Origin of the sequence: Flavobacterium sp. UBA4197, from assembly GCF_002379575.1 — a bacterium.
Classification (GTDB): Bacteria; Bacteroidota; Bacteroidia; order Flavobacteriales; family Flavobacteriaceae; genus Flavobacterium; species Flavobacterium inviolabile.
Window position 1 is genome coordinate 253,183 of sequence record NZ_DFUB01000015.1, and the last position, 170,803, is coordinate 423,985.

At 40.3% G+C, this 170,803-nt stretch carries 171 protein-coding genes (1 of these 171 cut by a window edge); 89 read left to right on the forward strand and 82 right to left on the reverse strand.

What is annotated here, in order from left to right; genetic code table 11:
• Both B3394_RS08615 and B3394_RS08620 read right to left on the reverse strand, forming a co-directional pair.
• A protein-coding gene (locus B3394_RS08615; protein ID WP_286915228.1) for a cytochrome-c peroxidase crosses the window boundary here: on the reverse strand, positions 1 to 117 show its start. Its footprint begins 1,668 nt before the window's first position; 117 of the gene's 1,785 nt are visible here — the first part of the coding sequence; it begins with the start codon at positions 115 to 117; its stop codon lies off the left edge, out of view.
• Positions 118 to 190: 73 nt separating this feature from the next.
• Complete coding sequence (locus B3394_RS08620) at positions 191 to 1,645, reverse strand: alkaline phosphatase PhoX (protein ID WP_273243730.1); 1,455 nt, start codon at positions 1,643 to 1,645, stop codon at positions 191 to 193.
• A gap of 228 nt (positions 1,646 to 1,873) precedes the next feature.
• On the opposite strand from B3394_RS08620, the gene B3394_RS08625 reads away from it, so the two are divergent.
• The 5 genes from B3394_RS08625 to B3394_RS08645 all read left to right on the forward strand — a co-directional run bounded on the left by B3394_RS08625 (position 1,874) and on the right by B3394_RS08645 (position 5,781).
• Positions 1,874 to 2,821, forward strand: a complete 948-nt coding sequence (locus B3394_RS08625; protein WP_273243728.1) for a helix-turn-helix transcriptional regulator — start codon at positions 1,874 to 1,876, stop codon at positions 2,819 to 2,821.
• 80 nt (positions 2,822 to 2,901) lie between these two features.
• Positions 2,902 to 3,399, forward strand: coding sequence for a DinB family protein (locus B3394_RS08630; RefSeq protein ID WP_286915230.1), 498 nt, complete (start codon positions 2,902 to 2,904; stop codon positions 3,397 to 3,399).
• Positions 3,400 to 3,617: 218 nt separating this feature from the next.
• Positions 3,618 to 4,862, forward strand: coding sequence for an ornithine--oxo-acid transaminase (gene rocD / locus B3394_RS08635; protein WP_177735675.1), 1,245 nt, complete (start codon positions 3,618 to 3,620; stop codon positions 4,860 to 4,862).
• A 189-nt stretch (positions 4,863 to 5,051) separates the two neighbouring features.
• A complete protein-coding gene (locus B3394_RS08640) occupies positions 5,052 to 5,234 on the forward strand; it encodes a hypothetical protein (protein ID WP_177735673.1) in 183 nt (60 codons plus the stop codon).
• On the forward strand, positions 5,227 to 5,781 hold the full coding sequence (locus B3394_RS08645; RefSeq protein ID WP_286915239.1) for a Smr/MutS family protein: 555 nt from the start codon (positions 5,227 to 5,229) through the stop codon (positions 5,779 to 5,781). Before B3394_RS08640 ends, B3394_RS08645 begins: the two co-directional genes overlap by 8 nt.
• Before the next feature lie 60 nt (positions 5,782 to 5,841).
• On the opposite strand, the gene B3394_RS08650 is transcribed toward B3394_RS08645, so the two are convergent.
• Positions 5,842 to 6,801 (reverse strand): hypothetical protein, encoded by a 960-nt coding sequence (locus B3394_RS08650; RefSeq protein WP_273243721.1) that lies wholly within the window; start codon positions 6,799 to 6,801, stop codon positions 5,842 to 5,844.
• A gap of 123 nt (positions 6,802 to 6,924) precedes the next feature.
• Between B3394_RS08650 and B3394_RS08655 the strand changes: the two genes are divergently transcribed.
• From B3394_RS08655 to B3394_RS08670, 4 genes are all read left to right on the forward strand, one after another.
• Positions 6,925 to 8,685, forward strand: coding sequence for an MFS transporter (locus B3394_RS08655; protein ID WP_273243720.1), 1,761 nt, complete (start codon positions 6,925 to 6,927; stop codon positions 8,683 to 8,685).
• A 75-nt stretch (positions 8,686 to 8,760) separates the two neighbouring features.
• Positions 8,761 to 9,663, forward strand: a complete 903-nt coding sequence (locus B3394_RS08660; RefSeq protein ID WP_286915242.1) for an EamA family transporter — start codon at positions 8,761 to 8,763, stop codon at positions 9,661 to 9,663.
• A 2-nt stretch (positions 9,664 to 9,665) separates the two neighbouring features.
• Positions 9,666 to 10,790, forward strand: a complete 1,125-nt coding sequence (locus B3394_RS08665; RefSeq protein WP_286915249.1) for a cysteine desulfurase family protein — start codon at positions 9,666 to 9,668, stop codon at positions 10,788 to 10,790.
• Between the two features lie 78 nt (positions 10,791 to 10,868).
• The gene (locus B3394_RS08670) at positions 10,869 to 11,510 is read left to right on the forward strand and encodes a porin family protein (protein WP_286915258.1); all 642 of its coding nucleotides are present in this window, start codon (positions 10,869 to 10,871) and stop codon (positions 11,508 to 11,510) included.
• A 53-nt stretch (positions 11,511 to 11,563) separates the two neighbouring features.
• Here the strand turns inward: B3394_RS08670 and B3394_RS08675 are convergent, their stop codons facing one another.
• The 3 genes from B3394_RS08675 to B3394_RS08685 all read right to left on the reverse strand — a co-directional run bounded on the left by B3394_RS08675 (position 11,564) and on the right by B3394_RS08685 (position 13,369).
• Complete coding sequence (locus tag B3394_RS08675) at positions 11,564 to 12,013, reverse strand: GNAT family N-acetyltransferase (RefSeq protein WP_273243713.1); 450 nt, start codon at positions 12,011 to 12,013, stop codon at positions 11,564 to 11,566.
• A gap of 19 nt (positions 12,014 to 12,032) precedes the next feature.
• Complete coding sequence (locus B3394_RS08680) at positions 12,033 to 12,701, reverse strand: ABC transporter ATP-binding protein (RefSeq protein ID WP_177735657.1); 669 nt, start codon at positions 12,699 to 12,701, stop codon at positions 12,033 to 12,035.
• 374 nt (positions 12,702 to 13,075) lie between these two features.
• Positions 13,076 to 13,369: a DUF3861 domain-containing protein gene (locus tag B3394_RS08685; protein WP_286915274.1), complete on the reverse strand. Its 294-nt coding sequence runs from the start codon at positions 13,367 to 13,369 to the stop codon at positions 13,076 to 13,078.
• Between the two features lie 88 nt (positions 13,370 to 13,457).
• Here B3394_RS08685 and nadC point away from each other — a divergent pair, with 88 nt between their 5' ends.
• The 4 genes from nadC to priA all read left to right on the forward strand — a co-directional run bounded on the left by nadC (position 13,458) and on the right by priA (position 18,283).
• The gene (gene nadC, locus B3394_RS08690; RefSeq protein WP_273243707.1) at positions 13,458 to 14,315 is read left to right on the forward strand and encodes a carboxylating nicotinate-nucleotide diphosphorylase; all 858 of its coding nucleotides are present in this window, start codon (positions 13,458 to 13,460) and stop codon (positions 14,313 to 14,315) included.
• A gap of 50 nt (positions 14,316 to 14,365) precedes the next feature.
• Positions 14,366 to 15,289 (forward strand): YihY/virulence factor BrkB family protein, encoded by a 924-nt coding sequence (locus B3394_RS08695; RefSeq protein ID WP_177735651.1) that lies wholly within the window; start codon positions 14,366 to 14,368, stop codon positions 15,287 to 15,289.
• Between the two features lie 22 nt (positions 15,290 to 15,311).
• Positions 15,312 to 15,743, forward strand: a complete 432-nt coding sequence (locus B3394_RS08700; RefSeq protein ID WP_177735649.1) for a DUF2147 domain-containing protein — start codon at positions 15,312 to 15,314, stop codon at positions 15,741 to 15,743.
• A gap of 89 nt (positions 15,744 to 15,832) precedes the next feature.
• Entirely contained in the window at positions 15,833 to 18,283 is a 2,451-nt protein-coding gene (gene priA, locus B3394_RS08705; RefSeq protein ID WP_286915275.1) for a replication restart helicase PriA, read from the forward strand.
• Here priA and B3394_RS08710 read toward each other — a convergent pair.
• Positions 18,280 to 18,975 carry a LytR/AlgR family response regulator transcription factor gene (locus B3394_RS08710; protein ID WP_177735645.1) on the reverse strand — a complete coding sequence of 232 codons (696 nt, stop codon included), beginning with the start codon at positions 18,973 to 18,975 and terminating at the stop codon, positions 18,280 to 18,282. The genes priA and B3394_RS08710 overlap by 4 nt on opposite strands.
• 176 nt (positions 18,976 to 19,151) lie before the next feature.
• On the opposite strand from B3394_RS08710, the gene rpsF reads away from it, so the two are divergent.
• From rpsF to B3394_RS08740, 6 genes are all read left to right on the forward strand, one after another.
• On the forward strand, positions 19,152 to 19,493 hold the full coding sequence (rpsF, locus tag B3394_RS08715) for a 30S ribosomal protein S6 (protein WP_177735642.1): 342 nt from the start codon (positions 19,152 to 19,154) through the stop codon (positions 19,491 to 19,493).
• Positions 19,494 to 19,497: 4 nt separating this feature from the next.
• Complete coding sequence (gene rpsR / locus B3394_RS08720; RefSeq protein ID WP_035132889.1) at positions 19,498 to 19,794, forward strand: 30S ribosomal protein S18; 297 nt, start codon at positions 19,498 to 19,500, stop codon at positions 19,792 to 19,794.
• Between the two features lie 15 nt (positions 19,795 to 19,809).
• Positions 19,810 to 20,253, forward strand: coding sequence for a 50S ribosomal protein L9 (gene rplI / locus B3394_RS08725; RefSeq protein WP_177735640.1), 444 nt, complete (start codon positions 19,810 to 19,812; stop codon positions 20,251 to 20,253).
• 114 nt (positions 20,254 to 20,367) lie between these two features.
• A complete protein-coding gene (locus tag B3394_RS08730) occupies positions 20,368 to 20,841 on the forward strand; it encodes a DUF6495 family protein (RefSeq protein WP_177735638.1) in 474 nt (157 codons plus the stop codon).
• An 83-nt stretch (positions 20,842 to 20,924) separates the two neighbouring features.
• Positions 20,925 to 22,925, forward strand: coding sequence for an NAD-dependent DNA ligase LigA (gene ligA, locus B3394_RS08735; protein WP_286915277.1), 2,001 nt, complete (start codon positions 20,925 to 20,927; stop codon positions 22,923 to 22,925).
• Positions 22,926 to 23,149: 224 nt separating this feature from the next.
• Positions 23,150 to 23,785, forward strand: a complete 636-nt coding sequence (locus B3394_RS08740) for a lysoplasmalogenase family protein (protein ID WP_177735635.1) — start codon at positions 23,150 to 23,152, stop codon at positions 23,783 to 23,785.
• Here B3394_RS08740 and B3394_RS08745 read toward each other — a convergent pair.
• Together B3394_RS08745 and B3394_RS08750 are read right to left on the reverse strand one after the other, a co-directional pair.
• On the reverse strand, positions 23,775 to 24,692 hold the full coding sequence (locus B3394_RS08745; RefSeq protein WP_177735633.1) for a metallophosphoesterase: 918 nt from the start codon (positions 24,690 to 24,692) through the stop codon (positions 23,775 to 23,777). The two genes, B3394_RS08740 and B3394_RS08745, sit on opposite strands and share 11 nt — an antisense overlap.
• A gap of 12 nt (positions 24,693 to 24,704) precedes the next feature.
• Positions 24,705 to 25,487, reverse strand: coding sequence for a 5'-nucleotidase C-terminal domain-containing protein (locus tag B3394_RS08750; RefSeq protein WP_286915282.1), 783 nt, complete (start codon positions 25,485 to 25,487; stop codon positions 24,705 to 24,707).
• Positions 25,488 to 25,535: 48 nt separating this feature from the next.
• Between B3394_RS08750 and B3394_RS08755 the strand changes: the two genes are divergently transcribed.
• The 14 genes from B3394_RS08755 to B3394_RS08820 all read left to right on the forward strand — a co-directional run bounded on the left by B3394_RS08755 (position 25,536) and on the right by B3394_RS08820 (position 38,040).
• Complete coding sequence (locus B3394_RS08755; protein WP_177735629.1) at positions 25,536 to 26,054, forward strand: DUF6913 domain-containing protein; 519 nt, start codon at positions 25,536 to 25,538, stop codon at positions 26,052 to 26,054.
• An 11-nt stretch (positions 26,055 to 26,065) separates the two neighbouring features.
• Positions 26,066 to 26,947, forward strand: coding sequence for a 4-hydroxy-tetrahydrodipicolinate synthase (gene dapA, locus B3394_RS08760; protein WP_177735627.1), 882 nt, complete (start codon positions 26,066 to 26,068; stop codon positions 26,945 to 26,947).
• A gap of 24 nt (positions 26,948 to 26,971) precedes the next feature.
• The gene (locus tag B3394_RS08765; protein ID WP_177735625.1) at positions 26,972 to 27,484 is read left to right on the forward strand and encodes a ferritin; all 513 of its coding nucleotides are present in this window, start codon (positions 26,972 to 26,974) and stop codon (positions 27,482 to 27,484) included.
• Positions 27,485 to 27,650: 166 nt separating this feature from the next.
• A complete protein-coding gene (locus B3394_RS08770; protein WP_286915294.1) occupies positions 27,651 to 28,460 on the forward strand; it encodes an outer membrane protein assembly factor BamD in 810 nt (269 codons plus the stop codon).
• Between the two features lie 7 nt (positions 28,461 to 28,467).
• Positions 28,468 to 28,785 carry a DNA-directed RNA polymerase subunit omega gene (locus tag B3394_RS08775; protein WP_177735621.1) on the forward strand — a complete coding sequence of 106 codons (318 nt, stop codon included), beginning with the start codon at positions 28,468 to 28,470 and terminating at the stop codon, positions 28,783 to 28,785.
• A gap of 8 nt (positions 28,786 to 28,793) precedes the next feature.
• A complete protein-coding gene (coaBC, locus tag B3394_RS08780; RefSeq protein WP_273243689.1) occupies positions 28,794 to 30,005 on the forward strand; it encodes a bifunctional phosphopantothenoylcysteine decarboxylase/phosphopantothenate--cysteine ligase CoaBC in 1,212 nt (403 codons plus the stop codon).
• The gene (locus B3394_RS08785; protein ID WP_177735617.1) at positions 29,998 to 30,885 is read left to right on the forward strand and encodes a DUF4835 family protein; all 888 of its coding nucleotides are present in this window, start codon (positions 29,998 to 30,000) and stop codon (positions 30,883 to 30,885) included. The genes coaBC and B3394_RS08785 overlap by 8 nt, the downstream gene beginning before the upstream one ends.
• 31 nt (positions 30,886 to 30,916) lie before the next feature.
• On the forward strand, positions 30,917 to 32,572 hold the full coding sequence (gene recN, locus B3394_RS08790) for a DNA repair protein RecN (protein ID WP_286915295.1): 1,656 nt from the start codon (positions 30,917 to 30,919) through the stop codon (positions 32,570 to 32,572).
• Between the two features lie 11 nt (positions 32,573 to 32,583).
• The gene (locus B3394_RS08795; protein WP_286915296.1) at positions 32,584 to 33,108 is read left to right on the forward strand and encodes a tetratricopeptide repeat protein; all 525 of its coding nucleotides are present in this window, start codon (positions 32,584 to 32,586) and stop codon (positions 33,106 to 33,108) included.
• Between the two features lie 10 nt (positions 33,109 to 33,118).
• Positions 33,119 to 33,946 (forward strand): enoyl-ACP reductase FabI, encoded by an 828-nt coding sequence (locus tag B3394_RS08800; RefSeq protein ID WP_177735610.1) that lies wholly within the window; start codon positions 33,119 to 33,121, stop codon positions 33,944 to 33,946.
• A gap of 131 nt (positions 33,947 to 34,077) precedes the next feature.
• Positions 34,078 to 35,076: a glycosyltransferase gene (locus B3394_RS08805; RefSeq protein WP_177735608.1), complete on the forward strand. Its 999-nt coding sequence runs from the start codon at positions 34,078 to 34,080 to the stop codon at positions 35,074 to 35,076.
• 3 nt (positions 35,077 to 35,079) lie between these two features.
• Entirely contained in the window at positions 35,080 to 35,664 is a 585-nt protein-coding gene (gene coaE, locus B3394_RS08810; RefSeq protein WP_286915299.1) for a dephospho-CoA kinase, read from the forward strand.
• Between the two features lie 71 nt (positions 35,665 to 35,735).
• On the forward strand, positions 35,736 to 37,319 hold the full coding sequence (locus tag B3394_RS08815; protein ID WP_177735604.1) for a sensor histidine kinase: 1,584 nt from the start codon (positions 35,736 to 35,738) through the stop codon (positions 37,317 to 37,319).
• A gap of 4 nt (positions 37,320 to 37,323) precedes the next feature.
• Positions 37,324 to 38,040 (forward strand): response regulator transcription factor, encoded by a 717-nt coding sequence (locus tag B3394_RS08820; RefSeq protein WP_177735602.1) that lies wholly within the window; start codon positions 37,324 to 37,326, stop codon positions 38,038 to 38,040.
• A 53-nt stretch (positions 38,041 to 38,093) separates the two neighbouring features.
• On the opposite strand, the gene B3394_RS08825 is transcribed toward B3394_RS08820, so the two are convergent.
• From B3394_RS08825 to B3394_RS08865, 9 genes are all read right to left on the reverse strand, one after another.
• Complete coding sequence (locus tag B3394_RS08825) at positions 38,094 to 38,840, reverse strand: acyl-[acyl-carrier-protein] thioesterase (RefSeq protein ID WP_286915306.1); 747 nt, start codon at positions 38,838 to 38,840, stop codon at positions 38,094 to 38,096.
• A gap of 2 nt (positions 38,841 to 38,842) precedes the next feature.
• On the reverse strand, positions 38,843 to 39,772 hold the full coding sequence (gene miaA / locus B3394_RS08830; RefSeq protein ID WP_286915310.1) for a tRNA (adenosine(37)-N6)-dimethylallyltransferase MiaA: 930 nt from the start codon (positions 39,770 to 39,772) through the stop codon (positions 38,843 to 38,845).
• Positions 39,765 to 40,604 carry an ion transporter gene (locus B3394_RS08835; protein WP_286915312.1) on the reverse strand — a complete coding sequence of 280 codons (840 nt, stop codon included), beginning with the start codon at positions 40,602 to 40,604 and terminating at the stop codon, positions 39,765 to 39,767. The genes miaA and B3394_RS08835 overlap by 8 nt, the downstream gene beginning before the upstream one ends.
• A 13-nt stretch (positions 40,605 to 40,617) precedes the next feature.
• Positions 40,618 to 41,979: an exonuclease domain-containing protein gene (locus tag B3394_RS08840; protein WP_286915314.1), complete on the reverse strand. Its 1,362-nt coding sequence runs from the start codon at positions 41,977 to 41,979 to the stop codon at positions 40,618 to 40,620.
• A 29-nt stretch (positions 41,980 to 42,008) separates the two neighbouring features.
• Positions 42,009 to 42,668, reverse strand: coding sequence for a YggS family pyridoxal phosphate-dependent enzyme (locus tag B3394_RS08845; RefSeq protein ID WP_286915320.1), 660 nt, complete (start codon positions 42,666 to 42,668; stop codon positions 42,009 to 42,011).
• A 31-nt stretch (positions 42,669 to 42,699) separates the two neighbouring features.
• A complete protein-coding gene (locus B3394_RS08850) occupies positions 42,700 to 43,920 on the reverse strand; it encodes a DUF1015 domain-containing protein (RefSeq protein ID WP_273243672.1) in 1,221 nt (406 codons plus the stop codon).
• Positions 43,921 to 43,991: 71 nt separating this feature from the next.
• Positions 43,992 to 44,879 (reverse strand): 3-hydroxyacyl-CoA dehydrogenase family protein, encoded by an 888-nt coding sequence (locus B3394_RS08855; RefSeq protein WP_273243670.1) that lies wholly within the window; start codon positions 44,877 to 44,879, stop codon positions 43,992 to 43,994.
• 1 nt (position 44,880) lies between these two features.
• Complete coding sequence (locus B3394_RS08860; RefSeq protein ID WP_177735586.1) at positions 44,881 to 45,393, reverse strand: mechanosensitive ion channel family protein; 513 nt, start codon at positions 45,391 to 45,393, stop codon at positions 44,881 to 44,883.
• Between the two features lie 11 nt (positions 45,394 to 45,404).
• Positions 45,405 to 46,370 carry a Gfo/Idh/MocA family protein gene (locus tag B3394_RS08865; RefSeq protein ID WP_286915325.1) on the reverse strand — a complete coding sequence of 322 codons (966 nt, stop codon included), beginning with the start codon at positions 46,368 to 46,370 and terminating at the stop codon, positions 45,405 to 45,407.
• Between the two features lie 168 nt (positions 46,371 to 46,538).
• Between B3394_RS08865 and B3394_RS08870 the strand changes: the two genes are divergently transcribed.
• On the forward strand, positions 46,539 to 47,180 hold the full coding sequence (locus B3394_RS08870; RefSeq protein WP_177735582.1) for a protein-L-isoaspartate(D-aspartate) O-methyltransferase: 642 nt from the start codon (positions 46,539 to 46,541) through the stop codon (positions 47,178 to 47,180).
• 35 nt (positions 47,181 to 47,215) lie between these two features.
• Here B3394_RS08870 and B3394_RS08875 read toward each other — a convergent pair whose 3' ends face one another.
• Both B3394_RS08875 and smpB read right to left on the reverse strand, forming a co-directional pair.
• On the reverse strand, positions 47,216 to 48,268 hold the full coding sequence (locus B3394_RS08875; RefSeq protein WP_286915337.1) for a Fic family protein: 1,053 nt from the start codon (positions 48,266 to 48,268) through the stop codon (positions 47,216 to 47,218).
• Between the two features lie 67 nt (positions 48,269 to 48,335).
• On the reverse strand, positions 48,336 to 48,788 hold the full coding sequence (gene smpB, locus B3394_RS08880; RefSeq protein ID WP_177735578.1) for an SsrA-binding protein SmpB: 453 nt from the start codon (positions 48,786 to 48,788) through the stop codon (positions 48,336 to 48,338).
• Between the two features lie 150 nt (positions 48,789 to 48,938).
• On the opposite strand from smpB, the gene B3394_RS08885 reads away from it, so the two are divergent.
• Complete coding sequence (locus tag B3394_RS08885; protein WP_273243663.1) at positions 48,939 to 49,628, forward strand: OmpW/AlkL family protein; 690 nt, start codon at positions 48,939 to 48,941, stop codon at positions 49,626 to 49,628.
• Positions 49,629 to 49,692: 64 nt separating this feature from the next.
• On the opposite strand, the gene B3394_RS08890 is transcribed toward B3394_RS08885, so the two are convergent.
• Complete coding sequence (locus B3394_RS08890; protein WP_286915339.1) at positions 49,693 to 50,175, reverse strand: phosphoglycerate mutase family protein; 483 nt, start codon at positions 50,173 to 50,175, stop codon at positions 49,693 to 49,695.
• Positions 50,176 to 50,354: 179 nt separating this feature from the next.
• Here B3394_RS08890 and B3394_RS08895 point away from each other — a divergent pair, with 179 nt between their 5' ends.
• On the forward strand, positions 50,355 to 51,875 hold the full coding sequence (locus B3394_RS08895; protein WP_177735572.1) for a S8 family peptidase: 1,521 nt from the start codon (positions 50,355 to 50,357) through the stop codon (positions 51,873 to 51,875).
• A gap of 54 nt (positions 51,876 to 51,929) precedes the next feature.
• Here the strand turns inward: B3394_RS08895 and B3394_RS08900 are convergent, their stop codons facing one another.
• The 14 genes from B3394_RS08900 to B3394_RS08965 form a co-directional block, all read right to left on the reverse strand.
• Positions 51,930 to 52,481 (reverse strand): GNAT family N-acetyltransferase, encoded by a 552-nt coding sequence (locus tag B3394_RS08900; protein ID WP_177735570.1) that lies wholly within the window; start codon positions 52,479 to 52,481, stop codon positions 51,930 to 51,932.
• Positions 52,482 to 52,542: 61 nt separating this feature from the next.
• Positions 52,543 to 54,867: a T9SS type B sorting domain-containing protein gene (locus tag B3394_RS08905; RefSeq protein ID WP_286915343.1), complete on the reverse strand. Its 2,325-nt coding sequence runs from the start codon at positions 54,865 to 54,867 to the stop codon at positions 52,543 to 52,545.
• A gap of 16 nt (positions 54,868 to 54,883) precedes the next feature.
• Positions 54,884 to 55,723, reverse strand: a complete 840-nt coding sequence (locus B3394_RS08910) for an ABC transporter permease (RefSeq protein ID WP_177735566.1) — start codon at positions 55,721 to 55,723, stop codon at positions 54,884 to 54,886.
• A gap of 23 nt (positions 55,724 to 55,746) precedes the next feature.
• A complete protein-coding gene (locus B3394_RS08915) occupies positions 55,747 to 56,643 on the reverse strand; it encodes an ABC transporter ATP-binding protein (protein WP_286915349.1) in 897 nt (298 codons plus the stop codon).
• Positions 56,644 to 56,714: 71 nt separating this feature from the next.
• Entirely contained in the window at positions 56,715 to 58,571 is a 1,857-nt protein-coding gene (locus tag B3394_RS08920; protein WP_177735562.1) for a hypothetical protein, read from the reverse strand.
• A 108-nt stretch (positions 58,572 to 58,679) separates the two neighbouring features.
• Entirely contained in the window at positions 58,680 to 59,738 is a 1,059-nt protein-coding gene (locus B3394_RS08925) for a nucleoid-associated protein (protein ID WP_177735560.1), read from the reverse strand.
• A gap of 214 nt (positions 59,739 to 59,952) precedes the next feature.
• Positions 59,953 to 60,498 carry an IS1096 element passenger TnpR family protein gene (locus B3394_RS08930; protein ID WP_177735558.1) on the reverse strand — a complete coding sequence of 182 codons (546 nt, stop codon included), beginning with the start codon at positions 60,496 to 60,498 and terminating at the stop codon, positions 59,953 to 59,955.
• A gap of 153 nt (positions 60,499 to 60,651) precedes the next feature.
• Positions 60,652 to 61,881, reverse strand: coding sequence for a T9SS type A sorting domain-containing protein (locus tag B3394_RS08935; protein WP_286915362.1), 1,230 nt, complete (start codon positions 61,879 to 61,881; stop codon positions 60,652 to 60,654).
• Positions 61,882 to 61,957: 76 nt separating this feature from the next.
• Positions 61,958 to 62,347: a VOC family protein gene (locus tag B3394_RS08940; RefSeq protein ID WP_286915364.1), complete on the reverse strand. Its 390-nt coding sequence runs from the start codon at positions 62,345 to 62,347 to the stop codon at positions 61,958 to 61,960.
• A gap of 52 nt (positions 62,348 to 62,399) precedes the next feature.
• Positions 62,400 to 62,711, reverse strand: a complete 312-nt coding sequence (locus B3394_RS08945; protein WP_177735552.1) for a hypothetical protein — start codon at positions 62,709 to 62,711, stop codon at positions 62,400 to 62,402.
• A 317-nt stretch (positions 62,712 to 63,028) separates the two neighbouring features.
• Positions 63,029 to 63,628, reverse strand: a complete 600-nt coding sequence (locus B3394_RS08950; RefSeq protein WP_286915369.1) for an HPP family protein — start codon at positions 63,626 to 63,628, stop codon at positions 63,029 to 63,031.
• A 1-nt stretch (position 63,629) separates the two neighbouring features.
• On the reverse strand, positions 63,630 to 64,892 hold the full coding sequence (locus B3394_RS08955; protein ID WP_317168397.1) for a chloride channel protein: 1,263 nt from the start codon (positions 64,890 to 64,892) through the stop codon (positions 63,630 to 63,632).
• A gap of 87 nt (positions 64,893 to 64,979) precedes the next feature.
• On the reverse strand, positions 64,980 to 65,351 hold the full coding sequence (locus B3394_RS08960; protein WP_286915373.1) for a VOC family protein: 372 nt from the start codon (positions 65,349 to 65,351) through the stop codon (positions 64,980 to 64,982).
• A gap of 17 nt (positions 65,352 to 65,368) precedes the next feature.
• Positions 65,369 to 65,713, reverse strand: coding sequence for an MmcQ/YjbR family DNA-binding protein (locus B3394_RS08965; RefSeq protein WP_177735543.1), 345 nt, complete (start codon positions 65,711 to 65,713; stop codon positions 65,369 to 65,371).
• Positions 65,714 to 65,878: 165 nt separating this feature from the next.
• Here B3394_RS08965 and B3394_RS08970 point away from each other — a divergent pair, with 165 nt between their 5' ends.
• The 7 genes from B3394_RS08970 (at position 65,879) to B3394_RS09000 (ending at position 72,067) form a co-directional block, all read left to right on the forward strand.
• A complete protein-coding gene (locus B3394_RS08970; protein WP_286915379.1) occupies positions 65,879 to 68,029 on the forward strand; it encodes a TonB-dependent receptor in 2,151 nt (716 codons plus the stop codon).
• 135 nt (positions 68,030 to 68,164) lie between these two features.
• On the forward strand, positions 68,165 to 68,794 hold the full coding sequence (locus tag B3394_RS08975; protein WP_286915382.1) for a hypothetical protein: 630 nt from the start codon (positions 68,165 to 68,167) through the stop codon (positions 68,792 to 68,794).
• A 1-nt stretch (position 68,795) separates the two neighbouring features.
• Positions 68,796 to 69,242, forward strand: a complete 447-nt coding sequence (locus tag B3394_RS08980) for a GNAT family N-acetyltransferase (protein ID WP_286915384.1) — start codon at positions 68,796 to 68,798, stop codon at positions 69,240 to 69,242.
• A 3-nt stretch (positions 69,243 to 69,245) separates the two neighbouring features.
• Positions 69,246 to 70,586: a 2TM domain-containing protein gene (locus B3394_RS08985; protein ID WP_286915386.1), complete on the forward strand. Its 1,341-nt coding sequence runs from the start codon at positions 69,246 to 69,248 to the stop codon at positions 70,584 to 70,586.
• A 27-nt stretch (positions 70,587 to 70,613) separates the two neighbouring features.
• Positions 70,614 to 70,919 (forward strand): 2TM domain-containing protein, encoded by a 306-nt coding sequence (locus B3394_RS08990; protein WP_273243634.1) that lies wholly within the window; start codon positions 70,614 to 70,616, stop codon positions 70,917 to 70,919.
• A 12-nt stretch (positions 70,920 to 70,931) separates the two neighbouring features.
• Positions 70,932 to 71,267 (forward strand): 2TM domain-containing protein, encoded by a 336-nt coding sequence (locus B3394_RS08995; protein WP_177735531.1) that lies wholly within the window; start codon positions 70,932 to 70,934, stop codon positions 71,265 to 71,267.
• A gap of 44 nt (positions 71,268 to 71,311) precedes the next feature.
• A complete protein-coding gene (locus B3394_RS09000; RefSeq protein ID WP_177735529.1) occupies positions 71,312 to 72,067 on the forward strand; it encodes a LytR/AlgR family response regulator transcription factor in 756 nt (251 codons plus the stop codon).
• Between the two features lie 2 nt (positions 72,068 to 72,069).
• Here B3394_RS09000 and B3394_RS09005 read toward each other — a convergent pair whose 3' ends face one another.
• The 3 genes from B3394_RS09005 to B3394_RS09015 all read right to left on the reverse strand — a co-directional run bounded on the left by B3394_RS09005 (position 72,070) and on the right by B3394_RS09015 (position 75,202).
• Positions 72,070 to 73,089, reverse strand: coding sequence for a COX15/CtaA family protein (locus tag B3394_RS09005; protein WP_286915392.1), 1,020 nt, complete (start codon positions 73,087 to 73,089; stop codon positions 72,070 to 72,072).
• Between the two features lie 81 nt (positions 73,090 to 73,170).
• A complete protein-coding gene (locus B3394_RS09010) occupies positions 73,171 to 74,604 on the reverse strand; it encodes a CCA tRNA nucleotidyltransferase (protein ID WP_177735525.1) in 1,434 nt (477 codons plus the stop codon).
• Positions 74,605 to 74,641: 37 nt separating this feature from the next.
• Complete coding sequence (locus B3394_RS09015; protein ID WP_177736438.1) at positions 74,642 to 75,202, reverse strand: L-threonylcarbamoyladenylate synthase; 561 nt, start codon at positions 75,200 to 75,202, stop codon at positions 74,642 to 74,644.
• 586 nt (positions 75,203 to 75,788) lie between these two features.
• Here B3394_RS09015 and pseB point away from each other — a divergent pair.
• The 7 genes from pseB to B3394_RS09050 are packed head-to-tail and all read left to right on the forward strand — an operon-like array spanning position 75,789 to position 84,933.
• Entirely contained in the window at positions 75,789 to 76,799 is a 1,011-nt protein-coding gene (gene pseB, locus B3394_RS09020) for a UDP-N-acetylglucosamine 4,6-dehydratase (inverting) (RefSeq protein WP_177735523.1), read from the forward strand.
• Between the two features lie 2 nt (positions 76,800 to 76,801).
• A complete protein-coding gene (gene pseC / locus B3394_RS09025; RefSeq protein ID WP_286915399.1) occupies positions 76,802 to 77,992 on the forward strand; it encodes a UDP-4-amino-4,6-dideoxy-N-acetyl-beta-L-altrosamine transaminase in 1,191 nt (396 codons plus the stop codon).
• Between the two features lie 2 nt (positions 77,993 to 77,994).
• Entirely contained in the window at positions 77,995 to 78,843 is an 849-nt protein-coding gene (locus B3394_RS09030; RefSeq protein WP_286915405.1) for an aldo/keto reductase, read from the forward strand.
• A complete protein-coding gene (locus B3394_RS09035) occupies positions 78,840 to 80,930 on the forward strand; it encodes a glutamate-1-semialdehyde 2,1-aminomutase (RefSeq protein WP_286915407.1) in 2,091 nt (696 codons plus the stop codon). Before B3394_RS09030 ends, B3394_RS09035 begins: the two co-directional genes overlap by 4 nt.
• Before the next feature lie 2 nt (positions 80,931 to 80,932).
• Complete coding sequence (pseG, locus tag B3394_RS09040; protein ID WP_273243621.1) at positions 80,933 to 82,366, forward strand: UDP-2,4-diacetamido-2,4,6-trideoxy-beta-L-altropyranose hydrolase; 1,434 nt, start codon at positions 80,933 to 80,935, stop codon at positions 82,364 to 82,366.
• Between the two features lie 2 nt (positions 82,367 to 82,368).
• Positions 82,369 to 83,427 (forward strand): pseudaminic acid synthase, encoded by a 1,059-nt coding sequence (gene pseI / locus B3394_RS09045; RefSeq protein WP_177735505.1) that lies wholly within the window; start codon positions 82,369 to 82,371, stop codon positions 83,425 to 83,427.
• A gap of 24 nt (positions 83,428 to 83,451) precedes the next feature.
• Complete coding sequence (locus B3394_RS09050; RefSeq protein WP_286915410.1) at positions 83,452 to 84,933, forward strand: hypothetical protein; 1,482 nt, start codon at positions 83,452 to 83,454, stop codon at positions 84,931 to 84,933.
• A gap of 3 nt (positions 84,934 to 84,936) precedes the next feature.
• Here the strand turns inward: B3394_RS09050 and B3394_RS09055 are convergent, their stop codons facing one another.
• The 7 genes from B3394_RS09055 to B3394_RS09090 all read right to left on the reverse strand — a co-directional run bounded on the left by B3394_RS09055 (position 84,937) and on the right by B3394_RS09090 (position 92,678).
• A complete protein-coding gene (locus tag B3394_RS09055; RefSeq protein WP_273243617.1) occupies positions 84,937 to 85,947 on the reverse strand; it encodes a glycosyltransferase family 2 protein in 1,011 nt (336 codons plus the stop codon).
• Positions 85,948 to 85,978: 31 nt separating this feature from the next.
• Positions 85,979 to 87,166, reverse strand: a complete 1,188-nt coding sequence (locus tag B3394_RS09060; protein WP_286915412.1) for a glycosyltransferase family 4 protein — start codon at positions 87,164 to 87,166, stop codon at positions 85,979 to 85,981.
• Between the two features lie 9 nt (positions 87,167 to 87,175).
• The gene (locus B3394_RS09065; protein WP_286915414.1) at positions 87,176 to 88,168 is read right to left on the reverse strand and encodes a hypothetical protein; all 993 of its coding nucleotides are present in this window, start codon (positions 88,166 to 88,168) and stop codon (positions 87,176 to 87,178) included.
• 62 nt (positions 88,169 to 88,230) lie between these two features.
• Positions 88,231 to 89,004, reverse strand: a complete 774-nt coding sequence (locus B3394_RS09070; RefSeq protein WP_286915421.1) for a glycosyltransferase family 2 protein — start codon at positions 89,002 to 89,004, stop codon at positions 88,231 to 88,233.
• A gap of 11 nt (positions 89,005 to 89,015) precedes the next feature.
• Positions 89,016 to 89,903, reverse strand: a complete 888-nt coding sequence (locus B3394_RS09075; protein ID WP_286915424.1) for a glycosyltransferase family 2 protein — start codon at positions 89,901 to 89,903, stop codon at positions 89,016 to 89,018.
• Positions 89,904 to 89,962: 59 nt separating this feature from the next.
• On the reverse strand, positions 89,963 to 91,858 hold the full coding sequence (locus B3394_RS18120; RefSeq protein ID WP_349677595.1) for a glycosyltransferase: 1,896 nt from the start codon (positions 91,856 to 91,858) through the stop codon (positions 89,963 to 89,965).
• A 4-nt stretch (positions 91,859 to 91,862) separates the two neighbouring features.
• On the reverse strand, positions 91,863 to 92,678 hold the full coding sequence (locus tag B3394_RS09090) for a 2,3,4,5-tetrahydropyridine-2,6-dicarboxylate N-succinyltransferase (protein WP_286915425.1): 816 nt from the start codon (positions 92,676 to 92,678) through the stop codon (positions 91,863 to 91,865).
• A 131-nt stretch (positions 92,679 to 92,809) separates the two neighbouring features.
• Between B3394_RS09090 and B3394_RS09095 the strand changes: the two genes are divergently transcribed.
• The 3 genes from B3394_RS09095 (at position 92,810) to guaB (ending at position 96,490) form a co-directional block, all read left to right on the forward strand.
• Positions 92,810 to 93,829: a quinone-dependent dihydroorotate dehydrogenase gene (locus tag B3394_RS09095; protein ID WP_286915426.1), complete on the forward strand. Its 1,020-nt coding sequence runs from the start codon at positions 92,810 to 92,812 to the stop codon at positions 93,827 to 93,829.
• Positions 93,830 to 94,031: 202 nt separating this feature from the next.
• On the forward strand, positions 94,032 to 94,895 hold the full coding sequence (locus tag B3394_RS09100; RefSeq protein ID WP_177735486.1) for a hydroxymethylglutaryl-CoA lyase: 864 nt from the start codon (positions 94,032 to 94,034) through the stop codon (positions 94,893 to 94,895).
• A 122-nt stretch (positions 94,896 to 95,017) separates the two neighbouring features.
• A complete protein-coding gene (guaB, locus tag B3394_RS09105; RefSeq protein ID WP_177735484.1) occupies positions 95,018 to 96,490 on the forward strand; it encodes an IMP dehydrogenase in 1,473 nt (490 codons plus the stop codon).
• Between the two features lie 58 nt (positions 96,491 to 96,548).
• Here the strand turns inward: guaB and B3394_RS09110 are convergent, their stop codons facing one another.
• The 5 genes from B3394_RS09110 to B3394_RS09130 form a co-directional block, all read right to left on the reverse strand.
• Positions 96,549 to 98,789 carry a cation:proton antiporter gene (locus tag B3394_RS09110; protein WP_273243604.1) on the reverse strand — a complete coding sequence of 747 codons (2,241 nt, stop codon included), beginning with the start codon at positions 98,787 to 98,789 and terminating at the stop codon, positions 96,549 to 96,551.
• Positions 98,790 to 98,979: 190 nt separating this feature from the next.
• Positions 98,980 to 100,323, reverse strand: a complete 1,344-nt coding sequence (gene purB, locus B3394_RS09115) for an adenylosuccinate lyase (protein ID WP_177735480.1) — start codon at positions 100,321 to 100,323, stop codon at positions 98,980 to 98,982.
• Between the two features lie 67 nt (positions 100,324 to 100,390).
• Complete coding sequence (locus tag B3394_RS09120; protein WP_177735478.1) at positions 100,391 to 101,092, reverse strand: SIR2 family NAD-dependent protein deacylase; 702 nt, start codon at positions 101,090 to 101,092, stop codon at positions 100,391 to 100,393.
• Positions 101,093 to 101,881, reverse strand: coding sequence for an anti-sigma factor (locus B3394_RS09125; protein WP_286915432.1), 789 nt, complete (start codon positions 101,879 to 101,881; stop codon positions 101,093 to 101,095).
• Positions 101,881 to 102,411: an RNA polymerase sigma factor gene (locus B3394_RS09130; RefSeq protein WP_273243600.1), complete on the reverse strand. Its 531-nt coding sequence runs from the start codon at positions 102,409 to 102,411 to the stop codon at positions 101,881 to 101,883. Before B3394_RS09130 ends, B3394_RS09125 begins: the two co-directional genes overlap by 1 nt.
• Before the next feature lie 59 nt (positions 102,412 to 102,470).
• Here B3394_RS09130 and B3394_RS09135 point away from each other — a divergent pair, with 59 nt between their 5' ends.
• On the forward strand, positions 102,471 to 103,139 hold the full coding sequence (locus tag B3394_RS09135) for a TrmH family RNA methyltransferase (protein ID WP_286915436.1): 669 nt from the start codon (positions 102,471 to 102,473) through the stop codon (positions 103,137 to 103,139).
• A 30-nt stretch (positions 103,140 to 103,169) separates the two neighbouring features.
• Here B3394_RS09135 and B3394_RS09140 read toward each other — a convergent pair whose 3' ends face one another.
• The 5 genes from B3394_RS09140 to B3394_RS09160 form a co-directional block, all read right to left on the reverse strand.
• A complete protein-coding gene (locus B3394_RS09140) occupies positions 103,170 to 104,039 on the reverse strand; it encodes a YARHG domain-containing protein (protein WP_286915442.1) in 870 nt (289 codons plus the stop codon).
• Positions 104,036 to 104,683 carry a DUF2306 domain-containing protein gene (locus B3394_RS09145; protein ID WP_246297006.1) on the reverse strand — a complete coding sequence of 216 codons (648 nt, stop codon included), beginning with the start codon at positions 104,681 to 104,683 and terminating at the stop codon, positions 104,036 to 104,038. The genes B3394_RS09140 and B3394_RS09145 overlap by 4 nt, the downstream gene beginning before the upstream one ends.
• A gap of 18 nt (positions 104,684 to 104,701) precedes the next feature.
• On the reverse strand, positions 104,702 to 105,463 hold the full coding sequence (locus tag B3394_RS09150) for a carboxypeptidase-like regulatory domain-containing protein (protein ID WP_177735466.1): 762 nt from the start codon (positions 105,461 to 105,463) through the stop codon (positions 104,702 to 104,704).
• 78 nt (positions 105,464 to 105,541) lie between these two features.
• Positions 105,542 to 107,419: a DEAD/DEAH box helicase gene (locus B3394_RS09155; RefSeq protein ID WP_273243593.1), complete on the reverse strand. Its 1,878-nt coding sequence runs from the start codon at positions 107,417 to 107,419 to the stop codon at positions 105,542 to 105,544.
• A 278-nt stretch (positions 107,420 to 107,697) separates the two neighbouring features.
• Entirely contained in the window at positions 107,698 to 108,270 is a 573-nt protein-coding gene (locus B3394_RS09160; RefSeq protein ID WP_286915444.1) for a non-canonical purine NTP diphosphatase, read from the reverse strand.
• A gap of 183 nt (positions 108,271 to 108,453) precedes the next feature.
• On the opposite strand from B3394_RS09160, the gene B3394_RS09165 reads away from it, so the two are divergent.
• The 8 genes from B3394_RS09165 to B3394_RS09200 all read left to right on the forward strand — a co-directional run bounded on the left by B3394_RS09165 (position 108,454) and on the right by B3394_RS09200 (position 113,585).
• Positions 108,454 to 109,311: a bifunctional helix-turn-helix domain-containing protein/methylated-DNA--[protein]-cysteine S-methyltransferase gene (locus tag B3394_RS09165; RefSeq protein ID WP_286915446.1), complete on the forward strand. Its 858-nt coding sequence runs from the start codon at positions 108,454 to 108,456 to the stop codon at positions 109,309 to 109,311.
• On the forward strand, positions 109,311 to 110,024 hold the full coding sequence (locus tag B3394_RS09170) for a 2OG-Fe(II) oxygenase (RefSeq protein ID WP_177735458.1): 714 nt from the start codon (positions 109,311 to 109,313) through the stop codon (positions 110,022 to 110,024). Before B3394_RS09165 ends, B3394_RS09170 begins: the two co-directional genes overlap by 1 nt.
• A gap of 7 nt (positions 110,025 to 110,031) precedes the next feature.
• Positions 110,032 to 110,280 carry an Ada metal-binding domain-containing protein gene (locus B3394_RS09175; protein WP_177735456.1) on the forward strand — a complete coding sequence of 83 codons (249 nt, stop codon included), beginning with the start codon at positions 110,032 to 110,034 and terminating at the stop codon, positions 110,278 to 110,280.
• On the forward strand, positions 110,280 to 110,888 hold the full coding sequence (locus tag B3394_RS09180; protein WP_286915452.1) for an alpha-ketoglutarate-dependent dioxygenase AlkB family protein: 609 nt from the start codon (positions 110,280 to 110,282) through the stop codon (positions 110,886 to 110,888). Before B3394_RS09175 ends, B3394_RS09180 begins: the two co-directional genes overlap by 1 nt.
• A gap of 214 nt (positions 110,889 to 111,102) precedes the next feature.
• Positions 111,103 to 111,525, forward strand: coding sequence for a hypothetical protein (locus B3394_RS09185; RefSeq protein WP_177735452.1), 423 nt, complete (start codon positions 111,103 to 111,105; stop codon positions 111,523 to 111,525).
• 2 nt (positions 111,526 to 111,527) lie between these two features.
• Entirely contained in the window at positions 111,528 to 112,175 is a 648-nt protein-coding gene (locus B3394_RS09190; protein ID WP_177735450.1) for a hypothetical protein, read from the forward strand.
• Positions 112,148 to 112,936 (forward strand): sensor histidine kinase, encoded by a 789-nt coding sequence (locus B3394_RS09195; RefSeq protein WP_177735448.1) that lies wholly within the window; start codon positions 112,148 to 112,150, stop codon positions 112,934 to 112,936. Before B3394_RS09190 ends, B3394_RS09195 begins: the two co-directional genes overlap by 28 nt.
• Before the next feature lie 13 nt (positions 112,937 to 112,949).
• Positions 112,950 to 113,585 (forward strand): response regulator, encoded by a 636-nt coding sequence (locus B3394_RS09200; RefSeq protein WP_177735446.1) that lies wholly within the window; start codon positions 112,950 to 112,952, stop codon positions 113,583 to 113,585.
• Between the two features lie 53 nt (positions 113,586 to 113,638).
• Here the strand turns inward: B3394_RS09200 and B3394_RS09205 are convergent, their stop codons facing one another.
• The 16 genes from B3394_RS09205 to B3394_RS09275 form a co-directional block, all read right to left on the reverse strand.
• Positions 113,639 to 114,463 carry an N-acetylmuramidase family protein gene (locus B3394_RS09205; protein ID WP_273243583.1) on the reverse strand — a complete coding sequence of 275 codons (825 nt, stop codon included), beginning with the start codon at positions 114,461 to 114,463 and terminating at the stop codon, positions 113,639 to 113,641.
• A gap of 39 nt (positions 114,464 to 114,502) precedes the next feature.
• Positions 114,503 to 116,674, reverse strand: a complete 2,172-nt coding sequence (locus B3394_RS09210) for a hypothetical protein (protein WP_286915456.1) — start codon at positions 116,672 to 116,674, stop codon at positions 114,503 to 114,505.
• A gap of 85 nt (positions 116,675 to 116,759) precedes the next feature.
• Positions 116,760 to 118,781, reverse strand: coding sequence for a hypothetical protein (locus B3394_RS09215; protein ID WP_286915458.1), 2,022 nt, complete (start codon positions 118,779 to 118,781; stop codon positions 116,760 to 116,762).
• Positions 118,782 to 118,861: 80 nt separating this feature from the next.
• The gene (locus B3394_RS09220; RefSeq protein WP_177735438.1) at positions 118,862 to 119,080 is read right to left on the reverse strand and encodes a hypothetical protein; all 219 of its coding nucleotides are present in this window, start codon (positions 119,078 to 119,080) and stop codon (positions 118,862 to 118,864) included.
• Between the two features lie 396 nt (positions 119,081 to 119,476).
• Positions 119,477 to 121,204 carry a HAMP domain-containing sensor histidine kinase gene (locus tag B3394_RS09225; RefSeq protein WP_286915467.1) on the reverse strand — a complete coding sequence of 576 codons (1,728 nt, stop codon included), beginning with the start codon at positions 121,202 to 121,204 and terminating at the stop codon, positions 119,477 to 119,479.
• 50 nt (positions 121,205 to 121,254) lie between these two features.
• Positions 121,255 to 122,382, reverse strand: coding sequence for a sensor protein KdpD (locus B3394_RS09230; protein ID WP_177735434.1), 1,128 nt, complete (start codon positions 122,380 to 122,382; stop codon positions 121,255 to 121,257).
• Between the two features lie 20 nt (positions 122,383 to 122,402).
• Positions 122,403 to 123,494: a porin gene (locus B3394_RS09235; RefSeq protein ID WP_273243573.1), complete on the reverse strand. Its 1,092-nt coding sequence runs from the start codon at positions 123,492 to 123,494 to the stop codon at positions 122,403 to 122,405.
• Position 123,495: 1 nt separating this feature from the next.
• Entirely contained in the window at positions 123,496 to 124,056 is a 561-nt protein-coding gene (locus B3394_RS09240) for a K(+)-transporting ATPase subunit C (RefSeq protein ID WP_177735430.1), read from the reverse strand.
• A 71-nt stretch (positions 124,057 to 124,127) separates the two neighbouring features.
• The gene (gene kdpB, locus B3394_RS09245) at positions 124,128 to 126,173 is read right to left on the reverse strand and encodes a potassium-transporting ATPase subunit KdpB (protein ID WP_273243570.1); all 2,046 of its coding nucleotides are present in this window, start codon (positions 126,171 to 126,173) and stop codon (positions 124,128 to 124,130) included.
• A gap of 40 nt (positions 126,174 to 126,213) precedes the next feature.
• Complete coding sequence (gene kdpA / locus B3394_RS09250; RefSeq protein ID WP_286915469.1) at positions 126,214 to 127,902, reverse strand: potassium-transporting ATPase subunit KdpA; 1,689 nt, start codon at positions 127,900 to 127,902, stop codon at positions 126,214 to 126,216.
• 79 nt (positions 127,903 to 127,981) lie between these two features.
• The gene (locus B3394_RS18160; RefSeq protein ID WP_414654265.1) at positions 127,982 to 128,095 is read right to left on the reverse strand and encodes a potassium-transporting ATPase subunit F; all 114 of its coding nucleotides are present in this window, start codon (positions 128,093 to 128,095) and stop codon (positions 127,982 to 127,984) included.
• 48 nt (positions 128,096 to 128,143) lie between these two features.
• A complete protein-coding gene (locus B3394_RS09255) occupies positions 128,144 to 128,425 on the reverse strand; it encodes a DUF7674 family protein (RefSeq protein ID WP_286915471.1) in 282 nt (93 codons plus the stop codon).
• Between the two features lie 173 nt (positions 128,426 to 128,598).
• Complete coding sequence (locus B3394_RS09260) at positions 128,599 to 129,951, reverse strand: sigma-54-dependent transcriptional regulator (RefSeq protein WP_286915472.1); 1,353 nt, start codon at positions 129,949 to 129,951, stop codon at positions 128,599 to 128,601.
• 153 nt (positions 129,952 to 130,104) lie between these two features.
• Positions 130,105 to 131,520: an alkaline phosphatase gene (locus B3394_RS09265; protein ID WP_286915477.1), complete on the reverse strand. Its 1,416-nt coding sequence runs from the start codon at positions 131,518 to 131,520 to the stop codon at positions 130,105 to 130,107.
• Between the two features lie 123 nt (positions 131,521 to 131,643).
• Positions 131,644 to 132,855: a diaminopimelate decarboxylase gene (gene lysA / locus B3394_RS09270; RefSeq protein WP_177735418.1), complete on the reverse strand. Its 1,212-nt coding sequence runs from the start codon at positions 132,853 to 132,855 to the stop codon at positions 131,644 to 131,646.
• Between the two features lie 286 nt (positions 132,856 to 133,141).
• Positions 133,142 to 134,167, reverse strand: coding sequence for a threonine aldolase family protein (locus tag B3394_RS09275; protein WP_286915487.1), 1,026 nt, complete (start codon positions 134,165 to 134,167; stop codon positions 133,142 to 133,144).
• 49 nt (positions 134,168 to 134,216) lie between these two features.
• On the opposite strand from B3394_RS09275, the gene prfB reads away from it, so the two are divergent.
• Positions 134,217 to 135,315 (forward strand): peptide chain release factor 2 gene (gene prfB, locus B3394_RS09280; protein WP_286915490.1). Its coding sequence is split into 2 segments (ribosomal slippage): positions 134,217 to 134,279 and positions 134,281 to 135,315, totalling 1,098 coding nucleotides; the frame shifts between segments, so codons are not numbered across the junction.
• A 39-nt stretch (positions 135,316 to 135,354) separates the two neighbouring features.
• On the opposite strand, the gene B3394_RS09285 is transcribed toward prfB, so the two are convergent.
• The gene (locus tag B3394_RS09285) at positions 135,355 to 136,425 is read right to left on the reverse strand and encodes an endonuclease (protein ID WP_286915498.1); all 1,071 of its coding nucleotides are present in this window, start codon (positions 136,423 to 136,425) and stop codon (positions 135,355 to 135,357) included.
• Positions 136,426 to 136,685: 260 nt separating this feature from the next.
• On the opposite strand from B3394_RS09285, the gene B3394_RS09290 reads away from it, so the two are divergent.
• From B3394_RS09290 to B3394_RS09305, 4 genes are all read left to right on the forward strand, one after another.
• Positions 136,686 to 137,180, forward strand: a complete 495-nt coding sequence (locus tag B3394_RS09290) for a hypothetical protein (protein ID WP_286915532.1) — start codon at positions 136,686 to 136,688, stop codon at positions 137,178 to 137,180.
• A gap of 4 nt (positions 137,181 to 137,184) precedes the next feature.
• Positions 137,185 to 138,972 (forward strand): tetratricopeptide repeat-containing sensor histidine kinase, encoded by a 1,788-nt coding sequence (locus tag B3394_RS09295; protein ID WP_286915534.1) that lies wholly within the window; start codon positions 137,185 to 137,187, stop codon positions 138,970 to 138,972.
• A 1-nt stretch (position 138,973) separates the two neighbouring features.
• A complete protein-coding gene (locus tag B3394_RS09300; protein WP_286915539.1) occupies positions 138,974 to 139,585 on the forward strand; it encodes a response regulator transcription factor in 612 nt (203 codons plus the stop codon).
• Positions 139,586 to 139,769: 184 nt separating this feature from the next.
• The gene (locus B3394_RS09305; RefSeq protein WP_177735404.1) at positions 139,770 to 140,009 is read left to right on the forward strand and encodes a hypothetical protein; all 240 of its coding nucleotides are present in this window, start codon (positions 139,770 to 139,772) and stop codon (positions 140,007 to 140,009) included.
• A gap of 101 nt (positions 140,010 to 140,110) precedes the next feature.
• Here the strand turns inward: B3394_RS09305 and B3394_RS09310 are convergent, their stop codons facing one another.
• The gene (locus tag B3394_RS09310; RefSeq protein ID WP_286915543.1) at positions 140,111 to 140,992 is read right to left on the reverse strand and encodes a T9SS type A sorting domain-containing protein; all 882 of its coding nucleotides are present in this window, start codon (positions 140,990 to 140,992) and stop codon (positions 140,111 to 140,113) included.
• A 163-nt stretch (positions 140,993 to 141,155) separates the two neighbouring features.
• Complete coding sequence (locus tag B3394_RS09315) at positions 141,156 to 142,862, reverse strand: tetratricopeptide repeat protein (RefSeq protein ID WP_286916131.1); 1,707 nt, start codon at positions 142,860 to 142,862, stop codon at positions 141,156 to 141,158.
• Between the two features lie 130 nt (positions 142,863 to 142,992).
• On the opposite strand from B3394_RS09315, the gene B3394_RS09320 reads away from it, so the two are divergent.
• Positions 142,993 to 143,514, forward strand: coding sequence for a hypothetical protein (locus tag B3394_RS09320; RefSeq protein ID WP_177735400.1), 522 nt, complete (start codon positions 142,993 to 142,995; stop codon positions 143,512 to 143,514).
• 65 nt (positions 143,515 to 143,579) lie between these two features.
• Here the strand turns inward: B3394_RS09320 and B3394_RS09325 are convergent, their stop codons facing one another.
• Positions 143,580 to 144,128: an inclusion body family protein gene (locus B3394_RS09325; RefSeq protein ID WP_273243549.1), complete on the reverse strand. Its 549-nt coding sequence runs from the start codon at positions 144,126 to 144,128 to the stop codon at positions 143,580 to 143,582.
• Positions 144,129 to 144,449: 321 nt separating this feature from the next.
• Between B3394_RS09325 and B3394_RS09330 the strand changes: the two genes are divergently transcribed.
• The 15 genes from B3394_RS09330 (at position 144,450) to B3394_RS09400 (ending at position 159,167) form a co-directional block, all read left to right on the forward strand.
• Positions 144,450 to 146,639, forward strand: a complete 2,190-nt coding sequence (locus tag B3394_RS09330; RefSeq protein WP_177735398.1) for a glutamine synthetase III — start codon at positions 144,450 to 144,452, stop codon at positions 146,637 to 146,639.
• Between the two features lie 306 nt (positions 146,640 to 146,945).
• Positions 146,946 to 147,764 carry a hypothetical protein gene (locus tag B3394_RS09335; protein ID WP_177735397.1) on the forward strand — a complete coding sequence of 273 codons (819 nt, stop codon included), beginning with the start codon at positions 146,946 to 146,948 and terminating at the stop codon, positions 147,762 to 147,764.
• Between the two features lie 64 nt (positions 147,765 to 147,828).
• Positions 147,829 to 148,317, forward strand: coding sequence for a hypothetical protein (locus B3394_RS09340; RefSeq protein ID WP_286915547.1), 489 nt, complete (start codon positions 147,829 to 147,831; stop codon positions 148,315 to 148,317).
• Positions 148,318 to 148,321: 4 nt separating this feature from the next.
• Entirely contained in the window at positions 148,322 to 149,044 is a 723-nt protein-coding gene (locus B3394_RS09345; RefSeq protein ID WP_286915632.1) for a CsgE family curli-type amyloid fiber assembly protein, read from the forward strand.
• 17 nt (positions 149,045 to 149,061) lie between these two features.
• Entirely contained in the window at positions 149,062 to 149,514 is a 453-nt protein-coding gene (locus tag B3394_RS09350) for a curli production assembly/transport component CsgF (protein ID WP_273243544.1), read from the forward strand.
• Position 149,515: 1 nt separating this feature from the next.
• Complete coding sequence (locus B3394_RS09355; protein ID WP_177735389.1) at positions 149,516 to 150,952, forward strand: CsgG/HfaB family protein; 1,437 nt, start codon at positions 149,516 to 149,518, stop codon at positions 150,950 to 150,952.
• A gap of 11 nt (positions 150,953 to 150,963) precedes the next feature.
• Positions 150,964 to 152,451 (forward strand): carboxypeptidase regulatory-like domain-containing protein, encoded by a 1,488-nt coding sequence (locus B3394_RS09360; RefSeq protein WP_286915651.1) that lies wholly within the window; start codon positions 150,964 to 150,966, stop codon positions 152,449 to 152,451.
• A 148-nt stretch (positions 152,452 to 152,599) separates the two neighbouring features.
• Positions 152,600 to 153,427, forward strand: coding sequence for an OmpA family protein (locus B3394_RS09365; RefSeq protein WP_177735384.1), 828 nt, complete (start codon positions 152,600 to 152,602; stop codon positions 153,425 to 153,427).
• An 86-nt stretch (positions 153,428 to 153,513) separates the two neighbouring features.
• Positions 153,514 to 154,692 carry an AIR synthase related protein gene (locus B3394_RS09370; protein ID WP_177735382.1) on the forward strand — a complete coding sequence of 393 codons (1,179 nt, stop codon included), beginning with the start codon at positions 153,514 to 153,516 and terminating at the stop codon, positions 154,690 to 154,692.
• Positions 154,693 to 154,814: 122 nt separating this feature from the next.
• Positions 154,815 to 155,255, forward strand: coding sequence for a hypothetical protein (locus tag B3394_RS09375; protein WP_286915652.1), 441 nt, complete (start codon positions 154,815 to 154,817; stop codon positions 155,253 to 155,255).
• 54 nt (positions 155,256 to 155,309) lie between these two features.
• Complete coding sequence (locus B3394_RS09380; RefSeq protein WP_177735379.1) at positions 155,310 to 155,873, forward strand: Crp/Fnr family transcriptional regulator; 564 nt, start codon at positions 155,310 to 155,312, stop codon at positions 155,871 to 155,873.
• A 69-nt stretch (positions 155,874 to 155,942) separates the two neighbouring features.
• Positions 155,943 to 156,269: a DMT family transporter gene (locus B3394_RS09385; RefSeq protein WP_177735377.1), complete on the forward strand. Its 327-nt coding sequence runs from the start codon at positions 155,943 to 155,945 to the stop codon at positions 156,267 to 156,269.
• A gap of 106 nt (positions 156,270 to 156,375) precedes the next feature.
• Complete coding sequence (locus B3394_RS09390) at positions 156,376 to 157,119, forward strand: class I SAM-dependent methyltransferase (RefSeq protein WP_286915653.1); 744 nt, start codon at positions 156,376 to 156,378, stop codon at positions 157,117 to 157,119.
• Positions 157,120 to 157,129: 10 nt separating this feature from the next.
• A complete protein-coding gene (ruvX, locus tag B3394_RS09395) occupies positions 157,130 to 157,546 on the forward strand; it encodes a Holliday junction resolvase RuvX (protein ID WP_177735373.1) in 417 nt (138 codons plus the stop codon).
• 106 nt (positions 157,547 to 157,652) lie between these two features.
• A complete protein-coding gene (locus tag B3394_RS09400) occupies positions 157,653 to 159,167 on the forward strand; it encodes a malate:quinone oxidoreductase (protein ID WP_286915654.1) in 1,515 nt (504 codons plus the stop codon).
• 49 nt (positions 159,168 to 159,216) lie between these two features.
• On the opposite strand, the gene B3394_RS09405 is transcribed toward B3394_RS09400, so the two are convergent.
• The gene (locus B3394_RS09405) at positions 159,217 to 161,436 is read right to left on the reverse strand and encodes an FUSC family membrane protein (RefSeq protein ID WP_177735369.1); all 2,220 of its coding nucleotides are present in this window, start codon (positions 161,434 to 161,436) and stop codon (positions 159,217 to 159,219) included.
• Positions 161,437 to 161,636: 200 nt separating this feature from the next.
• Between B3394_RS09405 and def the strand changes: the two genes are divergently transcribed.
• The 5 genes from def (at position 161,637) to B3394_RS09430 (ending at position 165,036) form a co-directional block, all read left to right on the forward strand.
• Complete coding sequence (gene def, locus B3394_RS09410) at positions 161,637 to 162,224, forward strand: peptide deformylase (RefSeq protein WP_177735367.1); 588 nt, start codon at positions 161,637 to 161,639, stop codon at positions 162,222 to 162,224.
• A gap of 60 nt (positions 162,225 to 162,284) precedes the next feature.
• Positions 162,285 to 162,719 carry a DUF5606 domain-containing protein gene (locus B3394_RS09415; protein WP_286915658.1) on the forward strand — a complete coding sequence of 145 codons (435 nt, stop codon included), beginning with the start codon at positions 162,285 to 162,287 and terminating at the stop codon, positions 162,717 to 162,719.
• 73 nt (positions 162,720 to 162,792) lie between these two features.
• Entirely contained in the window at positions 162,793 to 163,566 is a 774-nt protein-coding gene (gene mazG, locus B3394_RS09420; RefSeq protein WP_177735363.1) for a nucleoside triphosphate pyrophosphohydrolase, read from the forward strand.
• A 1-nt stretch (position 163,567) separates the two neighbouring features.
• Positions 163,568 to 163,885 carry an antibiotic biosynthesis monooxygenase family protein gene (locus tag B3394_RS09425; RefSeq protein ID WP_273243493.1) on the forward strand — a complete coding sequence of 106 codons (318 nt, stop codon included), beginning with the start codon at positions 163,568 to 163,570 and terminating at the stop codon, positions 163,883 to 163,885.
• Between the two features lie 14 nt (positions 163,886 to 163,899).
• Positions 163,900 to 165,036 (forward strand): hypothetical protein, encoded by a 1,137-nt coding sequence (locus tag B3394_RS09430; protein WP_273243495.1) that lies wholly within the window; start codon positions 163,900 to 163,902, stop codon positions 165,034 to 165,036.
• Between the two features lie 77 nt (positions 165,037 to 165,113).
• On the opposite strand, the gene fabF is transcribed toward B3394_RS09430, so the two are convergent.
• The 5 genes from fabF to B3394_RS09455 all read right to left on the reverse strand — a co-directional run bounded on the left by fabF (position 165,114) and on the right by B3394_RS09455 (position 169,310).
• Positions 165,114 to 166,352, reverse strand: coding sequence for a beta-ketoacyl-ACP synthase II (gene fabF / locus B3394_RS09435; RefSeq protein WP_177735358.1), 1,239 nt, complete (start codon positions 166,350 to 166,352; stop codon positions 165,114 to 165,116).
• A 50-nt stretch (positions 166,353 to 166,402) separates the two neighbouring features.
• Positions 166,403 to 166,948, reverse strand: a complete 546-nt coding sequence (locus B3394_RS09440; protein ID WP_286915883.1) for a TetR/AcrR family transcriptional regulator — start codon at positions 166,946 to 166,948, stop codon at positions 166,403 to 166,405.
• 102 nt (positions 166,949 to 167,050) lie between these two features.
• Positions 167,051 to 167,485 (reverse strand): PaaI family thioesterase, encoded by a 435-nt coding sequence (locus B3394_RS09445; protein ID WP_286915913.1) that lies wholly within the window; start codon positions 167,483 to 167,485, stop codon positions 167,051 to 167,053.
• Positions 167,482 to 168,681: an acetyl-CoA C-acyltransferase gene (locus B3394_RS09450; RefSeq protein WP_286915933.1), complete on the reverse strand. Its 1,200-nt coding sequence runs from the start codon at positions 168,679 to 168,681 to the stop codon at positions 167,482 to 167,484. The genes B3394_RS09445 and B3394_RS09450 overlap by 4 nt, the downstream gene beginning before the upstream one ends.
• Before the next feature lie 44 nt (positions 168,682 to 168,725).
• Positions 168,726 to 169,310, reverse strand: a complete 585-nt coding sequence (locus B3394_RS09455; protein ID WP_177735352.1) for a TetR/AcrR family transcriptional regulator — start codon at positions 169,308 to 169,310, stop codon at positions 168,726 to 168,728.
• Between the two features lie 126 nt (positions 169,311 to 169,436).
• On the opposite strand from B3394_RS09455, the gene B3394_RS09460 reads away from it, so the two are divergent.
• On the forward strand, positions 169,437 to 170,039 hold the full coding sequence (locus B3394_RS09460; protein WP_286915964.1) for a DapH/DapD/GlmU-related protein: 603 nt from the start codon (positions 169,437 to 169,439) through the stop codon (positions 170,037 to 170,039).
• A 34-nt stretch (positions 170,040 to 170,073) separates the two neighbouring features.
• Here B3394_RS09460 and B3394_RS09465 read toward each other — a convergent pair whose 3' ends face one another.
• Positions 170,074 to 170,724: a DUF6705 family protein gene (locus tag B3394_RS09465; protein ID WP_286915986.1), complete on the reverse strand. Its 651-nt coding sequence runs from the start codon at positions 170,722 to 170,724 to the stop codon at positions 170,074 to 170,076.
• Positions 170,725 to 170,803: the final 79 nt, after the last annotated feature.

Consider the following 170,803-nt stretch of genomic DNA (forward strand, 5'->3'; position numbering starts at 1 on the left):
ATACTGTGTTTTTAAAAAATGCTGCGTTTTTTCGGTGGCAGTGAGCGGTTTCGGCGTCGAATTGTTGCAGGCGGTAAAAAGGAAGAGCAGGTTAATAAGAATAAGCAAATTTCTCATAATGGTATAATTGAAATTAGGAATGCAAAACGGGTCTGCATTCCTAATGTTTTTTATATAAAAATTGTAGTGATTATCTTGGTAGGCCTTTAATTAAGATTACCTGACTGCCCTGATTTTCATTCGGACGAACCGTTCCGCCGTCTACACCTTTAAAAGCATCTTTTTTCCAGCTGTGTGTCTGGATGCTTAGCATAAAAGTGTCCGGAATCCCGATAACATCGGAAACATCAACTAAAGCACCGTATTCCCACGAACCCAAAGCCGAGCTGGCACTAAGGTATTTGTTCGTCGGGTCGTTGCGTTTGTGATCCAGTTCGAATACTTCTTTTAACTCACCGGTAGCAATGTTGTACTGATAAATGTAGGCATCGTGGGTCTCATCGCCATAACCGTTTGAATCCTCCTGTAGGTACACAAAGTTTTTAGTAACGCAGATGTTATCCACATTCTGGAATTTTTTGGCTTTTCCCTGTCTGTTGTCACCGTCTAAAACCAAAGTCAGCTGACCTGCTAACGGGTTGTTCTGGTCTAAAACCAATTTGTAAACACGACCGTATTTGGATCTTGAATAATCGGCATTTGCACCGGAATTATCCTGTCCGGTAACGTTGAAATATACTTCACGCTCTTTTCCGGCTTCTTTTCTGTAATCAATATCTTCCACACGTCCGAAAGGAATGGCTTTCAGTGTTTGGGAAAGGATGTTGTTCTGGTCGCCGGTATTTGTTTTGGCATTCGGAACTTCAACAAACTGTACGGCATAAGAGTTGCCTTCGGTCATGTTTCTTTCCACCATATTCTCATCCGTTCTTTTCATAACATATACTTTTCCGTTGTTTAGATCTCCGGTAGTACTTTTATACATCACAAACTGACCGCCGTAAGTTCCGGAATCGTCATCCCCGATTAAAATAACGGTTTGCCCGGAATAGGCAGTTTTAGGTAACGGAACGGCATTTTCGGAACTCCATCTTCCCAAAGCAGCTAAAGGTCTTGGTGTGCTGTTGTTTGCCTTTGTGTCAAAAGGAGTGATCCCGATGATTTGCGATTCGGCACCGCTTTCTCCGGCTGTTAAGAATAAAGGTCCGAATCCGTGGATTTCAGGAGTTGCCAGTGAAGCAGAACACAATCTGTTTCCGGCACCGTTGGAATTCAAGACATACTCTCCGGCTACCGGTTTGAAATGATTGTCGAACGTGATTTTGGAAACGGCAAAGTTATCTTCGTTGTTTACCAGGAATGTAAAGGTACCGTCGCTGTTTTTAAATAAACCGGAACCGTCTGCAGAACCTCCGAAAACATAACCGGGAGTGTTGATAAACGTATCTTCGCTTGAAAAAAGAGCAAATGTCTGTAAGGAAGGGAAGCCCGGCATGTTTTTAATAAGCGCCGGAGTAATGGAATAATTCTTTAACTCAATAGGGGAAGTGTTGCTGCCCGTATCGTTTGTTGTTTCATCGTCTGAGTTGCACGACAGCATGGCTGTAAGCACGGCAAGGCTCAGGATACTTTTGTTAATTTTCATGTGTTTTTGTTTTTGTGTTAGACCCGGCAAACTTAAACATGCTGTGTTAGCATAAATACATCGAAATATTCTCAAAATGTTACTATTGCTTTTTATGAAGTAAATTTTTGTTAATAAATTGTGAAAGGAGTGTTAGCGGTGGTGCAGGAGGAACCTGCCGGATGATTCTTAAAATAAAAATTTGCTGTCGGCTTTCTTTGTTTTATTTTTGACAACTAAAGTGTTGTTATGAACCGTTTTGACCGTATTACCGCGATTTTAATCCAGCTGCAATCCAGGAAAGTTGTAAAGGCTCAGGATCTTGCCGATAGATTTGATATTAGCTTAAGAACGGTGTACAGGGATATCCGGACACTGGAAGAAGCCGGAGTACCGTTATATGGGGAAGCCGGTGTGGGCTATTCCATTGTGGACGGTTACCGCTTGCCTCCGGTCATGTTCACGCAGGAGGAAGCAATGGCTTTTATAACGGCAGAGAAACTAATGGAAAAACTTTCCGATTCGGCAGTTCAGAACAATTTTCAGTCGGCGATGTATAAAATCAAATCCGTTTTAAGAGGAAGTGAAAAGGAACTGGTTGAAGGTTTGGAGCGTCACATTCATGTCCGGGAAAAGAAAAAGAATAATACGGCACCCGGCAACAGCCTGGATGTGCTGCTGAAAGCCATATCGGAAAAGCGGATTGTAAAAATGACGTACCGGGCTTTCGGAAACGAAGAAAATACGGAAAGGCTGATGGAACCCATCGGGATTTATTATGAAAATGAATACTGGTATACGGTGGGATATTGCCATTACCGGAATGCTTACCGCCATTTCAGAGCCGACAGAATGGTGGATATTTTCCTGACAGAAGAAATATTCCGTATGGAACACGCTTCGCTTCAAAAATACCAGGAACAGAAAAAACAGGATCTCAACTTCAGAAGGGAACGGGTAATTATAAAAGTCGATAAAAACATTGCCATGTACCTGCAGGAACGAAAACACTATTACGGTTTTGTCAGTGAGGTTATAAAAGGAAATGAAATAGAGATGACTTTTTTAACCGATTCGCTGTATGAAGGCTTTGCCCGCTGGTATATTATGTTTGCCGATTATGCCGAAATCATGGAACCGGCATCGCTGAATGAACGGATTATAGAGCTTGCCGAAAAAATTCTTCAAAAAAAATAATTTCTTAAAAATCTACTGACACACTGTTGTCACAACACGGTTGTTCCTTTGTATTGTTAAACAATAAAAGCAAAACAATCATGAAACTAATCACGTTATTACAAGACGAAATGGCGCAGGAAGCGGCAACAACCAGAAAAATGTTATCCTGTGTGCCAACAGAAAAACTGGACTGGCAGCCACATCCGAAAAGTATGAAAATGAAAGTACTGGCTGCCCATATAGCCGAACTTCCGGCATGGGTAAACATGGTGCTGAACACCAACGAACTTGATTTTGCGAACAATCCGTATGAATCCCAGGATGTTAAAAATACGGAAGAGCTACTGGCGTTTTTTGAAAAATCCTTGAAAGAAGGAGAGCAGTCGCTGGTGGCAACAGATGAAGAAGAATTCTGGGAAGAATGGACCCTGCGAAACGGCGATCAGATTTACAGTACTTCTTCCAAATATGAAGTAATCCGGATGAGCTACAGCCAGATTGTACACCATCGTGCCCAGTTGGGAGTTTATCTTCGCCTGCTGAATATTCCTATTCCGGGAAGTTACGGACCAAGTGCCGATGAGGTGATGATGTAAACGGACAGCATTTCTATGATATTTCAAACGCCGTTTTAGCAATCGTTTATTTGTTATAAAAAACACAAATAAACGATTGAATTGTTATAATTACACATTAAAGATTCTGTTTTGTGTTACTTTTTTAAAATAGAATTAGTAAATTGCACAACTCTATAGGATGATTTCTCTCCTGAAAAAGAAGGAATGTAAGATATAGCAAACAAACTAAATTGAAAATGTCAGTTATAGAAAAAATGAGTTCAGCCGAAGCGATTGCTTTGGAAGATAAACACGGAGCGCACAACTACCACCCGCTTCCGGTAGTGTTAAACAGAGGAGAAGGTGTTTTTGTGTGGGATGTTGAAGGTAAAAAATATTACGATTTTTTATCGGCATATTCTGCGGTTAATCAGGGACACTGCCATCCTAAAATTATCAGTGCCATGACAGAGCAGGCGCAAACGCTGGCGTTAACGTCAAGAGCATTTTATAATGATAAATTAGGTGCTTACGAGAAATTTGTAACCGGTTATTTCGGTTTCGACAAAGTGCTTCCTATGAATACCGGGGCTGAAGCTGTGGAAACGGCTTTGAAGCTAACGAGAAAATGGGCTTATGAGAAAAAAGGAATCGCCGAAAATGAAGCGCAGATAATTGTTTGCGAGAACAATTTTCACGGAAGAACCACTACGATTATCTCTTTTTCGAATGATGAAAACGCCAGAAAGAATTTCGGGCCGTATACGGAAGGATTTATTAAAATTGCTTACGATGACATCACTGCGCTGGAAAACGCTTTAAAATCGACTAAAAACGTTGCTGGCTTCCTTGTAGAACCTATTCAGGGGGAAGCAGGAGTATATGTACCGTCCGAAGGTTACCTTGCAAAAGCAAAAGCATTGTGTGAAGCGCATAATGTATTGTTTATTGCCGATGAGGTTCAGACCGGAATTGCCCGTACAGGTAAACTGCTGGCTGTTGAACATGAAAATGTAAAACCGGATGTGCTGATTTTAGGAAAAGCCCTTTCCGGAGGTGCCTATCCGGTATCGGCAGTATTGGCAAATGATGCGATCATGAATGTGATCAAACCGGGACAACACGGATCTACTTTTGGTGGAAACCCGATTGCAGCCGCTGTTGCTATTGCCGCTTTAACGGTAGTGGAAGAAGAACAGCTTGCCGAAAATGCAGCGGTACTTGGAGACCTGTTCCGCGCTAAAATGAATGACTATATTGCTACAAGCAGCATCTGTACTTTGGTAAGAGGAAAAGGGCTATTGAACGCTATTGTAATTAACGATACGGAAGAAAGTGATACCGCCTGGAACATCTGTTTGGCATTACGCGATAATGGATTATTGGCTAAGCCAACGCATGGAAATATCATTCGCTTTGCACCGCCTTTGGTCATGAATGAAGAGCAGCTGCTGGACTGTGTCCGAATCATTACAGACACTTTAAAACAGTTTGAAAAATAATATAAAGGTCCGCTTAGCGGACCTTTTTTTATGGCTGTATCGGAAATATGAAATAGAATGTTGTTTGTATTGTTTTGAAAAGAATAGGAAGGTGTCGCTGTTTGAAAAATGACTGCCGGAAGATATTCGGTCGAAAAGAGATGCGGTGTTTGTAAAGTTTCCTATTTTTGAAAAAGTAAACTAATAGCGATGAAAACAATTTTTATAATAGTAATGTTTGGAATGGGAGGCTGGGGACTGTACGAACAAACGCAGCCACATCCCAATGTCTGGATTCAGGTTATAGCCGTGGTTATTTTCTTTTACGGGATGATGCGGCTGATGGCTAAAGTGCCAAGTGAAAATCAGGAAAGAGAAGAAGAGGATGTTTAACATAGGAGACCAGGTTGCCGTGCTCGACGACAACATAAACGGAGTAGTTGTAGGATTCCAAAAAGAGCAGATTATAGTGGAAACTACCGACGGATTCACGATGACATATTTTGTCAATGAATTGGTTAAAATAAATAATTCCAGTAAATTAGATGTGTTTAATTCAGGTCAGACTTTAGATGCCGTTTTGAAGGAGAAAGAGCTGCCTAAAAAGCGTTCTTTTGTTAAGGAAAAGCGTTCTAAGAAGGATGATTTTGTACTGGAAATCGATTTGCATATCGAAAAACTGGTGCCGTCTAAAAGAGGAATGTCGAACTATGATATTCTGACATTACAGACGGAAACGGCAAAAAGACAAATTGAATTTGCGATGCGAAACAGGATACCGCGGATCGTTTTTATTCATGGTGTGGGCGAAGGAATCCTGAAAGCAGAACTGGATTTTCTTTTGGGACGATACGACAATATCGTGTTTCAGGATGCCGATTATCAGAAGTACGGATTAGGCGCAACGGAAGTTTATTTCAAGCAAAACGCAAACCGCTAAGCAATAAAAAAGCCCAAACATCATGTTTGGGCTTTTTAGTATAATTAGAATACTTTTGTCTTAGTTTGTCCTGTAGTCACCAAAGGTATATTCCGGATGCAGGAACGACTGACTTCCTTTTTTGTATCGGATATTGGTGAATTTGATATTGTGTTTGTAACCGATTATTGTCGTGTTGTCCACTCCAAAAATAGCAGTGGTCACTATGGTAACGGTACCTTCATTAGCGATCCATTCTTCACTCAGCACGATAGGAGTTGCCGGAGTACCGGAGCAGATTAAATCGGTAGTATAATCGGCAGCAGCACCTCCTGTATAAAGTCGGTATATTGCCCTGTTGGTTCCGTCTAAAGTAATGGTTTGTGTTCCTGCTTCACTCGGATAGGAAGCTGCCGGTAAATCCAATAATAAGGCCTGGTTGCTGCTTTGCAGGAAGATCTTATTATCCGTACAGTTCTTGATGGTCGGATCGGTGAAAGAGAACGAAAGCGTATTGGTGGTCGGGGTATAGGTGCCGAAAAGATATTCCTGGAAAGAGATCGTGGAAGCTCCGTTTGAAAACTGTACGTTCTTGAATTTTATCTGGTGGTTATAGCTAACGCTTGTTGCCAATGATGACGCATTTACATTCGGAAGCATGGTTGTTACAATCTCGATTGTACCGCCGGGAAGCACCCGGTATTCTTCCGCTACTACCGGACTTACCGGAGGAATGGTCGAACAAACCGCTGCAGAAGTAACATCGTCACTGTAGGAACGGTATATGATTTCCGATCCGGTTGTGGTAATGGTTATCGGGGTGCCGGCCACAGTTTCCTGGTTCTTGAAATTAGAAGCCGCCACATTGATCAGCATTAGCTGGTTTTTGTTGGTCCTGGTAAGAATGGTCTGGGTGTCCGTACTGTTGCTGCATTTCTGGATGCTGCTGCTACCAAAATCAAAAGTTTCAACAACGATATCGCCATCGTCACATCCGTTCAATAAAAACAGGCATACAAATGCTCCAAATATTTTTTTCATTTTATCATAGAATTTGTAACAAAAGTAACTTTTTTTACATTTACTACTAAGCGGATTGAATCAAATTCAACTTAATTGTTATATTTGAAATCCTAATAACTAACCAACCAAGTTCCTGTATATATGGAAGTATCACCAACTAAGACCAATTATCCGGCTCTTTATACCCTTATTACGGTATTTTTTTTCTGGGGTTTTATAGCGGCTGGAAACAGCATTTTTATTCCCTTTTGTAAAAATTATTTTTCATTAGATCAGTTCCAATCCCAGCTAATTGATTTTGCATTTTATACGGCGTATTACCTGGGCGCTTTGCTCTTATTTATTTTTGGTGCTTCAAAAGGAAAGGATATCGTTGGGAACTGGGGTTATAAAAAGAGTATTGTCTACGGATTATTGTTCTCTGCTTTGGGAGCGGGAGCCATGATAATAGCGGTACAGTGTAATGTCTATCTGGGAATGCTGGTGGGCTTGTTTATCGTTGCGCTGGGCTTTTCATTGCAGCAAACGGCAGCCAACCCTTTTGCCATTTCACTGGGCAACCCGAAAACAGGGGCAAGCAGGGTGAACCTGGGCGGAGGAATTAATTCCTTTGGAACAACTATCGGTCCCATAGTGGTAGGATTGGCCTTATTTGGCACTACAGCGTCAATTACAGACGATCAGATCAAACATCTGGAACTGGACAAGGTAATCGTGCTTTACATCTGTGTAGGGCTTTTATTTTTAGCGGCTGCGGCATTGTTCTATTTTTCCAAAAAGGTTCCGGCCGGTATATCTGACGAACCGATGGAAAAAGCCAACAAAGCGATCCGTACACTGGTTGTCATGACGGTACTTCTGGCGGTGATGTTTATCCCGGTTTTCAATAGCTACAAAAGTGATGATGCTTTGAAAATTGAATCGTTGGAAAAAGAAATTAAAAACGTAAAATCAAATATTTCGATTGATGACAATGCTGCTCTGGCAGAAAGTGTTATTAAAAACATAGAAACGGAAGCCCATGAATTAAAATCGGCTTTGGAGAAAACCAGAATGTACTGGCTTTCCGGAGCACTGGTTGTGATTGTAGGCGGATTGCTGCTGGCCAAAAGAAATGCCAAAAAAAGTAGTGAAGGCTGGGGTGCCATGCAGTATCCGCAGCTGGTTTTAGGAATGCTGGCCATCTTTACCTATGTGGGTGTCGAAGTGGCTATCGGGAGTAACCTGGGAGAATTGTTAAAACTGCCGGAATTCGGGAAGCACCAGTCTTCCGAAATTGCCCCTTATATTTCCATGTATTGGGGTAGCCTGATGATTGGTCGCTGGGCAGGCGCCATCAGCGTTTTTAACCTGAGTAAAAATAAAAAGAATCTGGCGCTCATTGTTGTGCCGTTGCTTGCATTTTCCATTATTATCGGCGTGAATACGCTGGCAGAAAAAGATATGTCGCCGTTGTATTATTATGTGGTTTGCGTATTCGTACAGATTGCCGCTTTCTTTTTGAGTAAAGACAAACCGGCAAGAACCTTAATGATTTTCGGCTGTATCGGATTAGTAGCGATGCTAACCGGATTGCTTACGGAAGGTACGATCGCCATTTATGCTTTCCTGGCAGGAGGATTGGCCTGCAGTATCATGTGGCCGGCCATTTTCAGCCTTTCCATTATGGGATTAGGGAAATATACCGCACAGGGTTCAGCCTTTTTAATCATGATGATTTTAGGAGGCGGGATCATTCCGCCGATCCAGGGAAAACTGGCCGATATTATCGGGATTCACAATTCCTATATTATCCCGGTAATCTGCTTTGCCTACCTGACATTCTTCGCCATCATTGTAAAATCCATTTTGGCGAAACAAAAGATCGACGTGGATTCCATAGAAATTGAAGGTGCCCATTAATAAAGATTAAGAAAAAGATAAAATAAAATTCGGAGCAGGGGAAATTAGTACCTTTGCTCCGAATTTTATTTTCTGATGAAAACAACAAAATACTACCTGGCTGCTTTTGTAGCCTTTTTGATCTGGGGATTCTTCAGTTTAGGATTAAAACCCATTCATCATTACCCGTCGCTTGATATATTATTTTACCGTGTTTTCCTCGGAGTAATTTTAATGACGGTCGTTAATGTGGTGTTTCGCGGTAATGTTGTAAAGCAGAATTGGTCGGACTTTAAAAATATGCTGCCCAACCACAAGCGGCAGATATTGTTTCTGACGTTCGGCGGATCGATATTGCTAATGGCTAACTGGTTCTTTTTTATTTTTGTGATGAACCACGTTAGTGTAAAGGCGGCCTCGTTTGCCTATATGGTATGCCCGATCCTAACCACCGTTTTTGCCTATTTTATACTGAAAGAAAAGTTGAGTAAGTGGCAGTGGACGGCGGTAGGAATCAGTGTTTTCAGCTGTGTGTTGTTGTCCTATAATCATTTTATGGATATCTTTTTCAGCCTGATCGTGGCGGCTACTTATGCCCTGTATCTGGTGAGCCAGCGAAAAAACAGCGAAATAGACAAATTTCTGTTGCTGAACATTCAGCTGCTGGTAGCGGGAAGTATCATGCTGCCGTTTTACCCGAAATACAGCGGCGCACTGCCAACGGAAGGCTTGTTTTACATTTGCCTGCTCATTATCGTAGTGCTGTTTACCATTATACCATTGTTCTTAAATTTGTATGCGCTCAAAGGAGTAAGTTCCGCAACGGTAGGAATCATGATCTATATCAACCCGATCATCAATTTCCTGCTCGCGATTTTCTATTTTAAAGAACAGGTGAGTCTTTTACAGCTGACCGCCTATTTCTTAATTTTGGTTTCCATCGTGGTTTTTAATGAAAAACTGCTTTTTAAGCGCAATAAAAAACATTTAGAGATTTAGTTATGAAAAAAGTTTATCTGGATAATGCAGCTACTACGGCGGTCAGACCGGAAGTGGTTCAGGAAATGATAAAAGTTTTAGCGGAAGATTACGGGAATCCGTCCTCGACACATAGTTTTGGACGTAGTGCCAAAGTATTGCTGGAAACAGCCCGGAAGTCCATTGCAAAACAGCTAAATGCCAATGCGCAGGAAATTATTTTTACGTCCTGCGGAACGGAAGCCGATAACTGGATTATCCGCTCGGCAGTAAGGGATTTGGGAGTAACACGGATTATCACCTCTAAAATAGAACACCATGCAGTTTTGTATGCCGTGGCAGCTGTTCAAAAAGAATATGCTGTTGCGGTGGATTATGTCAGTATTTTGCCGAATGGTGAGATCGATTATACCCATCTGAGCGATTTACTCGCGCAGGATAAAAAAACGCTGGTTAGCCTGATGCATGTAAATAACGAAATAGGAACGGTACTTGACCTGGAGCGGACAGGACGCATCTGCAAACAATACGGAGCCTATTTTCATTCCGATACCGTACAGTCGGTAGGAAAAACAGCGTTCGATCTGCAAACGCTGCCGGTTGATTTTATTGTTGGCAGCGCTCATAAATTCCACGGACCAAAAGGAGCCGGTTTTGCTTTTATCCGGAAAAATACCGGGATTCAGCCTTTGTTTTTTGGCGGGGAACAGGAAAAAGGACTGCGTGCCGGAACGGAAGCTGTTCATCAGATTGCCGGAATGGCAAAAGCCCTGGAACTTTCGTATGCAAACCTTGAAGCAGAACAACAGCATATCACTGATTTGAAAAACTATCTGATAGCGGCGTTAAAGGAAGCCTTTCCGGAAACCGGAATAAACGGAAGCGAAAAAGGATTTTATAATATTGTGAATGTGCTGCTGCCGTTTTCGGACGATAAAACAGCGATGATACTGTTTAATCTCGATATGAAAGGAATTGCTGTTTCCAGAGGAAGTGCATGCCAATCCGGAAGTATCAAGCCTTCCCATGTACTGGCAGAGATTCTTTCTGATGAAGCCATTAAAAAACCGAGCCTTCGCATTTCCTTAGGTCATGACAATACTAAAGAAGATATCGACCTGTTTGTGGAAGCCTTAAAAGCTGTCTGATTTTTGTAATACTATTTTGTGAATTTTTTGCAAAGTATGCTTTAAATAGTATTTTTGCCGAAATTTTGAAAAAATAAAATGAAAAAAGTATTATTTGCAGCAATTGCTGTTTTTGGTCTTGTTTTTAATGCAGGCGCTCAGAGCAAAGGAGATGTTGAATTTGGCGCAAATATCGGCGCGAATTATGCCTATATCGGAGGGAAAGACGGTACTTCGGATGCCCGTTTTAACTGGAATGCCGGTATAGCTGCAGATTACTACTTTTCGGATAGATGGAGTGTTAAAGCCAAATTGATCTATGACAGAAAAGGATGGAATGACGGTTATCTGCTGTTTGGGAATGATGCCTTCGATCCGGTTCATGCAACGGTAATATACAATACCCACTTTAATCTGGACTATTTGACCATTCCGGTAACGGCAAACTGGCATTTTGGAAAGAAGAGAAACTGGTATCTGCATTTTGGACCTTATGTTGGTTTTTTAGTTAACGCAAAAGACACAAGGTTTAAAAACGATGTAAAAGATTTCTTTAAAACAACCGACTTTGGTGCGAATCTCGGTATAGGGGTTAAGATCCCGGTTACCGATAAGCTGAAAATATTTGTTGAATATGATGAGCAGGCCGGTTTGACTGAAATCTATAAAACGAATAAATTCTCTAAAGTAACGAACTCAAGAGGAGCGCTGAATGTGGGTATAAACGTGATTTTAAAATAATAACGACCAACATAATAAAGAAGGCAGTATTGAAAAATACTGCCTTCTTGTTTTTAGGATTCCCGGAAAATATCCGGACGGTGAATCTCCATCCATTTTTCCGGGCTGGCTATAGGTTGCCAACCGAATTTTTTATACAATTCATGAGCATCGGAAGTGAGTAATATCCAACGGCGCAGGCCGGTTAATTCCGGATGGGACATGATGGTTTCCATCAGCCATTTGGAAAGCCCTTGTCCGCGATAGTCTTCCAGTACAAAAACATCGCCCAGATAGGCCATAGTTGAAAAATCGGAAACCACTTTGGCATAACCGATTTGTTTGTCTTTATAATAAATGCCGAAACATAAAGCATTGGCAATGGATTTCCGGATGCGTTCTTTGGGAATGTTTTTACTCCAGTAGGATTGGTTGGCTAAATAATCATGAATAACCTCCAGATCAAGTTTTGATTTGTCGGTTGAAATCGTGAAGTCGCCTTTGGTTGTTGTGATAATGTTCATAGAAAAAGTATTGTTCAGTTCAGAGCATGTTGCGGTTTAAATAGCCCATGGCAACAAGCTGTTGTTTGTCCTGTATAAGATAGGTTTGCCGGTCTTTTAACAGGTATAGTTTTGTAGCAATTTTTAAAAGACTTTCATAATGATGGTCGGTAATGATGATGCCTTTCTCTTTTGATTCTGTAATAATCAGGTTGTTGATGTCTTCAATCAGCATCGGGGATATGCTGGAATAAGGTTCGTCCAGCAAAACAAATTTCGCCTTGCTGAATAAAACCAGCCGTACGTCAAGATAGCGCAATTCTCCTGCCGAAAGTTCCCGGATCTGCTGGTTTTTAATCGCGTTAATCAGCGAATCGTCATAGAAATCTTTTTGTTTTTCAGCGGGAACAAACAGGCGTATCGCTTTGGCTACGCTGAAATAATTGGGAATAAAATGGTTTTGCGGTAAAAAAGCAACGAGGTCGTTTTCTTTATAGGGCTCGTTATAAACCTGGTTGTTAATCCGGATAAACTTATTTTCGGCTTCCAGAGTGCCGAAAAGAATTTGCAATAAAGTGGATTTGCCCGTGCCGTTTCTGCCGAGAATACCAATGATGTCGTTTGTTTCACATTTCAGGTAAATGTCCGAAAGAATAGGTTTGTCATCATAGGATTTTATAATACTATCTGCTTCAAGGCAATATTTCATAGCTCAGTATTTTAAAAATTAGGCAGACAAACAGGTTGGTGATAAAGCAAAAGAGAAAAAGACTGTTCCGGCTGATATGGGTATTGTAATAAAAAAAGTAATCGTTTTTGCGGTAATACTCCTTAAAGATAAAGGCAGCCAGCAGTCCGAAGGTACAAAAGGACACAAAGAAAGTCCCTAAGCTATTGAATATCCATATCAGCGAAATAAAGAGATTAATAGCCAGTGTACTTTTGTAAAATTCAAAGTAGAGCCTTAAATTTTTGCTGTGCCACATAAGTCTGAAATATGAACCGGTTACTCCTATAAAGTTAGGCAATTCTTTGCATAATTTTAGCGGCGGTGACAGATTTTTACCATTAAAATTTAAAAAATCAGGAAGCTTTTAGTTTTTTCATAAAAGCAGCAATAGCAGGACTTAACTCTTCAAATAGAGGCTGTTTGCGATTGCGGAGCATTACTTCGGTAAACAACTTTAAACCCAGTGCAAATTCTGCGGTGTCGCCCGGGTTTTCAAAAAGGGCTTTTTCGGTCAGTATTTCAACGATGCTGAAAATATCATCGTGATTGTGAAAGGTAAATTCAAGTGGCTCTTTTTCCGGATTTTCTCCTTTTATATCAGAAAGATACTCCAGTTTTAAGCGATAGGTATTGGTTTTCTTTTCCATTTGAGTCAGCGTTAATAAAGGCTTAAAGTACTTATAAATTTTCAAATCTTCAAATGAATCCTTATTTTAGCATCTCAATAGTAGACACATGATTTCAGAAGCACAATTTCAGCACGAATTAGATTTAATAATTGCCAATGCCATCCGTGAAGACGTTGGTGACGGCGATCACAGTTCTTTAGCCTGTATTCCGGCAACGGCACAAGGTAAAGCAAAACTGCTGGTAAAGGACGAAGGGATTCTGGCAGGAGTGGCATTTGCCCAAATGGTATTTCAGTATGTTGATCCCGGACTTCAGGTGGACGTTTTTATAAAAGACGGAACACCGGTAAAATATGGCGATGTCGCTTTTCACGTTTCCGGAAGTTCGCAATCGATCTTAAAAGCCGAAAGACTGGTGTTGAATGCCATGCAGCGTATGAGTGCCATAGCGACCAAAACAAAAGTATTTGTGGATTTGCTGGAAGGAACCAATACTAAAATACTGGACACCCGGAAAACAACACCCGGAATCAGGGCTATTGAAAAATGGGCGGTAAAAATTGCCGGAGGCGAAAACCATCGCTTTGCCTTGTATGATATGATCATGCTAAAAGATAATCACAATGATTTTGCCGGAGGGATAACAAAAGCCATCGAAAAAACAAATGCCTATTTAAAAGAGAAAAATCTGGATCTTAAAATTATAGTAGAAGCCAGAAACCTGGATGAAGTTCAGGAAATTTTGCAGAATGAAGGAGTTTACCGGATACTGCTGGATAATTTTAATTATGACGATACCCGGAAAGCGGTTGAAATGATAGGAGGGAAATGCCTTACGGAATCATCAGGCGGTATCAATGAAGAAACGGTGCGCCGTTATGCCGAGTGCGGTGTTAATTATGTTTCTTCCGGCGCCCTGACCCATTCAATTTACAATCTTGATTTGAGTCTTAAAGCGATTTAATTTGTATATTTCATCCAAATAATCCACAAACCTAATCCCAATTAACAAAGGTGTCAAAAGAAATCGAAGATCAGATTGAAAAAATACCGGTACTGAACAAGCTTATGGCTTTTATTAAAACAATAAAAGTTCCGGGACTTGGAGGTTTGTCTTTATACGATTTGCTGGAATTGTATGGAATCGGTATTGCAAAAGGTGCTTTTTCCTATAGAGCCGGGGCGATTGCTTTTAGCTTCTTTATGGCACTGTTTCCTTTTGCACTGTTTATATTAAACCTGATTCCGTATATCCCGCTGGAAGGTTTTCAGGAAGATTTTCTAAAGTTTGTGTCCGATAGCGTTCCGCCCAATACCTATGGTGCGATAGAAGCTATTTTGAAGGATATTATGAATAACAGTTACAAGAGCTTGCTTTCGTCGGGTTTCTTTTTGTCGATATTTTTAATGTCGAACGGATTAAATGCGGTTTTGGGCGGCTTTGAATCGTCTTACCATATTACAATTACTAGAGGATATTTCAGGCAGTATGCGGTAGCAATAGGCTTGTCTATTATTTTCTCCATGCTGCTGCTAATCACGGTATCGGCGATAGTGGTTTCGGAAGTAATTATCCAGAAACTGTCCAACCGGTTGCTGCTGGACGATGTGTTTTTTATACAGCTGGCCCGGTATGCTTTTATCCTGATCATGCTTTTTGTTTCGGCTTCCTTTCTTTTTAAATTCGGAACAAGGGAGACCAAACAGATCCCTTTTTTTAATGCAGGAGCTATCTTTACAACCGTTTTAGTGATTATCTCTTCCTATGTGTTTGGTATTTATGTAGTTCGGTTTGCCCGTTATAATGAGTTGTACGGATCAATTGGTACACTTCTTGTATTGATGTTCTATATATGGATTAACTGTATGATTTTATTATTAGGATTCGAATTAAACGCAACTATTAATAAATTAAAAAGAAAAAATTTATATATTTAACAAAACGTAAAAACAGCAAATTATGAGAAAACAATTTTTGACGGTATTGTTTGTGGCATTTTTGGGTCTTTTTTCAGCACAGGCGCAAAGTGTGGTAGGAAAATGGAAAACGGTTGATGATGAAACCGGAGAAGCGAAATCAATTGTGGAAATCACCGAATCCGGAGGAAAGATTTATGGTAAAGTAGTGGAGATTTTAAATCCGGCTAAAAAGAATGCCAAATGTAAAGATTGTTCCGGTGAAGATAAAGACAAACCAATTTTAGGACTGACAATCATAAAAGGACTTAAAAAATCCGGTAACGAATATACAGACGGTAAGATCCTGGATCCTAACAAAGGGAAGCTGTACAAATGTACTGTCAAACTGGACGGGAGCGATAAGCTGGATGTGAGAGGATATGTTGGAATATCATTAATAGGCAGAACACAAACCTGGTCAAGAGTTAAATAAAATATACCTGTACTATAAGGTGAAAAACACTTCTTTCGGGAGTGTTTTTTTTATGTATAGCCATTATCTTTGTATATCAAAATTATCCCATGTTGCATTTCGTAGAAGTCGTTTTACCATTAGCCTTAAACAAAACATTTACCTATTTGGTTTCTGAAGCAGAATTTCAGTATATCAAAAAGGGCATGCGTGTGGCGGTACCTTTTGGAAAAAACAAAGTGTACACGGCTTTAGTGATCGACTTGCATCAAAATGAGCCGTTGCTGTACAAGGCAAAAGAAATTCACCAGATTCTGGATGAAGCACCGCTGGTAAACGAAAAGCAGATTGAACATTGGATGTGGGTTGCGTCCTATTATATGTGTGCCATCGGCGATGTTTTTAAAATGGCACTGCCTTCCGGATTTTTGCTGGAAAGCGAAACGATCATTTCTTCCAAAACAGATTTGGCTGTTGATGAAAAAGAACTGGACGATGAAGAATTTCTGATTTACCAGGCATTACAGCAGCAATCGTCTTTAAAAGTTGAAGATATCGTTGCAATCCTGGGAAAGAAAAATGTCTTTCCGGTACTGAACAGGATGCTGACGAAAAACGTTTTGATCTTACAGGAGGAAGTAACCGAAAAATACAAACCGAAATTAACCCGTTATATCCGTCTGCATTCCGAATTTTTGCAGCAGGAACAACTTGCAGAACTATTGGAGCTGTTGTCCAGAGCACCTAAACAACGGGAATTGGTGTTGCAGTATTTTCAGTTGCAGGTCACGGATAAAAAACCGATATCGGTCAAAAAACTGACAGAAGCGGCAGGAAGTACGGCAACAGTCGTAAAATCACTCGTTGATAAAAATATTTTTGAAGAATATTACCTGTCGGAAGACCGGGTGCATTTTGAAAAATCGGAAAATGCCGGTTTTGAACTGAGCCTTCCGCAGCAAAATGCTTTGGATGCCATTCAGGAAAGTTTTCAGCAAAATGCGGTTACCTTGCTGCATGGTGTTACCGCTTCGGGAAAAACAGAAGTTTATATAAAACTGATCGAAGCTTACCTGCATCAGGAAAAACAGGTGTTGTACCTGCTTCCGGAAATTGCCCTGACGGTTCAGTTGGTCAGCCGGCTTACGGCTTACTTTGGAAATCAGGTTGCGGTTTACCATTCCAAATATACCAATAACGAACGCATCGAGGTGTGGCAGCAGGTGCTGCAGGGTTCCGAAAAAGCAAAAATTGTCATCGGGGCACGATCGGCTTTGTTTCTGCCGTTTTCAAACCTGGGGCTTATTGTTATTGACGAAGAACACGAACAAACATATAAGCAATTCGATCCGGCACCGCGATACCATGCGAGGGATGCGGCAATTGTGCTGGCTTCTGCTCACGGGGCAAAAGTGCTTCTGGGTTCGGCAACGCCAAGTCTTGAAACCTATAATAATGTACAATCCAATAAATACGGTTTGGTCAATCTTACCGAGCGCTATGGAAAAGTCTTTTTGCCGGAAATTTATTTAGTCGACATCAAAGACAAATACAAGCGGAAAAGAATGAAAGGGCATTTTAGCGATACGCTCATTGAAGCAATGGCAGAAGTGCTGGCGTTAGGCGAGCAGGTTATTCTGTTCCAGAACAGGCGCGGCTATTCTCCTTTTGTGGAATGTCTTACCTGCGGACACGTGCCGCAATGTCCGAGTTGCGATGTGAGTCTTACTTATTATAAGTATAAAAACCAGCTGCGGTGTCATTATTGTGGATACACCATTGCGAATCCAACCCATTGCCATGCCTGCCAGTCGGTCGATCTGTCGACCAAAGGTTTCGGAACCGAGCAGATAGAAATGGAGTTGAAAGAACTTTTTCCGGATAAAACCATCGGCAGAATGGATCAGGATACCACACGCGGAAAATTCGGATATGAAAAAATCATCGATGCTTTTAAGGAAAGGGAAACCGATATTCTGGTGGGAACACAAATGCTGGCAAAAGGACTGCATTTTGATAATGTAACGCTGGTGGGTATTATGAATGCAGACAATATGCTCAACCAGCCTGATTTCCGGTCACACGAAAGAGCTTTCCAGATGATGACGCAGGTTGCCGGCAGGGCGGGTAGGAGTGAAAAAAAAGGAAAGGTGATGATCCAGACCTATAATCCCTACCATAATATTATACGGCAGGTTACCGAACACGATTATAACAGCATGTATAAAGAGCAGATCTATGAAAGGCATAACTTTAAATACCCGCCTTTTTACAGACTGATAAAGCTTACTTTAAAACACCGGGATTATGACCGGCTTAAAGAAGGTTCGATGTGGATGTATAACGTACTGACCCAATCACTGCAAATTCCGATACTGGGTCCTGAAGAACCGGCTATCAGCAGAATCCGGAATGAATATATCCGTACCATACTGATCAAGATTCCTCAGAAGAACCATTTGGGAAACACAAAAAAAACTATCCAAAAAATATTGAATAGTTTTGAAGCGGTTGCCCAGTACCGGGCGATAAAAGTTACGGTTAATGTCGATAATTACTAAGTATTTTCGATCGCTTTAACCAGGTCTTCTTTTTTGTTTCGGCTTAACGGGATCTTGTTTGTGCCAATCTCGGCAAACTTACTGTTGAATTTGTCAATCTTGTCAATGTTTACAATAAACGATTTGTGAACCCGGATGAATTTATCTTTCGGCAGTTCTTTTTCAAAGGCTTTCATTGTGGACAGGACAAGGTGATTGTCTTCATCGGTGATCACTTTAACATAATCGCCGTAAGCTTCAATCCATTTGATTCTGGAGATGTAGATTTTTAATTTTTTGAGATTACTTTTAATAAAGATGTAAGGACTTTCTTCCTCCGAGTTTTCTTTTCCGAGCAATACAAAGTTCATCGCCTTTTTGACAGCAACATTAAATCGTTCTCTGGTAATGGGTTTGTGTAAATAGTCGGTAGCAGCATAATCAAAAGCTTTGACCGCATATTCCGTTTTGGAGGTAATAAAAATCACCTGCGGTTTTGCTTTTAAACCATCTAATAAATCGAATCCGCTGATTATGGGCATTTCAATGTCCAGAAAAACCAAATCTACATTTTTGTTGGTGATGCAATTCTTTGCCTCAATGGCATTTGAGAATTCACCTACAAGAGTTAAATTTGGATTTTCGTTTACTAATTTGGTTATGGTTAATCGCTGAATACTACTATCGTCAACTACTATACAGTTTATCTTCATATTCTAAAAAAAATGAAAGGGTTATTTTAGTAATAAAAATAGCAAAATTGTTCGGAATGACAAAGCAGAGTTGGGATAAAATGTACAGTAGGTGTAAAAAAAGGGAAATGACGTTGTAGATTAAATATAAATCACTATTTTTGCACCCAATTTTATAACAAATAAATTTTTTTATTATGAATCATTATGAAACTGTTTTCATCTTGAATCCCGTTTTATCTGAACAACAGGTAAAGGAAACAGTAAGCAAATTTGAAGATTTTCTTACTTCTAAAGGAGCAGAGATGGTAGCGAAAGAGGATTGGGGCTTAAAAAAACTAGCTTACGAAATCCAACACAAGAAAAGTGGTTTTTATCACTTATTTGAGTTTAAAGCTGCTGGAGAGATCTTAGCTGGTTTTGAAACTGAATTCCGTCGTGACGAAAGAATCATGCGTTTTTTAACTGTAAGTTTAGATAAGCATGCAGTATCATGGGCTGAAAGAAGAAGAGCGAAATTAAAATCTACAAAAGCTTAATTATATGTCAAGTATTGAGCAATCTGCAAAAGGAAAAAAAGACGGAGATATCAGATATCTAACGCCTTTAAATATAGAAACTAACAAAACTAAAAAGTATTGTCGTTTCAAAAAATCTGGAATCAAATATATCGATTATAAAGATCCGGACTTTTTATTAAAATTCGTTAATGAGCAAGGAAAAATCCTTCCTCGTCGTTTAACAGGAACTTCTTTGAAATACCAAAGAAAAGTATCTGTAGCTGTGAAAAGAGCACGTCATTTAGCATTAATGCCATATGTGGCTGATTTATTAAAATAAAAAAGAGGCGAGATTATGGAACTTATATTAAAACAAGACGTACAGAATTTAGGTTTTAAAGACGATGTGGTATCTGTTAAGCCAGGTTACGGTCGTAACTTTTTAATTCCTCAGGGTGCTGCTATTTTAGCTACACCTTCAGCTAAAAAAGTATTAGCTGAAAACTTAAAACAAAAAGCTCACAAAGAAGCTAAAGTTGTTGCAGATGCTAAAAACTTAGCAGAAGCGATCAAAGCTTTAGAGATCAAAATCACTGCTAAAGCAGGAGGTGAGAAATTATTCGGTTCAGTTACTAATGCTGATATCGCTCAGATTTTAGAGAATAACGGTCACGCTATCGATAAAAAATTCATCACATCTGGTATCGTTAAACGTACTGGTAAATACACTGCTTCAGTGCGTTTACACCGTGATGTAATCGTTGATTTACCGTATGAAATCGTTGCTGAACAAGCATAAATTTCTTAAAATATCCTAAAAGCCTTCCCTGTCGGGAGGGCTTTTTTTATATCTTTATATTGACACAAATGGCTGCTCCCATTAGCGCTGCGCCTGAGAATTAAATACAAAAAAATGAAGTATACCAGACTAACAAAAGAACAGCTGGAGGAATTACACCCGGAATTTACGAACTTTTTAGCAACTCAATCGGTAGATAAAGCCGAATGGGACAAGATAAAGGAAACCAATCCGGAAGTGGCAGAACAGGAAATTGATGTCTTCTCCGATTTGATCTGGGAAGGCGTACTGACGAATGCAAAATACCTGGAACATTATTCCAAAAATCATATTTTCCTGTTTCATTGCAGTGAAATCCACATGCAGACAATTGTAATCCATTCTTTGGTAGCAGAAGCCGACTTTTTGTCAAAAGACGGACTGGAATGGCTGAGCGATAATTTGTTTACCGATAATGTGGAGATCCAGCGGGGACAAAAAGTATTTGCCGGTGAACGGAATGATGAAATTTTTAACCTGATTCAGCAGGGAACTATCCTGAGTGATGGCGAATTGTACAAGCAAATGGAAAATATTCTGGAGCAGTAGAAATTTCTGTATTTCCCCGGAAAAATTATAAGAAATTGGTTAAATTAGTTCCTTGAAATTAATTTTCCCAATTTTTTTACTTTATGGACGTTTTACAAACTATTCAGGCTCTCAGAGAGGAGTTAAATAAACACAATTATAACTATTATGTTTTGGATAACCCTACAATCTCTGACTACGAGTTTGATGTAAAACTAAAGGAGCTCCAGGAGCTTGAGGCAAAACATCCGGAATATTCCGATGAAAATTCTCCGACACAGCGTGTGGGCGGAGCGATTACCAAAAATTTCGAAACCGTATTGCACGAATCCCGTATGTATTCGCTGGATAACTCGTATTCCAAAGAAGACTTACTGGATTGGGAAAAAAGAGCCCAGAAAATATTGGGTGACGTACTTTTGGAGTACACCTGCGAGCTAAAATACGACGGTGCTTCAATTAGTATTACCTACGAAAACGGAAAGCTGAAACGCGCGGTAACCCGCGGTGACGGATTCCAGGGTGATGATGTCACGAACAACGTTAAAACCATAAAAGCGGTTCCGATTCAGCTAAAAGGAGACTTTCCTCCGAAATTCGATATCAGGGGGGAAATTATCCTGCCTTTTGCCGGATTTGAAAAAATGAACCAGGAACTGATCGAAATAGGTGAATCGCCCTATTCAAATCCCAGAAACACGGCTTCGGGCAGTTTAAAACTACAGGACAGCTCGGAAGTGGCAAAACGACCGCTGGACTGCTTGCTGTACTCGCTAATTGGTTCCAACCTGCCGTTTGCTTCCCAGTTTGAAGGACTGGAAAAAGCCCGTCAATGGGGTTTTAAAGTCCCGAAACAGGCGCAGCTGGCTAAAAGTATGGACGACGTTTTTGCGTTTATTGATTATTGGGACATCCACAGACATGACCTGCCGTATGAAACGGACGGTGTGGTAGTAAAAATAAACAGCCTGCAGTATCAGGATGAGCTGGGCTATACGGCCAAATCGCCGCGTTGGGCAATTGCCTATAAATTTAAAGCCGAACAGGTTGTAACACGATTGCTGTCTATTGCCTACCAGGTGGGAAGAACCGGAGCCATTACTCCGGTGGCAAACCTCGAACCGGTACAACTGGCAGGAACCATAGTGAAAAGAGCATCCTTGCACAATGCCGACCAGATCCAGAAACTCGATATCCGGGTGGGTGATGAAGTTTTTGTGGAAAAAGGAGGCGAAATAATCCCTAAAATCATAGCGGTTGACCTGGACAAACGTCCGCAGGATTCAGAACCGACAATTTATATTCATAGCTGTCCCGAATGTGAAACGGAATTAGTACGGAAAGAAGGAGAAGCACAGCATTATTGTCCGAATTTCTATGGCTGCCCGCCGCAGATTATCGGGCGTATCCAGCATTATATTTCCCGAAAAGCCATGGATATTGAAGGTTTGGGAGGAGAAACAGTTGCCTTGCTGTTTAATAACGGCCTGGTGAAAAACTATGCGGATTTGTACGAACTGAAAAAGGAACAGATCATTCCTTTGGAGCGTATGGCGGAAAAATCGGCAGACAATCTGATTAACGGTATCGAAAAATCAAAAGAAGTTTCCTTTGAACGAGTACTGTTTGCTTTGGGGATACGTTATGTTGGCGAAACGGTTGCCAAAAAACTGGCAAAACACTATAAATCGATAGATGCGATAGCTAAGGCTACATTGATGGATTTGGTGCTGGTGGATGAAATCGGGGAGAAAATAGCGCAAAGTGTTGTGGAATTCTTCGAAAACACAGAAAACAGCATCACTATTGAGCGATTACGGAAATTTGGAGTGCAGCTGGAAATGGGCGCGCATCACGATACGACCGTTTCGGATCTGCTGGCCGGAAAAACATTTGTGGTTTCGGGTGTTTTTGAAAAATTTTCCAGAGATGATCTGAAAAAAGCGATTGAAGACAACGGCGGAAAAGTGGGCAGTTCGATCTCTAAAAAAACCGATTATGTTATTGCAGGCGAAAATATGGGGCCGGCAAAACTGGAAAAAGCCAGTCAGTTGAATGTAAAGATTATCAGTGAGGACGACTTTATTGCGATGCTCAACGATTAGTCTTTTGTAAAGGATTTTTGGACTGTTCGGGTTTGAAAAGTCCGGTTTTTTGCTTTAAAACGACAGAATATGCTTTTTTCGGGATTTCTGTATTTTTTGGAGCAGTTTGTTGTATCTTTAATTTGAATGCTTCTTTTTTGGGTTTTTACAGTTTATAGTGCTGAGTTATGGAGCAAAAAGCGAAAGATTATACAAGCAGGTTTTTAGTAATATTTTACTTTTTTATGAGTTTGCTGGTGATTTTGAGCGAATACCAGCAGGATACACTCTTGACCTATATAACAAAGCCGTTTTTAATGCCGCTGTTGTTTTATCTGTACTATATCAACTCGGCATCCAATAACCGGAATTACGGTTTTATCCTGGCGCTTTTGTTTAACTGGGTTGCCAATATTGCTTTTGTGGCAGCCACTAAGGAAACCGTCTTTTTTGGCTCCCTGTTTTTCTTGCTTTACCGGATTATGGTGGTGTATATTTTAGTGGAACAAATCGTGTTTCCTAAGGTTTTCCCCTTTCTGGTAGGCTGTATTCCTTTTTTCTTTATTTATATTACGGTCACGAACCTTGTCAATGCCGAAATAGAAAACGGAATTTATCTTTTTTGGGTTAACGGGATTTTTATGATTTTTCTGGGCGGATTTACCCTGGCGAATTATATACTGGATAACAATAAGGTAAATACCCTTTTATTGATAAGTACCTTATTGTTTACTTTTATACAGTTTATCGTAACGATTAATTTGTATTATCTGACTTTAGTGGTGTTTAAACCAATAGCGATGGCGATGTTTGTTGTCGCGCAATTCCTGCTTTATAAGTCGGTATTATTGATGGATGAGCGGAAAAAAGCTATACCGTGATACTTCTTCCGGAATGTGATTTTGATTTATCGGCATCAAAATAAAAATCGATTCTTCCCAGATTGATACCGTAGCAGCCTACCTGGTTAACCAGTACCTGTTTTCCGTCGGCATTGGTTTCAATGACCGGTTTGTCCAGGAAAGTATGCGTATGGCCGCCAATGATCAAATCGATATCTTTTGTTCTTCTTGCTAAAAGGACATCACAGATCCTGTCCGGTTCGTCTTTGTATTTAAACCCGATGTGGGAAAGACAGATCACCAGGTCGCATTTCTTTTCGTGTTTCAGGATACGGGTCATTTCTTTTGCCGTTTCAACCGGATCGTTATAAACGGTTTCCTTGTATAGTTTTTTGTCGACTAATCCCTGTAATTCCACGCCAAGACCAAAAACACCTATTTTGATACCGTCTTTAACGAAAATCTTATACGGTTTTACGATGCCGTCCAGAATAGTGTTCTTAAAATCGTAATTAGCGGAAACGAAATCAAATTTGGCATGCGGCAATTGGGCATAAAAACCATCGATGCCGTTGTCGAAATCGTGGTTTCCAAGTGTTGCCAGATCATAATCCAGCATGCTCATCAGTTTGAACTCCAGTTCGCCGCCGTAATAGTTAAAATAAGGCGTGCCCTGGAAAATATCTCCGGCATCCAGTAATAATACATTAGGATTCTCTTTTCTGATTTCCTGGATCAGCGTAGCGCGTCTGGCGACACCACCCATATTCGGGTTTCGCGGATCGCTTGCCGGAAACGGATCGATATGACTGTGAACATCGTTCGTGTGAAGGATGGTTATTTTTTTAATATCGGGAGCAGTTGTAAAGCTGCTTAATGATAAACCTCCCAGAGTAACTAATGCCGAACTGGCTGCTGTTCCTTTTAAAAAATCTCTTCTTTTCATTTTCTTTTATCTTTATTCCAGGATTATTCTTTCTGACGTGATTACCGGGATGGTATCTACTTTTTTGAAGTAGTCAATTAACAGGTTTCGTAGCTTGTAGTCCATGTCATAAGCTTTAACGGCTTTTTTGAAGAAATTCATGCTGTCGCCTCCATTTGATAAATAATCGGAAGTGGCTACATAATAACTCTTGTTGTCTTCAACAGGTTTTCCGTTTACACTTAACGACTTAACGCTTAGATTGTTTTTATCGGCAACGATTTTTAAACCGGAAAGCGGATGCGGTTTCTTTTCTTTCATGATGTAAGCGGCCATTTCCCGGATCTGAGCGCCTTTTAATTCAATTATAATCAGGCTGTTTTCAAACGGCATGATCTCAAAAGCGGTTCTTGTGGTCACATTTCCTTTGGGAAGTACGGCGCGGATTCCGCCATGATTTAAAAGACAGATGTCAATATTTTTCTTTTCACGGGACTGGAAAATCGGGTTGGCCATTTCGATGGTAACATCGGCTAAAAGATTTCCGATTGTCGTTTGCCAGGTGCCTTTGCTTTTGTCTAATGTTTCCGGGCAGTAAGCCAGAACATTGTCTAAATCTTTGTCAATATGGGTGCGGTAAGGCGCTATATAATCTTCTATGGATTGAACATCCCTGTACGCATTTGTGATACCAATTTGTTTGCCTTCAATTTTTGTGTTCTGGTATTTTTGACCGGCGCAGGAAGCCAATAAAAAAATACCTGTAAGAACAATAAATGGCGTTAAAAAATGGTTATACTTTCTTAATTTTGTCATTTGTTATAAGCCTTATTTAATTAACTTTGTATTTCAAGTAAAATTACTATGTTTTTAAAAACAATAAAGGATTTTTCATTAAAAAAAATCATTAAAAAAAGATTACCCAATTATAAACTTACCGTTACGGAAGGGGCAATACAAACGGTTGGTCTGTTGATAGATGAAAGCTATTTTGTGGCTCAGAACGATCTGATTCAGGAGCTTGTTGCCAATGGAATTCCCCGAAAAAATATAGAGATCCTGATTTATAAAGACAGAATCAAGAAAAAAGAAACCTTCGAGTATCCTTATTTCAGCAGAAAGAACATTGCAATGAACGGGGAATTTCTAAAACCGGAGGTTGCCGGTTTTGTAAACAAACCGTTTGACATGCTGATCAGTTACTATGATGTGGAAAAAGCACCTTTACTGCTGCTGACATTGCAGTCCAAAGCAAAATTCAAAGTGGGTTTTTCAACGATCGACAAACGTTTGAATAACTTTATGATTACAACCGTTGCGGAAAAATACCAGGAATTTGTTTCCGAGCTTTTTAAATATTTGAAAATTTTAAATAAAATATAATCTAAATAATCATGCAATCATTAATAGGTACCGGTGTTGCACTTGTTACACCATTTAAAAAAGACTTTTCGGTAGATACGGAAGCTTTAACAAGAATTGTAAATTATGTTATCGACGGAGGTGTTGAGTATTTAGTGGTTTTGGGAACAACGGCAGAGTCGGCAACATTAAACCAGGAAGAGAAAGAATTAGTGATTCAGACAATTGTGGCTGCTAACAATGGCAGACTTCCGTTGGTTTTAGGTGTTGGAGGGAACAATACAATGAAAGTTGTTGAAGAATTGAAAACCAGAGATTTTTCGGCATTTCAGGCAATTCTTTCGGTTTCTCCATACTACAATAAGCCAACTCAGGAAGGAATTTACCAGCATTTTAAAGCCGTGGCGGAGGCTTCTCCGGTTCCGGTATTGTTATATAATGTGCCCGGAAGAACAGCAAGCAATGTATTGCCGGCTACGGTAATCCGTTTGGCAAACGATTTTAAAAATATTGTCGGTATAAAAGAAGCGGCAGGAGATATTGTTCAGGCAATGAAACTGATTCAGCAAAAACCGAAGGATTTCCTGGTTATTTCCGGGGATGATATGGTGACGTTACCAATGGTTTTAGCCGGTGGAGCAGGAGTGATATCGGTAATCGGAGAAGGATTTCCAAAAGAATTTTCCGAAATGGTCCGTTTGGGATTACAGCGAAAAGTAGATGAAGCATACCAGCTGCATTACCTGTTAGCGGACAGTATTGATATGATTTTTGAACAGGGTAACCCGGCGGGTATAAAAGCGATATTCAAAGCCCTAGGATTATCAGAAGATACGGTACGTTTGCCGCTGGTAAATGTTAACGAAGATTTAGCAAAACGTATTAACGATTTTGTAAAGAAAATAGTAAATTAGCCTTTCACTAAAAAAAAGAATTTTATGTTATCAAAAACTATTGAAGCAGCTGTTAATAATCAAATTAAAGTTGAGGCGGATTCTTCTCAAATATATTTGGCAATGGCATCTTGGGCTGAAGTTCAGGGTTTTGAGGGGATTGCAACATTTATGTATGCGCAGTCGGATGAAGAAAGAATGCACATGCTTAAACTGGTAAAATATGTCAACCAAAGAGGAGGGCAGGCACAGATTCCATCGGTTATTGAGCCGTCTTTAGACTATTCTTCATTCAAGGCATTGTTCACGCAATTGTTTGAGCACGAAGTAATGGTGTCGGAGAGTATTAATAATCTGGTTCATGTTTCCTTAGGCGAGAAAGATTATGCGACACACAATTTCTTACAATGGTATGTGTCGGAGCAGATAGAAGAAGAAGCAACAGCAAGAACAATCCTGGATAAAATCAATCTGATCGGTGACGATAAAGGAGGATTGTACCTGTTTGATAATGATATGAAGAATTTCAACGGAAATCAGGCTGCAAAAGTGCAATAAATTTGCAGAATAAGAGTTAAAGAAAAGATGTCGGTTTTACAGGCATCTTTTTTGTTTTTTTACCATAAAAAAAAAGATTTTGTAATCTCTAATTAATAACTAAATTTGCATTTGCTTTTAAAACAAGACTTTTGGCTGTTTTAGAAGCATAAAAACTGAAAATAAAATGAGTAAATTTCTATATATTTTTCTTTTTGCTGTTCTGTTAACGTCTTGTAGTCAGTATCAAAAAGCACTCAAATCGGAAGATTTGGCAATGAAATACGAAGTGGCTACCAAAATGTATGAAGCAGGGAAATATTCCAAAGCTATCCGATTGTTTGAACAGATAGCAGCGCCAAACAGAGGAAAACCTCAGGCAGAAAAATTATTTTATATGTTTGCTCAGTCTTATTATAAGACAAAACAATACTATTTGTCAGGATACCAGTTCGAATCGTTTGTTGCCGGATATCCGAAAAGTGAAAAAAGAGAAGAAGCAGCCTTTTTGGGAGCAAAAAGCTTTTACCAGCTTTCACCGATTTATTCGATAGACCAGACCGATACACAAAAAGGAATTGATAAATTACAGGATTATATCAATACCTATCCGGATTCTCCAAACTTTGCCGAAGCGAATAAAATGGTTACGGAATTACGGGAGAAATTAGAGAAAAAAGCTTTCGAAATCGCGAAACAATACAATACCATCGGGGAGTGGACCAGAGATTACAATGCCGCTATCAAAGCATTGGACAACTTTATTACAGACCATCCCGGAACAATATATAAAGAAGATGCTTTGTTTTACAAGTTTGATGCCACCTATAAACTGGGAATCAACAGTATTAAACCTAAAATGGAAGAGCGTTTAAACAATGCTAAAGTGGCTTACACTGCTTTGATCCGTTTTAAAGGCGATACAAAATACAAAGCAAAAGCTGACGAAATGTTAGCAAACATAGATAAAGAATTACAACAATTTTCTAAACAATAAGAACGTCATGGATTTAAAGAAGACTACTGCTCCAGTAAACACGATTACCTACAATAAGAGTACGATAGAAGAGCCGACAGGAAACGTGTATGAAGCAATAACTATTATGGCAAAAAGAGCAAATCAAATCAACTCTGAAATTAAAAAGGAATTGATTGACAAGCTTGATGAGTTCGCGACTTACAATGATAGTCTTGAGGAAATTTTTGAGAATAAAGAACAAATCGAAGTTTCTAAATTCTACGAAAAACTACCTAAACCACATGCTTTAGCAGTACAAGAGTGGTTAGAAGGAAAAATCTATTATAGAGATTCAAATAAATAATACAAACAATGTCTGTTTTAAGCGGTAAAAAAATAATACTGGGTGTTTCTGGTGGAATTGCCGCGTATAAAACGGCCACATTAGTTAGACTTCTTATAAAAGCAGGTGCTCAGGTTCAGGTAATCATGACACCTGCTTCTAAAGATTTTGTTACGCCCTTAACATTATCAACACTCTCTAAAAATCCGGTCTATTCCTCTTTTTTTAATGAAGAAGATGAGAATGCCCTTTGGAATAATCATGTCGATTTAGCCCTTTGGGCCGATTTAATGATTATTGCACCGGCTACAGCCAACACCCTTTCTAAAATGGTGAGCGGCAACAGCGATAATTTACTTTTAGCAACCTATCTTTCTGCAAAATGTCCTGTTTACTTTGCTCCGGCAATGGATCTGGATATGTACAAACACGCTTCCACACTGGCAAACTTTCATGTTTTAAAAGAGTTTGGCGATACGATCATTCCGGCGGAAAACGGCGAATTGGCGAGCGGACTTTCCGGCGAAGGAAGAATGGCGGAACCTGAAAATATCGTGGCATTTTTAGAACGGGACCTGGAAAGCAAACTGCCTTTGCGGGGAAAAAAAGTTCTGGTTACGGCAGGACCCACTTATGAAGCGATCGATCCGGTACGTTTTATCGGGAATCACTCTTCCGGCAAAATGGGCTATGATATTGCCAAAGCCGCTGCCAATCTGGGCGCGGAAGTAATATTGGTATCCGGTCCGACGCATCTGGACCTGAAACATCCTCTGGTGCAACTGGAAAGAGTAACATCGGCTCAGGAAATGTATGATGCCTGTCACCGGTATTTTAATGCGGTAGATGTGGCCGTTTCGGCAGCAGCAGTAGCCGATTACCGTCCGAAAAATGTAGCCAGCCAGAAAATAAAAAAGAATGAAGCTGCGTTTTCTATTGAACTGGAAAAAACAAAAGATATACTGGCTTCTTTGGGAGAAATCAAGACCAGACAGTTTTTAATTGGATTTGCACTGGAAACGGAGAATGAAATTGAGCATGCAAAGCAAAAAATTCAGAAAAAAAACTTAGATTTGATAGTTTTAAACTCATTAAATGATTCCGGTGCTGGTTTTGGAAAGCCCACCAATAAGGTTACATTTATTGATAAGAACTTTTTAGTGGAGCCGATGGAACTCAAATCAAAAGAAGCCGTCGCTCAGGATATTGTCAACAAAATAATAGCTCATTATCATGCGTAATTGGATTTTACTTTTACTTACTTTTTTATCAATAAACAGCTTTGCTCAGGAACTTAATTGTAGCGTAAATGTAAATTACAGCCAGATTACGAACGTTAATCCGCAGATCTTTAAAACACTGGAAAAGTCCGTTACGGAATTTATGAACAATACCAAATGGACGACCAAGACGTTTAAAAACAATGAAAAAATCAATTGTGTGGTCTTTATAACGGTTAACTCGTTTGAATCCAACAATTTTGATGCAACCGTTCAGGTGCAGTCTTCGCGCCCGATATACAATTCAACCTATTCCTCACCGGTTTTAAACTTCAATGATAAGGATTTTAAATTCCGTTATGTGGAATTTGAAAACATGTATTTCAATCCCAATAGTTTTGATTCGAACCTGATTTCCGTTTTAGCTTTTTATGCGAACATCATTATCGGTCTGGATGGGGATACCTACCAGAATTTAGGAGGAACAAAATACCTTGAAGTCGCTTCGGCTATTGCGAATGTGGCACAGTCAAGCGGTTTTGACGGCTGGATACAATCGGAAAAAAGAAATAACCGTTATTACCTCATTAACGATATGCTTTCCAATACCTATACACCGTTTCGTGAAGCGATGTACCAGTACCATTTTCAGGGAATGGATCGAATGGCGGAAAACTTAAAAACAGCCAAAGAAAAGATTGCGTCTTCTATAGAAACACTTTCCAAGGTACACGATGTGCGTCCGAATGCTTTTCTGACCCGTGTTTTCTTTGATGCCAAAGTAGATGAAATCGTTAGTGTTTACTCCGGTGGACCTAATGTGGATATCGTTCCGTTAGTAGACAGATTAAATAGAATATCTCCGTTAAATTCTTCTAAATGGAGTAATATAAAATACTAAATTTGTGTTTTAATAAATCTACGCACAAATTATGTTAGCATCTTTATCTATTAAAAATTTTGCTCTGATTGAACAATTAGATATCCGTTTTTCCAATGAGTTTTCAATCATTACAGGAGAAACCGGAGCCGGAAAATCAATATTGTTGGGAGCATTGGGTTTGGTGCTGGGCAGACGTGCCGATTTAACGTCGCTAAAAGACAAAGAACAAAAATGCATTATCGAAGCGCATTTTGAAATCAAAGCCTATGCGCTCCAGCCGTTTTTTGAGGAAAACGATCTGGACTATGAAGATACGACCATTATCCGCAGGGAAATCCTTCCTTCCGGAAAATCACGAGCTTTTGTAAATGACAGTCCGGTAAACCTGCAGGAATTGCAGCAGCTGGGCGATTTTTTGCTCGATATCCATTCGCAGCATCAAACGCAGGAATTGTCCAATGAAGAATACCAGATACAAATTCTGGATGCTATTGCAGGACAACAGCCGCTGTTGCAGGAATACAAAAGCAGCTTGTCTACATATAAAGCCGTAAAAGCCAGGCTGAAGAAACTGCAGTCAGAAAAAGAAGCCCTGGTAAAAGAACAGGATTACAATAGTTTTTTACTGGAGGAACTTTTGGCAGCCAATTTAAAAGAAGGTGAACAGCAGGAATATGAAGCGGTATTTGAAAAACTCAATAATGTTGAGTTCATCAAAGAATCGCTGGATAAATCATTGGCTGTAGCCGATGAGGAACAAATTGGGGTTACGCAAAATCTGAAAGAGATTAAGGCGTCCCTTCAAAAAATTGCCGGATTATCGGCAGAATACCAGGAATTGTTTGACCGCGTATCCAGTGTGCTGATTGAATTTGATGACGTATCGGATGAAATACGCAAACATGCCGAAACCCTGATGAGTGATCCGGAACAGCTGGAACTGGTAAATCAGAAACTACAGCTGATCTATTCGCTTCAAAAGAAGCATCAGGTGGGTACGGTGGAAGAATTGCTGGTCATCCAGAATGACCTGGACAATAAAGCTGTTTTTGCAGACGATCTGGAAGCGATGATTCATTCGCTCGAAAAAGAACTGGAAGCAACCATCGTGGTTTTAGATGCCAAAGCTGCTGCGATCTCAGAAAGCAGAAAGCAGGCTGCTCCGGTACTGATTGAAAAAATTATCGCAATATTATCAGAATTGGGAATGCCAAATGCCCGTTTTGAATTTGAAATAAAACAAACGGACACCTATTTGCTGCCCGGGAAAGACGAAGTACAATTACTGTTTTCGGCCAATAAGGGAACCAGCTTCGGTTTGCTGAAAAAAGTAGCTTCCGGAGGGGAAATGTCCCGTATTATGCTTGCTGTAAAAGCCATTCTGGCAAATTATACCAAACTGCCAACGATTATCTTTGATGAGATCGACACCGGAGTTTCGGGTGAAATTGCTCATAAAATGGGCGATATCATGAAGAAAATGAGCAAGCAGATGCAGGTTTTTGCCATTACCCATTTACCGCAGATTGCCGCGAAAGGAAACCAGCACTATAAAGTGTTTAAATCCACTCAGGGTGAAAACACTGTTTCGGAATTAAAATTGTTAGGGAATGAAGAGCGAATTGTAGAGATCGCAGAAATGCTGTCTGGAAAAGATATATCCGATTCGGCTCTTAACCATGCAAAATCATTATTAATTGAATAAAAAGAATTGTTTTGGAAGAGAATATCAGTTATTATGAAAACCAGTTTATCAGGGCTGATGCTTTGATATCTGACGGGAATGTTTCGGAGGCAAAAGAAATTCTTGAAGAAATTCTGATGCAATATCCGGATTTTGGAAAAGCACACAACCACTTAGGGTGGATCTATTATACCAAGCTGAGCAATTATGAAAAAGGAATTTATCATTATAAGCTGGCGATGCGGTTTGACCCTAAATACCCGGCGTCCTATCTGAACTATGCTTATCTTTTGGTAGACCTGCGCAGGCTGGAGGAAGCAAAAGAGCATATTGACGAAACGCTGAAGCATCTGGAAAATGCAGACGGTGCTTCTTATTACAGCGAATTGGGAAGGATTTACGAAATGGAATTTAATTTTATCAGATCCTATGAGTTTTATAAAAAAGCCATGTCCTACGGCTTTGGAGCGCAATTTATAGAGAATATGAAGATGAATATGAATAGGGTGAAAGATAAAATGACTATTTTTGAAAAATTAAAATTGAAATTTATTTAAAAACATAGCTATGTATAATTTATTAAAAGGAAAAAGAGGAATCATTTTTGGAGCTTTAGATGAAAATTCAATTGCTTGGAAAACAGCGGAACGTGTACATGAAGAAGGCGGAACTTTTGTTTTATCAAATGCTCCGATCGCTATGCGTATGGGTACCATTAACCAACTGGCTGAAAAAACAGGTTCTCAGATCATTCCTGCCGATGCTACTTCTATTGAAGATTTAGAGAATTTAGTAGATAAAGCGGTGGAAATCCTTGGCGGTAAAATTGATTTTGTTTTGCATTCAATCGGAATGTCGGTGAATGTTAGAAAAGGAAATCACTATACAAACCAGAATTATGACTATACCCATAAAGGATGGGACGTGTCTGCGGTTTCTTTTCATAAAGTAATGCAGGTGTTGTATAAAAAAGATGCCATGAGCGAATGGGGAAGTATCGTAGCGCTGACGTATATGGCAGCACAACGCGTATTCCCGGATTATAACGATATGGCCGATAATAAAGCATATCTAGAGTCGATTGCCCGTAGTTTCGGATACTTCTTCGGAAAAGATAAAAAAGTAAGGGTAAACACGATTTCCCAGTCTCCGACACCTACAACTGCCGGACAAGGCGTAAAAGGTTTTGGCGGTTTTATCGCTTTTGCCGATAAAATGTCTCCGCTTGGAAACGCTACCGCTTTAGACTGTGCAAACTATACGGTAATGATGTTCTCCGATTTAACCCGCAAAGTAACATTACAAAACTTATTACATGACGGAGGTTTCTCTAACATGGGAGTAAGTCAGGGAGTAATGGAAGCTTTTGAAGAAGGATTGGAAAAAGAGCAGTAAAACTTCTTTAACGGCTTTTTAAGCCGCTGAATAATATCATAAAGACAGAATCTTCTGTTTCGGGAAAACCACCTTATTTGAGGTGGTTTTTTTATTTTTATAAAGTTTATCTTTGTTAAAAAAAGGAACCCATGTATTTTTCATTTATAATTCCTGTTTACAACAGGCCTGATGAAATTGAAGAGCTGCTTAAAAGCTTAACAGAACAAAACTATCGCGAAGATTTTGAAGTTGTGGTTGTAGAAGACGGCTCTACAATACCCTGCGAGCACATTGTGAATGCCTATAAAGGAAAATTGTTTCTCTCCTATTATAACAAGCCGAATTCCGGTCCCGGTGATTCCAGGAACTACGGAATGCGGAAAGCTATCGGACAGTATTTTATTATTTTGGATTCCGATTGCATTTTGCCGGAAAATTACGTAACTTCAGTTGCTGAGAATCTGGAACGAAACTATGTGGACTGTTTCGGAGGTCCGGACAATGCGCTGGACTCTTTTTCCGATATTCAGAAAGCAATTAATTTTACAATGACCTCTTTCCTTACTACGGGAGGCGTTCGCGGCGGATCTGAAAAAATAGGCAAATTTCAGCCGCGCAGTTTTAATATGGGGCTTTCTAAAAAAGCATTTGAAGCTTCCGGCGGTTTTGGGAACATTCATCCCGGAGAAGACCCGGATTTGTCCATACGCTTATGGGAAATGGGTTTTCAAACCAAACTGTTTAAAGATTCGTATGTATATCATAAAAGAAGAATCGATTGGTCAAAGTTCTATAAACAGGTCAATAAATTTGGAAAAGCAAGGCCCATACTGGATTCCTGGTATCCGAAGTACCGGAAAATAACCTTTTGGTTTCCGTCTTTGTTTTGCCTGGGCTTTTTGGTTGCTTTGGGATTATATGCGTTTGGAATACCGGTATTGTTTCAGTTTTATGTGCTTTATATTGCCATACTGTTTTTGTCCGGAATCATTGAAAATGCCAGTTTAAAAATAGGATTTTTGTCCGTTATTGCCTTTTTTATCCAGTTTTATGGGTACGGAATGGGCTATTTTAAGTCATTTTTTAAAGTTATTTTGTTAAAACAGCAACCGGAAAAAGCATTTCCTGAATTATTCTTTAAAAAGTAAACGATGACAAAGATAATTGGACTTACAGGAGGTATCGGAAGTGGTAAATCGACTATAGCGGCTTATATCGCTGCTCAGGGAATTCCGGTATATATCGCTGATGATGAGGCAAAGAAAATTATGGAATTGCCCGAAATTATACATAAAGTTCAGGAAATTTTTGAAGTGAATGTTATTGAGAATGGAAAATTAAATCGCAAAAAAATTGCGGATCTGGTTTTTTCTGCGCCCAATTTATTAAAAAAACTGAATGAAATTATTCATCCTGCGGTTAATGAAAATTTTGGTATTTGGTTAAAAAACAACGAAAAACACCGTTATATTGTTAAAGAAGTTGCGATTCTTTTTGAAAGTGGCGGCTATAAAAAATGCGATAAAATTATACTGGTTACCGCTCCGGAAGTGGTTAGAATTGAGCGTGTTATGAGTAGGGACGGCGTGACAAAAGAACAGGTGCTGGACCGGATGAAAAACCAGTGGAAAGACGAAGATAAAGCCGTTTTGAGCGATTATATAGTTGTAAACACCGATTTGGCCACTGCTAAGAAAGATGTCGATAAAATTCTTAAAGAATTGAATAAAATTTAAAAACAGGTCAAGATGTTAATCTTTGGTTAATGTTTTTAAGCAATAAATGTTAAAATGTTAATTTTGTTTTGATGAATAAAACGAGATTCCTCTTATTGATAATATTGATGAGCCTATCCCTGGTAGGAATCATATTAGTACAATTATTCTGGATAAATACTTCTTATAAAAATAATGAAGAACAGTTTAAGTATCACGTACAACAAGTTATCGGTAGCGTAGCTAACAAACTACAGCAACAGGAGTATTTTGAGTTCTATGAAAAGTTCAATAAATTAAAGGATAGTATCGGTAAGGTACCGAGACAAAGCGATTTGTTAGAGTATTTCTACGTAAAACGCGACCCGAAAACGAATGAACAGATCATTTATTCGAATACTATCGTTTTAGAAGATTATAATTTAAATCGTTCGTTCTTTGATAAAAAATCGGATTCCGTTTCGCTGAAAAGTTTTGTAGCGAAACGAAAGACAGAAATTTACAATGGAAATGTAGTGGATAATTCTTCTTTTCAAAAAGCACCGATGCCGGATGTTACGATTGAAAAAGAAGGAAATCTGGACATTCTGGACAAAGCACAGTTTGAGATCTATTTCAAGGATATCGTCGGACTGAAACCCATTCAGGAGCGGGTATCGAAAGATAAGCTGCAGCTGATGCTTCGCAATGAATTGAATCAATATGGGGTGAACACGCCTTTTGAGTTCGGGATTTACAGCAATATGCTGGCTACAAAAGTGAAATCGGAGAATTTTAATTACGATAAAAATTCAACCTACAGTATTCCGGTTTTCCCGGATAACGAAGGACAGAGCAAATACCAGCTTTTGCTGAGCTTTCCTCAAAAGAACAAGTTTCTTTTCTCGTCACTGGTCGGAATTACCTCACTGTCCATCATTTTTACACTGGTTATCATCGTGGCCTATTTTAGTGCCCTGAACCAGCTGATCAAACAAAAGCAGATTTCGGAAATTAAAACCGATTTTATCAACAACATGACCCATGAGTTTAAAACACCCATTGCAACGATTAACCTTGCTTTGGATGCGATTAAAAACCCAAAAATCATAGACGACAAAGAAAAAGTACAGCGGTACCTGCAAATGATCAGGGATGAGAATAAAAGAATGCATGCCCAGGTTGAAAACGTACTGCGTATTTCGAAATTAGAAAAAAGAGAGTTGGAGATCAGTAAAGAGCCAACAGACGTTCATACTATAATTGAAGATGCTATCGAGCATGTTAACCTGATTGTTGAAGACCGTGGCGGTGTTATTAAAGAACACCTGAATGCAAAACGGACAACAATACTGCTGAACGATGTTCACTTTACGAATGTAATGGTTAACATACTGGACAATGCAATTAAATATTCGCCTGAGGCACCGATAATCGATGTTACAACAGAAAACGTAAAAGATTTTGTGTTGATTAAAATAAAAGACAACGGCGCCGGGATGAGTAAAGTCGCTCAAAAGAGAATTTTTGAAAAATTCTACCGCGAGCACACAGGCGATTTACATAATGTGAAAGGACACGGGCTGGGATTAGCCTATGTGAAAAGGATTATTGAAGACCATAACGGTCAGATATTTGTAGAAAGCGAAAAAGGTAAAGGAAGTACCTTTATAATTAAAATGCCACTAATAAATTAATGATATGGATACGACTAACAAAAAAATTCTTTTAGTAGAAGATGACCCCAATTTTGGAGCAGTGCTCAAAGATTACCTTTTAATAAACGATTTTGAAGTTACTTTAGCCAAAAATGGTATGGAAGGTTTCGAAAAATTCAAGAAAGATAATTTCGATTTATGCATTCTTGATGTGATGATGCCTTACAAAGATGGTTATACACTAGCGAGAGAAATCCGCGAAAAAAATAAAGAAGTGCCTATTATCTTTTTAACGGCAAAATCCATGAAAGAGGATGTGTTAAAAGGATACAAAGTAGGAGCAGATGATTATTTGAACAAACCTTTTGATTCGGAAGTATTGCTGATGAAAATCAAAGCAATTATTCAGCGTAAAGCATCGGAAGTTAAAACAGATAATACGAAGTTTGAATTTATCATCGGTAAATTCCATTTGAACTCAAAATTACGTTTCTTATCTTTCCAGAATGAGGAGCCGATCAAATTATCTCCAAAAGAGAACGAATTGCTTAAAATGCTTGCTTTGCATGAAAATGACTTAATGCCAAGAGAGTTAGCACTAACAAAAATCTGGAGAGACGACAATTACTTTACCTCAAGAAGTATGGACGTTTATATCGCCAAATTGCGTAAATACCTGAAACAGGACGAAGATGTTGAGATTCTGAACATCCACGGTGAAGGTTTCCGTTTGGTAATCAAAAATAAAGTTGCAGAATAACACCCTATCTACTCTGAAACAAAAAAGCTCCTGTAAAGGAGCTTTTTATATTTTTATGCTTTCCAGTCCAGCAATAAAGCAAAACTTACTTTATTGTCTTTAGTAACCGAAAAATATGTCTGATCTGCTTCCTGATCCCGGTGAATCGTTACCTGATCGTTTAAATTGAGCTCTCTCAGAAAATTCATTTCAAAACTTTTGAGGCCCTGTTTTAAGACCTGTCTGGTATCCAGAGTGTCGAGGCACCATTCCAGGTATTTCACATTGTTTACGTGATTAACGATATCCAGATCGGAGAGTACAATGGTCCGGTTGGTCACTTTTTCGGCTTCCCGGGTCACGTTAATCCGTGAAAAGCTGTGTTCGGTAGCGTGGCGGTCGGGATATTTTTCAAAATGCTCGTGCGGTAAAGCCAGCGCTTCCGCTTTTCTCAGTTTGGTATTAAAAACAGCCCAATAGGTGGTGGCACCGGCTATTTTTTTACCATTCAGGTACATTTCAATATTACGGATAGAGCGGGAGCCCTGTAAATCTTCAATCCATGTTTTTACGATTACCTTGTCCATCCATTTGGGTAAAGTATCGGTTATTTCCACGCGGATCCGGCTTAAAACCCAGGCCTGATCGTGTTCCTGCATGTCGTTAAAGCTCAATCCGCCATGAATGGAATGCTCGGCGGCGGTTAGCTGCAGTATGTTACAAAGGTCTACATATTTCAGAAGCCCGTATGGAGTACATTGGGTAAAATTGATCTCCCATTCGTGTTCATAAACGGAAGTAAAATCGGGTGCTATTGGCATGATTATGAATTTTGAATTTGCTGCTTCACATAATCGATAATGTTTTGGGGCGAAGCTTTAAAATCAAACCATTTTGCATTTTCCGTCCGTTTGAACCAGGTCATCTGACGTTTTGCGAAACGGCGTGTATTCTTTTTTATTTCTTCAACAGCAAAATCGAATGTGAAATCGCCGTCAAAGTAACTAAATAATTCGCGATAACCCACCGTTTGTAAAGCGTTTAACGCTTTATTAGCATAAAGCGATTCGGCTTCTTTTAAAAGCCCGGCCTGCAACATGAGGTCAACTCTTTGGTTAATGCGGTCATACATGAGTTCTCTGTCGGCTTCCAGACCAATCACTATAGGCGTGAAATTGCGGCTGTTTTTTTTCTGATTCAGGAAAGAAGAATAGGTCTTGCCGCTGCCAATGCAAACTTCCACAAAACGCATCATGCGCTGGGGATTTTGCAGGGTTTGCGGATTTTCCTGAAGGATTTTGGTGTAATAGTCCGGGTCGCGTTGCTGTAACTCGTTTTGCAGGTATGTTATGCCGTGGTTTTCGAAGTTTTCCCGGATGTTCTCCCGAACGGAAGGAGCTATGTCCGGAAAATCATCAAAACCTTTTAAAACGGCATTAACGTATAATCCGGAACCGCCAACCATAATCTGGATGTTGTTCTTCAGGAATAGTGTATCGAGTAAAGTAACGGCTTCCCTTTCGAAATCGCCCACCGTATAGTCGTCAAATACCGATTTGTTCTGGATAAAATGATGCGGTGCTGCCGCTAATTCTTCAGCAGAAGGCACGGCCGTCCCGATGGTCATTTCTTTAAAAAACTGACGGCTGTCGCAGGAAAGGATCTCACAGTTAAAATGCTTTGCGAGTGTAATGCTCAAAGCGGTTTTACCGATAGCGGTCGGACCGATTATGGTGATTAAATAGTTAGTCATTACTTAATTTTTCCCCGCAGTGATGACAATAGCGGGAGTCTTGATTATAAATTATAGTCGTACAGGAAGGACATACTTTTTTACCTTCCGTGTCGGTGGTATTTCTTTTGGCATTGGCAAACTCGGCCGTTACTATTCCGGTAGGAACCGCAATAATGCCGTAACCCATGATCATGATAAAGGCGGCAATAATCTGCCCTAAGGTCGTTACCGGGGCAATATCGCCGTAACCAACGGTTGTGAGCGTAACCACACACCAGTAAATGCTCACCGGAATGCTGGTAAAACCGCTTTCCGGACTTTCAATAACATACATGATGGCGCCTAAAAGAATGGAAACCACCAGGATAAAATAGATAAAAACAATAATTTTAGTACGGCTGGCTTTTATGGCCAGTTTAAGCTGGGATTCCTGTCCGGTGAAATGCACCAGGTTTAAAATACCGAACAAACGCAGTAAACGCAAAGCCCGTACCACCGATAGTATTTTGGATCCCGGAATAAAAAAGGATAAATACATCGGTAAAATGGAAATCAGGTCGACCAGGCCGTAAAAACTGAAAATATATTTTAAGGGACGCTTGTTGCAAATGATCCGGAGGGCATATTCAATACTGAAAAAAACAGTAATGATCCATTCCGAAACCACGAGAAAAGTATGGTATTTGGCATCCAGTTTCTGTACCGATTCAAGCATGACTAAAAGGACACTCAACAAAATCACACCCAGAAGGGCTAAGTCAAAAAGACGTCCGCCAAAAGTGTTGGAACCGTAAATAACAATATACGTTTTCTGCCTGAAAATGTCGTATTTGGTTTTTAATACCCTCATACTCGCACTGGATTTAAAAGGTGACTACTTTGCTAACTTTCTTTTTGCGCAGGTAATTCTGAATGATATTCCGGGTATCCCTGTTGTGCTGCATCGGGATAATGATCTTTTTAAGGATGTCAATATTGTTAATCTGGTAGTTAAGATCGTAAAAGCAATAGCCTTTGTAGATCCCGTTTTCAACTAAAATAGCACTTCTTTCATCAATGCTTCTTCCCCGGTCTACAATAACCATATTCTGATTCTGGAACTGGTGGTTGTTCAGGAAATCCTGAACCCTGACATTGTAATCGGCAGCAGCTTCTTTGCCAATGCAGGCACCGTGGCATTGCTTGATATCGTACTGAAAGCAGCCTTTTTTAGTGTCGTATAAACCGTTTATTTTCTGGCATAACTGGTATTCGGCAGTTATTTTATGCAAAAAATTCTTGCCTTCAACCAGCGTAGCAAAAGAAGTGACTTCTTTTTTGCGTCCGTCGGCTTTGGCGAGGCGTAAGGCCAGATAGCCTTCCTTATTTTTTTCGGCATATAAAGCCCAGGGAAAAATTGTTTTTCGCTGTGATCTGTTGTAAACGGGCTTGTTTACTTTTATTTCCTCGCTTTCTTTTAGCAATGCAACCAGTTCGTTTCCGGTTTCTTCAAAAGTAACCGCAAAAACTTCCTGCTGTATTCGTTTTGCTTTTCGCGAGGTTCCTGTAAAGTGCTGGTTAACGCGTTTTTTGATGTTTTTGCTTTTGCCAATATAAATAATGGTTCCGTCTTCGCGGTGAATATAATAGATACCGGTTTTGGCGGGAATCGCTTCCACGATGTCCAGTAATTTCGGGGAAATTCCGGTTTTTATTTCTTTTTTGACAAAGCTTGTAATAATTTCCTTTTTGACATCTTTTGCCAAAAGCATTTTAAAAAGCTTAACGGTTGCCATCGCATCTCCGGTGGCCCGGTGCCTGTCGGCAATAGGAATACCAAGGCTTCGCACCAGTTTCCCTAAACTATAGGAAGGCTGGTCCGGAATTAATTTTTTAGATAATTCAACGGTACAGATGGTATTGCTGTTGAAGTCATATCCCAGGCGTCTGAATTCCGTACGCAGGATGCGGTAATCAAAAGAAGCATTATGGGCTACGATGATGCAATCCTGGGTAATTTCAATGATCCGCTTTGCAACTTCATAAAATTTAGGAGCAGAACGCAGCATAGCATTATTGATCCCGGTAAGTTTTACAACAAACGGCTGAATTGGTATTTCGGGATTAATAAGGCTGATAAACTGATCGACAACTTCATGTCCATCAAATTTATAGATGGCAATTTCCGTTATTCCTTCTTCGTTAAATTGCCCTCCGGTTGTCTCTATGTCTAATATAGCGTACAAATTCTGTTCTTAGTTTATAACGTTTTCTATTATCGCGTTCCAAAGATACTGCTTCCTATCCGAACCATGGTGCTTCCGCAGGCAATGGCGATTTTATAGTCGCCCGACATTCCCATGGACAATACCGATAGATCAAAATTGGCAGCGGTAATTCCTTTTGTGCTGTCAAAAATAGCTTTTAAATTTTGAAACTCCTTTTTTATTTGTGCTTCGCTGTCGGTAAAAGTGGCCATTCCCATTAATCCGATCACGCGAATGTGCTGTAATTCCTTAAATGTTTCCGACTGCAGCAATTCGTTTAACTCATTTGCATCCAGTCCGAATTTGCTTTCTTCCTCAGCGATATATATTTGCAGCAGGCAGTCGATAACACGGTCGTGTTTCTTGGCCTGTTTGTTGATTTCCTGTAATAATTTCAAGCTGTCTACTCCGTGAACAAGGGTCACATAAGAAGCCATATACTTGACTTTGTTGGACTGTACGTGACCAATCATGTGCCATTGAATATCTTTTGGCAGCTGTTCCCATTTGTCCGTCATTTCCTGGATCTTGTTTTCCCCGAAAATGCGCTGCCCGGCTTCATAGGCTTCCATCAGATCCGATACCGGTTTGGTTTTCGAAACCGCTACCAGGGTAACCGGTTCCGGAAGCGAATTTTTTATAGCGAGTAGGTTTTCTTTTATTGTCATTTGCTGTAACATTATAATTTACAAAGGATCGTTATATCTCATAAACAACCAGTCCGCTCCTGAACTTGGGTTCAATATAGGTGCTTTTTGGCGGCATGATCAGATTGGCATCGGCCAGATCCTTAATTTCCGAAATATTGGTAGGAAACAGCATAAAACCAATTTCAAATTCGCCGCTGTCTACCATTTCTTTAATGTTGGTGATCGATTTACTTCCGGCAATGTAGGCAATACGGTCGTCGGTACGCAAATCGTCAATCCCTAAAATCGGCTGTAAAACCGTTGTATATAAAATCTGGGCATCCAGTCCGGCAAGAGCATTATCAAAGGTAAAGTTTTCTTCCTTTAGTTTCAGGGTATAAAACTCCCCATCAAGATACATACCAAACTCAAATTTGTGCTTGGGTTTCCATAATTCCTGTTTCTTGCTTTTGATGACAAAATTGTCGGCTAATTTTTTAATAAAATCCTCTTTGGTATAACCGTTCAAATCGCGGATCAGGCGGTTGTATTCGTATATTTTTACATTACTATCGGCAATTAAATAACTCATAAAGTAATTCAGGTTTTCATTGCCTGAATCTTTGTCCTGTTCGTATAATAACTCGGCAGAGGCAGAGCGGTGGTGGCCGTCTGCGATATAAAAATCGCCAACCGTCGCGAATTGCTCCTGTAACCACTGAATCTCCTTTTCATCTGCAATTTTCCAAAGGGTGTGTTTTTCCTTATTGGTTGTTGAGAACTCCAGTAAAGGACGTTCTGCGGTTTTGGACGTTATCCATTCGTTTAAAACGGAATTGTCCTGATAGGTCATCAAAACGGGTTCGGTATTGAATCCGGTCTGATGCAGGTAATCCTTAAACAGATCCACGCGGTATTGCAGCGTGTCTTCGTGTTTGCGGATATGATTTTGCTGGTAATCTTCTACCGAGGTTCCAGCCAGGATTCCGGTAAAAATGTGGTTTTTGGTTTCAATCCGGTAAACATACAGTACAGCTGTTTCTTCCTGAACCAAAATGCCTTCTTTTTTAAAATCGGCATATTTATGGGCGACCATTTTAAAGCGTTTGTCAAATCCGATCTTTTGCTGGTTCACATAAGCCGGATTCAGGATATGCAAAAAAGAAAACGGATTGAATTCCAGGTAAGCCGCCAGTTCCGCAGCCCCATAATCGTCGTAGGAGCGGGAAGTAACCAGGCTTACTTTGTCTGCTGTGGGATGAACTGCTTTAAAAGGTTTTATTATCGCCATTTTGTGTTTAAATTAAAAATTGACAATTGATAACCTGCCGGATACCAATTGTCAATAGTGTATCGTTGTGATTATGCGAACATTTTCGCTACTTTCTCTGCTTTTTTGCTTTCCGAATAGTCATAGAATCCTTCTCCGGATTTCACGCCTAATTTTCCTGCCATTACCATGTTTACCAATAAAGGACATGGAGCATATTTAGGATTTTTGAATCCGTCATACATTACGTTTAAAATTGAAAGACAAACGTCCAAACCGATAAAATCTGCTAATTGTAATGGTCCCATAGGGTGTGCCATTCCTAATTTCATAACGGTGTCGATTTCCTGTACGCCGGCCACACCGTTGTATAAGGTTTCGATAGATTCGTTAATCATCGGCATTAAAATTCTGTTGGCTACAAATCCCGGATAATCGTTTACTTCAACCGGTGTTTTTCCTAAAGCTACCGATAAATCCATAATGGTTTTGGTCACTTCGTCTGTAGTATTGTAACCACGGATGATTTCTACCAGTTTCATGATAGGCACCGGGTTCATAAAGTGCATACCGATTACACGCTCCGGATTTTTAACCACAGAAGCGATTTGTGTAATGGAAATTGAAGAAGTATTGGACGCTAAAATGGTGTTTTCACCACAAACTTCACTCAGTTGTTTGAAGATGTTTAGCTTTAAAGTTACATTTTCTGTAGCCGCTTCTACCACTAAATCAGCATTTACCACTCCGTCTGCAATGTCGGTATAGGTAATGATGTTTTCAATTGTTGCTTTTTTATCGGCTTCGGTAATGGTTCCTTTTGCAATCATTCGGTCTAAATTCCCAACGATTGTTGCCATTCCTTTTTCTAAAGATTTTTCAGAAATATCAATTAATAATACTTTAAAACCGCTTTGTGCAAAAGTATGCGCAATTCCGTTACCCATTGTTCCGGCTCCGATTACAGCTATGTTTTTCATTTTATGGTTGTTTTTTAATGTTTGTTATTATTCCGTTGGATAGTAATGTGTTCGGGATTACTATTGTATTGCCGGCATCATCCTGAATAATGGTGTCGTGAAGGTTGACTTCCATGACCCGTCCGGATTTTCCCTGAAATTCAATATAATCGTTTACCCGGAACGGTTTGAAAATCAGTATAAAAATTCCGCCTACAATATTACTCAGAGCCTGCTGTGAGGCAAAACCGGCAATCAGGGTGGTTACACCTGCTCCGGCAAGTAATGAATGACCGTATGTTTTGGCAATTGGCAGTGTTAGTAAAGCCCATCCGAAACCGAAAAGATAGATGACCGCCGTTGCAAAATGTTTGAAAAAAACATAATTGGTAGGATCATTATCGATAATGCCGGATTTTTTAAGGATGAGTCTTTTCAGATACAAATTGAAAAAATACGAAAAAAGCAGGGTCGCTCCGCAAATTATAGCGAACCGAATCAGGGTTTCCGTATCTGATAATACTGTATCGATCATGTCCTGCTAGCTTAGTTACTGAAACAGTTGATAATCTGGTGGGCTATACGCAAAGCTTCCGTTCCGTCTTCCAGCGTTACAATTGGTGTTGTATTGTTGTTGATGGCATCGGCAAATGTTTCCAATTCGTCTAAAATAGCATTGTTTTGTACTACAGACGGATTGTCGTAATAGATTTGTTTTTTAACTCCTTCTGCATTTTGTAAAATCATATCGAAATCACCCGGAATTTCCGGTGCATCTTTCATTTTTACCACTTCACATACTTTGTCCAGGTAATCCACAGAGATATAGGCATCTTTCTGGAAAAAACGGGCTTTACGCATGTTTTTCATCGAGATACGACTGGAAGTGACATTGGCCACACAGCCGTTTTCAAATTCAATACGGGCATTGGCAATATCCGGAGAATCACTAATTACCGATACACCGCTCGCACTGATGTTTTTTACCTTCGATTTCACGACGCTTAAAATAGCATCGATATCGTGGATCATTAAATCCAGCACCACCGGAACATCCGTACCGCGCGGGTTGAATTCGGCTAAACGGTGGGTTTCGATAAACATCGGATTTTCGATTTTATCTTTAACCGCTTTAAAAGCCGGATTAAAGCGCTCCACATGACCTACCTGACCTTTTACCTGGTATTTGTTTGCCAGTACAATGATTTCATTGGCTTCTTCCACGGTGTTTGCAATGGGTTTTTCCAGGAAAACATGCTTCCCGTTTTCAATGGCTTCTTTGGCACATTCAAAGTGGGAAAGGGTAGGCGTAACGATATCGACTACATCGACAGCGTTGATTAAAGCAGTTATAGAGTCGAATTTTGTATAACCAAATTCCTGAGCCACTTTTTCAGCATTCTCGGCATTCGGGTCATAGAATCCTATTAATTCGTATTTTTCAGATTGATTGAGTAATCGCAAATGTATTTTTCCAAGGTGACCGGCACCCAATACGCCAACTTTTAGCATGATTATCTATTTTCAACAAAAATAAACCATTTAGATTTAAAATCTTATATTTCAAATTCAAAAGTTGGATGATTTTTTAAAGCGAAATAGGCTGTTAATAATTTCAGATGATGGATTTCAAATTGTAAATTTGTTTGCTATTTTTACCGATAATTAATTGCCATAAAATTGAAAGATACTGCCAAACATCAAGGACTTCGTAATCAGTTAGTAACCGTTTTACAACAGAAAGGTATCACGGACAGAAACGTATTGGATGCCATCAAGAAAATTCCGCGACACTTATTTTTAAACTCCAGTTTTGAAGATTTTGCCTATCAGGACAAAGCTTTCCCGATTGGTGCCGGGCAGACGATTTCGCAGCCCTATACGGTAGCTTTTCAGTCGGAATTATTACAGGTGAAAAAAGACGATAAGGTATTGGAGATCGGTACCGGTTCCGGCTATCAGACGGCTGTTTTGTGTACGATGGGTGCCAAAGTGTTCAGCGTGGAGCGTCAGAACGAACTGTTTAAAACCACTTCGTTATTGCTGCCGAAACTGGGAATGCGTCCGAAACATTTGTCGTTTGGCGACGGCTATAAAGGACTGCCTAATTTTGCACCTTTTGACAGTATTATCGTAACTGCCGGAGCGCCGTTTATTCCGCAGCCTTTAATGGCACAGTTAAAAATAGGCGGAAGGCTGGTAATTCCTTTGGGCGAAGATGTTCAGGTCATGACGCTGCTGATCCGCAAAAATGAAACACAGTTTGAAAAACACGAATTCGGCGATTTCCGTTTCGTGCCTTTACTGGAAGATAAAAACTAAAATATAGAAAACGCCCGATACTTAAATCGGGCGTTTTAATTTTGTACCAGTACGTTCAGGTAGCGTTCCAGACTTTCTTTTTCGGCCAGCGCAATAAACACCAGTAAAGGTTCTTTGTCTTTGGTAAGCGCCGCCGTTTCGCATATTTTAGCAAACAGCATACGGTATTCCTGATTGCCTTTAATATTGGCAACTACAAAACCGTTTTGCAGTAAAATGAAGTTCATGAACAAACGGGCAACTTTTCCGTTTCCGTTAAGGAATGGCTGGATGGAAAGGAGTTGTTCCAGCATTTCGGCAGCTAATACCACCGGGTGCAGTTTGTTTTTATTGGTTTCATACCACATAAAACTATCGGCGATTTGTTTCTGAATCAATGTCGGTGCCGGAGGAATATAGGCGCTTTCCGGCGTGTTCAGCACTTCGGTACGGTATTTTCCGGATGCTTCCGGATGAATACCCCTGATAATCATATTGTGGAGCGAGAAAAGATCTTTTTCAGACAGGGCGCCGTTTCGTTCAACAAGCTGTTTTAAATGACGGATGGCTTCCTGATGGTTGATGGTTTCCAGGTGTTCGCGCATGCTTTTTCCGGCTATGGTGAGGCCCTGGAAAAGAACTGCACTTGTTTCGTCCAGCGAAAGGGTGTTGCCTTCCAGCTGATTGCTTTCAAAGGTGTATTCCAGTTCCAGTATGCGGGTAACTTTTTCCGTTTCAAATTGCCGGAACCGGTCTGCTTTTTCTTTCAGATTGTCAATTTCATTCAGTAAAAGCTGAAGCCGTGCCGAAATGGGATAGGCTTTTTGGAAAGCATTGAATTTGATCTCTTCTTCGGCAAGCTGAATGGCTTTCAGGGCATATTCGTCCTGTCCGATCTCGTAGAGGATCTTTTCTTTCAGCCATGCCACCAGCAGGGTTTCAAAATCGATTTCCAGTAAGGCAGCCAGTTTGGAGAGCTGTTCCCGTGTTGGTTTGCGCAGGCCGTTTTCGAATTTACTAATCAAAGCCTGGTCAATATGAAGCAATTGTGCCACTTCCCGTGTTTTGAGTCCTTTTTGTTCCCGTGCGTTTTTGAGAAGTGTTTTCATAGTTGTTGAATTTCATGACAATTTTAGTCATAAAATATCAATTTAGAAATAGCTTTTCCGGTAAAATTTAGTGTACTTTTTTAATACGGTCTAAGTCACGCTTGTTGTCGCGGTCTTTTATCGTTTCGCGCTTGTCAAAGTTTTTCTTACCGCGGCAAAGGGCAATGTCTAATTTGGCCAGTCCTTTTTCGTTGGTAAAAAGACGCAACGGAATAATGGTAAGCCCTTTATTCTGCATACTTTTTAAAAGACTTTTCAGTTCTTTCCGGTTTAATAACAGTTTGCGCTCGCTTTTTGCTTTGTGGTTGTAGTGCGTGCCGTAAAGGTATTCTTCAATATGGGAATTGATTACAAAAAGTTCATGACCGTGAAATTCACAGAAACTTTCGGCAATAGAAGCTTTTCCCAAACGAATAGACTTGATCTCAGTCCCGGTTAATACAATACCGGCGGTATACTTTTCGAGTATTTCGTAGTCGAATTTCGCTCTTTTGTTAAGTATGTTGACTGTTTTTAGCATAGGACGGCAAATGTAAGAACAAAAAGCGAATCAGGAAAATTTTAAAGTTTTAATTCCATTCGAAAATAATTTTTATACTATGATTTTTGTCAGTTTTTATTGGATTCAATGGGGCTAATTTTGTCTTGTAAATATTAAACAATCACTGAAATGAAAAAAATAACTTTTTTAGCAATTATCTTTACTTTTCTTGGTGTAAACTTTATGCAGGCACAGGAAAAAGAAAACACACAGCAAGATTTTAAAAAATGGCAGGTTAGACTTAGAGGTATCGGAGTAGTGCCAAATGAAAGTGCAGATATTGGTATTATCGGAGGGGATGTTTCGCTTTCCAATACGATCGTTCCGGAGCTGGATTTCTCATATTTCTTTACTAAAAATATTGCTGTAGAATTGATTTTAGGAACTACAAAACACGATGTACATACAGTAGGTTCGGATATTTCAGCTGTTGGCGGTCCGACTAAAGCAGATGTCGATTTGGGTTCTGTTCGTTTACTGCCACCTACTTTGACTGTTCAGTATCACTTTTTCCCATTGGGCGAAAAAGTATTCAAACCTTATGTAGGAGCAGGATTGAACTATACGTTCTTCTATGATGTAAAAGAAGGAAATACTGTAAAAGATGTAAAATATGATAATGCATTAGGGTATGCGGTTCAGGCTGGTTTTGACTTGATGCTGAATGATACTTTCTTCATAAATGCCGATGTAAAACGTTTGTTCCTGAAAACGGACGTAACGGTTGATGCTTCAAACCTGGCACCAGGGCTGAGTATTCCGGCAGATGTAAAAATTAATCCTTGGATATTGGGATTAGGGGTTGGAATGAAGTTCTAATATCCGGGATATAATAGTTGGTTTTTTGATCAAGAAGACTGCCATACGGCAGTCTTCTTCTTTTTTATAATTTCAGAAGGGAATGTGTTACTTTACCGTTTAACAAGGTTACCATATAAAGGTTGCCAAAAATGGTTTCGTCAATTTCGGTATATTTTTGCTCCCCGATCAGCAGGTTTACAAAATTGGATATGGAATTGCTGTGGCCGACAACTAAAACGGTTTTGCCTTTTGTTTCCTGTTTAAACTTTTCAATGTTCACGTTCTTGTGGTCGTATATCTGAATCGCTGTTTTGTTCTTTTCCGCCGTTGGTGCGGCCGTCTGTCTGGTTCGTTTAAAATCAGAACTGTACACGGCGTTAAACGGAATATCCGAAAAAATAGCACGCCAGGCCAATGCTCTTTCCCTGCCGGCTTCCGATAAATCCGGATCTTTGGAATTATCGACCTTTTCGGCATGCCGGATCAAAAAGTAGGTCGTGGGATTATCCTGCGAAAAACCGGTCTGAACGATGCATAATACAAGAAAAAGGAATAGTTTTTTCATGGTTTCGAATTTTGGTTAAAGGTAGCATTATTTTAGGAGTGCCGCCTGTTGAAACCTCACAAAGCGCGAGCTTTTATTGGATTAAAATACTTTTTTGGTGAAAATTGTTACATTTCAATAATGTTTGTGTTAAAATTATTGTTATTTTTAGAGAATGTAACCCTTAAATCTAATGAATAATGAAAAAAAACTATTTTAAGTTAGCTTTATTAGGCATGATCATTTTTACCGCCTGTTCCAGAGACGAAACCAGTTCTACAGCACAGGACGAAAGTTTGCTAACCTTTCAAAAAGACACGCTGTCAAGGGCAGTGATCAATTCCCGGATTGATGCCATCAGCAGTACCAAAGGAAGCTTCCACTGGAAAGATGGCGGCTATCAGTTATTGTGGAGTGCTATAATCAGAGGTGATAATATGGTTACCATTGGTTTTGGTGAAAATGCCGATGATTTCGTCGGACAGACCTCCAAAAAAGGAAAAGAGATCAAAACACGTTTAAAAAATATTATTCTGGACTCTGAAAAACGTTCGGAGCGGGAAACAATTATTAAAGAAGATGCCGATCTGAACCAGATTGATGTGGTTATCAAAAAAAGAGAAACACTGGAGGCTTTATTAAAAGAAGCGAATATACGCTATATCGAACCGGCGAATTACCGTTATTTTGATGCGGCACAGGAACGTCCGGTTTATGGCGCAGAAGTGAGCTCCAGCTCCGGATGCGGATTTGCTTCGGCTACGATCGCTACAGCCGATTATACTACGATTGCTCCCAATGCAAGAGTGCCGTGGAATTTTTACAAACACAATATTCCGGGTGCCTGGAGTTACAGTACCGGAAGCGGTGTTACCATTGGTGTGGTGGATACCGGATTGTCGCCACAGCAGACTTTAATGGGCAGCAGCTTTAACACCGGCTATTCTTCCGGAAGAACAGTACAGCGTTTTGGCGTTTATGTGGATTCGGTTTGGCCATGGTCTACAGGATTTGACGGTCCGGACGATCAGTGTGGTCACGGAACCAGTATGGCCTCTGTTGCCACAGCACCCAGAAACAACAGCGGTTTACCGGTGGGTGTAGCCTATAATTCCAGCCTGATCGTGTACCGCGCGGCATCGAATGTGGTCCTGGACGGTTATCATGAGCAGGAAGGCGTGAAATTAGCCTTTACAGCATTAGGCAATAACAGTAATGTGAAAATCATTTCCATGTCTATGGGACATATTATTTCCATTGGAAAAATTGAAGACGGTGTGAAATATGCCTATGGCAAAGGCAAACTTATTTTCTGTGCCGGAGGAACTTCCACGAGTTTTACCAATTTTGCAGGCGTTATTTTCCCGGCTTCCATGAATGAAGCAGTTGCCGTAACCGGAGTGAAAGAAGGGCAAACGGTTCAGGAGTGTGATGTGTGTCATAAAGGTGGTAAAATCGATTTTACCATTGTAATGGAACGAACAGGAACAAACAACAATGTTCCGGTATTGAGCTATTATAACAATCAGGCCAATTATGTGGGCGGTTCTTCGGTAGCAACAGCAACTACAGCGGGTATCGCGGCTTTGGTCTGGGCTAAAAACCCGGGCTGGACAAGAGATCAGGTACTGAATAAAATGAAACAGTCTTCCAGTTTCTATCCGACTAAAAATGCTAATTTCGGCTATGGAAACATCAATGCGCAGTTAGCAGTACAATAAAAAAAGAAACAATATTCATAAAAAAACCATCATATACTTATGATGGTTTTTTGTTTATGATTTGTTGCGTAATGCATAAATATAACTGTCTGAAAAACGTCCGTTCCAATAAGTGTCTTCCCTGAAATGACCTTCTCTTACAAAGTTGTTCTTTTCAAGCAGTTTCCAGGAGGCATCGTTTTCCGTATCGGTAATGGCAATAATGGAATGCAGTTTCAAGTCGTCAAAGCCATAGGTAATTGCTTTTGTCAAGGCTTCCTGAATGATCCCTTTTCGCTGATGATCCGGTGAAAGCATATAACCTATTTCTGCTCTGTGGTTTTCCGGCTGCGGACGGAAGTATCCGATCAGACCAATAACTTTATCCTCGCCTTTTAGCGTAATGGCCCAGTTCAGACATTCGTTGGTTAGCCGCAGTTCTTCCATATATTGAATATGCGCAATGGCATCATCAATATTTTTAGGCAATTCCCGGGGGATATATTGCATGGTTTCCGGGTTGGAACGAAGCAGGAACATCTCCTGGCCATCTTGTTCTGTGATTTGTCGCAATCGTAATCGTTCCGTTTCCAGTATCGGGAAAGGGGAAAAGTTCAAATCGAGCATATTAAACGAATTTAAATTGGAACTAAAATTAGTAAAAAACAGGCTCGTTTGGACAATTTTTTTAGCGTAACATCGAAAAATGTCCTTTAACAACTCTTCCGGTATCGAATGTAATTGTAAACCAGTAATCGGTCGAAGGAAGATCCCGTCCGTTATACACTCCATTCCAGCCGCCGCCGCCTTTAAAGAAATACAACAGCTTGCCGTAGCGGTCAAAAATAGCCACTTTGGCATTCGGATACCGGCTCAGGTACGGAATTCGCCATACGTCGTTATAACCATCGCCATTGGGTGTGAAGAAACGGGGATAGTCTAAAACAAAGAATGTTTTGTTTACGGTAGCACATCCTTTAGTGTCTTTTACATATACGATATATTCTCCGGGTTCAAGATTGGTAAATGTAGGCGAACTCTGGAAAGTAGCATTATCTAATGAAAATTCATAAGAACCCGGCCCCTGGTAGTTAACTGTTGCCGAATTCTGGTTGAAATTAAAGTCATTTACCGTTATTGAAAGTATCGTTGCCGGAGCAGAGGCTGCCACGGTAAAGGTCTTGGTAACACTGCAACCGTCGGCATTGGTGATTTTAACGGCATAACTTCCTGCCTGGTCTACCGTGATTGTCAGGGTAGTTTTTACCGGATTTGTATTCCATTCGTATGTAAATCCTGCCGGAGCACTTAATATTACGGTACCGCCCGGACAGATGGTTTTTGTTTCATTCTGAATATTGGCACCGTTAAAACTGTTTACAACTAAGGTTACCGGTGAAATACCGTAACAGTCGGAACCGTTAACCACGCGGGCATAAATAACCTGCTGATTCGGAGTGGTATTGATGTATGGGGAGCTTAACGGGCTGGTAACAGACAAGGCATTGTCTATGGTTGCAAAATACTGAACATTGGCACCGGCCGGTAATCCTGTAAATAATGGCGTTATGGCATTCAGGTCGAAAGCGGTTCTGCCGTCCAGGGTACCATCGTTATCACATTGTTTTTGTGGCGGTAAGGTTGCAATTGTATTGTTCGCTACCTGTAGCGTTACAGTGGCATAAGCCACGCAGTTATACTGGCTGATAATTCGTGCTGTAACCGTGTCGGTGTTGGCTGTAGTGTTCTGATATGCCGTAGGATTAGCAATTAACCCGGTTAAATTCTGGGCATCCTGAAGCGTAGGGTAATAATTTATGGATGTGGTTGTTCCCGCAGCAATAGTGCTTTTAATATCGTTATCGGCAAGCGTTAAATTGAATTTTGTGATACCGTTCTGGGTAGCATCGTCACATTGTATTAAAGTGGCATTATTCGGGGTTAACAGATCGGTATATTCAATGACAATCTGGCTGCTGGAAGTACAGTTGCCGCCTGCTGTTGTAATGGCTGTTTCCACGCGGTATGTTCCCGGCTGCGTTACGGTATAAGTAGGGTTGGTTGCTCCGGGAATGATGGTCGCAACATTATTCTGAACGGTATACCACTGGTAAGCGTTTACTCCGGTTTGGGTTGCATCTATAGTGACATTTTCGCCGTGACAAACCGGATTTCCGGTTGCGATTAAGCGATCCGGACCCAAATCGGTTTCAATATTAAAACTACCGCCTTTCAGGAAGATAGCCGAGTCATAGTATTGATTTCCCTGATCGGCTATTACAAGCTTGATGTGATAGGTGTTTCCGGGAATTACGGTTGCTTCCGCTCTTAGGGTTGCTGTCTGGCCGTTGTAGTTAGTAGGACTCTGCACCTGGTTGAAGCCGCCAAAATACTGGGCATTGGCTTCCGGGCAAATGGTTCCGGGACCGCGAACGGTGGTTACTTTTACCGGAATACTGGTACCCGGTACAACCGCTAAGTTCTGGTATTGCTGGGCTCCGGTTTCTTTTAACAGGAAAGCAAAACCATCGGAATAATTACATTGATTCGGACTCGGGCTGGTTAAATACTGTTCGGATGCAAAAACATAGTCGAAACTCATTTTATTGGAGATCGGAATAAAATCAAATTCCAATACCGTAGCATTAATCGTGTTGTTTTCGCCAATAGCCTGCTCCAGATCCTGATCGCCTGCCCAACTGGAAGGCCCTTCGCTCAGAATAGAAGCATTGGGGCCAACAGCCGAAACTGCTTTTCCGGTAGTAATGATAATACCGTCATTGAACGGGAAACCATTGACTCCCTGGAAATAGCCGTAACTTTTTTTTCCGTCATTAAACGTGTAACCGTTTATGGAAATATTGGATACCTGGGCACAAGAACTGTTAAAAAGCTTGTCCCGGACTAACTGGTCGTCTGTGTAATTTTCAGTTACCTGAATATATTGAGCAAAAATTGTTGTCGAAAACAACAGTAAAAGTGCTGTTAAGTAGCGGTTTATATATACATGCATAGTAACCGCAAAGATACTATAAATCTCGTTTTTTCAGAATTTTATAGGACATTAACATAAAAATAACGGTCCAGGTAATCACAATGATAATGTCGCCGATTTGCACGCTATAGTCTTTTTCAAGATTTGCCCCGCTTATTGTTGCTCCTAACTGGTTGATTACCGAAAGCCTGGTAAACGGTTCTTTGATCAGGTTGCTCATGGATTCCAACGGGAAAAAACGGCTTACTTTTTCGTAAATATCGGTACCCTTAAAGATTTGCCATCGCATTAACCCGATCGCTATGGATTCGATGATGCTCCAAACCAGCAGGAAACCCAATGCAAAAGCGGAACGTTTTACCAGTATTCCTAAGAATAAACAGAAAGAAAAGAAAGCGGTCAGCCGGATGAAATAGGCAAAAAGGTATTCCATGTCTGAAAAAACAATGCTAAACTCATTGTAGGAAGAATAGCTGTATCCCAAAATAAGCGACAGTACAAACACAAAAACAGTGGAGCCGAAAGCAAAAAGCAGTACGGTCAGGAATTTGGATTTGATGAATTCTTTTTTACTTAAACCATCGATGAGGTTTTGTTTTAACGTGCCGTAGCTGTATTCGTTTGCCATCATGGAAACGATTACAATGGCTAAAAACAGCTTTAAAATGGAGGCAATCCAGGTGTTGAAGTGCCAGATATAAGGGAAATTAAAAATACCCTGTTCGGCAATATGCAATTTGAAATTCCCAAATTCAAATTTTATTGTAGCAATCAGGGCTATAAAGGAAAGCAGAATAAAGTAGCACAATATTAAAACCCTGCTGGCTTTATTTTTCCATAGTTTTTGAAGTTCGATATCTAAAAGACGTTTCATAATGTTGATTTGTTGATTGATGATTAACGGTTGCTGGTTAGTTGTAAAAACTGTTCTTCAAGACTGTGTTTGCGTTTAACCAGGTGGTTCAGTACAATGTTGTTTTGAAATAAATGCTGGTTAAGTGCCGAAGCTTCCAGCGGAGCTTTCAGGTAAACAAAAAGTTTTCCGTCTTCTTCATCAATTTTTTCAACGGCATCAATTTTTTCTAAAACAAGTTTTAATGCGCTGTTGTTTTCAGACTGTAATTCGAAAAAGCCTTCATTGGAAATAATTCCGTCAACTGTTCCGGTATATAGTATTTCCCCTTTGCGAAGGACTACTACATGCGAACATACTTTTTCCACTTCGTCCAAAAGGTGAGAGGCTAAGAGAATAGTGGTGCCGTTAGCGGCAATAAATTTGATAATATCCCTGATCTGGCGGATTCCCTGCGGATCCAATCCGTTTGTCGGTTCGTCCAGAATCAGGATTTCCGGATCGTTCAATAAGGCCGAAGCAATGGCAAGCCGCTGTTTCATACCCAGAGAGAACGTTCTGAATTTGCTGTCTTTTCGCTCCAGTAGTCCCACGACTTCCAGCTTTTCTTTTACCTTGTCATAATGAATGTCTTTTATCTTGCAAACCAGTTTCAGGTTTTCTTCAGCGGTCAGGTACGGATAGAAGTTCGGACGTTCGATTATAGCGCCTACTTTTTTTAATGCGTGGTGTGTATCTAATTTTCCGTCAAACCATTTGTAGCTGCCGGAGGTTTTGTTGACAACATTCAGGATGATTCCCAGGGTTGTGGATTTTCCGCTGCCGTTAGGTCCTAAAATGCCGTAAACATTTCCCTTTTTAATTTCGAAAGAAACGTTTTTAACAGCATGTACACTGCCGTAGCGTTTGTCTAAATTTTCAATGGTAAGTATTGTTTCCAAAATGGTGCTTTTTTGATTGATTAGAGATAAGACGAGGCACTTTGCAATTTGTTACTTAAAAAAGTAAGATATTATTGGTAAGGAATTACTGAAGGATTTCCGATCTGGAAATTCTGCAGTCCAAAATCATTATTCTTAAAAGAATTGGTTTTGAAAATATTGTCGCCGGCACCCGGAATACTTGGGTAAAAGGCAAACGACAGCTGAAAGCTGTTAAAAACAAGGTAGTCGTTACTGATCAAAACACCCAGTCCGAATTTGGAGTACAAACGGTTGGAAAAAAGGTGGTCCTGATCCCCCAGCATTCCGAATGAGAAGTTCGCAAAGGGACTGAAACGGAAGCCGTACCAGCTGCCCGGCATATAGGACTGGGTTTGGAAGGTCATCTGGATTTTCCGGTTTCCGTAAAAATCAACACTGTCAAATCCCTGAATACCGTTGTTTCCGGAAAGCGTCAGCAAATCACGGTCCGTTTGCAAACGGTGGCTGCCAATGATAAATTCGGGTTTGATGAACTGCCGGAATTTCCAGCTGCCGTATTCGATGAGTTTTGTGAAATAGTTGATTTCAAAACGAAAAACACTCTGCTGGGTCAGCGAACCGTTAAAATACCCGCCCCATTCCACAGTGGTGCCTAAAAAGCCGAAATCATGGTAGTCGCCAAAGGATACCCGCGATCCCAGATACAATCTTTTAAGGCCGTTTTTCTGATGTATACCGGTCGTGATCGAATAGACTCTTCCAACCGGAACGTCTTCAATAATACCATAGTTAAACAGATAGCGTTCCTGTACGAAGCTTCGGGTTGTGATACCGATACTGGTGAGGTACAATTTGGTATTGGCAAAATAGTTGATGGAATCGTATTTTACATCGGGTTTCTCAATAAATTTTGAATTGTAAAAACGGGCGGTCGTGACCAGATTGGTAATGCGGTTGTCTTCCGAACGTCCTTTAAAGATCCGGAAAGCATGTCCGCCCCAGAAATTTTGGGATTCGGTTTTAAAGTTTTGAAAAATGGTATTTGCCGTACCGTTTTCATCAAAAGTACCGTCTTTGAACTCTTCCTTGTGGAAGTTCTGTTCGAAGCTGTAACCGCCTGCCCAGCGCGTTAACGGGGAGAAAAAACTACGTTCTACGGCAAATCCCTTGATGTAGTCGTCCTCCAGTCCGTATTCATAGCGCAATACCGTATTGATATAGGTATTCCGGATATTGGGAATCGTATATTTCGCACTGTAAGCACTTTTATTATCGGAAAAACGCTGTTTGAAGTTGTTCTCAAATTCATGTCCGAGGCCTAAAAAGTTTCGCTCGGTTATTTCCAGATTGCTCTGGGAACCGGTAAAGGCTCCGGTAGGGATAAAACTCCAGGAATCGAGTACGCGTACCACCACGTCAATAGAATCGGGGCTGTTGGTGGCAACCGGTTTGATCGTAACGCTTCTCACGTACCGCTGACGACGAACCAAACGTTCCGATTCCCGCATTTTAAGGGAATCGACGGTTTCATATTTTTTAAAAAGCAACAGGTTGCGAACCGTCCAGTTTTTGGTTTTAATGTGAATCCTGTTACCAAAACGTTCAATCCATTTATTAGGCGTTTCATCCTCATTGGTAACTGAATAGCCGAAAGGATCCAGTGTTTCAATCCTGATCTTGCGGATAACTTTTCCTTCAAACGGCAGGTAAGACATCGGTTTAGCCGGCGGTGCGGCTTTGATTTCTTTTCTGGGCGTGGTAACGCTTCGGGTTGGCCGGAAGATCAGCCGGTGTATAAAACGGGTAAATTTTTTCTTTTTGGAAAACTTCTCAATATCCTGGTAAATAGCCTTGGAAGAGTCTACTTTGGTTTTTGTGTCCTGAGCATAACCTTGTGGCAGCAGCACAAAAAAGAGGAATAGGATAGGGAGTGTTTTTTTTAACATTTGCAGAAAAACCTATATTTAAAGATATAAAAATAAATTTAGGAACGAAAAAAAATGAATGTTGTTATGCGGGAAATAAAAAAGAGGCCGAATCCGACCTCTTTATTTTTAGCTTTTTTGTTCTTTATTGAAGTAAACAAGGTAGTAATACATCTGTTTTTCTTCGTCCCAGCCTTTTTCTACAAATTTTTCAGCACTTTCCGGATTAATGAAATCCAGTTTGATTTGAATGTTGGTATCCAGCTGGATAGTGTTTTTCATTTTTTTACGGGCATCGGAAACCGCTGCATTCGCAATCGGGAAATTGGTCAGGTCTTCAATACTGTATTTTTCCCCTTTGTCTACTTTGTAGTTTTTGAACTCCGAAATCAAATCGGGATTGTCAATTACTTCATTTAAAAAGTTGGTTTCTTCAAACTCGTCATTTTTAGCGAAGTAGTTTACCGAACGGTTCATGAACATTACCTCTTCTTTTTTGTCTTCTGCCGGAAGTACTACTTCTTTTGCAAAATCCTGGCAGAATTTCAGGTATTTTTTAGTCTTGAAGTTTTCATCCTGAAACGCATCTACAGAAAGGAAATGCTCCAGCCAGTAACGCGCATCATAACGGTTGCTGTCTATGGTCAGGATTTTGTATCCTTCTTCTTTTTTGTAGTTGAAAATGATACAGCCTTTATCCAGTTTGTTCAGGTTGATACCTTGTTGCAGTATCATTTCCAGAGTAGATTCTCTTTCTTCAAACTGAAGGAAATCGGCTTTTAACTCACTTTTGAAAATACCGATAGCATCCACCACATTGTTATCGATGGACACATTGGTTAAATACGTTACATATACCTCTCCGTTTTTAATGTGCGGGTGGTTGGACTGTTCAAATAAGTGTCTTGTTATTTTTTTAGAAACGTCGTGTATGCTTCCCGGATTAGTGAAAATCTCATTGGAAAAATTGAACATTTCATTATAATCCAAATCAACATCATGGGCAAACTGAAAATAATTTTCTTCTTTTTCCCGGAATGGTTTAAAGAAATATTCCTTTAGTAAAGGCATGATCTCGTCATCAATACCATAAGGTGTTTCGGATAAAAAGATGGCTTCGTTACGGCTTTTATTTCCTACTCTGTGAATAGAAAGATTGTCGATGTGGGTGTTGAATAAGTTTATCATTGTTGTTAAATTTGGTACAGGGTAAACGGAATCAGGTCAGAAAATAACGGTTGTTATTTCCGTACTCATCGAAGCATGAAAATAGCATGCCGCCTACGCTGTGTATTTTGCTGAATTGAGATTTGTTATAATAATATATGCCGCCATAACGGCATTCGAATTTCGGAAAGCGACCGGTTATCGTTTGGAAACAAGCTTACAGGCCGCAGTGAAATTAGTTCCAGTTTTCTTCAAACCCCATATCGTTGAAACTGTCGTCTCCATCGAACATGTCGAAATCTTCGTCGTCAAAATCATCTTCAAATTCTCCATACATATCATCGTTGGATACAATTGGCGAATTAAAATCTTTTGTAGGAGCATCTGTTGGAAGTTCTCCGTGAGCGAATAATAAATCAGGATACGTCACACCGTTTTCTTCGTCTTCAACAGCAGCCAGTTCCACAAAGAATGTCCACATATTAAGGAAATCGTAAACGTAAATGATTTTAGTACTGTTTTCATCTAAAATAGAAGAAAGCGGGTAATCAGCCATGGTTTTTTGTTCACCGGGAACATCTCCGGTATCAAATAATGGAATTTCATCTTCCTGTGTCCATTCGTCATCACAAGTGTAAAAAGAAGCAATTTCCATTCCGTCAAAGCCAAAGGCATTAACAATAGCGTTGTGTAAATCCTCTAAAGAATTATCTTCAAGGATCGCAATATCTCTGAATATATCTTCCTCAGCATCGAGTATTACTCTGAATTTATAAACCATAACCTTTTTTGTTTTTTAAAAAGCCAAAGTTACGTTTAATCCTTTTTAATCCAATTAGTGTTGATAATTTTTTAGTTAAGTTTTATAAGTTTCTTGTTTACAGTGTTTTATTGGCTAAAGGGGATGAGCCGGTACAAACGGAAAAGAAAGGGTTTACGACTTAATAAATTTATACACAGCCTGATTATCGGTAATTATAAAATAAATTCCGGTGGCATATCCGGAAACGTCAATTTTCCAGTCGTGCTGCTGTTGAGCATTGCGGTACATTTCCTGTCCGACAGTATTCACAATACGAATGCCGGAAGCCGGTTCATTATTGGTAATGTTCAGTACCGTTCCGGCAGGATTGGGATAGAGCATAAGCCCGGCTGTGGTAAATGCAGCAGAGGTTAACGTTCCCAGGTCGATTTGTTTTTCGATGATTTCCACACAACCGTTACGAAACGCTTTTAAGGTGACGGTTTTCTGTCCGCCGCTTGTAAAAAGGTGCACCGGATTGTTTTCGGATGAGGTCGTTCCGTCTCCGAAATCCCATTCGAGTACTGTAAAGTTTGCGGCAGTATTGGTGAAATGCACCGTATTGTTATTGTGCTGGTATTCAAAATTAGCGTGAAGGTCGAACGTATTGATGCGCCATTGCGGTTTATTCGGTAACACAACCTGATCGGCAATATTGTGAAAATAGGCCGCAGTATTAGGGTTTACATTGCCAAAGGCAGTGGTTCCGGTTACCGGTTCCTGGAAAATGGCGGCAAACATGGTTGCCGCAACAAGATAAGAGCCGTTCAGATTCGGGTGGATATCATTGTACGTTCCGTGCAAAAGCAGATCCTGCTGGGCGGTATAATGCATCCGGGCACTTTCTCCTGCCGGAACAAACGGAACGTGCAGGTTATCGGCCATTTTGGTAAGCGAATCTTTGATGCGGGTCTGAACGGTAAAATAGGTTGCGTAGTTGTTAGCGGAAGGAACGCCATACGGGATTTCATATAACAGTACTTTGGCACAGGGACTGTATTTTTTTATGGAATCGATCAGCATCCGGCCTCTTTGGATGGTCTGGTTTACAGATGCAGTGGCACCGGCCGATTCTCCGGAACCCGGTTGCAGCACTACCGCATGCCATACTTTTTCCCGGAAAAGATTGTACACGGCAGCATTGGCAGCATGATCTGCAAATCCGGCACCGCCAACGGCATGCATTTGTGTGGTTACATTTTTTCCTTTATTGTTAGCGATATCTTTAAACAATACCGGCATATCGTTAAAGTAAGTAATGCTGTTGCCCACAAACAGGATGTTTCGGGATTCATTCTGGGCATGAACAGCCGTATAAAACAGCAATAACAGCACAGCCGGGAAACGTATTTTTAGTTTCATTAATGCGTTTTTATTGAATTTTGGTTTACAATTATAAGGTTTTTGTATGTAAAATTCGGTAAAAACGGATTTTTATTTATTTTTCGTAAAACTCAACCGGCAGTAAATCAGGATCGGCAATAAAGAAAAAGCGTTTTCCGGTATATTCATCGACTCTGATCGTTTCACAATCGATTTCTTTTTGTGTTAAGTATTCGTGGGTATCGTGAATGTCATTTACTTCAAAAGCAAGATGGCGCAGTCCGGCGGCTTCCGGCCGGGAAGGACGCAGCGGCGGATCCGGGAAAGAGAAGAGTTCCAGGCAGTAATTACCGTTGATGGCTAAATCCAGTTTATACGATTGCCGTTCGGCTCTGTAAACTTCCTGCAGGACGGTTAAACCCAGGATTTCGGTGTAGAAATGTTTGGATCTTTTATAATCGGAACAAATCAGGGCAATGTGATGCACTTTGTTGAGGCTAAGCATGGGATGTCATTTAGAAGCATAAAAAAAGCCTAGTTAACTAGGCTTTTTTTTATTATTTTTTTGCTGGTTTGCTACTTGGAGCGTTTAACGCTTTGTTCGTCGCATTCAGTTTATTGAAAGCTTTCATGATCGCATCGTTTGTACCTTTGCTGTTGATGATATCATTAAGCGCTTTGGTATCATTTTTTAAAGCAATGATTTTATTAGCTAATTCTTCTGTTCTGGCAATATGATCCGGGAATTTGTATTCGTTAAGTGCTTCTGAAAACTGAACCAGTGTTTCGGCATTTCCTTTAATAGGCTTCAGGTCACCTTTTAAAGCATCACGGTAAGTTTTAGTCAATAAATCCTGATAATCTCTCATTTGAGGCCATTTATCAGAAATTGATTGTGCTGAAATTGAATTTATCGCGAATAAAGCAACGATAACTAATAAAGATTTAAAGTATTTCATAATTTTAGGTAGTTAATATTTGTATTTGCAATACTAAGAAATTTAATGTAATAATTATAATATTTTAGCAGTAATTAAAATATTGATATCTTTTTGTTATTTATTCTCGTTTTTTCAGAATTATGGAGCGATACTATTTAGCGCAGGTAAATCATTTCCGGCAGGCCGGCTTCCGGATATCCTCAAAAAGAACCTTTTTTAAAGTGGCTAAAACGTGCGGCATATTGCTAGTTGTTTTTTAAACGCTCTTTTATCCTTTTTCTAAAATGGGTAAACTTCTGATGCGACGGATACTGCCTGTTGGACGTCATATTATTGAACAACAGCGCTACCGCCAGAAGGATCAGGGCACCGCTTAACACCGGAGAAAGAACATACCAGTATCCCAGGGCTTTAATATCTGCCGATCCGGTAACTGCAATCAGGGCAGTGGCACCGCCGGGCGGATGAAGTGTTTTGGTAATCTGCATAAAAACAATGGACAGGGAAACGGCCAGCGGGGCAGCAACCCAGATCACATCGGGGATCAGTTTTTGAATGGTCACGCCAATTATGGCAGAAATAAGATGACCGCCCACCAGGTTACGCGGTTGTGCCAGCGGACTTTGAATCACGCCATAAACCAGTACACAGGAGGCACCGAATGAACCGATCAGGAAAACATAATCCTGAACGGAGTACAAACCGTATTGCAGATAGCTGATAATTCCCAATCCGACGAATGAACCGGTAAATGCCCAAAAGTGCTCCTTGAAATCGACTAAAGTCTCTTTGTAAAGGACATATTTGGCTTTGCGGTAATTCCGTTTTATTTTTTTTGTAGGCATATTATACTCGCGAATAACTGTAAACAGTATATGGGTAAATCAGTTTGGCTGTATATTTTGAAATTAAGCACACAATCAGGATCGGTACAAACAACGTATAATCGTTTATGGCTTCACAAACTAAAAATAAGGCGGTAAACGGTGCATGGATACTGGCGCTCAACATGGCCGCCATTCCGATTACCATAAAATTGATAGGCAATACACCGGCATTAAAAAAAGTATTCAGAACGGAAGCGGTCAGCAATCCTAAAAAGGCGCCGATAAAAAGACTTGGCGCAAACACACCGCCGTCACCACCGGAAACCAGAGTAAGCGAAGTGACAATCGGTTTGATCAGGATTACCATAATTAAGGTCAGGGCAAAGGATAGTGTTAATTTCAGATTGCTGGAATAGTGTATCAGTTGCTTTACAGCATGATATCCTTCTCCGTATAACTGCGGTAACAGCAATAATGCCAAGCTGACGAAACCGGCACCGATTAAAATTCTTAAATGCTGTTTGTCTATTGTCGCAAATTTTTGTTTGAAAAGTAAAACGCAGCGGTTTAAATACACCGCATTCACGCCGGCTATTATGCCTAACAAAATCATGTATGGCAAAGCGTGCAGGTGCCAGGGTAAAACCGCGATGTTAAACATGGGCTGGCTGTCTACAAAATGAGTGAAGGTGAAAGCAACAGCTACCGCAATTCCGTTGGTCAGTAAAAAAGATCTGGAAAACTTTCCGGAAATCACTTCATAGGCAAAAATCAGCCCGGCTATCGGACTGCCGAATAAAGCGGTGATTCCGGAGGCAATTCCGGCGCAGATGAGCTGTGTTTTATAACGTTTGAAAACATTTTCCTTTTGCTGTACCACCGAACCGATTGCTGCGGAAGCGACAACGGTAGAAACCTCAATCCCGGTAGAACCACCAAAAATAACGGTAATTAATCCGTTAAGGAAATGAGAGGAAACTTTATAGGCCGGGAGGTTTTTGGTTTTGGAATCGGTACTTTCATAAATCTCCTTGATACCCTTGTTCTCCTTTTTCTTGAATAACGTTTGCCTTAAAAAATAAATGATTGAAAAACTCAGGATTGGAAACAGCAGGTACAACATCCAGTTGTTTTTTGCCAGGGCGAAGAAAATTTCTTCATAATGTTCCGTTATTTTTTTTAAAGTGTTCCCTAATAAGGCACTTAAAAAGCCTATTATGGCTGAGGTGATAATCAATTTCTGAAGAATAATCCAGCGATGATTCTTCTTGATTAAGGACATTTTTTTCATTGGGAGAAGTTCGCAAACTGATTTAGATTTACAAAAGTAGTTATTGCGATGCTAAAAATAGTATTGAAAAAGTTAAAATTAGGCATTTACAATCCACCACTGGTTGCCGAAAGGATCTTCAAAACCAGCAGTATAACCATAATCCTGCTGTACAGGCGGCATTAAGGAAACGGCTTTGTTTTCGATAGCCTTTTTATAAACAAGGTCCACATTGTCAATATAGATAAACATTCCGCAGGGTCGCGCATCAAAACCGTAGGGTTTCTGGGCAAACATAATCACGGCGTCAAAAATCCTGATTTCGCCATGCATGATGGTTCTGCTGCCTTCACCGGGAACGATAAGCTGTTCCTGTGCATCCAGTACTTTTTTGGTAAAGTTTAAAAAAGCTTCGGCTTCTTCAATAATGATATAGGGCATAACCGGAAGATACTGATCTGGGATTTTCATGATGACCTGATTTTGAGTTATTGCAATTCCTTTTTGACTTTCGCCGGTAGTTTGTCTTTGACCAAGTGATACGACTGCTGTATATAATGCTGCCATTCTTTTGGCGATAACAGCGCAATATCTTCAACCAAAACCCATTTGTAACGGGCGACATAAGGTGCCGGTTTGATTCCGTTTCTATGAATGAGTTCTGAAAATTCTTCGGCTGTTACTTTAAACGATGCAGTAACCGGAACCGTATTGAGGCCAATTACACAAAACATTTTGTTTCCGATATGAAAACACAAATCATCTCCCCATTTAATGTCTTCTGTGACACCCGGAAAAGAAGTGCAAAGTATTTGTAATTCAGTAATATCCATACTGTTTTTTTAGGTGTTCAGGCTAAGTTACGTCATTTTGCAGTTTTAAAAGCAGTATGTCTTATTTTAATTTACAGTTCGTCCGCTATATTTTACAATTCAGTATTCTTTTTTATGATACGGCAGTCAGGTGCTGCAAATTTGTCCTATCAAAATACAGAAATAATGAAAACAATAATTACTATTTTTTGCTTTTTAAGTTGTCTGGCTATCCAGTCACAAACCAAAATTTCCGGTAAGGTGGTCGATCAGAAAGGGAAACCGCTTGAAGGGGCGAACGTGTTTATTGAAGGAACCTATGACGGGGCTTCCTCTGATGCTAGCGGCGCTTTTACCTTTGAAACGGATGCGAAAGGAAACCAGACACTTTTAATTAGCTTTCTGACTTTTGAAACCACAAAAGAAGCAATTGTAGTGGAAAGCTACCAGCCAAGATCGTTTAAGCTGAAAGAAAGCGTGAATGCGCTGGATGCCGTGGTTATTTCGGCAGGAACTTTCCAGGCGGGCAGCAATGCAAAGGCAGCAGTGCTAAAACCGTTGGATATCGTTACTACAGCGGGTTCTGCCGGGAACATCATCGGAGCGCTGCAAACCTTACCAGGGGCGCAGATTGTTGGCGAAAGCGGACGTTTATTCGTGAGAGGCGGGGAATCGGATGAAACGCAAACCTATATTGACGGTATTCGTGTGGCACAGCCTTATGGCGTATCGGCAAACAACTTGCCTACCAGAGGGCGTTTTTCACCTTTTTTATTTAGCGGAATCTCATTTTCTACCGGTGGTTATTCTGCCGAATATGGCGATGCCTTATCGAGCGTATTGCTTTTGAGTACCATTAACGATCCCGATCAGGAAAAAACAGATGTTGCTTTTATGACCGTTGGTCTGGGTGTGGGAAATACCCAAAAATGGGAAAAAAGCTCGCTGAGTTTTAATATGAACTATATCAATCTGGAACCGTATCAGAAGCTGATCAAACAAAATGTAGACTGGAACAAGCCGTACCAGTCCATGTCGGGGGAAATGGTGTACCGTCGTCATTTTGAAAACGGGCTGTTTAAGTTTTATGCGGCTTTCGACCATGCGAGTTTTGACCTGAACCAAAAAGATGTGAACTATGCCGATCCGGTTCGGGTAGACACGAAGAACAGTAATTTTTACCTGAACTCGTCCTATAAAGGCAATTTTGGAGCAAACTGGACGATACAGACCGGAGTGGGATTAGGATACAGTCAGAATAAAACGGATCTGAATGCCGATTTTCTAAAAAACAGGGAAAATGCAGCGCACCTGAAATTAAAATTGTCCAAGAAGTTTTCAAATAAAGTGCGTTTCACTTTTGGCGGGGATTATTTCCTGACCGATTTTAAAGAGCATTTTTTCCAGGATGTGAATACCTTTCAAAGCGGCTACACCAGTAGTATTGGTGCCTTGTATGCCGAATCGGATATTGTATTGTCTAAAGACTTTGTCGCTAAAGTTGGGGTACGCGGGATGTACAGTGATTTATTGGAAAAAAGCACGATCGATCCCCGGATCTCATTTGCTTACAAGACCAGTAAAAACGGACAGCTTTCTGTTGCTTACGGGGATTTTCATCAGCTGCCAAAACAGGATTATCTGAAATATACGTCGGGTTTCGAACCGGAAAAAACAGCACATTATCTGCTGAATTATAACTATGCGGCGAACGGGCAAACCCTAAGAGCGGAGCTTTTTTATAAAGATTATGAAAATCTGGTAAAATACAATACCGACTTACCGCAATACAACAGTGTTTACAATAACAACGGTAGCGGTTTTGCCAAAGGGCTGGATATTTTCTGGAGAGACAGTAAAGCGATTAAAAGCCTGGATTACTGGGTTTCCTATTCCTATATTGATAGCAAAAGGGATTATAAAAACTATACCGCTTCGGTTACACCGGGTTTTGTGGCAAAGCATACGCTTTCGGTGGTTGGGAAATACTGGATTGACGATTTGCGTTCCCAGCTGAGTGTAACCAACAGTTTTGCAACCGGAAGACCATACAATAATCCTAATGAAACACTTTTTATGAATGGCAAAACCAAAAGCTATAATAGCCTGAGTGTGAGCTGGGCCTATTTGTTATCCCAGCAAAAGATTTTGTTTTTCTCTGTTTCCAACGTATTGGGGAATGACAATGTTTTTGGTTACCAATATGCCAATTCACCGGATATGAGCGGGCAGTTCCAGCGTCAGGCGATTACGCAGCCGGCAGACCGTTTTTTCTTTGTGGGCTTCTTCTGGACGATCAGCCAGGACAAGAAATCAAACCAATTGGATAACCTGTAACAATTCATCCCCAAAAAACAACAGTTGGGTAACGATAAGTTTTCCGGGTGTTAAAACAGGGCTACTTTTGAACTGTAAATAAAGAAGTTTTAATCATCAATCTGAATAGTAACCAATAACTAAAAAAATCTAAAAATGACAAAAATTATCACCGCATTAGCATTATTCGTTTGTAGTATGACATTTGCTCAGACGCAGTATGAAAAAGGAATGGGCAAAGCTTTAGGGCTTTGGGGAGAAGGAAAACCGGCAGAAGCATCGGCTATGTTTGAAAGAATTGCCCTGGTAGAAAAAAACAACTGGCTGCCGGACTATTATATCGCGCTGATAAACACTACAGAAGCTTTTGCAGCCATTGGAAAAAACAGGGAAAATCTTCCGGCTCTTTTGGAGAAAGCCCAAAAAGCCCAGAACGAGGCTACAGCTTTAAGTCCGAATAACCCGGAATTGATGGTTACACAAGCGTTGATTTATACCGCTTGGATTGTTTATGACCCTCAGGTAAACGGGATGACCCTGTCCGGTAAAACGATGGAACAATATTATAAGGCACTGGCTATCGCGCCAAATAATCCACGGGTGGTTTTCTCAAAAGCGGAATTTGAAATCGGAGGAGCTAAATATTTTGGAAAAGATACCAAGCCAATGTGTGCACAGATTGAAAAAGCAATAGAACTTTTTGCTACTTTTAAACCAGAATCGCCTTTTCACCCAAACTGGGGATTGGAAAGAGCGCAGGAAGTATTAAAAAACTGCCCGAAATAAGATGTTATACCGAGAAGCCCACAGCGATGATATCGCACAAATTCAAATCGTCCGGAATGCCGTAAAAGAGAACCGGCTGAGTAATCCCGATATTGTTCCGGATAAAGACGTCCTTTTTTATATTACTGAAAAAGGTAAAGGCTGGGTTTGTATTGCCGGGGCAAAAATTGTTGGCTTCTCGATAGTGGATTTACAGGAAAATAATATCTGGGCACTGTTTGTTCATCCTGATTATGCCGAAAAAGGAATCGGGAAAGAATTGCACCGGTTAATGTTAGCCTGGTACTTTGAGCAGACCCGGAAAACGGTTTATCTGGGCACGGCGCCAAACACCAGAGCCGAAGTGTTCTATACAAAACAAGGATGGAATGCCGTTGGAACCTATACAAACGGTGAAGTGAAATTTGAAATGACCTTTGAGAATTATCAATCAAAGCAAGAAAGCTAAAGCATGAATAAATATCTGAAACATTTTTTTCGTTCACTGATAATAGGAGTGATCATCTTTCTGGTGATGTTTTTCATCCAATTGATTATAGGCGTAAAAATAGCCTTTGATGATAAGCTGCTGCTTGTTTTTGAATGTACAGTGTTGTATTCTGTTGCTTTATATATGGCAAATATGGCAGTGTTTATTGGCTTAGACCGGATTTTTGTAAAAGACCGGTTCTCGCCGAAAAGGATTTTTATAGGTTTCTTTGGCTCTTTTGCCGTTTCGTTGGGAACTATTTTCCTGCTAAGGATCTTTGAAGAAGTTGTTTTAAACAAGCTCACGCTGGAAGCGTTTCTGGAAAGGGAAAAAGCAGGGAATTACCTGGTGGCAATTGTGATTACATTTATTGTAACGATCATCATACATGCCATTTATTTTTACCGTTCTTACCAGGAAAACAGGGTCAAGCAGCAAAAAATAATAGCCGGAACGGCTTCGGCAAAATTTGAAAGCTTAAAAAATCAGATTGATCCGCATTTTTTGTTTAACAGCCTGAATGTACTGAGTTCGCTGATAGAGGAAAATCCGGATAATGCCCAGCGGTTTACGGCCTCTTTATCGAAAATATACCGGTATGTGCTGGAACAGCGGGACAAAGAGCTTGTTAGTATAGAAGAAGAACTGGCTTTTGCGAAAACCTATATGAATCTTCTGAAAATGCGTTTTGAAAACAGCCTCTTTTATGAACATCCGGAGCAGCTGGAAAATCCGGACGGCAAAGTGGTTCCGCTTTCGTTACAGTTATTACTGGAAAACACGATCAAACATAATGTGGTGAGTGAGAAAAAACCGCTTCACATCCGCATTTACGAACAGGACAACTGCCTGGTTGTGCAGAATGACTTTCAGAAAAAAGAAGTTTTAAAGGACAGGCAGGGTGTGGGATTGCAGAATATCATCAACCGTTATGCGATACTTACCGACAGAAAAGTGAAAATTGAACAGACCGATAAAGATTTTATTGTGCGGTTACCAATGTTAACAAAACAAGTTGGAATTATGGAAACCTATCAACATCACGATGATTCGGCTTATTACAGAGCCAAAAAGAAAGTGGAAGCCATCAAAGGGTTTTACGGGAATATGATTTCCTACTGCCTGGTGATTCCTACACTGGTTTTTATTAACCTGACCTTTTCTTCACAATTCCAGTGGTTCTGGTTCCCGATGCTGGGCTGGGGAATGGGATTGTTCATTCACGGTTTCAGTGTTTTCGGATATGGAGCCAGCTGGGAAGAACGCAAAATCAGGGAATTAATGGACAAGCAGGATAACGATAGCAGAAAAAACTGGAAGTAAAGCGAAAGGCAACTAAAAAATAATGTTATGGAACGTAATTATAATGAAGAAGAACGCTACCGGTTAGCGAAAAAAAGAGTAGAAGAAATAAAAGGCTTTTACGGGAACCTGACGGCTTATATAGCTGTGAACCTTGCTTTAATGGCAATGAACCTGTTAACCTCACCGGAACATCTGTGGTTTTTTTACCCGATGCTGGGCTGGGGTGTTGGCGTAGCCATTCACGGCATGAAAGTTTTTAATTATATGCCGTTTTTAGGTAAGGACTGGGAGGAGCGCAAAATGCAGGAATTTATCGAAAAAGAAGAAGCACGTAAAAAAAACTGGAAATAAAAATCAAGACCAATGCGAAAAAGATTTGACTCCTGGGATAAAGATTATAGCGCAGACGACCGTTATGCGGATGCTGCGAGAAGAGTAAAAAGAATCAAAGGATTTTACTCACACTTAATCGTTTATATTATTGTTAACCTCTTTATTGTTTTTCTGAATATCCAGGATCTTAAAGAAGGCGAAAGCTATTTTCAGTTTAAAAACTTTTTTACCGCATTTTGCTGGGGAATTGGTCTTCTGGCACATGGATTAAGGGTTTTTGGCTATGATTTTTTCTTTGGTCGTAACTGGGAAGAACGCAAGATTAAAGAGTTTATGGAAAAGGAAAAAAGAGAACGCTGGGAATAATCCTGAAAGGAATCTTGTTTAATTTAGCATTATAAGCACACAAAATGAATATCATTATCATTGAAGACGAAAAACCGGCTGCCCGATTGCTGCAGCGAAAAGTTGAAAAACTGGGATTAAAGGTAGGAACCATGCTCCACTCTGTAGAAGAGGCGTTGGAATGGTTTCACAACAACCCGCATCCGGAGCTGATCTTTTTGGACATCCAGCTTTCCGACGGTTTATCATTTGAGATTTTTGAACAGATTGAAATTAAAAGCGCCGTGATTTTTACAACGGCCTATGATGAGTATGCTTTAAAAGCATTTAAACTAAACAGTATTGATTACCTGCTGAAACCAATCGACGAAGACGATCTGGAAACAGCACTCCGGAAATTTAAAGAAAGACAGCCAAAACCCCAGGATTTGTCCCTCGATTTTGAAACCATTAAACGAATGCTGGTTAACCCTGTTGATAAACAGTATAAAAAACGGTTTACCGTTAAAATAGGGCAGCAGCTAAAAGTAATTCCCATTGATGAGGTAGAATGCTTTTTCAGCGAAAATAAAGGTACTTATCTGCACACGCTTGACAATCGGAACTATTTACTGGACATTACATTAGAACAGCTGGAAACGGAACTCGACCCGAAGGATTTCTACCGGGTGAGCCGTAAATTTATCATTCCGATGAAAGCGGTAAAAGAAATCATCCTGTACAGCAATTCCCGTTTAAAAGTGATCTTACCCACATTTAAAGAAGAGGAAGTTATTGTAAGCCGGGAAAGAGTCAGTGATTTTAAAGACTGGATCGGTTAGGGTTACTGCGGACTATTTTTTCGCGCTTCTAAAATCATATAAAACTGTATTCCGAACAGGATGGAAGCCAGTACTAAGTGTATGGTTTGGCTGCCAAACGGGAAATGAAGGTAGTACATGGCAATTCCGGAAGCTATTTCGGCCAGTAAAAGCAGCATTACCCAGTTAATTTTGTCAAAACCTAATTTAAGACGTTTGTTTCTTAAATATAAAAACAGGTTGGCAAACAAAACAAGGAAAGAGAATGTCCGGTGGAAATAGAAGCTGATTTCCGGATTGCTCAGCCACAGGGTTTCGTTGCCAATTCCGGATTTTACCTGTTCGTCTACAAACTGGCGCACCTGTGTGCCTAAAACCACCTGCACCAGCGTAAGTCCTAAAGAAACCCACAATACGGTACGGAACATCGGATTGAATATTTTATCGGAACTAACCGGTTTTGCCAACCGGATGATATAGAGTATCACGGCAACAATAACCAAAGCCATTACCATGTGAACGGTAATTTTTACCGGATTCAGTACCGAATAGACCACGGTAGCACCCAGCCACGCCTGGAATCCCATCATAAAGACTACCAGCCAGGACAGCAGTGTGATCTTTTTACTTTGTTTCCAGAGTGAGAAAGAAGCAATAGCCATAACAAAACAGGCCAATCCTGCCAAAGCACCAGTTAAACGGTTAATATATTCTGTCCAGGTATGCGTCGGATTAAAAATCGCATAATCGTGTTTGGTGTATTTTTCCCAATGGGAAGCTTCAAATGTGCTTCCTGTGGTAAAATTATCTTTGGCAACCAAAAGACTTTGGTCTTTAATGATTACCTGTCCTTTTTTAAATTCCCTGTTTTCACTCCACGTCAGTTCTTTAACATCCGTTGGAGGAATATAATATCCAAAACATTTCGGCCAGTCGGGGCAACCCATTCCGGAACCGGTCATACGCACCAGTGCACCGGCAACAATTACAAGATAAACTAAAATAAGAGCCGTTTTTGCGATGGAAGTAAAATGTTTTTTCATGATATTGGAATTCAAATTTTAAAGACAACCGTATTGTCTTTGTATTATTTCGTTACAGTATGCCGAAACATTCCGTAAACATTATTCAGTTACTTTTTTCAGTCCCAGTTTTTCCGCTTTCTGCATCATAAAGTCATAAGCCGGCTGGTATTCATTAGGGATTTCTCCTTCCAGTATGGCTTCCTTAATGGCTTCTTTTAAAAGACCGATTTCACGGGAAGGTTTCAGGTTGAAAATTTCCATGATCTCTTCTCCGGTAATTGGCGGCTGGAAATTACGGACATGGTCGCGCTCTTCCACTTCAACGATCTTCTGGCGGACAATTTTAAAATTATGATGGTATTTCTTAAACTTATTCGGGTTTTTGGTGGTAATATCGGCTTCACACAAGGTCATCAGGTTTTCAACATCCTCGCCGGCATCAAAAACCAGGCGGCGAACAGCCGAATCGGTAACCAGATCCTGAGCCAATACGATGGGACGGGAACTCATCATGACCATTTTTTGCACAAATTTCATTTTGTGGTTTAACGGCATGTGCAGGCGTTCAAATATTTTTTTGACCATTTTTCCACCCAAAAATTCATGTCCGTGAAAGGTCCATCCCTGTTTTTTATTAAAACGCTTGGTAGGGGCTTTCCCGATGTCGTGCAGTAATGCCGACCAGCGCAGCCAGACATCATCTGTATTCGGGCAGATATTGTCGACAACCTCCAGCGTATGGTAAAAATTGTTTTTATGCGTGTGTCCTTCAATTTCCTCTACCTGGTTCAGCGCGGTCAGTTCCGGCAGAATAATATCCAGAAGACCGGTTTGGTACAGCAATAAGAAGCCTGTTGACGGTTTCTCGGCAAGCAGGATCTTGTTCAGCTCATCGACGATACGTTCCCCGGAGATAATATTGATACGGTCTTTATTCCGTTCGATAGCCTCCAGCGATTCTTTTTCGATCGTGAAGTTGAGCTGTGCGGCAAAACGGATCGCACGCATCATGCGTAAAGGATCGTCAGAATAGGTGATATCGGGATTTAAAGGGGTTTTAATGCATTTGTTTTCCAGATCGGATAATCCGTTAAACGGATCGACTAACGCTCCGAAATTGGCTTGATTCAACGAAAGTGCCAAAGCATTTATGGTAAAGTCCCGACGGTTCTGGTCGTCTTCCAGCGTTCCGTTTTCGACTACCGGGTTCCGGCTTTCAAAATGATAAGATTCTTTACGGGCACCCACAAATTCGATGTCCATGTCCTCATAACGCAGCATCGCGGTACCATAGTTTTTAAAAACCTGGACTTTCGGGTTGTGCGGAATACGTTCGGATACCTTTAAGGCTAATTCGATTCCGCTACCTACCGCAACAATATCGATGTCTTTTTTGTGATTACGCTCAAGTATAAGGTCTCTGACAAAACCTCCGATAACATAAGATTCAACATTCAGTTCTTTTGCAGCATCTGAAATAATTTCAAATATCTTGGATTGTAATGCCTCTTTATAGGAATCTTGCTTTTTCATTAATTTGAATCTACCATTCGCAGGTTGGTGGCCTGTATTATTTTCGTATGATTTTTACCTGACTGTCTGACGACAGTTTTATAATAGTGGAGGGTTTTCCTGCAACTTTATCGTGCTGCAAATTTACAACATAGTCAACGCCTTGCAAAATTGCCGGGCTTATTTCTTTAAATGATTTTGGAGTGGGTTCTCCGCTGATATTAGCCGACGTGGAAACCAACGGCACTTTCATGCGTTCAATCAGTTTAAAACAGAACGGCTCTTTCACGATGCGAACGCCTAACGTATTGTCGGGAGCGATAATGTTTTTGGCTACATTTCTCGGATTGTCAAGTATCAGCGTAGTCGGTTTTTCCGATAAATCCAGAATCTGCCAGGCCACTTCAGGAATATCCTTAAATACATTGTACATCATTTTATCGCCATTCATCAAAACGATCATGCTTTTGCTTTCTTCCCGTTGTTTCAGTTCGTATATTTTTTTAACGGCTTCGGGATTGGTCGCATCGCAGCCAATACCCCAAACGGTATCGGTAGGGTATAAGATGATGCCCCCGTTTTTGATGATTTCGTATGCTTTATGTATTTCTTCCTGCATCATGTACACTGATTTTATTTTGACTACTCTGTTTTTTTACTCATTTCATAAAAGGCATTTCGATGAAAAGACAGCCCGATTGGCATATCAAGATCAAAGGAAAAATTGTTGATGCAATTACAGCCCAATATTCATTGTAAGGTATGTGTCGGAATGTTTTCTATTCCGGTCGCAAAATTAAAAATTATATATAACATTATTCCATGCATTACATAAATACTATAGGTTATTTGATCTGATTTTTTTTAAACCGGCTATTATTAAAGAAAATATTGTTGGCGACGGTATTATTGCAGTTGTCTGATAACCGGGATAAAAAAGGATTAACAGGCAGCGGGCGTAATGCATAAGCTGTTTTTTTTTGTTAAGAGACGATTTGAATCAACTGTTTGAAAGGGTTTTAAATACCTGACGGATTGCATTGCGCATTTTTTTTAAAAATGAGAATAACATACATATAGGCAATGAAAAAAACAGAAAGCGATACTTTTAAAAATGTTTATTAAGGGCTTAAAAGTTGTGAGATAAAATCGGTATTTTAACTATCGTTTAATTATTATATTTGCATTCATAAAAAGAAAAACAAATGCTGAATAATAAATCAATATTAATCACCGGAGGTACAGGATCTTTAGGGAAAGAGCTTACGAAAACAATCTTACAAAAATGGCCAGATGTTAAGAGACTTGTTATTTACTCAAGAGACGAGCAAAAACAATTTCAGATGGCACAAGAATTTCCGGAATCAGAATATCCTGCAATCAGATACTTCATTGGTGATGTTAGAGATTTAGAACGATTGAAGAGAGCTTTTAACGGGATTGATTATGTAATTCATGCAGCAGCAATGAAGCATGTACACATCGCAGAATATAATCCGGATGAATGTGTCAAAACAAATATTGGCGGAGCCGAAAATGTAATAAAAGCATGTTTGTCGTCTAATGTAACTAAAGTAGTTGCCCTATCTACAGATAAAGCCTGCGCGCCAATTAATTTATATGGAGCAACGAAACTTACTTCCGATAAACTTTTTATAGCGGCTAATAATATAAAAGGACAGCAGGATATTAAATTCTCTGTTGTGCGATATGGTAATGTAATGGGATCTAACGGGTCTGTGATTCCTTTTTTTATGAATAAAAGAAAAGAAGGAATTTTGCCCATCACGGATGTCAATATGACCCGTTTTAATATTTCGCTTCAGGATGGAGTTGCAATGGTTCTTCACGCTTTAGATACAGCCTGGGGCGGAGAATTATTTGTGCCTAAAATACCGTCATACAGAATTTTAGATGTTGCACAGGCAATCGGTCCGGAATGTGAACATAAGATTTGCGGAATACGTCCGGGTGAAAAAATTCACGAAGAAATGATTACCGCTTCCGATTCTTTTACCACTTATGATTTGGGGAAATACTATGTGATCCTTCCTCAGGTAACCAATTGGGATCTGGATGAGTATAAAACAGCGTTTAATGCAAAGCAGGTTCCTTTAGGATTTAATTATACCTCGGGTGATAATGAAGAATGGGAAACAGTAGAGAGCCTGAGAGAGTTGATAAAAGAACACTTATACCCTGATTTTAAAGTATAACGATGATACCATACGGAAAACAAAATATAACAGAAGAAGATATTAAGGTTGTAAGTGAGGCTTTAAAAGGAGATTTTCTTACACAGGGACCTAAAATATTAGAATTTGAGAAAGCTTTTGCAGCATACATTGGTTGTCAATATGCTGTTGCCGTTTCTAATGGAACAGCCGCATTGCATTTATCGGCATTAGCACTTAATGTAGCGCAGGGACAAAAGGTAATAACAGCACCAATTACTTTTGCTGCTTCCGCAAATTGTGTGAGATATTGCGGTGGTGAAGTGGTTTTTTCCGATATAGACGAAGAAAGCTATTTGCTGGATATTGAGAAAGTTGAAAAATTGCTGCAAGCGTCTCCTAAAGGAACTTACCAGGGAATTATTCCGGTAGATTTTGCCGGAAGAGCCGTTAATCTGGAAGCTTTTAGAAAATTAGCCGATGAATATGGTTTATGGATTATTGAAGATGCATGCCATGCTCCCGGTGGATATTTTATTGACAGCAAGGGTGCAAAACAAAATTGTGGAAACGGAAATTATGCCGATTTAGCCATTTTTTCGTTTCATCCGGTAAAACATATTGCTACAGGAGAAGGCGGGATGATTACAACGAATGATGAAAAGCTGTATAAAAAAATAGTAGCGCTTCGTACACACGGTATCACAAGAGAGGCGTCGAGCTTTGAGAATTCAGTAGCGTTTGCAGCCGGTCAGCCAGTTCCGGAAGGGGAGAGTTATCCGGGCTGGTATATGGAAATGCAGCATCTGGGATATAATTATCGTTTTACAGACTTTCAGGCGGCTTTAGGAATCAGTCAGTTGTCCAGAGCTGATGAGGGACTTGAAAGAAGAAGAGCGATTGCAAAAAGATATAAAGAAGCTTTTGAGGGTAAAAGTTATATTAAAGGACAATCAGATACTATAGACGGACATGCCTATCATTTGTATGTTATTGAAGTTGAGGATCGTTTAGGTTTGTATAATTACTTAAGAACGCATAATATTTTTGCTCAGATTCATTATATACCATGCCATTTAATGCCATATTACAGAGCTTTGGGATGGAAAGAGCAGGACATGCCTTTGGCGGAACAGTATTATAAGCAGTGTATAAGCCTGCCGATGTATCCCACATTAACAGATGAGGAGCAATCTTTTGTGATTGATAAAATAGCAACATATTTTACAAAATAATTTTGAAAATAACACTCGGAACGGTTCAATTCGGTATCAATTATGGTATTGCAAATACACATGGTGTACCGGCAGATGAAGAACTGAAAAGTATTCTTGCAACAGCAAAGGAACATGATATCAACTATTTGGATACTGCGCATGCTTATGGTAATGCAGAGGAACGTCTTGGGCTATTTTCAGAAAACAGGTTTAATATCATCACAAAATTCCCGGCTGTAAAAACAAATGATGAATTGCAGAATGTTCTTTCCCTGTCTTTAGATAAGTTAAACTGTTCAGCTGTTTATGGTTATCTGGCTCACAATGCTGATACATTAATCGAAAATCCTTTTTTATGGGAAACATTATTAAAGGCAAAAGAGGAAAAGAAAATTAATAAAATCGGATTTTCACTTTACAGTCCGGAGCAGTTGGAGCGCCTTATAGCACTAAATTGTATTCCGGATATCGTACAGCTGCCGTATAGCATTCTGGATAGAAAGTTTGCGAATAAATTTCAGGTATTAAAAGGATTTGGGACAGAAATTCATGTTCGTTCCGTTTTTTTACAGGGATTATACTTTATGGATCCGGAAGGATTGCCGGAAAAACTGAGCGATTTAAAACCGGCATTACTGGAATTACATAATATCTGTAAAGAAAATAATGTAACCGTTAGCGATGTAGCTTTGAATTATGCTGTTGCAAACCCGTTTATAGACCAGGTTGTTATTGGCGTTGATACTACTGCTCAATTAAAAGAAAATATCCGGGCAGTTTCAGATTGGCGTTTGGAAAACGACCTGTTTTCAAGGATAGAAACGATTGCGATTAAAAATAAAACATTACTAAATCCTGTTAACTGGTGAAAATAATCGGAGTAACACAAGCAAGAATCGGCTCTTCGCGTTTGCCTGGAAAAGTATTACTGACCATAAACGATATACCCTTATTAGCCTATCACTTAACACGGGCTGGACAATCAGTATTGGTCAACAAATGGTTGGTCGCGACAACAAATGAAGAGGGATCAGATGCGATTTGTAATATTGCGGCAAATCTGAATATTGAAAGCTATAAAGGAAGTTTAAACGATGTTCTGGACAGGTTTTATAGCGCTGTAAAAGATGAAAAACCTGATTATGTCGTTCGGATCACTTCCGATTGTCCGTTGATTGATCCGGTTCTAATAGATGAAACCATCCGGTTTTGTTTGGAAAACAAACTGGATTATCATTCAAATCAATCTCAGGAAGCTTATCCGGACGGACTGGACGTTGAGGTTTTTAGTTTTAAAGCACTGGAAGAAGCCTGGGAGTTAGCTACTGCTATTGCAGACAGAGAACATGTAACACCATACATCAGAAGAAATACACAAACTAAAATTGCCAATGAAAATATCGATAAAGCGTATGCTTCATTGCGAATCACTGTTGATGAGGCATCCGATTTTGAAGTGGTCAGACATTTAATAGAAACTTTAGGATCCGATTTGCCATGGCAGACCTATGCGGATTATTTAGTACAACATAAAACAATTCAGAATATTAATCATTCTATTTTTAGAAACGAAGGTTATATGAAAAGTAAATTTAACGAAATAGCGCTAAGAAATATTACAAATTTCAAAGCTTCAGATGAATATAGAAAAGCAATTCACAAGCTGATTCCCGGAGGAAGTCATACTTATTCGAAAGGAGACGATCAGTTCCCGATTTTATCGCCAGCAGCCATTGCAAGAGGCAAAGGCTCGCATATATGGGATGTAGACGGAAATGAGTTTTTAGATTGCTCAATGGGATTAACCAGTGTTAGCTTAGGTCATGCCTATAGCCCGGTACTTGATGCCGTTAAGGAAGAATTGGAAAACGGAGTCAATTTTCAACGTCCTTCTGCTTTAGAAAAAGAAATGGCCGAAACCTTTTTAGAATTGGTTCCCGGGCATGATATGATTAAGTTTTCAAAAAACGGATCTATTGTTACGACTGCAGCAGTTAAACTTGCAAGAGCAAAAACAGGACGGAACCTGATAGCGTTTCCCGGTGATCACCCGTTTTATAGTTATGATGATTGGTTTATTGGTTCTACAGCTTGCAACAAAGGAATACCGGAAGATATTTCTAAACTGTCTGTAACGTTTGAATCGTTTAATATAGAATCCTTAAAAAGGCTGTTTGAGCAATATCCGAATCAAATTGCCTGTGTTATTACCGAACCGGAAAAAGGAAACTATCCGCATTTGAATAATCCGGATTTTAAAGTAGAAACCTTTTTAAAAGAAGCCATTGAACTTTGTCATGCCAATGGAGCATTATTTATTGCTGATGAGATGGTAACCGGTTTTAAAACCGATTTTCCGGGAACAATTACAAAATTCAACCTTGTACCCGATATGGCTACCTGGGGCAAAGGGATCGCAAATGGATTTTCATTTTGTGCCTTGACCGGAACCAAAGAGGTTATGGAATTAGGAGGCATTACACGCGAAGGAGAAGAAAAAGTATTTTTAATATCGACTACGCATGGTGGCGAAACACATGGTTTGGCCGCTGCAATAGCCACAATAAAAGAATACCGGGAAAAAGATGTAATTGCACACAACCATCAAATTGGAAAAAAACTATCCGATTTATGCAAACAATTGGTGATCGAAAATGAATTAACGGATTATGTAGAAGTTGTAGCAGCAGATTGGATGCCATTTTTTGTTTTTAAAGATAATAACAAAGTATTCAGCCAGGGATATAGAACACTTTTTATGCAGGAAATGATAAAAAGAGGAGTATTGTTCCAGGGGGCATTTGTACCCTGCTTTTCTCATACAGAAGACGATGTATATTACTTTGCTAAAGCCTTCGGAGAATCATTGGAAATATACAAACAGGCATTAAAAGAAGGATACGAACAATTTTTGATTGGTAATCCTGCAAAAGCTGTTTTCAGAAAAACATTATAAATATGAATATCTATATAAGAGTTGATGGAAATTCGCAAATAGGATTGGGGCACTTAATACGGTGTTTTGCATTGGCACAAATGCTTCAATCCGATTTTTCAATCACTTTTGTGTGTAGATGTATTCCGGATAAAATAAAAAAGGATCTGGAAGAGGCGCGTTTTCAATTGCTGGAAATTGAAAATGAAGCCGTTTTTTTGAGTTTACCAACAAAGAATGACATTGTTGTCCTGGATGGTTATCATTTTGATTTAGCATATCAGGAAAGTATAAAAAATACAGCGGCAACATTAGTTTGCATTGATGATCTGTTTGATAAAGAGTATGTTGCAGACCTTATCATTAATCATGCGCCTAATGTTAACCCGGGTAACTATAATGCACTTGTAACGACTCAATTTGCATTAGGACCGGAATATGCCCTATTAAGACCGTTGTTTTTAGAGCAGGCAAGAAATAAGAAAGCGGTTGCAAACCTGGAAACTGTTTTTATCTGTTTCGGAGGTTCAGACTTTAAAAATCTTACGGAAAAGACAGTCGCTACAATAACGGCATTTCCTGTTTTTAAACGGATTATTGTTGTTACCGGAGTTGCATTTGAACAGATAAACAAGCTGAAAACCGTTATTGATTCTGATAAAAGAATTGAACATTTTCACGGTATTGATGAGAGAAAGATAATGGAGCTTATGGTGGCATCAGATTTGGCAGTTGTACCTTCAAGTGGAATTTTAAATGAAGTGCTTTCGGTAGGCTGCAATGTGATTTCCGGGACTTATGTTGAAAATCAGAAATTTATCTATAGTGCATATAAAAATGAAAATTGTTTTTATGATGCCCATGATTTTGAACCAAAGGAATTAAACGAAGCTGTTCAAAAGGCAGTAAACAGAGTACCTTTGAATAAAAATGTTATAGACGGATTATCTGGTGAAAGGCTTTTAAAGATCTTTAAAAGAATAAAGATGCATAAGGGCATGAATTTGCGCCTGGCAACGATTGAAGACGCTGAAACTACTTTTTTATGGGCAAAAGATCCGGAAATACGCCGGTTTTCATTTAATAAAAATGAAATTTTGCGGGAAGAACATGTCGCGTGGTTCCAATCGAAGGTTAATAATCCGGAATGTATATATCTGATAGCAGAAATAGCAAATAAACCCGTAGGATCCATACGGTTTGATCGTGTAGCGGGAAATTTTGTTATAAGCTATTTATTGGGAACGGATTATCACGGATATGGATTGGGTAAAGAAATCCTTAAAAAAGGAGTAGATTATCTGAAACAGCTTGTTTCAGAAACAGGATTATCGGGTAATACAATTATTGGTTTTGTTATCAAGGATAATATTCCGTCTTTAAAAGCCTTCAGGGCATTAGGTTTTTTAGAAACTGAAGACAAAGAAAATAGTAAATTTGAAATTTCAATTGAATAATCATGACAAAGTCATTCCATATAGACACTTTTCACATTGATGAAAAAAGCCCGGTTTTTATTATTGCAGAGTTGTCTGCAAACCATAATGGCAGCCTGGATAACGCATTGGCAACAGTAAAAGCAGCCAAAAGAGCGGGTGCGGATGCCATCAAATTACAGACTTATACAGCCGATACAATAACTTTAGATGTTAAAACGGATGATTTTCGTTTAAAACAAGGAACTATCTGGGATGGAAAATACCTTTATGATCTATACAAGGAAGCTTACACACCCTGGGAATGGCATAAGGAAATATTTGAAGCAGCTAAAAAAGAAGGCTTGATTTGTTTTTCATCTCCTTTCGATTTCAGTTCGGTAGATTTACTGGAAGAACTGAATACACCGGCTTATAAAATTGCTTCTTTTGAAATTACAGACATTCCATTAATTGAGTATGTAGCATCAAAGGGAAAACCCGTTATAATTTCAACGGGAATTGCTGTACAGGAAGACATTGAGTTAGCTTTAGATGCCTGTAAAAGAAAAGGAAATACACAGGTTGCCTTATTGAAATGTACTTCCAGTTATCCTGCTCCAATAGAAGAGGCAAACATGTGTATGGTTAAGGATTTAAGCGAAAGATACGGCGTGATCAGTGGTCTTTCGGATCACACCATGGGAAGTACGGTTCCTATTGTAGCAACGGTTTTTGGCGCAAAAATCATAGAGAAACACTTTATAATTGATCGTGCCATCGGAGGACCGGATGCTTCGTTCTCAATGAATGAAGAAGAGTTTACCGCAATGGTAAAAGCGGTTAGGGAAGCTGAAAAAGCTTCTGGTACGGTAGATTATGAATTAACCGAAAAACAAGTTAAAGGAAGAGAGTTCAGCCGTTCTTTATATATTGCAGAAGATATAAAAGCCGGAGACGTTTTTACGGCTAAAAACCTGCGTTCCGTTCGTCCGGGTTTTGGAGTACATCCAAAATATTATAATGAATTAATCGGAACAAAAGCTTTGGTTGATTTAGCTAAAGGAACACCTATGCAATTAAATTTTGCAGACAATAAATAAAATTACATTTCAATATCTTTTCGAATGACCAATATAGATTCTATTTTCAATAAAACAATCCTTGTACAGACTACCTATCATCCTACGCCGCATTTAGAAACGGAGATGGAAATCGTAGAACGGCTTTTAGAACAAGGAAATACGATATATTGGCTTATCTGTAAAAGCGATTTTAAAGTATGTTTTGAAAACCCCAAACATATTGGTGTTGATTGTAAAGTTTGCTATTCCAGAGTTTTAAACAGCTCTAAATTTATACAGAAGATAAATCAGAAAGGAGAAAATCTACATGTTCTTCACTATAAAGATTTTTTAAATATGGAAGCGTTTAAAACGAAACAATTCCATGCACCTGATGCTTTTGAAGATATTCAGTCATTAAAAAAGTTCACATTCAAAACATACGATTCCGGAATGGCTACTGCTTCGTCATTGGTTTCATATACAAGAAACCATGAACCGGATGTAAAAGAACATAAGGATTTTATTTTTAGAGGCCTTTTAACCGGAGCCTATTTATATGAAACATTTCAATTAGTTATTGATAAGATTAAACCGGATCTGGTCATCTTCTTTAATGGAAGATTTATAGAAAACAGGCCGCTTCTGAGAGTATGCCAGGAAAGAAAACTGGACTATGCAACTCATGAAAGAGGAGGGAAAATAAATAGATTTCTATTTAGAGTCAATTCCATACCGCATTCCATACAAACCGTTTCTGAGGAAATGGAATACTTGTGGGAGAACGCCGTCGATGATAAAGTCGAAATTGGTAAAATGTTCTATTTGAATAGAATAAAAAGAGTAGAAGATGCCTGGTATTCCTTTACAAAGGAACAACAGGAAGGGAATCTGCCAGCGAGTATTAATACCGACAGGAAAATTGTAACGATTTTTAACTCGTCATTAGATGAATATGAAGGCCTTGAAGGTTTCGGACCCTATTTTTACCCTAATGATAATGAAGGTATAAAAAGAATATGTGAAAGCCTGAAGGACAATGATAAGGTAAAGTTATATTTGCGTGTACATCCTAATTTAAAAGGCCTGGATAATAGTCAAAATCGATTTATAGAAAACGAGATTGAGAAAAAATACCCTTCAATAGAAATTATAAAAGCAGAAGACAGTATTGATACTTATGCACTGATTAATAAAAGTGATATCATAATCGTATTTGGTTCTACTGTAGGAGCAGAAGCTGCATTTGCCGGTAAAAATGTGATATTATTAGGGCATGCAGCCTATGAAAAGCTAAATTGTGTTTTTATTCCTAAAAACCATGAAGAAGTAATTTCCGCTATCAACGATGATAATTTTGTTTTTCCGATGATTGATAAAGAAGCGACTTTAAAATATGGTTATTGGAATGAGAGCTTTGGATTCGATTATAAATACTATGAGCCGATTAATATTGCGGGAGGTACTTACAGAGGAAAACGGATACGGGCAAGCCGAATCTGGAGAAAAGCAAGATATTATGTCAAAAAATTCTCCGGACAATAAAAGCTATCGTAACGATTTCAACATAATCACTATTCTGTCGATCCATTTTACTTTCTGATAGAAAACCTTACCGTCGGTTTTCAGATAGTTCAGGAACGATTTGTTGTATTCTTTAGATTTCCGGATAGTTCGCACTACAATTTGGGTAATCTGCTTCTCAAACGCTTTTTCGTTGTAAAGATGCTCCCTGTTGTTAATGGCAAACAAGGCTTTGGCAGCTTCAATGGTACCAATGATCGCTTCGGGCGCTAAACCTCTTTTAAAATCAAGGGCATTCAAAAAACCGTTAATGTTGGGATGGGTAGCGGCAATGCCAAAATTCTTTTCCAGCTGTGCCAGGCGGATTTTCTGTAAGGCACGATTAACATTGTCAATTTTGGTCTGACTGATGTTCGTGTCATGCCAGCGGTAATCCAACAGAGATTCCGGCAGGTTTATGTATGTGGTTTCATCAAGCAGTCGGTTCCAAAGCTCATAGTCTTCTATAGGAACAAAATCATTGTCAAAACGGAAATCTTTTAACGCCTCTTTTCGAAGCATAATTGTTGGATTTCCAATAGGATTGTAGAAAAGGAAGGCCCTTTTAATGTCGGCATGCTGCGTTGGAACACTGATTAACTGGCGTTTTCCGTTTTCTCTGAAAAGCGTATAAAAAGTTGCGCAAACCCCAATTTCAGGATTTTGGGTTAAAGCGTCTATCTGTTTGGCAAAACGATCCGGTTTGGAAATATCGTCGGCATCCATTAACGCAACAAATGTACCTTGTGCCGTTTCAAAACCTTCATTTCTTAAATTGGCAGGGCCAACATTTACAACCTTATCAATAAAAACAATACGCGGGTCTTTGGCCGCATTCTTTTCAATAATCGCTTTACTGTTGTCGGTCGATTTATCGTTCAGAATCAGGAGTTCAAAATCGGAAAATGTCTGATTCAGGATACTGTCAATGGCTTCCTGCAGGTATTTTTCGGCATTGAAAACCGGCATAATTACGGATAGTGTTGGCTTTGTCATGGTAGGTAAAAGAAAGGTTCGTTTTGGAAAGTTAAGAATGTTTTTGAATTACAGCTGTATAGTAGTCTTCCGTTTCGGTCATCATCTTTTCGATACTGAAGTTTTCCACTACTGTTTTTCGGGCATTTTTGGCTATTTCGCCAGCCAGCGCCGGATTTTTGAACAAATCGCTGATATGTGTTACATAATCGTTTTCGGTTTCACAGATAAAACCGTTATCGCCCGAAACAATTACTTCTTTAAAAGAATCGATACCCGAAGTAACGACCGGTTTGGAGAGCGCCAGAGCTTCCAGTAATGCCAGACTGAAATTCTCCCCTTTGGAAGGACAGATAATCACGTTGGCACTGCTAAGCAGTCTGATAATGCTTTCTTTGGGCTGATAGCCGTGGAAAATAACTTTTTCGGTTAAAGCGGCCGCTTTAATATCCTGCTGCAGTTCTTCCTGATAAGGTGTCGCTCTGCCAACATAATGTAAAGTGGCTTCCGGAAACTGCTTTGCCAGAATCTGAAACGCTTTAAAAGCCGTATCGGCTCCTTTTTCGACCGAACAGTTCCCCATATAAAACAGGGAATAGGGGATCGTATTTACAGTCGTATCCCGTTGAAATTCCTGAACATTGATCCCGTTGTAAATCAGTTTGAAATCAGGAACACCAAATAGTTCCCGGTTGACCTGCTCCGAGAATTTTGAAACGGCAATTACGTTTTTAGCCTTTTTAAAGGCCTCTCTTTCGCAATGTTTCCGCCCGGCTTCCACCTTGTAATGGAAATATTTTTCCAGTACCGAAAAAGAACCGTGGCATCTTACAACATAGGGAATGGAGCTGTCCAGAAATAACGAAAGTCCTTCAAAGTCATGATTTTCAATGATATCAACGGAGAGCTGCTGTTTCTTTATAAAAGAATAGAGCTTTTTGCTGATGTCCTTTTTCTCTCTTTCATGTAACTGAAAGTGATACGGCATCAGAAAAGGAATTTTCTGGGTAATGGATCTCAGAAAATTTAAAAAAACATTCCTTTTAAACAGGCTTTTGATATAGTGTACCTGAACCCCTTCGTCTTCAAAATCGATATTGGTCTTCAACACACCGAATACCTGAACCTTGTGCCCTCTTTTAACCAGTTCTTTGGCCAGTAATGCATTGAAATTACCGGTTCCGCCGCAGGGTGGCAATAAAGGGTGCTTGTATTCTCTTGTGAGGATCAGGATGTTCATATAGTTGAATTACAGTTTAAAAATTTTATTAACCCAGGTATCTATAGTGTACTGATTGTAGATCTCATAGGGTATGGGCTGATAGGGCGTTTCTAAAAAATCTTTTTCAATAACCGGATTATCCCTGTCCACAATCAGGATGTTCTGCGGATTGTAAAAAGGATATTTGGTGATGGATTTATTATCCGTAATCAGTTTTTTCTGCATTCCCATGGCTTCAAAAACCCTGAAACTCAGTCCGGTTTGCCTGTTTTGGACAATGTCAAAAATAACTTCGGCTTCGGCATATAGTTTTAACAGCTGTTTCAGTCTGATTTTTTTAGACTGGAATTTTAAAAGCTTGTTGGTTTTTAGATCTGCTGCTGCTTTAGAATTGAATTTCAGTTTTTTAAACCGCATATTATGGCTCACAAAAATGAAATTGAACGGATACTGCATTTTTTCCAGCTGGTTCGCAATAGCATTGTATACCGGGAAGCGTTTATCGAAAGAGGAAACAGTTATCGCTTTGTATTTTGGTTTTTCGGCAGGGATTTCCTGTTTGTCAAAATAGATATAGTTATTCATTTTGGTGAAGTTATTGGCTTTCGCATCTTCTTCATCAAAAGAATAAATCTCATCAAATAAATCGGCTTTCAGCAAATGATCTACAGGACACCGGTGCAGGCTGTCGTATAAATAAGCGATATATTTTTTGGTATGCTGTTTAATTTGTTGGTGATAAGCCAGTTCAATAACATCGGGATTGATAACCAGGATAATATCATGCATGCCGTTCTTCTGAAGTTCGGCAAGGATATGTTCCTGTTTTTTCTTAGTCTTTAAGTTTATTCTCAGGAATATTTTAGAGAATGAGTTAATGACCCTAGATAATAAATTGGCATGTTTATAACTTCCTAGATTGATATGATAGGCATCAATATTTTTATGCTGTAATGACTTGATAATGTATTTGTCATACTGCCAGTTATCGAAGCTTATCAAACAAATTTTTTTGTTCATCAGGGTATGTTAATTAAAAAAATAAAAGTTTTATTATCTATGACTTATATCGTGAGAATCAGTTATATATTTTGTTTTTGGGTTATTTTTAACGATTTATAGGTGTGGTGTACACTTAAAGCCTGTAAATAGGAAAGAATAAACCCGCTTTTCCCGTCTAAAATTCCCAGACGGAGCAGATATGCTCTTATGAATTTAAAAACGGTTTTCAGGTAATGCGTGAAAATGCTGTATTTTTTTCCTTTCAGGAAAAGCTCTTTCCCTTTTAATACACCGTAATTAATCATTTTCTTTTTATAAACCTCATAGTTGTCGTAGGAATAATGCAGTAGTTTGTTTTTCAATATGCCTACTGTTCCGTCCACTTTTAAGGTTTCATGTACCAGCCTTTCAGGGATATAATGGGCTTTTTCCTTTTTAAAGAGTCTGTAATTTTTATCGGTTTGAGTACCGGAAAAATGTATCGGTTTTTGGTTAAAATAGAATTTTCTCAGGAAAAAATAAGCATCCCTGGTTTCGGGTTTGTTTACCTCATTCAGGATTTCTTCTTTTAATTCCGGAGTAATTCTTTCATCGGCATCTAAAAATAAGACCCAGTTGTTGGAAGCATTTTTAAGAGCCAGATTCCGCTGCGAAGTATAGTCTAAAAATTTGTTCTGAATGACTTTTACTTTTGGATATGAGGCAGCAATTTCAACAGTACGGTCACTGCTGAAAGAATCCAGTACAATAATTTCCTCTACGAAATCCAGACATTCGATAACTTCCCGAATGTTTTTCTCTTCGTTGTAGGTGATTATCAAACCACTGATCTTGACGTTATTGTTTTGAGACATTACAATGTTGTTTAACTTCTTTTTACGATGATATAGTTTTTGTATTCAAACAAACGCATACCGGTTAAATCTTCAATTTTAGCTAAAAATTTTCTTCTGAAGTTTAAATTGCTGCTTAATTTTGTCGGATCAAATGAAAATTTCCAGTTGCTGCGGGAAACCCTGTCCTGAAAAACTTTAGGATGGGTGTCTTTAAAGTTTAATAACCTTTCTGCATTTCCATAGTCAAATTGGTAATTTTCATTATAGGTTTTGTCAATCCATTCATCATCGCTGTTATAAAAACGACCGGTATTTTTTACTTTGGTTTTCAGGCCGCTTGGCGGTTTTACCCAGCCATAGTGATAAATGGACGCGTCAATATGCTTTACTTTTAATTTTTCTCCTTTATAGCGGAATCCCTGTGCGTCCTTATAAGACTGCATTCCGGGTAAATTCCGGATCACCCTGATCTCTCTGCGGTACCATCTTCTGGAGTGGGCATAATAATCGTAAGAACCGTAAAAATGGGTGTAATTGAATAATAATCCTTGCACCTGATCGTCATTCAGGCAGATCTCCATCTCTTTTTTAATGGTATCCAGGTATTTTTCATGTACACATTCGTCACCCTGAATATAAAATGCCCAGTCCATATCCGGACTGATTGCGTGAAAAGCCTTATCGGTTTCCAGAGCAAACGTTTTTCCGCCTTCACGAACCGTATCATCCCAAACGGTCTGGATGATTCTGATTTTAGGGGAGTTGATACTTTTAATCAGATCTAGTGTAGTATCAGTGGAATTTCCATGTGCTACAACGAATTCATCACAAATTGGCAATATAGACGTGATGGCCTCTACAATGGAGTAATCGTTTTGGACCGCATTGCGGATAAAAGTAAAACCGGCGACTTTCATGTGGGGGGATTTTTTTCTGTTTATGATTCGTTCTGTAAAACGAAACTATTGATTTTTTTTTAAAGAGAATTATACAACGTTATTATTTTATCAGCAATCACGGAATCGTTAAATTTCTGTACAAACATATAACCTTTTTCCGTTATCTCTTTTCTTAATTCGGCATCATTTAAAAGTAATTCTATTTTTGAGGCTATTTCGGCACTATTTGTCGGATCAGCATAAATACTGTCAGGGCCACCTGCTTCCGGGAAAACACCGGAATTAGTAGTAATAACAGGTGTTCTGGAATATAAAGCCTCTACAATCGGGATTCCGAAGCCTTCAAATAGGGACGGGTAAATAAAAATGGTAGCCAGCTGGTAAGTAATGGCTAATTCTTTGCTGCTTAGTCCTTTCAGGAAAATAACTTTTTCCTGGAGCTGATGTGTTTCGATATATTTTTTGACTTCTTTGGTATAAGCCGTTTCACTGCCGATAATAACCAGATGCGTGTCGATATTTTTAATGGCTTTTACAGCGATAAGGACATTTTTCCGGGCTTCCACTGTACCAACATTCAGCACAAACTGTTTGGGTAAATGGAATTTCTCCGCTACAGCCTGTTTTTCTGTTTCGGTAAAGCTTTCTTTAAAGACATCCTGACAGCCCTGATAGATAACGTCTATTTTGGATGCCGGGACAGACAGGAAACGGATAATATCCTCCTTTGTCTGCTCACTGATGGCAATTACCCTGTCGGCATTTTTAGCCGCCTTTTTGAACTTATAAAAATGTATTTTCCGGTCAAAGTAGGAGTAAAACTCCGGATAACGCATGAAAATTAAATCATGAATGGTCACCGTACTTTTAATACCCGCTTTTTTGAGGCCGGATGGTAATTCGCCGGACAGTCCGTGAAATATTCTGATTCCGTCTTTTTTCAGATCGGAAACAATGGTAAACTGTCGCCAGATATTATAAAATTTGCGGTTGAACCAGCCTGTCGGCAATTTTTCGGAAATATTCTCGGCTTCTGTAGTGAAAAGCTTTTTTCCGGCGGGTTTCGGGTTGTAAAGGAAATAGCTGTTTTCCGGGTAAAAATGACTCAGAATACGCACCAAATCCCGGCTGTAGTTGCCTAAACCTGTCCGGTTGTGAAAAACACGTTTGGCTTCATATCCGATAGCAAGCTTCCCGCCGGACGGAGCCGACAGTTTTTCGTGCAGTTGCTGTAAATAAACATAGCGCATATAAACGTGCTGTGACATTATTTTTGCCAAAGATATTCCCTGGGCTCCATTTAAAAAACCAAACTCGATTATATAATGTTTAAAAAAACGAAAAGCCGGTTTGATATAAAAATGGAAAGCATTCGGTTTTTTATCTCTCAGGTAAAGCTCCTGTGCTCTCAGCCTGGAGTATTGCAGCCGCTTTCCTAAAAAGTTTTCTTTATTTTTAAAAGAATAATGATGGATGATCTCTTTTAAAATACCGGTTTTTCCGTTTGAAATCAGTTGCTCGTGCACTAATTTATCGGAATATTTACACTTTGATTTTTTAAATAAACGAATGGCTTTATCCTGATTCTGACCGCCGTAAAACATGGGCTTTTCAGAATAATAAAACGTTCTTTTTACCCAAAAGGCAACTTCTTCCGTACCGGAAGCAACGATAGCCTTAATTTCCCGGATTCCGTTTTCGGTAACGCGTTCATCGGCATCAAAAAAGGTAATCCAGTCGTTTGAAGCTAAGCCAATAGCAAAATTACGCTGACTTGAAAAATCATCGAATTCGCGCTGTACGACCTTAACATGCGGAAAATCTTCGGCAATTATGCTTAAGGTTTTATCGCTACTGTAGGAGTCAACTACAATTATTTCATCTGCAAAAGACATATTGTGGAGGTAATCCCGAATATTGTCTTCTTCATTTAAAATTATGGCTAACGCCGATATTTTTGGGTTAACATTCATTTCATTATATAGCAACGTCGTACTCTCTAAGGGCGTTGTTCAATGATGTTTTTAAATCTGTTGAAGGTTTTCTTGTTCCGATGATTAAAGCGCAGGGAACCTGGTATTCGCCGGCGGCAAATTTTTTGGTATAACTACCCGGAATCACAACCGAACGCGCCGGAACCACACCTTTCATTTCTACGGGTGTTTCACCGGTAACATCGATAATTTTGGTAGATGCTGTCAGGCATACGTTAGCGCCTAATACCGCTTCTTTTTCCACGCGAACGCCTTCTACAACAATACATCTGGAGCCGATAAAAGCACCGTCTTCAATGATTACCGGAGCTGCCTGTAACGGTTCCAATACACCGCCAATACCAACACCGCCGCTCAGGTGGACGTGTTTCCCTATTTGGGCACAGCTTCCAACGGTTGCCCAGGTATCTACCATCGTTCCTTCATCTACATAAGCACCGATATTAACATAACTCGGCATTAAAATAACACCACTGGAAATATAGGCACCGTGTCTGGCTACGGCATTCGGAACCACACGGATTCCTTTTTCGGCATACCCTCTTTTTAAAGGCATTTTGTCGTGATATTCAAATATTCCTGCCTCCAAAGTCTCCATTTTCTGGATCGGGAAGTACATTACTACAGCTTTTTTTACCCACTCGTTTACCTGCCATCCGTCCGTTACAGGCTCGGCAACTCGTAGTTTTCCGGAATCCAGTAATTCGATAACTTCCCGGATAGCGTTGGTGGTTTTTTCTTCCTGTAATAACGCACGGTTTTCCCATGCTTGCTCAATTATAGACTGTAAGGCATTCATAAAATTCGATTTTTAGCAAATATAGTCCCATTCTTTTTAAAATAAAATAGAAAGCCATAGTTTTTGAAGCCGTCGTTTAATTTCTTGTGCATCGCAAATATTTTCTATTTTTGCACAACAACACAACACTTATGTACAAATCAATTATCAGACCTGTTCTTTTCTGTTTCGATCCGGAAAAGATTCATCATTTTACCTTTTCAGCAATACGTTTTGCTAATAAAATCCCTGGCTTTCCGTCCATAATGAAATCCCTTTACGGGGTAAATGACCCGCGGCTTGAACGGGAAGTATTCGGCTTAAAATTCAAAAACCCGGTAGGGCTGGCAGCAGGATTTGATAAAGATGCCCGGTTGTATAAAGAACTTTCCGGTTTAGGATTCGGTTTTATCGAAATCGGTACGTTAACACCTAAAGCACAGGACGGAAATCCGAAAAAACGATTGTTCCGTTTGCAGGGCGACAGTGCGCTGATTAACAGAATGGGATTTAATAATGGCGGTGTTCTGGAAGCGGTTGAAAGACTGAAAAAAAACAATGGGGTACTGATAGGCGGGAATATCGGAAAAAATAAGATCACGCCTAATGAAGAAGCCACAAGCGATTATGAAATCTGCTTTGATGCCTTATTCGATTATGTTGATTACTTTGTGGTTAATGTGAGTTCTCCCAATACACCCAATCTGAGAGCGTTGCAGGATAAAGAACCGCTGACCAATTTGTTACAGACACTGCAAAACAAAAACCTGACGAAAGTAAAACCGAAGCCTGTTTTGCTGAAAATAGCACCGGATTTAACAAACGATCAGTTACTGGATATTATTGATATTGTTAAGGTAACACAGATTGCCGGCGTTATCGCGACCAATACGACCATATCGCGTGACGGCCTGGTTTCTGAAAACAAAACCGAAACCGGCGGACTTTCCGGTAAGCCGTTAACGCAACGAGCGACCGAAGTGATTCGCTTTCTTTCGGAAAAAAGCGGAAAAGCCTTCCCGATTATCGGAGTAGGAGGAATCCATTCTGCCGAAGATGCCCTGGAAAAACTGAATGCAGGAGCCAGTCTGGTGCAATTGTATACCGGATTTATCTATGAAGGCCCGGCGCTGATAAAAGCGATAAACAAAAAAATACTAAATCAGCAATAATCCTGGATTGAAATATTTAAGGGTTAACGATTAAGGGTAAACCTTGATATGTTAAACTTTGTGGTGCTGTAAAAATTCAAAGCGGCTAACCGGCTGAACGTGATTGTTTTGGATGCGGATGCTTAACAAAAGCAGCCGCAAACCATTCCGGAAGCATGGTCTTATTTGAAAATTGTCAACTTTCCACTATCTTTGAAACATTATGGAACACGTTAAAATCATAGAATGTCCGCGAGATGCCATGCAGGGTATTAAAGAGTTTATTCCTACAGAAAAGAAGGTACAGTACATACAATCCCTGTTGCGTGTGGGTTTTGACACCATCGATTTTGGAAGTTTTGTTTCGGCTAAGGCAATTCCGCAAATGCAGGATACTGCCGAAGTTTTAGCAAAACTGGACTTGTCGCAGACAAAAAGTAAATTACTGGCCATAATAGCAAATACACAGGGAGCGGTAAATGCCTCCCAATTTCCGGAAATCAAATATCTGGGATTCCCTTTTTCGATATCGGAGAACTTCCAGATGCGGAATACGCATAAAACCATAGCAGAATCGTTAGTGACCCTGCAGGAGATTCTGGATATTGCCAAAGCTACCAATAAGGAAGTAGTGGCCTATTTATCAATGGGATTCGGCAATCCTTACGGTGATCCGTGGAATGTGGAAATCGTTGGCGAATGGACGGAAAAATTGTCGGATATGGGCGTGAAAATCCTTTCGCTTTCGGATACGGTAGGTTCTTCCACACCGGATGTGATTTCTTATTTGTTTTCCAACCTGATCCCAAAATACCCGCATATCGAATTTGGTGCACACCTGCATACCACTCCCGATAAATGGTTTGAAAAAGTAGATGCGGCTTACAAAGCCGGCTGCAGAAGATTCGATGGTGCCATCCAGGGATTCGGCGGCTGCCCGATGGCAAAAGACGATTTAACCGGAAACATGCCTACAGAAAAGATGCTTTCCTATTTCACTTCTCAAAAAGCAGATACAGGACTAAGTCCGATGAGTTTTGAGAGTGCTTATAATGAAGCTTTGAAAATTTTCACCGTTTATCATTAATTCTTTTAAGCGTATACATTTTTTTTAGAAAAACAGCTTGTTTTTTTAATATTTCGTTAAAACCATTTTATCAAAAAGGATAAATGTGTTATATTTGCATGCAATTCAACTACAAATTGCAAATGAAAGCACACACAGCTAAAATTATCGGGGAAGGTCTAACCTACGATGATGTTCTACTAGTTCCAAATTATTCAGAAATACTTCCCAGAGAAGTAAGTATCAAAACGAGATTTTCAAAAAACATCACTTTAAACGTTCCTGTTGTTTCCGCAGCGATGGATACGGTTACCGAAAGTGCAATGGCTATTGCTATGGCACAGGAAGGCGGTATTGGTGTTTTGCATAAAAATATGACCATTGAGCAGCAGGCTGGTGAAGTTCGTAAAGTAAAACGTGCCGAATCAGGAATGATTATCGATCCGGTTACTTTACCACTTAATGCGACTGTAGGTGATGCTAAACTGGCAATGCGTGAATTCAGTATCGGCGGAATTCCGGTTGTAGATGACAATCAGATTTTAAAAGGAATTGTTACCAATCGCGATTTGCGTTTTGAAAAAGACAATGCCCGTTCCATTATTGAGGTAATGACTTCTCAGAATCTGGTAACGGCTGGCGAAGGAACAACGTTAGCAACTGCAGAAGAAATTTTACAGGCCAATAAAATCGAAAAACTACCGGTAGTTAACAAAGACAATAAATTAGTCGGTTTAATTACTTTCAGAGATATTACAAAATTAACGCAAAAACCTAATGCAAATAAAGACAAGTTCGGGCGATTAAGAGTTGCGGCTGCTTTAGGCGTTACGGCAGATGCGGTGGACAGAGCTACGGCTTTGGTTAATGCCGGTGTGGATGCGGTGATTATCGATACAGCACACGGGCATACAAAAGGAGTGGTTGATGTTTTAAAATTAGTAAAACAAAAATTCCCGGAACTGGATGTTGTTGTAGGTAATATTGCAACACCGGAAGCGGCTTTATATTTAGCCCAAAATGGTGCCGATGCTGTAAAAGTAGGTATCGGACCGGGTTCTATCTGTACTACCCGTGTGGTTGCAGGTGTTGGATTCCCTCAGTTTTCGGCGGTTTTAGAAGTAGCTGCTGCTTTAAAAGGAACCGGTGTTCCGGTTATTGCCGATGGCGGTATCCGTTATACAGGTGATATTCCGAAAGCAATTGCTGCCGGTGCCGACTGTGTAATGCTGGGATCGCTTTTAGCAGGAACAAAAGAATCACCGGGTGAAACCATTATTTTTGAAGGAAGAAAATTCAAGTCATATAGAGGAATGGGATCGGTTGAAGCGATGAAGGAAGGTTCTAAAGACCGTTATTTCCAGGATGTGGAAGACGATGTTAAGAAATTAGTACCGGAAGGAATCGTTGGACGTGTACCATACAAAGGAGAGTTGAACGAAAGCATGCTTCAGTTTGTAGGCGGACTTCGTGCCGGTATGGGATATTGTGGTGCTAAAGACATTGCAACGCTGCAGGAAACCGGAAGATTTGTGAGAATTACAGCCAGCGGAATCGGGGAAAGTCATCCGCATAATGTAACCATTACAAAAGAAGCTCCTAACTATTCCAGATAATATTTACAGGACATAAAAAAAAGACCGTTTCAATTTTGAAACGGTCTTTTTTTTGGCATTAGTTTTTAAAGAAAGAGGATAATAGTTTTTTATCGCCCACTAACCATAAAATATCATTCTTTTCCAGCACTAAATGCGATTCCGGATTTAAGATACGTTCGCCGTTGCGTTCGATACCCACAACCAGACCGCCGGTTTTTTCCCGCAATTGCGATTCGCGGATGCTTTTCCCGATAAAATCTTCGTTATTAAGCTCATATTGCTGTAAAACAATTTGGGCATCGGCTACCGTTTCCGGTACTTCAATTTCGTTCTGGTCCAGATAGGCTTTAAAGTTCTGCACCTGATCGTCCGTTCCGATCACACAAATCTCATCTCCGGGGAATAAACGTTCCGTCCGGGTTGGTATATTGATCATGATTTCCCCACGCTTAATAAAGGCGATATTAACGCCTAATTTTTCACGTACTTTCAAGTCCTGTAATTTCTTACCGGCAAGGTTGGATTCTTTGGCAATTTCAAAATTTGCCATGTGACCATCCCAGGGAGTTAAATCGTCTCTTGTTTTCTGTGCTCTGGCGATTTCTCGGTCATTGAAATTCTTAAGGAAGTGATTTTCTATTTTTTCATATTGGGCGTGCAGCTTTTTAGGGAAAATAAAATACGATGCCGTTGCGATAATTAAGGCTAAAAAGGCTACTATGGGTGAGAAGAAGTTGTTTAGTAAAAACCCGATAAAGAACAAGGCAAGTCCCATACGGGTTAAGATCAGCATGATTAGCGGGCCACGGTATTTGCGTTCTTTACGCAGTTCATCCATTGCTTTTTCGGCAACTCTTCTCAGTGAAAGCGCCCATAGGAAAGGGGCTATGATCACTAAGGTAATCAGCGCGGCAACGGCATTACCAAATTTGGAATCGGCTACCAGCGGTGAAATATACCTGTCCGATAAGAGTATAATCGCGATGATAATTACCGAGTTGATAACAATCTGTGTCAGTTTTGCTTTTAATACAATCTGCCAGTTGCTGGTCGCTTTAATCGACTGGGAGTTTGTACTGTACGTATCAATGGCTGTAACCCACTTTTGAGGCAGTATCTTTTCCAGTTTTTCATAAACGGGAAGCGACATTTTAATCATGAACGGTGTGGTAAATGTGGTTACGGCAGAAACCGCTACCACTATAGGATAAAGGAAATCGCTGGTTACTTTTAAGGTCATACCCAAAGTAGCAATAATAAAGGAGAACTCCCCGATTTGCGCCAAGCTCATACCGGCCTGTACCGATTGTTTTAACGGTTGCCCGGAAATTAAGGCTCCGGCAGCGGTACTGATGGTTTTTCCAAAGATTGTAATTAAGGTTATCAGGAATACCGGTAAGGCATATTCCACAAGTGTATCCGGATTGATTAACATTCCTACCGATACGAAGAACACGGCACCAAACAGGTCTTTTACCGGTTTGATCAGGTGTTCGATTCTTTCGGCCTGAGTGGTTTCGGCAATGATGGAACCCATGATAAAAGCACCCAAAGCAGGAGAAAATCCGGCATTTGTTGCTAAAATAACCATCATTAAACACAAAGCTAACGAGATGATTAACAGGGTTTCTTCGTTTAGTAAATTCTTTGCTTTTTTTAATAAAGTAGGAATGAAGAAGATTCCGCCTACAAACCATAAGATTAAGAAGAATAAGAGCTTTAAAACGGACTCAAACAACTCTCCTCCGGAAAATTGCTGGCTTACCGCAATGGTCGATAATAGAACCATCAGTAAGATGGCAACGATGTCTTCTACAATTAAAGCGCCAAATACAATTCCGGCATATTTTTTTCCTTTGACATTCAGTTCGTCAAAAGCCCTGAGGATAATGGTGGTGGATGACATGGATAATATGGCTCCCAAAAAGATACTGTCCATTTGGGACCAGCCCATCCATTGTCCGGACAGGTAACCCACAAAAATCATCGAGATGATCTGAACTATGGCGGTTATCGAGGCGGTGCCGCCCACTTTCATCAGTTTTTTAAAGCTAAATTCAAGACCAAGACTGAACAGCAGGAAGATTACCCCGATTTCTGCCCAGACTTCAACGCTTTTGATGTCGGTTATGGAAGGGAAGAAGTCAAAGTTATTTCCGGCTAAAAAACCTGCAACTAAATATCCTAAAACAAGGGGCTGTCTGATCTTTTTAAATAATAAAACCGATACTCCGGCTGTCATTAAGATTAATCCCAAATCACTGATTAAAGGATATAAATGGTGTGAGGCATTAGTTACTGTTTCGGCTGTTAGCATAGGCTTTTTTATAGGGATTTTACGATTTGTGTAAGTTATAAAATAATGCGTATTTATGAAAGTAACCGGGGTTAATATACTGTCATTTTAAGATAAATTTATAATATAAAAGCAAGAAATCCCGTCAGTGGAAAATTATTTTCCGCTGACGGGATTTTGGAGTACTTTTTAAAAGTTACCGGATCCGGGATTAAATTCCCAGGTAATTGCTTGGTGTGATTTTTAAAAGCTCTGCTTTAATAGTATCAGAAACATTCAGCGTACCGATGAAATTATGAATCGCTTCTTTGTTGATTACGGTATTGGTTCGCGTTAAATCTTTTAAAGCTTCATAAGGATTCGGGTAGGCTTCACGTCTTAAGATTGTCTGTATTGCTTCGGCAACAACAGCCCAGTTTTTCTCTAAATCTTCTTCGAATTTATCTGCATTTAAAAGCAATTTGTTTAATCCTTTTAAGGTCGCTTCAAATCCGATGATGGTATGTCCGATCGGTACACCAACATTTCTCAAAACGGTACTGTCGGTTAAATCACGCTGTAATCTTGATAACGGAAGTTTTGCAGAAAGGTGCTCGAAAATAGCATTGGCAATTCCTAAATTTCCTTCCGAGTTTTCAAAATCAATCGGGTTTACTTTATGTGGCATAGCAGAAGAACCAATTTCTCCGGCTTTGATTTTTTGTTTGAAATAATCCATTGAAACATAAGTCCAGATATCTCTGTCCAGATCAATAAGGATCGTATTGATACGTTTTAAAGCGTCAAAAAATGCAGCAAAGTGGTCGTAATGCTCAATCTGGGTAGTAGGGAAGGAATGGTGTAATCCCAAAGCTTCTTCTACAAAATTATTCCCGAATTTTCGCCAGTCGATAGCCGGGTAAGCCACAACATGTGCATTATAGTTTCCGGTTGCGCCTCCAAATTTAGCCGCAAAAGGAACGTTGAACAACAAACGCATCTGCTCTTCCAGACGCTCTACAAAAACACCGATTTCTTTGCCCAAACGGGTTGGAGAAGCCGGTTGTCCGTGTGTACGTGCCAGCATTGGAACGTCTTTCCACTCGATGCTTAATTCTTTTAATCGGGAAACAACACTAATCAGTGACGGTACATATACCTTTTCGAACGCTTCTTTAGTCGATAAAGGAATAGCGGTGTTGTTGATATCCTGTGAAGTCAGTCCGAAATGGATGAATTCTTTGTATTGCTGCAATCCCAGTTTGTCAAAAGCCGCTTTTATAAAGTATTCTACAGCTTTTACATCGTGATTGGTGGTTTTTTCGGTTTCTTTAATCCAAAGTGCCTCTTCAGTAGAAAAATCCTCATAGATTTTACGCAGGTCGCCAAACAGGTTTTTATCCACGTTAGCCAGCTGCGGTAAAGGCAACTCACAAAGTGCAATAAAATATTCCACTTCTACCAATACGCGGTATTTGATTAAAGCTTCTTCAGAAAAATAATGAGATAAGGAAACGGTTTTGTTTCTATAACGTCCATCTATTGGCGATATAGCACTAAGTTCGGTTAAATGCATTTGTTGTTGTGTTATTTTCTAATAACCGCAAAGATAAGCTTTTACAAAAACTTCTGGAAAAACATTTTTAAATCTTTTTGAGTGCACTTAAAAGCTCGTCCTGAAGCACTTTCATCCCTTCGGAACCGGATAGCGGAATTACTTTCAGCGGATTGCTGAGGCTGCCGATCGAAGCCGGTTTCGGGTCGATATAATAAACGGGAGTGGTATTCCGGGTGTAATGCATCAGCCCTGCGGCTGGATAAACCTGTAATGAAGTCCCGATAACCAGTAAGTAATCGGCCTGTTCAACGATTGGAACGGCGGTTTCGATGGCCGGTACTTCTTCTCCGAACCACACGATATGCGGTCGCAGCTGATTGCCTTCCGGATCGGTATCACCGATATTCAGATCGGTTTTCCAGTCCAGGATGTAATCGGGATTCCGGGTACTGCTCACTTTGAACAGTTCGCCATGAAGATGCAATACGTTTGTACTGCCGGCACGTTCGTGAAGGTCGTCTACGTTTTGAGTAATAATGTGTACCTCAAATTCCTGTTCTAATGCGGCAAGAATCTGGTGGGCTGTATTGGGCTGCACCGCTAAAAGCTGTGCCCTGCGTTTGTTGTAGAAATCTAAAACAAGTGTTTTGTTTTTTGCCCAGCCAATAGGGGACGCCACTTCCATGATGTCGTGTCCTTCCCATAGACCGTCGGCATCGCGAAAAGTTTTAATTCCGCTTTCTGCGCTGATTCCGGCACCGGAAAGAACCACCAGTTTCTTTTTCATTTATACTTTTCCTAAGGTGTACAATTGTTCTAATGTTGGCGAAGCACTACCGCCGGCTGGTTCTAACGTGATACCAAAAGCTTCGGCCTCGGCTGCATTGTCAACTTTGTATATTTTTGAGTTCCCTACAATTCCGGTTTGCTCTAATAATCCGATGCTGGTTGGCGTTAAAGGATTCAGTTTTAATGCCCAAACCTGGTAAACCATTCCTTTAGGCGGTTCCGGTAAACCGGCAGCATCTACATATACGGCCTGATTTTCTTTGTTCCAGTACACTTTTGCTTTGGCTTCCGGTGCTGCTGTTTGACCGGCAAGTGCCACTACGGTGTTTTTATCGTCCCGGATAAGGTTTAAAACGGTTTCGGTGGCTTTATTCTTTTCTTCCAGGGTAACGACTGATTTCTGTAACGACTGATTCTCCTTTTTGCTGTCTTTCAGTAAAATATCCCTTTGATTCATTTCAAAGTATAAAAATCCGGCTCCTAACAGTAATACGATGGAAGCGGCCCAGCCCAGATATTGTGTCCAGGCCGATTTTGGTTTCAGGGTCACAACAGCGGCTTCTCTTTCTAAAAGCTGTTCCCTGATGGTGTTGAAGTTGTCCAACGACAAATTAGGGGCAACACTATACGATAAATTGATTACGGCTTGTTCGATACTTTCAATTTCCTGTTTTACTTCCGGAAATTCATTTGCCATTTCCTGAACATTACGGTTTTCTTCTTCGGATAATTTTCCGAAAACGTACAATTCAAGGGTTCCAGACGCTATATATTCTCTCGTGTTCATTATACTCCAAGTAAGTTTCTTAATTCATTAATACAATTTCTGTTCTGCGTTTTAACCGTACCCAAAGGTATTTCCAGTTCTTCGGATGCTTCCTGCTGGGTGTAGCCTTTAAAAAACAGCAAATCAATCAGCTGGATGCATTTTGGCTTTAGTTTTTTGACAAACTCCTGAATTCCAATAGTATCAATTTTGTTATTTGTTTTCGAACTGTCATCGAGTATATGTACGAAATTGTCAGAAGATAAGTTTTTCTGATTATTGTTAAAGTTTTTAGAACGTAATTTGTCGATAGCGGTATTACGGGCTATGTTGAGAATCCAGGTGAAAAAACGCCCTTTACTTTCATTATAGCTGTCCATATTTTTCCAGATCTTCACAAAGGTTTCCTGAAGGACATCTTCTGCCTCTTCCCGGTCTTTTATCAGATTATAAATGATGCCGTAGAGACTTTTGGCATACATATCATACAAAAGAGTGAACGCTTTGTCGTCTTTTTTGTAGATTTGTGGCAATAATTCTTCTTGAGTCATAGGAGCAAATTAACTCCGACTAAGTTAATAAACAAAATTTATAATCACACCCTTTTTTAATGGAATCTCTTTTTTTAGATACAGCATATCTGGCCTACCTCGAAAATTTCATGACAGAAAACCGTAAGGATGGCTTTGTTAAAGTTTTGGAAAACAGAACCAAGCATTTTACTGTGGCTGTAGAAGACCTGTTCCAGCTGCACAATACGAGTGCTGTAATGAGAAGTTGTGAAGTGTTTGGTATTCAGGAATTAAACGTGGTAGAACAGCGTTTTGGAAAGAAAATTGACAAGGAAATTGCGATGGGCGCCGAAAAGTGGGTGGATATTCACCGTTTTAATTCGAATCAGGATTGTATTGACAACCTGAAAGCACGCGGTTATCAGATTATTGCCACGACACCTCACGATGATGATTGTTTGCTGGAAGATTTTGATATTACAAAACCGTCGGCTATTTTTTTTGGAACGGAACGGCTTGGATTATCGGAAGAAGTTATGCAGCAGGCAGATGGCTATCTTAAAATTCCAATGGTTGGTTTTACGGAAAGCCTGAACATCTCCGTTTCGGCGGCGATTATCCTTCAGAATATATCTACGCGATTGCGGAAATCGGATATTGACTGGAAGCTGACGGAAGTCGAAGTTTTGGAAAAGAGAATCGACTGGGCCCGGAAATCCATCAAGGATATTGATTTTATTACCCGGAAATACCTGGAGAAACAATAAAAAAGGAGGACATTAATTCCTCCTTTTTTACTATCTGCCAAAAGTATCGTAATTGTCTTCGGCATATTTTTCAAAGCGTTTTAACGAAACGATATTTTCTTTTTCCAGTGCCGTCAGTTCGTTGTCGACATTCTCGGATACCGGAATATACCATTCCACCGGATCAAAAAACTGGCGGATGCTTTTTTTCTTAAAAGTATAACCGTGACGCGCATAAATGGTATTGCGGATGATTTCCAGATCCAGCTTTTTCAGGTTTTTCAAATCGTTATCGCTTAGCTTTTGTGTTGAAGCGTTAAGAATGGTGATGTTTTCGGATGCCTGCCGGTAATAATCTTCCGGATAGGTTTCTTCTTCATCGGTTACCTGAATCGTTTTCGGATTGTACCAATCAATGTATTCCTCTTCGTCCGGCAGCATTAATTTCGGGTCGTATACAAATTGCTTTTTGGTCAGTTTAAAACTTCTTTTGGTAACATTCAGTTTTTTGTCGTTTGCCGTCCAGGTTCCGGTGAGTGTATCGTTTGCAATGGTAAATGCAAAGGAGCCGTCATATTTGTGGTCTCCCGGTTCTTCAAGGCTGAAAGAAAACGTATTGCCGTTTTGGGTCAGGGTTCCGATCAGCGGACGGTTGTTTCCGGCAACCACACTTTGTCCGATAACCTGATCCGGTGTGATTTTTTTAAGGATAATGTTAATCTTGTTGGTCGGTGAAAATTCTTCCGGGTTGTTTTGTTCTTCTGGAATAAAATCGCCCACCCACGAGCCGTACAGTTCCGTGTTGGTTTCTTTTACGACTTCGTTTGAAGCGGTCTTTTCTATGGAATTCTCAACTTTCTTTTCTTTGGAATTACAGGCGGTTATGATTATTGTAAGTGCTAAAAAAATAAATTTCTTCATGTTTTACGTTTTTTAGATTGAATATACCATTCGATGAGCAATATGTTAGGAATCCATCCCAGCCAGGCAATTACCTGATACACTTCCATAGGATTGGGCTGGAAAAGAAAAACCAGAATCACTTTCCATAGTCGTAAAGTTATGGCAGAAAATGCTAAAGCAAAACTTCTGAGCATAAAATTCTGATGGGCAATGCGATTCTTTTTATAGATCTGTAAAATGCCCAGCAGGGTGAAGCTAAACCATAGTGTGCCTAAAAGGATAAAGGATACTTTGGCTGAAAATCCGCCATTGGCATGATAGCCTATAAACAATCCGGAAGGAGCGGCACAAAATAAAACGGTATACACGTATATTTTTCCAAAGAGCCGGTGGACTTTCGGGTAGCGCTTTAAAAGGGTATCGTTAAATTGTGTAAAACCAGCTATTAATACAAAAATAGCGCTGTAAACATGCAGGTAAAACAACGGCAGGTAGCCGGAAACACTTGTTACTTCGTGTTGTTTGATCTGTAAAAAGGCGCTGTCAGACCGGTAAGGAATATACCGGAGAGTGATGTCCAGCATCAGGTAAAAGAACCCACAAAAAACAACCAGCCAAAGCCATTTCCAATAGTTAAATGCTTTAGTGATTTTTTGCTCCATATTGCGGTAAAGCGTGTTTTATTTTCTTTTCAGGATCTTGTAGTCTTCATAACAACTGCTGATGGCTTCCATGATCTGGAGGTCATTTGCGGTTTGTATAAACGTTTCGGAATAGTTGCAACGCTGTAAAATTTCACCTATTTCTTTAACATCAATACCTAAAAGTGCGGCTAGCGTTTCTTTGTCAAACTTCGATGCCAGCAGGTTTTTGATCACATCATCCTTTTTCATTTCCTTAAGCTTGTTCATTTCTTTCGGTTTCTTTCCGAAGAAATTGTACAGTAAATCGGCAGGATTGAACAGGGAGCCTAAAACGCGGCTGATTTTGTTTGGAGAGTGATCTCCGGCTTCATATCCGTACGGAAGACCGGAAATAGGGTAACGGAAATTCTCGTTGAGCGGAAGTATTTTGGTGTCGACTTCCAGATATCCGGTTAAGATGTATTTGTTGATGATAACTTCTTCCAGAGCATACGCTTTTTCGGTAAGTCTGATTTTTGTGTTTTTATTTTTAAGCCAGTCGTTGGTTACCCGGACCTTAATGGATTCAAAACCCAGGAACGAAAAGTGAAGGGTATCGTTAGCTTTTGCTTCGATGGTAAATTCACCATGACCGTTAGATGTAGTTCCTTTAACGGTATTGATATTCACAACATTTACGTTGCTTTTAGGAAGTAAAGTCGTAGCATTCACGACAATTCCGGAAACAGTTGTTGGTGTTTCCTGTGCTTGTACTACCAGTGAAAGTAGTGAAAATAAAAAAACTGCAAAAAATCTCATACGGGTCATTAGATTGGTCTAAAAGTAAGGGATATTTTGCAGTTTCTACATTATATTACAAGAAAATTAACAAAAGAATTAGCTTCTTCTTGGGCGTCTTCCTGTTGAGTTGTTCGATGAGCCTTCAGAACGACGTGGAGAACGGTCTGACGATGTTCTTCTTTCGTTTCTTGCCGGTCTATCGGAAAAGTCATCTCTTCTTTCTGAGCGTCCGCCTCCGAAACCTCTGTCTCTTCTGTCGCCGCCTCTGTCGCGATCACCACCTCTGTCACGGTCACCGCCTCTTGAACGGCTTCTGTCTCCGCCACCGCTTCGGCCATTGTGATCTCTTCTTCGGGTATTGCTGCCACCATCATTTTTAGAAATCTCAACATTGATTTTTCTACCTTCTAAATGGATGTTGTTTAATACGTCCATTACTTTTTCGGCATGTTCAGCATCAGTGTTGAAGAAAGAGAATCCTTCTTTAACATCCACTTTGAATAAATCGTCACGACCTAATTCTAAAGTATCACGTAAGAAGTCTTTCAGGGTCATCCAGTCAAAATTATCTCTTGATCCGATGTTGATGAAGAAACGAACAGCTCCGTCAGATGGAATAGAACCACCTTCGTCACGACGCTCTCCCGCGTTTTGAGCGGTAAGATCTCTTGATTTTTTATAATAATTAATAAAACGGTTAAATTCTACTGAAACCATTTTCTTAATCAATTCCTCTTTTGATAAATCCTTCATTACTTCATAAATGGCTGGAAGATAAGCGTCGATTTCGTGATCAACTTCTACATCTTTAATTTTATTAGCCAGGTGGAATAACTGGATTTCGCAAATTTCAATTCCGGAAGGAATTGGTTTCTCTTCAAATTTCGTTTTAATAATACGCTCGATCTGCGATATTTTACGTAATTCACTTTTTGTAATAATTACAAGTGATGTCCCTGATTTCCCGGCACGACCAGTTCTACCGGAACGGTGTGTATAGGTTTCAATTTCATCCGGTAACTGATAGTTGATAACGTGTGTAATGTCGTCAACGTCAATTCCACGAGCCGCTACGTCTGTAGCTACAAGCATCTGAATTTGTCTTCCGCGGAAGGATTTCATAACGCTGTCACGTTGTGCCTGTGATAAATCACCATGTAAAGCTGCTGCATTATAACCGTCTTCGATTAATTTTTCGGCAACTGCCTGCGTGTCACGCTTGGTTCTACAAAACACAACTGAGAAAATATCAGGATTAGCATCGGCTAAACGTTTTAAAGCCGAGTAACGGTCACGAGCATTTACCAGGTAAAATTCGTGCGATACATTTTGTGAACCTGAGTTTTTGTGTCCAACAGTGATTTCAAGAGGTTTTCTCATGAACTCACGAGCTATTCTAGCTACTTCTTGTGGCATAGTTGCAGAAAACAACCATGTGCTTTTATCTTCCGGTGTATCGGATAAAATAGCTGTAATATCTTCATAAAATCCCATGTTTAACATCTCGTCAGCCTCATCAAGAACACAGAAATTAATGTTCTTAATGTTAACCATACCTCTGTTAATCATGTCTTGCATTCTTCCCGGAGTTGCCACAATAATTTGTGCTCCTCTTTTTACATCTTTCGCTTGTTCGGTGATGCTTGCACCGCCATAAACAGCTACAGTGTGAATTCCTTTAACGTATTTTGAATATTGTTTAATCTCATTGGTGATCTGTAAACAAAGTTCGCGTGTTGGCGATAAAATTAATGCCTGAGTATTTCTGTTATCAGCATCAATTTTTTGAATCAGTGGGAAACCAAACGCTGCAGTCTTACCAGTCCCGGTCTGCGCCAATGCTACAATGTCTGTGTCTTTTTCCAATAATAGGGGAATCGCCTTTTCCTGTACCTCCGACGGATTTTCAAATCCTAGATCTTTAATCGCCAGCAGTAGCGATTCATTCAATCCTAATTGTTCAAATTTATTCATTCGTTATTTTTAAATTGGGGGCAAAGTTACTGTAAATTAACGATATATGCTAATGTGTTTTGCATATTTGTATTTTTGTTTTTTGTTGATTTTCAGGTAGTTATTCCGGGAGGTCAGGCGCTCACTCATTTCTGTATCGAAATATGATGTCAGATTGCCGTAATATTGGCGTATAATTATGAAAACTTTATGAAGATTTTTCGTTGTTTTAACATTTACCGCTTTCCGTTTCCTCCGGTTTAGTACACTGATTTTATAGTGAATACAAAAATTCCGGTTTATTTATTTAGAAAATCAACCAATTGTTTTACGGCCTTGCCGCGGTGGCTGATGCCGGACTTTTCTTCCATTGTTAATTCGGCGAAAGTGCGGGTATCATTCTCGGCTATAAAAACCGGGTCGTAACCAAATCCGTTTTCACCTCTTTTTTCCGTAATGATCACACCGTTGATAATTCCGGTAAAAAGATGCTGTTCCCCATCGATATTCAGGGCAATAACGGTTTTGAAATTGGCATTTCGGTTGTTTTTGCCATCCAGTTCAGCCAGTAATTTGTCCATATTATCGGCATCGCTTTTGTGATCTCCGGCATAACGGGCAGAGATTACTCCCGGAGCACCGTTTAAAGTGTCAACTTCCAGTCCGCTATCGTCTGCAAAACAATTGTAACCGTAATGTTCCGTTACATAATTTGCTTTTAAAATAGCATTGCCTTCAATGGTGGCAGCGGTTTCGGGTATATCAACATCGCAGTTGATGTCAGCAAGGCTTAAAATCTGGATGTCTTGTGGAAGTAATTGCTGAATTTCCTTAATTTTATTGCTGTTATCGGATGCAAAAACTAATTTCATAGGTAGTGTGTTGTCGTTTAAGCACACAAAGATACTTCAAAAGTATTTTAAGCCGAAAAAAAAACGGCCTTAAAAAGCGGCTTTCGGAAAAATTTCAGAACCGGGTAAACTCCGCAAGTTTCGGGTCGGATACCGGTTTGCTGCCAGCTACCTTTGTATCGTAATCATAAAAGAATTGTAAAAATGAAAACACAGGAAGACATTCATTTTGACCGTATTGCAAAGGCCATCACATTTTTGCAGGGCAATTTTAAGACACAGCCCACTTTGGATGAAGTGGCGGCCTATGTGCATTTAAGTCCTTTTCATTTCCAGAAAATGTTTACGGAATGGGCAGGCGTGAGTCCGAAAAAATTTCTACAGTATTTAACGGTCGAACACGCCAAAAAAATGCTGAAAAACAATCAGTTTACCTTGTCGGAAACGGCTTTTGAAACCGGGCTTTCCGGAACGGGCAGGCTGCACGATTTGTTTGTGAATATTGAAGGGATGACCCCGGGTGATTATAAAAACGGAGGGACTTTTCTGAACATCAATTATAGTTTTGAAGAAAGTCCGTTTGGTTTGCTGCTGATCGCATCAACAGCCAAAGGAATCTGCCATGTGGCTTTTGCCGATAATCCGGAAAGTTCGTTACAGGATATGAAACATACTTTTCCCAATGCTGTTTATACCGAGGCTTCCGATTCGTTTCAAAAAGGGATCATGACGTTTTTCAGAAAAGACTGGACAGCGCCTCACCAGCTGAAATTGCATCTAAAAGGAACCGATTTTCAGCTGAAAGTATGGGAAACACTGCTAAAAGTACCAATGGGGCAACTGGTTACTTATGGTGATATTGCCAGAGCGATTAACCGTCCGAAAGCTTCGAGAGCGGTAGGTACGGCTATTGGAAACAATCCGGTGGCATTTTTGATTCCCTGCCACCGCGTGATACAGGCTACCGGAGTGATAGGAGAGTACCATTGGGGCAGTGCCCGTAAAAAAGCGATCATCGGCTGGGAAGCCAGTCAGGCAGATATCCTTATAAGCGAATCGTAATGGAAGGGATAACGGAACGAATAGCGGCAATGGATTGGGAAAAAGTGACCCTATCCATGCACGAAAAAGGCTATGCAGCAGTATCGGGTGTGCTTACGGATGAAGCGTGCCGTTTTTTAATTGAAAATTACGACAATACCGGCTGGTACCGGAAAAAGGTGGTGATGGAACGGTATCGTTTCGGATTGGGCGAATACCAGTATTTTAAATATCCGTTACCGGAATTACTGCAAAATATCCGGGAAGCGGTGTACCCGGAACTGGCATCCATTGCCAATCTATGGATGAAAGCACTCCATATAGATACGGTATTTCCGGCTGCTCATCAGGATTTACTGGATTTGTGTGCCGAAAAGAACCAGCTAAAACCCACGGTGCTGATCCTGACCTATGGAAAAGGCGGTTACAACACCCTGCATCAGGATTTGTACGGGGAAGTTTATTTCCCGATCCAGATGGTCTTGTTTTTAAATGAGCCGGATGAGGATTATACCGGCGGGGAGTTCGTGCTGACCGAGCAAATTCCGAGAGCACAGTCACGGGCAATCGTGCTGAAACCCAAAAAAGGAGATATCCTGTTTTTTACGACCAATTTCAGGCCGGTAAAAGGAACAAAAGGATACTACAGGGTGAATATGAAACACGGTGTCAGTGAAGTACAAAGCGGGAAGCGGCATACTTTAGGGATTATTTTTCACGATGCTTTAAGCTAATAGGTATATGATGGCACATTGTTCGTTAACCGATTCCGAATTGCATAGCGGGATACGGAAACAAAGTATTATTTTTGGAGGTAATAAAAAGTTACGGATTTACGGGCTTTTGCGCTGTGCGTCCGGAAAGCGGATGAAAAAGGAAAACAGAGTGTTTTTTGCCACGGAAGCCATGGCGGTAGCGGCAGGATTTCGCCCCTGCGGACATTGCATGAAAGCACAGTACCGATTTTGGAAATTAAACAACTTACAGTAATGGACTTATTCAGTACCGGAGCAATAGAAAATTTACTGCCTTATGACGGGGAAGTGAATTACTACGGAAGAATTATGAACGGAAGCGAAGCACAGCATTATTATGACCGCCTGATGGAAACCATTGCCTGGCGGAATGATGAAGCTATCATTTTCGGGAAACTGATCCTGACCAAAAGAAAGGTCGCCTGGTATGGCGATAAGGAATTTCTGTATACCTATTCGAATACGACCAAAAAGGCACTGCCATGGACACCGGAATTGTTAGCCTTAAAAAAAATGGCCGAAACACAGTCCGGAACACAATTTAATTCCTGCCTTTTAAATTTATACCATGACGGACAGGAAGGAATGGCCTGGCACAGTGATGATGAAAAATCACTGGGCGTTAATACCGTTATTGCTTCGATGAGTTTTGGTGCCGAACGCAAATTCTCGTTCAAACATAAAACAACCAAAGCGACCACCTCGCTGCTGCTGGAAGCCGGCAGTCTTTTAATCATGAAAGGCGCTACGCAAACCAACTGGCTGCACCGGCTGCCGACCACTACAAAAATAACACGTCCCCGTGTGAATCTTACTTTCAGAACCATTGTAGACCAGTTCTGAGATCGCGTTTTATAAAAACTTTTAACGGTGTGTAAATAAAGTCAATCATTATTTTATGATTAATTTTATATTCATTTTCTTTGACATCCGTGAAACAACATCCTTATCGTAATAGACAGGGAAAAATTGTGGTATATAAAAAGGGGGGAATTTCCCCTTGTAGCCTGCAAGTGTTCACTATAATTTTGTCACAAATCAATAATCAATCTAAAAAATGAATGCAACAGTTAAACCTACTCAGTTGATTTCTTTTGAAAAAGGAAAAGAACTGAATAAAAATTACAATGAAAAAAGAAGCGCAATGCTAATGGAAAGAATGGGTATGGAAGATGCCAATGCTTTTTGGTTTTCCATCGAGGAATTAGAGCGCTATATTACTTATGTAAAAGAAACAGGAGAAGCGAAAGGCTATACTGTTGACGGAATCCGGGTTTACCTTGGTGTATATTCTTCTGAAGAAGCAAAGAATGCGGATTATACGACTGTTTTTTTAGCGCCAACAGGAGCAAAGGGAGCAGCGCAGATCCAGAGAGACGGTACAATACCGGCACCGCTAAATCCAATTGATATCACTGAAATTGAACCGTTAAATTATGGATCGATGGGGAATCCTCCAAAACTGAATTACGGGGGATAATAATGTTAGCAGATTTAAGACTATATACTGTGTTTTTAGCCTTATTGGCGGGTATGTTTGGCATCATTTACTGGTACAAGCTTCCCAATAATAAGGCAAAGCTTTTTGTATTGTCCATTTGGCTTTCGGCGATTACAGAACTAACAGGGATTTTTTACACACAGGTTACAGGACAAGTAAACTATATGGTTTTCAATATCTATATGTTTATTATTTTCCCGTACTATATTTTGTTTTTAAAGTCTATTTTACAACAGCCAAAAAATAAATTTGCCGCAAACGTTTGTTTTGCCTTGTTTGCCCTGTCGGTTATCATTAATCCGGTCTTTTTCCAGGATATAGTAGAAGAGGTCTGTTTTAATAATTTTGCCATAGGTGTTGTTATGGTGCTGGTCCTGAGCTGCCTGTATCTCGTAGAGTTATTCAGTTCCAACCTGATATTGTCCTTAAAAGACACTATTTTTTTCTGGTTTGTATTGGGGATACTATTGTTTTATGTACCCTATTTACCCTTTATGCTCTCTTTACGTTGGTTCTTATCCGGAATCCACGAATCGACGTATAGTCTGATAGTATTCTTTTTAAACGTATTAATGAACGGCAGTTTTATTTTCGGTTTTATATGGAGCAAAAAGAGATACCATTATTAATCATTTCGTTCAGTATTGTTCTTTTTACGTTATTAGGGACACTGCTTGTTTTTTTCTTTTATTTTCAGAAGAAGAAATCCAAATTTTTAATGGATAAAATGGAAGCCGAACTCTTCTTTAATTCGGAGCTAGCCAAATCCAGGATCGAAATCAAAGAACAGACACTTACCAACATCAGCAGGGAATTACACGATAATATCGGACAGATACTGTCGGTTGCCGTAATGCAGCTCAATTTAATGGCAGCCAGTACAGACGGGAATAGTAAAAACGAGATTGATGAAGTCCGCAAACTGGTTAGTAAATCACTGGACGAAATCAGGATGGTTGCCAAACTGATAAACGGCGATATTGTTTTACAATCCAGTTTTATTGAAGCGGTTACCGAAGATTTAAACCGTATTACAAAGTTAAAGATCATTGACTGCAGGTTAGAGGTAACCGGTACCGTCCGGAAAATAAACTCCCAGCATGAAGTGATTATCTATAGAATACTGCAGGAAGCAATGACAAATGCATTAAAATATTCGCACAGCAAAACCATTGCCGTGTGCATTGACTTTAAGGGATCCAATTGTGTTATTGAAATAGCCGATTCGGGTATTGGCTTTGACAATTCGAAAGTTGAAAAGGGTTCCGGACTCGCTAATATGAATACCAGAGCGAAGCTTATTGGCGCAACCTTTTCTGTTATTTCCAAACAGAATGAGGGAACAAGATTAACCATTAATTACCCTATAACTAAAGAATTAAAAGATTAAAACGCCCCTTACTATGAACAAAATTAAAATTGTAATTGTTGACGACCACTTGTTGTTTTCACAATCACTATCCTTCCTGATAAACAGTTTCAAAGAATTTGTCGTTGCAGGAAATTACAACAACGGTAAAGACTTTTTAACCGGATTAGTCGCTACGGAAGAATTACCGGACCTGGTATTACTGGATGTAAACATGCCGGTTATGGACGGAGTTGAAACGATGAAACGCCTTAAAGAAAACTATCCCGAACTCAGGGTGCTGGCACTGTCTGTTAATGACGATGAAGATACCATTATCAAGATGATCAGCAACGGCGCTACCGGGTATTTACTAAAGGATACCCATCCTGCCGTTTTTAGGGAAGCGCTTTTAAAAGTACACGAAACGGGGTATTTTTATACCGAAATGGTTTCCGGTGTACTGATTAATAAACTGGGTGCCGCAAGTAAGGCAAGCCTGAAAGAACGGGAGATCGAATTTATCAAACTGGCCTGTACCGAAATGACCTACCGGGAAATTGCCGATGAAATGTGCCTGAGCCCTAAAACGGTTGACGGTTATCGGGAAAACCTGTTTCAGAAACTGGAAATCAAAACCCGCATCGGACTCGTTTTATATGCCATGAAGAATAAAATCGTCTGTATCTAAAAAACGAATGCAATACGGGTAAAAGGAGGAAACGGTTGCGCCATTATGAATGGTCAGGCACTGTATTTTTGATAGGCTCTTGCCAGTTTTTCATCATATTTATTGGCTTTATAGCCTTCTCCGTTATAGCGGTACGCAAAGGTTTCCCAGTTTTTGGTTTGCAGCGGTCTGATCAGATCGTTCTTCCTTAAAAACTGCCCGAAAGCCTCCAGGTGTTCCCGCTCGTCCATATACATTTTACCCACAAAACTATCGATACTTTCATAGCCCAGTGCTATCGCATTAAAACCCATGATCTGGAAAACGCCCCATGAAGAGGAAGCGTTTGCGGCATCGGAAAGGTTCATTCCCGGAATTAACCGGATTGCTTTTTGCAGCCGGTCGTATTCGCGCTGTCCGCCAAGGTAAAATTTCCGGGTCCATTTTTCATAAAGAATATCCTGGTTGGCAGTACTCGCATACTGTTGCGGATCGATATTTCTTCGCGTGAGCTCTCTCCAGAAAACATGTCCTTCAAAGAGTATTTTCGGCCGGCCGTCAATAAGAAAGCCTTTACCGCTGCTTTCAATTTCATTTACCGCCTTGATAACAGCCAGTTCCAGCTGGTACTCACTGGCAAAATCGATTAGATCCTGTTCCGAAAGCAGCTTGTCGTTATAGTTGACAAGCTGGCTGTTCTTTTCAAATAACCGGGACCAGGTTTTGATGCCTGCGATACCGTCAATCACCAGGTTGTTTTTAGCCTGAAAATCTTTTACCGCTTCATCAACTTCCCGGGTAAAGGTATCCGTTACTTTAAGGAGATACCCGATCTTACAAAGCATTTCACACAGGGTAGCCACTTCGGGCGCCCGGGTATTCAGTTTGAGTGTTTTCATAATGTTTACTGTTACGTGAATAATCGTTTAACGGTGTGGCTATTTGTGTTTGGGTATCGTCATAATGGAAGTGTCCGAGAAATCAAAAATGCTGTTTTTGGAAGCAATGATATTGTCGTTCTTGTCGAAATAATTTATTCGGTAAGAAAGTGTTGTTCTTCCCTGCGGAACGGTATTTTTTATGATAAAGTTAAAAAGGACGGGAATTGAAAATTCAGCTTTCAGCTTTTCGATATTGAATTTACTCAGGGTTTCGTCAACCACCAGCTCAATCTGAATTTTACTGATCTTCGTGTTTTGTTTCTGAATTTGCAACTGTATGTATTTGTTATAGTCTGTCGATTTGGAAACGATCTGGCTGAATTCCGTACTGATGTCTTCAATACTTTCATAATCAAAATACACGTCTTTCAGGTTCAGCATGGCATTTTCGCTGCTAATAGCATTCAGTGCCAGTTCCACGGTTTGCCCGCTGTCCAGTAACGGATATTTGGCAAAGAAAGCGTTGTTGAAATAAGGCGCATTATTGTGGTCGATAAAAAGTACCGCATTGATTTTACACTTGGAAATCGACTTGTTTTCCGTAGTCAGCTTTTTGGAAGTACGGTCAAAAACGGTATCCAGCAGCTCGCCGTTTGTTTTTTCAATATTCAGTTCGATAATACTGGTATCCTTAATCTCCTTATGCCTGAAATTGATATTGGCAAACTGGGAAACGGAATTGTTCAAAGCATTGATGAGCAGGCTGGCATCGTTGAGGTTTTCGGTGGTAATGGAAAACAGGAAGTATTTCCCGTCTGTCGTCACATCCGATTTCTGAAGGAAATAATTACCGCTGATGTCAAAGTCGGAATCAATATTGTTGGGATATAAAAACTGGATCTCATTCAGGTAGTCGGCCGGATTTCCATCCAGGAAGTTATTGTTTTTCAAATCGATTTTTAATTTGGTAAGATCATAATCGGATAAATCCGGGCCCAAAGCAAACTGAAAGCTGATTTTTGAAATATCTTCGGTCAATCCGGTTCCGTCTTCATAGGCATGAAAAATGGTTGAAATACACGGTTTCTTTGTGTCGATTGCTCTGGACAGGCAGTATATTTTTGAGATCAGCAGGAACGTATTCGGCTGAATCGTCGATTTATAAATGGAAAGTTTGTTGTAGTTGACTCCCGGAATAAAGATCTGTCTGAATTGGGAAAAGTCGTAATTGGAATTAAACGGATTAACGATAAAACCGCCGTCAATTGTTTTGTAAAGGCTTATTGAAGCATCTGCGGCTAAAGGGTAATTAATGGTTTTGTTTACCTTTAGCAAAAACGTACTTTTTACATATTGTTCCGGTTCTTCGGCAACAATGTTCTGCTCTTTCTGTATCTCGCGCATCGTTTCTTTTGAAATCAGGCTTTTGGCAGAATTGGAACGAATGAGCAACGGACTGTCCAGTAAGGCAGCGGTTTTCAGGCTCATCCGGGCACTGGCAGCCGTATCCGGATCCCGGTTGATGATGGGCGGCGTGGTGGTGCCGTCGATACCTTTGGCATATAGAAATTTACGCCGGAATTTGGTATAGCCTTTAAAATCAAAAAATAAGTCCAGGCTGGATTTTAGTGTTTCAATTTTGGTGACCATATTCAGGAATGCAATTTTTACCGCCTGGTCTTTCAGGTTAAAGAGGATCTCACTTTTTTCCGGATTGATAAGGCCGTTTATCTTTACGGTTTCCGTTTCTTTATTGTTCTCGACTCTCAGGTTTAGGACCACTTCCCGCAATTGGATAGGGATGTTGCGCAGCGTACTGGTTTCGGGTTTGTTCCGGATGGCATAACGCAGCGTTACATAGCCGTAAAGACCACTGTTCCGCCCGAAAGCGTCCAGAATGTTTTCATAATAAAAAACGGTATTGTCGTTAGGCGTGATGATCACCTCGGGAAAAGTAAAGAATATCTTATTGTCGTTATAATCCTGAAAAAGCGAATTTTCCGTGATTAAAATGTTGTTTTCCACAAGAGGCAAACGTTCCCTGTTTACCGGAGTTGTGGGGTTTATATTGATGGAATGAACAACAGGATGTTCAATTACCGTGAATTTCTGAAGGTTGTTTACCGCCACAGCCGAAAAAGAACTGCTCGGTTTGGAGGCTTCCAGGTTGAAGCGGTTAATCGGAACTAATTTTGTTCCGTCCAGTTTAAAAGTATTGTTATCCGGCATGATATTGTTTTTTTGAGTTGAAAAGCATTAAAAAATAAAACTAAAAGGAATGAAAAACACTCCTTTCAGTTTTATCGGGGATGGACTATTCCATGAATGGCGCTCTTATTTTTTCGATGTCTTTGTTTTGAGCATCTGTTCCGGTTGGAAGTTCAAATAAGATATCACCTTCCTGGTAGTCAATATTTTGGTAATCGGTAGAAAGGGTGATTTTTTTCGATTTACTGCCTATTTTTCCTTTACAGGTGTATTTCACTTTATATTGTGTCGGCTTGATCTCATAATCAAACTCATACCACGAACGATACGGAATCAGTTCTTCGTAGTTTTCGGCCGTGAACTTGAACTTTTTAGTTGGCATTTTATCCACTTTAAAAGTAACCTCAAGAGTGTCACAGTCAAACAACTGTTCTGTAGAAAGATTATAGTTAATCATGTTCTGTACCGGAAGCGGAATGAACAATTTGGTTCCGTCAAACTCAAATTCGTTAACGGTATCTTTTAATTTGATTCGTTTGTCTTTTTCATACATGATGTTTTGACGTACTTTTATCTTTCCGCCGGTAGTGTTGCGCACGAAGTCGAAAACAAAAGCGTTTTTGTCTTTAGACTTGTCGGTCCAGGTGGCCGGGAAAATAGCGTCGATGTCTTTTCCGGTTCTGCTGGTTGTTTTTACATAAGGAGTTCCTTCCGGCGCAATCATTCTACCGGAACTTTTCCAGACAATTTTTCCTTTGGAATCCGGATACCCAACTTCTAAAGAAACCTGGCTTACCGGGCTGTCGTTCAGGATTTCACCGTCTTTATCCATTTTAATCAAACCTCCGTTTAAAGCGGCAACCACCTGAACTTTGGTAAAGTCTTCATCCAGACGTACTTCGGTAATGTACTTTTTCAGTTCTTCTTTTGCAGCTGCTCCCGATTTTGTGGTCAGCGTATCAAGATTACCACTGATTTTAGAGTCTAAAACCTCAATTGCAGAGAATTTGATTTCATCTTTAAAGTTGATCTCTTTAATGTCTGTAGCCGATTTTAAATTAGCGCCCACACTTCCCGAACCAAAGATAAAACGGAAAATTCCACCTTGTTTTTCCGGATCTTTTACCGCCGTAAACTGTTTGTTCGGTACGTCAAGGATTTGTTTTTCGATCATTTTAAAGGCAAAATCCCTTTGTTTTGATAATAGTGCTTCTTCAATTTTCTTTCTTTCGTCATTTGAAAACTGATTGTCTGTTACGATTTCAGAAATAATGGAACCGTCCGTTACCAGTTTCTCATACTCATTTTCCCAGTTTAAGTCCACAAACGACCAGCTCACGTTTACTTTAGAAGAGAAATAGGTATGCACCTTTTTCATGTTTACGGTCGTTTTGATTGTTGTTGTCGGCAAATAGGCTTTGTATTTAATGTTGTTTTCCACAACCAGATTGTTATTTCCGTTTTCCAAAGCGTTTTTAACAAGGGAAGCACTGTTTCTGCCCATTAATACGGAAAATGCGTTTTCACCTAAACCGAAAGTACTGCCGTTTCCTTCACCCTGGATGTTGAAGGTCCACGGGTTGGCACCGCCAAACGGATTGTTAGGCGATTTTTCTCCTACAATGTGCATGGCAATAGTATTTTCAACCAATTGTATCGGGCGTACATTTGTTTCGTTAAAGTCGCGGTCAACTCCTTTCAGGAAAGAAAATAACCCCATAATTTTAGATTGTCTCTGATTCTGATATTCGGTGTGCAGTCTGGTTTTTAATTTGTCGATCGCTTTTTTCAGTAAGGCTTCCGGTAGATCAATAGTACTGGTCAGTGTTGTATAAGCGCCTGCTTCTTCTTCAAGTCCTTCAGCTCCGATAACGGTTGAAGAATCTCCTTCTGATTTGAAAACCTGCATCGCAAATTTATATTTTCCGTCTTTTCCGGGTTCTTTTGCTAATCTTGGATTTTTCGGATAGTAATAGAATTGCATTGCCTGTCCGTTTTCCCGTAATTCGATATTGTTTGGATCGGGTGAGAACAACACGGCATAATCTGCCCCGTCTACGTCTTCTAAAAGAATTTCTACTGATCCTGCTCCGGCGTGCGGATAACCAAGTGGTGTTACTTGTGCCATAATAAATGTGTATTTTGATATTTTCCTACTCTGTTCCAGGCTTTTCGGATACCGCCATCATTTTTTTTTAGTGAATAATATTAACGGACATTAATATTTGCTGTTTTGATAAGCTTGTTGTGTACGTTAAGAGCGATGGCGCCTAAAACGACTTCTGCAAAACCTAAAAGGCTCAGGATGTTATCGCCGCATACAATACAAATAGGTTCCGGGATTGGTTTTCTTCCAATGATGATGATGATCCCTCCGATAATGATAATGATTACCATTATTACTCTAAAAATTACTCTGTTGTTCATGATTTCAATTTTTTAGTTGATTAATAAATTTTTCAGATTATTATTCTGATGAATTGTTTTAAGAATAATGCCTCTGATTTTTTACGTTAAATTTTCTGATGTAAAATTGCGTTGGTTTAACTGCTTGAGGTAGAGGATATTCCCTTTTTTTGCACGGGGATTTTTTCGGGTTATTTTATGGGGAATTTTCCCCGACAAAACAGCAATAATTTGGTTAGATCTTAAATTTAAGTAATTGTAAATCAGTATTTTACGTTTTTAAAGAGAGAAATGGGAAAAACGCAATGCCGGAAAGACCGCCTTTAAAAAAAGTGCAGGAAAACGGAAATCAACAAAAAAAGCCTCTGATTTTGACAAAAATCGGAGGCTTTTATAAGCGTTTGAAAAAAGGGGAAACTAAGCTGTTTTTAACGTGATCGTAAATGTACTTCCGGAACCCAGTTCGCTGTCAACAGTAATGGTACCGCATTGTGCTTCTATAAATTCTTTGCTGATAGCCAGTCCCAGTCCGGTTCCTTCTTTTTCAGAACCCGGAATGCGGAAGTATTTATCAAAAATTTTGTCTTTGTATTGGGAGGATATACCCAGGCCGTTGTCTTTTACGGTAATCGTGACCAGGTTATCCCGGTTGGCAGCCGTAAGCAGTATGGCCGAATTTTCATAGGAATACCGGATGGCATTGGTAATTAAATTCGAAATAACCCAGGTTGTCTTTTCCTGGTCGGCTAAAACTTGCGAGACATTTTCCTGGATTTCCGTTTGCAGCAATATGTGTTTTTGCTCGGCGAGATTGCGGGTTGTTTCTACAGCGTCTTTTATAATTTTTTTGATATTACAGGCTTCAATGTTCAGCTGTGTTTTTCCGGTTTCTACCTGAGTGATGTTCAGTAGCTCGGAAGTGGTGCGCAGCAGGCGTCTGGTATCGTCTTTAATTCCTGAGATCAGGTGTTTCTGTTCGTCGTTAAGAGTACCTATTCCTTCATTTTCGAGTAATTGCAGACTCATTTTCATCGAAGCAATAGGGGTTTTAAACTCATGGGAAACGGTAGCGATAAAATTGGTTTTCGCATAATCCAGTTCTTTGTGTGCCGTTACATTGCGAAGGATAATAAAGGAACCGATTTCTTTTTTCTCGGTTTCGCCGGTAGGCAGAATGATAATCGGAACCAGCTGTTTTTCAAAATAGCTTTCTTTATTGTCCGCATAGATCTTAAGCGTTTCTGGTTTGCTTTCGGCAGCACTGTTATTGGCAAGATGCTGGATCAGCGAACGGATCAGGTCGTTATAAAGCGCGACTTCCTGAACCGGTTTTCCGGTTACGTCCTCGGCTTTTAATCCGGATATCTTTAAGGCTTCTTCATTGGCAAACAATATTTTATTGCTGTCGTCCAGACCGATAACCGGATCGTGCATGTTGTTAATCAGCGTTTCGATCCGCTTTTTCTCCATCATCAGGCGGGCAAGGTTGCTATCGCTGTATTCCTGTAGCTTTTCGGCCATGGTGTTGAACGATTTGGCGAGGTCGCCAAATTCGCTGTGGCCTTCAAAATGAACTCTCCGGGAATAGTTTTTTCCGGCAATCTGGCGGATGCTTTCGGTAAGGTCCCTGATCGGGTCGGCAATATTGCTCGGAAGATTGATCAGTAGGGTAAAGGCAATAATAAAGCACATGGAACCGGTAATTGAAATCCACAATATGGCTTTGTCTGCCGTGTGGGAAGCGACAATACTTTTCCGCTGGATCGAATCCATATTCAGTTTCATAATGTCGTTAAGGTCATTGCGAATCTGGGCAATAACAACCTTATTATCTGTTTGCTTCTGAAAAGTACGGGCATCTTCCAACAGGTTTTCGGTTAATTCCTTTTCGCCGATTTCCGTGATATTTTTGCTTTGCAATTCCAGGAAGCTGTTAAATTTTGTCAGGGACTGTTTTTCAAGTTCAAACTTATCCAGCTCTTTAAGCATATTTCGGGAATAGTCTAACGAATTGTAGTTGTCCACTAAAATATTTTCGGTGTCATTAGCCAATGTGTGCAGCTGTCTTACTCCTAATGCGACAAGCAAAACGATCAGGAAAAAAAGCAGTCCGACACCTAAGGTTAATTTTGTTTTTATTTTCATTTGCTGATGTGCTAACATGTTGTTTGAATAACCGGATGATGGTTTGCCGATCAACTTAAAATAATCAGATCAATATCACTCGAAGATAGTTTATTTAATAGTTCTTTGAAAACGTTTGTCGAGAGAATAATTTTGAGAAAGTTCATACGCGGTTTGCCAATGCATACGGTCGTAATCTTTTTAAGTTCGGCCTGTTCAATAATTGCTTTTGCAATTCCGGTATGTTCTATTTTAATCACTTCACCGCCCAGTTCTGTGGCCAGTTTAAAATTGTTAATCAGGTGGCGCTGTTTGTCCAGGGCTATTTTATCGGCACTTTCCTGTGGCAGCTGTACGTAAAGCACAAACCATTTGCTGTTGTAATAATTCGCAAGCCGGGCGGTTTTGCGGATCACACGTTTTGCGGTTTTTTCATTGCTGCTGATGCAGGCCATTAGTTTTTCCTGCCGTACATTTTTACTTTTAATAACTTCGGTTTCAACTTTGCGTTCCACCTGGCTTGCCACTTCTTTCAGAGCCAGCTCCCGCAATTGGAGGATGTGTTCTCCTTTAAAGAAATTCTTTAAAGCCATGTCAATTTTCTCCGCTTTATAGATCTTTCCTTCTTTGAGGCGGGTAATCAGTTCATCGGCAGTGAGGTCAATATTAACAACCTCATCGGCCTGAGCCAGTACACTGTCCGGGATGCGTTCTTTTACCTCAACGCCGGTAATGTATTTTACCGATTCGTTAAGGCTTTCAATATGCTGGATATTAACGGCACTGATCACGTTAATGCCGGCTTCCAGTATTTCGACAACATCCTGCCAGCGTTTTTCGTTTTTGCTGCCTTCAATATTGGTATGGGCCAGTTCATCTACAATAACCACTTCCGGCCGTAAGTTAATAATGGCCTGTACATCCATTTCTTCCAGCTCTTTTCCTTTGTAGAATAATTTACGACGCGGAATAACAGGCAAACCCTCGAGTAAATCGTGGGTTTCCTTACGGTTATGGGTTTCGATGTATCCGATTTTAATATCGATACCATTTTTAAGAAGGGAATGGGCTTCCTGCAGCATACGGTACGTTTTGCCCACACCGGCACTCATGCCGATGTAGACTTTAAACTTTCCTTTCCTTGATTTTTGAATCAAATCGAGGAAATGCTGTACATTATCTTCTCTGTTGTCTTCCAAAACAGTAGTATTTATGGTTATTAAAATGAGATTGCCAAAGAAGTCACCGCTGCAAAATTTTGCTTTGAAGGTTCGTTGTCTTTAAGGAAAACAGCATCTTTACCGGATAGTCCTCTTGCTTCAATCCGCCAGACGACATTCGGATAAATTGCATAATCCAAATTTAAGGAATATCCGAAGGTTTGAAACCCGTTTGGTGTTTCTGTTGCAATAATAACCCCGTTTTTATCGGAATAATACTCACCGCGGGCAGCCAGGCTGATTTTGTCGGTAGCGGTATATTTTGCAATGATAACCGGCGAATACCAGATGTTGTAACTGTTGCTTCCTTTTTCTTTTTGTTCGGCACCCAGATCCAGCCCGGCGGTCAGTCCCCATTTGTCACTAACCTGGAATTGTCCGTAAAGGTTATGAAAGTAGCGCATTTTTTTAATCGTATCCGGTTTGTCGTTCCCAATGAAAGAGCTGCTGTTCAGGGTTATTTTAGCATTCGGCCTGTAGGTTAGCTGATGGCCAAAGGCTAAGGTTTTATTGCCGTCAACGCGTTGAATGCGCTGCCAGCCGTTTAAAACCAATCCGCTCATGAACCATTTGCCGTTGTCTGTTGTATAGGATATTTTGGCACCGCTTTCATAATAGGGAGAATTATCTGCCTGTATGCTTCTGGTAAGTGTCCAGCAGTCTTTCCCCACGGCACTTTCAAATCCGATATGGGATGCAAAGATTCCCGCATCGATCCATAAATTTTTGGTTTTAGACAGTTTTACCCCGGCATTGGCTTCATAAATGTTTTTTAAAACGCCTTGTTCCGCAGCCAGATTGGCATTGCTATAGGTACCGGCCATGATGGCGAGGTTGGCTCTTACATTGTCTTTTTCATAATTGGCTTTGAGATAACCCAGATTCAGGGCTACTTCGTTGTGTCTGTTGTGGGAATAGATAAAATTGGGTCTTGTGTTGTTTTCCGGTGTTCCAAAATCATAAGCATAGTAGGTTTCGATATAACCGCTGACGGTTAAAGGTGATTTTTTGGTTTTGGTACTGTCGTTTTGTGCCTGTAATCCGAAAGAGGCTAAGGCCGCTAAAGCGGAGCCGAATATTTTTGTGTTCATTTTATTTTAATTTATCAAGGGCGATGTTTAGGGTGAGTACGTTTATTTTTTCAGGACCGAAAAATCCTAAAAGTGGTTTTTCTGTATTTTCAGCAATGAGTTGTTCCAGTTTCTGAGGTTCCAGATTTCTTATTCTAGCAATGCGTTTTACCTGAACTTTTGCTGCCTGTGCAGAGATATCCGGATCCAGACCACTACCGCTTGCCGTTACCAGATCGGCAGGGATATCCTGTTTTTTAACTTCCGGATTCAATATCAGGAAGGTGTCAATCCGTTTTTGAACTTCAGCCAGATATTCGGGATTGCCTGGGCCTTTGTTGCTTCCTCCGGAACCTGCTGCATTGTAAGCCACGGCAGAAGGGCGGGAGTTAAAATATTTCGGATCGGTAAAAGACTGTCCGATGTTCTGATAGTATTTCTTACCGTTGAATTCCACTACATATCCTTTCCCGTTATTAGGCGCCAGTCTGGCAATACCTAACAGGAACAGGGTGTACACACCGCCAAATAAAACGGCACACAATACGGTTAATTTTGCTCCGGCTATAAGATGATTTTTCATTTTTTTAAATTTTAATATTTTGGAAGCAGCCTAAGATGCAACCGGAAAACAGTTCCATCTTAAGCGCTTTTTTACATAAATAAGGCAACTATAATATCAATCAGTTTGATTCCAATGAACGGGACAATAATCCCTCCCAATCCGTAGATAAAGAGATTTCTTCGCAGCAGGGCAGAAGCGCCTATCGGTTTATAGGTCACTCCTTTTAAAGCCAGCGGAATTAAGAACGGAATTACAACAGCATTGAAAATAACGGCCGAAAGGATGGCACTTTCCGGGCTGTGCAGCTGCATAATGTTGAGCCCTTGCAAGGCCGGTATGGCGGTAATGAACAAGGCCGGTATGATTGCAAAATATTTGGCGACGTCGTTGGCAATACTGAAGGTGGTTAATGTACCTCTTGTCATCAGTAATTGTTTCCCGATTTCTACGATTTCAATAAGCTTGGTCGGATCGTTGTCCAGGTCGACCATGTTTCCGGCTTCTTTGGCAGCCTGTGTTCCACTGTTCATGGCGACACCAACATCGGCCTGGGCCAAAGCCGGTGCATCATTGGTACCGTCACCCATCATTGCTACCAGTTTACCCTGCTGCTGTTCGGCTTTGATATAATTCATTTTGTCTTCCGGTTTGGCTTCGGCAATAAAATCGTCCACACCGGCTTTTTCGGCAATAAATTTCGCTGTCAGCGGATTGTCACCGGTAACCATTACGGTTTTAACACCCATTTTGCGCAAACGTTCAAAACGTTCCTGTATTCCGGGTTTGATAATATCCTGTAATTCAATTACACCCAGTACTTTTTCGTTTTCCGATACTACCAGCGGCGTTCCTCCGTTACTGGAAATTTCGGTCACTTTACCGGCTGTTTCTTCCGGGAAGGCAAAACCGGCATTTTCACTTAGCTTGCGGATGGCGTCAAAAGCTCCTTTTCGGATTTTGGTACCGTTGGGCAGGTTAACACCGCTGCTTCGGGTTTCGGCTGTAAATTTGATCAGGGTAGCACCCTGTATCGATAAATTACGGGTAGTGTCTTTTCCGGCCAGTTCAACAATCGATTTTCCTTCGGGTGTTTCATCGGCAAGGGAAGAAAGGGCACAGGCTTTCACAAAATCATTTTCATTTATGCCGTTTGCCGGATAGAAATGGGTGGCTTTTCGGTTACCGATCGTGATCGTTCCCGTTTTATCCAGCAATAGTACGTCAATATCTCCGGCAGTTTCTACTGCTTTCCCCGATTTGGTAATCACATTGGCCCGTAAGGCTCTGTCCATACCGGCAATACCGATGGCGGAAAGCAGCCCGCCGATAGTGGTTGGAATCAGGCAGATAAACAAGGAGATAAAAGCGGCTATCGTGATGGGAATATTGGCATAATCGGCAAAAGGTTTCAGGGTCACACAAACAATGATAAACACTAAGGTAAATCCGGCTAAAAGGATGGTTAAGGCGATTTCGTTTGGTGTTTTCTGGCGGGAAGCCCCTTCAACCAAAGCAATCATTTTGTCCAGAAAGCTCTCGCCGGGTTCGGTGGTTACCTGTACTTTAATTTTGTCCGACAATACTTTTGTCCCTCCGGTTACCGAGCTTTTGTCGCCTCCGGCTTCGCGGATTACCGGCGCACTTTCCCCGGTAATGGCACTTTCGTCAATGGTTGCCAGTCCTTCAATGATTTCACCGTCGGTAGGAATTGTATCGCCGGCTTCACAGACAAAAAGGTCGCCTTTTCTCAGGCTGGATGAAGGAACAATGGTAATTTCATTGACATAGAGTTCGCCAACCTGCTCTATTTTTTTCGCAGGGGTTTCCTCCCGGGTTTTTCTTAAACTGTCGGCCTGTGCTTTACCGCGTGCTTCTGCTATGGCTTCTGCAAAGTTGGCAAATAACAAGGTGAAAAACAGGATTAGAAATACCGTAAAATTATAGGCAAAACTTCCTTGCGACTGTTCTCCGGTGGCGATCCACAGGCAAACACCCAGCATGATTATAGTCCCTATTTCTACAGTGAACATAATAGGGTTTCGGAAGAGTGTTACCGGATTGAGTTTCACAAAAGACTGCTTGAATGCTTCTCGCATCAGCTCTTTTTGAAACAGTGATTTATTTTTGGTTTTCATTACAGTCTTTATTTTATAATGGAGAGATCAATTGTAAATGTTATTTCATTGAAAAATATTCGGCTATCGGTCCTAAAGTCAGGGAAGGGAAGAAAGACAAGGCAGCAATAATAGCAATCACGGCAAAAATCATTAATCCAAAGGTAGCCGTATCGGTTTTTAGTGTTCCGGCACTTTCCGGGATGTGTTTTTTACCGGCTAAGATTCCGGCAATCGCTACCGGGCCAATAATTGGTAAGAAACGGGAAAGCAGCAATACGATACCGGTAGTAATGTTCCACCACGGATTATTATCGCCCAGGCCTTCAAATCCGCTGCCGTTATTGGCTGCCGATGAGGTAAACTCATACAGGATCTCACTGAAACCGTGGAAGCCGGGATTGTTTAAGGTACTGGCTCCCTGTTCCGGAAAAGCGGTCGATAAGGCAACGCCAACCAGAATAAGGAAAGGGTGCAACAAGGCAATGATCATGGCAATTTTCATTTCCCGGGCTTCAATTTTCTTTCCGAGAAATTCCGGTGTTCTTCCCACCATCAGTCCGCTGATAAAAACCGCCAGGATAATAAAGATGTAAAAGTTAAGGATTCCGACACCGCAGCCGCCATAGAAGCAGTTGACCATCATGGCTAATAATTCGTTCATTCCGGATAACGGCATAGCACTGTCGTGCATGGAGTTTACAGAACCGGTTGAAATAACCGTTGTGGCAATGCTCCAGTAACCGGAAGCAGCGGCACCAAATCGTACTTCTTTTCCTTCGGTAGCTCCGTTTGCAGTGTTGATACCCATTTGGGTTATTGCCGGATTTCCGTTCATTTCGGTAATGACTGTTGGTATCGTTAAGGCTAAAAATCCGATGGTCATAACGCTAAAAATCATCCAGGACAGTTTTCTGCGGTTCAGGTAGAAACCAAGGGCGAATATCATTGCAAACGGGATAATCATCTGCGCGATCATTTCGACCGTATTGGTCAGGTAATTCGGATTTTCAAACGGATGTGCCGAATTGGCTCCGAAGAATCCGCCTCCGTTGGTTCCCACATGTTTGATGGCTACAAAAGCCGCAGCGGGTCCCGTGGAAACCTGTACCGTATCGCCCTGCAGGGTGGTCATCGTGTCTTTACCGTCAAAAGTCATCGGTGTACCGTTAAACATCAGGATAACAGCTACAATAACCGATATGGGTAATAATATACGGGTACAGGATTTGATGAAATAGTTGTAAAAGTTTCCTAATTTATCGGTTGTGCGCTCTTTTAACGCATTAAAAAGTACTGCCGCGGCAGCAAGTCCGATTCCGGCAGAAACAAATTGCAGGAACATTAAAAAGAGCTGACTCAGATAGCTCACGCCGGTTTCCCCGGAATAGTGCTGCAGGTTACAGTTCACTAAAAAGGAAATGGCGGTATTAAAGGCCAGATCGGGCGTCATGTTCGGGTTGTTGTCCGGATTGAGCGGCAGCCAACCCTGGCAGAGCAGTATGAGCATTCCCAAAAGAAACCAAATGGTGTTTAAGGCTAAAAGCGCTACCAGATGCTGTTTCCAGTTCATTTCCCGGGAAGCGTCTATTCCGCTTGCTTTGAAAAATAGTTTTTCAATGGGATTAAAAACAGGGTCTAAAAATGTTTTTTGTCCTAAATATACTTTTGCAATGTATCTTCCCAAAGGTATGGCTAACACCAGTGTGAGGATAAACATCATTACAATTCCTGTAATTTCTGTATTCATTTTTTAAATTGTTTGGTTTTTTGAAGCAGCACAGAAGGTTTAAAAAGATATGACCGCTTAAACCTTCTGTGTTCTTGAATTAAAATTTCTCGGGTTTCAGCAGTACGTAACAGATGTAGGCAAATACAGCCAGGGCAATAATAAATAGCAGTATCATTTCTTTAAATTTTATCAAAATAGTAAATCGATGCATAAAAAAGTGCAAAGCACACCAGTCCGGCTAAGGTTAAAACAGCAGTTATCATACTCCGGAAGTGTTAATTTGTTTTACATACTCTTTGTGAAGGGATACCGGAAGCAGTTTGGCCATAGCGTAATGATTGAGTTCCATGTAATGTGAAACCGAATACAAATACACATTGGTAATGGCATTTTTCATTTCGGCATTGCCTTTGTTTAACAGTTCTTCAGCCAGATTCAGGCATCTTTTGGTTCGGGCTATTTTCCCTAATTGCAGACTACTGATTGTAATGTTTGCCAGGCGCTCCATTTTTTGAACAAGTGTGTCGTTGAATTTTTTCATAATGGTTAAAATTATTTGATAACCATAAGCCAAATCAGAGACCAAAAAATCAGGAATGCTGCTAAGGTGCTGATTTTGTTGGGAATATTGTTTTCTGGGCGTTGTGCCAAAAGAAAAACCCTATCAAAACGATAGGGTCAGGGCTTTCAAAACGATAGTATTTTTAGCAGAAATCAGGATATTTTGTATTCGTCCAGCTTCCGGTACAGGGTAGTCAGTGCAATATTTAATAAACGTGCCGTCTCGGTTTTGTTTCCGTTAGTATAGTTGAGTACTTTCTGTATGTGAATTTTTTCGGCGGAAGCCAGCGAAAAAGCAGAAAGTATCGGAAGTGCTCCGGTTTGACCGTCTTCCTGTAATTGCTGTATTTCTATGGGCAGGCTGCTGCGGGTGAGTGTGTCGCCGGTTTCCAGGATAACACTGCGTTCCAGTACGTTTTTCAGTTCGCGGATGTTGCCCGGCCAGTTGTGCAGTTTTAAAAGACTGATAAAGTCGTCGGATAGTGTTTTTATTTTCTTATTCATTTTCAGGCTGAAAATCGCTAAAAAATGGCTGGCTAACAATGCAATATCGGAAGTGCGCTCTTTTAAAGACGGTAACTGTATCTGGAAAACGGACAGGCGGTAATATAAGTCCTGACGGAAATGACCGGTTTCGATTTCTTTTAACAGATCTCTGTTGGTAGCAGCAATAATGCGGACGTCGACTTTGATGACCTTGCTTTCGCCTACTTTAATAAATTCGCCGTTTTCGATAACACGGAGTAATTTCGCCTGCAGGTCCAGTGGCATTTCGCCAATTTCATCTAAAAAGATGGTACCGTTATTCGCTTCTTCAAACAATCCTTTTTTGTCTTTTGTCGCACCGGTAAAAGCACCGCTGATATGACCGAACATTTCGCTTTCCAACAGATCATGGCTGAAAGCAGAACAGTTTATCGCCACAAAGTTTTTGTTTTTCCGGTTGCTGGACTGGTGGATTGCCTGTGCAAAAACTTCTTTTCCGGTTCCGGTTTCGCCGGTTAATAGTACCGTGGTATCGGTTACCGCCACTTTTTTTGCCAGTTCGATCGCCTGTTGCAGCATTTTGGAGGTACCGATGATTCCTTCAAAGGAAAATCGGGTTTCCAGCTGGGCTTCCAGTTGTGCCACTCTCCGGGTAAGGTTGCTCTTTTCTATCGCACGATGCAGCAACGGAATGATCTTGTTGTTGTCGTCGCCTTTTACAATATAATCGAACGCTCCGTTTTTAATGGCCTGTACGCCATCGGGAATATTGCCGTAGGCAGTGAGCAGAATAACTTCGATGTGCGGGTATTTTTCCTTGATCTGCCGGGTTAGTTCAACGCCGTTGCCATCGGGTAATTTAACGTCACACAGTACAATGTCGATACTGTTCTGTTCCAGTTTTTTTAAACCTGTTTTACAGTCGCCGGCCTGAAAGACTTCAAAATTTTCCAAACCAACAATACGCGCCATTAAGGAACGCAGTTTTTCTTCATCGTCTATAATCAGTATTTTTTTCAATGGAGGAGTAGATTAAAAGTATAACAAAGTTACAATAGAAATTAAATATCCGGCATCTTTGCCAGTAGATTTTGCAGGATTCAGATTGGCATAAAAAAAATCAGGAAGAACTATTTCTTCCTGATTTTAAGCGGTTCCTGTCCGGTTGCCGGATCAGAATTTATTTTCCACTTCTGCTGCCTGTAGCATCAGGTAGTGTAAGTCGGTGTTCTTAACGAAAGGTTTTAACAGATCGCTTCCCGGTCCGAACATCGCTAATTCAACGTAATCGGCAGAGTGATCCATACTGATCCATCCCACAGAGTTTGTTTTTTGCTGCATTTCGGAAAACGCTTTATACGGTAATTTTTTATAGTTATACAAACCGTCTTCTTTGTGTAATCCGTCATAATAGCTTAAAACGGTTTTTGCATCTTCATCGGTAATGGTTTTTCCGTTTGCATGTTCAATGATTTCATGAACCTGTTTAACGGTCGACTGCGGACTGATTGCATTTAAAATCCATTCGTTTGTCTGGGTATAGTTCTGGATGCTGTCGAAATTGGCATTTGCATATTTGCCATAAATCACACCCGGATTGGCATTTCCGTGGTCGGTTGTAATGATCACCAGTGTTTCTTTGTCTTTTTCAGCAAAATCAATGGCTACTTTTACCGCTTCGTCAAAACCTACCTGATCGTATATTAACGCGCCGATATCGTTTGCGTGTGCTGCCCAGTCTACTTTTCCGGCTTCAACCTGCAATACGAATCCGTTTTTGTGATTTTTCATCCGGTCAATAGCTTTTTGTGCCATTTCTGCCAGTGTAGGGATCTGTTCGGTTAAATCTTTACTGCTTTTTCTGTCGATATTATACGGCAGGGCATCGTCATAAAAAACACCCAGAACAGGCTTGTTATTGTCGGTATCCAGCATTTCTTTACGCGTTCGGGCTACCTGATAACCTTTTGCTTTAAATGCGGCATACATGTCTTTTTTATCTTTTCTGATTTCCGGGCTGAAATAGTTATTTCCGCCGCCCATCATGATGTCAAAACCTAATTCCAGGTATTGCTCGGCAATGTCTTCCTGTGCATTTCTGCTTTTGCTGTTTACGCAAAAACCGGCCGGCGTTGCATGGGTGATCGGAACGGTGGTTACACAACCGGCCATTTTACCGGCTTTTTTGAATTTTTGCCAGATCGGCATGTGCACTTCCCCTTTCGGGCCCACATTTAAGGAACCGTTGTTTACTCTGAAACCGCCTCCCCAGGAAGAACTTCCTGCCGAAGAATCGGTTACGATGGAACTGGCCGAAGCCGTATCCATTAAAGCGCGGTTAATGCGGTTGTCACGGTAAAGCTGTAACCAGTTTGAACCGTTTCCTGTTTTTCTGTTAAGGTATAGATCGGCCATGTTTAACGTTCCGGTACTCATACCGTCGCTAACAAGGAAGATAATGTTTTTGGCTTTTTTATTTTTTCTTACGGTATCGAAATCAAGTGTGTTCGAAACGGCATCCAAAGGATTCATTAAAGCTGTTCCTAAGGTTAGAATTGAACCGTTTCTGAAAAATTTCCTTCTGTCCATGTTGTAAAATTCTGTAATTAAGGACACAAAGGTATAAAACAATTGGGGAAGCCGTTTTATGTTAGTGTTATTTTAAGCAAAAAGAGCCATAAAATACGGCTCTTTTCTTAATTGCTTATTTATTTAGTATTCAAACTCGAGTACTACCTGATTTCTGATGATATCTTCAAAGGTTTCACGCTCTCTGATGAGGTGTGCTTTTCCGTTATACCACAGTACTTCGGCAGGGCGCACGCGGGAATTATAGTTGGATGCCATAGAGAAACAATAGGCTCCGGCGTTGCGGAAACACAGGATATCGCCCTCTTTAATTTCGGCAATTTTCCGGTTGCTGCCAAAAGTATCCGTTTCGCAGATATATCCCACAACCGAATAGAAACGCTCTTTTCCTTTCGGGTTGGTGATGTTCTCGATATGGTGCTGTGAACCGTAGAACATCGGGCGGATCAGGTGGTTGAAACCGCTGTCTATTCCTGCAAATACAGTAGATGTGGTTTGTTTGACCACATTTACTTTAGCCAGGAAATAACCGGCTTCACTAACCAGGAATTTACCCGGTTCGAAAGCAAGTGTCAGCTCTTTGCCGTATTCTTTACAAAAGGCATTGAATCTTTTGGTTAGTTTTTTACCCAATTCTTCCACATTGGTTTCGATATCGTCTTTTTTATAAGGTACTTTAAAACCGCTTCCAAAGTCGATGAAGTCCAGTTCTTTAAAGTGTTTTGCCGTTTCAAATAATATTTCGGCGGCATAAAGGAATACTTCGATATCCAGAATATCCGAACCGGTATGCATGTGGATTCCGTTAATGTGCATCTGTGTATTCTCGATGATGCGGAGCAAATGTGGAATCTGATGTATCGAAATACCGAATTTACTGTCGATATGGCCGACGGAAATATTCGAATTACCACCCGCCATTACGTGTGGATTGATACGGATACAAACCGGAGTGGTTGGATGTTTCGCGCCGAATTGTTCTAAAATGGATAGATTGTCAATATTTATCTGAACGCCTAATTGTGCTACTTCTTCAATTTCTTCCATCGAAACACCGTTTGGTGTATAGATGATCGTTTCCGGAGAAAAGCCTGCAAGTAGACCTAACTGCACCTCCTGAATGGATACAGTGTCAAGTCCGGACCCCATCTTCTTCAGTAGCTTAAGAACAGATAGGTTTGACAATGCCTTGACTGCATAATTGATGCGCAGGCTTTCCACCTTGGAAAAAGCATTGGTTAAACGTTGGTACTGTGATTGAATTTTGTCGGCGTCGTATACATAAACAGGACTGCCAAATTCTTCCGCTACTGAAAGTAAATGATTGATTTGCATGCTATATAAATTTGTTAATAACAACAAAGATAAAAATCGTCCCATTCCAACCTTAACAGATGTGAATAATTAACAAAAAAACATTTAAAGCTGATAAAAATGAATAAATGAGGGTTTTTAAGGTGTCTTTTTTGAGGAAAAATAAACAAAAATGGATTTTAACAAAGTTTGGAATGCCGGAAGCAGGCTTTTGCAGGTTGCCGTACTGTACTTTTTGGACCAAAAAAGATAAAACCTTTAAAAACAGTTGTCTTTAAAGGTTTTAGGTTGAACAGAACTAAGAATATTATATTATTATTTTTTGAAGTGTTTCAATAACATAGGAATGCATTACTTCCCGATAGTCCAGATGGGTTACGATTCGCAGTTTTCCTCTTCCCATCGCGCTGATAAAGATGTTTTTCTGTTTTAGCTTTTCAATGATGGAGGCTTCGTCATATTGTGGTTTTACAGAAAAGATCAGAATATTGGTTTCAACAGGTTCAACCGTATCGACCCAATGCAATTCTTTTAGCACAATACCGATTTGTCTTGCCCGGCGGTGGTCTTCTTCCAGTCTTCCCACATGATGCTGCAGGGCATATAAACCGGCTGCTGCCAGATAGCCTGCCTGGCGCATACCGCCTCCGAAAATTTTACGGATTCGCAAGGCCTTATGAATGGCTTCATGACTGCCTAAAAGTACGGAACCTACCGGAGCGCCCAGTCCTTTGGACAGGCAAACGGATATGGTGTCGAACAATTCGCCGTATTGTTTCGGGTGCTGACGTTTGGCAACCAAAGCATTCCACAAACGGGCACCATCCAGGTGATAGTTTAAATTGTGGTCCTGGCAGACCTGTTTGATTCTTTTTAATTCTTCAATATCATAACAGGCACCGCCGCCTTTATTAGTAGTATTTTCAATGCTGACCAAACGGGTTAACGGGCTGTGGTAAAATTCAGGATCGTTAATATTCTCCATTACCTGACGGGCAGTGATCATACCGCGGTCGCCATCTACAAGACAGCAGGAAACCCCGCTGTTAAAAGAAGCACCGCCGCCTTCATAATGAAATATATGGGACCATTTATCGCAGATAATCTGCTCACCTGGATTCGTATGCAATTTGATTGCGGTTTGGTTGGCCATCGTTCCCGAAGGGAAAAATAAAGCGGCTTCCATACCAAATAAATCGGCTACGGTTTCTTCTAATTCGATGACCGTAGGATCTTGCTTATACACATCATCGCCCACTTTTGCGCGAAACATTTGCTGCAACATTTCGGGCGTAGGTTTGGTAACGGTATCGCTAACTAAATTTATTTCCATATAATTAAAAAGGAATGTCTATTTTTGCGGGTATAAAACTACAATATTTATGGTAAATACCGAACAGATTAAGGATATTATTGAGCGTCTTGGTGCGTTAAGGAGGTATCTTTGACGTCGATAAGAAACTAATAGAGATTACAAACGAGGAAGAGAAAACCTTTTCACCAGATTTTTGGAATAACGCAAAGGAGGCGGAACTTATTGTGAAGAACCTGCGATCGAAGAAAAAATGGGTGGAAGACTATGAAAAAGGCGTAGCATTGGCTGAAGAACTTCAGATAATCTATGAATTTTTTAAAGAAGGTGATGCTACCGAAGCGGAACTGGATACCCATTATGAGGTAACGAATACTCATATTGAAAATCTGGAATTCCGTAATATGCTTTCTGACGAAGGAGATAGTATGAGCGCAGTACTTCAAATCACTGCCGGTGCCGGAGGTACCGAAAGCTGTGACTGGGCTGCCATGCTGATGCGTATGTACCTGATGTGGGGAGAGCGGCAAGGTTATAAAATTAAAGAACTGAACTTCCAGGAAGGTGAGGTTGCCGGTGTTAAAACGGTAACACTTGAATTTGAAGGGGATTATTCTTTCGGGTATTTAAAAGGAGAGAACGGCGTACACCGTCTGGTTCGGATTTCTCCTTTCGACAGTAATGCGAAACGACATACGTCATTTGCTTCTGTTTATGTATATCCTTTAGCAGATGATACGATCGAGATCGAGATCAGTCCGTCTGATATTTCCTGGGAAACCATGCGTTCCAGCGGTGCAGGAGGGCAGAACGTGAACAAGGTGGAAACCGCTGTTCGTTTGCGTCACCATCCAACCGGAATTATCATTGAAAATTCGGAAACGCGTTCCCAATTGGATAATAAGACCAAAGCCATGCAGTTGCTAAAGTCGCAGTTATATGAGATCGAATTGAAAAAACGCCAGGCGAAGCGGGATGAAATTGAGGCGAATAAAATGAAGATCGAATGGGGCTCACAAATCCGAAACTATGTGATGCATCCTTATAAACTGGTAAAAGACGTCAGAAGTGGTTATGAAACTAGCGATGTTGATGCCGTTATGGATGGAGAACTGGATGAGTTTTTAAAAGCCTACCTGATGATGATGGGACAAAAAGGTGACAATTAAATAAAAAAGCCGTTACATTGTAACGGCTTTTTTATTGCTTTAGTTTATGATGACTTTCTTAGTAGTCGATTGATTTTCGGAGGACATTTTTACTAAATAAAAACCTTGCGGAAGATTTTCCATAGTATAGGTTCCCTCGTTGTGAGCGGGTTTCTTAATTTGCTGGATGATTTGGCCATTAATAGCAATCACTACAATTTCGTCCAGTTCTTTTTCCGACTGGATATTGATACGGTGGTCATTTGACGGATTCGGATAAACCGAAATATTCGCCAAAGCTTCAAATGTATCGGTTGCCAATGGCGATCCCCAGATCATTTGCACATATTCCGGGTGATCGATAAACGGGTTCCGGTTTCCCTGAAAAGCATAAATGGCATTGTTACGGGCAATTTCTCTCGGACTCACCGGATCCTGGTTGTGCCAGGTTAACAGGATTTCCTTAAACCAGTCGCTTACTGCCTGATTGCTGGTGTGGTTTAGCATCGCGTGATTCCAGCCGGCTACCTGGTTTTCATAACGGGTTACGAAATACAAAAGACAGCGGGCAACATCCCCTTTAAATTCATCGATTGGCTCAAAGGCCTTACCGGAATATCCGGCTGTAGCATTGTTGCCTAATTTGGATCCGTTTTTGGATGTCCAGGTCGGAGAATTAACTTTTCCGAAAGGATAGTTGCTGCGCATACCGTTTACTTTTCCGTCTGTAGGAAGAATGTGGTGTGCATCCGAAACCATCGGTGCATTTTCATTGAAAACACTTTGAGGCATTAAATGTTCCCTGTTGAAACAGTTTCCTTCAACACTGTAGCTGCCGCAACGGTCGCCGGTGCTTGTCGCAGAATAATTGTAGAAATCGGCACCATTGGGCACTTCAGAATAAATATCGAGAATAGTTCCGTCATTTTCATAGAAATAATCGCGATCGGAAGTCTGGTAACAGGTATAAAGCTGATTATAACCTTTAGCATTGTGCCCTTTGATAATGTTGTACAATTGGGTTTTTAAGGTATAACCGGTTCCGGTAGCGGAATTGTAATACCCGGGAGGAATCTGGGCATAGCCGGTTAACACTGACATTAAAAACGCAGTGAGGTAAATTTTTGTCATAGTGGATTAATTTTGGACGCCAAATGTAAGTCCTTTATTTAGAACCCAAAAGAAAATTAACTAATTATAAACGAGTTGCTTAGGTGCTGTTTTCGATTTTAAAGCAGCTGTGCCGGATGTTGTAGTTGCTGTATCTGCAAAAAATGAAAAGCGATGTCTTTTTTTATCATTTTTTAATATTGTAAAATCCCTATTGTTAGGGATTTTTTTAATAATTTAATATCTGAATTTTGAGTAGTTTAACATTAAATCTATCAAAAATGAAAGTGTACCAATCTTGCGGAACAATAAGTTTTCAGAAAAGCGATGCCGGGAAAGAGCAGCGGGCTACGATAAAAACGATGCTGCCCAATTTAAAAACCGGTACTTACCGTTATGCTGAATTTTACAATATATCCAATGAAAAGTATTTTGGGTTGCTGGGAATATTGGTCATGGATGGCGAGGATAACGTTAATTTACGACAGTATCCCACTACGGCAAGAAACCTGAAGAGCGTTAAAAACAGTACGGTAAACCTGTTGCAATATAAGCCGGTTAGCGGTGAAGGAAAGTCCTTTTCGGAACTGAAAGAGGACGATAAGATTCATTTTATGTGCCTGCACGACGACCGGTTTAAAGGCGATCCGGAAGATCTGGAATATTTTCAGGCAAACCTGCCCAATTTCCCGGCTTTAATGGAAGCCTTGTCGGAAGAGATCAACAGAGAACCCAAGGTTGGCGATGGCGGAATCCTGACAGCAAACGGATGTTGATACCATGTCGGGGATAAAAAGCATACGATACAGGCTGTTAACGGTACTACTTTTTGTGGTAAGCTTTTCCTTTGGACAAACGGCTACCTTAAAAGAGTTTGAAAAATATGTTAAAGAAAAAGATATAGCCAGGGCATCCTTTATTTCGGACAAGCTGCTTACTGCAAAATTCACAGCTGCCGAAACAGCCCGCTACAACTATCTTAACGCCAATTTGTATGCCCTGAACAATAAGGATAATCTTGCCTATCGTTACTATATAGCAGCGAAAGACCAGTATAAAGCCATTGACAGCCTTGACCAGGAAGCACAGATCAATATTGAGCTGGTTTCGTTATTGCTGGCGATTGATGGAAATACTATGGATTACCAGACTTTTTTACACGAATATATAGCGTATGCCCAACGTAAAAAGAGCCCGGATTATCTGAGCAACGCCTATATGCAGGCGGGAAAATCTTTTTATGACCGGCAACCCCTGGTGGCGGTACAATATTTTAAAAAAGCAGAGCGGGAAAATTTAAAAACAACAGATGATATCTTCCGGGCGCGAATACTGCTCAATATGGGCGCTACCTATGCTACCGATAGTCTCCGGAAATTTGACCTGGCGTTAAATGCCTATCGGGAAGCCCTCAAAATATACGAGAAACATCAGTTAACAGATTATATTTCCTATGTCTATATTAATTATGGGGTAACCTACACCAAAATGAAAGCGTTTGACAAAGCGCTGTTTTATTTTTTTAAAGCCGATTCCATACCAAATAAAGAGTTTAAAGCAAAAACAAAAGAAGCATTGTATGGTTATATGACCAAGGCTTATGAAGGCAAAGGGGATTATAAAAATGCCCTGGCGTTTGTTTTAAAGCAAAAAGAGCTCAAAGAGCAACTGGATGAAAAGGAACAGAAAAAAGCGATCAATGAAAATTATATCTGGTATAAAACCAAAGAAAAGGAGAAAGAAAACCTGGCTTTAAAAGACCGGCTGCAAACGAACAGGATCATTGTTTATGCGGCGATCGGGCTGTTACTGCTAACCTTGCTGTCCGGTATTTTAATTTTTAAGAACATATCCAAGAAAAAGAAAATTGCGGTTCAGGAGAAACTGATCGAAACCCAGAAACTGGAAAAAGTACTGAAAGAACAGGAACTTGCCGGAATTGATTTAATGCTGGAAAGCCAGGAGAAAGAGCGGCAGCGGATTGCCAATGAACTGCACGATAATTTAGGAAGTTTGCTGGCTACGCTGAAACTGAATTTTCAAAACATCAGCAGAACGAATCAGCATGCTGCCGAAAAAGAAAATCAGTTATACCATAAAACGGATGCCTTAATAGAAGAAGCCTATCAGGAAGTCCGGAATATTTCCCATTTAAAGAACCTGGGTGTGGTGGGGAAAGAGGGGTTGCTGCTTTCCGTTAAAAAAATGGCGGAAAAGATGAGTATCCTGAATAAACTGCAAATGAATGTCATTCCGTTCGGGTTAACGGAAAGACTGGAAAATTCGGTGGAAGTGATCCTGTTCCGGATCATTCAGGAATTGTGCACGAATATTATAAAACACTCGGAAGCGACAGAGGTGAATATTTACCTTAATCAGCATGATGAAAAGGGAATCAATATTATGATTGAAGACAACGGTAAAGGCTTTGTGCCGGCAATGAGCGGCAAGTCGGCCGGAATCGGACTGAAAAGTATTGAGAAAAAAGTAGAACAGATGAACGGAACGTTTACAATTGATTCCGTAATTGGGAAAGGAACGACAATTATTATTGATATACCATTATAATATGATACGGGTAGTGATAGCAGAAGACCATCAGTCCCTTATTGACGGGATAAAACTTTCTCTGGAATATGAAGAGGATATTTCCGTTGTGGGGGAAGCGAATGATGGCGAGGTTTTAATAGCGCTGATAAGAGCCAAAAGGCCGGATATTGTAATTACCGATATCCGGATGCCAAAATGTGACGGTATCTGTGCGACGAAAACCATTAAAAAAGAGTTTCCGGATATAAAAGTCATTGCTTTCAGCATGTTTGACCAGTCGGAAGCGGTAACCCAGATGAAATTAGCCGGTGCTTCCGGTTATATCATGAAAAATTCATCCCTTAAAAAACTGGTTGAAGCCATCCGGGAAGTGGCAAAAAACAATTTGTTTTTTGACGATGCCATCATGTCGAAAGACACGGTTACCAAAGAAGATATTATTCTGAGCTCCCGTGAAAAAGAAATTTTACGGTTAATCGGTGAAGGGAAAACATCCCAGGAAATAGCCGACCTGCTGTTTATCGGGAAAAGTACTGTAGATACCCACCGGAAAAATATCCTGAAAAAAATGAGCATTCAGGGCAAAACCGATCTGATCCGGTTTGCGGTAGAACGCAAATATGATTTTTAAAAATAAAAGTATGAAACTGTGTAAAATCCCCATTGTTGGGGATTTTTTTTTGTGGCTGTTTCCGGAATTTTGAGTAAGAAAATCAACGGGTTTTCGAAAAGAGGTAACTGTGGACCTTCTCAAATAAAACAGGGCGGAACCGAAAAGCCATACGAGTAGGACAAACCAAAAAATAGAAAACATTATGGAAGAACAAACACTTTATTTAAGTGAAGACAAAGAAAATTTGTTGGATGAGGCGGGCAATATTGTCGCTGTAAAAAAAGAGAAAGACGGAAAGGTTTTTTACCAGGAGGCAAATGCGACTACAAGAGGGGAAATTTGCCTGACATGGAAACCGAAAAGAGTATGTCTGAGCTGGAACAACAATATGGTGTGCCTTGGTTGGGATACCGTTCAAGTTTGTGCTAAATGGTCTAATTAAAACACTAAAGGATAACCTTTTTCGGGTTATCCTTTTAGTATTTAAGGAGCCGTTTTGTGTACTTCTTATTTAAAAAGACCTCAATTGAGGTCTTTTTTGTTTTATTCTTTAATCAGTTTTACTTTTTTGCTGCTTCCGTTAGCAGAAACTTCCACAATGTAAACACCGGAAGACAAAGCGGAAGTGTCCAGGTTCGCTTCGGTTGTGTTTATTTTTGTTTTGGAGATCAGCTGACCGGTCAGGCTGTAAATTGTTACCGACTCGATGATCTGGTTGTCAAAAGCAATGGTTAGTTTGTCTTTTACCGGATTCGGATATAGTGTCACGGTTTTATTAAGGGCCGGATTATCCACGCTCAGATTACAATCCGGATTCATCGCGACTCTCGTTGGTGTTCCGGCTGTGGAACTGGTGCTGTTCGGGCAAAATGCCGGTGCGGCAACAACGTGAAATTCCCCGGCTCCCGAAATGGTCAGTACGGGATTATTGGCACCAACAATCGGTTCGCCGTTTTTATACCATTGAATATTCGCATTATAAGGCGGATTGTTTACCTGCAGGTCAAAAGAAGCACCGTTGCAAAGCAACAGGCTTTCTGTTTGAGGATCAAAAGACATGATGTTTTCATCATACTGGTACATGGTTCCCAGGCCTACCCAGGCATAACTGTCAACCTGGATCGTGTTGGATTCAAACGTTTGCCCGTTTTTAGTAACCACCACTTTCAGCAAAGCCTGGTCGTAAGTGTACCAGTCGTAAGTAAAACTTGCAGCAGTAGCATCGGGTATGGCTTCAAAGCTGTCGGAAGTAAACCAGTATTTAAAATACCACTGGTAGGTAGTATAGCCTTCGTTGTTATTGATAACAGCGGTACCGTTTGTCCACGGACATAACATTAAATCACCGCTGATGGCCGGAGCATTCTGACTGTTCCCTTTCCAGAAAATAAATAAGGTAACAAGTAAAAGTAGTTTTGATCTCATAAATAATAGATTGATATATAGGTTAGCATTTTCAAAAAAACCGGTTCGGGCAGTTTGTCGAAACGATTTTATTTGGAACCGCTAAATAACAGCGTGCAAGGCTAATCTCCTATTTATGAAGCGATACAAGGTGTGACACCTGGCGTGACATTGTGTGACATCGCTATAAAGCCGACAGGAATTTGAACAGCGATATATCCGGATCTATGGCTAACTTCTTGGTAATGCGTTCTTTTCTTTTGCGGCAGCTTTCCGGGGAAATATGCAGTAAAGAAGCAATTTCCTTATTGCTTAAATTCAGGTATACAAACGACAGAAAACGAATGTCATTTGCCGTAAGGGAAGGATGTTTTGTTTTCAGCCTGTTGATAAAATCGTTGTTGATATTTTCGAAACTGGCTGTAAATTCCTCCCATTTGGAATCTTCTTTCAGATGACTTTTGAGGTTGTGGATTGTTTGTATCAGGGCCTCATTATGGGTAATGTTCGGAAGGTTCGGGATGGATTCGATAATTTCTTCGATCAGTTCGTTTCGTGTGGACTGGAACAGGATCTTATCGGATATCTGTTTGTTCTTCTGCTGAATTTCCTGCTGCAGTAAAAATTCTTTTTCTTTCTGGCGTTCCTGCTCCAATGCGGCAAGCAGTTCTTTTTCTTTTAATTCCTTTTTTAAGATACTGCTGTTGTTTTTTTCTTTTTCCAGTTCCAGGTCAATAATTTTCAGGTTGTTTTCGGCAATGATCCTTTTCTGTCTGGCCATTTCCGTTCTTTTGTAAAAAGCCCAGATCAGTATGGAAACCAGCAGGATTAAAAACGCAGTAATGGTAAAATACAATTTTCGGGAACTGGCAACCAGGGCTTTATTGATGCGCAGATCGTGTTTGGATTCCGATAGTTCAAAACGCAGCTTGGAATATTCGAGTAATTCTTTGTTCTTGTTTTTGTTGATGAGGTTTGTCAGCGTCAGGATGCTGTCTTTGGCGGTAACCAGTTTACTGATATTGTTCATGTTAAAAGCAATAACCGATTGCTGTTCCAGCACCTTAATCCGCATTTCATCATCCGTACAGCTTTTTAATGCTTCTTCTACATAGAATGCTGCTTTGGGCCATTCTTTACTTTTGGTATAGGCTATTGCCAACAGGGTTTCTAATTCGGTAACGGCTTCTGTATAGTTCTTTTTTTTAGCCTGTTCCAACAGGGAAAGGCAATCGGGGATAGCCTCTTTAAAGCGTCCTGTTTCGATCAGGATATTGTTTTTGGTTACAAAGGCATTAAGCTTGTTTTTGGGATCTTCGTCCAGATTGGCAATCGCCTCATTGACATATTTGGTAGCAATATCGGTTCTTTTAAGTTCCAGATTGAGCTGCGCCAGGTTGGAAGCATAAATGCCTACACGGGACTGAATGTTGTTTTTCAGGGCGATGTCATAAGACTTTTTAAAATATTCTTCTGCCTGACTGAAATTTTTATCCTTAATATATAGTAGCGCAATATTATTCAGGACGATCATTTCATCTGTAGGAGCATTGTTTTTTAGCGCCAATTCATAGGCTTTTAAATAATAGGCAATGGCATTGCCATAATCGAGCATTTTATAATAGGTAAGCCCGAGGTTATTAATGGCCAGAAATTCCTGCCGGTATAAGTTTTTTCGTTTGGCGGTTTCCTGTGCTTTGGATAAATACTCTATGGCCGAACCGTATTGTTGTTCAAACATTTTTGCAATTCCGGTAGTGATCAGCGTATCACACGCGGTATCGGTCTGGGCAGATGTGGTAAAAGAAAAGAGGGTTATGATTAATGCTGCCCAAAAGCGGACAGCCGTGTTTTGATTACAGTCAGATGATTTTGTTTTTCCCGATTCCATTTTCAAAAGTAAAGAGATTTTCAATAGAATTCCTAAAAATTAAAACGTAAGAAAAAAGATAGTATTTGGATTAAAGATTTTTGGCTTGATTATTGTTTATATTTGTTAGAATCATTTAAATCAAAAAAATATGAAAAAGATACTTTTACTTTTAACGGTTGTAGCAGCTTTTGCTTTTCAGGGATGTGAAGGTCCGGAGGGACCGCAAGGACCACAGGGACCATCTGACGGAAATACGATTAGTGAAGTTTTTGAAGTTACCAGATCTTTTAATGCCGGTAATAATTTTGGCAGTATCGTACCGCTGAATCCACAAATATATGCTTCCGATGTTGTTTTGGTTTACCTGCTTTGGGATACGGTTAATCCGACAACCCCAATCTGGAGATTAATGCCGCAAACGGTACAATTAAGCGAAGGCGATTTATTGTATAATTTCGACTTTACAAGATCGGATGTCAACATCTTTTTAAGTTCGGCCGATCTTGATCTGAATATGCTGGCACCGCAATGGACACAAAATCAAACGTTTCGTATTGTAATTGTTCCGGGGTATTTTTCTAAAAATGCTCAGCCGGTTGACTATTCCGATTATAATGCGGTAATTAAAGCGTATAATATTGATGAATCAAAAATTAAAGTATTGAAATAATTCGATACCTGATATAAAAAAAGGGAACCAATTGGTTCCCTTTTTTTATATCAGGTGCTTTTACATTATTTACTGGCAATAATTGTAGGGCTCCAGCTGAAATAGCCATATAATTTCTGGTCCATAGCATTATCTGCCAAGGTATAAAGGGCAAAATAAAAGGATAGTTTTTCTTCACCGGTTCGGAGTATCATGGAATCGAAGGACATTGTACGATTTGCTGTGGCAATTGCCGGTAATCCATTAATCGTTTTTGTATTACTGGATACTGCTCCCAGTCTTTCGGTAATCCAACCTGAAAAATTTCTCATAACGGCATCACCGGACTGATGTCTGGCATTATAAAAAAGGACGGCGTCGTCAGTGTTCAGATAAAGGCTGGTACCTCTGAAAGTAATATAGTCTGCTAAATCAGCTTTAAGATTCAGGCAGGATGTCCCCTGTCCGCTGATGATTAGCTGGGGCAGGTTACTCAGTATATAATGATTTTCGGCGCTGACCTCGGTGGGTTCATGCTGGTTTTGACTCGGATTGGGATATTTCGATTTAATATATTCGGTATCTATAACCAGTAAAAGTTCTATTAAATGTGCTTCCTTTCTTGCGGTATCCATGATTTTCGGGATTTGGGTTGTTTTTTTATCGGGTTTCAATAGTATTGTTTACTATAAACTATTGGATGGTACAAAGTTTTGATTCTAAAATTAAACCCGGGCAGGTGTAATTACTTGTTTTTGTTCCGGAAAACAGCAGCTGTGGCATCAGTAAAACGGGATAAGGCTGCGGGTTACCCCTCTTTTGGGTCGTTATTTTTGTTTTAAAACGATTTTTTTTAGTCACACCCCTAAAAAAATAGGGGGTATTGTGTTTTGTTTTTTAAAAATATTTACATTTGCAGTGTAAAACAATAGGTATAAACAAAAAAACACAACTTTATGTCAACATTTCGTTTTCAGGCACTAAAAGAAGCAAGCGGTAGAAAACCCGTATTGGTAGAAGAATTGGACAGAAAATCTTTGATTTTTGGAAGTAATGTATTCAACGATAAGGCGATGCGTCAGTTTTTGACGTCGGAAGCATATCAGGCAGTAAAAAATGCAATCCAGCACGGTACAAAGATCGAAAGACGTTTTGCCGATTATGTTGCTATGGGAATGAAAGAGTGGGCATTGTCTAAAGGAGTGACCCATTATACCCACTGGTTCCAGCCTTTAACCGGAACAACGGCAGAAAAACACGATGCGTTTTTTGAAACAGCTGTTGACGGTAGTGATCCGGTAGAAAAATTCGGCGGAAGCCAGTTAGTACAACAGGAACCGGATGCCTCCAGCTTTCCGAACGGCGGAATCCGTAACACTTTTGAAGCGAGAGGATATACGGCCTGGGATCCGACATCTCCGGCATTTATTTTCGGAACGACTTTGTGTATTCCAACTGTTTTTATCTCCTATACCGGAGAAGCCCTGGATTATAAAACACCTTTGTTACGCGCTTTGCATGCAATTGATCAGGCGGCTACGGATGTTGCCAAATATTTTGATAAAAATGTAAAGAAAGTAACGCCTACATTGGGTTGGGAGCAGGAATACTTCCTGGTAGACAGCGCTTTGGCTGCTTCAAGACCGGATATTTTAGCAACAGGAAGAACCTTATTAGGACACACTTCGGCTAAAGGACAGCAATTGGAAGACCACTATTTCGGTTCTATCCCAACACGTGTACTGAACTACATGAGGGATTTGGAAAACGAATGTATGTTGTTAGGTATACCGGTGAAAACACGTCACAATGAAGTAGCACCTAACCAGTTTGAGCTGGCACCTATTTTTGAAGAAACCAATTTAGCCGTTGACCATAACTCTTTATTGATGGATGTTATGCAAAAAGTTGCAGAACGCCACCATTTTAAAGTATTATTCCATGAAAAACCATTTAAAGGTGTAAACGGATCGGGTAAACACAATAACTGGTCATTGGCAACAGATACCGGAATCAATTTATTGAGCCCGAGTAAAACGCCTATGAGCAACCTGCAATTCCTGACCTTCTTTATCAATACAATTAAAGCGGTATACAATAATGAAGAACTGGTGAGAGCTTCTATTGCTTCGGCAAGTAACGACCACCGTTTGGGAGCTAATGAAGCACCACCGGCTATTATCTCTGTATTTATCGGTCAGCAATTAACGAAAGTACTGGAAGAACTGGAAGGCGTTTCCAAAGGGAAATTATCACCGGAAGAAAAAACAGACCTGAAACTGAACGTTGTTGGTAAATTACCGGATGTATTCCTGGATAATACTGACAGAAACAGAACATCGCCTTTTGCCTTTACAGGAAATAAATTCGAATTCAGAGCCGTTGGATCTTCTGCGAACTGCGCGAACTCCATGACAATTCTAAATACCATCGTTGCAAAGCAGTTAAAAGACTTTAAAGTAGAAGTTGATGCTTTGATCGAAGGAAAAGACATGAAAAAAGACGATGCTATTTTCAACGTATTGAGAGAGTACATCAAACAATTCAAGAAAATCCTTTTTGAAGGTGACGGTTATAGCGAAGCCTGGGAAATTGAAGCCGGCAAAAGAGGTTTAAGCAACCACAAAACAACTCCGAAAGCCTTAAAAGCAAAAGTTTCCAAACAAGCTTTGGCACTATTTGAAGAAATGGGGGTAATGAACCATGTGGAAATGGAAGCCCGTTATGAAATCGAACTGGAAGAATATGTGAAAAAGATCCAGATTGAAGGAAGAGTTTTGGGCGATATCGCAAGAAACCATGTTATCCCGACAGCGATCCGTTACCAGAATACGTTAATTGAGAACGTAAAAGGATTAAAAGAAATTTTCGGAAAAGAATTTGAAACTATCGGAAAAGAGCAGATCAATCTGATAAAAGAAATTTCCAGCCATATCGCAAGTATCAACGAAAAGGTTGAAGAAATGACGGAAGAGCGTAAAATTGCGAACGAATTGACCAATATTGAAGCACAGGCTGATGCATATTGTGAAAAAGTAAAACCGTTTTTTGATGTAATTCGTTACCACAGTGATAAATTGGAACTTTTAGTAGACAATGAGATCTGGACCCTAACCAAATATAGGGAGTTACTTTTCACCAAATAAGGTTAGAAAAACAAAAATACAAAATGAATAAGCCTCAGTAAAATGAGGCTTATTTTGTTAAAATAACTGTTGTTTATCTGATATTTTATTCATTTCGTAGAAAATTGGCTGTTTTGTTGAATAAAAATAACAGCCGGTTTACCCGTGAAAGATAATTTGGCTATCTTTGAAATGGAAAATAACCACAATTTTTCCACACTTCCATAACAATAATTTCCGTGTCTGACGAAGTCACCGAAATCCCATTTTACAGTATTGCTTCCTCATAATAAGAAAGAAATTTTTAACCAATTAAATATTTTTATTATGAAAAAAGTGATTTTATGCATCTCCGCGATGCTATTAACCGCAGGAGCTTTTGCTCAATTTAACCTTAGTACCGTAGGCCAGGTTGGTATCGGTAATATGTCGAACGTAAATCAGGCAGGATTATTAAATATTTCAGATGTAGATCAATTGGGCTTTTTCAATAGTGCCGATGTGGATCAGCTTGGAATCCTTAATATGTCTGACGTAGCACAAATAGGATTTGCCAACGAAGCTACTGTAGCACAGTGGGGTATTCTTAATCAATCTTCTGTTTTCCAGCTGGGAGCATTTAACGAAGCTTCTGTTGCCCAAATTGGAATTGCCAACAGTTCTGATATTCAACAATACGGAATTGCCAACTCGGCTTCAGTATTACAGGTAGGTGCCTTAAACGATGCCAATGTATTGCAAATCGGTATTGGAAATGACGCTGCTATTATTCAGGGTGGAACCGGTAACGTTGCCGATCAGACACAACTTGGAGACGGAAACGCTGCTTTAGCGGTGCAATTAGGAACAGACAACTACTCTTCACAAATGCAGGTAGGATCTGATAACACTGCAGTTGCTTTTCAAACCGGAACCGGAAACCAATCTTACCAATTACAATTGGGTGAAGATAACGTAGCGGTTCATACTCAGGACGGATTCTATAATATGGCAATAACTACACAAGCGGGAGATGCTAACCTATCTTTAATTGATCAGGACGGTGCTTTAAACTTTGCATGGACCAACCAATCCGGTTTAGGACACATGAGCTTCGTAAATCAGGCAGGTATAGCTAACGTTTCATTAGTAAACCAATCAAATTAAATCCCATAGAAAAGAGGAGAGGTAAACACTTTCTATCTCTCCTTTTTCCTTTATAATACCGGTTATGAAAAAAGTGATGCAATATGGATTTTGGGCACTTGTTTTAGTTTCTTTCGGGCTAAAAGCACAAGAGTTCTCCGGTGATAACGAATTGGAAATGGCTGTCAAGCAGCATTATGCCGGACAAGCCGATAAAAAAGCCATGACACTTTCTGCCGGCAATATTGTTACCATACAGCAGATAGGCACCCGGAACTTTTCAAACGTAAACATAAAAGCGGCAAGCGCTATGGTAAACGTACAGCAATTGGGAGCGAACAACTATCTGGAACTGTATAAAAGTGCTCAGGATATTAACCAGACGGTTATCCAGCAGGGAAGCAATAATATGGTGAACGATTATTCGATGAATCCGTATTATTCGGTTAATAACCAGGTGATTCAATATGGTAATAACCTGAATTACACGAGCTACGGTACCAATTCCATTTCAGATGATATGAGAATTATACAAAGAGGAAATTCAGGTTCAGTACTCATTTTTAACAGATAAAGCCATGAAACCATATTACACTGCAATCGTTACCGTGTTCATCTTCACCTTTTCCATTCCTTGCAAAGCACAATTTATAAACAAAGAAGTGAAAGCAAAAATAGAAACAAGTGTCGTAGAGAACATACTATCTGTTACCGGAACAGCAGAGAATGTGACCGAAGTGCACAAAAGCCTTCGTTACAAACTGTCTGTTATCAAAAAAAGTAAAAGAACCAAGAATTTATCGAACAATTCACAGGACGGCCGCTTTACATTGGGCCCTAACGAAAAGAAAATATTATCCAAAACACAGGTAAATATTTCCAGTGATGATGAAACCATCATTTTATTACTGCTCTATGATGAAGATGACAAAATCATCGGAAAAGACAGAATCGTTGTGGGAGAAGATGTAAAAGCAGACAAGCCGGCGGATGGATTGGAACTTTTGGGAATTGTATCGGACGATACAAAAACAAAGTTCGGAAAAGATTTCTATGATTTTTTCTATGGAAAATATCAGGAAAAAAAATTAAATGCCAGAAAAATAGTGCGAATTGAAGAAGAACTCAGTTTTGGGAGAACAACCAGAATCAGAGTAGTTATAGATAATGATTTAATCAATGAATTTGTTTCCAGACCTGATGAAGATTTTTTAATGTACATGGCCGATGATTCCATTGCCAGACTCATTAAATACCTGCAGGATATAGAGAAACAGAAACAATATATAACACAGTATTAATTCTATTTTTTTGCATCATGAAGACAATCGTTTTTTTATTCGTAATGGTCTCTGTGGGAATGCGTGTAAACGCTCAGGATTTGGTGTATAAACCCATCAATCCCGCTTTCGGAGGCGATACTTTTAACTATCAGTGGCTGCTCAGTTCGGCCGATTCACAGAATAAGTTCAAAGAAGAAAACGATCTCTACAAGCCGCAAACAGCACTAGAACGATTCAGAGATAATTTAAACAATCAGTTGTTAAACTATATATCCAGATCGCTGTTTCAGCAACAGTACGGCGATGGAACCACTACAGGAACAGGAACGGGAACGGGTACAGGAACCGGCTCGGGAGGACTTCAGCAGGGAACGTTTGTTTTCGGCAGCCTTTCTGTCGAAATCTATCCGTCAAATTTAGGAGTTGTGGTAAACATACTGGATATAACAACAGGTGAAGAAACTCAAGTAATCATTCCAGGGAATTAATATGAAAACAGCAAAATTACTTTCGTTATTGCTGGCGCTGACTTTGTCTGGCTGTGGTGCCTATTTTAATCAGCCCGTGAGTGTGGAAAAAGCCTCAATAGGGGAACCTACACCATCAACGAGTGCTTTAAAAGCATTACCGCCACCAAAAGAACCAGTAGTCGTGGGTGTCTATAAATTTAGGGACCAAACAGGGCAGTATAAACCTTCAGAAGCAGGAAGTACTTTTAGTACCGCTGTTACTCAGGGAGCGACCTCAATCTTAATAAAAGCATTGGAAGATTCAAAATGGTTTACTCCGATTGAAAGAGAAAACCTGGCGAACCTGATGAATGAGCGAAACATTATCCGCTCTACCAGACAAGAATATACCAAAGATCCCAATAATCCGGAAATGCAGCTGGCTCCCTTGCTCTATGCAGGTGTTCTGCTGGAAGGAGGCGTTATTTCCTATGACTCCAACATTATCACCGGCGGATTCGGTGCCCGTTACTTTGGCGCCGGCGGATCTACAAAATACAGACAGGACAGAATTACCATTTACCTCAGGCTGGTGTCTACCTCCAATGGTAAAATCCTGAAAACGGTTTATGTTTCCAAAACCATACTTTCCCAGTCGGTTGATGCCAGTTTGTTCCGATATGTTGACTTTAAGCGACTATTGGAAGTAGAAACGGGATTCACAAAAAACGAACCGATACAAATGGCCATTACAGAAGCGATAGAAAAAGCGGTTGAAGGCCTGATCATTGAAGGGATCCGCGATAATATCTGGGAAGCCAAAGCACCGATAGCCAAACTGACCGAGCTGATCAACAATTACGATTATGAAAAAAGAGAATCGGAAGTTTCCCAGCTATACGGACGGCATCTGAATGAAAGACGTGCCAAATTCGGAATTGAAATCGGTGGTGGAACCACATTGATGAATGGCGATTATCCCAATCCGGAATTCAAACCGATGATACGCGGCGGATTAAAATATTTCTTCTGGCCAAACTTTAACATGAGTGCTTCAGTCAGCCCGTCATGGTTTGGCAACAAAGACAAGCTGGATGTGGGTTACCTTACCGGCGATCTGAATATGGAACTGCTGATTCTGCCATATGACCGGTTCACACCCTATATTTATGGCGGCGGCGGAATGGGTATAAACAGTGCCTATAAAAACGTACATACGAAAATACAGTTTGGCGTTGGCGTAGAGTATTTGCTGACGGACAGCGTCGGACTCAAACTATATGGTGAAAATAACGTCACCTTCTCGGATAACGTAGATTATCTGATTATGGGAAAAAGAGATGATTATTATTGGCGTTTTGGAGCGGGAATAACCTTTTACTTCCCGAAACAGAAATACCCCAATAAAGCGGTAAAAAAACATGTAGAAGAAAAAGCGAATGCTGCAGGTTATACTATTGGTTTTCCGGATAAATAAAACTGAGGAATATGAAAATTATAGCCAGAATAGGATTCGCGCTTTTAGTATTCAGCATTGCGTGGTCCTGCAGTCAGGAAGAATTTATAGAAAAAGGACAGGGAACCGTTAGAGGACGGGTTGTAGAATCGGAAACCTTTACACCCATTCCGAACGCCAGAGTCTCTTCCAGCCCGAATACCAGTACAGTTTTTACAGACTCATCCGGATATTATACCGTTACCCAGGTCAATGAAGGCGATTACTCCTTTGAAGCCAGAAAAGACGGTTATATAGCAAAATTTGAAGCCGTACACGTAAATACGGGCGGAACAACTGAAATGGTATTTGAACTTGTCAAACAAACGGTGGAAAATTTACCGCCAACGGTACCGGTACTGACCGCTCCGGTGGATAATGCTACAGACCAGTCGTTAGAAGTCAATCTGACCTGGACCTGTACCGATCCGGAAGAAGACCCGATAACGTACAAAGTGACATTGCGAAACGATACCAATAATAATGTGGTGGTTTATGACGACATCACAACCACCAGCTTTACGCTTACCAATTTAAATTACAGTACAAAATATTACTGGCAGGTAACGGCAAACGACGGAATCAATCCGGATGTAAACAGCCTGACCAGTTCTTTCAGAACACTGATGTTTCCAAACGCCAGATACCTGTTTGTAAGGAAAACGGGCGACAATAACGTTATTTTTACAGCCGATGATGCCGGGAATGAACTGCAGATCACCTCGGATGCGACAAACAGTTTCCGTCCAAGAAAGAATACCCAGGCGAATAAAATTGCCTTTATCCGGACAACCGGTGGTCAGGGACATATTTACACCATGCGCCCGGACGGTTCCAGTGTTTTTAAAGTGACCAGTAATGTACCGGTAGCGGCATTCAATGGCGATTATTATAACTATTGCTGGCGAGCAAACGGCAGTCAGCTGATCTACGCCAATTTTGATAAACTCTACCGCATTAATGCTGATGGCAGCGGACTGGTACAGCTCTTTCAGACACCTAACGGTAAGTTTATCTCGGAATGCGACTGGAGTTATGACGGCACCAGGATTGCTCTAAAAGTAAATGATCTGAGCGGATACAGCGTAGAAATATATGTGATTGATATGTCTGGAAATGTCATTGCCAATGTATTATCCGGAGTAAACGGAGCGGCAGGCGGTCTGCACCTGTCGGTTAACAATACGAAACTCGTGTTTACCCGCGATGTTTCCGGATACCAGAGCAGCGATTACAGACAATTGGACAACAGAATATTTATGTATGATTTTACGGCCAGTACAACAACAGAAGTACCGGTTCAGCGACCTGCCGGGTATAACGACCTCGATGTGCGTTTTTCGCCCAATGAAGCAGAACTGATTTTTGTGAGCACCTCAAACGACGGCGTTTCTCCGAGAACCATTACAAAATATACGATGGGAACAAGCGGTTCCCGCACGGCACTGTTTAGTAACGGACTAATGCCCGATTGGAAATAAAAGATTCACCTCTTTCTTTTTTTAAAGGCGTATCGCTCTTGTATGGAGGATACGCCTTTATTAATGTGACCGGTAACACAAGAAAAATAAAGGAAGACTTTTAAAAGTCAGGGGAAAGTTGTTAATTCGTTGTAACTAATTACAACACATGAAACCATTCGTATTACTGCTTTTCGTTGCTTTATTTGGCGGAACAACTTTCGCACAGGAATCTGTTGCGGTGTATTTTGAAAGTAATAAACACGAACTCAATAAAAAAGAACTGCTGCGGCTGGAAGAATGGATGCATAAAAACAAAACATCCAAAATTGTAGCCATCAACGGATTTACCGATGAGGACGGTACGAATAGTTATAACGACACCTTAGCCCAGAAAAGAGTTACGTATGTTTTCAATACGGTCCGGCATACGGTCAGAACAAGAGACGATTTTAAGACCAGAAGCTTCGGAGAAAGCCACAAACAGTCTAAAATAAAAGCCGAAAACAGGAAAGTGATGATTCATTATATTGAAGCAAAAGACCTGTCCCGTGAAAACGAAATACTGGGAATCAAACCGGTAACCGAAATTAAAAGAGTAGACGTTCCGGCCGATGCGCCGCTGGCATTAAAAGTAAAGCATGCTTTGGTGGGCGATAAACTCAAGCTGGAAAACCTTAATTTCTACGAAAATACCTTTGCCATACTGCCGGACTCGCGGCCCAAAATGTTTGAATTGCTGGAGATCATGAAAAGCAATCCGAAACTCCGCATTCAGATCCAGGGACATATCTGCTGCATGCCTAATGACAGAGCCGATTTGTCGACCAAACGCGCCAAAGCCATCCGCCTGTTTCTGGAAGCAAACGGTATCGATAAAACCAGAGCCACCTTTAAAGGATTTGGCAGTACGCAGCCCATTAATCCGCTGCCGGAAAAAAACGAAGAAGAAAGAGCGGCAAACAGAAGAGTGGAAATTGAAATTATTGAAAATTAAGTAAAAAACGATTTTCAAATCTTCATTTTTTCAAATTCCCACATTTTAGAGTATCTTTGCCCGACAACAACACACACTACCATTTCATGAGTTCCGATACTAGTAAACGTTACAGTTTGAGAGGCGTTTCTGCCGCAAAAGAAGATGTGCATAACGCCATTAAAAACATTGATAAAGGGCTTTTTCCAAAAGCTTTCTGTAAAATTGTTCCCGACTATCTTACCAACGACCAGGATTACTGCCTTATCATGCATGCCGATGGTGCCGGTACCAAATCGTCACTGGCTTACCTGTATTGGAAAGAAACCGGTGATACTACCGTTTGGAAAGGAATTGCACAGGATGCCCTGATCATGAATATTGACGACCTGTTATGCGTGGGGGCAACAGACAACATCATGCTGTCGTCTACCATTGGCAGAAATAAAAACCTGATTCCGGGTGAGGTTATTTCGGCAATCATTAACGGTACCGAAGAATTAATAGAAGAATTAAAAACATTTGGCGTAACCATCCATTCTACAGGCGGGGAAACAGCCGATGTGGGCGATTTGGTTCGCACACTGATAGTGGATTCTACCGTAACGGCAAGAATGAAACGCTCGGATGTTATCGATAATGCAAACATCAAAGCAGGCGATGTAATCGTAGGATTAGCTTCTTTTGGTCAGGCAAAATATGAGAAATCCTATAATGGTGGCATGGGCAGCAACGGACTGACCTCGGCCCGTCATGATGTTTTCCATAAATACCTGGCAGCTAAATATCCGGAAAGTTTCGACGCTTCTGTTCCGGAAGAACTGGTATATTCCGGTAATGTTAAACTAACGGATGCTGTAAAAGACGCGCCTATTGATGCCGGAAAACTGGTTTTATCACCAACGCGTACGTATGCACCGGTCATTAAAAAGATTTTAGAAAAATATACGGCAAACGAAATCCACGGTATGGTACACTGTAGCGGAGGAGCACAGACCAAAATATTACATTTTATTGATAACCTTCACGTAATCAAAGACAATCTGTTTCCGGTTCCGCCGCTGTTTAAGCTAATTCAGGAGCAGTCCAAAACCGATTGGAAAGAAATGTACCAGGTTTTCAACTGCGGGCACCGTATGGAAGTATATGTTCCGGCAGCAATTGCCGAAGATATTATTGCCATTTCAAAATCATTCGACATCGATGCCAGAATTGTAGGAAGGGTAGAAGAATCCGAACATAAAAAATTGACGATTAATAGCGAATACGGACAATTCGAATATTAAACAATCACCATAACAATTTAAAAAATCCCTTGAATAAGGGATTTTTTTTATACTAATAATAGCAGCATTCGTAATGCCATTTAAAAGGAAATAAAATATCTTTGATAGAAACAAAAACAGGTATGAAAATCAATTTGAAAACAGGAATAGACGAACTTATTTTCGGGATGACACAAAAAAACGTTATGGCCGTTTACGGAGAACCGGACAGACAGTATAAAGACGATGAAAACAACATCATTTATCTGTATAACGATAAAAGAATCCGCGTAACATTCTATGAAGATGAAGATATGCGAATGGGGTATCTTATCTGTTCGCATCCGGATCTGGAATTGTTCGGTAGCAGGATTATCGGCAGGCCAACCGCAGAAGTTCAGGAAGAAATTATAGAAAAAGGCATCAAAAGCTGGGAAGTGGAAACCTTCGATTCGGTCGATAATGTCTTTAATGAAAGCAACTGGCTGATTTTACAATCGGAATTTGAAAAAATAATCCGGGTTGAGGTGGGCGCAACGATCAATGACAATGATGAGTTCGACTGGAAATTTAAAGCCAGATAACAGCACTGTTTTTCGAAACACTTGCTTTGGTTCTATAAACACGCCGCCCCAAAAATGACAGCAAAAGAAATACTACAGTCCATTCATCCGTTGCCGGAAAAAGCACTGCATAAAATTTTAGAACGCCTTTCGGAAGTACACTATCCCAAAGGACATTATTTAATTGAAAGCAACAAAACGGAAAACGATATTTACTTTATAAAAGAAGGAATGGCGCGGGCATTTTGCTATAATAACGATACCGAAGTTACCTTCTGGTTCGGGAAAGAAGGCGATGTCGTATTGTCGTTTAACAGCTATATCTTTAACAAACCGGGCTATGAAACGATAGAACTTCTGGAAGCTTCAAGGCTTTACCATATCAAGGCAACGGAACTGAAAGAACTCTATCAGGAAGATATTGATATTGCCAACTGGGGCAGGAGGCTTTCGGAATATGAACTGGTTAAAACCGAAGAAAGGCTCATTTCCCGGCAGTTTAAATCGGCGTTGGAACGCTATGAAGAACTGATAAAAGGCGATCCGTCCCTTTTGAACCGGGTTTCTCTGGGGAACATTGCTTCCTATCTGGGCGTAACTCAGGTAACCTTAAGCCGGATCCGTGCCGAAATAAGATGAATTTTTTATCATTTGTTAAAGGATGCCATGCTGCGGAACCCGAAATTTGCAGTCTAAAAATAATAAAAAATGAACTGGATTTTAATCATTATTGCGGGACTTTTTGAAGTAGGATTTGCTTCATGTCTGGGAAAAGCCAAAGAAGCAACCGGAAATGCAGCCATTATGTGGTATTCCGGATTTGTGATCTGTTTAACCGTTAGCATGCTGCTGCTTATTAAAGCCACACAAACCCTGCCTATCGGGACCGCTTATGCCGTTTGGACGGGAATCGGAGCAGTAGGAACCGTTTTAGTCGGCATTATTTTCTTTAAAGAACAGGCAGATTTCTGGAGAATCTTCTTTATCTGTACCCTGATCGGATCGATTATCGGTTTAAAGTATGTATCCCATTAAGCCGTAAAACTTTAAGAAATATTTAAACCGGTCTTGGATATAATTTTACATTGTTGGGAGTAACTTTGTAAAGCATTACTATTCGGTAATGTTTAAAGAAGAAGAGATGAAAGACAATTTTTCCAAAATGGCAGTAGAATATGCTGCTTACAGACCGGAATATCCAAAGGAAATTATTGATTACATTGTTTCATTTGCTACCCATAAAAAACAGGCGCTTGATATAGCCACCGGCAACGGACAGCTGGCAAAAAAACTGGCAAAACATTTTGAACAGGTAGCGGCTATCGACATTAGTGAGAAACAACTGAAAAATGCCGCAAAAGTTCCCAATCTGGCATATAGTATACAGCCGGCCGAACAAACAACATTTCAGGACAAACAATTCGACCTGATAACGGTGGCCCAGGCAGTGCACTGGTTCGATTTCAGCCGCTTTAACAGGGAGATTTACCGTGTGCTGAAAAATGACGGCATCTTTGCGGTTTTGGGATATGCTTTGCTAAAAACCAACCCGCACACGGATGCCATTATTAAAAGGCTCTATAAAGACATACTGGGCGGCTACTGGGATAAAGAACGGGCTTATATTGATAACAATTACAGCACAATACCGTTTCCTTATGACGAGATCAGGACAAAATCTTTTGAGAATCACGTAACCTGGGAATTTGAGGCGCTGATTGGCTATCTTGAAACCTGGTCGGCAGTACAGCATTATAAAGATAAAAACAATACGAACCCGATAGCACTCATTCGGGAAGACCTTAAAACATCGTGGGAGAAAAGCGATAAAAAAGTTACTTTTCCCTTACTTTTGCGAATAGGAAAATTACAGAAAACCCTTTAATAAAAAACAAATGCCGAGAATTGTAGCGATAGATTACGGACAGAAAAGAACAGGAATTGCAGTTACCGACGAACTGCAGATTATTGCCTCAGGCTTAACCTCCATCCCGTCAGCCGAAGTGATTCCTTTCTTAAAAGATTATTTTTCGAAAGAAAATGTAATCAAAGTACTCATTGGAGAACCGATACAAATGAACGGTCAGCCTTCCGAAAGTACGCCCGTAATAGAGGCTTTTGTCGCTAAATTTACGGCTGCTTTTCCCGATATGAAGGTGGAAAGGGTAGACGAACGTTTTACTTCAAAAATGGCTTTTCAGACCATGATTGACAGCGGACTTAAAAAGAAACAGCGTCAGAATAAGGGCTTGATTGATGAGATTTCCGCAACAATTATGCTTAGAGATTATCTATCTCGAAAAATGATTTAGAAAAATTTTATAATTTACTAAAAATGTAATCTGGATTGTAAAGGATCAGGAAAAGTAATAGTTTTTCGAACTTTACAAACTAAATTTGCACTTTTAAAATATTGCGATGACTACTACGACACACAAAACTGAGGCTGATGTGGTTTTAATAGGAGCAGGAATAATGAGCGCAACATTAGGACTACTACTGAAAGAACTGCAACCAAACTTAAAAATTGAAATTTTTGAACGTTTAGATGTCGCTGCTGCCGAAAGCTCGGATGCATGGAACAATGCAGGAACAGGACACTCAGCGTTTTGTGAATTAAACTACACACCGGAACTGGAAGACGGTTCGGTAGAAACCAAAAAAGCCGTTAAGATTGTTGAATCTTTTGAAGTTTCAAGACAATTTTGGGCCTACCTGGTAGAAAAAGGATTACTCAACAATCCGGAAAGTTTTATCAGAAGCGTTCCCCACATGAGTTTTGTATGGGGAGAAAGAAATGTAAAATACCTTAAAAACCGTTATCAGGAACTTCAGAAATACCACCTTTTCAAAGGAATGGAATATACGGAAGATGCCAGTCAGATTAAAGAATGGGCACCGCTGATCATGGAAGGGCGTAAAGGAGCTAAAAAACTTGCTGCTACTTCAATGAAAATCGGAACCGATGTTAACTTCGGGGCATTAACCCGAAGCATATTCAGCTATCTGCAAACACTGGAAGGTGTGAAAATGCATTTCCACCACGAAGTGAAAGACCTGAAAAAGTATGAAGACGGTACCTGGAAAGTAAAAGTAAAAGACCTGGAAAACGGGGGTAAAAAACGCGTAAAAGCGAAATTTATCTTTATCGGAGCCGGAGGAGGATCGTTATTGCTGCTTGAAAAAGCCAATATCCCGGAAGGTGACGGATTTGGAGGTTTCCCGGTTAGCGGACAATGGTTGAAATGTATCAACCCGGAAATAATCGAAAAACACCAGGCAAAAGTATACGGAAAAGCCTCTGTTGGCGCACCACCAATGTCGGTACCGCATATCGATACCCGAATGATTGACGGGCAGAAAGCCTTGTTATTCGGACCCTATGCCGGATTTTCGACTAAATTCCTGAAAAACGGATCGTATTTTGATTTGGCACAGTCCATTAAACTGAATAATATTAAACCGATGCTTTCTGCCGGAATGAAAAACATTCCGTTGACCAAATACCTGATCGATCAGGTGTTCCAGTCTTCTGAAGACAGGATGAAAGCCTTGAAAGAATACTTACCGGATGCTAAAAAAGAAGACTGGGTGTTGGAAAATGCCGGTCAGCGAGTGCAGGTAATTAAAAAAGACAAGCAGGGACGTGGCGTGTTGGAATTCGGAACGGAAGTGGTTAATGCTGCCGATGGTTCATTAGCCGTATTGCTTGGCGCTTCTCCGGGTGCTTCTACCACCGTGTCGATCATGCTGGATCTGATAGGACGTTGTTTCCCGGAACAACTGGCAACAGCCGAATGGCAGCATAAATTAAAGGAAATGATTCCTTCTTATGGTTTGTCGCTGAATGAAAATCCGGAATTAGCCGATACCTTAAGAGCACATACCGCTAAAATCCTGAAACTGGAAAACAATACAACTGTAAATGCGTAGGCATTTCAGTATTAGCAATAAAAAAAGCGCACTATTCAGTGCGCTTTTTTTATTGCTGTTTTAACGTGATAATTGCTTTTAAAATGTTTTCCGACAGATTGGTCAGCCAGATCAGCTGCTCGATAACCAGCTGGGATTCTTCCAGCTGCAGGCGGAAATCCTCATCATCCGTAACGGCTTCGTGCAGTTCCCTGGCCCGGATGCTTTTTAATTCTGAAAAACTGATTTCCAGGCGTTTCTTTTCATCTTCCGTTAAGGAAACAATATCTTTTTTATTGTTCAGTATCGCTATCGCCTGATCCAGATTCCGCACCACGGTATTCACCACGATATTAAAGGCTTCGGAAGCTTTGGTTGTTTTGTGGGATTGTACATAAGTCCCTATGGAAGCAAGCGAAGACAGCAACGTGTGATTCAGTACCGCCAGCTTAAAAACCTGGGATTTCTGCCGCTGTTTCGATTTGGGCTCCTGTATCATACGCTGGAATGAAGCCATCAGGTTCCCGATCTCAATAAAAGCATGCTTTCGGGCCAGTTTATACGAAGTGGTAACTTCCCCTTTCTGATTGTAAAAAACGGCAATTTCTTTCAGGTAATCCCTGTTTGCCGCAATTGCCTTTTCCAGAAAAGTACGCACATTTAAAAACTCCCATGAAGGCCATAGCAGGTAACTTGCCGTAAACGAAAGTACCGCGCCTACCAGAGTATCTAAAATACGGTATTGGATCACTTCGTTCACATTGGGCGTTAGTATTCCGTAAATAAAAATCACATACATGGTCACAAAAGTGGCGCCAATCTTATAATTTGTATTCGAAAAAGTGAAGCCCAGCAGCATCGAAATAATCGATAAAACCCCTAAAGCAGTATGATTGTTCGTTATGTATAAAAAGCCGAAAGCAATCACCCCGCCGATAACGGTTCCCAGAATACGTTCAATAGACCGCTGTTTCGTCAGGCCATATCCGGGACGCATGATAACCACTATTGTTAACAATATCCAGTAAACATTCTGGAACGGAAGAAAACGGCCGATAATATAGCCCAGCAGCAGTGTAATGGTCATACGAAGCGCATGGCGGAAAAAAGTAGAGGAAAAACTCAGGTTTTCCACTAAAGTATTCCAGCGGTAATTTTGCGGCGTTAAGAATTTTTCAATGTCCTTATTCCGGTTTTTATAATCCTGAAGATTAATATTGATGGAACCGGAGAAAACCCGTTCCAGTGTCTTGATCTTTTCAATCTGTCTTTCGGCATAATGCAGCATGTTGGTGAGCATTAAAACACCTTCATAGGCATTTTCCTTACCAAGCGTTTTTTCATAATTGGCAATGACGCGTTCCAGCGCTTCAAGGTCTTCCTGTAATGAATGCCGGGAAGTGTATTTTGAGCCGTTTTCTATGCTTTTTGCAATTTTTTTCAGGCTGGCAGCAAGATTATACGCCAGGTTTTGGTAAGTAGCCAGTACCTTTTGGTGGGCAGCAAATTTTTTATGCAGCTTGTCGTAATCAAAAGAAGTCGAAAGCGCTAATTCCAGGATATCCACCATGGTGGTAAAAACAATCAGCATTTTCCGGTTGTGATTGGAGTTACTGGAACTGCTTTGCGCGCCAATTAAAAACTCCCGCAGGTTTTCGTGTATCGTATTAATCTCTACCTGCAGGTGCAGCTGTTTCTCAATGATCTTGGATTTATTGGCATCAATATTCCACAAATCCCCTCGCAGTTTCAGGTATTTTGATGTGAGCCGGATACAATCAACCGTCAGTAATTCAACATAACGTTTGGGCCGTATAAAATAGAAAAGCAGGGAAATAAGAATATAAAACAACCCTCCGGCAGCAATCCAGGTACTGTGTACGATCAGATCCCAGCCTTTGTAATCATGGCTGAAAGCCAGAGCTATTGCAATTAAACCCGAAAACGAAACCAGGTTGGCACGCTGGCCGTAAGCCGATAACATCGAAAGGAAAAAGAGCGAAAAAGCCATGACCGGATACAATATCCACGGGTGCGAACTGCAGGCGCTGATGAGCAAAGTACATCCGGCGGCTAATAAAACAGCGACGAGTAAACCGTTGATTTTGTGTTTTAAATTACCGTGAATATCACTGGGGAAAGCGAGTATGGCACCCAAAGCAACGGTAAAACCGATATTGAAATACCCCAGATTGGCTAAAGCTAAAAACGGGATTACGGCGGCAAGCGTTACTTTTATGGCATTGGTGAAATTGGTGCTGTCTATGAATTTTCTGATTTGATATAGCATCGTCACGGTGTTAAAAACAAAGGTAGAAAATGTAAAAAAAGTAGGAGTAAAATTAAGAAGGATTTTGCAAAAAAACGGTTAAAAAAGCCAAAACAAAAGAATACATCCTGCAATGTGTATTTTTTCATTACTTTTGCGCTCGAATTAAAAGTCTTTTAAAAGAGGTTTAATTCTTTTTGAATCCTTATAAATTAAAAACAATGATTTTACCTATTATTGGATACGGAGATCCCGTTTTGCGTAAAGTATGTGAAGAAGTTTCAAAAGATTATCCGAATCTGAAAGGAACCATTGCAAGCATGTACGATACCATGTATAATGCTTATGGCGTTGGTTTGGCAGCACCACAGGTAGGGCTGGCTATTCGTATGTTTATTATAGATTGCGAACCGTTCAGTGATAGTGAAGACCTTACACAGGAAGAACAGGAAATTTTGAAAAACTTCAGAAAAACATTCATCAACGCCAAAATTGTAAAAGAAGAAGGCGAAGAATGGGGCTTTAACGAAGGCTGTCTGAGTATTCCGGATGTAAGAGAAGATGTTTTCCGCAAAGAAAAAATCACTATTGAATATTACGACGAAGAATTTAACAAGCATACAGACGTTTACGACGGATTGATTGCCAGAGTTATTCAGCATGAATATGATCATATTGAAGGAATTCTTTTTACCGACAGAATATCATCGTTAAAAAAGCGATTAATCTCTAAGAAATTACAAAACATCATGGAAGGAAAAACTCGTCCGGATTATAAAATGAAATTTATTGCCAAAAAAGGGCGATAATTTTTGTTTTTCAAATCAAAGATTAGATATTTGTCTTCCTCTAAAAAAAATAATATAAAAATGAGTATCGAAAGAATATTAGCAATTTCAGGAAAACCGGGTTTATACGCGTTAAAACTACAAACAAGAACAGGATTTGTTGCCGAGTCATTAATTGACGGTAAAAGAATCACGGTAGGATTGCGCAGTAATGTGAGTTTATTATCGGAAATTTCAATTTATACGTATGAAGGTGAAGTTCGTCTGGCTGAAGTTTTCAGAGCTATTGCTGAAAAAGAAGATAACGGACCGGCACTTTCTCATAAAGAAGATAATGCAAAATTAGAATCATACTTTAGAGAAGTTTTACCACAATTTGATGAAGACAGAGTATATGCTTCCGACATCAAAAAGGTGTTAAACTGGTACAATATGTTACAGGCTAAAGGATTGGTTTCTAAAGAGGCTCCTGCAGAAGTGGAAGCTACAACAGAAGAAACAGCTACAGAAGAATAAAATTCTGAAAAGTACCTTATAAATAATCCTGCCTTCGGGCGGGATTTCTTATTTTTACACAAATTCTAAAGCAATGAACACACGTCAATTACAACTGGATGCTTTCAGCCGGTTACTCGATATCATGGAAGACTTAAGAGCGCAATGTCCGTGGGATAAAAAGCAAACCATGGAAAGCCTGCGCCACCTTACCATTGAAGAAGTTTACGAACTGGGCGATGCCATTCTGGATAATGATCTGGACGAAATCAAAAAAGAATTGGGTGATGTATTGCTGCACATTGTTTTCTATTCCAAAATTGGCAGTGAAAAAGGCGCTTTCGATATAGCCGATGTTGCCAATTCCATTTCCGACAAACTCATAGAGCGCCATCCGCATATTTACGGCGATGTGGTTGTGGAAAATGAAGAACAGGTAAAACAAAACTGGGAAAAACTAAAACTCAAAGAAGGCAAAAAATCTGTTTTGGAAGGCGTGCCCAAAAGCCTGCCGGCCTTAGTGAAAGCCAGCCGCATTCAGGATAAAGTGAAAGGCGTTGGATTTGACTGGGAAGAACCGCATCAGGTTTGGGAAAAAGTACAGGAAGAATTAGAAGAACTGCAGGTGGAAGTTGCGAAAGCCGATCAGGATAAAATCGAATCGGAGTTTGGTGACGTACTGTTTTCGATGATTAATTACGCCCGCTTTTTAAACGTAAATCCGGAAGATGCTCTGGAAAGAACCAATAAGAAATTTATAAAACGCTTTCAGTACCTGGAAAGTAAAGCCGGTGAAATGGGCAAGCCTTTGGCAGACATGACCTTAGCCGAAATGGACGTTTTCTGGGAAGAAGCTAAAAAATTATAAAATGATAGCCCAAACACCCGAACCGCCGTATTATGCCGTTATTTTTACTTCCGAAAGAACCGCTCTCGAAGAGGGTTATGAAGAAACGGCCAGCCGGATGGTGGCTCTGGCAAAGGAACAGCCGGGATTTTTAGGAGTGGAATCCTCCAGAACGGAAATAGGAATTACCGTTTCCTATTGGAAAGATCTGGAAGCGATAAAGCACTGGAAAATGAATATGGAACACAGCGTGGCCAGGGCAAAAGGAAGAACCGACTGGTATAGTACTTTTAAAGTGCGCATTGCCAAAGTGGAACGCGACTATGAATTTGAAAAATAAACCAACGATTAAAAATGAATAAAATTACCCTGCTGTTTGTAATGATGGCAAATTTAGTTTTGGCTCAGAAACCGATAACCGTAGCCGAAATAACCTTAAAAATAAAACCCGATTCCTCCGAAGAATTGCTGTATGGATTTGCAGAAGGGGACCAGCTGCTGTTCACTTTTGAAGAAGATAATAACAAAAAGATCGGCGAAGTTGCCGTTTCGGAATTTCCGGACGTAGTCAAATTCAGGACAATAGATACCAAAAAAGTAAAAAAACAGCTGATAACGGTAAATCATAAAGCCGTTTTTAAATTTCTGTTTAAAAACAGCGATGCCGAAGAAAAACTGGCAAAAGTGCTTATCCAGCGTATTCCGGCTGCGGAAGAAACCAAAAACTTTACCACCACGGTAAAATGGGTAACAGAACAGGATACTACCTGGAATTCGTTTACGAAAGATGTCGTAACCGGCTATGATACGTTACTGGTGCAGAAAACCAGAAAGGTCGTAACCTACGAAAAGAAATATGAAGAAATGGTTTTGGATAAAAGCCAGCGGGTGAATGCGAAAACCAGCCTGGATGCGAGCCAGTCAAGCGTTTTTTTCAGCCTGCCCAACAATGCTGTTACCGCTAACGAAACCAAAAAAGTGGTAGCCTGGGCATACTGGGTTGGCGTAGGAAAAGAAAGTAATGACTATTGGCAGCAAAACCGCAAGATGATTGTGGGCGCTGTTCAGGGAGCAACGACCATTTTTACCAGCCCGTTAGGCGGAATTGCCGCCGGAGCAGTGACCAATCTGGCTTTGCCGTCTATTGGTGAAGACGTGGAATATGCATTGGTAAATGAAGAAAACAAAAAACTGTTTTTACAGGACAAGCCTATTAAATCCTATGATTTTGGCAGGGGCGTAGCCACCTTTAAGCGCTTTACCGAATCGGGGATGCTGCAGGGAAAATTCTATGTAATGCTTAAAAATGATAACTATGTACAGCCAATCGATGTGAATGTAAAAGTATCGGCTATAGTAGAGCATAAGAAGTTCAAAGACGAAACGTTTATGGACAGGCAGATCAACCCGAAATATGGCAAAAAAATCATTACGGAACCGAATATCGTTACCCGTAAATTCCCGGCCACATTCGATTATAAAAGAAAATAAGGCTGTTTTTTTAAGACAGTGCCAGGCAATAAAAAAGGCTAAAATTCAATGGATTTTAGCCTTTTTTATGGTATTTATCAGATCTTTTTGAGGACAATGATGCCGTTATGGCCGCCAAAACCAAAAGCATTGCTCATGACGGCAGTTACTTTTTTCTCAATGGCAGTATTGGCAACAATATGAATATCGCCCGGGATATTTTTATCCGGTTCGTGCAGGTTAATGGTAGCCGGAATAATATTGTGATTAATGGCTTTTATAGACAGAATCGCTTCAATAGCACCGGCAGCTCCTAGTAAATGCCCGGTCATGGACTTCGTGGCGCTGATGCTTAAATTGGAACTGTTCGTAAACACTTTTTTGACTGCATTCAACTCGCTGATATCGCCAACAGGAGTAGACGTAGCATGCATGTTGATATAATCAATCTGTTCCGGATTCAATCGGGCTTCTTCCAGAGCCAGCTGCATGGCTTTTGCAGCACCAATACCTTCCGGATGCGGAGAAGTCATGTGGTACGCATCGGCTGTCATTGAAGCACCTACTACTTCTGCGTAGATTTTGGCACCTCTTTTAACAGCATGCTCATAATCTTCCAGGATCAATGCTCCGGCACCTTCACCCATTACAAAACCATCCCGGTTACTGTCAAAAGGCCTGCTGGCTGTTTTCGGGTCGTCGTTGCGTGTCGACATCGCTTTCATGGCGGCAAAACCACCCATTGAAGCCGGTGTGATAGGCGCTTCGGAACCTCCGGTTATAAATACTTTGGCTTTGCCAAGCTTGATGTAATTATAAGCATCCATAATGGCTGTATTGGAAGTGGCACAAGCCGAAACGGTGGTGTAGTTAATGCCCTGTAAACCATATTTCATCGAAATCATACCGGAAGCCATATTGACAATCAGCTTCGGAACAAAAAACGGATTGAAACGCGGTGTACCGTCCCCTAAAGTGAAATCGCGCACTTCGTTTTCAAAGGTTTCCATTCCGCCCTGGCCAACGCCCCAGATCACCCCGATATCAAACGGATCCATTTTGGCAACATCCAGACCGGAATCTTCCATGGCCTGTGCAGCGGTGTACAAAGCATATTGCGTAAACAAATCACTTCGTTTGATCTCATTGTGGGTTAAGTATGTTTCCGGTTTGAAATCCCTGACTTCACAGGCTAACCGTGTTTTGAATTTTTCGGCATTGAAACGGGTGATTAATCCGGCACCGCTTACGCCGTTGATACTGTTGTTCCAAAAGGTATCGATAGTATTTCCAATGGGTGTTAAGGCACCCAGACCTGTTATTACGACTCTTTTCATTTTTATTCCTTTTATGGTGAGCTCACCGGAATCGGTAAGCGGGTTAAAAGCTAAACAGTTAAAATAGTATTCTGAATGACCTGGTACACATCATTTTTGAGTACTTTATTCAGTAATAGTGATGCTAAAAGGGATGACTGAATGCAATAGGCTTTGGCTTTGGCTTCTTCGGTAAAATGAAAAATGCCTTTTGCTCTTCCGTTTTCTAATAAACCGGTCAGCCATATAATGATGTTGTCTGCCAGTTCCTTCAATTGGAGTTGCATGTTTTCAGACAGGGTATCATAAGTGGGCGATAAAGCGCCCATCAGGCAGACCCATTCGTTCTTTTTGGTTTTCTGATGCATGGTTACAAAATGCTGAAATTGCGTTTCATACGGCAATTGTTCCCAGGATCGGATCGTCTGTTGGAATTTTTCAGCGGTATTGTCAATCACGGCAACACCCAGATCCGATTTGGAAGGAAAATAATAATGGATGGCAGCATTCTTAACGCCCAATACTTTTGAAATATCGGCATAGCTGAAAGCATGGTATCCTTTTGAGCGAATCAGCTCATCTGCAATACGGATTATTTCTTCTCTGGTAGCATTCATGGTACAAATATAGATATTTTACTTACTAGTAAGTAAAATTTAAGAATACTTTTGCTTTTACATAAAAACAGCCCTGCGTGTAAAACAGGGCTGCTCATTGGGTTATTTCATTCCGGTCTTTAAAAGATTCGTATATCCTTTGGCCAGGAGCTTTGATTTGTCCTCATTCCAGATCTCACATTGTGCATTGACAATCTGGTTGCCTTTTTTAATAATACTTGTTTCGGCGATGATAATATCGTTTTCTCTTGCTGAGGCAAAATAATCGATAACGTTATTGATCGTGGGATAAAAATAGGGCTCTCCGTAGCAGATTAAAGTTGCGCCAATCGCATCGTCAATCATGGCTGCTACGATGCCGCCATGCAGGGTTTTATAGGGATTGGTCATTTCGTGGCGAATGGTGTACTGAAAGGACAAACGGCCTTCTTCCACCGCCAGCATGGTCGGTTTGAGCCAATTCATAAAAGGGGAAGGAGAAGTACTCACTTCTTTTCCGATATGTTGTTTTAAATATTCGAATGCCTCGTTTTTCATTGGGATAATGTTTTGGATTTAGCGGTAATGTTTTCAATCACGACTGCCGATGCGCCGCCGCCGCCGTTACAAATAGCGGCTACACCATATTTACCGCCTTCCTGTTGTAAGACAGATAATAAGGTGGTGATAATCCTTGCGCCCGAAACGCCTATAGGATGTCCCATGGCGACACCGCCGCCATATACGTTGACTTTGTCCGGATCCAGGCCTAAGATTTTCTGGTTAGCTAAAATCACCGAAGCATAGGCTTCGTTAATTTCAAAATAATCGATTGCATCAAGGGTTAATCCGGCTTGCTGTAAAGCTTTCGGAATCGCAATGGAAGGGGAGGTGGTAAACCATTCCGGTGCCTGTGCCGCATCGGCATAACCGATAATTCTTGCTAAAGGCTGCAGCTGGTATTGTGCAACCATTTCATCGGAAACCAGTAATATCGCACAGGCAGCATCATTAAGATTGCTGGCATTGGCTGCGGTAATGGTTCCGTTTTCTTCAAAAGAAGGCGCTAATTTCCCGATTTTCTCCGGAATGATCTTGTAAATGTCTTCGTCTTCCTGGAAAATAAGTGTATCGTTTTTTGTTTGGATGCTTATCGGGATAATTTCATTTTTAAATTTTCCGGATTGGGTGGCATCGGTCGCTTTTTTATAGGAAGCAAGCGCATAAAGATCCTGTTCTTCGCGGCTGATCTGGTATTTCCGTACACAAATCTCAGCGGCATTGCCCATGTGGAAACCGTTGTAAACATCGGTTAAACCGTCTTTCAGTAAACCGTCTACCAGAGTGGAATTGCCCATTTTATTGCCTTTTCGCTGCTGGGTATAGTGCGGCACATTGCTCATGCTTTCCATACCGCCGGCTATTACCGCCTGGTCAATGCCCAGCTGAATCTGCTGTGCGCCCAGCATAACGGCTTTCATCCCGGCGGCGCAAACCTTGTTAACGGTAGTACAGTCGGTTTCGTTGGGAATACCGGCAAACAGTGCTGCCTGGCGTGCCGGTGACTGTCCCAGATTTGCCGATAATACATTGCCCATATATACCGAATCTATGGCAGCTGCCGGAACCGCGGTATGGTCTAAAACAGCTTTGATGGCAATGCTTCCTAATTCGGTGGCACTCAAATGCGAAAGACTGCCGAGAAAACCTCCTGTCGGGGTTCTTTTTGCGAGAATAATATTGACGTTTTTCATAATTTTATTTTATACCGATCGGTATATTTTTGGTTAAAAAATTTTTATAGTGCGGTTATTACTTTTCGGAGGGTATTCATCATCGATTGATGATAGTCCAACTTGCCGGTCAGGTTGATCATCATTATTGCGCCTTCAATCAGAGCGATAATGGTCAGGGCATTTTCATCGGCGTTAGTAGTGCTTTTGAATTCGTTCTTTTCGATACCTTTATTGATCAGGCGTACCAGGCTGTCTTTCCAGAACAGCATGGCTTTTTTTGCCAATGCTTTGAGCTGCGGATGGGTATCGTCTGCTTCAATTGCGGTATTCATAATCGGACAGCCGCCCAAAGGAAATCTTTCGGTGGCGAATTTTTCATACAGTTCCGGATAGCTCATTAATTTCTCCCGGTAGGTAGTCTTTTTGCTGATCTCCTGTATAAACAAAGTCTGCATTTTTTCATAATTGTACTGAAAAACAGCCAGCGCCACTTCGTCTTTATTTTTAAAGTTCCCGTATATACTGCCTTTGGTCAGTCCGGTGGCTAAAGTGATATCCTGCATGGACGTGCCGGAATAGCCCTTCATATTAAAAATAGGAGCGGTCTTCTCAATAATAAACTGCTTTGTTTTTTCGGCTTTGTTCATAATGATAAAAAATACAATACAAATATATACCGATTGGTATAATTTTGCAACATTTTAATCCGATTATATAGTCTGAGGAAATAAAATGATTTTGTACTTTTAAATCACTGTAATTATAAAGACAAGATGCTATCACATTATACCGCCGATTTTATCAAACATTTTCCTTTTCAAAAAGATTGGAAACCATGGGAAGTGACTTCTAAAATTCCGGATAGTATTTATGCTAAAATAGCCACATTACCGGAAAAAGAATATACCATTATTGACGGTATTGCGATTCATAAAACGGCCGTTGTCGAAAAAGGCGTAACCTTAAAAGCACCGGTAATTATTGCTGAAAACTGCTTTATAGGCGCGCATGCATACCTGAGAGGCGGTGTTTATCTGGCGAGTTCCGTAAAGATCGGTCCCGGTTGTGAGATTAAAACCAGCATTCTCCTTGAAAATACAGCGGCTGCCCATTTTAATTTTATAGGCGACAGCGTCGTGGGCAGTAACGTAAATTTTGAAGCGGGTTCGGTAATTGCGAACCATTATAACGAACGGGATAACAAACTGATTTTTGTTATGCATGACGGCAGTATAGTCGCGACCGGAGTTGAAAAATTTGGTGCCTTGGTGGGCGATAATACAAAAGTAGGGGCTAATGCCGTTTTATCACCCGGAACATTATTGGTGCAGCATAGTGTTGTGAAACGACTGGAACTGGTTGCCCAGGTTCCTTAACCCATGCTTTGGGATAGACAAGAGTGCCCAATAATTACGGTTGTTTTATCAAAATATATTCTCCATAAAGCACACTAAAGCTATTTATATTTGCTGGAGGTCCATCCATAGTATTCAAAGATTCAAGCCCGTTACCGGTATAAACAAATTGAACTTTTAATTTTTCCTGTCCGTTTTCTACAAATCTTCTGATTACAAAATTATTACTTATTCCTCCCCAAATATTTCTACGGGAAGGCTCATTGAAGAACAATAATAAACGTCTTTCATCTTCTTCACATTCGGGACATAATGGATACGTTGATTTATATATACGTGTTACACTAACAATATTATAATCAAATATGTTACTATATGTTTGGTTAATATTTGAAAACGTATTTACCTTCTCGATTCCGTTATCAATATATTGAAATTCGCCTATTAAAAAATCAGCATAATAATTTCTGACATCCGTAGTTACATGGAAACTATCTTTTGGTTTAAAGACAACTTTAAATGTTGTATTGCCATTATTGTAAACCCACGTTCCTATATATTGATTGTGAAATCCATTTATATCCTTGTAATATGCCCCTTCTATTCTACCGTATTTTTCTACACCGTACCTGTTTATGATAGGTGTTTGAGAATAGGTATTAAAGACGATAAATCCTAATATTAAACTGTATATATATGCTTTCATTACAGCTGTTTTACTAAAATATATTCTCCATAAGGAATACGCATTTCATCCGGAGCGTTATCTGGAGGCATAAATGAAG

Bases quoted from the DNA above. Each gene is read 5' to 3' on its own strand.
- B3394_RS08620 (WP_273243730.1), bottom strand. From the start codon at position 1,645: ATGAAAATTAACAAAAGTATCCTGAGCCTTGCCGTGCTTACAGCCATG.
- B3394_RS08625 (WP_273243728.1), top strand. From the start codon at position 1,874: ATGAACCGTTTTGACCGTATTACCGCGATTTTAATCCAGCTGCAATCC.
- B3394_RS08630 (WP_286915230.1), top strand. From the start codon at position 2,902: ATGAAACTAATCACGTTATTACAAGACGAAATGGCGCAGGAAGCGGCA.
- rocD (WP_177735675.1), top strand. From the start codon at position 3,618: ATGTCAGTTATAGAAAAAATGAGTTCAGCCGAAGCGATTGCTTTGGAA.
- B3394_RS08640 (WP_177735673.1), top strand. From the start codon at position 5,052: ATGAAAACAATTTTTATAATAGTAATGTTTGGAATGGGAGGCTGGGGA.
- B3394_RS08645 (WP_286915239.1), top strand. From the start codon at position 5,227: ATGTTTAACATAGGAGACCAGGTTGCCGTGCTCGACGACAACATAAAC.
- B3394_RS08650 (WP_273243721.1), bottom strand. From the start codon at position 6,801: ATGAAAAAAATATTTGGAGCATTTGTATGCCTGTTTTTATTGAACGGA.
- B3394_RS08655 (WP_273243720.1), top strand. From the start codon at position 6,925: ATGGAAGTATCACCAACTAAGACCAATTATCCGGCTCTTTATACCCTT.
- B3394_RS08660 (WP_286915242.1), top strand. From the start codon at position 8,761: ATGAAAACAACAAAATACTACCTGGCTGCTTTTGTAGCCTTTTTGATC.
- B3394_RS08665 (WP_286915249.1), top strand. From the start codon at position 9,666: ATGAAAAAAGTTTATCTGGATAATGCAGCTACTACGGCGGTCAGACCG.
- B3394_RS08670 (WP_286915258.1), top strand. From the start codon at position 10,869: ATGAAAAAAGTATTATTTGCAGCAATTGCTGTTTTTGGTCTTGTTTTT.
- B3394_RS08675 (WP_273243713.1), bottom strand. From the start codon at position 12,013: ATGAACATTATCACAACAACCAAAGGCGACTTCACGATTTCAACCGAC.
- B3394_RS08680 (WP_177735657.1), bottom strand. From the start codon at position 12,701: ATGAAATATTGCCTTGAAGCAGATAGTATTATAAAATCCTATGATGAC.
- B3394_RS08685 (WP_286915274.1), bottom strand. From the start codon at position 13,369: ATGGAAAAGAAAACCAATACCTATCGCTTAAAACTGGAGTATCTTTCT.
- nadC (WP_273243707.1), top strand. From the start codon at position 13,458: ATGATTTCAGAAGCACAATTTCAGCACGAATTAGATTTAATAATTGCC.
- B3394_RS08700 (WP_177735649.1), top strand. From the start codon at position 15,312: ATGAGAAAACAATTTTTGACGGTATTGTTTGTGGCATTTTTGGGTCTT.
- priA (WP_286915275.1), top strand. From the start codon at position 15,833: ATGTTGCATTTCGTAGAAGTCGTTTTACCATTAGCCTTAAACAAAACA.
- B3394_RS08710 (WP_177735645.1), bottom strand. From the start codon at position 18,975: ATGAAGATAAACTGTATAGTAGTTGACGATAGTAGTATTCAGCGATTA.
- rpsF (WP_177735642.1), top strand. From the start codon at position 19,152: ATGAATCATTATGAAACTGTTTTCATCTTGAATCCCGTTTTATCTGAA.
- rpsR (WP_035132889.1), top strand. From the start codon at position 19,498: ATGTCAAGTATTGAGCAATCTGCAAAAGGAAAAAAAGACGGAGATATC.
- rplI (WP_177735640.1), top strand. From the start codon at position 19,810: ATGGAACTTATATTAAAACAAGACGTACAGAATTTAGGTTTTAAAGAC.
- B3394_RS08730 (WP_177735638.1), top strand. From the start codon at position 20,368: ATGAAGTATACCAGACTAACAAAAGAACAGCTGGAGGAATTACACCCG.
- ligA (WP_286915277.1), top strand. From the start codon at position 20,925: ATGGACGTTTTACAAACTATTCAGGCTCTCAGAGAGGAGTTAAATAAA.
- B3394_RS08740 (WP_177735635.1), top strand. From the start codon at position 23,150: ATGAGTTTGCTGGTGATTTTGAGCGAATACCAGCAGGATACACTCTTG.
- B3394_RS08745 (WP_177735633.1), bottom strand. From the start codon at position 24,692: ATGAAAAGAAGAGATTTTTTAAAAGGAACAGCAGCCAGTTCGGCATTA.
- B3394_RS08750 (WP_286915282.1), bottom strand. From the start codon at position 25,487: ATGACAAAATTAAGAAAGTATAACCATTTTTTAACGCCATTTATTGTT.
- B3394_RS08755 (WP_177735629.1), top strand. From the start codon at position 25,536: ATGTTTTTAAAAACAATAAAGGATTTTTCATTAAAAAAAATCATTAAA.
- dapA (WP_177735627.1), top strand. From the start codon at position 26,066: ATGCAATCATTAATAGGTACCGGTGTTGCACTTGTTACACCATTTAAA.
- B3394_RS08765 (WP_177735625.1), top strand. From the start codon at position 26,972: ATGTTATCAAAAACTATTGAAGCAGCTGTTAATAATCAAATTAAAGTT.
- B3394_RS08770 (WP_286915294.1), top strand. From the start codon at position 27,651: ATGAGTAAATTTCTATATATTTTTCTTTTTGCTGTTCTGTTAACGTCT.
- B3394_RS08775 (WP_177735621.1), top strand. From the start codon at position 28,468: ATGGATTTAAAGAAGACTACTGCTCCAGTAAACACGATTACCTACAAT.
- coaBC (WP_273243689.1), top strand. From the start codon at position 28,794: ATGTCTGTTTTAAGCGGTAAAAAAATAATACTGGGTGTTTCTGGTGGA.
- B3394_RS08785 (WP_177735617.1), top strand. From the start codon at position 29,998: ATGCGTAATTGGATTTTACTTTTACTTACTTTTTTATCAATAAACAGC.
- recN (WP_286915295.1), top strand. From the start codon at position 30,917: ATGTTAGCATCTTTATCTATTAAAAATTTTGCTCTGATTGAACAATTA.
- B3394_RS08800 (WP_177735610.1), top strand. From the start codon at position 33,119: ATGTATAATTTATTAAAAGGAAAAAGAGGAATCATTTTTGGAGCTTTA.
- B3394_RS08805 (WP_177735608.1), top strand. From the start codon at position 34,078: ATGTATTTTTCATTTATAATTCCTGTTTACAACAGGCCTGATGAAATT.
- coaE (WP_286915299.1), top strand. From the start codon at position 35,080: ATGACAAAGATAATTGGACTTACAGGAGGTATCGGAAGTGGTAAATCG.
- B3394_RS08815 (WP_177735604.1), top strand. From the start codon at position 35,736: ATGAATAAAACGAGATTCCTCTTATTGATAATATTGATGAGCCTATCC.
- B3394_RS08820 (WP_177735602.1), top strand. From the start codon at position 37,324: ATGGATACGACTAACAAAAAAATTCTTTTAGTAGAAGATGACCCCAAT.
- B3394_RS08825 (WP_286915306.1), bottom strand. From the start codon at position 38,840: ATGCCAATAGCACCCGATTTTACTTCCGTTTATGAACACGAATGGGAG.
- miaA (WP_286915310.1), bottom strand. From the start codon at position 39,772: ATGACTAACTATTTAATCACCATAATCGGTCCGACCGCTATCGGTAAA.
- B3394_RS08835 (WP_286915312.1), bottom strand. From the start codon at position 40,604: ATGAGGGTATTAAAAACCAAATACGACATTTTCAGGCAGAAAACGTAT.
- B3394_RS08845 (WP_286915320.1), bottom strand. From the start codon at position 42,668: ATGACAATAAAAGAAAACCTACTCGCTATAAAAAATTCGCTTCCGGAA.
- B3394_RS08850 (WP_273243672.1), bottom strand. From the start codon at position 43,920: ATGGCGATAATAAAACCTTTTAAAGCAGTTCATCCCACAGCAGACAAA.
- B3394_RS08855 (WP_273243670.1), bottom strand. From the start codon at position 44,879: ATGAAAAACATAGCTGTAATCGGAGCCGGAACAATGGGTAACGGAATT.
- B3394_RS08860 (WP_177735586.1), bottom strand. From the start codon at position 45,393: ATGATCGATACAGTATTATCAGATACGGAAACCCTGATTCGGTTCGCT.
- B3394_RS08865 (WP_286915325.1), bottom strand. From the start codon at position 46,370: ATGCTAAAAGTTGGCGTATTGGGTGCCGGTCACCTTGGAAAAATACAT.
- B3394_RS08875 (WP_286915337.1), bottom strand. From the start codon at position 48,268: ATGAAAACACTTCTCAAAAACGCACGGGAACAAAAAGGACTCAAAACA.
- smpB (WP_177735578.1), bottom strand. From the start codon at position 48,788: ATGCTAAAAACAGTCAACATACTTAACAAAAGAGCGAAATTCGACTAC.
- B3394_RS08885 (WP_273243663.1), top strand. From the start codon at position 48,939: ATGAAAAAAATAACTTTTTTAGCAATTATCTTTACTTTTCTTGGTGTA.
- B3394_RS08890 (WP_286915339.1), bottom strand. From the start codon at position 50,175: ATGAAAAAACTATTCCTTTTTCTTGTATTATGCATCGTTCAGACCGGT.
- B3394_RS08895 (WP_177735572.1), top strand. From the start codon at position 50,355: ATGAAAAAAAACTATTTTAAGTTAGCTTTATTAGGCATGATCATTTTT.
- B3394_RS08900 (WP_177735570.1), bottom strand. From the start codon at position 52,481: ATGCTCGATTTGAACTTTTCCCCTTTCCCGATACTGGAAACGGAACGA.
- B3394_RS08905 (WP_286915343.1), bottom strand. From the start codon at position 54,867: ATGCATGTATATATAAACCGCTACTTAACAGCACTTTTACTGTTGTTT.
- B3394_RS08910 (WP_177735566.1), bottom strand. From the start codon at position 55,723: ATGAAACGTCTTTTAGATATCGAACTTCAAAAACTATGGAAAAATAAA.
- B3394_RS08920 (WP_177735562.1), bottom strand. From the start codon at position 58,571: ATGTTAAAAAAAACACTCCCTATCCTATTCCTCTTTTTTGTGCTGCTG.
- B3394_RS08925 (WP_177735560.1), bottom strand. From the start codon at position 59,738: ATGATAAACTTATTCAACACCCACATCGACAATCTTTCTATTCACAGA.
- B3394_RS08930 (WP_177735558.1), bottom strand. From the start codon at position 60,498: ATGGTTTATAAATTCAGAGTAATACTCGATGCTGAGGAAGATATATTC.
- B3394_RS08935 (WP_286915362.1), bottom strand. From the start codon at position 61,881: ATGAAACTAAAAATACGTTTCCCGGCTGTGCTGTTATTGCTGTTTTAT.
- B3394_RS08940 (WP_286915364.1), bottom strand. From the start codon at position 62,347: ATGCTTAGCCTCAACAAAGTGCATCACATTGCCCTGATTTGTTCCGAT.
- B3394_RS08945 (WP_177735552.1), bottom strand. From the start codon at position 62,711: ATGAGAGATTATCAGGATTTATTGACTAAAACTTACCGTGATGCTTTA.
- B3394_RS08950 (WP_286915369.1), bottom strand. From the start codon at position 63,628: ATGCCTACAAAAAAAATAAAACGGAATTACCGCAAAGCCAAATATGTC.
- B3394_RS08955 (WP_317168397.1), bottom strand. From the start codon at position 64,892: ATGTCCTTAATCAAGAAGAATCATCGCTGGATTATTCTTCAGAAATTG.
- B3394_RS08960 (WP_286915373.1), bottom strand. From the start codon at position 65,351: ATGAAAATCCCAGATCAGTATCTTCCGGTTATGCCCTATATCATTATT.
- B3394_RS08965 (WP_177735543.1), bottom strand. From the start codon at position 65,713: ATGGATATTACTGAATTACAAATACTTTGCACTTCTTTTCCGGGTGTC.
- B3394_RS08970 (WP_286915379.1), top strand. From the start codon at position 65,879: ATGAAAACAATAATTACTATTTTTTGCTTTTTAAGTTGTCTGGCTATC.
- B3394_RS08975 (WP_286915382.1), top strand. From the start codon at position 68,165: ATGACAAAAATTATCACCGCATTAGCATTATTCGTTTGTAGTATGACA.
- B3394_RS08980 (WP_286915384.1), top strand. From the start codon at position 68,796: ATGTTATACCGAGAAGCCCACAGCGATGATATCGCACAAATTCAAATC.
- B3394_RS08985 (WP_286915386.1), top strand. From the start codon at position 69,246: ATGAATAAATATCTGAAACATTTTTTTCGTTCACTGATAATAGGAGTG.
- B3394_RS08990 (WP_273243634.1), top strand. From the start codon at position 70,614: ATGGAACGTAATTATAATGAAGAAGAACGCTACCGGTTAGCGAAAAAA.
- B3394_RS08995 (WP_177735531.1), top strand. From the start codon at position 70,932: ATGCGAAAAAGATTTGACTCCTGGGATAAAGATTATAGCGCAGACGAC.
- B3394_RS09000 (WP_177735529.1), top strand. From the start codon at position 71,312: ATGAATATCATTATCATTGAAGACGAAAAACCGGCTGCCCGATTGCTG.
- B3394_RS09005 (WP_286915392.1), bottom strand. From the start codon at position 73,089: ATGAAAAAACATTTTACTTCCATCGCAAAAACGGCTCTTATTTTAGTT.
- B3394_RS09010 (WP_177735525.1), bottom strand. From the start codon at position 74,604: ATGAAAAAGCAAGATTCCTATAAAGAGGCATTACAATCCAAGATATTT.
- B3394_RS09015 (WP_177736438.1), bottom strand. From the start codon at position 75,202: ATGCAGGAAGAAATACATAAAGCATACGAAATCATCAAAAACGGGGGC.
- pseB (WP_177735523.1), top strand. From the start codon at position 75,789: ATGCTGAATAATAAATCAATATTAATCACCGGAGGTACAGGATCTTTA.
- pseC (WP_286915399.1), top strand. From the start codon at position 76,802: ATGATACCATACGGAAAACAAAATATAACAGAAGAAGATATTAAGGTT.
- pseG (WP_273243621.1), top strand. From the start codon at position 80,933: ATGAATATCTATATAAGAGTTGATGGAAATTCGCAAATAGGATTGGGG.
- pseI (WP_177735505.1), top strand. From the start codon at position 82,369: ATGACAAAGTCATTCCATATAGACACTTTTCACATTGATGAAAAAAGC.
- B3394_RS09050 (WP_286915410.1), top strand. From the start codon at position 83,452: ATGACCAATATAGATTCTATTTTCAATAAAACAATCCTTGTACAGACT.
- B3394_RS09055 (WP_273243617.1), bottom strand. From the start codon at position 85,947: ATGACAAAGCCAACACTATCCGTAATTATGCCGGTTTTCAATGCCGAA.
- B3394_RS09060 (WP_286915412.1), bottom strand. From the start codon at position 87,166: ATGAACATCCTGATCCTCACAAGAGAATACAAGCACCCTTTATTGCCA.
- B3394_RS09065 (WP_286915414.1), bottom strand. From the start codon at position 88,168: ATGAACAAAAAAATTTGTTTGATAAGCTTCGATAACTGGCAGTATGAC.
- B3394_RS09070 (WP_286915421.1), bottom strand. From the start codon at position 89,004: ATGTCTCAAAACAATAACGTCAAGATCAGTGGTTTGATAATCACCTAC.
- B3394_RS09075 (WP_286915424.1), bottom strand. From the start codon at position 89,903: ATGAAAGTCGCCGGTTTTACTTTTATCCGCAATGCGGTCCAAAACGAT.
- B3394_RS18120 (WP_349677595.1), bottom strand. From the start codon at position 91,858: ATGAATGTTAACCCAAAAATATCGGCGTTAGCCATAATTTTAAATGAA.
- B3394_RS09090 (WP_286915425.1), bottom strand. From the start codon at position 92,678: ATGAATGCCTTACAGTCTATAATTGAGCAAGCATGGGAAAACCGTGCG.
- B3394_RS09095 (WP_286915426.1), top strand. From the start codon at position 92,810: ATGTACAAATCAATTATCAGACCTGTTCTTTTCTGTTTCGATCCGGAA.
- B3394_RS09100 (WP_177735486.1), top strand. From the start codon at position 94,032: ATGGAACACGTTAAAATCATAGAATGTCCGCGAGATGCCATGCAGGGT.
- guaB (WP_177735484.1), top strand. From the start codon at position 95,018: ATGAAAGCACACACAGCTAAAATTATCGGGGAAGGTCTAACCTACGAT.
- B3394_RS09110 (WP_273243604.1), bottom strand. From the start codon at position 98,789: ATGCTAACAGCCGAAACAGTAACTAATGCCTCACACCATTTATATCCT.
- purB (WP_177735480.1), bottom strand. From the start codon at position 100,323: ATGCATTTAACCGAACTTAGTGCTATATCGCCAATAGATGGACGTTAT.
- B3394_RS09120 (WP_177735478.1), bottom strand. From the start codon at position 101,092: ATGAAAAAGAAACTGGTGGTTCTTTCCGGTGCCGGAATCAGCGCAGAA.
- B3394_RS09125 (WP_286915432.1), bottom strand. From the start codon at position 101,881: ATGAACACGAGAGAATATATAGCGTCTGGAACCCTTGAATTGTACGTT.
- B3394_RS09130 (WP_273243600.1), bottom strand. From the start codon at position 102,411: ATGACTCAAGAAGAATTATTGCCACAAATCTACAAAAAAGACGACAAA.
- B3394_RS09135 (WP_286915436.1), top strand. From the start codon at position 102,471: ATGGAATCTCTTTTTTTAGATACAGCATATCTGGCCTACCTCGAAAAT.
- B3394_RS09140 (WP_286915442.1), bottom strand. From the start codon at position 104,039: ATGAAGAAATTTATTTTTTTAGCACTTACAATAATCATAACCGCCTGT.
- B3394_RS09145 (WP_246297006.1), bottom strand. From the start codon at position 104,683: ATGGAGCAAAAAATCACTAAAGCATTTAACTATTGGAAATGGCTTTGG.
- B3394_RS09150 (WP_177735466.1), bottom strand. From the start codon at position 105,463: ATGAGATTTTTTGCAGTTTTTTTATTTTCACTACTTTCACTGGTAGTA.
- B3394_RS09155 (WP_273243593.1), bottom strand. From the start codon at position 107,419: ATGAATAAATTTGAACAATTAGGATTGAATGAATCGCTACTGCTGGCG.
- B3394_RS09160 (WP_286915444.1), bottom strand. From the start codon at position 108,270: ATGAAATTAGTTTTTGCATCCGATAACAGCAATAAAATTAAGGAAATT.
- B3394_RS09165 (WP_286915446.1), top strand. From the start codon at position 108,454: ATGAAAACACAGGAAGACATTCATTTTGACCGTATTGCAAAGGCCATC.
- B3394_RS09170 (WP_177735458.1), top strand. From the start codon at position 109,311: ATGGAAGGGATAACGGAACGAATAGCGGCAATGGATTGGGAAAAAGTG.
- B3394_RS09175 (WP_177735456.1), top strand. From the start codon at position 110,032: ATGATGGCACATTGTTCGTTAACCGATTCCGAATTGCATAGCGGGATA.
- B3394_RS09180 (WP_286915452.1), top strand. From the start codon at position 110,280: ATGGACTTATTCAGTACCGGAGCAATAGAAAATTTACTGCCTTATGAC.
- B3394_RS09185 (WP_177735452.1), top strand. From the start codon at position 111,103: ATGAATGCAACAGTTAAACCTACTCAGTTGATTTCTTTTGAAAAAGGA.
- B3394_RS09190 (WP_177735450.1), top strand. From the start codon at position 111,528: ATGTTAGCAGATTTAAGACTATATACTGTGTTTTTAGCCTTATTGGCG.
- B3394_RS09195 (WP_177735448.1), top strand. From the start codon at position 112,148: ATGGAGCAAAAAGAGATACCATTATTAATCATTTCGTTCAGTATTGTT.
- B3394_RS09200 (WP_177735446.1), top strand. From the start codon at position 112,950: ATGAACAAAATTAAAATTGTAATTGTTGACGACCACTTGTTGTTTTCA.
- B3394_RS09205 (WP_273243583.1), bottom strand. From the start codon at position 114,463: ATGAAAACACTCAAACTGAATACCCGGGCGCCCGAAGTGGCTACCCTG.
- B3394_RS09210 (WP_286915456.1), bottom strand. From the start codon at position 116,674: ATGCCGGATAACAATACTTTTAAACTGGACGGAACAAAATTAGTTCCG.
- B3394_RS09215 (WP_286915458.1), bottom strand. From the start codon at position 118,781: ATGGCACAAGTAACACCACTTGGTTATCCGCACGCCGGAGCAGGATCA.
- B3394_RS09220 (WP_177735438.1), bottom strand. From the start codon at position 119,080: ATGAACAACAGAGTAATTTTTAGAGTAATAATGGTAATCATTATCATT.
- B3394_RS09225 (WP_286915467.1), bottom strand. From the start codon at position 121,204: ATGAAAATAAAAACAAAATTAACCTTAGGTGTCGGACTGCTTTTTTTC.
- B3394_RS09235 (WP_273243573.1), bottom strand. From the start codon at position 123,494: ATGAACACAAAAATATTCGGCTCCGCTTTAGCGGCCTTAGCCTCTTTC.
- B3394_RS09240 (WP_177735430.1), bottom strand. From the start codon at position 124,056: ATGAAAAATCATCTTATAGCCGGAGCAAAATTAACCGTATTGTGTGCC.
- kdpB (WP_273243570.1), bottom strand. From the start codon at position 126,173: ATGAAAACCAAAAATAAATCACTGTTTCAAAAAGAGCTGATGCGAGAA.
- kdpA (WP_286915469.1), bottom strand. From the start codon at position 127,902: ATGAATACAGAAATTACAGGAATTGTAATGATGTTTATCCTCACACTG.
- B3394_RS18160 (WP_414654265.1), bottom strand. From the start codon at position 128,095: ATGCATCGATTTACTATTTTGATAAAATTTAAAGAAATGATACTGCTA.
- B3394_RS09255 (WP_286915471.1), bottom strand. From the start codon at position 128,425: ATGAAAAAATTCAACGACACACTTGTTCAAAAAATGGAGCGCCTGGCA.
- B3394_RS09265 (WP_286915477.1), bottom strand. From the start codon at position 131,520: ATGGACAGAAGGAAATTTTTCAGAAACGGTTCAATTCTAACCTTAGGA.
- lysA (WP_177735418.1), bottom strand. From the start codon at position 132,855: ATGCAAATCAATCATTTACTTTCAGTAGCGGAAGAATTTGGCAGTCCT.
- B3394_RS09275 (WP_286915487.1), bottom strand. From the start codon at position 134,167: ATGGAAATAAATTTAGTTAGCGATACCGTTACCAAACCTACGCCCGAA.
- B3394_RS09285 (WP_286915498.1), bottom strand. From the start codon at position 136,425: ATGACAAAAATTTACCTCACTGCGTTTTTAATGTCAGTGTTAACCGGC.
- B3394_RS09290 (WP_286915532.1), top strand. From the start codon at position 136,686: ATGAAAGTGTACCAATCTTGCGGAACAATAAGTTTTCAGAAAAGCGAT.
- B3394_RS09295 (WP_286915534.1), top strand. From the start codon at position 137,185: ATGTCGGGGATAAAAAGCATACGATACAGGCTGTTAACGGTACTACTT.
- B3394_RS09300 (WP_286915539.1), top strand. From the start codon at position 138,974: ATGATACGGGTAGTGATAGCAGAAGACCATCAGTCCCTTATTGACGGG.
- B3394_RS09305 (WP_177735404.1), top strand. From the start codon at position 139,770: ATGGAAGAACAAACACTTTATTTAAGTGAAGACAAAGAAAATTTGTTG.
- B3394_RS09310 (WP_286915543.1), bottom strand. From the start codon at position 140,992: ATGAGATCAAAACTACTTTTACTTGTTACCTTATTTATTTTCTGGAAA.
- B3394_RS09315 (WP_286916131.1), bottom strand. From the start codon at position 142,862: ATGGAATCGGGAAAAACAAAATCATCTGACTGTAATCAAAACACGGCT.
- B3394_RS09320 (WP_177735400.1), top strand. From the start codon at position 142,993: ATGAAAAAGATACTTTTACTTTTAACGGTTGTAGCAGCTTTTGCTTTT.
- B3394_RS09325 (WP_273243549.1), bottom strand. From the start codon at position 144,128: ATGGATACCGCAAGAAAGGAAGCACATTTAATAGAACTTTTACTGGTT.
- B3394_RS09330 (WP_177735398.1), top strand. From the start codon at position 144,450: ATGTCAACATTTCGTTTTCAGGCACTAAAAGAAGCAAGCGGTAGAAAA.
- B3394_RS09335 (WP_177735397.1), top strand. From the start codon at position 146,946: ATGAAAAAAGTGATTTTATGCATCTCCGCGATGCTATTAACCGCAGGA.
- B3394_RS09340 (WP_286915547.1), top strand. From the start codon at position 147,829: ATGAAAAAAGTGATGCAATATGGATTTTGGGCACTTGTTTTAGTTTCT.
- B3394_RS09345 (WP_286915632.1), top strand. From the start codon at position 148,322: ATGAAACCATATTACACTGCAATCGTTACCGTGTTCATCTTCACCTTT.
- B3394_RS09350 (WP_273243544.1), top strand. From the start codon at position 149,062: ATGAAGACAATCGTTTTTTTATTCGTAATGGTCTCTGTGGGAATGCGT.
- B3394_RS09355 (WP_177735389.1), top strand. From the start codon at position 149,516: ATGAAAACAGCAAAATTACTTTCGTTATTGCTGGCGCTGACTTTGTCT.
- B3394_RS09360 (WP_286915651.1), top strand. From the start codon at position 150,964: ATGAAAATTATAGCCAGAATAGGATTCGCGCTTTTAGTATTCAGCATT.
- B3394_RS09365 (WP_177735384.1), top strand. From the start codon at position 152,600: ATGAAACCATTCGTATTACTGCTTTTCGTTGCTTTATTTGGCGGAACA.
- B3394_RS09370 (WP_177735382.1), top strand. From the start codon at position 153,514: ATGAGTTCCGATACTAGTAAACGTTACAGTTTGAGAGGCGTTTCTGCC.
- B3394_RS09375 (WP_286915652.1), top strand. From the start codon at position 154,815: ATGAAAATCAATTTGAAAACAGGAATAGACGAACTTATTTTCGGGATG.
- B3394_RS09380 (WP_177735379.1), top strand. From the start codon at position 155,310: ATGACAGCAAAAGAAATACTACAGTCCATTCATCCGTTGCCGGAAAAA.
- B3394_RS09385 (WP_177735377.1), top strand. From the start codon at position 155,943: ATGAACTGGATTTTAATCATTATTGCGGGACTTTTTGAAGTAGGATTT.
- B3394_RS09390 (WP_286915653.1), top strand. From the start codon at position 156,376: ATGAAAGACAATTTTTCCAAAATGGCAGTAGAATATGCTGCTTACAGA.
- ruvX (WP_177735373.1), top strand. From the start codon at position 157,130: ATGCCGAGAATTGTAGCGATAGATTACGGACAGAAAAGAACAGGAATT.
- B3394_RS09400 (WP_286915654.1), top strand. From the start codon at position 157,653: ATGACTACTACGACACACAAAACTGAGGCTGATGTGGTTTTAATAGGA.
- B3394_RS09405 (WP_177735369.1), bottom strand. From the start codon at position 161,436: ATGCTATATCAAATCAGAAAATTCATAGACAGCACCAATTTCACCAAT.
- def (WP_177735367.1), top strand. From the start codon at position 161,637: ATGATTTTACCTATTATTGGATACGGAGATCCCGTTTTGCGTAAAGTA.
- B3394_RS09415 (WP_286915658.1), top strand. From the start codon at position 162,285: ATGAGTATCGAAAGAATATTAGCAATTTCAGGAAAACCGGGTTTATAC.
- mazG (WP_177735363.1), top strand. From the start codon at position 162,793: ATGAACACACGTCAATTACAACTGGATGCTTTCAGCCGGTTACTCGAT.
- B3394_RS09425 (WP_273243493.1), top strand. From the start codon at position 163,568: ATGATAGCCCAAACACCCGAACCGCCGTATTATGCCGTTATTTTTACT.
- B3394_RS09430 (WP_273243495.1), top strand. From the start codon at position 163,900: ATGAATAAAATTACCCTGCTGTTTGTAATGATGGCAAATTTAGTTTTG.
- fabF (WP_177735358.1), bottom strand. From the start codon at position 166,352: ATGAAAAGAGTCGTAATAACAGGTCTGGGTGCCTTAACACCCATTGGA.
- B3394_RS09440 (WP_286915883.1), bottom strand. From the start codon at position 166,948: ATGAATGCTACCAGAGAAGAAATAATCCGTATTGCAGATGAGCTGATT.
- B3394_RS09445 (WP_286915913.1), bottom strand. From the start codon at position 167,485: ATGAAAAACGAGGCATTCGAATATTTAAAACAACATATCGGAAAAGAA.
- B3394_RS09450 (WP_286915933.1), bottom strand. From the start codon at position 168,681: ATGAAAAACGTCAATATTATTCTCGCAAAAAGAACCCCGACAGGAGGT.
- B3394_RS09455 (WP_177735352.1), bottom strand. From the start codon at position 169,310: ATGAACAAAGCCGAAAAAACAAAGCAGTTTATTATTGAGAAGACCGCT.
- B3394_RS09460 (WP_286915964.1), top strand. From the start codon at position 169,437: ATGCTATCACATTATACCGCCGATTTTATCAAACATTTTCCTTTTCAA.
- B3394_RS09465 (WP_286915986.1), bottom strand. From the start codon at position 170,724: ATGAAAGCATATATATACAGTTTAATATTAGGATTTATCGTCTTTAAT.